Annotated in this window: 167 protein-coding genes and 2 pseudogenes; 104 read left to right on the top strand and 65 right to left on the bottom strand. The window is 71.7% G+C overall.

The window, feature by feature from the left end:
• Positions 1-196: 196 nt before the first annotated feature.
• A complete protein-coding gene (locus ACBJ32_RS51250) occupies positions 197-883 on the bottom strand; it encodes a methyltransferase domain-containing protein (RefSeq protein WP_375133112.1) in 687 nt (228 codons plus the stop codon).
• A 5-nt stretch (positions 884-888) separates the two neighbouring features.
• Positions 889-2,730 carry a hypothetical protein gene (locus ACBJ32_RS51245; protein WP_375133111.1) on the bottom strand — a complete coding sequence of 614 codons (1,842 nt, stop codon included), beginning with the start codon at positions 2,728-2,730 and terminating at the stop codon, positions 889-891.
• On the opposite strand from ACBJ32_RS51245, the gene ACBJ32_RS51240 reads away from it, so the two are divergent.
• On the top strand, positions 2,635-3,807 hold the full coding sequence (locus ACBJ32_RS51240) for a hypothetical protein (RefSeq protein ID WP_375133110.1): 1,173 nt from the start codon (positions 2,635-2,637) through the stop codon (positions 3,805-3,807). The genes ACBJ32_RS51245 and ACBJ32_RS51240 overlap by 96 nt on opposite strands.
• 681 nt (positions 3,808-4,488) lie before the next feature.
• On the opposite strand, the gene ACBJ32_RS51235 is transcribed toward ACBJ32_RS51240, so the two are convergent.
• Positions 4,489-5,415 (bottom strand): MBL fold metallo-hydrolase, encoded by a 927-nt coding sequence (locus ACBJ32_RS51235; protein WP_357879743.1) that lies wholly within the window; start codon positions 5,413-5,415, stop codon positions 4,489-4,491.
• Positions 5,416-5,524: 109 nt separating this feature from the next.
• Here ACBJ32_RS51235 and ACBJ32_RS51230 point away from each other — a divergent pair, with 109 nt between their 5' ends.
• The gene (locus ACBJ32_RS51230) at positions 5,525-5,962 is read left to right on the top strand and encodes a single-stranded DNA-binding protein (protein WP_375133109.1); all 438 of its coding nucleotides are present in this window, start codon (positions 5,525-5,527) and stop codon (positions 5,960-5,962) included.
• Positions 5,963-6,174: 212 nt separating this feature from the next.
• Here the strand turns inward: ACBJ32_RS51230 and ACBJ32_RS51225 are convergent, their stop codons facing one another.
• A complete protein-coding gene (locus ACBJ32_RS51225; protein ID WP_375133108.1) occupies positions 6,175-7,806 on the bottom strand; it encodes a DUF1015 family protein in 1,632 nt (543 codons plus the stop codon).
• Between the two features lie 119 nt (positions 7,807-7,925).
• Between ACBJ32_RS51225 and ACBJ32_RS51220 the strand changes: the two genes are divergently transcribed.
• A complete protein-coding gene (locus ACBJ32_RS51220; protein ID WP_357879766.1) occupies positions 7,926-8,348 on the top strand; it encodes a tetratricopeptide repeat protein in 423 nt (140 codons plus the stop codon).
• A gap of 697 nt (positions 8,349-9,045) precedes the next feature.
• On the opposite strand, the gene ACBJ32_RS51215 is transcribed toward ACBJ32_RS51220, so the two are convergent.
• Positions 9,046-9,486 carry a TipAS antibiotic-recognition domain-containing protein gene (locus ACBJ32_RS51215; RefSeq protein ID WP_375133107.1) on the bottom strand — a complete coding sequence of 147 codons (441 nt, stop codon included), beginning with the start codon at positions 9,484-9,486 and terminating at the stop codon, positions 9,046-9,048.
• A gap of 78 nt (positions 9,487-9,564) precedes the next feature.
• Between ACBJ32_RS51215 and ACBJ32_RS51210 the strand changes: the two genes are divergently transcribed.
• Positions 9,565-10,536, top strand: coding sequence for an HAD-IIA family hydrolase (locus ACBJ32_RS51210; RefSeq protein ID WP_375133106.1), 972 nt, complete (start codon positions 9,565-9,567; stop codon positions 10,534-10,536).
• A 236-nt stretch (positions 10,537-10,772) separates the two neighbouring features.
• Here ACBJ32_RS51210 and ACBJ32_RS51205 read toward each other — a convergent pair whose 3' ends face one another.
• The 3 genes from ACBJ32_RS51205 to ACBJ32_RS51195 all read right to left on the bottom strand — a co-directional run bounded on the left by ACBJ32_RS51205 (position 10,773) and on the right by ACBJ32_RS51195 (position 12,748).
• Positions 10,773-11,546, bottom strand: coding sequence for an ABC transporter permease (locus ACBJ32_RS51205; RefSeq protein WP_375133105.1), 774 nt, complete (start codon positions 11,544-11,546; stop codon positions 10,773-10,775).
• The gene (locus ACBJ32_RS51200) at positions 11,546-12,301 is read right to left on the bottom strand and encodes an ABC transporter ATP-binding protein (RefSeq protein WP_375133104.1); all 756 of its coding nucleotides are present in this window, start codon (positions 12,299-12,301) and stop codon (positions 11,546-11,548) included. Before ACBJ32_RS51200 ends, ACBJ32_RS51205 begins: the two co-directional genes overlap by 1 nt.
• 99 nt (positions 12,302-12,400) lie before the next feature.
• Positions 12,401-12,748, bottom strand: a complete 348-nt coding sequence (locus ACBJ32_RS51195) for an SCP2 sterol-binding domain-containing protein (RefSeq protein WP_357879721.1) — start codon at positions 12,746-12,748, stop codon at positions 12,401-12,403.
• 126 nt (positions 12,749-12,874) lie between these two features.
• Here ACBJ32_RS51195 and ACBJ32_RS51190 point away from each other — a divergent pair, with 126 nt between their 5' ends.
• The 13 genes from ACBJ32_RS51190 to ACBJ32_RS51130 all read left to right on the top strand — a co-directional run bounded on the left by ACBJ32_RS51190 (position 12,875) and on the right by ACBJ32_RS51130 (position 25,817).
• Complete coding sequence (locus ACBJ32_RS51190) at positions 12,875-13,066, top strand: hypothetical protein (protein ID WP_375133103.1); 192 nt, start codon at positions 12,875-12,877, stop codon at positions 13,064-13,066.
• Positions 13,063-13,875 (top strand): TlyA family RNA methyltransferase, encoded by an 813-nt coding sequence (locus tag ACBJ32_RS51185; RefSeq protein WP_375133102.1) that lies wholly within the window; start codon positions 13,063-13,065, stop codon positions 13,873-13,875. Before ACBJ32_RS51190 ends, ACBJ32_RS51185 begins: the two co-directional genes overlap by 4 nt.
• Positions 13,872-14,771: an NAD kinase gene (locus tag ACBJ32_RS51180; protein WP_375133101.1), complete on the top strand. Its 900-nt coding sequence runs from the start codon at positions 13,872-13,874 to the stop codon at positions 14,769-14,771. Before ACBJ32_RS51185 ends, ACBJ32_RS51180 begins: the two co-directional genes overlap by 4 nt.
• 110 nt (positions 14,772-14,881) lie before the next feature.
• Positions 14,882-16,591: a DNA repair protein RecN gene (gene recN / locus ACBJ32_RS51175; RefSeq protein WP_375133100.1), complete on the top strand. Its 1,710-nt coding sequence runs from the start codon at positions 14,882-14,884 to the stop codon at positions 16,589-16,591.
• Between the two features lie 73 nt (positions 16,592-16,664).
• A complete protein-coding gene (gene steA, locus ACBJ32_RS51170; protein ID WP_357879707.1) occupies positions 16,665-17,861 on the top strand; it encodes a putative cytokinetic ring protein SteA in 1,197 nt (398 codons plus the stop codon).
• Positions 17,858-18,835 (top strand): copper transporter, encoded by a 978-nt coding sequence (locus ACBJ32_RS51165; RefSeq protein ID WP_375133099.1) that lies wholly within the window; start codon positions 17,858-17,860, stop codon positions 18,833-18,835. Before steA ends, ACBJ32_RS51165 begins: the two co-directional genes overlap by 4 nt.
• A 1-nt stretch (position 18,836) precedes the next feature.
• Positions 18,837-19,700, top strand: coding sequence for a hypothetical protein (locus ACBJ32_RS51160; RefSeq protein ID WP_375133098.1), 864 nt, complete (start codon positions 18,837-18,839; stop codon positions 19,698-19,700).
• 70 nt (positions 19,701-19,770) lie between these two features.
• Entirely contained in the window at positions 19,771-21,375 is a 1,605-nt protein-coding gene (murJ, locus tag ACBJ32_RS51155; RefSeq protein WP_375133097.1) for a murein biosynthesis integral membrane protein MurJ, read from the top strand.
• 174 nt (positions 21,376-21,549) lie between these two features.
• The gene (locus tag ACBJ32_RS51150) at positions 21,550-22,743 is read left to right on the top strand and encodes a glycosyltransferase family 4 protein (RefSeq protein WP_375133096.1); all 1,194 of its coding nucleotides are present in this window, start codon (positions 21,550-21,552) and stop codon (positions 22,741-22,743) included.
• 193 nt (positions 22,744-22,936) lie between these two features.
• Entirely contained in the window at positions 22,937-23,920 is a 984-nt protein-coding gene (locus ACBJ32_RS51145; RefSeq protein ID WP_375133095.1) for a TerC family protein, read from the top strand.
• A gap of 138 nt (positions 23,921-24,058) precedes the next feature.
• On the top strand, positions 24,059-24,670 hold the full coding sequence (locus tag ACBJ32_RS51140; RefSeq protein WP_357879690.1) for a phosphatidylserine decarboxylase: 612 nt from the start codon (positions 24,059-24,061) through the stop codon (positions 24,668-24,670).
• The gene (gene pssA / locus ACBJ32_RS51135; protein ID WP_357879688.1) at positions 24,657-25,490 is read left to right on the top strand and encodes a CDP-diacylglycerol--serine O-phosphatidyltransferase; all 834 of its coding nucleotides are present in this window, start codon (positions 24,657-24,659) and stop codon (positions 25,488-25,490) included. The genes ACBJ32_RS51140 and pssA overlap by 14 nt, the downstream gene beginning before the upstream one ends.
• 51 nt (positions 25,491-25,541) lie before the next feature.
• Positions 25,542-25,817: a hypothetical protein gene (locus tag ACBJ32_RS51130; RefSeq protein WP_375133094.1), complete on the top strand. Its 276-nt coding sequence runs from the start codon at positions 25,542-25,544 to the stop codon at positions 25,815-25,817.
• Positions 25,818-25,833: 16 nt separating this feature from the next.
• Here the strand turns inward: ACBJ32_RS51130 and ACBJ32_RS51125 are convergent, their stop codons facing one another.
• Complete coding sequence (locus ACBJ32_RS51125) at positions 25,834-26,493, bottom strand: MBL fold metallo-hydrolase (RefSeq protein WP_357879682.1); 660 nt, start codon at positions 26,491-26,493, stop codon at positions 25,834-25,836.
• Positions 26,490-27,299 (bottom strand): maleylpyruvate isomerase family mycothiol-dependent enzyme, encoded by an 810-nt coding sequence (locus ACBJ32_RS51120; RefSeq protein WP_375133093.1) that lies wholly within the window; start codon positions 27,297-27,299, stop codon positions 26,490-26,492. Before ACBJ32_RS51120 ends, ACBJ32_RS51125 begins: the two co-directional genes overlap by 4 nt.
• Before the next feature lie 215 nt (positions 27,300-27,514).
• On the opposite strand from ACBJ32_RS51120, the gene uvrA reads away from it, so the two are divergent.
• The gene (gene uvrA / locus ACBJ32_RS51115; protein WP_357879676.1) at positions 27,515-30,355 is read left to right on the top strand and encodes an excinuclease ABC subunit UvrA; all 2,841 of its coding nucleotides are present in this window, start codon (positions 27,515-27,517) and stop codon (positions 30,353-30,355) included.
• 130 nt (positions 30,356-30,485) lie between these two features.
• On the opposite strand, the pseudogene ACBJ32_RS51110 reads toward uvrA, so the two are convergent.
• A pseudogene (locus tag ACBJ32_RS51110) lies at positions 30,486-31,010 on the bottom strand (DUF2306 domain-containing protein); the annotation flags it as partial.
• An 18-nt stretch (positions 31,011-31,028) separates the two neighbouring features.
• Positions 31,029-31,289 (bottom strand): hypothetical protein, encoded by a 261-nt coding sequence (locus ACBJ32_RS51105; protein WP_375133092.1) that lies wholly within the window; start codon positions 31,287-31,289, stop codon positions 31,029-31,031.
• A 155-nt stretch (positions 31,290-31,444) separates the two neighbouring features.
• On the opposite strand from ACBJ32_RS51105, the gene ACBJ32_RS51100 reads away from it, so the two are divergent.
• The 7 genes from ACBJ32_RS51100 to whiA all read left to right on the top strand — a co-directional run bounded on the left by ACBJ32_RS51100 (position 31,445) and on the right by whiA (position 38,082).
• Complete coding sequence (locus tag ACBJ32_RS51100) at positions 31,445-31,849, top strand: Rieske 2Fe-2S domain-containing protein (protein ID WP_375133091.1); 405 nt, start codon at positions 31,445-31,447, stop codon at positions 31,847-31,849.
• A 105-nt stretch (positions 31,850-31,954) separates the two neighbouring features.
• Positions 31,955-32,407: a Rieske (2Fe-2S) protein gene (locus tag ACBJ32_RS51095; RefSeq protein ID WP_357879667.1), complete on the top strand. Its 453-nt coding sequence runs from the start codon at positions 31,955-31,957 to the stop codon at positions 32,405-32,407.
• Between the two features lie 46 nt (positions 32,408-32,453).
• Complete coding sequence (locus ACBJ32_RS51090) at positions 32,454-32,921, top strand: Rieske (2Fe-2S) protein (protein WP_357879664.1); 468 nt, start codon at positions 32,454-32,456, stop codon at positions 32,919-32,921.
• A 110-nt stretch (positions 32,922-33,031) separates the two neighbouring features.
• Positions 33,032-34,936 (top strand): excinuclease ABC subunit UvrC, encoded by a 1,905-nt coding sequence (gene uvrC / locus ACBJ32_RS51085; protein WP_375133117.1) that lies wholly within the window; start codon positions 33,032-33,034, stop codon positions 34,934-34,936.
• A 49-nt stretch (positions 34,937-34,985) separates the two neighbouring features.
• Positions 34,986-35,852: an RNase adapter RapZ gene (rapZ, locus tag ACBJ32_RS51080; RefSeq protein ID WP_185103353.1), complete on the top strand. Its 867-nt coding sequence runs from the start codon at positions 34,986-34,988 to the stop codon at positions 35,850-35,852.
• 314 nt (positions 35,853-36,166) lie between these two features.
• Entirely contained in the window at positions 36,167-37,030 is an 864-nt protein-coding gene (yvcK, locus tag ACBJ32_RS51075) for a uridine diphosphate-N-acetylglucosamine-binding protein YvcK (protein ID WP_375133116.1), read from the top strand.
• A gap of 71 nt (positions 37,031-37,101) precedes the next feature.
• On the top strand, positions 37,102-38,082 hold the full coding sequence (gene whiA, locus ACBJ32_RS51070; protein WP_138670245.1) for a DNA-binding protein WhiA: 981 nt from the start codon (positions 37,102-37,104) through the stop codon (positions 38,080-38,082).
• Between the two features lie 326 nt (positions 38,083-38,408).
• Here the strand turns inward: whiA and ACBJ32_RS51065 are convergent, their stop codons facing one another.
• Positions 38,409-39,041: a hypothetical protein gene (locus ACBJ32_RS51065; RefSeq protein ID WP_375133090.1), complete on the bottom strand. Its 633-nt coding sequence runs from the start codon at positions 39,039-39,041 to the stop codon at positions 38,409-38,411.
• Between the two features lie 184 nt (positions 39,042-39,225).
• Between ACBJ32_RS51065 and gap the strand changes: the two genes are divergently transcribed.
• The 5 genes from gap to ACBJ32_RS51040 all read left to right on the top strand — a co-directional run bounded on the left by gap (position 39,226) and on the right by ACBJ32_RS51040 (position 42,976).
• The gene (gene gap, locus ACBJ32_RS51060; protein ID WP_375133089.1) at positions 39,226-40,230 is read left to right on the top strand and encodes a type I glyceraldehyde-3-phosphate dehydrogenase; all 1,005 of its coding nucleotides are present in this window, start codon (positions 39,226-39,228) and stop codon (positions 40,228-40,230) included.
• Positions 40,231-40,256: 26 nt separating this feature from the next.
• Positions 40,257-41,444 carry a phosphoglycerate kinase gene (locus ACBJ32_RS51055; protein WP_375133088.1) on the top strand — a complete coding sequence of 396 codons (1,188 nt, stop codon included), beginning with the start codon at positions 40,257-40,259 and terminating at the stop codon, positions 41,442-41,444.
• Positions 41,445-42,227, top strand: a complete 783-nt coding sequence (tpiA, locus tag ACBJ32_RS51050) for a triose-phosphate isomerase (RefSeq protein ID WP_375133087.1) — start codon at positions 41,445-41,447, stop codon at positions 42,225-42,227.
• 99 nt (positions 42,228-42,326) lie between these two features.
• The gene (gene secG, locus ACBJ32_RS51045; RefSeq protein ID WP_185103359.1) at positions 42,327-42,557 is read left to right on the top strand and encodes a preprotein translocase subunit SecG; all 231 of its coding nucleotides are present in this window, start codon (positions 42,327-42,329) and stop codon (positions 42,555-42,557) included.
• Between the two features lie 74 nt (positions 42,558-42,631).
• Positions 42,632-42,976, top strand: coding sequence for an RNA polymerase-binding protein RbpA (locus ACBJ32_RS51040; protein ID WP_185103360.1), 345 nt, complete (start codon positions 42,632-42,634; stop codon positions 42,974-42,976).
• Positions 42,977-43,029: 53 nt separating this feature from the next.
• On the opposite strand, the gene ACBJ32_RS51035 is transcribed toward ACBJ32_RS51040, so the two are convergent.
• Positions 43,030-44,631, bottom strand: a complete 1,602-nt coding sequence (locus tag ACBJ32_RS51035; RefSeq protein WP_375133086.1) for an amidohydrolase — start codon at positions 44,629-44,631, stop codon at positions 43,030-43,032.
• Positions 44,632-44,645: 14 nt separating this feature from the next.
• Entirely contained in the window at positions 44,646-46,022 is a 1,377-nt protein-coding gene (locus ACBJ32_RS51030) for an NAD(P)/FAD-dependent oxidoreductase (RefSeq protein ID WP_375133085.1), read from the bottom strand.
• Positions 46,023-46,130: 108 nt separating this feature from the next.
• On the opposite strand from ACBJ32_RS51030, the gene ACBJ32_RS51025 reads away from it, so the two are divergent.
• Entirely contained in the window at positions 46,131-47,156 is a 1,026-nt protein-coding gene (locus ACBJ32_RS51025) for a GNAT family N-acetyltransferase (RefSeq protein ID WP_375133084.1), read from the top strand.
• Between the two features lie 84 nt (positions 47,157-47,240).
• On the opposite strand, the pseudogene ACBJ32_RS51020 reads toward ACBJ32_RS51025, so the two are convergent.
• Positions 47,241-47,810 (bottom strand): annotated as a pseudogene (locus ACBJ32_RS51020) (Clp protease N-terminal domain-containing protein); the annotation flags it as partial.
• Positions 47,811-47,883: 73 nt separating this feature from the next.
• On the opposite strand from ACBJ32_RS51020, the gene ACBJ32_RS51015 reads away from it, so the two are divergent.
• On the top strand, positions 47,884-48,657 hold the full coding sequence (locus ACBJ32_RS51015; protein ID WP_375133083.1) for a hypothetical protein: 774 nt from the start codon (positions 47,884-47,886) through the stop codon (positions 48,655-48,657).
• An 86-nt stretch (positions 48,658-48,743) separates the two neighbouring features.
• Here the strand turns inward: ACBJ32_RS51015 and ACBJ32_RS51010 are convergent, their stop codons facing one another.
• A complete protein-coding gene (locus ACBJ32_RS51010; protein WP_375133082.1) occupies positions 48,744-50,027 on the bottom strand; it encodes a glycosyltransferase in 1,284 nt (427 codons plus the stop codon).
• Positions 50,024-50,599 carry an RICIN domain-containing protein gene (locus ACBJ32_RS51005; RefSeq protein WP_375133081.1) on the bottom strand — a complete coding sequence of 192 codons (576 nt, stop codon included), beginning with the start codon at positions 50,597-50,599 and terminating at the stop codon, positions 50,024-50,026. Before ACBJ32_RS51005 ends, ACBJ32_RS51010 begins: the two co-directional genes overlap by 4 nt.
• Positions 50,600-51,053: 454 nt before the next feature.
• On the opposite strand from ACBJ32_RS51005, the gene ACBJ32_RS51000 reads away from it, so the two are divergent.
• Genes ACBJ32_RS51000 through ACBJ32_RS50985 form a run of 4 tightly spaced genes read left to right on the top strand, consistent with a single transcriptional unit; the run spans position 51,054 to position 56,275 of the window.
• Positions 51,054-53,300, top strand: coding sequence for a hypothetical protein (locus tag ACBJ32_RS51000; RefSeq protein WP_375133080.1), 2,247 nt, complete (start codon positions 51,054-51,056; stop codon positions 53,298-53,300).
• Positions 53,297-54,775, top strand: coding sequence for a glycosyltransferase (locus tag ACBJ32_RS50995; RefSeq protein ID WP_375133079.1), 1,479 nt, complete (start codon positions 53,297-53,299; stop codon positions 54,773-54,775). Before ACBJ32_RS51000 ends, ACBJ32_RS50995 begins: the two co-directional genes overlap by 4 nt.
• 40 nt (positions 54,776-54,815) lie before the next feature.
• Positions 54,816-55,685, top strand: coding sequence for an oxidoreductase (locus ACBJ32_RS50990; protein WP_375133078.1), 870 nt, complete (start codon positions 54,816-54,818; stop codon positions 55,683-55,685).
• A gap of 11 nt (positions 55,686-55,696) precedes the next feature.
• Positions 55,697-56,275, top strand: a complete 579-nt coding sequence (locus ACBJ32_RS50985) for a TetR/AcrR family transcriptional regulator (protein ID WP_375133077.1) — start codon at positions 55,697-55,699, stop codon at positions 56,273-56,275.
• Between the two features lie 19 nt (positions 56,276-56,294).
• Here the strand turns inward: ACBJ32_RS50985 and ACBJ32_RS50980 are convergent, their stop codons facing one another.
• Positions 56,295-57,041, bottom strand: a complete 747-nt coding sequence (locus ACBJ32_RS50980) for a class I SAM-dependent methyltransferase (protein WP_375133076.1) — start codon at positions 57,039-57,041, stop codon at positions 56,295-56,297.
• Positions 57,042-57,139: 98 nt separating this feature from the next.
• On the opposite strand from ACBJ32_RS50980, the gene add reads away from it, so the two are divergent.
• From add to ACBJ32_RS50960, 4 genes are all read left to right on the top strand, one after another.
• Positions 57,140-58,159: an adenosine deaminase gene (gene add, locus ACBJ32_RS50975; protein WP_375133075.1), complete on the top strand. Its 1,020-nt coding sequence runs from the start codon at positions 57,140-57,142 to the stop codon at positions 58,157-58,159.
• Between the two features lie 360 nt (positions 58,160-58,519).
• Positions 58,520-58,894, top strand: coding sequence for a hypothetical protein (locus tag ACBJ32_RS50970; RefSeq protein ID WP_375133074.1), 375 nt, complete (start codon positions 58,520-58,522; stop codon positions 58,892-58,894).
• On the top strand, positions 58,894-60,987 hold the full coding sequence (locus tag ACBJ32_RS50965) for a hypothetical protein (RefSeq protein ID WP_375133073.1): 2,094 nt from the start codon (positions 58,894-58,896) through the stop codon (positions 60,985-60,987). The genes ACBJ32_RS50970 and ACBJ32_RS50965 overlap by 1 nt, the downstream gene beginning before the upstream one ends.
• Positions 60,988-61,009: 22 nt before the next feature.
• On the top strand, positions 61,010-61,567 hold the full coding sequence (locus tag ACBJ32_RS50960) for a hypothetical protein (RefSeq protein WP_375133072.1): 558 nt from the start codon (positions 61,010-61,012) through the stop codon (positions 61,565-61,567).
• A 4-nt stretch (positions 61,568-61,571) separates the two neighbouring features.
• Here ACBJ32_RS50960 and pgl read toward each other — a convergent pair whose 3' ends face one another.
• Genes pgl through tkt form a run of 6 tightly spaced genes read right to left on the bottom strand, consistent with a single transcriptional unit; the run spans position 61,572 to position 69,629 of the window.
• Entirely contained in the window at positions 61,572-62,345 is a 774-nt protein-coding gene (gene pgl, locus ACBJ32_RS50955; protein ID WP_357879602.1) for a 6-phosphogluconolactonase, read from the bottom strand.
• Positions 62,346-62,368: 23 nt separating this feature from the next.
• Entirely contained in the window at positions 62,369-63,283 is a 915-nt protein-coding gene (locus ACBJ32_RS50950; protein ID WP_375133071.1) for a glucose-6-phosphate dehydrogenase assembly protein OpcA, read from the bottom strand.
• Complete coding sequence (gene zwf, locus ACBJ32_RS50945; RefSeq protein ID WP_357879597.1) at positions 63,284-64,885, bottom strand: glucose-6-phosphate dehydrogenase; 1,602 nt, start codon at positions 64,883-64,885, stop codon at positions 63,284-63,286. It abuts the gene before it with no gap.
• Position 64,886: 1 nt separating this feature from the next.
• On the bottom strand, positions 64,887-66,500 hold the full coding sequence (locus tag ACBJ32_RS50940) for a glucose-6-phosphate isomerase (protein WP_375133115.1): 1,614 nt from the start codon (positions 66,498-66,500) through the stop codon (positions 64,887-64,889).
• Positions 66,500-67,591, bottom strand: coding sequence for a transaldolase (gene tal / locus ACBJ32_RS50935; protein ID WP_375133070.1), 1,092 nt, complete (start codon positions 67,589-67,591; stop codon positions 66,500-66,502). The genes ACBJ32_RS50940 and tal overlap by 1 nt, the downstream gene beginning before the upstream one ends.
• Positions 67,592-67,598: 7 nt before the next feature.
• Complete coding sequence (gene tkt, locus ACBJ32_RS50930) at positions 67,599-69,629, bottom strand: transketolase (protein WP_375133114.1); 2,031 nt, start codon at positions 69,627-69,629, stop codon at positions 67,599-67,601.
• 378 nt (positions 69,630-70,007) lie between these two features.
• Here tkt and ACBJ32_RS50925 point away from each other — a divergent pair, with 378 nt between their 5' ends.
• From ACBJ32_RS50925 to ACBJ32_RS50915, 3 genes are read left to right on the top strand one after another with little or no spacing between them, the layout of a single operon-like run.
• Positions 70,008-70,952 (top strand): heme o synthase, encoded by a 945-nt coding sequence (locus ACBJ32_RS50925; protein ID WP_375133069.1) that lies wholly within the window; start codon positions 70,008-70,010, stop codon positions 70,950-70,952.
• A gap of 15 nt (positions 70,953-70,967) precedes the next feature.
• On the top strand, positions 70,968-71,222 hold the full coding sequence (locus ACBJ32_RS50920) for a hypothetical protein (protein ID WP_375133068.1): 255 nt from the start codon (positions 70,968-70,970) through the stop codon (positions 71,220-71,222).
• On the top strand, positions 71,209-72,399 hold the full coding sequence (locus tag ACBJ32_RS50915; protein WP_375133067.1) for a PrsW family intramembrane metalloprotease: 1,191 nt from the start codon (positions 71,209-71,211) through the stop codon (positions 72,397-72,399). Before ACBJ32_RS50920 ends, ACBJ32_RS50915 begins: the two co-directional genes overlap by 14 nt.
• Here the strand turns inward: ACBJ32_RS50915 and ACBJ32_RS50910 are convergent.
• Together ACBJ32_RS50910 and ACBJ32_RS50905 are read right to left on the bottom strand one after the other, a co-directional pair.
• Positions 72,375-73,094 carry a vancomycin high temperature exclusion protein gene (locus ACBJ32_RS50910; RefSeq protein WP_375133066.1) on the bottom strand — a complete coding sequence of 240 codons (720 nt, stop codon included), beginning with the start codon at positions 73,092-73,094 and terminating at the stop codon, positions 72,375-72,377. The genes ACBJ32_RS50915 and ACBJ32_RS50910 overlap by 25 nt on opposite strands.
• A 62-nt stretch (positions 73,095-73,156) precedes the next feature.
• The gene (locus ACBJ32_RS50905; RefSeq protein WP_375133065.1) at positions 73,157-74,143 is read right to left on the bottom strand and encodes a heme A synthase; all 987 of its coding nucleotides are present in this window, start codon (positions 74,141-74,143) and stop codon (positions 73,157-73,159) included.
• A gap of 112 nt (positions 74,144-74,255) precedes the next feature.
• Between ACBJ32_RS50905 and ACBJ32_RS50900 the strand changes: the two genes are divergently transcribed.
• Genes ACBJ32_RS50900 through ACBJ32_RS50865 form a run of 8 tightly spaced genes read left to right on the top strand, consistent with a single transcriptional unit; the run spans position 74,256 to position 81,800 of the window.
• Positions 74,256-75,398, top strand: a complete 1,143-nt coding sequence (locus ACBJ32_RS50900; RefSeq protein WP_375133064.1) for an NAD(P)/FAD-dependent oxidoreductase — start codon at positions 74,256-74,258, stop codon at positions 75,396-75,398.
• Complete coding sequence (locus ACBJ32_RS50895; protein WP_357879571.1) at positions 75,395-75,637, top strand: (2Fe-2S)-binding protein; 243 nt, start codon at positions 75,395-75,397, stop codon at positions 75,635-75,637. Before ACBJ32_RS50900 ends, ACBJ32_RS50895 begins: the two co-directional genes overlap by 4 nt.
• A complete protein-coding gene (locus ACBJ32_RS50890; RefSeq protein WP_375133063.1) occupies positions 75,634-77,142 on the top strand; it encodes an FAD-dependent oxidoreductase in 1,509 nt (502 codons plus the stop codon). Before ACBJ32_RS50895 ends, ACBJ32_RS50890 begins: the two co-directional genes overlap by 4 nt.
• 27 nt (positions 77,143-77,169) lie before the next feature.
• Entirely contained in the window at positions 77,170-78,063 is an 894-nt protein-coding gene (locus tag ACBJ32_RS50885; protein ID WP_375133062.1) for a dihydrodipicolinate synthase family protein, read from the top strand.
• Positions 78,060-79,061, top strand: coding sequence for a proline racemase family protein (locus ACBJ32_RS50880; RefSeq protein WP_375133061.1), 1,002 nt, complete (start codon positions 78,060-78,062; stop codon positions 79,059-79,061). Before ACBJ32_RS50885 ends, ACBJ32_RS50880 begins: the two co-directional genes overlap by 4 nt.
• Entirely contained in the window at positions 79,061-80,026 is a 966-nt protein-coding gene (locus tag ACBJ32_RS50875; protein WP_375133060.1) for a proline racemase family protein, read from the top strand. Before ACBJ32_RS50880 ends, ACBJ32_RS50875 begins: the two co-directional genes overlap by 1 nt.
• A complete protein-coding gene (locus ACBJ32_RS50870) occupies positions 80,023-81,105 on the top strand; it encodes an ornithine cyclodeaminase family protein (protein WP_375133059.1) in 1,083 nt (360 codons plus the stop codon). Before ACBJ32_RS50875 ends, ACBJ32_RS50870 begins: the two co-directional genes overlap by 4 nt.
• 26 nt (positions 81,106-81,131) lie before the next feature.
• A complete protein-coding gene (locus ACBJ32_RS50865) occupies positions 81,132-81,800 on the top strand; it encodes a GntR family transcriptional regulator (protein ID WP_357879553.1) in 669 nt (222 codons plus the stop codon).
• Between the two features lie 257 nt (positions 81,801-82,057).
• On the opposite strand, the gene ACBJ32_RS50860 is transcribed toward ACBJ32_RS50865, so the two are convergent.
• Complete coding sequence (locus ACBJ32_RS50860; RefSeq protein WP_357879550.1) at positions 82,058-82,969, bottom strand: EamA family transporter; 912 nt, start codon at positions 82,967-82,969, stop codon at positions 82,058-82,060.
• 125 nt (positions 82,970-83,094) lie between these two features.
• Between ACBJ32_RS50860 and ACBJ32_RS50855 the strand changes: the two genes are divergently transcribed.
• Entirely contained in the window at positions 83,095-84,291 is a 1,197-nt protein-coding gene (locus tag ACBJ32_RS50855) for an MFS transporter (RefSeq protein WP_375133058.1), read from the top strand.
• A gap of 31 nt (positions 84,292-84,322) precedes the next feature.
• Here ACBJ32_RS50855 and ACBJ32_RS50850 read toward each other — a convergent pair whose 3' ends face one another.
• Both ACBJ32_RS50850 and ACBJ32_RS50845 read right to left on the bottom strand, forming a co-directional pair.
• On the bottom strand, positions 84,323-85,090 hold the full coding sequence (locus tag ACBJ32_RS50850) for an ABC transporter permease (RefSeq protein ID WP_375133057.1): 768 nt from the start codon (positions 85,088-85,090) through the stop codon (positions 84,323-84,325).
• A gap of 49 nt (positions 85,091-85,139) precedes the next feature.
• Complete coding sequence (locus tag ACBJ32_RS50845; RefSeq protein WP_357879541.1) at positions 85,140-86,048, bottom strand: ABC transporter ATP-binding protein; 909 nt, start codon at positions 86,046-86,048, stop codon at positions 85,140-85,142.
• 189 nt (positions 86,049-86,237) lie between these two features.
• Between ACBJ32_RS50845 and ACBJ32_RS50840 the strand changes: the two genes are divergently transcribed.
• The 10 genes from ACBJ32_RS50840 (at position 86,238) to ACBJ32_RS50795 (ending at position 96,110) form a co-directional block, all read left to right on the top strand.
• Positions 86,238-87,467, top strand: coding sequence for a multidrug effflux MFS transporter (locus ACBJ32_RS50840; RefSeq protein WP_375133056.1), 1,230 nt, complete (start codon positions 86,238-86,240; stop codon positions 87,465-87,467).
• A gap of 92 nt (positions 87,468-87,559) precedes the next feature.
• A complete protein-coding gene (locus ACBJ32_RS50835) occupies positions 87,560-88,258 on the top strand; it encodes a metalloregulator ArsR/SmtB family transcription factor (protein WP_357879535.1) in 699 nt (232 codons plus the stop codon).
• Entirely contained in the window at positions 88,255-89,667 is a 1,413-nt protein-coding gene (gene sufB / locus ACBJ32_RS50830) for a Fe-S cluster assembly protein SufB (protein ID WP_375133055.1), read from the top strand. The genes ACBJ32_RS50835 and sufB overlap by 4 nt, the downstream gene beginning before the upstream one ends.
• On the top strand, positions 89,667-90,788 hold the full coding sequence (gene sufD / locus ACBJ32_RS50825) for a Fe-S cluster assembly protein SufD (RefSeq protein ID WP_375133054.1): 1,122 nt from the start codon (positions 89,667-89,669) through the stop codon (positions 90,786-90,788). Before sufB ends, sufD begins: the two co-directional genes overlap by 1 nt.
• Positions 90,785-91,111 (top strand): non-heme iron oxygenase ferredoxin subunit, encoded by a 327-nt coding sequence (locus ACBJ32_RS50820; protein WP_357879528.1) that lies wholly within the window; start codon positions 90,785-90,787, stop codon positions 91,109-91,111. Before sufD ends, ACBJ32_RS50820 begins: the two co-directional genes overlap by 4 nt.
• Positions 91,112-91,115: 4 nt before the next feature.
• Positions 91,116-91,862, top strand: coding sequence for a Fe-S cluster assembly ATPase SufC (sufC, locus tag ACBJ32_RS50815; RefSeq protein WP_357879525.1), 747 nt, complete (start codon positions 91,116-91,118; stop codon positions 91,860-91,862).
• Positions 91,859-93,115, top strand: coding sequence for a cysteine desulfurase (locus ACBJ32_RS50810; RefSeq protein ID WP_357879522.1), 1,257 nt, complete (start codon positions 91,859-91,861; stop codon positions 93,113-93,115). Before sufC ends, ACBJ32_RS50810 begins: the two co-directional genes overlap by 4 nt.
• A gap of 2 nt (positions 93,116-93,117) precedes the next feature.
• Positions 93,118-93,558 (top strand): Fe-S cluster assembly sulfur transfer protein SufU, encoded by a 441-nt coding sequence (sufU, locus tag ACBJ32_RS50805; RefSeq protein ID WP_375133053.1) that lies wholly within the window; start codon positions 93,118-93,120, stop codon positions 93,556-93,558.
• Entirely contained in the window at positions 93,555-93,914 is a 360-nt protein-coding gene (locus tag ACBJ32_RS50800; protein WP_357879516.1) for a metal-sulfur cluster assembly factor, read from the top strand. Before sufU ends, ACBJ32_RS50800 begins: the two co-directional genes overlap by 4 nt.
• Positions 93,915-94,229: 315 nt before the next feature.
• A complete protein-coding gene (locus tag ACBJ32_RS50795) occupies positions 94,230-96,110 on the top strand; it encodes a DEAD/DEAH box helicase (RefSeq protein ID WP_375133052.1) in 1,881 nt (626 codons plus the stop codon).
• Between the two features lie 72 nt (positions 96,111-96,182).
• On the opposite strand, the gene ACBJ32_RS50790 is transcribed toward ACBJ32_RS50795, so the two are convergent.
• The 3 genes from ACBJ32_RS50790 to ACBJ32_RS50780 are packed head-to-tail and all read right to left on the bottom strand — an operon-like array spanning position 96,183 to position 99,248.
• On the bottom strand, positions 96,183-97,064 hold the full coding sequence (locus tag ACBJ32_RS50790) for a carbohydrate ABC transporter permease (protein WP_357879510.1): 882 nt from the start codon (positions 97,062-97,064) through the stop codon (positions 96,183-96,185).
• Positions 97,064-97,975, bottom strand: coding sequence for a sugar ABC transporter permease (locus tag ACBJ32_RS50785; protein ID WP_357879507.1), 912 nt, complete (start codon positions 97,973-97,975; stop codon positions 97,064-97,066). The genes ACBJ32_RS50790 and ACBJ32_RS50785 overlap by 1 nt, the downstream gene beginning before the upstream one ends.
• A 13-nt stretch (positions 97,976-97,988) precedes the next feature.
• On the bottom strand, positions 97,989-99,248 hold the full coding sequence (locus ACBJ32_RS50780) for an extracellular solute-binding protein (protein WP_375133051.1): 1,260 nt from the start codon (positions 99,246-99,248) through the stop codon (positions 97,989-97,991).
• A 260-nt stretch (positions 99,249-99,508) separates the two neighbouring features.
• Here ACBJ32_RS50780 and ACBJ32_RS50775 point away from each other — a divergent pair, with 260 nt between their 5' ends.
• From ACBJ32_RS50775 to ACBJ32_RS50760, 4 genes are all read left to right on the top strand, one after another.
• Positions 99,509-100,471 (top strand): acetylxylan esterase, encoded by a 963-nt coding sequence (locus ACBJ32_RS50775; RefSeq protein ID WP_375133050.1) that lies wholly within the window; start codon positions 99,509-99,511, stop codon positions 100,469-100,471.
• 100 nt (positions 100,472-100,571) lie between these two features.
• Positions 100,572-100,835: a phosphoribosyl-ATP diphosphatase gene (locus tag ACBJ32_RS50770; RefSeq protein ID WP_080037115.1), complete on the top strand. Its 264-nt coding sequence runs from the start codon at positions 100,572-100,574 to the stop codon at positions 100,833-100,835.
• 64 nt (positions 100,836-100,899) lie between these two features.
• The gene (hisG, locus tag ACBJ32_RS50765; RefSeq protein WP_375133049.1) at positions 100,900-101,745 is read left to right on the top strand and encodes an ATP phosphoribosyltransferase; all 846 of its coding nucleotides are present in this window, start codon (positions 100,900-100,902) and stop codon (positions 101,743-101,745) included.
• 43 nt (positions 101,746-101,788) lie between these two features.
• Positions 101,789-102,373 carry a carbonic anhydrase gene (locus ACBJ32_RS50760; RefSeq protein ID WP_375133048.1) on the top strand — a complete coding sequence of 195 codons (585 nt, stop codon included), beginning with the start codon at positions 101,789-101,791 and terminating at the stop codon, positions 102,371-102,373.
• Between the two features lie 136 nt (positions 102,374-102,509).
• Here ACBJ32_RS50760 and ACBJ32_RS50755 read toward each other — a convergent pair whose 3' ends face one another.
• The 3 genes from ACBJ32_RS50755 to ACBJ32_RS50745 form a co-directional block, all read right to left on the bottom strand.
• Positions 102,510-103,295, bottom strand: a complete 786-nt coding sequence (locus tag ACBJ32_RS50755; RefSeq protein ID WP_375133047.1) for an endonuclease/exonuclease/phosphatase family protein — start codon at positions 103,293-103,295, stop codon at positions 102,510-102,512.
• Complete coding sequence (locus ACBJ32_RS50750) at positions 103,292-104,587, bottom strand: aminotransferase class V-fold PLP-dependent enzyme (RefSeq protein WP_375133046.1); 1,296 nt, start codon at positions 104,585-104,587, stop codon at positions 103,292-103,294. Before ACBJ32_RS50750 ends, ACBJ32_RS50755 begins: the two co-directional genes overlap by 4 nt.
• A gap of 93 nt (positions 104,588-104,680) precedes the next feature.
• Positions 104,681-105,706, bottom strand: coding sequence for an EAL domain-containing protein (locus tag ACBJ32_RS50745; protein WP_357879485.1), 1,026 nt, complete (start codon positions 105,704-105,706; stop codon positions 104,681-104,683).
• A 117-nt stretch (positions 105,707-105,823) separates the two neighbouring features.
• Here ACBJ32_RS50745 and ACBJ32_RS50740 point away from each other — a divergent pair, with 117 nt between their 5' ends.
• The gene (locus tag ACBJ32_RS50740) at positions 105,824-106,480 is read left to right on the top strand and encodes an acVLRF1 family peptidyl-tRNA hydrolase (protein ID WP_375133045.1); all 657 of its coding nucleotides are present in this window, start codon (positions 105,824-105,826) and stop codon (positions 106,478-106,480) included.
• 42 nt (positions 106,481-106,522) lie between these two features.
• Here the strand turns inward: ACBJ32_RS50740 and ACBJ32_RS50735 are convergent, their stop codons facing one another.
• Entirely contained in the window at positions 106,523-107,341 is an 819-nt protein-coding gene (locus tag ACBJ32_RS50735; RefSeq protein WP_375133044.1) for an NAD(P)H-binding protein, read from the bottom strand.
• Positions 107,342-107,429: 88 nt separating this feature from the next.
• On the opposite strand from ACBJ32_RS50735, the gene ACBJ32_RS50730 reads away from it, so the two are divergent.
• The 13 genes from ACBJ32_RS50730 (at position 107,430) to ACBJ32_RS50670 (ending at position 122,669) form a co-directional block, all read left to right on the top strand.
• Positions 107,430-108,008, top strand: coding sequence for a TetR/AcrR family transcriptional regulator (locus ACBJ32_RS50730; RefSeq protein ID WP_375133043.1), 579 nt, complete (start codon positions 107,430-107,432; stop codon positions 108,006-108,008).
• A 160-nt stretch (positions 108,009-108,168) separates the two neighbouring features.
• Complete coding sequence (locus ACBJ32_RS50725) at positions 108,169-109,188, top strand: LacI family DNA-binding transcriptional regulator (RefSeq protein WP_357879473.1); 1,020 nt, start codon at positions 108,169-108,171, stop codon at positions 109,186-109,188.
• Positions 109,189-109,368: 180 nt separating this feature from the next.
• Entirely contained in the window at positions 109,369-110,025 is a 657-nt protein-coding gene (locus ACBJ32_RS50720; RefSeq protein WP_375133042.1) for a DUF1961 family protein, read from the top strand.
• A gap of 123 nt (positions 110,026-110,148) precedes the next feature.
• On the top strand, positions 110,149-110,778 hold the full coding sequence (locus ACBJ32_RS50715; RefSeq protein WP_357879467.1) for a DUF624 domain-containing protein: 630 nt from the start codon (positions 110,149-110,151) through the stop codon (positions 110,776-110,778).
• A 119-nt stretch (positions 110,779-110,897) separates the two neighbouring features.
• Positions 110,898-112,334 carry an extracellular solute-binding protein gene (locus ACBJ32_RS50710; RefSeq protein ID WP_375133041.1) on the top strand — a complete coding sequence of 479 codons (1,437 nt, stop codon included), beginning with the start codon at positions 110,898-110,900 and terminating at the stop codon, positions 112,332-112,334.
• 62 nt (positions 112,335-112,396) lie between these two features.
• A complete protein-coding gene (locus tag ACBJ32_RS50705; RefSeq protein ID WP_375133040.1) occupies positions 112,397-113,374 on the top strand; it encodes an ABC transporter permease in 978 nt (325 codons plus the stop codon).
• Positions 113,375-113,386: 12 nt separating this feature from the next.
• A complete protein-coding gene (locus ACBJ32_RS50700) occupies positions 113,387-114,298 on the top strand; it encodes a carbohydrate ABC transporter permease (RefSeq protein ID WP_375133039.1) in 912 nt (303 codons plus the stop codon).
• On the top strand, positions 114,295-114,918 hold the full coding sequence (locus ACBJ32_RS50695) for a rhamnogalacturonan acetylesterase (protein ID WP_357879455.1): 624 nt from the start codon (positions 114,295-114,297) through the stop codon (positions 114,916-114,918). Before ACBJ32_RS50700 ends, ACBJ32_RS50695 begins: the two co-directional genes overlap by 4 nt.
• Positions 114,915-117,491, top strand: a complete 2,577-nt coding sequence (locus ACBJ32_RS50690; protein ID WP_375133038.1) for a Tat pathway signal sequence domain protein — start codon at positions 114,915-114,917, stop codon at positions 117,489-117,491. Before ACBJ32_RS50695 ends, ACBJ32_RS50690 begins: the two co-directional genes overlap by 4 nt.
• 124 nt (positions 117,492-117,615) lie before the next feature.
• Entirely contained in the window at positions 117,616-119,214 is a 1,599-nt protein-coding gene (locus tag ACBJ32_RS50685; protein WP_357879449.1) for an ABC-F family ATP-binding cassette domain-containing protein, read from the top strand.
• Positions 119,215-119,327: 113 nt separating this feature from the next.
• Positions 119,328-119,543 (top strand): helix-turn-helix domain-containing protein, encoded by a 216-nt coding sequence (locus tag ACBJ32_RS50680; protein WP_020547488.1) that lies wholly within the window; start codon positions 119,328-119,330, stop codon positions 119,541-119,543.
• A gap of 127 nt (positions 119,544-119,670) precedes the next feature.
• Positions 119,671-120,486 carry an enoyl-CoA hydratase/isomerase family protein gene (locus tag ACBJ32_RS50675; RefSeq protein ID WP_375133037.1) on the top strand — a complete coding sequence of 272 codons (816 nt, stop codon included), beginning with the start codon at positions 119,671-119,673 and terminating at the stop codon, positions 120,484-120,486.
• A 296-nt stretch (positions 120,487-120,782) separates the two neighbouring features.
• Complete coding sequence (locus tag ACBJ32_RS50670; RefSeq protein ID WP_375133036.1) at positions 120,783-122,669, top strand: ABC transporter ATP-binding protein; 1,887 nt, start codon at positions 120,783-120,785, stop codon at positions 122,667-122,669.
• A 10-nt stretch (positions 122,670-122,679) separates the two neighbouring features.
• On the opposite strand, the gene ACBJ32_RS50665 is transcribed toward ACBJ32_RS50670, so the two are convergent.
• On the bottom strand, positions 122,680-123,564 hold the full coding sequence (locus tag ACBJ32_RS50665) for a sulfotransferase (protein ID WP_375133035.1): 885 nt from the start codon (positions 123,562-123,564) through the stop codon (positions 122,680-122,682).
• 30 nt (positions 123,565-123,594) lie between these two features.
• Here ACBJ32_RS50665 and ACBJ32_RS50660 point away from each other — a divergent pair, with 30 nt between their 5' ends.
• The 3 genes from ACBJ32_RS50660 to ACBJ32_RS50650 are packed head-to-tail and all read left to right on the top strand — an operon-like array spanning position 123,595 to position 126,130.
• Entirely contained in the window at positions 123,595-124,332 is a 738-nt protein-coding gene (locus tag ACBJ32_RS50660; protein WP_375133034.1) for an NAD-dependent deacetylase, read from the top strand.
• Positions 124,319-125,230: an LD-carboxypeptidase gene (locus ACBJ32_RS50655; RefSeq protein WP_375133033.1), complete on the top strand. Its 912-nt coding sequence runs from the start codon at positions 124,319-124,321 to the stop codon at positions 125,228-125,230. The genes ACBJ32_RS50660 and ACBJ32_RS50655 overlap by 14 nt, the downstream gene beginning before the upstream one ends.
• 33 nt (positions 125,231-125,263) lie before the next feature.
• On the top strand, positions 125,264-126,130 hold the full coding sequence (locus ACBJ32_RS50650; RefSeq protein ID WP_375133032.1) for a hypothetical protein: 867 nt from the start codon (positions 125,264-125,266) through the stop codon (positions 126,128-126,130).
• Positions 126,131-126,247: 117 nt separating this feature from the next.
• On the opposite strand, the gene ACBJ32_RS50645 is transcribed toward ACBJ32_RS50650, so the two are convergent.
• A complete protein-coding gene (locus ACBJ32_RS50645) occupies positions 126,248-128,173 on the bottom strand; it encodes an ATP-binding cassette domain-containing protein (RefSeq protein ID WP_375133113.1) in 1,926 nt (641 codons plus the stop codon).
• Between the two features lie 535 nt (positions 128,174-128,708).
• Between ACBJ32_RS50645 and ACBJ32_RS50640 the strand changes: the two genes are divergently transcribed.
• The 3 genes from ACBJ32_RS50640 (at position 128,709) to ACBJ32_RS50630 (ending at position 131,008) form a co-directional block, all read left to right on the top strand.
• Positions 128,709-129,470, top strand: coding sequence for a hypothetical protein (locus ACBJ32_RS50640; protein ID WP_375133031.1), 762 nt, complete (start codon positions 128,709-128,711; stop codon positions 129,468-129,470).
• A gap of 4 nt (positions 129,471-129,474) precedes the next feature.
• Positions 129,475-129,798 (top strand): hypothetical protein, encoded by a 324-nt coding sequence (locus tag ACBJ32_RS50635; RefSeq protein ID WP_375133030.1) that lies wholly within the window; start codon positions 129,475-129,477, stop codon positions 129,796-129,798.
• 145 nt (positions 129,799-129,943) lie between these two features.
• On the top strand, positions 129,944-131,008 hold the full coding sequence (locus ACBJ32_RS50630) for a glycerophosphodiester phosphodiesterase family protein (RefSeq protein WP_375133029.1): 1,065 nt from the start codon (positions 129,944-129,946) through the stop codon (positions 131,006-131,008).
• A 10-nt stretch (positions 131,009-131,018) separates the two neighbouring features.
• On the opposite strand, the gene ACBJ32_RS50625 is transcribed toward ACBJ32_RS50630, so the two are convergent.
• Both ACBJ32_RS50625 and ACBJ32_RS50620 read right to left on the bottom strand, forming a co-directional pair.
• On the bottom strand, positions 131,019-132,182 hold the full coding sequence (locus ACBJ32_RS50625) for a histidinol-phosphate transaminase (RefSeq protein WP_357879416.1): 1,164 nt from the start codon (positions 132,180-132,182) through the stop codon (positions 131,019-131,021).
• 59 nt (positions 132,183-132,241) lie between these two features.
• Complete coding sequence (locus tag ACBJ32_RS50620; protein WP_375133028.1) at positions 132,242-133,345, bottom strand: PP2C family protein-serine/threonine phosphatase; 1,104 nt, start codon at positions 133,343-133,345, stop codon at positions 132,242-132,244.
• Positions 133,346-133,816: 471 nt separating this feature from the next.
• On the opposite strand from ACBJ32_RS50620, the gene ACBJ32_RS50615 reads away from it, so the two are divergent.
• From ACBJ32_RS50615 to ACBJ32_RS50585, 7 genes are all read left to right on the top strand, one after another.
• On the top strand, positions 133,817-136,660 hold the full coding sequence (locus tag ACBJ32_RS50615; RefSeq protein ID WP_375133027.1) for a hypothetical protein: 2,844 nt from the start codon (positions 133,817-133,819) through the stop codon (positions 136,658-136,660).
• Entirely contained in the window at positions 136,660-138,084 is a 1,425-nt protein-coding gene (locus ACBJ32_RS50610) for a hypothetical protein (RefSeq protein ID WP_375133026.1), read from the top strand. The genes ACBJ32_RS50615 and ACBJ32_RS50610 overlap by 1 nt, the downstream gene beginning before the upstream one ends.
• 227 nt (positions 138,085-138,311) lie before the next feature.
• The gene (locus ACBJ32_RS50605) at positions 138,312-140,297 is read left to right on the top strand and encodes a hypothetical protein (protein ID WP_375133025.1); all 1,986 of its coding nucleotides are present in this window, start codon (positions 138,312-138,314) and stop codon (positions 140,295-140,297) included.
• Between the two features lie 141 nt (positions 140,298-140,438).
• Positions 140,439-142,178, top strand: a complete 1,740-nt coding sequence (locus tag ACBJ32_RS50600) for an ABC transporter ATP-binding protein (protein ID WP_375133024.1) — start codon at positions 140,439-140,441, stop codon at positions 142,176-142,178.
• Positions 142,175-143,956, top strand: a complete 1,782-nt coding sequence (locus ACBJ32_RS50595; RefSeq protein WP_375133023.1) for an ATP-binding cassette domain-containing protein — start codon at positions 142,175-142,177, stop codon at positions 143,954-143,956. The genes ACBJ32_RS50600 and ACBJ32_RS50595 overlap by 4 nt, the downstream gene beginning before the upstream one ends.
• 14 nt (positions 143,957-143,970) lie before the next feature.
• Positions 143,971-144,807 (top strand): NAD-dependent protein deacetylase, encoded by an 837-nt coding sequence (locus tag ACBJ32_RS50590; RefSeq protein WP_375133022.1) that lies wholly within the window; start codon positions 143,971-143,973, stop codon positions 144,805-144,807.
• 50 nt (positions 144,808-144,857) lie between these two features.
• The gene (locus ACBJ32_RS50585) at positions 144,858-145,241 is read left to right on the top strand and encodes a YchJ family protein (protein WP_375133021.1); all 384 of its coding nucleotides are present in this window, start codon (positions 144,858-144,860) and stop codon (positions 145,239-145,241) included.
• A gap of 7 nt (positions 145,242-145,248) precedes the next feature.
• On the opposite strand, the gene ACBJ32_RS50580 is transcribed toward ACBJ32_RS50585, so the two are convergent.
• The 6 genes from ACBJ32_RS50580 to ACBJ32_RS50555 all read right to left on the bottom strand — a co-directional run bounded on the left by ACBJ32_RS50580 (position 145,249) and on the right by ACBJ32_RS50555 (position 151,940).
• Complete coding sequence (locus ACBJ32_RS50580; protein ID WP_375133020.1) at positions 145,249-146,790, bottom strand: DUF4082 domain-containing protein; 1,542 nt, start codon at positions 146,788-146,790, stop codon at positions 145,249-145,251.
• Positions 146,791-146,955: 165 nt separating this feature from the next.
• Entirely contained in the window at positions 146,956-147,813 is an 858-nt protein-coding gene (locus tag ACBJ32_RS50575; RefSeq protein ID WP_375133019.1) for an SAM-dependent methyltransferase, read from the bottom strand.
• Between the two features lie 68 nt (positions 147,814-147,881).
• Positions 147,882-148,877, bottom strand: coding sequence for a LacI family DNA-binding transcriptional regulator (locus ACBJ32_RS50570; protein WP_357879381.1), 996 nt, complete (start codon positions 148,875-148,877; stop codon positions 147,882-147,884).
• The gene (locus ACBJ32_RS50565) at positions 148,874-149,743 is read right to left on the bottom strand and encodes a carbohydrate ABC transporter permease (protein ID WP_357879378.1); all 870 of its coding nucleotides are present in this window, start codon (positions 149,741-149,743) and stop codon (positions 148,874-148,876) included. Before ACBJ32_RS50565 ends, ACBJ32_RS50570 begins: the two co-directional genes overlap by 4 nt.
• On the bottom strand, positions 149,743-150,627 hold the full coding sequence (locus ACBJ32_RS50560) for a carbohydrate ABC transporter permease (protein ID WP_375133018.1): 885 nt from the start codon (positions 150,625-150,627) through the stop codon (positions 149,743-149,745). The genes ACBJ32_RS50565 and ACBJ32_RS50560 overlap by 1 nt, the downstream gene beginning before the upstream one ends.
• Positions 150,624-151,940, bottom strand: a complete 1,317-nt coding sequence (locus tag ACBJ32_RS50555; protein WP_375133017.1) for an ABC transporter substrate-binding protein — start codon at positions 151,938-151,940, stop codon at positions 150,624-150,626. The genes ACBJ32_RS50560 and ACBJ32_RS50555 overlap by 4 nt, the downstream gene beginning before the upstream one ends.
• Before the next feature lie 181 nt (positions 151,941-152,121).
• Here ACBJ32_RS50555 and ACBJ32_RS50550 point away from each other — a divergent pair, with 181 nt between their 5' ends.
• The 7 genes from ACBJ32_RS50550 to ACBJ32_RS50520 all read left to right on the top strand — a co-directional run bounded on the left by ACBJ32_RS50550 (position 152,122) and on the right by ACBJ32_RS50520 (position 159,794).
• A complete protein-coding gene (locus ACBJ32_RS50550) occupies positions 152,122-154,167 on the top strand; it encodes a beta-galactosidase (RefSeq protein WP_375133016.1) in 2,046 nt (681 codons plus the stop codon).
• 8 nt (positions 154,168-154,175) lie between these two features.
• Positions 154,176-155,279 carry an arabinogalactan endo-beta-1,4-galactanase gene (locus tag ACBJ32_RS50545; protein ID WP_375133015.1) on the top strand — a complete coding sequence of 368 codons (1,104 nt, stop codon included), beginning with the start codon at positions 154,176-154,178 and terminating at the stop codon, positions 155,277-155,279.
• Positions 155,280-155,314: 35 nt separating this feature from the next.
• On the top strand, positions 155,315-155,779 hold the full coding sequence (locus tag ACBJ32_RS50540) for an Rrf2 family transcriptional regulator (RefSeq protein WP_357879363.1): 465 nt from the start codon (positions 155,315-155,317) through the stop codon (positions 155,777-155,779).
• 123 nt (positions 155,780-155,902) lie between these two features.
• Entirely contained in the window at positions 155,903-157,093 is a 1,191-nt protein-coding gene (locus tag ACBJ32_RS50535; RefSeq protein WP_375133014.1) for a globin domain-containing protein, read from the top strand.
• A 15-nt stretch (positions 157,094-157,108) separates the two neighbouring features.
• Positions 157,109-157,747: a nitroreductase family protein gene (locus tag ACBJ32_RS50530; RefSeq protein WP_375133013.1), complete on the top strand. Its 639-nt coding sequence runs from the start codon at positions 157,109-157,111 to the stop codon at positions 157,745-157,747.
• Between the two features lie 88 nt (positions 157,748-157,835).
• Positions 157,836-158,879: a hypothetical protein gene (locus tag ACBJ32_RS50525; RefSeq protein ID WP_375133012.1), complete on the top strand. Its 1,044-nt coding sequence runs from the start codon at positions 157,836-157,838 to the stop codon at positions 158,877-158,879.
• Between the two features lie 81 nt (positions 158,880-158,960).
• Entirely contained in the window at positions 158,961-159,794 is an 834-nt protein-coding gene (locus ACBJ32_RS50520; RefSeq protein ID WP_357879350.1) for an SAM-dependent methyltransferase, read from the top strand.
• Between the two features lie 9 nt (positions 159,795-159,803).
• Here ACBJ32_RS50520 and ACBJ32_RS50515 read toward each other — a convergent pair whose 3' ends face one another.
• Genes ACBJ32_RS50515 through ACBJ32_RS50500 form a run of 4 tightly spaced genes read right to left on the bottom strand, consistent with a single transcriptional unit; the run spans position 159,804 to position 166,507 of the window.
• Positions 159,804-161,198 (bottom strand): GH1 family beta-glucosidase, encoded by a 1,395-nt coding sequence (locus tag ACBJ32_RS50515; protein WP_375133011.1) that lies wholly within the window; start codon positions 161,196-161,198, stop codon positions 159,804-159,806.
• A 1-nt stretch (position 161,199) separates the two neighbouring features.
• Positions 161,200-163,479, bottom strand: a complete 2,280-nt coding sequence (yicI, locus tag ACBJ32_RS50510) for an alpha-xylosidase (RefSeq protein ID WP_375133010.1) — start codon at positions 163,477-163,479, stop codon at positions 161,200-161,202.
• Positions 163,476-165,467, bottom strand: a complete 1,992-nt coding sequence (locus ACBJ32_RS50505; RefSeq protein ID WP_375133009.1) for a beta-galactosidase — start codon at positions 165,465-165,467, stop codon at positions 163,476-163,478. The genes yicI and ACBJ32_RS50505 overlap by 4 nt, the downstream gene beginning before the upstream one ends.
• An 8-nt stretch (positions 165,468-165,475) precedes the next feature.
• A complete protein-coding gene (locus ACBJ32_RS50500; RefSeq protein ID WP_375133008.1) occupies positions 165,476-166,507 on the bottom strand; it encodes a LacI family DNA-binding transcriptional regulator in 1,032 nt (343 codons plus the stop codon).
• Positions 166,508-166,611: 104 nt separating this feature from the next.
• Between ACBJ32_RS50500 and ACBJ32_RS50495 the strand changes: the two genes are divergently transcribed.
• Positions 166,612-166,950: a hypothetical protein gene (locus tag ACBJ32_RS50495; RefSeq protein ID WP_375133007.1), complete on the top strand. Its 339-nt coding sequence runs from the start codon at positions 166,612-166,614 to the stop codon at positions 166,948-166,950.
• Here ACBJ32_RS50495 and ACBJ32_RS50490 read toward each other — a convergent pair.
• The 14 genes from ACBJ32_RS50490 to ACBJ32_RS50425 form a co-directional block, all read right to left on the bottom strand.
• Entirely contained in the window at positions 166,947-167,906 is a 960-nt protein-coding gene (locus ACBJ32_RS50490; protein WP_375133006.1) for an arabinan endo-1,5-alpha-L-arabinosidase, read from the bottom strand. The genes ACBJ32_RS50495 and ACBJ32_RS50490 overlap by 4 nt on opposite strands.
• A 288-nt stretch (positions 167,907-168,194) precedes the next feature.
• Positions 168,195-168,734 (bottom strand): dihydrofolate reductase family protein, encoded by a 540-nt coding sequence (locus tag ACBJ32_RS50485; protein WP_375133005.1) that lies wholly within the window; start codon positions 168,732-168,734, stop codon positions 168,195-168,197.
• A 29-nt stretch (positions 168,735-168,763) separates the two neighbouring features.
• Positions 168,764-169,768, bottom strand: coding sequence for a LacI family DNA-binding transcriptional regulator (locus tag ACBJ32_RS50480; RefSeq protein WP_375133004.1), 1,005 nt, complete (start codon positions 169,766-169,768; stop codon positions 168,764-168,766).
• Positions 169,765-170,853 carry a Gfo/Idh/MocA family protein gene (locus ACBJ32_RS50475; protein WP_375133003.1) on the bottom strand — a complete coding sequence of 363 codons (1,089 nt, stop codon included), beginning with the start codon at positions 170,851-170,853 and terminating at the stop codon, positions 169,765-169,767. Before ACBJ32_RS50475 ends, ACBJ32_RS50480 begins: the two co-directional genes overlap by 4 nt.
• Positions 170,850-171,695, bottom strand: coding sequence for an amidohydrolase family protein (locus tag ACBJ32_RS50470; RefSeq protein ID WP_375133002.1), 846 nt, complete (start codon positions 171,693-171,695; stop codon positions 170,850-170,852). The genes ACBJ32_RS50475 and ACBJ32_RS50470 overlap by 4 nt, the downstream gene beginning before the upstream one ends.
• Before the next feature lie 19 nt (positions 171,696-171,714).
• A complete protein-coding gene (locus ACBJ32_RS50465) occupies positions 171,715-172,191 on the bottom strand; it encodes a VOC family protein (RefSeq protein WP_375133001.1) in 477 nt (158 codons plus the stop codon).
• Positions 172,188-173,378 (bottom strand): ABC transporter permease, encoded by a 1,191-nt coding sequence (locus tag ACBJ32_RS50460; RefSeq protein ID WP_375133000.1) that lies wholly within the window; start codon positions 173,376-173,378, stop codon positions 172,188-172,190. Before ACBJ32_RS50460 ends, ACBJ32_RS50465 begins: the two co-directional genes overlap by 4 nt.
• A complete protein-coding gene (locus ACBJ32_RS50455; RefSeq protein WP_375132999.1) occupies positions 173,368-174,894 on the bottom strand; it encodes a sugar ABC transporter ATP-binding protein in 1,527 nt (508 codons plus the stop codon). The genes ACBJ32_RS50460 and ACBJ32_RS50455 overlap by 11 nt, the downstream gene beginning before the upstream one ends.
• Positions 174,876-175,847 (bottom strand): sugar ABC transporter substrate-binding protein, encoded by a 972-nt coding sequence (locus ACBJ32_RS50450; RefSeq protein WP_375132998.1) that lies wholly within the window; start codon positions 175,845-175,847, stop codon positions 174,876-174,878. The genes ACBJ32_RS50455 and ACBJ32_RS50450 overlap by 19 nt, the downstream gene beginning before the upstream one ends.
• 40 nt (positions 175,848-175,887) lie before the next feature.
• Positions 175,888-176,862: an alpha-ketoacid dehydrogenase subunit beta gene (locus tag ACBJ32_RS50445; RefSeq protein WP_375132997.1), complete on the bottom strand. Its 975-nt coding sequence runs from the start codon at positions 176,860-176,862 to the stop codon at positions 175,888-175,890.
• Positions 176,855-177,814: a thiamine pyrophosphate-dependent dehydrogenase E1 component subunit alpha gene (locus tag ACBJ32_RS50440; RefSeq protein ID WP_375132996.1), complete on the bottom strand. Its 960-nt coding sequence runs from the start codon at positions 177,812-177,814 to the stop codon at positions 176,855-176,857. The genes ACBJ32_RS50445 and ACBJ32_RS50440 overlap by 8 nt, the downstream gene beginning before the upstream one ends.
• Complete coding sequence (locus ACBJ32_RS50435; RefSeq protein ID WP_375132995.1) at positions 177,807-179,168, bottom strand: lyase family protein; 1,362 nt, start codon at positions 179,166-179,168, stop codon at positions 177,807-177,809. The genes ACBJ32_RS50440 and ACBJ32_RS50435 overlap by 8 nt, the downstream gene beginning before the upstream one ends.
• Before the next feature lie 2 nt (positions 179,169-179,170).
• On the bottom strand, positions 179,171-179,929 hold the full coding sequence (locus ACBJ32_RS50430) for an SDR family NAD(P)-dependent oxidoreductase (protein WP_375132994.1): 759 nt from the start codon (positions 179,927-179,929) through the stop codon (positions 179,171-179,173).
• 113 nt (positions 179,930-180,042) lie between these two features.
• Positions 180,043-181,809, bottom strand: coding sequence for an aldehyde ferredoxin oxidoreductase C-terminal domain-containing protein (locus ACBJ32_RS50425; protein ID WP_375132993.1), 1,767 nt, complete (start codon positions 181,807-181,809; stop codon positions 180,043-180,045).
• Between the two features lie 554 nt (positions 181,810-182,363).
• Between ACBJ32_RS50425 and ACBJ32_RS50420 the strand changes: the two genes are divergently transcribed.
• From ACBJ32_RS50420 to ACBJ32_RS50410, 3 genes are all read left to right on the top strand, one after another.
• On the top strand, positions 182,364-183,536 hold the full coding sequence (locus ACBJ32_RS50420; protein WP_375132992.1) for an ROK family transcriptional regulator: 1,173 nt from the start codon (positions 182,364-182,366) through the stop codon (positions 183,534-183,536).
• A gap of 152 nt (positions 183,537-183,688) precedes the next feature.
• Entirely contained in the window at positions 183,689-184,840 is a 1,152-nt protein-coding gene (locus ACBJ32_RS50415; RefSeq protein ID WP_375132991.1) for a sugar phosphate isomerase/epimerase family protein, read from the top strand.
• 105 nt (positions 184,841-184,945) lie between these two features.
• Positions 184,946-188,242 (top strand): PQQ-dependent sugar dehydrogenase, encoded by a 3,297-nt coding sequence (locus ACBJ32_RS50410; protein ID WP_375132990.1) that lies wholly within the window; start codon positions 184,946-184,948, stop codon positions 188,240-188,242.
• The last annotated feature ends 55 nt before the right edge of the window (positions 188,243-188,297 follow it).

Below are 188,297 nucleotides of genomic sequence, written 5' to 3'. Positions count from 1 at the left end.
AACCCGGAAGTTAAGCTTCCCTGCGCCGATGGTACTGCACTCGGGAGGGTGTGGGAGAGTAGGTCACCGCCGGACAATCTTTATAGGAAAGGGCCCCGACGCCGAGCGTCGGGGCCCTTTCTGCGTTTCCGGCCAGAACGGCTGGGTTTCGTGCCCGTCCACCTGGACGGTGGCCGGGCACAGCCGGGCACAAGGGTTATGACTGGCGCAGGACGAAGACACCCCAGCCCAGGTAGTCACGCCCGTACTCCAGATGGGATCGCCGCGCCTGCGCGAGGAAATCGCGCATCGCCGGCGCGTCCGGATCATCGGGATTGTCACGCAGCCAGTCGCTGATCGTCCACCATTGGCTCGCGACATACCTGTCCCAGCTGTCGGGGCTGGCCAGCACCATCTCAAGCAGCTCGAAGCCGGCCGTTTCGGCGCGGTCAGCCGTACCGATCAACGAGGTGAACGAATCCTGGTCGATCTGTAGCGCGGTGCACGCCTCAGGCGGTGGTGGTGACGTCCAATAGCACTCGCCGACCAGCACGATGCCGTTCGGGCGCAGCCAGCGGCGCATGAGAGACAAGGTGCCCTCGAGGCCACCGCCGATCCAGGTCGCGCCGATGCAGGACACGACGTCGTACGACTCAGGGGTGTCCTCGTAGGCCGCGGCGTCCGCTTCTACGAACTCAATGCGATCAGCCACCCCGAGTTCGTCCGCGCGGGTTCTGGCGGCGTTCAGAAAAACCTTGCTGATGTCGACGCCGACACCCTGGACGCCGTAGTCGGTCGCCCAGCGAGCGAGGAGCTCTCCCTTCCCGCAGGCCAGATCCAGGATGCGGGTGCCGGGGGTGAAGTCGCAGATCTCGCCGAGCAGGTTGAGCTTGTCGTCCGTCAAGGGGTTCAGAATTCGGTGGCCTGACTCGGCGATTTCGTGGAAGCGTAGTGACATGCCGAGCAGTCTCGTCCACCGAGTGTTTGCGGTCCAATCAATATCGGGGTTGCGACGGGCTCGTGGACGTTCCGTGACTTGCTAGGCTGGGAGGACCGGGCCACCCCCCACGGGTGGCCTTCGTCGCGTAAGGCCCAGGGTGGGCGGCGACCAGCCACGGTGGACCGTCGTTGTGAGTCCGCTGGGTGAGCCAACGAAATGGACCAGAAGTGAACAGAGATAACGGATCGGACGGCGGACCGCGCGGGCGCGGCGACTACGGTGACAGGCGCCCTGGCGCAGGGGGCAGGAGCGGCGGCTACGGCTCTCGCGGGCGAGACTCCGGCAGCGACCGTCCGTTCCGTTCCGAGGACAGGTCGCGTTCCGACAACCGCGGTGACCGCGGGCCGCGGCGCGACGACGATCGAGATGGCCGAGGAGGGCGTCGCGAGGGCGACGAGCGCCGGCCGTTCCGGGACAGGGACGACTCGGGCCCGCGCCGCGAGGGCGGGTACCGCGGCCCCAGGCGTGAAGGGGACGATCGCGGGCCTCGGGGTGACGACCGCCGTACCTACCGGGACAGAGACGACCGCGGACCGCGTCGCGAGGGTGGCTACGGCGACCGTCGTGAGGGCGGGTTCGGCGGTGGCCGTCGCGAGGGCGGGTTCCGTGATGACCGCGGCCCGCGCCGTGAGGGTGGCTTCCGTGACGATCGGGGTCCGCGCCGTGAGGGTGGCTTCCGTGATGACCGGGGTCCGCGCCGCGAGGGCGGGTTCCGTGACGACCGAGGCCCCAGGCGGGAAGGCGGTTACGCCGGGCGTCGTGAGGGCGGGTCCGAGGACCGGGGTCCGCGTCGTGAGGGCGATGATCGCCGTACCTATCGGGATCGCGACGAGTGGCGACCGCGCCGCGAAGGCGGCTACGGGCAGCGCCGTGAGGGTGGGCCTCGGGACGGCGGCCCCCGCGGCGAGGGCGGCTTCCGTGACGATCGTGGGCCACGTCGTGAGGGTGGCTTCCGTGACGATCGGGGTCCGCGCCGTGAGGGCGGGTTCCGTGATGACCGTGGGCCACGTCGTGAGGGTGGCTTCCGTGACGATCGAGGTCCGCGCCGTGAAGGCGGGTTCCGTGATGACCGTGGGCCGCGCCGTGAAGGCGGGTTCCGTGATGACCGTGGGCCACGTCGCGAGGGTGGCTTCCGTGACGATCGGGGTCCGCGCCGTGAAGGCGGGTTCCGTGATGATCGGGGTCCGCGCCGTGAGGGTGGCTTCCGTGATGATCGGGGTCCGCGCCGTGAGGGCGGGTTCCGTGACGATCGGGGCCCCAGGCGCGAGGGCGGCTTCCGTGATGACCGTCGCGGGGAAGGCGGTTACGGCGAGCGGCGCGAGAGCGGCGACCGCGGCCCTCGTCGTGAGGGTGGCTACGGCGACCGTCGCGAGGGTGGTTACGGTGGTGGCCGCCGCGAGGGCGGGTTCCGCGACAACCGCGGGCCGCGCCGTGAGGGTGGCTCCGGTGATCGCGGCGGTTATGGCGACCGCGGCGACCGCGGTGGCTACGGTGACAGGCGTGAGGGCGGTTTCCGCGAGAGGGGCGACCGCGAGTCCCGCCCGTTCTCTCGTGAAGGCCGCGAGGAGCGTCCCGGCGCGGGGAGCCGCGCAAGGTACGGCCGGAGCGACCGCGAGGGCGCTGACGAGGCCCCGCAGCGGGAGAAGCTGCCCGAGGTGGCGCCCGACATCACGGTGGACGAGCTCGACAAGGAGGTCATCGAGGAGCTGCGTTCGCTTCCGGGCGATCTCGCCGACCTGGTCGGCCGGCACCTGGTGGCTGCCGAGCGGGCGCTTGAGGAGGACGACCCCGACCGGGCGCACGAGCACACCAAGGTGGCACGCAGGTTCGCGGCCCGCATCGGTGTCGTACGCGAGGCCGCGGGGATCGTCGCGTACCGCGCGGGCCACTTCTCCGAGGCGCTGAGCGATCTGCGGGCGGCCAGGCGGATGACGGGTTCGGACGCGTACCTGCCGGTCATGGCTGACTGCGAGCGCGGCATGGGCCGTCCGGAGCGCGCCATCGACCTCGTGCGTTCGCCCGAAGCCGAGCGCCTCGACCGGGCAGGCCGCATCGAGCTGACCATCGTCGAGTCCGGCGCCCGCCGTGACCTGGGGCAGCACGACGCCGCCGTGATCACCCTGCAGCGCCTGCCCGAGCTGCGCGACCCGCAGCCGAAGCCGTGGTCGGCGCGGCTGGCGTTCGCGTACGCCGACGCACTGGCCGACGCCGGGCACCAGGACGCGGCCACCGACTGGTTCGGCAGGGCGATGGCCTTCGACGAGGACGGGGAGACGGACGCGGCCGAACGGTACGCGGAGCTGACGGGAGCCGTCATCGAGGACGTCGAAGAGGACTTCGACCACGAGGACGACTCCGACGACACCGATGTGGCCGAGGCCGAGGTCGGGAACGTGGCCACGGTGGACGAGGAGGCGGCCGACGCCGCCGTCCTCGCCGAGGCCGGGGACCTGCTGGATACCGAGATCGCCGCTGACGACGTGGAGGAATCGTCCGAAGAGGCCGAGTTCGGTGACGAACCGGACGAGGGGGAACGCGCCTCTGCGCCCGGGACTTCGGAGGTCGATTCCGCCGAGGGCGAGGGCGATGACGACTCGGATCTCGTCACCTCGCCGGAGGAAGCTGCGGAGGCCGGAGAGACCGCGTCTGCAGGGAAGGCGGAGGAAACCGCGGTGGAGACCGTGGAGACCGCAGAGACCGCAGAGGCGGGGGAGCAGGCGGCTGGAGTGCCGGGGATCACGCCGGCGTTCATCGAGCCGAACTTCGGTGATGTGCTTGATGAGGGTGCCGAATCACCCGCGGACAAGGCGAAGAAGGACGAGGACTGATCGCTTCGGTTTCGCATTGCCCGGCGTACAGGCCTCGCCTTCCCCGTGGGTGAGGAGAGGCCGGTACGGGGGTGAGGTTTCCTCACGTACGTTGCACACCGCGCGCGGTACGCCTAGGCAGGCGTGCCGCGCGCGGCGCTTTGGCCTGTCTGTGAGGCTCGGCACGCTCAGCATGGGAGTCGAGCTCCCGTGCACGCTGGCGTATCGCGTCGGTCGAGCAGGTGTGACAGGCGTGCCCGGTGTGCCGGGCGTCAAGGCGGACTCCATGCTGGCCAGGTGGACGCCAGGCCAGGTGACGGGGCCCTGCGCCGCTGTGACCTGAGGCACAAGTTGCGGAGAGCCACCGCCGTGTGGCCTGGGGTATGCGCCCCGAGAGCCGCGGCCGTGGGGGCCGGGCATGTGCGATGGAGAGCCGCCGCCGCGTGGTTGGGGGCCATGGCGCCACGAGGAGCTGCGGCCGTGGGGTCCGGCCATGGGGCATGGAGAGCCGCCGCCGTGGGGTATGACCCGGGTAACCGCCGGCACCAGGGCGCACACTCGCAGTGCAGGCGCATGCCGTCACCCAGGGACGCGGCAGACCGTACCTGGTGCCTGCGCGGCTCCTACCTCAAGCCCTCAAGCCGCCGCCCACCTCAGGCTCGGCCAACGGCAGGAGCGCGCAGCAGTACGTGGTGGGGAGGATCATGGCGAGACGCGGTCCAGCCAGTGCATGATCCCCGCGACGTTCGACGGAGCACCGCTCAGCAGCTCGAACTGTTCGGACGTGGCCTCGTCGGCGGTCATCGCGCTGTAACGCTCCTTGGTGCGTTCCCTCACCATGGCGACGGCGTGATCCAGATCCATGCCCTCGGACCGGGCCTGCCGGGTGAGATCGACCCAGACCCGAAGCTCCTCCGCCGACCGTTCAAGCGTCTCCCTGACGGCCTCGACCGGCCCATAGTGGCTGAACAGCAACCGTTGCGGCTCAAGCGCCTCGAACAGGGCGATCGAGTCGAGCGCGGTCTTCAGATCGAAGTCCGGCGGAGGGGTCGCAGGGCGCAGATCCCCCGTCTCGGGCAGATAGACGCCGGCCGCGTCACCGACGTACAAATCGCCCGTGGCCGAGTCGACCAGCCCCACGTGGTGTTTCGCGTGACCGGGTGAGTAGTGGCTGCTCAGCGTGCGCCCGTTGCCCAGGTCGACGGCGCCGGTGTCGCCGAGGGCGACGATGCGTTCTGCCTCGGTGGGGGACAACTCGCCGAAGAGGGTGTCGAGCCGGTCGCCCCACACCATGCGCGCGCTGGCCATGAGCCGTGACGGCTCGGCGAGGTGACGGGCGCCCTTCTCGTGCACGACGACCTGCGCGGACGGGAAGAACCTGGCGATGTCGCCGACACCCCCGGCATGATCGAGATGGATGTGGGTCACGACCACCGTGGCGAGGTCGTCCGGGCCGACGCCGAGCGAGGCGATCGCGTCCCGCACCACGGGTGCCGAGGTCGAGGTGCCGGTCTCCACGAGACAGGGCCGGTCACTGAGGATCAGATAACCAGCCGTGATGCCCGAGAACCCGGCCATTTTGGTGTCGATCTCATAGACGTCGCCGCCGAGCGCGGTGATGTTGTCCACAGGCACTCCCGAGCCTCCAGCCGTTATCCCCAGAACGGCGTTCCAGCCGATCCGGCATCCCCTCATCGTAGAGAGTGATCTCCACCAGAGCATCGACAGGAGGACGATCGTGGACCGAAACGAAGTCTTGCTGGTGGGCAGGCTGTCAGCGCCGGCCGAAGAGCACCCCTTGCCGAGCGGCGACACCCTGACGAAGTGGCGCATCATCGTTCGCCGTCGCCGCCACAGACGTGGGGCGACGCTCAGCGACAGCGTCCCGTGCATCACGTTCAACCCGGAGACGGCCGCGGTCGTCCGCAGCCTCAAACCTCGCGACTACATCGAGGTGACGGGCTCGTTCCGATGCCGCGTCTACGGCCCATCCACCGGCAAGACCTGGCGTTACGAGGTGGAAGTGAGCACTGCCAAGCCGTGCGAGGGCGAGCTCCCCGGTCTGCCGGAGCCTCCCCGGCTCCCCGAGCCCGCCCTCCAGGCGACCGGCGCCGACCCGGCGCAGCTCGCCGCCCTGATACCGCGGCAGGTGCCCTACCTTGCACCCACCGGCTGATCGGGCTGGTCGGCGCGATGTGCACGGCCGGCCCTGCAGAGGCGCCGGCCGGGGGCTGAAGGGACACCGGAGGGGCGGGGCCGGTGTGGGCCGGGAGTGGCGCCTGGCTGGAGGGGCGCCGTGGCTGAGGGCTGGGTTACAGGAGCTGATGTGCGCGGGGCGGTGCAGAGGCAAGGTGGATGCGCTTGGACGCCTGCCTGGGAGCCGTTACCTCAGTCGATGGCGAATGTGCGCAGAACCAGACCGGTTCTCGGCTTCGGACCGAAGGAGGTGGATTTGCGGGGGACTCGTTCGCCACCGGCGGCGATCGCCAGCACGTCATCGACCACGAGCGGCTTGAGGATGACAGCCGTGCCGCCGGTACGGATGGCCAGGCTCACGGCGGCATCCGTGTCGTGGTGGACGATGTGTACGGTCTGGTCGTTGTCGCGCATGCCCCACACCACGGGCAGGACGAACTCGGCGAGCACGGAGGTGTTGAGGGAGTTCCAGCGGTCGGAGCGGTCAGGTGGCATGGCGCGGGAAAGCTGGACCGGGTCCGGGTCGGTGAGCAGATGTGACCCCTGCTCGCCGGCGAGCAGGAAGGCGGGCTCCGGTGCCCTCTCGAGCGCGGCCAGGCCGGCCGCCAGGTCCTCGTAGTCGTGCACCTGCCACGAGCTCTTGGCCCTGGACACGGCCTCGTCCAGGGGCAGGCCCTGGATGACCCGGTGGATGGCCTTGAGGTCGGGCGGGTACGCACGGGAGTCGACGAGCAGGGCCAGGCCGAAGTCCCACGGGCTCAGGGCTGCTTCGTCGTACGCGGGATCGGCGGTGCCCGTGCCGGCGTGCTCGCTCACACCGGCTTCGCCGGGGGCGGCGGGCGGAGCTGCTGAGCCGCCGGTAACCGGTGGTTGTCCGGAATGGGTGTCGCTGGTGGAAGTCGGATGGGGGATGTGGCGGGCGGCACGTTCCTGGCGTTGGAGGACGCGGTAGGTGGCGTACCGGTGATGCCCGTCGGCGATCAGGGCCTGGCGGTGGTGGAGGTCGGCGTTGATCGCGGCGATCTCCTCCGGGGCGGTGATCGCCCAGAGGCGGTGTGTCAGGCCGTCTTCGGTGCGCGCCGAGACGAGGGGGCGCCGCTCTGAGACCACCTCGTCCACCAGGCGCGTGGCCGTGCCGTTGTCGCCGTCGTACAGGAGGAAGATGGGCTCGAGGTTGGCCTGGGTGGTGCTCATGAGAGCGAGGCGGTCGGCGATGGGGCCGGGGAAGACGTCCTCGTGGGGGAGGATGATGCGCTGGCTCGGGTCAGCCAGGCCAACGTCGCCGATCAGGCCGCGTTGCAGAACGTCCGGGCCGCTCTGCTCGTAGACGTACAGCGCGGGTACGTCGTCCGGCACCAGGACGCCTGCGTTCAGCCAGTCCCTGAGCGTGTCCCTGGCAACGGCGTAGCGAGGCTGGAGCGGGGTTTCTCCGGTGGGGGAAGCCGCATCGGGGCGGAACTGTGGTGGAGCCGCCTGGGAGGGTGCCGCCTGGGGGAGGGCTGCTTGCGGGGACTCGGCCTCGGAGGGGGGTGCCTGCGGGGATGCTGTCTGGGAGGGGCCCGGCTCAGACGGGGCGGCGGGTGGGGCTGAGGGGTGGCCGTCGTCGGTGGGTGTGCCGGGGGAGGAGTTGCTTCGGGAGGAGCAGGGAAGGATGAGACGGACGACGTTGTTCGGGTGGGAGTCCAGAAGGACCTCTACGTCGGCGTCGGAGATCAGGTCGTACGGTGGGGAGGTCACCTTGGCGGGATCTTCGACAGCGAAACGCACGCCTCGGAAGGGCCGTAGCACCAGTCCAGCGGGTACCGGCAGTTCAGGAGTCCCCATACCGGGCATGCTCCCACAAATGCTTGCGCCTTCCAGAAGTCGCCCCATGGTTGCGGTCGTGTCCGTTCCGAGGCAGGTCGGAGCCAGGTCGCCGTACAGCGATGAAGGAGTTCTCACGCATGGGTCAGGATGGGAATGTTCATGATGAGAGCGGAGGCGCTCCCCGGGGCGGGGTGTACGACTGGTACCAGCGCGGGGTGAAGCTGCTGCAGGAGGGCAGCCCCGCTGCTGCGGCGGCATTGCTCGAACGGGCCGCGGCGGCGGAGCCTGAATCGCGCAGCATCTTGGAGGCGCTGGCGCGGGCGCAGTTCAACTCCCGGCAGTATGCGGAGGCGGCGGCCAGTTTTCGGCAGATCGTGGATGCCAATCCGGCTGAGGATTATGCCTACTTCGGGTTGGGGTTGGCGTTGTGGCGGACCGGCGACGTGGAAGGGGCGCAGGAACCGCTGGCCATCGCCGTTGCCATGCGACCGGACGAGCGGAATTACGTGTCGGCTCTGAAGAGTGTGCGTGCCACCTTGCGGGCGCGTCGGGAGATGTAGGTGGGGTGTTGAGGCTCGGGTCCCGTTGGTGAGGCGAACCGGGTCCTGTGCGGGTGCGGCGGCGCCTGCAGTGGGGGTGTAGGCAGGTTCCCTGCGAAAGGGGATCGGGTCCTTGCGCTGCGTTGCCGTTGCGGCTGTGGAAGTGACTGTGCCCTCGTCCGGGCTCCGGCCCGGCTCCCGGACCCGGCACCCCGACCCGTCTTCCGGCTCCCGGCCCTCGGCTCCTGGCCCTCGGCTCCCGGTGCCCGGACCCGGCTCCCCGTTCCCGGCTCCGGGCTCCGGCCCTTGTCTCCCGTATCCCGGCTTCCGGCCCTGGGCTCCGGCTTCCGGACCCGGCCCCTCGCCGCCCGACCCGCCTTCCGGCTCCGGCTCCGCCCTCGGCTTGCCGCCGCCTCCCGGCTCCGGCGCTGGGCTCCGACTTCGGTTCCCGCCTCTCGCCTCTCGCTTCCCGCCCTGGGCTCCGACTTCGGCTTCCGGCTCGTGTCCGTACTTGACGGGGTGGGCGTGCGGCTGGTTGTGCACGTGCCGGATGTTCGCGCCTGGGCATGGAGTGGGGCGAGGACCTGGGCTTGGCATGGTGTGGTTGCCGGTGGGCGGTCACCGTAGCTGCCCACAGCGGGCAGGGGAGGGATCGATTTGTGGCCGTACGATCCGGAAGGGGCAGGGTCCCGGGTCGTGGGCTCAGGGGGGAGGTGGGTCAGGCGTTGTGGCGCTGGGCGTTGGCGGTGATGGCGGTCCGGAGGTAGGCGGCAAGGCCTGGAGCCGTGGCGTCGAGGGAGGCGGTGAAGCGAGGGTCCGAGACGTACATCTCGCCGAGGCCGCGGTGGATCTCGTACGTGCACTCGTAGCACCAGCGGGAGATGTGGGCCCGGTGTTCCTCCGCCAGGTCCATGGCCAGGTCGCCGTCCGCGGGCGCGCCGGAGCGGAGCGCGTCCGCCAGGCGGGTGGTGATCTCGCCCGCCTCCGCCATGAAGCGTTTCCAGTCTTCCTTGGTGTAGGAGGACGAGCGGCGCATCGCGTCCGCCCATGCCCCGGTGCCGCCCCAGCGTTGCTCCGCCTCCGCCGCGTGCTCGTCGGGGTCGAAGTCGCCGAACAGTTCGGCGCGGTCCTCGGCGGTGAGGTTGAGGTTCGCCGACATGGTCATCCCTTCTCTAGGTGGGTACGAGGGCGACGCTAAAGTCTCACGCAACGTGAGAGTCAAACGGGAAGAGGCGTTGTGCTGATCGACGGCTATGACACCCTGCTGCTCGACCTCGACGGCGTGGTCTATCTGGGCAGCCACGCGGTGCCGGGGGCTCCGGCGGCGCTGGAGGAGGCGCAGCGGCGTGGTGTGCGGTTGGCGTACGTCACCAACAATGCCTCCCGCACGCCGGCGGCCATCTCGGCCCACCTGCGGGAGCTGGGTGCGCCCGCCTCGGCCGAGGACGTGGTGACCTCGGCGCAGGCCGCCGCCCGGTTGATCGCGGAGCGGGTGCCGCCCGGTGCGAAGGTGCTCGTGGTCGGCGGGTCCGGCTTGCGGCTGGCCCTACGGGACCGCGGGCTGCGGCCCGTCTCCACCGCCGCAGAGTCGCCCGTCGCCGTGGTGCAGGGGATCGCGCCCGGGCTGTCGTACGGGCTGCTGGCGGAGGGAGCGCTGGCGGTGCGGCAGGGGGCGTTGTTCGTGGCGTCCAACGCGGACAGCACCATGCCGACCGGGAGGGGGGAGCTGCCGGGGAACGGTGCCATGGTGCGGGTGATCGCGCACGCCACCGGGGTCGAGCCGATCTACGCGGGCAAGCCTGATCCGCCGCTGCACCGGGAGTCGATGATCCGTACGGGGGCGCGGCGGCCGCTGGTCGTCGGTGATCGGCTCGATACCGACATCGAGGGCGCCTCCAACGCGGGGGTCGAGAGCCTGCTGGTGCTGACCGGGGTGGCGACGGCGGCCGATGTGCTGACGGCGGAGCCCCGGCATCGGCCCACGTACGTGGGGGAGGACCTGGGGACGTTGCTCCTGCCCTACCCCGAGGTACGTGAGGGTGCTTGCGGGGGATGGCGGGCCGAGTGGCGGGACGGGGTGCTGCGTCTCGAGGGTGAGGGCAGCCGGATCGACGGGCTGAGGGCCGCCTGCGATGCCGCCTGGGCGGTGGCCGGTGCGGGGAGGGTCGAGGAGGACGCGGTCAAGCCGGTGCTCGATCGCGTGGGGTGAGCGTGATGGGTGCCCAATGAACGGCCCACGACCCAGTGCCCACGACCCAGTGCCCACGACCCAGTGCCCACGACCCAGTGCCCACGACCCAGTGCCCACGACCCACGGTCCAGGGCCCACGGGCAACGGCCCACGGGCGGTGGGTGACGGGCGGCCGGTGATGCCACTGGGCTGGTGGCGGGTGGGTTGCGGTGGGGGCGTGCGGTGGTAGGCCGGGGCGAGTGAACGGCTGCCGGTCAGGTGATGCGGTGGCTGGTCTGGCGGGTGAACTGCCAGGCTCCGACCGCCAGGAGCAGGGCCGAGGCCACCACCAGCGCCCCCAGCGACAACGGCACCCCGCCACCCCACCCCCGCAACACCAGAAGGCGCATCGCCTCGATCGCGTACGTGAGCGGGTTCACCCGCGCCACCGCCTCCATCCAGCCGGGCATGGCCGTGAGAGGCACGAAGGCGTTGCTCATGAACAGCAGCGGCAGCGAGGCGAACCCGGTGACGGCGAAGAACGTCCCGTGCGAGGGCACCGCGCAGGCCAGCGCCATCGCCGCGGCCGTGAGCGCCAGCGTGAGCAGCGCCGTGGCCGCCAGGATCGCCAGCACCCCCAGGGGCCCCGAGGCGGGACGCACGCCCAGGGCGAGCGCCACGAGCAGGATCACCAGCACCTGGGCCGAGTTCATGCCCACCTGGAACACGAACCGCGACACGATCAGCGAGCCGCGCCTGATCGGCATGCTGAGCAGCTTGTCCAGGTATCCCGTCTCCTTGTCGAACAGCAGGGGCATGGCCGCCGTCACCCCGTTGCCCACCACGGTGAACGCGATGACGCCCGGCACCGCGAAGGCGATGTAGTCGGCGGTCCCCACCACTTGTTCGTCCACCGCGCCGCCCATGCCGCCGGCGAAGAACACCAGCCACACGGCCGGCTGGAGGACGCTGAACAGCAGGTTCAGGCGTTCCCTCAGCGTCATGAGCAGCCAGCGCCGCGAGAGCGCCAGCACCTCCTGTGACCACATCAGCGCGGCTCCTCCCGCAGTGCGTGCCCGGTGTGACGGAGGAAGACCTCGTCGAGGGACTGCGCTCCCAGCGCGGCCTTCAGCTCGGCGGGCGTTCCCGTGACCACCTGGCGGCCGTGGTCGATGATCGTGAGCCGGTCGCAGAGGCGGTCGGCCTCGTCCAGGTAGTTGGTGGCCAGGAGCACGGTCATGCCGGCGTCGCAGAGGGCGCGGATGTGCTCCCACATGTGGTGGCGCGACTGCACGTCCAGGCCGAGGGTGGGCTCGTCGAGGATCAGCAGCTCCGGCCGGTGCAGCAGGCCGCAGGCCAGGTCCAGGCGTTTCTGCATGCCGCCGGAGTACTCCTGGACGAGCCGGTCGGCGTGCCGCGTCAGGCCCACGAGGTCGAGGACCTCGGCGACCCTGGCCTTCAGCCGCCGCCTGGGCACGTGGTACAGGGCCGCCTCGATCTCGGCCTTCTCCCTGCCGGTCAGCATGTAGTGACCCATCGAGGAGACCTGCTGCATCACGTAGCCGATGCGGCCGCGTACCTCGGCAGCCGCCCGCGCCACGTCGAACCCGCACACGCGCGCCTTGCCCCCGCTGGGCGGCAGCAGCGTGGAGAGCATCCTGATCGTGGTCGTCTTGCCCGCGCCGTTCGGGCCGAGGAGGCCGAAGATCTCCCCGGGCGGGATCTCCAGGGTGAGGCCGTCCACGGCGACGGTCTGCTCGCCGAAGGTGCGGCTCAGGTGCTCGACCTCGATGATCAAACCCATACTGATTCACCTGTCGCGTAATAGTTAATGAATTCATTAAATATCTGGGCGGCAGGAGGCGTCAAGCGGGCCGGCCGCCCGGGGCGGGCGGCCGGACGTTCAGATGAGCCGGCGCAGCCGCAGCAGGTCGCCGAAGCTCGCGTCGATCTTCACCCGCCCTCCGAGCAGCGCCCGCGCCAGATCCAGCTCCCCGTCGACCAGCGCGACCAGGTCATCGCTCACGATCGTGAGCTTCACGTCGGCCGGCTTGCCGTCCGCCGGCGGCTCCTGCGTGAACGGGTCCAGCCCCCCGTGGTGCAGCCGGCCGTGGAAGGTCACGTCGAGGTCGGACACCCGGCAGCTGACCGTACGCTCGACCACGTGTTTGGCGCGGTCCTCCTCGTCGATCTCGTCGAACTGCGCGACGAGCTTGGCCAGTGCCGCCCGGCACTCCTCGACGCTTGCCATGATGCGCATCCTTTCTTCCCTTTGCGGACGGTAGCGTTCCACATCAGTAGCACCCCCGTATGTGCTTCAACGCGTGACACGCCTGCCAAGGTCCCGGGTGCTCGCGGGAGGCGTTACGGTCGAGTCATGAGTGTGGTGCCGGAGGAGACCGGTGACGAGCGGGTCGACGCCGTCGTGGCCCGCCTCGGCCGGCTGGGCGAGCTGCCGGTGAGCGAGCACGTCGCGGTCTTCGACGAGGCGTTCTCCGAGCTGGAGGGCGCGCTGGCCGCCGTGGACGAGACGACTCGTGAGGAGTCGGCGGACGCGGGGCGCCGGTGAGCCGCAGGATCCGTCTCGACAGCGAGCTCGTCCGCCGCGGCATGGCCCGATCGCGTGAGCAGGCCGCGCAGCTCATCGAGGCCGGCCGGGTGAGCGTCGGCGGGCAGCGGGCGCGCAAGCCCGCCACCCAGGTCGACACCGCCTCCGCCATCGTCGTGGCCGCCTCCGACGACGGGCCCGACTACGTCTCGCGCGGAGCGCACAAGCTGCTCGGCGCGCTCGACGCGTTCGAGGCCCTGAAGGTGGCGGGCCGCCGCTGCCTCGACGCGGGCGCGTCCACGGGCGGGTTCACCGACGTGCTGCTGCGCCGCGGGGCCGGCCACGTGCTCGCCGTCGACGTCGGTTACGGGCAGCTCGCCTGGTCGCTGCGCAACGACGAGCGGGTGACGGTCATGGAGCGCGTCAACGTGCGCGACCTCACCCCCGAGATGGTCGGCGAGCCGCCCACGCTGATCGTGGGCGACCTGTCGTTCATCTCGCTGCGGCTGGTGCTGCCCGCGCTGGCCGGCGTCGCCGCGCCGAGCGCCGACTTCGTGATGCTGGTCAAGCCGCAGTTCGAGGTGGGCAAGGACCTCGTCGGGGCGGGCGGCGTCGTACGGGACCCCGAGCTGCGCGCTCGCTCCGTGCGCGACGCCGCGGCCAAGGCACTGGAGCTGGGGCTGAGCGTGCGCGGCGTGACCGCCAGCCCGCTGCCGGGGCCGTCGGGAAATGTGGAATATCTGCTCTGGCTGGGCAAGGGGGAGGGCGCGCCGCAGGTCGCCGACCTCGACGCCGAGATCCAGCGTGCCGTCGCGGAAGGGCCGCAATGAATCGGACCGTGCTGGTCGCCGTGCACACCGGGCGCGGCGCCGCCATCGAGAGCGCCCGGCTGGTCATCAACCGGCTGGTCGACGCCGGCATCACCGTCAGGGTGCTGGACACCGAGTGCGCGGACATCGGCTGTGACAAGGCCGACGCGGTGCCCGCCGACCCCGGCGCCGCCAAGGACGCCGAGGTCATGATCGTGCTCGGCGGCGACGGGTCGCTGCTGCGCGCCGCCGAGATGGCCCGGCCCGCGGGCACGCCGCTGCTGGGCGTGAACCTGGGGCACGTCGGGTTCCTGGCCGAGGCCGAGGTCGCCGACCTGTCGGCGGCGGTCGACAGCGTCGTGGCCGGCCGCTACGACGTCGAGGAGCGCATGACGGTCGATGTTCTCGCCAGGCAGAACGGCCGGGTCCTGGCCGACACCTGGGCGCTGAACGAGGCCACCGTCGAGAAGCAGGAGCGCATGCTGGAGGTGGTCGCCGAGATCGACGGCCGGCCGCTGTCCAGGTGGGGATGCGACGGGGTGATCTGCGCCACTCCCACCGGCTCCACCGCGTACGCCTTCTCCGCCGGCGGCCCCGTCGTCTGGCCCGAGGTCGAGGCGCTGCTCATGGTGCCCATCAGCGCGCACGCGCTGTTCGCCAAGCCGCTGGTCGTCTCGCCCCGTTCCACGCTGGCCGTCGAGATCCTGCCGGACACCCCTGGCGGGGTTCTGTGGTGTGATGGGAGGCGTAGATTCGAACTCCCGTCCGGGACCCGGGTGGAGGTTCGCAAGGGCGCCGAGCCCGTACGCCTGGCGCGGCTGCACGGCGTGGAGAGCACCGGAGCACCCTTCACCGACCGGCTGGTGGCCAAGTTCGAGCTTCCCGTCCAGGGGTGGCGCGGAAGGGCGCGACCCTGAGTGAATGGAGGGCGGAGCGCGTAGGATCACGTGGGCAATGACCGGCCGTTTCCAGGGGCCACCTGGGGGCGGGCAGCGGCGTCAGACACGGCAGTGAACGGGAGTGGGCAGTGCGACCGAGGGTCGAGGAGGTCCGCATCCAGGGGCTCGGCGTCATCGACGAGGCCGTGCTCGAGCTTTCGCCTGGCTTCAACGTGGTCACCGGCGAGACGGGTGCGGGCAAGACGATGGTCGTGACGGGGCTCGGGCTGCTGTTCGGCGGCCGGGCCGACCCCTCGCGCGTGCGGCCGGGGGCCGATCGGGCGAGCGTGGAGGGCACGCTGGTCATCGAGCCGGGCGGGCGCGTCGCCCAGCAGGTGGAGGACATCGGCGGCGAGGCCGAGGACGGCGAGCTGATCATCTCGCGCACCGTCTCGGCCGAAGGCAGGTCCAGGGCGTGGCTCGGCGGGCGCACGGTGCCCGTGGGCACGCTGACCTACCTCGCCGACGACCTGGTGGCCGTCCACGGGCAGATGGACCAGCAGCGGCTGCTGCAGCCGGCCAGGCAGCGGGCCGCGCTCGACAGGTACGCCGGCAACGACCTGGTCAAGCCGCTGCGGGCCTACTCCCAGGCGTACAAGCGGCACAAGCAGGTGGCCGCGCAGCTCGAGGAGCTGACCACCAGGGCCAGGGAGCGGGCGCAGGAGGCCGACCTGCTGCGGTTCGGGCTGGAGGAGGTCGAGAAGGTCGACCCCAAGCCGGGCGAGGACGACGAGCTGCGCAGCGAGGAGGAGCGGCTCTCGCACGCCGACGCCCTGCGCAGCGCCGCGACGACCGCGCACACGGCGCTGCTCGGCGACCCCATGGAGGCCGCGGGCGGCCCGCACGACGTGATCTCGCTCCTGGGCGAGGCGCGGGCTGCCGTCGAGGCGGTGCGCGACTTCGACGCCCAGCTCGCCGGGGTGGCCGACCGGCTGGCCGAGGCCGGATACCTGATCTCCGACGTGGCCACCGACCTGGCGTCGTACGCGGAGTCGATCGAGGCGGACCCGGCGCGGCTGGCTGCCGTGCAGGAGCGCCGGTCGGTGCTGTCCAGCCTGATCAGGAAGTACGCCGAGGACAGCACGGGCGTGCTGGCCTGGGCGCAGCAGGCCGCCGCCCGCCTGGCCGAGCTGGAGGGCGACGACGAGCGCATCGACGAGCTGACCCGCGAGTACGACGAGCTGACCGCCCGCCTCACCGAGCTGGCCGACCAGCTCACCGGCGTGCGCCAGGCCGCCGCCGAGCGGTTCGGCCAGGCCGTGACCGAGGAGCTGACGGCGCTGGCCATGCCGCACGCCAGGGTGGTGGTCCAGCTCACCCAGGCCGCGGAGTTCGGCCCCGAGGGGCGCGACGAGGTGGAGCTGCGGATGGCCGCGCATCCCGCCGCGCCGCCGCTGCCGCTCAACAAGGGCGCCTCCGGCGGTGAGCTGAGCCGCGTGATGCTCGCGATCGAGGTCGTCTTCGCCGGCGCCGACCCCGTGCCGACGTTCGTGTTCGACGAGGTCGACGCGGGGGTCGGCGGGAAGGCGGCGGTCGAGATCGGGCGCAGGCTGGCCAGGCTGGCCCGCACCGCGCAGGTGATTGTCGTCACACATCTGCCGCAGGTGGCGGCGTTCGCCGACCAGCATCTCGTGGTCGAGAAGGCGAGCGACGGCAGCGTCGTGCGCAGTGGTGTCGTCACGCTCAACCACGAGGGCCGCGTGCGCGAACTCTCCCGCATGCTGGCCGGTATGGAGGACTCCGAGCTGGGCCGGGCCCACGCGGAGGAACTCCTGGGCCTGGCGGCAGCGGACAGGTGATCCTGGGTGACATAGCGGACACGCCGCGCCATGCGTGGCCCCCGCGCTGTTTCGCTCTGGCAGGATGGTCTTGATGAAGGTTCCGGGAAGCAGAATGCCGGGCCTCCGCGGTAGGAAGGTCGAGGGCCTTCCCGGTGTAACGGCAGTGGCGAGGATCGACCGGCGTACCAAGAGGCTCACCAAACGCCTCCAGCCCGGGGAAATCGCCATTATCGACCATGTCGACGTTGACCGGGTCAGCGCGGAGGCGCTCGTCGCGTGCGGCGCCGCGGCCGTGGTCAACGTCGCCAGCGGCATCAGCGGCCGTTACCCCAACCTGGGGCCGCAGATCTTGCTCGACAACGGCGTGCCGTTCATCGACAACGCCAACCAGGAGCTGTTCGAGCGGGTCAAGGACGGCGACGTCGTACGCGTCTGCGACGGGGTCGTCTACCTCGACGACGACGTGGTGGGCAAGGGCGAGCAGCAGAGCCTGGAGACCGTCGAGTCCGCGATGGCGGAGGCGCGCGCCGGCCTCGCCGTGCAGATCGAGGCTTTCGCCGTCAACACGATGGAGTACGTTCGTGGTGAGGGCAAGCTTCTCATCGACGGAGTCGGCGTGCCTGAGATCCGCACCCCCATGGAGGGCAGACATGTCCTCATCGTGGTGCGCGGGTATCACTACAAGGAAGACATCGCCACGCTGCGCCCGTACATCCGCGAGTACCGTCCCGTCCTCGTCGGCGTCGACGGCGGCGCCGACGCGCTGCTGGAGGCCGGCTACCTGCCCGACGTGATCGTCGGCGACTTCGACTCCGTCTCCACCAAGGCCCTGACCTGCGGCGCCGAGCTCGTCGTGCACGCCTACCGCGACGGCAGGGCCCCCGGCCTGGAGCGCGTGCACCAGCTCGGCCGGGAAGCGGTGATCTTCCCCGCCACCGGCACCAGCGAGGACATCGCGATGCTGCTGGCCGACGACAAGGGCGCCGAGCTCATCGTCGCGGTCGGCACGCACGGCACGCTGGAGGAGTTCCTCGACAAGGGCCGTTCCGGCATGGCCAGCACCTTCCTCACCCGGCTGATCATCGGCAGCAAGCTCATCGACGCCAAGGGCGTCAGCAGGCTCTACCGCAGCCGCATCACCACCTCCCAACTGCTCCTGCTCGTGATCACAGCGCTGATCACCATGGGGGTCGCGCTCGGCCTGTCGCCCCTCGGCCGCACCTGGCTGAACGGCCTGCAAGACCTCTGGAACGCATTCATCTTCTGGCTGGTCGGACTCTTCTCGTGATCGATTTTCGCTACCACCTCGTCTCCACCGTCGCGATCTTCCTGGCCCTCGCGGTGGGGATCGTGCTGGGCACCACCCTGCTGCAGGGGCCGGCGGTCAAGTCCATCGAGGAGGTGACCGCGGGGCTCACCGCGTCCAACGACGAGCTGCGCGCGCAGATCGACACCCTCCGCGGGCGCGAGGCCGGCAACGACCAGTTCATCATCTCGGCCACGGCCGACCTGGTGGCCGGCGACCTGGCCGGCCAGCGGGTGCTGCTGGTCGAGTCGCCGGGCTCCAGCAACGCCGTGCGCGAGGCCTCCGAGCAGGTGCTCGACCAGGCGGGCGCGGAGATCTCCGGCCGGGTCGCGCTGAGCGAGAAGTTCTTCGACCCCAAGACCAAGGGCGTGCTCGACGGACTGGTCAACCAGCTCAAGCCGGTCAACATGGTCTTCCCCGCCACCGCGACGAGCTGGGACAGGGCCGCCGCGCTGCTCGCCGCCACCCTGGTCACGACCGACCAGGCCCAGGGCGGCACGCCGAACCCCGCCACCGCCGACGTCCTGAGCACGTTCGAGGCGGGCGGGCTGCTCACCGCCGAGGGCGACCCGGTCAAGCGGGCCACGCTCGTGGTGATGTTCGCGCCGGAGCGGGCGTACGAGGGGGAGAACGCCGAGACGCAGGCGGGCGCGATCGTCTCCGTCGCCGACGGGCTCGACGTCGGCAGCCAGGGCGCGGTGCTGGCCGGGATGGCCGACCCCGCGGCCTCGCCCGGCGACGCGATCAGCGCCGTACGCGACGAGGGCGAGGTCTCCAAGCGCGTGTCCACGGTGGATACCGCCGACATGCCCGTGGGGCGCGTCGCGATCGTCTACTCTCTCCGGGAGCAGATGTCCGGGCGTGCCGGCCAGTACGGCGTGGGCAAGGGAGCCTCGGCCCCCGTCCCCGCGGTGACGTCCGCGACCCCGTCCCCCACCACCACGTCAGGGAGCTGACATGCCTGCCAGCCGGACCCGTGGCCTGCTGTACGCCATCGCCGGCGCCGCGATCGGCGCCGTGGCCGCCCGCGCCGCCTACACGGCGTTCACCCGCGGCCGGCCCGCCGATCTGAGCGGCCGCTGGACCAGGAAGAACCACCGCGGCGAGCCCATCACCCTGCTCGAAGGCCCCGCGTTCGCGGCCGGCGCCGGCGCCGCCGTCGCGCTCACGCCCGGCCTGACCCCCCGGGTGCGCGCCGCCGCGCTGCTCGCGGGCGTCGGCAGCGGCGCGGTGGGCGCCTACGACGACCTCTACGGCACCACCTCGTCCAAGGGCTTCAAGGGGCACCTCAGCGCGCTGGCCCGCGGCGAGGTCACCAGCGGCGCCGTCAAGATCCTCGGCATCGGCGCCGGTGGCCTGGCCGCCGCCGCGCTCGTCTCCGAGGGCCCCGTCGACACCCTGGCCAACGGCGCCACCATCGCCGCCACCGCGAACCTCGCCAACCTCTTCGACCTGCGCCCCGGCCGGGCCATCAAGGTCGGCCTGCTGACCGGCGGGCCGCTGCTGGCCGCCGCGCTCTTCCGCGGCTCGCCCGCCACGGCCGCGCTGGCCGCTGCCCCGCTCGGCGCCGCCGCCGCGCTGCTGCCCGAGGACCTGGGCGAGCGCGCGATGCTCGGCGACGCAGGCGCGAACGCCCTGGGCGCCCTGCTCGGCCTGGCCGCCGTCACCGAGCTGGGCAGGCCCGGCCGGTACGCGCTGCTGGGCACCGTCGTGGCGCTGACGGCGGCGGCGGAGAAGGTCAGCTTCACCAAGGTCATCGCCGGCAACCGGGTGCTCAACGGCATCGACATGTTCGGCCGCCGCCCGGTCGACCCCGTGTGATCCGCGTTCCCCGACTGTCGGCCCGGCCTGCCAGGATGTCTGCGTAGCGTGGATGGCTGAGGGAGGCCGGGTGGGTGTGGTGACGGCGCGGGGCGTCGCGGGTGGCGCGATGCTCATCGGGGCGATCACCGTGCTGGCGCGCGTCATCGGGTTCGCCAAGCAGTACGCGTTCGCCACCACCGTGGGCACCAACTGCCTGTCCACGGCCTACATGACGGCCAACCAGATCCCCAACATCATCTTCGAGGTCGTGGCCGGCGGCGCGCTGGCGGGCATGGTCGTGCCCATGCTGGCCGGCGCCGCCGATCGGGGCTCGCGGGAGCGGGCGGGGTGGATCGGCTCGGCGCTGCTCACCTGGGTGCTGGTCGTGCTCGTCCCGGTGGGCGTGCTGCTGGCGGTGTTCGCCGGGCCGATCGTCGGGCTGTTCTTCGGCGGCGCCATCGACCGGTGCGAGGTGGGCGAGGTGAGTGCGGTCGCCACGCGCATGCTGGTCGTGTTCGCTCCCCAGATCCCCCTGTACGGCGTCGCCGTGGTGCTCTACGGCGTGCTGCAGTCGCACAAGCGGTTCACCGGGCCGGCGGTCGCGCCCCTGGTGTCCAGCATCGTGGTCATCGTGGCGTACCTGCTGTTCGTGCCGCTCAGCGGCGGGGAGAGCGACCCGGGGGCGGTGCCGAGGCCCGCCGAGCTGGCGCTGTCGGTGGGCACGAGCCTGGGCGTGCTGTCGCTGGTGCTGGCCGTGATCGGGCCCGTGGCGCGGCTGGGGCTGAGGTGGCGGCCGACCTTACGGTTCCCCGACGGAGTGGCCGGGCAGGTGCGCAGGCTCGCGCTGGCGGGCATCGCGGCGCTCCTCGCCCAGCAGGCGGCCATGATCGTGGTGCTGGTCCTGTCGAACCACGCGATCGGCAACGGGGCCATCGCCGTCTACAACTACGCGTGGGCGATCTACCTGGTGCCGTACGCGGTGCTGGCCGTGCCCATCGCCACCAGCGCGTTCCCCCGGCTGTCGGCGCAGGCCGGCGAGCCCGAGGCGTTCGCGGCGCTGGCGGCGCGCACGACCCGGGCCGTGGTGCTGGTGTCGGGGCTGGCCGCCGGCGTGCTGGCCGCCGCGTCGGGGCCCGGCGCCGTGGTGTTCCTGGCGGACAAGAGCGAGGTGCCGCCGGAGCAGCTTGCGGCGGCGATCGCGCTGTTCACGCCGGGGCTGGTCGGATACGGGCTCATCGCGCATCTGAGCCGGGTGCTGTACGCGGCCGGCCGGGGGCGGGCGGTGGCCGTCGGGACCGTGGCCGGGTGGGGCGTCGTGATGGTGGCCCAGACCGTCTTCGTGGTGGTGCTGCCCGACGAGCGGGAGATCGGCGGGATGGCGCTCGGGATGAGCGTGGGCATGAGCGTGGGCGGCGGGATGCTGCTGTGGTCGGTGGTGCGGGCACGCGGGCGCGCGGCCGTGACAGGGCTCGTCAGGGCCGGGGCGGCGGCGGTCGCCGGAGGGGTGCTGGGGTACCTCGCGGGGGCCGGCGCGGTGGCGCTGCTCGGTGTGAGCGGCGTGTGGGCGAACGCGGGGGCGGCGGTGCTGGGCGCGGTCGTGGCGCTCGTCGTGGGCGGGGCCGTCGTGGCCCTGGTGGACCGGGCCGACGCGGAGGCGGTGACCCGGCTGCTGCGGCGGGGCGGGAACGACTGAGGTGCCCGGAGACGGCGGCGGGAACGACCGAGGTGCTCGGGGTGGCGGGGGGTAAACGACTGAGGTGCTCAGTGATGGGGCGGCGAGGCTTAGTGCTCGGTGTGGTGGGGCCGGGGACGGCTGAGTGCTCGGTGGCGGCAGGATCGTGGTGACGGGATGAGGAGGGAGCGGGGCGTGCGGGTGGCTTTCGTGCTGGGCACCACGTCGGGCGGCACCGGGCGGCATGTGCTGATGCTCGTGGAGGGGCTCGTGCGGCGCGGGCACCAGGTGCTCGTGATCGGGCCGGGAAGTGTCGAGGAGCAGTTCTCGTTCGGCGGCGCGGGGGCCAGGTTCGTCGAGGTGCCCGTCTCCGACCGGCCGCACCCCGTGAACGACCTGCGGGCGGTGCTGGCGGTCCGGCGGCTGACCCGGAGCGCCGACGTCGTGCACGCCCATGGGCTGCGGGCCGGGGCGCTGGCCGCGCTGGGGCGGCGGGGCCCGGTGGTGACCCTGCACAACGCGCTGACCGCGGGCGGGTTCGTGGGTCTCGTGTACGGGGTGCTGGAGCGGATCGTGGCACGGCGGGCCGGGCACGTGCTCACCGTCTCGCCGGACCTGGCCGAGCGGATGCGGCGACTCGGCGCTCGTGACGTCCGGGCGGCCATGGTGGCGGCGCCCGTGCCGCGGCCGGCGAAGCGGACGCCTCAGGAGGTCAGGGACGAACTGCAGGCGGGGGACCGGCCCATCCTGCTCACCGTCGCCAGGCTGGCCCAGCAGAAGGGGCTGGAGACGCTGCTCGACATCGCGGCCGGGCCGTGGCGCGCCGTCGGCGACGGGCCGGCGGGAGCGCCGGGTGAGGGTGCTGACGGGTCGGCCGGAGCGGCGGGTGGGGGTGCTGACGGGTCGGCCGGAGCGGCGGGTGGAGGTGTTCACGGGTCGCCGGGAGCGCCGGGCGGGGGAGACAGGGAGCCGCTGTTCGTCGTGGCCGGGGAAGGGCCGCTGCGGGGCGAGCTGCAGCGCAGGATCGACGCCGAGGGGCTGCCCGTCGTGCTGCTGGGCAACCGGGACGACGTGCCCGACCTGCTCGGCGCGGCCGTCGCGCTGCTGATGCCGAGCCGGTGGGAGGGGCAGCCGCTCACGCTCAGGGAGGCGCTCATGACCGGGACGCCGGCCATCGCCTCCGAGGTGGGCGGGATTCCTGAGATTCTCGGGGACGCCGGGATCCTCGTGCCCTACGGGGAGGCGGAGAAGTTCCGCCAAGCCGTACGGGAGCTGCTGGAGACGCCTGGAACTGCGCGGACGCTGGCAGCGGCGGCCGAGCGGCGGGGGCGGGAGATGCCCGGGAGCGACGAGGTCGTGGCGGACGTGCTCGGGGTGTACCGGGCATAACGCCCGGAGGATGATTACGCGTGGTCCATGCGTTCTCATATACTGCCTGGGTTAGGGAGGGGAGTATCCCTTCGCGACAGCCTCGTCATCACGGTGCAGCCCCGCTCCACGGGGCCCCCGGGGCTGCCGGTCCGCAGTTTTCCGCGGGCGGGAGAGACCTCCGGCGCTGAAGCATGCTTGCCGGAGGGTCTGAGTGACTGAACCTTTGTGGGCCTGGATCGCCGTGATCGGCGGTCTTCTTGTCGTCCTTGCCGTTGACTTGTGGATCGTCGACCGCGGAGAAGCACGTGAGTTCTCCATGCGGCAGGCCGGCTACTGGGTCACCTTCTACGTCGCTCTCGCCGTGGCGTTCGGAATTCTGCTGTGGTTCACCTCCGGAGGCGACAGAGCCGGAGAGTTCTTCGCGGGCTACATCACCGAATACAGCCTCAGCGTCGACAACCTGTTCGTCTTCTTCATCATCATGAGCCGGTTCGCCGTCCCCAAGGCGTACCAGCACAAGGTGCTGCTCGTCGGCATCCTGCTCGCGCTCGTGATGCGCGGCATCTTCATCGCGCTGGGCGCGGCGGCGCTCGAGCGGTTCGGCTGGCTGTTCTACGTCTTCGGCGCCTTCCTCGTCTACACGGCGATCAACATCGTCCGCCAGCATCTCAAGGGCGACGAAGAGGAGTTCAACGAGAACGTCGTGCTGCGGTGGGTGCGCCGGGCCTTCCCGACCACCGAGACCTACGTCGGCTCCAAGGTCACCGTCAAGATCGACGGCAAGCGCATGGTGACGCCGATGCTCATCGTGATGGTCGCCATCGGCAGCACCGACCTGCTGTTCGCGCTCGACTCGATTCCGGCGATCTTCGGGCTCACCAAGGACCCCTTCATCGTCTTCACGGCCAACGCGTTCGCCCTGATGGGGCTGCGTCAGCTCTACTTCCTGCTGGGCGGGCTGCTGCAGCGGCTCGTGTACATCAGCTACGGTTTGGCGTTCATCCTGGGGTTCATCGGGGTTAAGCTCGTATTGGAGGCGTTGCACTCCAGCCATGTCTCCTGGGCGCCCGAAATTCCCATCTGGGTGTCGCTCTCGGTCATCGGCGCCACCATGGTCATCACCACCGTGGCGAGCCTGGTCAAGGCCCGCATCGACGCGCGCAAGGGCGAGGAGCCGCATCCGGAGCAGGTCTAGCGAAATGGGCTTCGAGGCGCTTTGCTTGTGTAGTTCTGCCGTGTCATGGTTGCGGGTTCTGTAACATCACGGCAAAGCGCCTTGTCCAGTAACCACCAAAGGTTGTACGTGTCAGACGATTCTGCTAAGCCGAGCCGCATGAGGCTCGCGCGCGGGGTCTCCCCGTGGCTCCTCCCGACGGCGGCTGCGGCGGCCGCCTCCGCTCTGCTGACGCGCCGAGACCGGCGATGGGCACTCGCGGCGGTGCCGCTGAGCGCGCTCACCGGGGGCATGCTCTGGTTCTTCCGCGACCCCGACCGCACGCCGGGCGAGGGCCGCGTGCTGTCGCCCGCCGACGGCGTGGTGCAGAGCATCGACCCGTGGCCCGACGGCCGCACCCGGGTCGCGATCTTCATGAGCCCGCTGAACGTGCACGTCAACCGTGCCCCCCTTGCGGGAAATGTCACCTCCGTGCAGCATGTGGCAGGTGGGTTCCTGCCGGCGTTCAACAAGGACAGCGACCAGAACGAGCGCGTGGTGTGGCATTTCGAGACCACGCTGGGCGACATCGAGATGGTGCAGATCGCGGGCGCCGTGGCGCGCCGGATCGTGCCGTACCTGACCGCCGGGGCCAAGGTGGAGCAGGCCGAGCGGATCGGGCTCATCCGGTTCGGTTCGCGGGTCGACATCTACCTGCCCGAAGGGATCGCTCCCGCGGTGTCCGTGGGCCAGAAGACGGTGGCGGGGGTGACCAGAATTGACCGCGGCTGACGCCGGTAGCTGGCAGGCGGAAGAGGAAGAGCCTCGCGGCCCGGTCGGCAAGGCGTTCCGCCTGTCCGCCGCCGACTCGCTCTCGCTCGGCAACGCCGTCTGCGGGTTCCTCGCGGTGTGCGTGCTGGCCTACTCCGCCATCCAGCAGCTCCAGGTCGACGGCGGGCGGTTCACGCCCGCTCCCAGCTACTTCGCGACCGCCATCGTGCTGCTGCTCATCGGCGCGACCTGCGACCTGTTCGACGGGCTCGTGGCGCGCCGCTTCCGCGCCTCGGCGATGGGCGCCGAGCTCGACAACCTCGCCGACGTCATCAGCTTCGGGTTCGCGCCCGCGTTCATGGTCGTGATCTGGGGCGGGTTCACGCAGCAGGTGCCGTTCATGGCGGTGCTGGCCGCGGCGGCGGCCGTGCTCGTCGCCGGTGTTGTACGCCTGGCCAGGTTCGCCTGCGTCAAGACCAAGAGCGGCGATTTCATGGGGCTGCCCATCCCGATGGGCGCCATGACCGTGATCTCCATCGTGCTGCTGTTCCAGCCGAGCGTCTGGTCGCTGCTTGCCGTGCTCGGCGTGGCCTGGCTGATGGTCAGCCGCATCGAGTACCCCAAGCCGAAGGGACAGCTCGCGGCGGTCGTCCTCGGGTGGATCATGGTGAACGTGGCGTTCCTCACGTTCTGGGTGGCCTGGCCCTCGGGCGGTGACCTGCCCATCAAGATCGGCGCGACCATGCAGATCGCGCTCGTGGCGGCGATCCCGCTGCGGGTCCTGTTCTACAAGCGCGAGCAGCGCAAGGAAGCCCAGCGCGTCGGGCACTACAAGGGCTAACCGATCCGCAAGTGGCGGGATTTTTCGTCATACTTCGGCTTTGATGGAGCCATGTCGGCCACGCCGCGCGAGCACACGCGCACGTACCATCTCGGCAAGCTGGCCACGGAGCTGGAGCAACGCGGGCTGACCGCCCTGCTGCGGTCGTACCCGCCCGCGTTGCGCATCAGCCACCCCGACATGGTCATGCTGGCCGAGACCGTCGACTGCGTGCCCCTCTCCGAGGGGTGGTTCTACCGGTGGTCGTGGGGCGAGCTCGTCGGGCTGACCGACGATCCCGCCCTGGCGGCCGACCGGATCGTCCACGTGCTGGCCGCTCGCCAGTGAGCCGCCCGCGACCCGGCTACCAGCCCCTGGCCTTCCACTCCGGCAGCGCGGGACGCTCCACGCCGAGCGTGGTGTCCTTGCCGTGGCCCGGGTAGACCCAGGTCTCGTCGGGCAGGCGGTCGAAGATCCGCTCCACCACGTCGGCGTAGAGCTGGGTGAAACGCTCGGAGTCGTCCCACGTGTTGCCGACGCCGCCGGGGAACAGCGAGTCGCCGGTGAACAGGTGAGGCCCGGCCTCGTCGCCGCCGTCGTACAGCAGCGCGATCGAGCCCGGCGTGTGCCCCCGCAGATGGATGACCTCCAGGGTGACCGCGCCGACGGTGATCGTGTCGCCGTGCTCGACCGTGCGGTCCACGGGTACGGGCAGGGCGGGCGCGTCGAGCGGGTGGGCGATGACCTGCGCGCCGGTCACCTTCGTCACCTGCTCCAGCGCCTGCCAGTGGTCGCCGTGCTGGTGGGTGGTGACGATCGTGCCGACCGGCTGGTCGGCCATGAGGGCGAGCAGCCGGTCGGAGTCGGCCGCCGCGTCGATGAGCAGGCCCTCACCGGTCTCGGTGCAGCGCAGCAGATAGGCGTTGTTGTCGTACGGGCCGACGGCGAGCTTGCAGATCGTCAGCGCGGGCAGCTCGCGCACGTCGGCGGGGCCGCCGACCTGGACGTCACCTGTATAGGTCATGGGTAGTCCTTCGGGGGCGTCGCGGGTAGATCAGCGGGGGCCGGCATCGACAGCCACGGTGGCGGCTCTGGAAGATCGGCGCCCCCGGGACCTGGCAGATGCGACTGCCCCGCGGGCAACAGACTAACGCCCTGCCCCCCGGACCTGCCGGTGAGCCAGGCAAGCATGTCGCGTGGCGTGCCCGTGACGGCCGGGCCCTGACCGAGCCCCGGCCAGATCACCGCCGCCTCGCCGCCGTCCGGGGCGCGCTCCGTGAGCACGATCTCGCTGACCGTGCTGTGCTCGCGTGACCAGGTGCGGCGGATGTCGTGCAGCTCGCGGCGGACGAACGGCTCCGGCCAGTCCGGCGGGCCGTATCCGGCTGCCAGGTCCACGTGGTGGATGCCGACCTCGCGCAGGCGGCGTACGAGCACGTACCAGGCGGGGTGGGGCGGCGGGCGCATCCCCTCCACCGGCGCCGACCAGGCGTGCGCGGGGACGTCGCGGACTGCGGCGGCGAAACGGGCCGCCCCGTCCTCGACGTCGGCCAGGAGGCGGGCCGCCGGGCGGGCGGCGGTGGCCTCGATCCCGGCCGACCTGGCCTCGTGGGAGGTGTACTGAGGGGTGCGGACGCCGGTCTTCGCCCAGGTCAGCAGGTTGATGTAGGAGTCGGCGTTCCTGGCGAGGTGGGCGAGGACGTGTCCTCTGGTCCAGCCGGGTAGGAGAGAGGGTGCGGCGACGTCGGCGTCGGAGAGGGTCGCGGCCGTGGCCAGCAGCTGGTTCGTCGCCGAGGCGAGCTCGGCCTGCAGCGCAGGTAGGACGGTCATGTCCAGGGATTTTGTCATCTAGGGTGGCGTGGCAGGGCGGGCATAAAGCCGCAGGTCAGGAGGTTGAATGTTGAAGGGCTCCTTCCTGCGGGGGAGTTGCCCGTAACCTGTGAGGGACGGATTTTCGGGGGCCGCGAAGCGGGCCGCCGAAATTGTCGGAGCCGCCGTCTACCATCCCCCGTGGACCTATCCGCCTTTCGACTTCCGGGATCGCCGTGGCAGACCGCCTCATCGTGCGTGGTGCACGAGAACACAACCTCAAGGACGTCTCGCTCGACCTGCCGCGAGACTCGCTGATCGTCTTCACCGGCCTGTCCGGCTCGGGCAAGTCGAGCCTGGCCTTCGACACGATCTTCGCTGAGGGCCAGCGGCGCTACGTCGAGTCCCTGTCGGCGTACGCCCGCCAATTCCTCGGCCAGATGGACAAGCCCGACGTCGACTTCATCGAGGGCCTGTCGCCCGCGGTCTCCATCGACCAGAAGGCCACCAGCAAGAACCCCCGCTCGACCGTCGGCACCATCACCGAGGTCTACGACTACCTGCGGCTGCTGTGGGCGCGCATCGGAAAGCCGCACTGCCCGGTGTGCGCGCGGCCGATCGCCCGCCAGTCGCCGCAGCAGATCGTCGACAGGGTGATGGAGCTGGAGGAGGGCACCCGCTTCCAGGTGCTCGCGCCGGTCATCAGGCAGCGCAAGGGCGAGTACGCCGAGCTGTTCCGCGAGCTGCAGACCAAGGGCTTCGCCCGGGCCAGGGTCGACGGCACCGTGGTCCGGCTGGAGGAGCCGCCGACGCTGAAGAAGTACGAGAAGCACGACATCGAGGTCATCGTCGACCGCCTGTCGGTCAAGGAGTCGGCACGGCGCCGGCTCACCGACTCGGTCGAGACCGCGTTGCAGCTCTCCGGCGGCACGATCACGCTCGAGTTCGTCGACCTGCCGGAAGGCGACCCGGGCCGCGAGCGCTTCTACTCCGAGCACCTCTACTGCCCCTACGACGACCTGTCGTTCGAGGAGATGGAGCCGCGCTCGTTCTCCTTCAACTCCCCCTTCGGCGCCTGCCCCGAGTGCACGGGCCTGGGCACCAAGATGGAGGTGGACCCCGACCTGGTGGTGCCCGACCCCGAGCGCACGCTCGGCGACGGCGCCCTGCACCCGTGGTCCGGCGGTCACACCAGCGAGTACTTCTCCAGGCTGATCGAGGCGCTCGGCCACGCGGTCGGGTTCACGCTCGACACGCCGTGGGACCGGCTGCCGAAGAAGGCGCAGAAGTCGCTGCTGTACGGCCACGACGAGCAGGTGCACGTCCGCTACAGCAACCGTTACGGCCGCCAGCGCTCCTACTACACGACCTACGACGGCGTCATCCCGTGGGTGCAGCGCCGGCACGCCGAGGCCGAGAGCGACGCCGCGCGCGAGCGCTTCGAAGGCTACATGCGCGAAATCCCGTGCCCCGCCTGCAAGGGGGCCAGGCTCAAGCCGGTCAGCCTCGCGGTCACCGTCTCAGGCAAGTCGATCGCCGAGGTCTCGGGCATGTCGATCGGCGAATGCGCCAAGTTCCTGGCCGCGCTCAAGCTGTCCGACCGCGACATGCAGATCGCCGAGCGGGTGGTCAAGGAGATCAACGCCCGCATGGGCTTCCTGCTCGACGTCGGCCTCGACTACCTGACCATGGACCGCGCCGCCGCCACCCTGGCGGGCGGCGAGGCGCAGCGCATCAGGCTGGCCACGCAGATCGGCTCGGGCCTGGTCGGCGTCCTGTACGTGCTGGACGAGCCGTCCATCGGCCTGCACCAGCGCGACAACATGCGCCTGCTCGACACGCTGATCAGGCTGCGCGACATGGGCAACACGCTGATCGTCGTGGAGCACGACGAGGACACGATCGCGGCGGCCGACTGGGTCGTCGACATCGGCCCCGGCGCGGGCGAGCACGGCGGCCAGGTCGTGGTCTCCGGCACCGTCCAGGACCTTCTCGCCAGCGAGGAGTCGTTGACGGGGGCGTACCTGTCGGGGCGCAGGAGCATCCCGATCCCCGCCAAGCGCCGCAAGCGCGACAAGAAGCGGCAGATCACGGTGAAGGGCGCGCGCGAGCACAACCTCAAGGGCGTGGACATCGAGTTCCCGCTGGGCGTGTTCACGGCCGTCACGGGCGTGTCGGGGTCAGGGAAGTCGACGCTGGTCAACGACATCCTGTACAACGCGCTGGCCAAGGAGCTCAACGGCGCGCGCACGGTGCCGGGGCGGCACTCCCGGATCAACGGCATGGACCAGGTCGACAAGGTGGTCCACGTGGACCAGTCCCCGATCGGGCGCACGCCGCGCTCCAACCCGGCCACCTACACCGGGGTCTTCGACCACGTGCGCAAGCTGTTCGCGGCCACGGCCGAGGCGAAGGTGCGCGGCTACCAGCCGGGGCGCTTCAGCTTCAACGTCAAGGGCGGGCGCTGCGAGGCGTGCGCGGGCGACGGCACCATCAAGATCGAGATGAACTTCCTGCCCGACGTCTACGTCCCCTGCGAGGTCTGCCACGGCGCCCGCTACAACCGGGAGACGCTGGAGGTCCACTACAAGGGCAAGACGATCGCCGAGGTGCTCGACATGCCGATCGAGGAGGCCCTGGGCTTCTTCGAGGCGATCCCCGCGATCAAGCGGCACCTGCAGACGCTCAACGACGTCGGCCTGGGGTACGTGCGGCTGGGGCAGCCGGCGACCACGCTGTCCGGTGGTGAGGCGCAGCGCGTCAAGCTCGCCTCCGAGCTGCAGCGGCGGCAGACCGGGCGGACCATCTACGTCCTCGACGAGCCGACCACCGGTCTGCACTTCGAGGACATCCGGCGGCTGCTCGGGGTGCTCGGGCGGCTGGTGGACGGCGGGAACACGGTGATCGTCATCGAGCACAACCTCGATGTGATCAAGACCGCCGACTGGATCATCGACATGGGGCCCGAGGGCGGGTCCCGTGGCGGCACGCTCGTGGCCAGCGGCACGCCGGAGGAGGTCGCGCTGGTGGACGAGAGTCACACGGGGCGCTTCCTGCGCAAGATCCTCGCCCACTGAGGCGCCGCACGGACGCCGCTGACACGCGCCGCTGAGACGTCGTACGCCGCCCGTCCGTGGAGGGACGGGCGGGCGTACCTCGGTGATGCTCGCCGGCCGGTCACCGGCGAGGTGTGGCGGGTGCGGCCGGTCAGGTCAGGTCGGCGGCGGGTGCGGTGGTGCTGCCGGTCAGGTCCGGCGAGGTGCGGCGGGTGCTGCCTGCCGGGTCGCCGGCGGTGGCGCGGTGGCGGCGCCTGGCGGCGGAGGTGCGTTCGAGCCACCACTCGGCGGCCAGGAGCGGCAGTGTCCAGCCGAGCCAGGCGGCCAGGGCGGCGACGGTGCTCGTGAACAGCGCCACGTCGCCGTGGAAGGTGGTCTGGAGCTGCGGCTCCAGCAGGATCGCGAACAGCACGCTGTAGAGCCGGTTGGTGATGATGGACATGGTCAGCGCGAAGCTGCGGACCATCCACCGGCGGTGGTCGACGAACCGGCGCCGCCTGGCCATCCGCCACCCGGCCAGCGTGCAGCCCAGCCAGAGCAGTGCCAGCATGACATCGCTGGCCATCGTGACCGGCCCGAACGGGGTCGCCAGCCCCACCACCAGGCCCAGCAGCCCGCTCGGCAGGCACCCGCCGAACACGTACACGCGGCCGATCAGCCGGTGCGCGCGCGGGTGACGCGCGCGGAACCACGGTCAGATCTGCAGGCAGCACGTGACCATCGCGATCGAGCCGAACACCACGTGCATCGAGAGCAGCACGAAGTGCGGCGGGAAGAAGCCCGGAGCGGGCACGCGCGACCGGCCGGGGTCCAGCGACAGGTACGGCGGCAGCGAGAACGCCAGGAACGCGGCCGCCACCACCATCAGCGGCGCCACCCACGGCCGTCGCCACCAGCGGGGACGGCCGGGCGGGGAGACGGGAGAGGCAGGCGGGCGTCCGGCTGAGAGAGTCATGACCGCAGGCTGCGGCCCGCCGCTGACCGTCGGCCTACCACCCGCTGACCGGACCAAAGGGTCGCGTCAATACCCTGGTAACGGCCGCACCTACGGGGGGCAAAAGGCGACACGAGGTGCGAGCACGAACGAATCACACGATCGGGGGCGGAGCCATGCCGGAGACCGGGCTGGGACGTCGGGACATGCTGGGCGCGACCGGCGTCGCCGCATGCGGGCTGGCGCTGACGGCGTGCGGTGCCGGGGGCGCGCAGGCCAAGCCGAACCTCAAGGGCAAGGTCCTGGCGAAGACGGCCGAGGTGCCCGTGGGCGGCGGCAAGCTGATCGACGACCTGAAGGTCGTGGTGACGCAGCCCACGCAGGGCGTCTTCAAGGCGTTCAGCTCGTCGTGCACGCACAAGGGCTGCAAGGTCTCCACCCCCAAGGACAACGTGATCAGATGCGCCTGCCACGGCAGCGAGTTCGCCGCCGACACCGGGCAGGCCACCAAGGGCCCCGCGACCGCGCCGCTCGCGTCGTTCCAGGTGAAGGTCGAAGGCGACGGGATCGTGGTGGCCTGAACAGGTAAATGTGCGTAGTCCAACCGGATTGGCGTCGGGCACGCTGAACCGGCGCCAGGGCGCTGGCCGTACCTGGAAGTGAGAGCCAATCTGGGAGGACGCACCATGACGGAAACGACGCGCCGGACGGTGATGCTCGGTGCCGGGAGCGCTGGGCTCGCGGCCGTTCTGACGGCCTGCGCGAGCTACGGCTCGCCGACCACGGAAGCGGAGGTCGAGCCGCCTGCGGAGGAGCCGTCGTCCGAGGCGCCCAAGAAGAAGAGCGAGGCCAAGCCCAAGGCGCTGGCGAACACCGGTGACATCCCCGAGGGCGGCGGGAAGGTCTTCAAGAACCAGAAGATCGTGGTGACGCAGCCCACGGCGGGGGAGTTCAAGGCGTTCAGCGCGGTCTGCACCCATCAGGGCTGCACGGTCGACGAAGTCGCCGACACCATCAACTGCCCCTGCCACGGCAGCGCGTTCAGCATCACGGACGGCTCCGTGGCGAACGGTCCCGCGACCGAGCCGCTTGAGGAGAAGCAGATCGAGGTGGACGGCGAGAAGATCAGACTCGCCTGAGAAAGGTCTCATGAATTTCTCACCTTGGTTCGCTTGGGTGAGCTGCATGGCAGATGACCTTCAGAGCCGCAGGGCGGTGTTCGCAAGCGTCGGCGCGGGTGGCCTGGCGCTTGCGATCACCGCGTGCAGCGGCGGCACCGACAGCGCCACGACGGCGGGAACCGCCGCGGAATCGAGCGCGCCACAGGCCGGCGCGAGCACCTCAGCGTCCAGCGCACCGCAGGCAGGCGGCGCGCTGGCCAAGACCGCCGACATCCCGGTGGGCGGAGGCACGATCTTCAAGGAGCAGAAGGTCGTGGTGACCCAGCCGACGGCCGGTGAGTTCAAGGCGTTCAGCGCGCTCTGCACGCACAAGGGCTGCCCGGTCGGCAGCGTCGAGGGCGACGCGATCGTGTGCCCGTGCCACAACAGCAAGTTCGCCATCACCGACGGCTCCGTCACGGCCGGACCGGCCGAGCAGCCGCTGGCCGCCCAGCAGATCAAGGTGGAGAACGACCAGATCATGCTGGCCTAGCCGGGGTGCGCCCGCCGTACGTGCGCCGTACGTGCGCGATGAGTACGGCGGGCAACCTTGTCGGTGCGGGCTACTAGGCTGAATGCGTGGCGAGATCAGCGGGTAGCACCTTGAGTTTCCGGCCCAGGCCGGGCTCCATCCCCGAATCCCCCGGGGTCTATCGGTTCAGGGACGCGCACGGCCGGGTGATCTACGTCGGCAAGGCCAAGAGCCTGCGCCAGCGGCTCAACTCCTACTTCGCCGACTTCTCCGCCCTGCACCCGCGCACCCAGACGATGCTGACCACGGCCGCCGACGTCGACTGGACGGTCGTCGGCACCGAGGTGGAGGCGCTGCAGCTCGAATACTCCTGGATCAAGGAGTTCGATCCCCGCTTCAACGTCAAGTACCGCGACGACAAGTCCTACCCCTACCTCGCGGTCACCATGGGCGAGGACTTCCCGCGCGTGCAGGTCATGCGCGGCGCCAAGCGCAAGGGCACCCGCTACTTCGGGCCCTACTCCCACGCCTGGGCCATCCGCGAGACCGTCGACCTGCTGCTGCGGGTCTTCCCGGTGCGCACGTGCAGCAGCGGGGTGTTCAAGCGGGCCGGGCAGATCGGCCGCCCCTGCCTGCTCGGCTACATCGACAAGTGCTCGGCGCCCTGCGTCGGCCGGGTCACCCCCGACGAGCACCGCGCGCTGGCCGAGGACTTCTGCGACTTCATGGCGGGCAACACCGGCCGCTTCATCAAGCGGCTGGAGAAGGAGATGCGCGAGGCCGCCGCCGAGCAGGAGTACGAGCGGGCGGCCCGGCTGCGCGACGACATCCAGGCATTGCAGCGGGCGCTGGAGAAGCAGGCCGTGGTGCTCGGCGAGGGCACCGACGCCGACGTGATCGCGCTGGCGGAGGACCCGCTCGAAGCCGCAGTCCAGGTCTTCTACGTCCGCGCCGGCCGCATCCGCGGCCAGCGCGGCTGGGTGGTGGACAAGGTCGAGGAGACCTCGCCCGGCGAGCTCGTCGAGCAGTTCCTGCTGCAGATGTACGCCGAGGCCGGCCCCGACTCGATGCCCCGCGAGGTGCTCGTGCCCGCCCTGCCGCCCGACAACGAGGCGGTCGCCGAGCTGCTGAGCGAGCAGCGCCGCGCCCGCGTCGAGGTGCGGGTGCCGCAGCGCGGCGACAAGCGCTCGCTGATGGAGACCGTCGAGCGCAACGCCAAGGAGTCGCTCGCCCAGCACAAGATCCGCCGCGCCGGCGATCTGACCACCCGCAGCAAGGCGTTGCAGGAGATCGCCGACGCGCTCGGCCTCGACCAGGCGCCGCTGCGCATCGAGTGCTACGACGTCTCCCACCTGCAGGGCGAGAACGTCGTGGCGTCCATGGTGGTCTTCGAGGACGGTCTGGCGCGCAAGAGCGAGTACCGCCGCTTCGCCGTCAAGACCAAGGAGGGCGACGTCGCCTCGATCCACGAGGTGATCATGCGGCGGTTCCGCCGCTACCTGGAGGAACGCTCCGCCACGGGCGAGCTGGCCGCCGATGACGACGACGGTCACGGGCCCATCGACCCCGAGACGGGCAGGCCGCGCAAGTTCGCCTACCCGCCCAACCTCGTCGTGGTCGACGGCGCCGGCCCGCAGGCGGCCGCGGCGCAGCGGGCGCTCGACGAGCTCGGCATCGACGAGGTGTCAGTGTGCGGGCTGGCCAAGCGGCTGGAGGAGGTGTGGCTGCCCGGCGACGACCAGCCGGTGATCATGCCTCGTTCAAGTGAGGGTCTCTACCTGCTGCAACGGGTGAGAGACGAAGCACATAGGTTCGCCATCACCTACCATCGTTCCAAGAGGTCCAAGACGGTGAAGGAGAGCGCGCTCGACGGCGTGCCCGGCCTCGGGCCGGCGCGCAGGCAGGCGCTGCTCAAGCACTTCGGCTCCGTGAAGAAGCTACGCGAGGCCACTGCCGCCGAAATCTGCGAGGTTCCCGGCATCGGCCCGTCCATCGCCGAGGTCATCGTGTCGACGCTGAAGGGAGAGTCACCTTGATCTCGCCAGGATGCCAGGGTGTCGTCCGCACCGAACATGAGGTGGGGCGATGAGCACCGAGCCCGCGTTCGTCATCGTCACCGGCATGTCCGGGGCCGGGCGCAGCACCGCCGCCAAGGCCCTCGAGGACCTGGGCTGGTTCGTCATCGACAACCTGCCGCCCGGGCTGCTGTTCGCGATGGCCGAGGAGGCCGGCAAGGTCAAGCTGGCCGCCGACAAGGTCGCGGCCGTGGTCGACGTGCGCAGTCTGGCGTTCACCACCGATCTCAACGCGGCCATCGAGGAGCTCGAAGGGCGCGGCGTCCGCGTGCGCGTGGTGTTCCTGGAGGCCAGCGACGAGGAGCTGGTGCGCAGGTTCGAGAACGTGCGCAGGCCCCACCCCCTCCAGGGCGAGGGGCGGCTGGTCGACGGCATCACCCGCGAGCGGGGGATCCTGCGCGAGGTGCGCGCCAACGCCGACCTGGTGATCGACACCTCCACGCACAACGTGCACGACCTCCGTAACAAGATCGTCGCCTACTTCGGCGGGGAGGACCGGCCGGGGCTGCGGCTCAACGTCGTGTCGTTCGGGTTCAAGTACGGCCTGCCGGTCGACGCCGATCTCGTGGTCGACTGCCGGTTCCTGCCCAACCCGCACTGGGTGCCCGAGCTGCGGCCGATGAACGGGCTCGACCCCGCGGTCAGCGACTACGTGCTCGGGCAGCCGGGGGCCAAGGAGTTCCTCGACGCCTACGAAGAGGTCCTGCAGGTGGTCGCGGCCGGATACACGCGCGAGGGCAAGAGCTACGCGACGCTCGCGGTCGGCTGCACGGGCGGCAAGCACCGCAGCGTGGCCATGGCCGAGCAGGTGGCCGCCCGGCTGCGCGACCGCGGGATGGAGGTCCAGGTGAGCCACCGGGATGTGGGGCGGGAGTGACCGATGAAGGCTTCGAAGCTGCTCTGCCGCGTCCGGTAGAGGGTCGTTCGGAACACGCGGCGGGTCCGGTGGGACGCGGCGAGGAAGGGCGCGCGCCCGCGAACATGGACGCGTGCGGGGACGTGGGCGCGTCCGGGAACGCGGGTGCGCCGGGAAACGCGGGCGCGCCCGGGGACGGGGACGCGGGCGGCGGCGGTGAGGTTCGTCCGGCGGACGGGCGGGCGGCCGGCGGGACGAGGTATGCCGGGTTCGGGCCGTCCGTCGTGGCGCTCGGTGGCGGGCACGGGCTGTATGCGTCCCTTTCGGCATTACGGATGGTCACCGACCGGTTGACCGCCGTGGTCACCGTCGCCGACGACGGCGGGTCCAGCGGGCGCCTGCGCCGGGAGCTCGGCGTGCTGCCGCCCGGCGACCTGCGCATGGCGCTGGCCGCGCTCTGCGGCGACGACGAGTGGGGCAGCACGTGGAGCGAGGTCGTCCAGCACCGCTTCCGCAGCGAGGGCGACCTGCACGGCCACGCCGTCGGCAACCTGCTCATCGTCGCGCTGTGGGAGCTGCTCGGAGACCCCGTGGCCGGGCTCGACTGGGTCGGGCGGCTGCTGGGCGCGCACGGCCGCGTGCTGCCGATGGCCTCGGTGCCGCTCGACATCGTGGCCGAGGTGGAGCTCGACGGCGTCATCTCGACCATCCGCGGGCAGGTGGCGTGCGCCCTGACCCCCGGCCGGGTGCAGGCCATCTCCCTGGTGCCCGAAGACCCGCCGGCGCGGCCCGAGGCGGTCGCGGCGGTGCAGGAGGCCGACTGGGTCGTGTTCGGGCCCGGATCGTGGTTCACCAGCGTGCTGCCGCATCTGAAGGTTCCCGAGCTGGCCAGGGCGCTGCACGCGACCAGGGCCAGGCGGCTCGTCACGCTCAACCTCGCCCCGCAGCCGGGCGAGACCGACGACTTCTCCCCCCAGCAGCATCTGGAGGTGCTCAGACAGCACGCCCCCGATCTGTCGATCGACGTCGTGCTCGCCGACACCGGGGTGGTGGACGACCCCGACGCCCTGGAGAAGGCCGCCGCCGCGCTCGGCGCGCGGCTCGTCATGGCCGGCGTCGCGGCCACGGACGGCTCGCCGAGGCATGACCCACGACGTCTTGCCTCCGTCCTGGACGAGATTTTCCTCTCGAAGCGTTGATCCTGGTCGGCGTGGCGCGAAGGTGCGAGAGACTCGGAGGAGCCGGTCTGAATGGGGGAGAGGACTAACGCATGGCGATGACAGGTGTGGTGAAAGACGAGCTGAGCCGCCTGCCGGTGCTCAAGCCGTGCTGCCGGAAGGCGGAGGTCTCGACGTTGCTGCGGTTCGCCAGCGGCCTGCACCTGGTGGGCGGGCGCATCGTGATCGAGGCGGAGCTCGACACCAACGCCACCGCACGGCGGCTGATCAAGGACATCGGGGAGGTGTTCGGCCACAAGGCGGAGGTGCTCGTGCTCGCGCCCGCCGGGCTGCGCAAGGGCTCCCGCTACGTGGTGCGCGTCTACCGCGACGGTGAGGCGCTGGCCCGGCAGACGGGCCTGATCGACAACCACGGCCGCCCGGTGCGCGGCCTGCCCCGCCAGGTGGTGGCGGGGGCCGCCTGCGACGCGGAGGCGGCCTGGCGCGGCGCCTTCCTGGCGCACGGCTCGCTGACCGAGCCCGGGCGGTCCATGTCGCTGGAGGTCACCTGCCCGGGGCCGGAGGCGGCGCTGGCGCTGGTGGGCTCGGCGCGGCGGCTGAAGATCCACGCCAAGGCGCGCGAGGTGCGCGGCGTGGACCGGGTCGTGGTGCGCGACGGCGACGCGATCAGCGCGCTGCTCACCCGGCTCGGGGCGCACGACAGCGTGCTGGCCTGGGAGGAGCGGCGGATGCGCCGCGAGGTGCGTGCCACCGCCAACCGGCTGGCCAACTTCGACGACGCCAACCTGCGGCGGTCGGCGCGGGCCGCGGTGGCGGCGGGCGCGCGGGTGCAGCGGGCGCTGGAGATCCTGGGCGACGAGGCGCCCGACCACCTGGTGGTGGCGGGGCGGCTGCGGGTGGAGCACAAGCAGGCGTCGCTGGAGGAACTGGGGCAGATCGCCGACCCGCCGCTGACCAAGGACGCCATCGCGGGGCGCATCCGGCGGCTGCTGGCGATGGCCGACAAGCGGGCGTCGGATCTCGGCATCCCGAACACCGAGGCGAACCTCACCGTGGACATGCTCGCCCCGTAACCGGTTGTTCCTTCTTCTGTTACGGCAAGCCAGGGAGGGCCCACCCGCCGTACGTGGCTGGGCCCTGTCCAGGGAGACGCTCCTGCGGTGGAGGTGGCGGGCCGCCGTGACGCGCGCACAGTGGGCCGTGGGCGTGGTGACCCGGGCACCGTGCGGCGATGGGCCGGATCGCCGGCCGTACGCGGAGCGGGCACGTAGGGGAGGCGTGCTCCGCGCCGTACGGCGGCGATCGGTGGGGTGATGTCGCGCACTCTGCCGGTGCGCGCTCGGCGTGGTGCGGCGGCAGTCGGTGGTGTGGCCGGCCTTGGACGGTGTGCGGTGGGGTGTCAGTCCCTGGCGGGGTTGCGGGGGGTGAAGAGGTCCGCCGCCGGCTTGGGGGTGGGCTGCTGGGCGGGCTCGAACGGGGCCCGGTACTCCGGCTCCTGCTCCGCCTGCGCCGCGGCCTCTTCGGTGCGCTGTGCGCGGCGGACGCGGGTGACCCGGAGGGCGACCAGGGCGAAGGCGGCCAGGGCCGCCACGGCGATGCACAGCCAGGCCGCCCCCGTCTCCGCCAGCGTGCCCCGGTACAGCGACAGCGCGCCCCCCAGGCCCGCGTTCAGGTTCTCCAGGGTGACGTCCCCCATGCCGGCCGGGGAGCGGTCGGGCGTGCGCAGGGCGGCGCCGTCCATGACGGCCTTGCCCGTGACCTGGCCGGCCGCCACCGCGCCGCCCGCGTACAGCGCGGCGATGGGGAGCAGGAGGAGGCTGCGCGGGCGGGCGGCGCCGATGGCGAGCGCCACCACGACGGCGATCAGCAGGGACAGCGCGAGCGAGACGGGCAGCCCGCCGCCGAACGACATGACGGCGCTCGGCAGGCGCTGCTGGAACAGGATGGCCGCCCCCAGGCCGGCCGCGCAGACGAGTGCGGCGAGCAGGCCCGCGAGGAGCCCCCAGAGTAGGCCGGACCGCTTATGTGACATCTCAGCCCCCAGAGAATGCACGAATTTACTCCGACGAGTCGGGCACTTTACTCGAACCTCGCAAAACGTGTCGCCAGAACGGTGATTCACACCTCGGGACCTGCAGTGGTCTAAACCAATTTGGGTCCGATAAGGTTCGTGATTGAGGTTTCAGCCCGCCATCTGTTCGAGGAGATCGGTTCCCGTGAGCATCCGCGTAGGCGTCAACGGCTTCGGCCGCATCGGTCGCAACTTCTGGCGCGCTGTCGCCGCCAGCGGCAAGGACATCGAGATCGTCGCGGTCAACGACCTGACCGATACCGCGACGCTCGCGCACCTGCTGAAGTACGACAGCATTCTGGGCCGCCTGCCCTACGAGGTGAAGGCGTCGAGCGACGAGATCACCGTCGACGGCAAGGCGATCAAGGTCTTCGCGGAGCGCGACCCGGGCAAGCTGCCCTGGGGCGAGCTCGGCGTCGACGTCGTGCTGGAGTCCACCGGTCTGTTCACCGACGCCACCAAGGCCAAGGTGCACGCCGACAACGGCGCCAAGAAGGTCATCATCTCCGCCCCGGCGAAGAACGAGGACGTCACCGTCGTCATGGGCGTCAACGAGGGCACCTACGACGCCTCCCAGCACACCATCGTCTCCAACGCGTCCTGCACCACCAACTGCCTGGCGCCGCTGGCCAAGGTCCTTCACGACACCTTCACCATCGAGAAGGGTCTGATGACCACCATCCACGCCTACACGCAGGACCAGAACCTGCAGGACGGCCCGCACAAGGACCTGCGCCGCGCCCGCGCCGCCGCGCTCAACGTGGTGCCCACCTCCACCGGCGCCGCCAAGGCCATCGGCCTGGTCCTGCCCGAGCTCAAGGGCAAGCTCGACGGCTTCGCCATGCGCGTGCCGATCCCCACCGGCTCGGCCACCGACCTCACCGTCGAGGTCGGCCGCGAGGTCACCGTCGAAGAGGTCAACGCCGCGTTCAAGGCGGCCGCCGAGGGCCCGCTCAAGGGCATCCTCACCTACACCGAGGACGAGATCGTCTCCTCCGACATCGTGACCGACCCCGCGTCCTGCATCTTCGACGCCGGGCTCACCAAGGTCATCGGCAACCAGGTCAAGGTCGTCGGCTGGTACGACAACGAGTGGGGCTACTCCAACCGTCTCGCCGACCTGATCGAGCTCGTGGGCCGCGGCCTCTGAGCGCACGGCTGAACGGGAGCATGAGCATGCGCACGCTCGACGATCTCGACGTGAAGGGGCGGCGCGTGCTCGTGCGCGCCGACCTCAACGTCCCCCTCGACGGGGAGACGATCACCGACGACGGCCGCATCCGCGCGTCGGTGCCGACCATCAAGACCCTGGTGGAGCGCGGCGCCCAGGTCGTCGTCTGCGCCCACCTGGGCAGGCCCAAGGGCAAGGCCGACCCGAAGTACTCGCTCAGGCCCGTGGCGGCGCGCCTGGGCGAGCTGCTCGGCCAGGACGTGGCCTTCGCCACCGACGTGGTCGGCGACAGCGCCAGGAGCACGGTCGAGGCCCTCCAGGACGGCCAGGTGGTCCTGCTGGAGAACCTCCGCTACGAGCCGGGCGAGGAGTCCAAGGACGACGCCGTGCGGGGCGAGTTCGCCGCGAAGCTGGCCGGGCTGGCCGAGCTGTACGTCGGCGACGGCTTCGGCGCGGTGCACCGCAAGCACGCCAGCGTGTACGACGTGCCCAGGCTGCTGCCGCACGCGGCGGGCGGGCTCGTCGTGGCCGAGGTCGAGGTGCTGCGGAGGCTGACCGAGGACACCGAGCGGCCCTACGTGGTCGTGCTGGGCGGCGCCAAGGTCTCCGACAAGCTCGGCGTCATCGCCAACCTGCTGACCAAGGTCGACCGGCTGCTGATCGGCGGCGGCATGGCGTACACCTTCCTCAAGGCCCAGGGCCACGAGGTCGGCAACTCGCTGCTGCAGGAGGACCAGCTCGACGAGGTGCGCGGCTTCCTCGACAAGGCCGAGCAGCGCGGCGTGGAGCTCGTGCTGCCCGTGGACGTGCTCGCGGCGGTCACCTTCGCCGCCGACGCCGACCACGACGTGGTCGAGGCCACGGCCATCCCGGCCGACCGGGAGGGGCTGGACATCGGGCCGAGGACGCGCGAGCTGTTCGCCTCGAAGCTGGCCGACGCCAGGACGGTGTTCTGGAACGGGCCGATGGGCGTGTTCGAGTTCGACGCGTTCTCCGGCGGCACCAGGGCGGTTGCCCAGGCGCTGATCGACTCCGGCGCCTTCACCGTGGTGGGCGGCGGCGACTCGGCGGCGGCCGTGCGCAAGCTGGGCCTGCCCGAGGACGGCTTCTCGCACATCTCCACCGGTGGCGGGGCCAGCCTCGAATACCTCGAGGGCAAGACCCTCCCCGGACTCGCGGCTCTGGAGGACTAGTTGACTCAGCGCAAGCCGCTCATCGCCGGCAACTGGAAGATGAACCTCAACCACTTCGAGGCCATCAAGCTGGTCCAGAAGCTGGCCTTCGCGCTCAACGACAAGGACTTCGACAAGGCCGAGGTCGCCGTCCTGCCGCCGTTCACCGACCTGCGCAGCGTCCAGACCCTGGTCGACGGCGACAAGCTCAGGATCGTCTACGGCGCCCAGGACCTGTCCCAGTACGACGCGGGCGCCTACACCGGCGAGGTGTCGGGCGCCATGCTGGCCAAGCTGGGCTGCACGTACGTGACGATCGGGCACTCCGAGCGCCGCCAGTACCACGGCGAGGACGAGGACCTGGTCAACGCCAAGGTGCAGGCCGCCTACCGGCACTCGGTGACTCCCATCCTGTGCGTGGGGGAGCCGCTGGCGGTGCGTCAAGAGGGCGGCCACATCGCGTACTGTCTTGCCCAACTCGACGGGGCGCTGCGCAAAATCAGCGCCGAGCAGGCAAAATCGATAGTGGTGGCCTACGAGCCGGTGTGGGCGATCGGCACCGGCGAGGTGGCCACCCCGGAGGACGCCCAGGAGGCGTGCGGAGCGTTGCGAATGAGACTCGCTGAGCTCTACGACGCCGAAGTGGCCTCTGGGATCCGTATCCTTTACGGTGGCTCGGTCAAGTCAGGCAATATCAAGGGGATCATGGCTCAGGCGGATGTCGATGGCGCTCTCGTGGGCGGTGCCAGCATCGACGCCGACGAGTTCGCGAAGATCTGCCGATTCTCCGATATGCCGGGCTAACTGAGCCGTTCTGGGGGTGCGACTTGACATCAGGTCGTACCCTCAAGAGGCAAGTCTGAATCGTCACGCGTAACAGAGCATTGAAGGAACAGGCATACCGTGGAACTCGGAATCTCTATCGCCCTCATCCTGGCGAGCCTTCTCATGATCCTGCTCGTCCTGCTCCACAAGGGCAAGGGTGGTGGCCTGTCTGACATGTTCGGCGGCGGTTTCTCGTCGAACTTCGGTGGTTCCTCGGTGGTGGAGCGCAACCTCGACCGGCTGACCGTGATCACGGGCACGATCTGGTTCGTCTGCATCATCGCTCTCGGCCTGCTCATGAGGCCCTGAGCAACAAAGTTAACGCGTGACAGTGATTCTCCCCCCGTGTCTGTACGCGGGGCGATCGAGCGAGGAGTTCATCCGTGGGTAGTGGCAACGCGATCCGTGGCAGCCGAGTCGGCGCCGGCCCGATGGGGGAGGCCGAGCGCGGCGAGGCGGCTCCGAGAGTGCGGGTCTCGTTCTGGTGTGCCAACATGCACGAGACGCGCCCCAGTTTCGCCAGCGACGCGGCGGTCCCCGAGACGTGGGACTGCCCCCGTTGCGGCCTTCCTGCCGGACAGGACGAGTCTGCGCCGCCTGCCCCGCCGAAGAACGAGCCGTACAAGACGCACCTGGCTTACGTGAAGGAGCGCAGGAGCGACAAGGACGGCAAGGCCATCCTCGAGGAGGCACTGGAGCGCCTGCGCAACAACAAGTCCCCCTGGTAGTACAGGCGTGGACGAAGGGCCCCGGGAGTGGTTCCCGGGGCCCTTCGCCGTGTTCAGGGTCGTTCGTGGACCGGTTCGCCGTCCACGAACGTCATCCGGACCTGCGTGGTCCAGATGTCGCCCGGCGGGAGCTCGAACGGGTCGCGGTCGAGCACCACCAGGTCGGCCGGGCGGCCCGGCTCGATGACGCCGGCGGGCGAGCGGTTGATCCAGGCCGACCCCGCCGTGTACGCGGTCATCGCCGTGGCCAGGTCGATGCGCTGGCCGGGCAGGAACGGGGTCTGCGCGGTCGGGTAGTCGGCGTGCACCGAGCTGCCCGGCTCGGTGCGGTTGACGGCCACGTGCATGCCCTGCAGCGGGTCGGCGTTCGAGACCGGCCAGTCGCTGCCCGCGCAGAACCGGGTGCCGTGCGCCAGCAGGTCCGCGAACGGGTACTGCCACGACGAGCGCGGCTCGCCGAGGTAGGGCAGCGTCAGCTCGTCCATCTGGGCGTGGTGGGTGGCCCACAGCGGCTGCAGGTTGGCCGTGACGCCGAGCGCGGCGAAGCGCGGCACGTCGGAGGGCTCGATGATCTGCAGGTGGGCGATGTGGTGCCGGTTGGCCGGGTCGGTGCCCGCCAGGCTGTCGAGCGCCTCGCGCACCGCGCGCTCGCCGATGGCGTGGAAGTGCACCTGGAAGCCGTGCCGGTCCAGCTCGGCGACGTACTCCCTGAGCTTGCCCGGGTCCACGTACGACAGGCCCGTGCCCCCGCACAGGCAGTACGGCTCCAGCGTCGCGGCCGTGAAGTTCTCCGTGATGCCGTCCTGCATGATCTTGACGGAGGTGGCGCTGAACCGGTCGAGCCCCTCGGCGGAGGCCCGGCGCGCCACCAGGTCCTCGATCTGCTCGGCGCCCCGCGTGCGGTCCCACCACAGCGCGCCCACCACGCGGGCCCGCAGCTCCCCGGAGCGGGCCGCCGCCAGGTAGGTGGGGAGCTGGTCGTCGGAGCCCGCGTACGAGCCCACGATGGCGTCCTGCCAGCCCGTGATGCCCAGCGAGAACAGGTGCCGCTGCGCGTCCGCCAGCGCGTCGTGAAGGTCCTGGGCGGTCGGGCGCGGGGTGAGCAGGCCGACGAGGTCCATGGCGCCCTCGTGCAGGACGCCGGTGGGCTCGCCGGTGGCGTCGCGCTCGATGCGGCCGTCGGCCGGGTCGGGGGTGTCGCGGGTGATGCCGGCCCTGGCGAGGGCGGCGGTGTTGACCCAGGCGGCGTGGTGGTCGCGCTGGATCAGGTAGACGGGACGGTCGAGGAAGTCGAGCTGGTCGCGGTGGGGAAGGCCGCCCGGGAATGCCGACATGTCCCAGCCGCCGCCGTCGATCCATTCTTTATCAAGATTGTTTGCGGCATAGTCGGCGATCTTTTCAACGTACGCGTCAAGGCCGAATACCTCTGACAAATCGCACTTTGCCCGTTCGAGCCCGGCCTGTACCGGATGCATGTGCGCGTCGATGAAACCCGGCGCCAGCAGACCGCCGTTCAGATCCACCGTCTCGTGCGGGTGCCGCGCCAGCTCTCTCTCCGGGCCCACGGCGGCGATCACGCCGTCGCGCACCAGAACAGCCTGCGCCGCCACGCCCTGCGGGGTGAAGACGCGGCCGCCTCGGAAGAGGATGTCCATGGGGGGTGTCCCTTCTAGTGTCCCGTGATCAGGTCGGCGAAGCGGGCCAGCACCGAGGTGCGCGGCATCGTCCGCTCCCGGTGGTCGGCCACCCGGTACAGGCGGTACATCGTGTGCACGCCCAGCCACCGCAGCGGCTCCGGCTCCCAGGAGCGCACCCGGCGGCCCACCCACGGCAGCGAGGTCAGCTCCGTCTCCTCGCCCAGTATCAGGTCGCGCAGCGTGCGGCCGGCCAGATTGGTGGTGGTCACGCCGTGTCCGGTATAGCCGCCGGCCCAGCCGAGGCCGGTGGCCGGGTCCACGTGCACGGTCGAGCACCAGTCGCGCGGCACGCCCAGCACGCCGGACCAGGCGTGCGCGATCGAGGAGGAACGGGCGGCGGGGAAGAAGTCGGTCAGCAGCCGCCACAGCGCCTCGACCGTCCACTCGTGGGTGTGGCCGCGGGCGTCCACGCGCGAGCCGTACAGGTAGGGGCGGCCGCGCCCGCCGAAGGCGATGCGGTCGTCCGCGGTGCGCTGGGCGTACATGTAGTAGTGGGCCATGTCGCCGAGCAGCTCGGCGCCCTGCCAGCCGACCTCGTCCCAGAACGACGCGGGCAGCGGCTCGGTGACGATCATGGAGCTGTTCATCGGGAGCCACTGCCGGCGCAGGTGGGGCAGGCGGGCCGTGAAGCCCTCCGTCGCGCGGATCACGTGGCCCGCCGACACCGTGCCGTACGGGGTGACGGCCCGGTGCGGGGCGATCTCGGTCACCGGGGTGCGCTCGTAGATGGGCACGCCGAGGTCGCGTACGGCCCTGGCCAGCCCCTGCGCCAGCTTGGCCGGCTGGATGCGCGCGCAGTGGGGGCTCCAGGAGGCCTCCAGGGCTCCGGCGACGCGTACGTGGTCAGCGGGGTCGACCAGGCGCAGATCGGCCTCCTCGATGCCCCACGGGCGGGCCGAGGCCACGCTCTGGCGCAGCCGGGCCGCCTGGGCGGGGGTGCGGGCCACGTTCAGCACGCCGCCCTTGACCAGGTCGCAGTCGATGGACTCCGTCTCGCAGACCCTGATGACCTCGTCGATCGAGGCGTACATCTCGCGCTGCAGCCGCCGTGCCCCCGCGCCGTAGCGCTCGTGCGAGCCCGCCAGGTCGCCGGTCAGCCAGCCGCCGTTGCGCCCCGACGCGCCGAACCCGGCGAACTCCTGCTCCAGCAGCACCACGTTCATGGACGGGCGGGCGCGCTTGAGGTAGTACGCGGTCCACAGGCCGGTGTAGCCCGCGCCGACGATGGCCACGTCGGCCTGGAGGTCGCCGTCGAGCCGGGGGCCGGGGACGGGCAGGCCGGCGGACCGGTACCAGAAGGACACGTCGCCGTTCACGTACCCGGACGACAAAGGAACACGCACGCTCATGGCGACATATCCTCCTATATCGGGATAAGTCGGCGCATCTTGCGACGAAATACGCAATGAAACACGTCGTTAGCGGCCGTGTAACAGCCGCCGGGCATGCTCGGGTGCATGGGATTCTTGCGCATCCGCACCACGGTGGACGAGCGACCCGGCCGGCTGGCCTCCCTGGCGGCGGCCCTGGCCCACAGGGGCGGCAACATCCTCGGCCTGAGCGTACAGTCCGACACCGACGGAACCGTTGACGAGTTCGTCGCCGACATCCCCGCCCACCCCGAGACCGTGCGCGAGGCGCTCGAAGCCGCGGGGGGCCGCAACGTCAAGGTGGTGCCGGCCACCGCCCACGAGCTGACCGACGAGCCCACCAGGGCGCTGCTGCTGGCCTCCAGGCTGCGCACGATGCCGTGGCGGCTGCCCGAGCTGCTCGCCGAGCTGCTGCGCGCGGACGACGCGCGCTGGGTCTATGGTGAGGCCGTGAGTGATCTTCCCGACCCGACGCAGCTCGTCGTGCCGGTGGCGCCGCGCCGGGCGGTCCGGCTGCGCCGCGCCGAGCTGCCGTTCACCCTGACCGAGGCGGCCAGGGCGGCCTCCTTCGCCCGGCTCGCCCAGCCCGCCACCGAGCGGAACGGCACCGCTGAGCGGGCGATCAAGCTCGCCGACGGCGTCGAGGTCACCGTCCGACCGCTCACCTCGATCTACCGCGAGGCCGTGCGCGACCTGCACGACAGGTGCTCGCCGGAGTCGCGCAGGTTCCGCTACTTCACCTCGATGCCCGCGCTGCCGCCCCGCATGTTCGACAAACTCTGCGACAGGAACAGGGGATACTCGCTGGTCGCCGGGCACGACGGGCAGGTCGTGGGCATGGCCAACCTCATGTTCAGCAACGACCCCGGCACCGCCGAGATGGCCTTCCTGGTCGAGGACCGCTGGCAGGGGCGCGGTCTGGGCACGGAGATGGCCAGGATGCTCGTGCGGGCGGCCCGCGACCTCGGGTACGCCGAGGTCAGGGCCACCATGCTGGCCGACAACGCGCGCATGCGCCGGCTGCTGCTCTCGCTGGGCGCCACGCTCGGCTACACCGAGGACCCCGGCGTGATCGAGGCGCGGCTGCCGGTCGGCACGATGGTGTCAGCCTAGGGCCCGGCCCTCACCCTCGCCCCGGCCCTCGTCGTCGTCGCCCGCGCCGGCCCTGCCGCCGGGCGGCTGCTCCCGCTTGATGCCCAGGTGGCGCTCGATGCGATCGAGGCTCTCCTGGATCTGGGTGAGCCGCTCGCTCAGCATGGAGCCGCCCGCGAAGAACATCTCGGCCGGGCGCTCCTTGGAGCCTCGGCCCACGCGGTCCAGCACGCGCTGGCGCACGTCGGGCAGGTCCGCCCCCGCGTCCACCAGCGCCTGGGCGGCCAGGCCCTCGCCCTCCCTGATCAGCCCGAGCAGGATGTGCTCGGTGCCGATGTAGTTGTGCCGCAGTTGCAGCGCCTCGCGCAGCGACAGCTCCAGGACCTTCTTGGCGCGCGGCGTGAAGGGGATGTGCCCCGCCGACGCCTTGGCGGCGGACTGGCGCGTGCCGCTGGGCGCGGCCGGGTCGCGGCCCACCTCGCGCTCGACGAAGGCGCGTACGTGGTCGAGCTCCACGCCACAGCTGTCGAGCACCAGCGCGGCGAGTCCCTCACCCTCGTGGATGAGGCCGAGCAATATGTGCTCCGTGCCGATGTAGTTGTGGCTCATCATCCGCGCCTCCTCCTGGGCGAGGACGACGACCCTGCGCGCACGGTCGGTGAAGCGTTCGAACACCGGATGCCTCCGTTCGGCTGGGGCTGCCTCCACTATGCGCTAGGAAACCGCGCATGTGGGGTATTTGTCCTGTGTGGATCTTGACGAGGTGGCGGACAGGCTCTACGCGCTGCCGCCGTCCGAGTTCACCGCCGCACGCACGGCCGAGGCCCGTGCGGCCAAGGACGCGGGCGACGTACGGCTCTCGCGCGAGATCGCGCGGCTGCGCAAGCCGACGGTGTCCGCCTGGGCGGTGAACCGGCTCGCCCGCGAACATCCCGGCGAGCTGGCCGAGCTCCTCGACGTGGGGGAGCGGCTGCGGGCGGCCTGGCAGGAGCAGGACGCCGGCGCGCTGGCGGAGCTCACCCAGCGAAGGGGCGAGGTCGCCGCCAAGGCGGGCCGGCTCGCCAGGCAGGGGGGCGGCCTGTCGGCGGCGGCCGGCACCGAGGTGGACCAGACACTCGACGCCGCGCTGGTGGACGCCGGGGCGGCCGCGGAGGTCCGCCAGGGGCGCCTGGCCAAGCCGCTGCAGTACAGCGGGTTCGCGCCCGCCCCCATCCCGCGCGCGCCGGTCTCCCGGCGGAAGCGCAGCGCGGAGGAGCGGGCCGAGGACGAGGCGGCGCAGGCGCGCGCCCGTGAGGAGGCCGAGGCCAGGAAGGCTCGCGAACGCCAGGAGGCGGAGGCGGCGCACCAGGAGTGGCTGGGGGAGCTGGAGGCCGCCCACGCGGAGCACGACGAGCGGGCGGAGAGGGTCGCGCGGCTGGAGAAGAAGCTGGCCAAGGCCCGCAAGAAGCTGGACGAGGCCCGTCAGCGGCTGGAGGTGACCCAGCGGGAGGAGCGGCACGCCCGGCAACGCCTGGACCGCTAGAAGCCGGGGCGTGGCACACCCGGCAGCGCCGGCGGGTACGCGAGCCGCCCGGCAGCGCCGGCGGGTACGCGAGCCGCCCGGCAGCGTCAGACGGGGGATCGGAAGCGGTGGCGGCGGGCTATCCGGCGGCATGCCATCCGGCGGTGCGCGTTGCGGCGGCGGCGCGTCCATGACCGTTGCCGGGTCCTCCTGCTCCCGGCGATCCAGCGGGACAGCGCGAGCGGGCCGTACGCGGCGAGCACCGCGCCCACCTCCGCCGCCCGTCCCGCGGCTGCCGGCACCGCCAGCACGGCGGCGGTGGTCAGGGCGTACACCATGGAGAAGCGCGCCGCGGAGCGCACGCGCACGGCGGCGCGCCTGAGCCGGGTGACCGTCCACCGGCGCGGGACCGCGCCGCTCACCAGGAAGGTCAGGGCGACGGCGCCGAGGTTCGTGGCGGCGGGCGGCCAGATCTCGCGCAGGCTGAGGTAGACCAGCGCGTACAGCGCGCAGGAGACCGCGTTGACCATGGCGAACGACAGGAACGTGGCCTCGCGGGGCCGGGCGACCACCGCGTCAGGATGCGTGGGCGTCGGCTCCGGCCGCGCCACCTCCACCCGGGCCCGCCCCCTGGAGATCGACCAGGCGACCCTGGCCAGCCCCTTCAGGTCGTCGATGGCGGTCCTGACGACGCGTACCCGCGAGTCGGTGTCCTCGATCCAGTCGACCGGCACCTCGTGCACCCGCAGCCCGTTGTGCTCGGCCAGCAGCAGCAGCTCGGTGTCGAAGAACCAGGAGTCGTCCTCGACCTTGCCCAGCAGCGGCCTGACCACGTCCGTCCTGGCGGCCTTGAACCCGCACTGCGCGTCGCTGAACCGGACGCCGAACCCGTGCCTGAGCAGGGCGTTGTAGCCCCTGGACACCACCTCGCGGCGCAGCGAGCGGCGCGTGCGCGCGCCGGGTGCCAGGCGGGTGCCGACGGCGATCTCGGAATGGCGGCTGGCCACCGAGGCCACCAGCGGGAACAGGGCGTCGAGGTCGGTGGACAGATCGACGTCCATGTAGGCGACGATGTCGGCAGGGCTGTCCTGCCAGGCCGCCCGCAGCGCCGCGCCCCGGCCGCGGATGTCCAGCCGCCGGGCGTGCACCTGCTCCAGCTCCGCGGCCAGCGCGGTGGCGACCCGCCAGGTGCCGTCGGTGCTGCCGTTGTCCACGATCGTGATCCGCCACGGCAGCGGGAAGGCGTCGAGGTAGGCGGCCAGCGTGCGGACGCAGCCGGGCAGCGCGCGCTCCTCGTCGAGCACGGGGATGACGATGTCCACGCTGGCCAGCGCGGCTGCAGGCGCAGGATCCTGCGCCTGCAGCCGCCGGCGGGCCGGCGCGTTGCTCACATGCCGGACCACGGCTCGGACGCGAGGTGGAAGCGCTGGTTCGCGCCGCCGTGGCAGCGGAACTGGATGATCGGCGCGCCGTCGTTCAGGCTGCCTTCGCGCACGTCCAGGCACTTGCCGGCGAAGGTGCGGATCTCCACGCGGCCACGGCTGGCCGGCGCGAGCTGGAAGCGCTGGTTGGGGTTGAGGTGGCAGCGGAACTGGACGATCGGCGCGCCGTCGTCGGCACTGCCGTGCAGGACGTCGAGGCACTTGCCGTTGAAGGTCTGGATCGCCACCGAGCCGTCGGGCAGGTGGCGGATCCTGAAGCGCTGGTGGACCTCCTCGTCGCAGCCGAACTGGATGATCGGGGCCCGGTCCTCCGCGCTGATGCCGGCGACGTCGAAGCACTTGTCGGCGTGGGTCTGGATCTCCACGACGCCGGTGCCGTGCCCCGGGCCGTGCCCCGGGCCGTGCCCCGGGCCGTGCCCCGGGCCGGGGTCCGCGACGGCGGACGGGGCGGAGAGCGTGGCGAGGGCGATCGCCGTGACGGCGCAGCCCGCGGCGGCGCGGGCAGTGGTGCACAACCTCATGATGGGTCCTTTTTTGTCATGAATAGCCGGTTAGCGCCCGGCGACGTGAGCATCGCGAATATCGCGGAGTCATGCTAACTGCGAGCACGTGAATTCCCCGGATGCACACGCCCTGTTTCCGGGGTGTGTCCGCGATCGCTACGGCATTCTGCATAAAGCGGACATCTATCGACCTGTGTGGACAATACGAGTCTTTGCCAGGCTTTGAGGGGCGATATCGCGGCTCTGAGCTGCGACAACAGTGATAATCGGTGTCGGTTGGGCGGTACGGGCAAATCTCCCGGCCCCGTGAATCTGGCGACCTGTGGCCTTTTCGAATCGCATGGTTGGAGAGACATGACTTGTAGAGGTGTGCGCGTTCTGCGATTCGGGGCGATGGCGAGCTTGCGCGTTGATCTCGGATATTTCCGTGCGGCATTCACCGCCGGCGCGGCGCGGAGGCGGTGAGCATCGCATGCCGTCCCAGGAGCATCCGCCAGGCCTGAACCCGGTGGGGAAGGACGACGGCGTCGCCGTGGTCTTCCCCGCGCGCTCCCGGCCCGAATGCCTGGAACACGAAGTCGAATCGCTGCTCGCCACGCTGGCGGAGGCGGGTCTGGAGCACCGGATCGTCATCGTCGGCGAGCCCGGTGGCGTCCCCGGCGCCCTGGACCTGCTGGCCTCGCGCTACCCCGACCGCGTCCTGACCGTGCCGCACGAAGGTGAGCCGGATTCGGCGGAGGCCGAGCGGGCAGGCGTGCTGGCCGCGCTGGAGCGCACCGACATGCGCAGGCTCGTGCTGGTCGGGCCGGGCGACCGGATCCACGCCGCCGACCTGCCCGTGCTCCTGCGCGTGCAGCGCGAGGAGCGGGCCGACGCCGTGGTCGGGACGCCGGAGCGGGCGCGGTCACGCACCCGCCGCGCCACCGTGCTGCCCTGGGCCGCGTGGGACCGCCTGCTGCCGAGGAGCCGCGCGCGGGGCGGCCTGTGCTCCTACCGGCTGCTCGACCGGTGGCTGCTGGAGGAGTGGGGCCACGGCGGGGCGGCGCGGCCCGCGTCCCTGGCGTCGGCGCGGGGAGACGTGCGGATCGTCGAGCTCCCGCTGTCCCGGCAGGGCCGTGCTCCGGCGCCGCGCGCCGTCTCACGGGCCAGGGCGGGCCTCAGCCTCGGCGCGCGCCGCCCGGCCTGGCGGATGCCGCGGGACCCGGTACTCGCCCTGGTGACGGCGGCGAGCGTGGTGCTGTCGGTCCTGGCCTGCCTGTACCACCTGGACCTGGGCTCCGTGCTGGCCTACAACGACAGCGGCTCGCACCTGCTCATCGCCCGCCGGGTCATCGACAGCCCGACCCCCGGGCTGGCCCAGCTCGGCGGCGTCTGGCCGCCGCTGCCGCACCTGCTGGCCCTGCCCGTCGTCTGGCACGACGCGCTGTTCTACTCGGGGCTGGCGGGCTCGCTGATCTCGATGGCCTCGTACGTGGTGACCGTGCGGTACGCGTACCTGATCGCCGCCGGGACGGCGGGCGCCGAGCGCGCGCGCCGCAGGGCGGCCGGGGTCACGGCGGCCGGGCTGCTCGCGCTCAACCCCAACGTGCTCTACCTGCAGAGCACCCCGATGACCGAGTTGCTGCTGTTCGCCTGCATCGCCGCGGCGGTGCACCACCTGGCGCGATGGTGCCGCACCGGACGGCACACGCAGCTCGCGATCGCCTCGGCGGCGACGTTGCTGGCCACGCTGACCCGCTACGAGGGCTGGGTGCTGGCGGTGGCCATGACGGCCGTGGTGGGGTACGTCTCCTTCCGCCGCTGGCGCGATCTTGCCCGGCTGGAGGCACACCTGATCTTCTTCGGGGTGGCGGCGTTCGCCGGGATCGCGGGCTGGGTGGCCTGGAGCTGGCTGATCTTCGATGACTGGCTGTACTGGCACTCCGGCGAGTACGCCAAGCCGGCGCTGTGGGTCTCGCCCGACGACCCGAACATCGGCGCGCCGGGCGTCGCCGCGAGCACCTACGCCCACGCCATGGCGCACGCGCTCGGCCTCCTGACATCGCTGGCGGGCGGGGCCGGAGCGCTGGTGTACGCCTGGCGGCGCCGGCTCCGGGTCGAGGACGTGGCCCCGTACACGCTGCTGATCTTCGTGCCGTTCTTCGTCCTCGCCCTGTACCTGGGGCAGCGGCCGCTCCACGTGCCGGAGGTGCACGGCAGCTTCTACAACGTGCGCTTCGCGCTGGTGATGGCGCTGGGCGCCGCGGTCTTCGCCGGCTACCTGGTGTCGCTCGCCCCGCTGCGGGCCCGCTGGGCCCGTGCCGCGCTGGCCTGCGGCATGATCGCCACCGTCGTGGCGGTGCCCGGCACCGCGACGCTCGCCGAGCCGATGAGCTGGCACGCGGGCCGCGACGAGCGCGCCGTCGCGCGGGCGGTGGACTGGTGGCGGCGCCACTACGACGGCGGGCTGGTGCTCATGGAGAACCACGGCAACGAGATCGCCGCCTTCGACTCCCGCATCCCGCTGGGGCGGATCGTCTACGAGGGCAGCTTCCGCCTGTGGGAGCAGGCGCTGCGGGATCCGGCAGGCGAGGGAATCGGGTGGATCTACGCGCGCACCGCCCCGGGCAGGGAGGACCGGACCTGGCGCGCGCTTCGCGACCGGCCCTCGCTGACGCATGACTTCACGCTGGTCTACCGGGACGCCGTCCAGCACATCTATCGGAGGCGAGTGTCATGACCACGCCACCTCGCGAGCGAGCCGGGCACGCGAGCATCGGCGTCCTCGACGCGGAGCTCAGCGCCAGGCGCCTGCTCAGCCGCGGGCAGGCCGCCTGCGCCGTCCTGGCGTCGGCCGTGATCGCCGCCGCGCTGCTCGCGCACCTGGCGTTCGGGTGGGGCCCGTCGCCGCTGTGGTGGTGCCAGGCCGCCGTCGCGCTCGCCACCGCGGTCTACCTCCTCGTGCTCGTCTTCAAGACGGTCGTCGTGCTGGGAGCGTGGGGAGCCTCGGTCATCGATCCGGACGAGGCCGGCCTGCACCGGCTGTCCGGCGGGGCGCTGCCGTCCTACACGGTGCTGGTGCCGCTGTACCGCGAGGCCGCGGTGCTGCCGTTCCTGCTGGAGCGCCTGGCGAGGCTCGACTACCCGGCCGAGTCCCTGCAGATCCTGCTGCTGATCGAGGAGGACGACGACGAGACCCGCGCGGCGCTGCCGGAGCTGGGCGCGCCGTTCGAGGTGGTGCTCGTGCCGCCGTCCACGCCGCGGACCAAGCCGAAGGCGTGCAACATCGGGCTCGCCCGGGCGCGGGGCGAGTTCGTGGTGGTCTACGACGCCGAGGACCGGCCCGAGCCCGACCAGCTCCGCAAGGCCGTGCTCGCCTTCCGGGCGCTGCCGGGCAGGGTGGTCTGCGTCCAGGCCGAGCTCCAGTACTGGAACCCCTGGACGAACTGGCTGACCCGCTGCTTCTCCGCCGAGTACGCCACCCACTTCAGCCTCATGCTGCGCGGGCTCGACCGCTACCGGCTGCCGATCCCGCTGGGCGGCACCTCCAACCACTTCCGCACCGACGCGCTGCTCGCGCTGGGCGGCTGGGACCCGTACAACGTCACCGAGGACGCCGACCTGGGCATCCGCATCGCCCGGCGCGGCTGGGACGTGCGCATGATGGTCTCGGTCACCGAGGAGGAGGCCAACAGCCGCCTGGGCAACTGGATCCGCCAGCGCAGCCGCTGGATCAAGGGCTACCTGCAGACCTGGCTCGTCCACACCCGGCACCCGGTGCGCCTGTGGCGGCAACTGGGGACGAAGCGGACCCTCGCCTTCCATCTCACGATGGGCCTGTCCACGCTGACCACGCTGGCGAACCCGTTCTTCTGGGGGCTGACGCTGCTCTACCTGTGCACCGGCACCCGGTACGTGCAGGCGTTCTTCCCGCCCGTCTCGCTCTACTGCGGCGCCGCGGCCATGGTGATCGGCAACTTCCTGATGGTCTACTGCATGATGGCCGGCTGCCTGGAGCGCGGGCTCTTCCCGGCGGTCCGGGCGATGTTGTCCATCCCGCTCTACTGGGCGCTGATGAGCGTGGCCGCCTACAAGGCGCTGTGGCAGCTCGCCAGGCCGGACCGGCGCCACTTCTGGGAGCTGACCGAGCACGGCCTGGTGGACGGCGGCCCTCTCGGGGACGACGACGAGGATCTTGAGCCGGCGCTCCGCTGAGGTATGGTGTACGAAACGGTCTCGTACACCAGGAGTGGCGATGACGACGTGGACCCCCGCCTCCATGCCCGACCTGACCGGCAGGACCGCGGTCGTGACCGGCGCCAACAGCGGCATCGGCCTGCCCACCGCGCTGGAGCTGGCCCGGCACGGCGCCCACGTCGTCGTGGCGGCGCGCGACCCGGACAAGGGCGCGCAGGCCGTCCGGCTGATCCTGCGCGAGGCGCCCGACGCCCGGGTCGAGTTCGGCCGGCTCGACCTGGCCGACCTCGCCTCGGTCAGGCGGTTCGCCGCAGGAGTGAGCGAGCTGGACCTGCTCGTCAACAACGCGGGCGTCGCCCTGATCTCCAGGCAGCGGACCAGGGACGGCTTCGAGATGCAGCTCGGCACCAACCACCTGGGGCATTTCGCGCTCACGGGGCTGCTCCTGCCCCTGCTGGCCGCCCGTCCCGGCGCGCGGGTGGTGACGGTGTCCAGCGACGCGCACGCCGCCGGCCGGATCGACTTCGACGACCTGGGCCTGGAGCGCGGCTACGGGCGCATGTCCGCGTACGGGCGCTCCAAGCTCGCCAACCTGCTGTTCGCGCTGGAGCTGCAGCGGCGGGCCGAGCGCGCCGGCGTGGACCTGAAGAGCATCGCGGTCCACCCCGGCACGACCGCCACGAACATCGTGAAGCTCGGGCCGCTCCAGCCGCTCGTGCGGCTGCTGCTGAAGTCCGCCGCGGCCGGCGCCGTGCCCTCGCTGTACGCCGCGACCTCGCCGGACGTGCGCGGGGGCGAGTACGTCGGGCCCAAGGCCAAGCTGCTGCGGCCCTCGGAGAAGGCCCGCTCGCAGGAGCTCGCGGCGCGGCTGTGGGAGGTGTCCATGGAGCTGACGGGCGTACGATTCGACGAGCTGGCCAACCGCTGAAGGACGTGCACGTGGCTCCCCTCGACCCTGACCGTGACAGGGCCATCCTCGACGCCACCGTGGAGCTGCTGTCCGAGGTCGGCTACGACCGCATGACCGTCGACCAGATCGCCAAACGGGCCAGGGCCAGCAAGGCCACCATCTACCGGCGCTGGGCGGGCAAGCCGGAGCTGGTCGTCGACGTCATCTGCCGGCGCTTCGAGACGGACGCGCCGCCGGGGCAGGACACCGGCTCCCTCCGCGGCGACCTGACCACCATCTTCCGCGGCCTGTGCGAGGCGGTGGAGCGCAAGCACGCGCTCGTCATCGGGCTGTCCTCGACGCTGGTGTCCGACCAGGAGCCGGCCCGCACCCTGCGCGCCCACATGCCGGCCAGGAACCTCGGCGACGTGGACGCGCTGCTCGAGCGGGCCGTCGAGCGGGGCGAGCTGGCCGGGCCCGTCGACGCCGGGCGGCTGTTCGGCGTCGCGGAGGCGCTGGTGTGGCATCGCATGATCTTCACCGGGCCGGAGTTCGACGAGGGGTTCGTGACGGAGTCGGTGGACGGCGTGCTCATGCCGGTGGTCACCGCCTTGGCGCGCTGCCGATGACCCGTCGGGCACGGCCCGCCTACCGGGTGGCCCTGGCCAGGTAGGCGCAGACGGGGAACCCCTCCCCGGCGTACGGGGCCGCGAGCCGCAGATATTCGGCCCGGATGCGCTCCGCGACCTCCGGCGGCTGGCCGCCGATCATCCCGAACCTCGGCCCGCCCGCCTCCACCACATCCGCCCACCACGCCGCCAGATCCACCTGGTGGCGCCACCGGACCGCCTCCACCGCCGCCTCCCTGAACCCCGCCCCCTCCAGCAGGGCGATGAACGACGGCGGCGTGGCATGGGCGGCGAACGGACGGGCCGGAGGGTCGTAGGGCACCCCTGTCGCGGCGATGGCCTCGGTGAAGACGCTCGTGGCCGTCATCTCGTCGGCCTTCCACCAGGTCAGGGCGAGCGTGCCGGACGGGCGCAGCACGCGGCGCAGCTCCCGGAGCGACGCGGCGGCGTCGGGCACGTGGTTGATGACGAAATTCCCGGCGACGCAGTCGAACTGCTCGTCGTCGAACGGCAGCTCGGGCAGCGCGGCCTGGCGGATGGCCGCGTACGGATGCCGCCGGGCGATCAGCCGCAGCATGACCGGATCGCAGTCGACGGCCGTGACCTCGGCCCCCAGCGCGAGCGCCGCCGCCGTCACCACACCGGTGCCGCAGCCGACGTCCAGCAGGCGCGGGGCGCGGCTCTCCCGGGCCGCGGCCAGGAGGGGGCCGACGGTGTGGGAGCTGAGGTGGGCGAAGCCGCGATCGTACGCTTCGGCGTTGGTCACCGGCCCAGCCTAGCCCAGCCGGGGAACTTGACAATCTCACGTGAGATTCCGCCTCAACCCCTGTTTTTTCGCGAAATATCACCCCTAAGGTCATCCGCATGACCATCGACGCCTTCATCGACGCCCTCCCCAAGGTCGAGCTGCACGTCCACCTGGTGGGCTCGGCCTCGGTCACGACCGTGCTGGAGCTGTCGCGCCGCCACCCCGACAGCGCGGTGCCCACCACGGAGGAGGAACTGCGCGAGTTCTACCGCTTCGTCGACTTCCCCCACTTCGCCCGCGTCTACCGGGCCGTCAACGCACTCGTACGCGAGCCGGAGGACGTCGCCACCCTCGTCCTCGGCCTGGCCCGCGACCTCGCCCCCCAGGGCGCCCGCTACGTGGAACTCCAGGTCACCCCGTACGCCCACCGCATGGTCGGCATGCCCATGCGCGAGGTCACCGAGGCCCTCGACCTGGCCGCCCGCCGCTCCCTGACCGATCACGGGGTGGAGATGGCCTACATCTTCGACATCCCGGGCGAGTACGGCGAGGAGGCCGCGAAGGTGACGCTGGAGCACGCCCTCCAGGAACCTCCCGCCGCCCTGGTAGGTTTCGGCATCGGCGGCATAGAACAGGAACGCCCGAAATACCGCGACATCTACCGCTCCGCCTTCTCCGCCGCCCGCGCCGCCGGCCTCCACAGCGTCCCGCACGGCGGCGAGATGACCGGCCCGGAGACGATCTGGGAGGTCATCGACGGCTACGGCGCCGAGCGCATCGGCCACGGCATCAACTGCCTCCCGGACCCCCGGCTGGTGTCCCACCTCCGCGACACCCAGCTCCCGCTGGACGTGTGCCCCACCTCCAACGTCTGCACCGGCCAGGTCACCCGCATCGAGGACCACCCGCTGCCCCGGATGCTGGAGGAGGGCCTGTACGTGACGCTGAACAGCGACGACCCGCCCATGTTCGCCACGACGCTGGCGGAGGAGTACCGGGTGGCGCACCGGGTGTTCGGGTTCGGGAAGGAGGAACTGGCGCAGTTCGCGCGGAATGGGGTGCGGGCGTCGTATCTGGGGGAGGGGCGCAAACAGGAACTGCTGGCCGAGATCGACGCGCTGGTCGCGACCGGCTGAGGTCGGCGGACCAGCCGGGTCGGGGCGGAGGACGGAGAGGTCGCCGAGCCCGGATCGACCGGCTCCGGACAGAACAGGAGGTGCGCATCCCGTGGGGCAAGCCGGGCAGCGGGGTGGGGGCACGATGGGTCAGCCGGATCCGGAGTCGGCCCTCGGCCGTGCAAAGTCGGCGTACGGCCGCTCCTTCAGCCAGTACGGTGGCTGCGGCCCTCGTCCTCGCGCTACAGGAAGCACGCCGGGCACTCGTTGCGGTTGACGTCCTGGGCGCCTGTGCCGTCGCCTCCAGCCGAGTAGGTGCGGCACCGTGATGGACTCCTCCGCCATGAGGCGATCCCAAGGATCGGCTCCGATCTCACATCCATGTTCGGCGGGAAGAACGTTTTCGCCGAGCGGGATGACGCCGAAATGGCGGCGTGGCAAAGTGAATCCAGCGGAAAACGAGGCGCGGTCGGCATGCTTTGTGTACGACTCGGCTGGGAGGTTCTCATGGCTACTCGTGCCGAGTTGATGGACGCGCTGCGCCGCGCTCAGGAATTATCGGACCAGCACTGGCATTGTCTGGACCGGCCGCTGCAGCAGATGTCGGGCGGGCGTACCTGGACAGGGCCGGTCGCCGAGCTGTTCGCCGGCGACCTGGTGCGTCAGCGCGCGGAACTGTGGCGGGGGCTGCGCGGAATCATCGACCATCTCCATGAAGAGATTTCACAGGCGACCGTGATGAGGCCGGGCGACTGATGCCCTTTTCCTCGATCGACCCCACAGAAATGCACCAACTCGGGCACGGTGTGCAAAATGCGGGAAAAGGGTTGGCGGATTGCGCGGCGCGGCTTCGGGCGATTCTGAACGAGGTCGAACTCGCCCATCCGGGATTGGCCGCGATCGGCCGGGTGGGGCAGTGGCTGACCGAGCAGGCGCCAGACCTCTACCGCCGACGGGATCTGGCGTACGAGGCCGAGAAGGTCGATGTGGACGTGTTCGGCAATCCCCTGCCCGGCTCGATCGTCCGGCCCGGGCTGACGCGGATCGACGAGTCGAGGATGATCCCGGCCGAGATCCGCGCGCAAGCGGCCCAGGCAGCCTCGCTGGTGGAGGCAGCCACGCGCAGTGACGCGGGAGCGGTGGGGAAACTCGCGGCGTACAAGGGGTGGATGTCCGACCCTAGGTTCGCCACCGCCCTGATCGAGAAACTTGGACCGCAGGGCCTGACCATGTTGCCCGCCGCCATGGGAACACGCGTACGCCATGCCCTCGACGCCGGCGACGGCTCGGCGGAGGCGGTCCGGCGGCAGAATCGCGACGTGCTGCTCCTGCTCGGCAAGGCCCTCGCCACGGCGACCGACCCGAGCAAGAGCGCCCACGTCAACCGGCGGTTCCTGGAGGAGTTGAAGAAGCAGGGACGCGCGGAGATCCAGGTTCCGGGGATGGGCGGGCAGATGACGGTCCATGGATACTGGTCGATCGGCCAGATCCTCGCGTCGGCGCCGGCGGAGGCCTACAGCGAGGCGTTCATGACCACGATCGGCCAGGACATGATCCGGTGGGATCGTGACTTCCTCAAGAAGAACGGTGAGTGGCCCCTGGCACGCGACACCGACGCCTACGACCTGCCCGCTCCCCTGGACACGCGGCCGTTCTCCGGCTCCGGCGCGATCGGGGTCGCCGATCCGGTCGCCGCACTGCTGACCGCTGCCGGCGCGTCGAAGGAACGTTCCCAGGCACTCATCGGGAGCAGGGATCTCCTGGCGTACCTCATGGATGGTCGGCGTCCGCAGTGGGGCATGGGCGATCACGGCGAAGCATTGGGGGAGGCCATGGAGGCGGCGATGAAGGGGGCGGACGCCGAGTCCAAGCGGCTGGCCGTCATGGCGACGCAGATCTACTCGGACGTCGTCGCGTCGCACGTGTCGGTCAACGACGCGGGAAACATCGAGCTCAAGAACCCGTCGGAGCTCGATCGGCTGTCCGGCGCCCGCGACAACATGGGCCGCATTCTCGCCGAGCACATCGACGACATGGTGTTCTCGCACTTCCAGCGCCATCCTCGGTTGTCCGACGATCAGCTCACGGGTGAGGTCGACACGAGACCGACCGCCCGCTTCAACCCGACCGACCTTGATCATGTCCTGCTCGACGTGGCTGTCGACGAACAGGCGTATCAGGCTCTCCTGCACGCGCAGGTCGCTCATATGCGAGGCGGGATCGACCATGGGCTGGCGACACGCGACAGGGACGCCACGGACAACACGATCGCGCTCGACTCCGCGGCGCTCGGGCATCTGATGGAGGCGCGCCGCACCGCCTTGGTCAGCTGGGGCAAGGAAGCGGACGCGGCGGACGAAGCGCTGCGGAAAATGGTCCAGGAAGGCCTCGGCCTGGTCCCGATCCCCTTCGCTCAGCAGGTCGGCAAGCTAGGAGTCAAGACAGCCGACACCATCTACGAGAGCTTCGTCAAGGACGGCTTTGTGAGGGCCGGGGACTGGCTGGTGAAGCAGAGCGGGCACGCCGGCGGCAAGGCCATGAGGGCTTACGGCGACGCGGCGTCGAGTGACATAGCCGCCCGAGAGCTGGTGAAACAGATGCTCGCATCGTCTGCCGTGGCCCACGGAGCCTACGAGCGCGACGATCTCGATCAGCCTTTCGTGGCCGGCGACCCGCCGAGGGTGAAGAGCCCGCTGCTCATGAGTAGAGACGACTATGAGAGCTTCACGCACTGGATGGCGAAGAACACCACGGTTCCGGCTGATCACCAGGAAGCGCAGCAGGGTGCCGCCACCGGAGCCGACACCTTTCAAAAGAACATCAAGGCCGGGGTGGGTGACCGTGGATAGGCGCCCGGCACGGTGGCTGGGCGTGGCCGGCGTGGTCATGCTGCTCGCCGGATGCACTCCGGACAAGCCCGCGCACTCTCCAACCCCGCGCCCTGCGCCTGTCCGGGGCTCGGTCGCCGATCGTCCTCCCTACCTCTGTTACTTCATCCCGCAGGCGGCCGTGGCAGAGCTGACGGGCTACACGGGCCCCTATCGGGCGGGTGACGACGAACGCGATCCTGAGGGTTACAGCTGCGTCATATCGAACGACGAACAGGGGATAGTCATCACGAGCTATGACGTGTCGGCCTCTCGCCGGGCCATCGAGCGGTTCATGGAGTTCGGGAAGAAGCGCAATCCGGTCGACCTGCCGGAGGAGCTCGGCACGGGGCTGATCAGCGACTTCGACATCCGCCTCTATCCGTACCGGACGGTGGAGGCGTGGTTCCGCTGCGGATCGAACGACTCCCTCATCGGCATCACCGTCAAACGGAACCCCGCCCGCGACCAGGACCACGACCTCGTCCAGCTCATGAGAATCGCCCAGCGGCGGTTCGCCGAGATGTTCACGTGCGACCTCGGCTCCCCGCCGCCCCCTTAGCGCCTCACGGCGACGCCAGCCGCCCCAGCCCCGGCGGGATCTTGCTCGCCGCCGTCCGATCCAGCAGGAACAACGTCCGCCTCCGCCCCCGTGCCCCCGCGGCGGGCACCTGGACGGGCCCGGACTCCGACAGGGCGAGCCGGACCGCGCCCGACTTCTCCTCGCCCGCCGCCACCACCCACACCTCGCGGGAGGCCTGGATGGCGGGCAGGGTCAGGGAGATGCGGGTGGGCGGCGGCTTGGGGGAGCCGTGCACCGCCACCACCGGGCGGGTGTCGTAGAGCGCGGGCATGCCCGGGAAGAGGGAGGCCACGTGGGAGTCGGGGCCCATGCCGAGCAGCATCACGTCGAAGCTCGGCACCGGCCCGTGGTCCTCGGGCCTGGCGGCCTGGCGCAGCTCGGTGGCGTACGCGTCGGCCGACTCCTCGGCCGTCATGCCGGAGTCGGGGCCGCGCATGACGTGCACCCGTGCGGGATCCACGTCCACGTGGTCCAGCAGGGCCTCGCGGGCGCCGGTCTCGTTGCGTTCCTTGTCGCCGGTGGGGAGGAAGCGTTCGTCGCCCCACCAGATGTCCAGGCGCCGCCAGTCGACGGCGTCCCTGGCGGGGGTGGCGGCGATGGCCGCCAGGGTGGCGATGCCGACGGTGCCGCCCGTCAGCACGATCGACGCCGAGCCCTTGGCCGACTGCGCGTCGACCAGCCGGGTGATGATCCGCGCGGCGACGGCCTTGGCCAGGACGTCGGCGTCGCGGTGAACGACGATGCCGGGAACGCTCATGGTCGTCTCCCCTTGAACTGCCGTCATCCCTTGTACGTCCTCGCGAACCGCTTGACCGCGGCCTCATAGATCTCGTCGGTGTCGAGCCTGCGCAGCTCCTCGGCCATCAGCTCGGAGGTCTGCCGCCTGGCCAGGGCCACGTTCCTGTCGGGCTGGCCGGGGCGGGAGAGCGTGGCCAGGCGGGCGTCGGTCCTGACGACCGCGAGCTCGCCGTCGCCGAGCTGCAGGCGTACGGAGGTCAGGCCGGGGCCGGGGGAGTCGACGACCTTGATCGGGGCGCCGAGCCGCTCCGACAGCCAGGCGGCCAGCAGCGGCGCGCTCGGGTGGCCGGGGGAGGCCTCCACGGTGCCCTTGCGTACCTTGCCCACCGGCTGGTCGAACGCGGCGGCCAGCAGGCTGCGCCACGGCGTCAGCCGCGCCCAGGACAGGTCGGTGTCGCCGCGCGCGTACCCCTTGGCCCGGATGACCAGCGACTTGACGCCGCCGTCGTCGAAGCCCTTGGCGTCGGTGATGCGCCGTTGCGCCAGCGCCCCGATCGCGTCCTTGGACGGCGCGTCGGGGGCCGCGCCCGGCCACCACGCCACGACCGGCGTGTCGGGCAGCAGCAGCGGGCTGACCACGGAGTCGGCGTGGTCGGTGAGCTCGCCGTACAGGCGCAGCACCACCACCTCGCCGGGCGTGTTCTCGCCGATGCGCAGCTCGGCGTCGAGCCTGATGGCCTCCTCCGGCTCACGCTTGATCACCACGATGATGCGCGAGGGGTGCTCGCGGGCCGCCTCGGTGGCCGCGCGGAGCGCGTCGTACTGGTGGCGCTCCTCGCTGACCACGACGAGCGTGAGCACCATGCCGATGGCGGGCGCGCCCATCTGGTGACGGAGGTGCGTGAGCTGGGCGGCGATCTTCCCGGCCGTGGTGTCCGTGAGCATGAACGTTGTCATCTAGAGCCTCCTCCACACGCGGCCGTCGCGGGCCATCATCGCGTCGGCCGACTCGGGCCCCCACGAACCGGACTCGTACGGCTCCGGCTGTCCCTGCGTGGCCCAGAACTCCTCGATGGGGTCGAGGATGTTCCACGACAGCTCCACCTCCCGCTGGTGCGGGAAGAGCGGCGGATCGCCGATCATCACGTCGAGCAGCAGCCGCTCGTACGCCTCCGGCGACGACTCCAGGAACGACTCGCCGTAGGCGAAGTCCATGGAGACGTCGCGCACCTCCATCGCCGTCCCGGGCACCTTGGAACCGAACCGCACCGTGATGCCCTCGTCCGGCTGGACCCGGATCACCAGCGCGTTCTGGCCGAGGATCTCGGTGTCGTCCTTGCTGAACGGCAGGTGCGGCGCCCGCTGGAACACCACGGCCACCTCGGTGACGCGGCGGCCCAGGCGCTTGCCGGTGCGCAGGTAGAACGGCACCCCGGCCCAGCGCCGGTTGGCGATCTCCAGCTTGACGGCGGCGTAGGTCTCGGTGATGGACTCCTGCGAGATGCCCTCCTCCTGCAGGTAGCCGACGACCTTCTCGCCGCCCTGCCAGCCCGCGGAGTACTGGCCGCGCGCGGTGTTGAGGCCCAGGTTGGCGGGCAGCCGCACGGCCTTGAGCACCTTCTCCTTCTCGCGCCGCAGCGAGTTGGCCTCGAAGGAGGTCGGGTCCTCCATCGCGACGAGCGCGAGGAGCTGGAGCAGGTGGTTCTGGATGACGTCGCGGGCGGCGCCGATGCCGTCGTAGTAGCCGGCGCGGCCGCCGATGCCGATGTCCTCGGCCATCGTGATCTGCACGTGGTCGACGAAGCTGCGGTTCCAGATCGGCTCGTAGAGGTTGTTGGCGAACCTCAGCGCCATGATGTTCTGGACGGTCTCCTTGCCCAGGTAGTGGTCGATCCGGAAGATCGAGCTCTCCGGGAAGGCCGAGGTGGTGATCTCGTTCAGCTCGTGGGCCGACTGCAGGTCGTGCCCGAACGGCTTCTCGATCACCACGCGCCGCCACGAGCCCTCGGGCGCGTCGGACAGCCCGGTGCGCTTGAGCTGCTCCACCACCACGGGGAAGAACTTCGGCGGCACAGACAGGTAGAAAGCGTAGTTTCCGCCCGTGCCGCGGGTCTCGTCGATCTCAGCCAACGCCATGGCCAGCGCGTCGAACGCCCCGTCGTCCGAGAACTCGCCGGGAACGAAATGGATGCCCTCGCGGATCTGCTTCCAGACCTCCTCGCGGAAGGGCGTCCGGGCATGCGCCTTGACGGCGTCGTGCGTCAACTGGGCGAAATCCTGGTCTTTCCAATCGCGCCGGGCGAACCCGACCAGCGAGAAGCCGGGCGGCAGCAGCCCCCGGTTCCCCAGGTCGTAAATCGCCGGTAGCAGCTTGCGCTTGGCCAGGTCACCCGTCACGCCGAACAACACCATCACGCACGGTCCCGCCACCCGGGGCAACCGCTTGTCGCGCGGGTCGCGCAGCGGGTTGGCGGCTGCCACTGCCTCGGTCGTGGCGGTGCCCGCGACGGCCGCCGCCACGGTGGCGGCTTCCTCCGCGGGTGCTGCCGGGTCTGTCATCTCAAGCCTCCTGTGCGGCCTCGAGCAAACGCGCGACGCCCGCCGCGCGGTCGGTCAAATGCAGGCGTACGGCCGGGCGCCCGCGGGTCTCCAGCGCCCCCAGGTCCCCCAGCGCCTGGGCGAGCTGCAGCCGGCCCAGGCTGTACGGCCTGCCGGGCACGGCGACGTCCTCGGTCACCGCCCCCGTGATCTGCAGGAACACGCCGTTCTGCGGCCCGCCCTTGTGGTACTGCCCGGTGGAGTGCAGGAACCGCGGCCCCCACCCGAACGTCACCGGCCGGTCGGTGCGCAGCGCGAGCAGCGTCCGCAACGTCAGCGGATCGGCCATCATCCACGCGTCGGTCATCTGCTCGAAGTCGGCCCCGTCGGGCACCGGCGCGTCGAAGGCGGCCAGCCGGTCCAGATAAGCCGTGATCGCCAGGTAGCCGTCGCCGGGGATCGCGTGCAGCAGCTCGCCGAACAGCCCGGGCAGGTCCTTGGCCGTCGCCGACCCGTACACCTCGACCGGGCCGTCCACGAACGCGGGCGCGCCGGTCGGCAGGTCGGGCAGGGCCAGCAGGGCGGCGGTGTTCTCCTTCGACTCGGCCACGTTCGGCTGGTCGAACGGGTCGACCTCCAGCAGCAGCCCGGCGACGGCGGTGGCGTACTCCCAGACCAGGAACTGCGCGCCCAGCGGCCCGTCCACGCGCACGTCGCCGACGTCGGACTCGATCGCCACGACCAGCTCGTCGCCCGACCTGTTGGGGTCGGCGCCGACGACCGGCAGGATGCCCCTGCCCTGCTTGCCGGTGGACTCGGCGACGAGCTGCTCGATCCAGTCGGGCAGCCCGAAGATGGGCGAGAGCTGGTCCTCCAGGACCAGCTTGTCGCGCCCGGCCAGCGCCGCGCCGCCGAGCGCCGCGCCCAGGTCGAGCCCGGGGTTGCCGCTGTCGAGCGACAGCAGCGGCAGCACCTCCTCGGCCTCGTCGAGCAGCCGCGCCACGTCGGCCCCCGCCAGCGCGGCGGGCACCAGCCCGAACGCCGACAGCGCCGAGTAGCGGCCGCCCACGTCCTCGGGCCCGAGCACCAGGTGGAAGCCGGCCTCGGCGGCCCGCCGCGCCAGCGGCGAGCCGGGGTCGGTGACGACCACGATGCGGCCCGCGGGGTCGATGCCCGCGTCCGCGAAGAGCCGCTCGTAGATCCGCAGATGGCAGTCGGTCTCCACGGTCGAGCCGCTCTTGCTCGCCACGACCACGACCGTGGCCTCCAGGCCGTCGGTCAGCGCGCGGCGGACCTGGCCGGGGTCGGTCGTGTCGAGCACGGTGAGCGGCACGTCGCAGGTGGCGCAGATGACCTCCGCCGCCAGCGACGAGCCGCCCATCCCGGCCAGGACCACGTTCGTCAGGCCCTCGGCGCGGGCCCTCGCCGCGAGCTCGCCCAGGGCGGGCAGCAGCTCGCGGGAGGAGCGGGGCAGGGTCAGCCAGCCGAGCCTGACCGCCGCCTCCGCTTCGGCGTCCTCACCCCACAGCGTGGGGTCGCCGCCGGCGAGCCGCGCGGGCACGCCGTCGGCGACGAGGCGCCCCGCGACGGAGGAGGCGGCCGAGGCCACCCCCTCCTCGCGGTAGGACACCTCCATCACGGAACCAGGTTCTTGGTGACGCTCTCGAGCAGCTCGTTCCAGGACGCCTCGAACTTCTCCACGCCCTCGTCCTCCAGGACCTTCACCACGTCGTCGTAGTCGACGCCGGCGTCCTTGAGCGCGGCCATGGTGTTCCAGGCCTGCTCGTAGAACGGGCGGACGGTGTCGCCGGTGATGTTGGCGTGGTCGGCCGTGGCGTCGAGCGTCTTCTCCGGCATCGTGTTGACGGTGCCGGGGGCGACGAGCTGGTCGACGTACATGGTGTCGGAGTACTCGGGGTTCTTGACGCCGGTCGAGGCCCACAGCGGGCGCTGCGGGCGGGCGCCGGCGGCGCGCAGGCGCTGCCACCGCTCGGAGTTCATGACCTCCTCGAACGCCGCGTACGCCAGGCGCGCGTTGGCGATGCCCGCCTTGCCCTTCAGCTCCGGCTTGCCGAGCTTGTCGAGGCGCTTGTCGATCTCGGTGTCGACGCGGCTGACGAAGAACGAGGCCACCGACTCGATCGAGGCCAGGTTGAGGCCCTTGGCCTGCGCGGCCTCCAGACCGGCGAGCCAGGCGTCCATCACCGCGCGGTACCGCTCGAGGGAGAAGATCAGCGTGACGTTGACGCTGATGCCCTCGGACAGCGCCTGCGTGATCGCGGGCAGGCCCTCCACCGTGGCCGGGATCTTGATCATGAGGTTCGGACGGTCGACCATCCACCACAGCGCGCGGGCCTCGGCGATCGTCTTCTCGCTCTCGCGGGCCAGGCGCGGGTCCACCTCCAGCGACACGCGGCCGTCCACGCCGCCGGTGGCGTCGTAGACCGGGCGCAGCACGTCGGCGGCCCAGCGGATGTCGTAGGTGGTGATGGCGCGCACGGCCTCGCCCACGTCGACGCCGCGCACGGCCAGGTCGTGGAGCTGGGAGTTGTACGCGTCGCCCTTGCTGAGCGCGTTGGCGAAGATGGTCGGGTTGGAGGTCACCCCGACCACGTTCTTCTCCCGGATCACCTGCTCGAGGTTGCCGGTGCGCAGGCGCTCACGGCTGATGTCGTCGAGCCAGATGGCAACGCCCTGGCCGGACAGCTTGTTGAGGATCTCGCTCATCTCTGCTTCAGTTTCCCGTCGTCTCGCCCTTGTCCTGACCCAGCTTGGCCAGGCTCGCCCTGGCCGCCGCCGCCACGCGCTCAGCCGTCAGCCCGAACTGCTCGTACAAAGTCTTGTACGGCGCAGAGGCACCGAAGTGTTCGAGGCTGACCACCTCACCGCACTCGCCGACGTACTCGTGCCAGCCGAGCGCGATGCCCGCCTCGACCGCCACCCGAGCCCTGTTCGACGAGGGCAGAACCGTCTGCTTATATGCGGTGTCCTGCCCGTTGAACCACTCGACACACGGCATCGAGACCACCCGCGTGGGGATGCCCTGCGACTCCAGCAGTTCCCGGCCGTTCAGCGCGATCTCCACCTCGCTGCCCGTGGCGATGACGATGACCTTCGGCTGGCCGTTGGACGCCTCGCGCAGCACGTAGCCGCCGCGGGCCACGCCCTCGGCGCTGGTGCCCTCCACGACCGGCAGGTTCTGCCTGGTCAGCGCCAGGGCGGCGGGGCGGTCGGTGTGCTCCAGCACGGCCTTCCACGCGTACGCCGTCTCGTTGGCGTCGGCCGGGCGCACCACGTCGAGGCCGGGGATCGCGCGCAGCGCCCACAGGTGCTCGATCGGCTGGTGGGTGGGGCCGTCCTCGCCGAGGCCGATCGAGTCGTGCGTCCACACGTACGTGACCGGCAGCTTCATCAGCGCGGCCAGCCGCACCGCGGGCCGCATGTAGTCGGAGAAGACCAGGAACGTGCCGCCGTACGGGCGGGTGCCGCCGTGCAGCGCGATGCCGTTCAGGATGGCGCCCATGGCGTGCTCGCGGATGCCGAAGTGCAGCGTGCGGCCGAAGCGGTTGCCCTTGAAGTCCTTGGTCTGGAACTCCTCGGGGATGAAGGACGGCTCGCCCTTCATCGTGGTGAGGTTGGACTCGGCCAGGTCGGCCGAGCCGCCCCACAGCTCGGGCAGCACCGGGGCCAGCGCGTTGAGCACCTCGCCGGACGCCTTGCGCGTGGCGATGGAGGTGCCCTTCTCGAACGACGGCAGCGCGGTGGCCCAGCCGGCCGGCAGCTCGCGGCGGGAGATGCGGTCGAGCTCGGCGGCGCGCTCGTCGTTGGCCAGCCGCCACTCGGCGTAGGACTTCTCCCACTCGGCGTGGTCGGCGCGGCCGCGCTGGGCGACGCCGCGGGCGTGCTCCAGCACCGCGGCCGGCACGTCGAACGTCTTGGCCGGGTCCATGCCCAGCACTTCCTTGGTGGCGGCGACCTCGGCCTCGCCCAGGGCGGAGCCGTGGATCTTGCCGGTGTTCTGCTTGTTCGGCGCGGGGTAGCCGATGATCGTGCGCAGCCGGATGAACGACGGCCGGTCCGTCTCCGCCTTGGCCGCCTGCAGGGCGTCGTAGAGGGCCTGGACGTCCTCGACGTACTCGCCGGTCTCGGTCCAGTCGACGCTCTGGGTGTGCCAGCCGTAGGCCTCGTAGCGCTTGACCACGTCCTCGGAGAGCGCGATGGCCGTGTCGTCCTCGATGGAGATGTGGTTGTCGTCGTAGACGACGACGAGGTTGCCCAGCTTCTGGTGGCCGGCGAGGGAGCTGGCCTCGTGGCTGATGCCCTCCTCGATGTCGCCGTCGCTGACGATGCACCAGATGTGGTGGTCGAACGGGGAGGTGCCCGGCTCGGCCTCGGGGTCGAACAGGCCGCGCTCGCGGCGGGCCGCCATGGCCATGCCGACGGCGTTGGCGATGCCCTGGCCCAGGGGGCCCGTCGTGGTCTCCACTCCGGCGGTGTGCCCGTGCTCGGGGTGACCCGGCGTGAGGCTGTCCCACTGGCGCAGGCGCCTGAGGTCGTCCAGGGTCAGGCCGTAACCGGAAAGGTAGAGCTGGATGTAGAGCGTCAGGCTGCTGTGGCCGCACGACAGCACGAACCGGTCACGCCCGAGCCAGCCGGGGTCGGTCGGGTCGTGGCGCATCACACGCTGGAAGAGCAGGTATGCGGCGGGGGCCAGGCTCATGGCGGTGCCGGGGTGACCCGAGCCCGCCTTCTCCACTGCGTCCATCGCCAGGGCTCGAACGACATCGACCGCCTGCTTGTCCAGGTCGGTCCATTCAAGGGCTGGCACGAGTTCGGTGCTCAAGTGCTCGATCTCCGGAATCTAGTTGTCATTGGATGTGGCTGTCCCGCCCGAGGCCGGCCGCGTCGCGGCGGCCTGCCGCAGGTTGCGCGCCCGCGCCTACACCGGACCCTAACCGAGTGGGACTGGTGATCGATTCCCATTCCGTCCTCGCGTGTCCAGGTACGGCGCAAGCCCCCCATTGGCCGGACCGGCCGCCCCTGCGACTACAGTTTGTTTGTTCGCAGGGGCGTCACCGGCGCCCGCCCATGGATCCGCTCTTATCAGAGGTTACGCGTTGACTTCCGACAGGCTGGAAGCGCCTTGACGGTGCTGACCAACAGGCAGGCGACGGCCCCATCACGGCAGGTGGAGGCGCCGCGCTCGATCGGCATGATCGTCAAGGCCTACATCGCGCTCACCAAGCCGCGGGTCATCGAGCTGCTGCTGATCACGACACTGCCGGTGATGTTCCTCGCAGCGGGTGGCCTGCCACCGCTGTGGGAGTCGATCTGGGTCATGGTGTTCGGCACCCTATCGGCAGGCAGCGCCAACGCGCTCAACTGCTACATCGACCGTGACATCGACCAGAAGATGCGCCGCACCCGCCGCAGGCCGCTGGCCAGGCACCAGGTCTCGCCGCGCGCCGCGCTGGTCTTCGGCCTCGTGCTGGGCGTCATCTCCACGGTGGGCCTGTGGGTGACCACCAACTGGCTGGCCTCGATGTTGTCGCTCGGCGCGATCCTGTTCTACGTGCTGGTCTACTCGCTGGTGCTCAAGCGGCGCACGGCCCAGAACATCGTGTGGGGCGGCATCGCGGGCTGCATGCCGGTGATGATCGGCTGGGCGGGCATCACCGAGCGGCTCGACTGGGCGCCGCTGGTGCTGTTCGGCGTGGTGTTCTTCTGGACGCCGCCGCACACCTGGACGCTGGCCATGCGGTACAAGGAGGACTACGCGGCGGCCAAGGTGCCGATGCTGCCCGTGGTGGCCACCGAGCGGCGGGTCATCCTGGAGTCCATCGCCTACACCTGGGCCACCGTGCTCTGCTCGCTGGCGCTGTGGCCGGTGGCGGGCACCACGCTGTTCTACCCGATCGTGGCCGCCGTGCTCGGCGTGATGTGCCTGGTGGAGGCGCACCGCCTGCTGGCCCGGCTCAACGCCGGCAAGAGCGGGGTCGACCTGCGTCCCATGCGCTTCTTCCACTGGTCGAACGCCTACCTGGCGCTGCTGTTCCTGGCCGTGGCGATCGACCCGCTGCTCGCCTGACCCCTGGGAGGGCAGGTGCGGGTGCGCGGCCTTCATGTCCGGACGGTGACGAGTGGCTATCCGACCCTGTCGGCCCGCGTGATCGTGACGCGCGGCGCCGGCTGCCACCGGGTGCGCACGCGGCTCGCCGACCTGCTGCACGAGCCGTTCCGGATCGGCCGCACCAGCCTCCACTCCGGCCATGGCGTCCCCGGCCTCGACCGGCGGCGCGAAGACCCGCACGGACCCCGGCACTCTGATCCGTTAAAGTCACCCTATGGCGACCCGTGATCCACGCTGGGTGTTGAAGGACCGCCCGTCATTCGCGTTGATCATCGGGCTGGTCCTCACCGGCATCTGCGCCCTGGTCTCGTTCTCCTTCGACGTGTTCAACGGCGCGCCGGTGCAGTTCTTCATCGCGCTCATGCTGGCACTGGCGCCGGTGCCGCTGCTGCTGGCGGCCGTGCTGGCGCTCGACCGGATGGAGCCGGAGCCGCGCAGCAACCTGATCTTCGCCTTCGCCTGGGGCGCGGGCATCGCCGTGCTCGTGGCCGGTGTGATCAACTCGCTCAACCTGCACTACATCATCGACACCGCCAAGCTGTCGGAGGCCAGCGCCCGCAACCTCGCGGCCACGTTCGGCGCGCCGGTGGTGGAGGAGACGATGAAGGGCCTGGTGCTGCTGGGCCTGCTCAAGTTCCGCAGGGCCGAGCTCGACGGGCCGACCGACGGCGTCATCTACGCCAGCATGGTCGGCCTCGGCTTCGCCATGAGCGAGAACGTCAGCTACTACCTCGGCGCGCTGTCCACCTCGGGCGTCAAGGGGCTGGCCGTCACGGTGGTGCTGCGCGGCATCCTGTCGCCGCTGGCGCATCCGCTGTTCAGCTCCATGATCGGGGTCGCCGTGGCGTACGCGGCCCAGCGGCAGGGCTCCGAGCGCAGCACGTACGTGCTGGCGGGCTGGACGGCGGCGATGATCCTGCACGGCCTGTGGAACGGCCTGGCCTCCTACGGCGGGTTCCCCGGGCTCGTGGTGGCCTACCTGACGCTGCTGGTCGTGCTGGTGGTGCTGATCGGCGTGGTGTTCAGGGACCGGCGGCGCATCGTGGCGCTCATCCAGCGGTACCTGCCGGCGTACGAGCCGACCAAGCTGGTCACCCAGGCCGACATCTACATGCTCTCGGCCTTCGCCCGGCGCCGCCAGGCCCGGCAGTGGGCCCGCGCCCACGGCGGCAAGCCGGGGCTGCGGGCGATGCGCGACTACCAGCTCGCCGCCACCGAGCTGGGGCTGCTGCACGAGCGGGCGGCCCGCCACATGGTCGACGAGCACACCTTCCACGAGGAGCAGCGGGCGCTGCTGGAGTGCATGAGCACCGCCCGCGCCGACTTCCCCGTGCCGGAGATGCACGCCCGTTCGGTGGCCAGGGGATCGCCGCCGCCCGGCTACGCGCCCGGCGCGCCCGGCTGAGGCCGCGGCTCGGCGAGGATGCGGGTGAGCGAGACCTCGCGCGGGCCCGGGTACACCGGGTCGGAGTGCAGGATCATGGCGTCGGCGAACGCCTTGGCGGTGGCGAACAGCTCGCGGGCGGCGTAGGCGTACGTGGTCGCGGCCCAGCGCCTGGCCGAGTCGTCACCCGTCCCGAACGCCTCCAGCCCCGCAGTCCTGCACAACGTCACGGCCCTGGGGATGTGGAACTCCTGGGTGACCACCGTCACGCGCTCGGCCCCGAACACCTTGCGTGCCCGCACGCAGGAGTCCCACGTGTCGAACCCGGCGTAGTCGAGCACCATCACCGCGTCGGGCACGCCCTTGGCGCGCAGGTAGTCGCGCATGGCGGTGGGCTCGTCGTACTCCTTGCGGCTGTTGTCGCCCGACAGCAGCAGCGCCTTCACCTTGCCCGACAGGTACAGCTCGGCGGCGATGTCGAGCCTGCGGGCCAGCATCGGGGAGGGCCGCCCGGCGTACAGGCCGGCGCCGAGCACCAGCGCGGCCTGCGTCTCGGGCACCTGCCGGACCCAGCCCTCGTCCTCGGCCATCGCGCGGTGTCCCGAGCTGCCGAGCCAGGCCCACGTCATGGGCGCCAGCGCGAGCACGCTGGCCAGCACCAGCCCCTGGTACGAGCGGCGCAGCACCTTCCGCGAGAGGCGGACTTTTCCCCGCAAAGCACACCTCTTCCGGGCCGGGGGAGTGGCGCATCTAACACCACATACCCTGGCATATCCGCTCAGACGACGGCGGCTGCTTCGGTGGGGGAGTGGTCCACGGAGGAGGGCTCGGGGTCGCGGGAACGCAGCGACGTGGCGACCCGCAGCGCGGCGATCCAGACCAGGGTCGAGCCGAGGACGTGCAGCAGCACCAGCGCGGCCGGGACGGCCAGGAACCACTGCGTGTAGCCGATCACGCCCTGCAGCAGCTCCACGCCGAACAGGGCCAGCGCGGCCCGCCGGGCGGAGCGCGGCGCGTTGGTCACGTGCAGCGCGAACAGCAGCGCGAACGTCAGCCCCACCACCACGTAGGCGATGTCGGCGTGCAACCGGGCGACGGTCTCGATGTCGAGGTCGAAGCGCGAGGCCATCTCGTCACCCGAGTGCGGCCCGGTGCCGCTGACCACGACCCCGACCACCAGCAGCGCGAACACGGCCGCCAGCAGCGCGTGGCCGAGCCGGCGGACGTCGCGGTGGGTGATCTTCCGTACGGGCCCGTCGCCCTCGCCCGCGCGCGCGTACAACATCCAGCAGGCGGCGATCAGCCCGCTGGACAGGAGGTAGTGCATGCCGACGGTGAACGGGTTGAGCATGGTGTTGACCACCAGCCCGCCCCACAGGGCCTGCGCGATGATCCCGATCGGCTGCAGCCAGGCCAGGCGGACCAGGGAGACCCGGCGGGGCCGCATCCGCACGGCGGCCAGCCAGCAGGCGATGCCCACCGCCAGCACCAGGAACGTGAGCAGCCGGTTGCCGAACTCGACGGCCATGTGCAGCGGCGAGACCTCGGGATGCGCGACCGGGATGAAGCTGGTGGGCGTGCACCTCGGCCAGGTCGGGCAGCCGAGCCCCGACTCCGTCACGCGCACGCCCGCGCCCGTCACCGTGATGCCGGCGTTGACCACCACGGAGGCCAACGCCCAGCCACGCATCGAGCGGGTGGTCGGTGCCCAGAACGACCGGATGAAACGCGCGACGAGGTGGGGATTGTCCGTGGGTAGCTTCACGTCATCGATGGTAGGGGCCACACCGGCCGGTCCCGCCATCGGGAACCGGCTTCCCCGGGGCCGGGCTTCTCAAGGGTGAAGGTATGTGACATATTACTGAGAGGAGGTGGTGATGTCCGACGTGATCGTCGTCGGCGCGGGTGTGGTGGGGGCGGCCTGCGCCTACTACGCCGCCCGCGCGGGCCTCGACGTGACCGTGATCGACCGTGGCCCCGTGGCCGGCGGCACGACGGGCTCGGGCGAGGGCAACGTGCTGGTGTCCGACAAGGAGCCGGGGCCCGAGCTGGAGCTGGCCGTGCTGTCGAACCGGCTGTGGCGCTCGCTGGCCGGGCTCGGCGGGTTCGAGTTCGAGCCGAAGGGCGGGCTGGTCGTCGCCGAGACCGAGCAGGTGCAGCGGCAGCTCACCGAGCTGGCCGGCAAGCAGGGCGTCGAGCACACCCTCGTGCCGGCCTCCGAGCTGCGCGGCTACGAGCCGCACCTGGCCGAGGGCCTGGCCGGAGGGGTGTTCTATCCCCAGGACGCCCAGGTGCAGCCCATGCTCGCCGCCGCCACCCTGCTCAGGCACGGCGCGGAGAGCTTCGGCCACGGCACGCTGCGGCTGCGGCTCGGCGCCACCGTGACCGGGATCATCCGCTCGGGGGACCGCGTCACGGGCGTGCGCACCTCCCAGGGCGACGTGCTCGGCGACGCGGTCGTCAACGCGGCGGGCACCTGGGGCGGCGAGGTGGCCGCGCTGGCGGGCGTGCACCTGCCGGTGCTGCCCAGGCGGGGATTCATCCTCGTCACCGAGCCGCTGCCGGAGCCGCTGATCAGGCACAAGGTCTACACCGCCGCCTACGTGACGAACGTGGCCAGCGACTCCGCCGGCCTGGAGACCTCGGCCGTGGTGGAGGGCACGCCCGCCGGGACCGTGCTCATCGGGGCCAGCAGGGAGCGCGTCGGGTTCGACAGGACGACGTCGGTGCCGGTCCTGGCGCGGCTGGCCGAGCAGGCGGTCGCGCTCTTCCCCGCGCTGCGGGACGTCCGGGCCATCCGGTCCTACTGCGGGTTCCGGCCGTACTGCCCCGATCACCTGCCCGTCATCGGGGCCGATCCGCGCGTGTCCGGGCTGTATCACGCGTGCGGCCACGAGGGTGCCGGCATCGGGCTCGCCCCGGCCACCGGTCACCTGCTCGCCCAGCTCCTCGCCGGCCGGCGGCCCGACCTCGACCTGCAGCCCTTCCGCCCGGACCGCTTCCCTGAGGAGGCCCTGTGACCTTCCACATCACCGTCGACGGCCGCTCCGTGCCGGTCGTGCCGGGGCAGACCATCGGCGCGGCCCTGCACGCGGCCGGGGTGCGGTCGTGGCGCTCCACCCGCTTCGGCGGGCGGCCGCGCGGGCTGTTCTGCGGGATCGGGGTCTGCTTCGACTGCCTGATCTCGGTGAACGGGCGGCCGCCCGAGCGGGCCTGCCTGCTGGAGGCCGAGCCGGGGGACGAGGTGACGACGGCGTGACGTACGACCTCGTGGTGGTCGGCGGCGGGCCCGCCGGCGTGGCGGGCGCGCTCACGGCGGCGCTGGCCGGGCTGCGGGTGGCGCTCGTGGACTCGGGCCTGCGGCTCGGCGGCCAGTACTTCCGGCACGCCGCCGACCCCAAGCCGGCGCCCGGGCTCGACCGGTTCCTGCGGCAGGCGCGGGCCCTGGACGCGCGCGCCGACGTGCTGCTGCGGCACCAGGTGTGGGCCGTTTCCCGCGAGCCGGACGGCGACCTGCTGGTGCACTGCGCGACCAGGGACACGGCGGCGCCCACAGGCCGGTCCGGTACGGGGGACGAGCGGGCGGTGGTGTTGCGGGCGCGGCGGCTGCTGATCGCGACCGGCGCGCACGACCGGCCGCTGCCGTTCCCCGGCTGGGACCTGCCCGGGGTGCTCACCGCCGGTGGCGCGCAGGCGCTGCTCAAGGGCGGCGGGGTCGTGGCGGGGCGGCGGATCGTGGTGTCCGGCACCGGGCCGTTCCTGCTGCCCGTCGCCTCGGGGCTGGCCGGGGCGGGGGCGCGGGTGCTCGGCGTGTACGAGGCCAACGGCGGGCTCGGGCTGGCCAGGAACCCGGTGCTGGCCCTGGGCAAGGCCGGTGAGGCGGCGGGGTACGCGGCCGCCCTGGCCCGGCATCGGGTGCCGTACCGGACGCGCCAGGCGGTCGTGGCCGCCCACGGGGAGCGCGAGGTGGAGGCCGTCACCATCGCCCGCCTCGACCACGACTGGAACGTCACGGCGACCCACGTCGTCGAGTGCGACGCCGTGGCCGTGGGGTACGGCTTCGTGCCGCAGATCGAGCTGGGGACGCAGCTCGGCTGCCGGACCCGCCACGACGTGGACGGCAGCCCGGTGCTGAGCGTGGACGCCACCCTCCGCACCACCGTGCCCGGGGTGTGGGCGGCGGGCGAGCCCGTCGGCGTGGGCGGCTGGCGGCTCGCCGAACTGGAGGGCCGCCTCGCCGGCCGCGCCATCGTGGCCGACGCCCGCACGGGCGCGGCGGCCGATGGGCGTGCGGGGCCGGAGGGCGTGCCGGTTTCCGGTGGTGCGGCGGCGGTCGTGCCGCCGCTGTTCGCGCGCAGGCGGGAGCGGTGGCGGGCGTTCGGGAAGGCGCTGCAGCGCGCGTACCCGGTCAAGCCCGGCTGGCAGGGGTGGCTGCGCGACGACACGCTCGTGTGCCGGTGCGAGGAGGTGCCGCTGGCCCGGGTACGCGAGGCGCAGGCGCTCGGCGCCACCGACGCGCGCTCGGTCAAGCTGCTGGCCCGCCCCGGCATGGGCTGGTGCCAGGGCCGCATCTGCGGCTACGCCGTCTCCTGCCTGGCGGGAGAGCGGCCCCGGCCGCCCCGCCGCCCGATCGCCCAGCCCGTCACCCTCGGCGCGCTGGCCTCACTCACGGCACCCGACGGCGGCTCCGGCAGCGGCTCCGGCGGAGCGACGGCGCCCGGCGGCGCCGCAGGCACGGCGCCCGACGACGACCTCGCTCACTGAACCCCCCGACACCTGGAGGACTTCCCCATGGAACACCGCAGCAAGCCCTGGCAGGGCGTCATGGTCGCCACCGCGCTGCCCCTGCGCGAGGACCTGTCCGTCGACCACGACGGCTTCGCGGAGCACTGCCGCTGGCTGGTCGCGAACGGCTGCGACGGCGTCGTGCCGAACGGCTCGCTCGGCGAGTACCAGACGCTCACCCCGCAGGAGCGGACGAAGGTGATCGAGACCGCCGTCGCGGCAGTCGGCGGCGGGAACGTGATGGCCGGGGCGGGCGCGTACGGCGCCGCCGAGTCGCGCCGCTGGGCCGAGCAGGCGGGCGAGGCGGGCTGCGGCTCGGTCCTCCTGCTGCCGCCCAACACCTACCGGGCCGACGAGCGGGCCGTCGTGGCGCACTATCGTGAGGTGGCCAGGGCCGGCGTGCCGATCGTGGCCTACAACAACCCCTACGACACCAAGGTGGACCTGACCCCCGCGCTGCTGGCCAGGCTGCACGAGGAGGGGCTGATCGTGGCGGTCAAGGAGTTCAGCGGCGACGTGCGCAGGGCCTACGAGCTCGCGGAGCTGGCGCCCGAGCTCGACCTGCTGGTCGGCGCCGACGACGTGCTGCTGGAGCTGGCCGTGGCAGGAGCCGTCGGCTGGATCGCCGGCTACCCGAACGCGCTGCCCGCCTCCAGCACCGCCCTCTACCGCGCGGCGGTGGCGGGCGACCTGGAGACCGCGCTGCCGCTGTACCGGGCCCTGCACCCGTTGCTGCGCTGGGACTCCAAGACCGAGTTCGTGCAGGCCATCAAGCTGTCCATGGACGTGGCCGGCCGTCGCGGCGGCCCGTGCAGGCACCCCAGGGAGCCGCTGACGGACGAGCAGGCCGCTATCGTGCGTGCGGCGACCGAGAAGGCACTGGCAGAGGGGCTGCGATGAGGACCAAGCGCGTATTCCACGCCGTCGACTCCCACACCGAGGGCATGCCCACCCGGGTCATCACCGGCGGAATCGGCGTGATCCCCGGCGCGAGCATGGCGGAGCGGCGCGTGTACTTCCGCGACAATCTCGACCACATCCGCACCCTGCTGATGACGGAGCCGCGCGGCCACTCGGCCATGAGCGGCGCCATCCTGCAGCCGCCGACCAGGCCGGACGCCGACTACGGCGTGCTGTTCATCGAGGTGTCCGGGCTGCTGCCGATGTGCGGGCACGGCACGATCGGCGTGGCCACCGTGTTGGTCGAGACCGGCATGGTGGAGGTGGTCGAGCCCGTCACGACCGTGCGCCTGGAGGTGCCCGCCGGGCTCGTCGAGGTGGACGTGGCCGTCGAGGACGGCATGGCCATGTCGGTGACGCTGCGCAACGTGCCGTCCTACTGCGACCGGCTGGACGCCACGGTGACCGTGCCGGGGTTCGGGGAGATCCCGTACGACCTCGCGTACGGCGGCAACTTCTACGCCGTCGTCGACCTCGACCACTACGGCCTGCCCTTCGACCGCAAGGCCAAGAACGAGATCATCGCGGCCGGCCTGGCCACCATGGAGGCCATCAACGCCGCCGACGAGCCGGTGCACCGCGAGGACTCCCGCATCCGCGGCTGCCACCACGTCTACTTCGCCGCCCCCGGCTCCGACGCCCACCACTCGCGCCACGCCATGGCCATCCACCCGGGCTGGTTCGACCGCTCGCCCTGCGGCACCGGTACCAGCGCCCGCATGGCCCAGCTCCACGCCAGGGGCGAGCTGCCGCTGGGCCGCGACTTCACGAACGAGTCGTTCATCGGCACCCACTTCATCGGGCGGCTGCTGGAGGAGACCACGGTGGGTGGCCGGCCGGCGGTCCTGCCGTCGATCACCGGGCGGGCCTGGATCACCGGCACCGCCCAGTACTTCCTCGACCCGCGCGACCCGTTCCCCGCGGGGTTCGAGCTCTGATGCTGACGACGGTCGACTACCACACGGCGGGGGAGCCGTTCAGGATCGTGACGGGCGGGGTGCCCGAGATCCCCGGCTCCACCGTGCTCGACCGCCGCACCACCGCGATGGCCGAGCTGGATGACGTGCGGCGGCTGCTGTGCAACGAGCCGCGCGGCCACGCCGACATGTACGGCTGCTTCCTGGTGCCCCCGGACGACCAGGGGGCGCGTCTCGGGGCGCTGTTCTGGCACAAGGACGGCTTCTCCACCGCCTGCGGGCACGGCACGATCGCGCTGGGCGTGCACGCCGTGCGGGAGGGCCTGGTCGAGGCCGCCTCCGACGGCGTGACGGACGTCGTCGTCGACGTGCCCTCGGGCCGCGTCCAGGCCAGGGTGCGGCTGTCCGGAGGCAGGATCGAGGGCGTCACCTTCGTCAACGTGCCCTCGTTCGTGATCGCCCGCGACGTGCCCGTCGCGGGCCTGCGCGCCGACGTCTCCTACGGCGGCGCCATCTACGCGTCGGTACGCGCGCAGGACGTCGGCCTGCGGGTCGAGCCCCGGCACGTGAACGCCCTCATCGAGCACGCCCGGCGGATCAAGGCCGGCCTGGCGGGGCACCCGGCCGCCAGGCACCCGTCCGACGAGCGGCTGTCCGGCGTGTACGGGGTGATCTTCCACGAGGAGCTCCCGGACCTGGACGGGGTCAGGCGGCAGCGCAACGTCACCGTGTTCGCCGACGGCGAGGTGGACCGCTCGCCGTGCGGCTCCGGCACCGCCGCCAGGATGGCGCTGCTGCACGACGAGGAGAAGGTCGCCGGGCTCGTGCACGAGAGCGTCGTGGGCAGCGTGTTCACCGCCCGCGTGCGGGAGGCGACGGACGAGGGCGTGATCGTGGAGATCGACGGCATGGCCTACCGCACCGGGCGGCACACCTTCGAGCTCGACCCCGCCGACCCGTTCCCGACCGGGTTCACGCTGCGATGAGCGGGCTGCCGTACCTCGACGCGGCCACCGTGGAGCGGCTGGTGCCCATGGGACGGGCCGTGGACGTCCTGGAGGAGGCGCTGCGGGCGGGGCTCGACCCCGAGACGACCCCGCGGCGGCCGATCGTGGACCTGCCCGCCGGGCAGCTGCTGCTCATGCCCGCCTCCACCCGGCGGTACGCGGGTGTCAAGGCCGTCAGCATCGCGCCGCGCAACCCGGAGCGGGGGCTGCCCCGGATCCAGGGCACGTACCTGCTGTTCGACGGCGACACCCTGGCCCCGCTGGCGGCGCTGGACGGGATCGCGCTCACCTCGCTGCGCACGCCCGCCGTCTCCGCCCTCGCCGTCCGCCACCTCGCCGATCCCGGCGCGCGGCGGCTGGTCGTGTTCGGGAGCGGGCCGCAGGCGTACGGGCACGTGCTGGCGCTGCGAGAGGTGCGGCCGGTGGACGACGTCACGGTGGTGGGCCGCGACGCGGGCCGGGCCGAGGCGCTGGCCGCCCGCTGCCGCGCGCTCGGCCTGACCGCCCGCGCCCTGCCCGCCGGCCCGCCACCTTCCGCCCCGCCGGCTGCCCCGCCGGCTGCCCCGCCGGCTGCCCCGCCGGAGGAAGCCGCCGGAGAAGCGGTGGCGGGGGCGGCGGCCGAGGCGGTCACCGAAGCCGTGACTGAGGCGGTGGCTGAGGCGGTGGCTGAGGCGGTGGCCGGGGCCGATCTGATCGCGTGCTGCACCACGGCCAGGCATCCCCTGTTCCCCGGTAAGCTCGCCCGCGACGGCGTCACCGTCGTCGCGGTCGGCTCGCACGAGCCCGACGCCCGTGAGCTCGACGGCGACCTGATCGCCCGCGCCACCGTGGTCGTCGAGGCCAGGGCGGCCGCCCTGGAGGAGGCGGGCGACGTCGTCGTCCCGATCCGCCAGGGTACGATCACCTCTCATCATCTCGCCGGTAACCTTGCCGACCTGCTCGCCGGAAGGGTGGTCACCGGTCCGGGGCCGCGCGTGTTCAAGAGCACGGGCATGGCGTGGGAGGACCTCGTGGTCGCGGCTGCCGCCTACGAGGCCCGAACGAGGGCGCAGGCATGAGGGTGGACAGAGAAGGGGATGGGCCGATGGCTGCCGAGGACCGGCTCGACCTGCCGATGGTGGGGGAGCGGCAGAGCCTGCGCGAGCAGGTCGCGCACGCGCTGCGTGCCGCGCTGATCACCGGCGAGATGCGGCCGGGGGTGGTCTACTCCGCGCCGGTGCTGGCCGCCCAGTTCGGCGTCTCCGCCACGCCCGTGCGCGAGGCCATGCTCGACCTGGCCAAGGAGGGCCTGGTCGAGGCCGTGCGCAACAAGGGCTTCCGGGTAACCGAGCTGTCCGACCGCGACCTCGACGAGCTGACCGAGATCCGCCAGCTCATCGAGGTGCCCACGGTCGCCAGGCTGGCCGACAGCTCGCGGGCCGAGGAGTTCGAGCGGCTGCGGCCCATCGCCGAGGAGATCGTCTCGGCCAGCGAGCGGGGCGACCTGCTCGCGTACGTGGACGCCGACCTGCGCTTCCACGTCGAGCTGCTGTCGCTGTGCGGCAACGTCCACCTCGTCACGGTGGTGCGCGACCTGCGCAACAGGGCCCGGCTCTACGGCCTGTCCCAGCTCTCCGAGCGCGGCACGCTGGGCGACTCCGCCAGGGAGCACCTGCAACTGCTGGACGCGCTCAAGAGCGGCGACGGCGCCGCCGTCGGCCATCTCATGGCGGAGCACATCGGCCACGTACGCGGTATCTGGGCCGAGCACTGAGCGTTAAGTTCTGACATTCGGGGATCGGGCACTCCCCGATGGAGGTAATCTCGATGCGGGCCGGCCGGGCGACGCCTCGCGCGAACGCCGCCGGTTCCGCCGTTCCCGGTCCGCGACGGACCGGCTGCTTGCGGCACATACCTGGTCACGCGGACACCCGCACTCCGCTGACCTCCATGGGCTCGGCACACCCCGCCCACCGAGCCGAGCCCCCCGCCGCGCGCCCGAGACCCCATCCCACGGGCGCGCGGCGGCCCTCATCTCCGCCTGCGGGTCGAGCCCAGGCTGGCGGCCACGATGCAGATGATCGCCGCCCACTGCTGCGCGTGCAGGATCTCGCTGAGCAGCAGCACGCCGATCAGCGCCGCGACGGCGGGCTCCAGGCTCATCAGGATGCCGAACACGTGCTTGGGCATGCGCCGCAGCGCCTGCAGCTCCAGCGAGTACGGGATCACCGACGACAGCAGCCCCACGCCCAGCCCGATGAGCAGCAGCTCGGGCTGCAGCAGGTCGGCCCCGCCGGTGGTGACCCCGATCGGCAGGATCGCCACCGCTGAGACGATCATCGCGAACGACAGCCCGCTCGTCCCGGGGAAGCGCCGCCCGGCGGCCGCCGACAGCAGGATGTACGCCGCCCAGCAGGCCCCCGCCACCATGGCGAACCCGATGCCCACCCAGCTCACCGACGACGAGTCGCCCCACGGCGCCAGCAGCACCACGCCCATCCCGGCCAGCCCGATCCACAGCAGGTCGATCCGCCGCCGGGAGGCGGCCACCGCCACGCCCAGGGGCCCGAGGAACTCGATCGCCACCGCGATCCCCATCGGCAGCCGGGCCAGGGCCTCGTAGAAGGTCAGGTTCATCACGGCGAGCGTCAGGCCGAAGCCGATCCCCACCGCCCAGTCGCGCCAGGCCAGCCCCTTCAGCTTGGGCCGCGCGACGGCGCCCATGATGAGCGCCCCGGCCGCGATGCGCAGGAACACCACCGCGCTCGGCGGCAGCGCCGCGAACAGCTCCTTGGCGAACCCGGCGCCGATCTGCACCGAGAAGATGGCCAGCAGCACGAGCCCCGAGGGTGGGATGGAGTCGGCCGCGGTGCGCAGCAGGTTCCCCGGCCTGGGCAGGCCGGGACCCCGGCCGATGGGGTCGTCGAGTGCGAAGGCGGTCACGGGACTCCTCGTCAGGTGCAGGAAGAGCAACCGTCAGAGCCTACTCAACGCGACCGACATCACCTCCATTAAGGTGGTACCACTGCCGACTGGATCATATTCCGGGACATATCCACCATGGATGTATGAAAGCCCCCGCGCTCTCCGTGAGTCTCGATCGCCCTCCGCTGGCCCTGTCCGTGTCCGGGTTCGTCAGCAGCTTCGACCGCTTCGCGGTGAGCCCCATGCTCGTGCTCATCGCCGCCGACCTGGACGTCTCGCTGTCGGCCTCGGTCGCCGCCGCCAGCGGCTACTACCTGGCGTACGGGCTGACCCAGCCGCTGTGGGGCCTGCTGTCCGACCGGTTCGGCCGCGTACGCGTCATGCGCTGGGCCCTGTTCGGCGCGGCGCTGGCGGGCGCGGTCTCGGCGCTGATGCCCGTGCTGTGGGCGCTCGTGCTGGCCAGGGTCGTCACGGGTGCCTGCTTCGGCGCGGTGATCCCCACGGGGCTGACGTACGTGGGCGACACCGTCCAGCCGTCGGTACGCCAGCGCGCCCTCACCGACCTCATGGCCGCCGCCGCCCTCGGCACGGCGCTGGCCACGGGCCTGGGCGGCGTCGTCGCCGGCCTGGTGGACTGGCGGGTGGCCTTCACCGTGCCCGCCGCCTGCGCCCTGGCCTGCGCGCTGTCGCTGCGCAAGCTGCCCGAGCCGCCCCGGCACGGGAACGCCGGGAGCGGGGTGCTGAGCCACCTGGGCAAGGTGCTGCGGCAGCGGTGGGCGCTGCTGGTGTTCGCGCTCGCCTTCACGGAGGGGGCGATCATGCTGGGAGCCATGCCGTTCCTGGCCCCGGCGCTGCAGCACACGGGGCTGGCCGCCGCCGTGGCGGGGCTGTCGATCACCGCGTACGGGCTGGGGCTGTGGGGCTTCGCCAAGCTCGTCAAGCACCTGTCGGGCCGCTGGCCCGCGCCGCTGCTGATGGTCGTGGGCGGTGCGCAGCTCTGCGCCGGGTTCGTGATCGTGACCGTGCACGTCAGCGTGCCCGCCGTGGCTGTCACGGCGCTGCTGCTGGGCGGTGGCTGGTCGTTCCTGCACTCCTCGCTGCAGACCTGGGCCACCGCGGTCGTGCCCGAGGCCCGGGGGACCACGATCGCCTTCTTCGCCTGCGCGCTGTTCGTGGGCAGCGCGGTCGCGTCGTGGGCCGCCGGGCCGCTGGCGCAGGACGGCCGGTACGGGCTGCTGTTCGGCCTGGCAGCCGGCGCGGCCATCCCGCTGACGGCGGTGGCCGCCCTCACCCGCCGCCGCTACGGCGCCCTGCGGGCCGAACCGCCGCACCCGGAATGACGATGCGGGCCGGCCCCTGGCTCCCGGCCCCTCACTCCCAGCGGAACGTGCGCGAGACCAGCGCCAGCGACACCACCGCCCAGGCCGCGAGCACGGCCACCGGGACCAGCGGGAGTGCCGCGCCCTGGGCGAGCACCGCGCGCAGGCCGCCGGTCAGCGCGGTGATGGGCAGCGCCTCCAGCACGGGCCGCACCCCCTCGGGGAACTTGCTCAGCGGGAACATCACCCCGCCCGCCCCCAGCAGCACCAGGTAGACCAGGTTGGCCGCCGCCAGCGTGGCCTCGGCGCGCAGCGTGCCGGCCATGAGCAGGCCCAGCCCGCTGAAGGCCGCGGTGCCCAGCACGATCAGCAGCGCCGCGCTCAGGAACGAGCCCTGCGGCCGCCACCCCAGTGCCAGCCCCACGGCCACGATGACCACGGCCTGGATGATCTCCACGCCGGCGACCGCGGCCGTCTTGGCCAGCATGAGCCCGCTCCTGGACAGCGGGGTCGCGCCCAGCCGCTTGAGCACGCCGTAGCGGCGCTCGAAGCCCGTGGCGATGGCCTGCCCGGTGAAGGCCGTGGACATCACGGCCAGCGCGAGCACGCCCGGCGCCAGGAAGTCGACCCGCCGCCCGCCGCCGACGTCGATCAGCGGCGCCAGCGAGAACCCGGCCAGCAGCAGCACCGGGATGACCAGGGTGAGCAGGAGCTGCTCGCCGTTGCGCAGCATCGCGCGGATCTCCGCGCCCGCCTGCGCCAGCACCATGCGCGGGAACGGCGCCGCGCCGGGAGCGGGGCTGAAGTCGAGCGTGGTCATCGGGATCCCCCGTGGGTCGGGCCGTGCGCGGTGATCTCGGCGGGCGCGCTCATCGCAGCTCCCTGCCGGTCAGCTCGAGGAAGACGTCTTCGAGGGTGCGGCGCTCGATGCGCAGGTCGTCGGCCGTGACGCCCTCGGCCGCGCACCAGGCCGTCACCGTGGCCAGCAGCTCGGGCCCCACCAGGCCCTCGATGATGTAGTGCCCGGCCGGCGACTCCTTGGCCGCGCTGCCCGCCGGGAGCGCGTTGAGCAGCTCCTCCAGCGCCAGCCCCGGCCGCGCCCTGAACCTGAGCTGCCGCTCGGCCCCGGTCAGCGAGGCGGGGCTGCCCTCGGCCACCACGCGCCCCCTGTCGATGATCACGACGTGGTCGGCCAGCCGCTCGGCCTCGTCCATGTGGTGGGTGGTCAGCATCACCGACACCCCGGCCTCGCGCAGCTCACCCACCAGCTCCCAGCAGGCGTGCCTGGCCTGCGGGTCGAGGCCGGCCGTCGGCTCGTCGAGGAAGACCAGCTCGGGCCGCCCGACGACGGCCGCCGCCAGCGACAGCCGCTGCTGCTGCCCGCCCGACAGCCTGCGGTACGGGGTGCGGACGTGATCGGTCAGCCCCAGCCGCTCCAGCAGGGCGCGTGGGTCGAGCGGGTGGGCGTAGAAGCGCGAGACCAGCCGCAGCCACTCGGCGCAGCGCATCGCCGGCGGCACGCCGCCCGCCTGCAGCATGACCCCCACCCGCGCGCGCAGCTCGGGCAGCGCGGGCGCCAGGCCGAGGACCTTGACCGTGCCGCCGTCGGCCTTGCGGAACCCCTCGCAGATCTCCACCGTGGACGTCTTGCCGGCGCCGTTGGGACCGAGGACCGCGGTGACCGCGCCCCGCTCGGCGCGGAAGGTGAGGCCGTCGACGGCGGTGCTGCCGCCGTAACGTTTGACCAGGTCGACGATCTCGACGGCTGGGGAATCCATGGCCACGAGTTTAGGGACTCCGGCAGGCAGTCCGGGCCGCAGGTGACCATGACCGCATTCGCCCGGTTCGACGCCCTATCTAAGGAAGTTTCGGGAAATGTCTGATGACTGGGAATTCGGAGGACCGAAACATGGTTTGATCTCTCGGCCCTCGTGGGCCGCAGGCCTACGAGGGAGAGGGGTTCACGCATGTCCGTGGCAGAGATCGCCACGTCCGCCGTCGTCCAGCAGAGTCAGAAGAGCCGCCGCGGACTGCTGCTGCTGATCCTCGGCGCGCTGTCGGCGATCGGGCCGCTGTCCATCGACATGTACCTGCCCGCCCTGCCCTCCATCACCGCCGAGATGCTCAGCGGGGAGGCGCAGGTCCAGCTCACGCTCACCGCCTGTCTCATCGGCGTGTCGCTCGGCCAGGTGATCGCCGGCCCGCTCAGCGACGTGCGCGGCCGGCGGGCGCCGCTGATGGTCGGCGTGGCCGGGTTCATGCTGTCCTCGCTGCTGTGCGCCTTCGCGCCCTCGGTGCCGATGCTCATCGCCTTCCGCCTGCTGCAGGGCATGCTGGGCGGCGCGGCGCTGGTCATCGTGCGGGCCGTCGTCCGCGACCTGTACGACGGCGCCGCCATCGCGCGCATCTTCGCCACGCTGATGCTCGTCAGCGGCCTGGCCCCGATCCTGGCGCCCATCGCCGGCGCGCAGCTGCTGGAGTTCACCTCGTGGCGGGGCGTGTTCGTGGCGCTCAGCATCGCGGGGGTCGTGCTGCTGCTGGCCGTGGTGGCGGGCGTGCGCGAGACGCTGCCCGCCGGGGAACGCGAGAGCGGCGGCCTCAAGCACACCGTGAGCACCTTCTGGCACCTCCTGCGAGACCGCTCGTTCATGGGCTTCGCCCTGACCGGCGGCCTGTCGTTCGCGGCCATGTTCGGCTACATCTCGGGCTCGCCTTTCGTGCTCCAGGAGGTGTACGGCGCCACACCCCAGCAGTACTCCCTCATCTTCGCCCTGAACGCCCTGGCCCTGATCGCCACCTCCCAGCTCGGCGGCCGGCTGTCGGGGCGGGTGCGGCCCGTCCTGCTCGTGCGCGCCGGGCTCGGCGTGGCCCTGGTCGGCGCGGTCCTGCTGATGACCGCCGCGCTGGCCGACCTCGGCCTGTGGGGCATCGTGAGCGGGCTGGCCGTCATCATGCTGGGGCAGGGCCTCGTCCTGCCCGGCACCGGCGCGCTGGCGCTCGGCTCCCAGCCCGCGCAGGTCGCGGGCAGCGCCTCGGCGCTCACGGGCGTGCTGCAGTTCGCGCTCGGCGCCGCCGCGGCCCCGCTGGTCGGACTTGCCGGAACCGGCTCCGCGGTGCCCATGGCATGTGTCATGCTCGGGCTCTTCATCTGCTCGGCCCTGGCGTTCACGATCCTGGGCCGGGCAAAAGTTAGGTAAGGCTACCCTGCGTGACAAATTCCATCCCCGCCCCTGCTCAGATCCGTTTGTGATGCGGGAAGGAATTACGGCACACTGATGTTGTGAAAAACATGCCCACGATGGAGCCCGGTGGTGAGCGCGGCACCCGCGCCCGCGTGGCCAGGCTGATTCTTGAGCATGGTCCCGTCGCGGCCGCGGCTCTCGGCGAGCGGCTCGGGCTCACGCCCGCCGCCGTACGGCGTCACCTCGACGCGCTGCTGGCCGACGGAATGATAGAGCCTCGTACGGTTCGCCCGCGCGGACAGCGCGGGCGTGGACGGCCGGCCAAGCTGTTCGCGATCACCGACGCGGGGCGCAGTGCTTTCGAGCACGCCTATGACGACCTGGCCGGCAGCGCGCTGCGCTTCCTGGCCGAGCGTCTGGGGCGAGAAGCCGTGGCAGACTTCGCCCGCGAGCAGGTGTCCAGCCTGCTGGAGCGGCTGGAGCCGGTCATGGCGACGGTGCCCGCGGACCAGCGCGTACAGGTGCTGGCGCAGGCGCTGTCGGCAGAGGGGTACGCCGCCTCGGCCACCAAGGCCAAGTCGGGCGGCGACCAGCTCTGCCAGCACCACTGCCCGGTGGCGCACGCGGCCGCGGAGTTCCCGCAGCTGTGTGAGGCCGAGACGGAGGCGTTCGCGCAACTGCTCGGCACCCCGGTGCAGCGCCTGGCCACGATCGCCCACGGCGACGGGGTGTGCACGACGCACGTGTCCCCGCAGTCATTGGCCGATTCCGCACATAGAGACAAGAGCAAGGAGACCGGAAGGTGACTGTCACCGACCGCCCGGAGCTGGAAGGCCTCGGGAATTACAAGTTCGGCTGGGCCGACCCGGATGCCGCGGGCGCGGCGGCCAAGCGAGGCCTGTCCGAGGAGGTCGTCCGCAACATCTCCGCGCTCAAGAGCGAGCCGGAGTGGATGCTCGACCTTCGCCTGAAGGGCCTCCGCCTGTTCGACAAGAAGCCGCTGCCCACCTGGGGCTCCGACCTCACCGGCATCGACTTCGACAACATCAAGTACTTCGTGCGCTCGACGGAGAAGCAGGCCGCCTCCTGGGACGAGCTGCCCGCCGACATCAAGAACACCTACGACAAGCTCGGCATCCCCGAGGCGGAGAAGCAGCGCCTCATCGCCGGCGTCGCGGCCCAGTACGAGTCCGAGGTCGTCTATCACAAGATCCGTGAGGACCTCGAGGAGAAGGGTGTCATCTTCGTCGACACCGACACGGGCCTGAAGGAGCACGAGGAGCTCTTCAAGGAGTACTTCGGCTCGGTGATCCCGGTGGGCGACAACAAGTTCGCCGCGCTCAACACCGCCGTGTGGTCCGGTGGCTCGTTCATCTACGTGCCGCCGAACGTCGAGGTCGAGATCCCGCTGCAGGCCTACTTCCGGATCAACACCGAGAACATGGGCCAGTTCGAGCGGACCCTGATCATCGTCGACGAGAACAGCTACGTGCACTACGTCGAGGGCTGCACCGCGCCGATCTACTCCTCCGACTCGCTGCACAGCGCGGTCGTCGAGATCATCGTGAAGAAGAACGCCCGCTGCCGTTACACGACCATCCAGAACTGGTCGAACAACGTCTACAACCTGGTCACCAAGCGCGCCGTCGCCTACGAGGGCGCGACCATGGAGTGGATCGACGGCAACATCGGCTCCAAGGTCACGATGAAGTACCCGGCCGTCTACCTGATGGGCGAGCACGCCAAGGGCGAGACGCTGAGCGTCGCGTTCGCCGGCGAGGGCCAGCACCAGGACGCCGGCTCCAAGATGGTGCACCTGGCGCCCAACACCAGCTCCAGCGTCATCTCCAAGTCGGTGGCGCGCGGCGGCGGCCGTACCTCCTACCGCGGTCTGGTGCAGATCGAGGAGGGCGCCCACGGCAGCGCCAGCACCGTCAAGTGCGACGCCCTGCTGGTCGACCAGATCAGCCGCTCCGACACCTACCCCTACGTCGACGTCCGCGAGGACGACGTCTCGATGGGCCACGAGGCCACGGTCTCCAAGGTCAGCGAGGACCAGCTGTTCTACCTCATGAGCCGCGGGCTCGGCGAGGACGAGGCGATGGCGATGATCGTGCGCGGCTTCGTGGAGCCGATCGCGCGTGAGCTGCCCATGGAGTACGCGCTCGAGCTGAACCGGCTGATCGAGCTGCAGATGGAAGGAGCCGTCGGCTGATGGGCCTGAACGAGAAGCCCCTGTCGACCCTGCACGAGAGGGCGTCCTACGAACTGGGCGACTTCGAGGTCCCGACCGGGCGGGAGGAGGCGTGGCGCTTCACGCCGCTGTCCCGCCTGAAGGGCCTGCACAACGGCAAGGCCGAGCCGGTCGGGCACGTCCGCGTGGACGTGGACGCCGCCCCGGAGGTCACCGTCGAGACGGTCGGCCGCGACGACGCCCGCGTGGGCAAGTCGTTCATGCCGACCGACCGGGTCAGCGCCCAGGCCTGGAACAGCTTCGAGAAGGCCACCGTGATCACGGTGCCGCGCGAGGCCGTCACCTCCAAGCCGACCGTGCTGACGCTGACGGGCGAGGGCGACGGCGCGACCTACGGCCACATCGTGGTCAAGGTGGAGCCGATGGCCGAGGCCGTGCTCGTGCTCGACCACAAGGGCAGCGCCGTCTACGCCGACAACATCGAGTTCGTCGTCGGCGACGGGGCCAGCCTCAAGGTCGTCAGCCTGCAGGACTGGGACGACGACGCGGTCCACGTCTCCCACCACCACGCGCAGCTCGCCAAGGACGCCACCTTCCGCAGCTTCGTGGCGACGTTCGGCGGCGACCTGGTACGCCTGTCGCCCAGCGTCACCTACACCGCGCCGGGCGGCGACGCCGACATGTCGGGCGTCTACTTCGTGGACGCCGGGCAGCACCTGGAGCACCGCCTGCTGGTCGACCACTCGCAGCCCAACTGCAAGAGCAACGTCGACTACCGCGGCGCCCTGCAGGGCGAGGAGGCGCACGCCGTCTGGATCGGCGACGTGATCATCAGGGTCGAGGCCGAGGGCACCGACACCTACGAGCTCAACCGCAACCTCATCCTCACCGACGGCGCCCGCGCCGACTCGGTGCCCAACCTGGAGATCCTCACCGGCGAGGTCGCTGGAGCGGGGCACGCCTCCGCCTCCGGCCGCCTCGACGACGAGCACATCTTCTACCTCCAGGCCCGCGGCATCCCCTACGACGAGGCGCGCCGCCTGGTCGTGCGGGGCTTCCTCGGCCAGCTCGTCGAGAAGGTCCAGATCGAGGAGATCCGTGAGCGCGTCATGAACGCGCTGGAGGCGGAGCTCGCCCGATGAGCTCGTTCGAGAAGGTGTGCAAGGTCGAGGACATCCCCGACGGGGGTGTCATCGGCGTCGAGGTCGGCGCGGACGAGACACCGGTCGCGCTCGTGCGCAAGGGCCGGGAGGTCCGCGCCCTGCACGACGTCTGCTCCCACGCCGAGGTCAAGCTCAGCGAGGGCGAGGTGTACGACGGCACCCTGGAGTGCTGGCTGCACGGCTCGTGCTTCGACATCAACACCGGCAAGCCCACCGGGCCGCCCGCCACCCAACCCGTGAACGTCTACTCAGTGAAGATCGACGGCGATGACGTCCTCGTCTCGCTCTCGAAGGAGTCCTAAGCACATGTCCACCCTTGAGATCCGTGACCTCCAGGTCGCCGTCGAGGACAAGGAAATCCTGCGCGGCGTCAACCTGACCGTGAAGGCCGGGCAGACCCACGCCATCATGGGCCCGAACGGCTCGGGCAAGTCGACGCTCGCCTACGCGATCGCCGGCCACCCGAAATACACGATCACCGGCGGCCAGGTGCTGCTCGACGGCGTGGACCTGCTTGAGCTGTCCGTCGACGAGCGCGCCCGCGCCGGCCTGTTCCTGGCCATGCAGTACCCCGTCGAGGTGCCCGGCGTCTCGGTGTCCAACTTCCTGCGCTCGGCCGTCACCTCCGTCCGCGGCGAGGCGCCGAAGCTGCGCGAGTTCGCCAAGGACCTGAAGGCCGGCATGGACGCGCTGTCCATCGACCCCGCCTTCGCCCAGCGCAACCTGAACGAGGGCTTCTCCGGCGGCGAGAAGAAGCGCCACGAGATCCTCCAGATGGAGCTGCTCAAGCCGAAGATCGCGGTGCTCGACGAGACCGACTCCGGCCTCGACGTCGACGCGCTGCGCGTGGTGTCGGAGGGCATCAACCGCTTCCGCGCCTCCGGCGAGACCGGCGTGCTGCTGATCACGCACTACACCCGCATCCTGCGTTACGTGAAGCCGGACTTCGTGCACGTCTTCGCCGCCGGCCGGATCGTCGAGGAGGGCGGCCCCGAACTGGCCGACAAGCTCGAAGCCGAGGGCTACGAGCAGTACACGAAGGCATCTGCATGACTTCGAACAGCTTCGATGTGGAGAAGATCAGGAAGGACTTCCCGGTCTTCTCCCGCGAGCTGCCCGACGGGCGACCGCTCGTCTATCTCGACTCGGGCAACTCCTCACAGAAGCCCAACCAGGTCATCGAGACCATGCGGGAGCACCTGGCGCTGCACTACAGCAACGTCGGGCGCGCCATGCACGTGCTCGGCGCCGAGTCGACCGACGCCTTCGAGAGCGCCCGCGACAAGATCGCGGGCTTCGTGGGGGCGCCGTCGCGCGACGAGGTGATCTTCACCAAGAACGCCTCCGAGGCCCTCAACCTGCTGGCGTACTCCTTCGGGAACCCCGCCAACACCGATCCGCGCTTCACCCTCGGCCCCGGTGACGAGATCGTCATCTCCGAGATGGAGCACCACTCCAACATCGTGCCGTGGCAGCTGCTCGCGCAGCGCACCGGGGCGAGCCTGAAGTGGTTCGGCGTCACCGACGAGGGTCGGCTCGACTACGACCCCGCCGTGATCACCGAGCGGACGAAGATCGTCTCGATCGCCCACCAGTCGAACGTGCTGGGCACGGTCAACCCGGTGGCCGCGGTGGCCGCACGGGCGCACGAGGTCGGGGCGCTGATCGCGCTCGACGCCTCCCAGTCCGTGCCGCACCATCCCGTGAACGTGACCGAGCTGGACGCCGACTTCGTGGCCTTCACCGGCCACAAGATGGTCGGCCCCTCCGGCATCGGCGTGCTGTGGGGCCGGGCCGAGCTGCTGGAGGCCATGCCGCCGTTCCTGGGCGGCGGCGAGATGATCGAGGCGGTCTGGATGGACCGCTCGACGTACGCGCCGATCCCGCACAAGTTCGAGGCGGGCACGCCGCCGATCGTCGAGGCCATCGGGCTCGGCGCGGCGGTCGACTACCTCACCGAGATCGGGCTCGACGCCATCGAGGCGCACGAGCGGGAGCTGACGGCGTACGCGCTGGAGGCCCTGCGCGAGGTGCCGACGCTGCGCGTGATCGGCCCGCAGACGCTGGAGCAGCGCGGGGGCACGGTGTCCTTCACCCTGGAGGGCATCCACCCGCACGACGTCGGGCAGATCCTGGACGACCAGTTCGGCGTGGCCGTACGCGTGGGGCACCACTGCGCGCGCCCGCTGCACCTGCGGTTCGGAATACCCGCGACCACGCGGGCGTCGTTCTACCTGTACAACACCACGGGCGAGATCGATGCCCTGGTGCGCGGCCTGCATCACGTTCAGAAGGTGTTCGCATAGCCATGATCGGCGAGTCGATGTACCAGGAGCTGATCCTGGAGCACTACAAGCACCCGCAGGGGCGGGGGCTGCGCGAGCCGTACGACGCCGAGGTTCACCACGTGAACCCGACGTGCGGCGACGAGATCACGCTCAGGGTCAAGGTGGACGACGCCGGCAAGATCCTGGACGTGTCCTACGAGGGGCAGGGCTGTTCGATCAGCCAGGCCGCCGCCTCGGTGCTGCACGAGCTGGCCACCGGCTCCACGGTGGAGGAGACGCTCTCGGTCGTCGACGAGTTCACCCGGCTGATGCAGGGCAGGGGACAGGTGGAGGCCGACGAGGAGGTCCTCGGCGACGCGGTCGCGTTCGCGGGAGTGGCCAAGTTCCCGGCGCGCGTCAAGTGCGCGTTGCTTTCGTGGATGGCCTACAAGGACGCTGTTGTGAGGAGTGCTGGGCAATGAGCAAGCCGACGGAGACGCCTACCGGCTACGACGGTGACACGACCGTCGATGAGGTCATGGAGGCGCTCAAGGACGTCGTGGACCCCGAGCTCGGCATCAACGTCGTGGACCTGGGCCTGATCTACGGGCTCAACCTCGACCCGGCCGACGGCGCGCAGCCCGTGGCGACCATCGACATGACGCTGACCAGCGCGGCCTGCCCGCTGACCGACGTGATCGAGGACCAGGCGCACTCGGCGCTCGACGGCATGGTCTCCGACGTCAAGATCAACTGGGTCTGGCTGCCGCCGTGGGGCCCCGACAAGATCACCGACGAGGGTCGCGAGCAGCTCCGTATGCTAGGCTTCAACGTCTGATCTTTCTGCTGTCACCCCTGACGGTAAACGCGTCAGGGGGTTCAGCATGACTTGCGGGTTTCGGAAAGTCCGGACCCGTCGCCGAGGAATATCCGATAACATCCCCGGCGTTGGATTACAGGAACACCTGACGTCTCATCACGCGTCTCGCATCGCCTGCGGCCGGTGCCCGGGTGTGTCCCCCCTCATCTTCACCCCGCCCTCATAGCGGCGGGTGCCCTTGAACCTTGTGCGACCTTCGGGGTCGTACGCCCTGGCTCGTCCTTTCGCAGAAGTGACGCGCCACTTCGACGGAAAGGCACGACTTTCGTGACCATGCTTGACGCTGTCATGCCCGCGCTCGGCGACACCTCCGCTGCTGCGGAAACTCCCGCCGCCGAGCCGGGCCCGTCCGAGTTCGAGCTGCTGGGCCTGCCCAAGCCGCTCGTCAACGGACTGGCCAAGCTGGGCTTCGACAGCCCGTTCCCCATCCAGAGCGCGACGATCCCCGACGTGCTCGCCGGCAACGACGTGCTCGGCCGCGGCCAGACCGGCTCCGGCAAGACGCTCGCGTTCGGCCTGCCCACCATGGCGCGCATCGCCGGCGTGCGGCCCGCTCCCGGCCGCCCCCGCGCGATGATCCTGGTGCCCACCCGCGAGCTCGCCCTCCAGGTGCACGACGCCCTCGAGCCCCTCGGGCGCGGCCTCGGGCTGCGCATGAAGGTCATCGTCGGCGGCATGTCCATGGGCAAGCAGATCGAGGCGCTGCGTCGCGGCGTGGACGTCGTCATCGCCACCCCGGGCCGCCTGGGCGACCTGATCAGGCAGGGCGAGTGCTCGCTCGGCGACGTCGAGGTCTCCGTGCTCGACGAGGCCGACCACATGTGCGACCTCGGCTTCTTCCCCGTCGTCACCGACCTGCTCGCGCAGACCCCGGCCGACGGGCAGCGGCTGCTGTTCTCCGCCACGCTCGACGGCGACGTCGACAAGCTGGTGCAGCGCTTCCTCAAGGACCCGATCACGCACTCCGTGGCTCCGGCGACCTCGCCGGTCGACACCATGGAGCACCACGTGATGCAGGTCACGCGCGACGACAAGTTCGACGTGATCGCCGAGATCGCCAACCGCGAGGGCCGGACCATCATCTTCGTCCGCACCCAGCACGGCGTGGACCGGCTGTGCAAGCAGCTGGCCAGGGTCGGCGTCAAGTCGGGCGGCCTGCACGGCGGCAAGCGCCAGAACCAGCGCACCCGCATCCTGTCGGAGTTCCGCGAGGGCTCCATCAACGTGCTGGTCTGCACGGACGTCGCGGCGCGCGGCATCCACGTCGACAACATCAGCCTGGTGCTGCACGTCGACCCGCCGCAGGACCACAAGAGCTACCTGCACAGGGGCGGCCGCACGGCCCGCGCCGGCGAGAAGGGCACGGTCGTCACGCTGGTGCTGCCGAACGAGCGCCGCTCGACCGACGCGCTCACCCGCCGCGCCGGCATCCACCCGTACCGCCTGAAGGCCACGCCCGGCCACCCCAGGGTCGCCGAGGTGACCGGGGCCCGCACGCCGAGCGGCGAGTCCATCCCCGTGTGGGAGCCGGACGTGCGCAAGCCGCTGCGGCCCCGCCGTGACGGCGGCGTCTCGGAGCGCCGTGGCCGCCGCGGCCGCCGCGACTTCGACGGCGAGCGCCGCCCGCGCCGCCACGAGGACGGGGACCGCCCGTTCGAGGACCGCCGCCCGCGCAGGCACGAGGACGGCAACCGCTCGATCAGCGCCGGTGACGACCGCCGCCCGCGCCGGCACGGCGAGGGCGAGCGGCCGTTCGGGCGCTCGCAGGAGCCGCGCACGTTCGGCGACGACCGCCGGCGTGACGGCCAGGGACGCGGTGGCTACCGCTCCGACGACCGCCCGTTCCGCCAGGACGACAGGCCGTTCCGTCAGGACGACCGGCCGATCCGCCAGGACGACCGCGGCGGCGACCGTGGCCCCCGCTACAACTCCGACCGTGGCCGCCCCTTCTCGGGCGACCGCGACCGCGGTTTCCGTCCCGACGACCGCCCCGCGCGTGACGGTTACCGCTCCGGTGACCGCCCGGCGCGTGACGGCTTCCGCTCCGGCGACCGTCCGGCGGCCCGTGACGGTTACCGTTCCGGTGCCGGCCGCTCCGACGAGCGCGGCAACGGCGGCTTCCGCCGCAACTCCGGCCGCCGCTACGAGCGCTGACCTGCTGTTCCCCGCTGCCCGCCGCACCTTCCCGGTGCGGCGGGCAGCGCCGTTCCCAGCCCCGGACCCGCCTCAGCCCTTGAGGCCGCTGAGCGCGATGCCCCGGACGAAGTACCGCTGGAAGATCAGGAAGAAGACGATCGTCGGCACCGACGCCAGCAGCCCGCCCGCCATGATGGCGCCCTGGTGGTCGGGCCCGGCATAGTAGGAGTTGAGCCTGGCCAGCGCGACCGGCAGGTTGGCCATCTCGTCGCTCTGCACGATGATGAGCGGCCAGAGGAAGTTGTTCCACTCCGCGAGCACGATGAAGATCGACATCGCGGCGAGCGCCGGGCGCAGCAGCGGCAGCACGATCCGCCACCAGATCCGCCACTCCCCGGCCCCGTCCACCCTGGCGGCCTGGATCAGCTCGTTCGGCAGCGACTGCAGGAACTGCACCAGGAAGAACAGCACGAACGCCTTGGCCAGCGCGGGGACGATGTAGGCGGCGTAGCTGTCCAGCCAGCCCAGGTTCCGCATGATGACGTAGTTCGGGATCAGCGTGGTCTGCCAGGGCACCATCATCGAGGCGATGACCAGCAGGAAGACGATCCGGCGCCCCTTGATGTCGTGCTTGGCGATCACGTACGCCGCCAGCGAGCAGATCAGCAGCGACCCGACGGTGATGGCGCTGGTGATGAACAGGCTGTTGAACAGGAACCGCCAGAACCCGAAGTCCACCTGGAAGCGCTGGAAGACGCCCTGGAGATGGCCCGGGTTGATCCGCTCGGGCGACCACTCGGCGTCGTAGAAGTTGGCGACGGTGGGCGACTGCGGCACGAACGACGGGGGAGTCCTGGCCAGCTCGGACGGCGGTTTGAAGACCGTGATGAGCAGCCAGTAGAACGGGATCACCATGGTCAGCGACAGCAGGTAGAACGGCAGGCGCAGCAGGTGACCGTTGACCCGGGCCATCACAGCTCCTTCAGCGCGCGGCCCAGGCGCAGGTTGACCAGGCTGAGCACGAAGATGATCAGGAAGAGCACCCAGGCGACGGCCGAGGCGTAGCCCAGCCGGAAGTGGGTGAACCCCTGGTCGTAGAGGTAGGGGACGATCATCAGGCCGGAGTCGAGCACGCCCCCGACGTTGTTGGTGGCGCGGAAGACGATGTAGACCGACTCGAACACCTGGAAGGCGCCGATCAGGCCGGTCACCACCACGTACGTGGTGACCGGGCGCAGCAGCGGCAGGGTGATGTGCCGGAAACGCCGCCAGGCGGAGGCGCCGTCGATCTCGGCCGCCTCGTAGTACTCCTGGGGGATCGACCCGAGCCCGGCGACGTACAGCACCATGCCGTAGCCCATGCCGCCCCACACCGCCATCAGCACCAGGATCGGGATCGTCAGCCCCGGCGTGGCCAGCCAGGCGACGGCCGTGCCGCCGAACCAGCGCACGATCGTGTTGGCCAGCCCCACGTCGCTGGGGAACAGCACCCACTTCCACATCAGCATGAGCGCGATGGAGGAGGTCACGGAGGGCAGGAAGAACACCGTGCGCATGACGCGGTGCGCCCATCCCGAGCCGTTGAAGGCCAGCGCGAGGCCCAGCGACAGCAGGGTGCCGATCAGGACGGACGCCACCACGTACAGGCTCGTGTTGCGCAGCGCGTGCAGGAATCTCGCGTCCTCCATCAGCCGCTGGAAGTTCTCCAGGCCGGTGAAGGCGGCCGGGTTGATGCCGTCGAACGAGGTGAAGCTCAGGTAGAGCGAGTTGGCCAGCGGCCAGATCAGGAACGCCGCGAACAGCCCCAGGAAGGGCAGCAGCATCGCGTACGAGGTGCCGTAGCGGCGCAGCCGGCTGCGCAGCGGCGGCGCGGGGTTCGCCATGTCGGTACTCCTGTCAGCCGGCGTTGCGCTCCATGACCTTGGCGGCCTCGGCCAGCGCGGTCCTGACGTCCGCCTTGCCGAGGATGGCCGACTGCAGCTGCTTGGAGACGTCCGGAGCGCTCTCGTCCCAGCCCGGGCAGCCCGGGGCCGCCTTGCCCGTGCTGAACGCCTGCTCGAAGACCCGGGCCTGGTCCGGCGTGAACGACGAGGAGTCCACCACCTTGTCGGGGCGCGGCGGGATGTAGGGCAGGTTCCGTTTCCTGGCCTCGTCCACGATCGCGGCGATGGCCTCGTCGCTGTACATGAACCTGACGAAGTCCGCGCCCGTCCGGGCGTGCTTGCTGAAGGAGGTCACGCCGATCGCGCGCCCGCCGATGAACGTGGTCGGCCCGGCGGGGCCCGCGGGCAGCGTGGTCATCGCCCACTTGCCCTTCAGCTCCGGCTTGTTGACGTCGATGCCCTTGGCGATCCAGTTGCCGCCCACCACCAGGGCGGTGCCGGTGTCGAGCGCGTCGGAGGCCTCCACGCTGGCGGTGGGCGCGCCGTGCTCGCGGTAGAGGTCCACCCAGAACGCCAGCGCCTGCTCGGCCTGCGGGGTGTTCAGCGAGGGCTTGCAGTCGGGCGTGTAGAACGTGCCTCCCGCCTGGTAGAGGTAGTTGAAGTAGCCGATCCAGTCGAGGTTGCCCCAGTCCTGGCTGTACGGCTTGGCCACCCCGGCCGCCTTGAGCTTGCCGATGGCCGCGGTCAGCTCCTCCCACGTCTTCGGCGGGGCGTCGAGGCCGGCCCTGGCCAGCAGGTCGGTGCGGTAGTAGAGGGCGAGCGTGGACATGTCCAGCGGCACGCCGTACACCGAGCCGTCGGGGGAGATCGCCGACTCCCACTGCGCGGGCTGGGCCTGCGCCTTGAGCGACTCCAGGCCGTGCTTGCGCAGGTCCACCATGGCGCCCCTGGAGCCGAACTGGATGGTCCAGGTCATGCCGCCGGAGATGACGTCGGGGCCGCTGCGGCTGGTGGCCGCCGCCAGGAGCTTGGCGTAGGCGTCGTCCCACGACAGGGTCTGCACCTTGACCGTCACGTTCGGGTTCTTCCGGTGGTAGAGGTCGGCCGCCTTCTGGAAGATCGCGGTCTCGTCGTCCCCGCCCGTGGACCAGAACGACAGGGTCGCGGGGGCGTCGCGATCCGCCTGCTCGGCGGGGGCCTGGCCGCTGGTGGCGCAGGCCGCGCTCACGAGCGCGAGCAGGACCGTTCCGCATGCCGCCGTCGTACGTCGCATGAAAGCCATCCGATCTATCGCCGCCTGTTGAGCGGATCTCATCACTTAAACGGGTAAGTGACAACTCTCAGTCATGTAAGTTTCATCGCCTTGTTCGCTGCGCCGCGCTGGCCTGTCGGAATGGGGTTTTGGCACGATTCAGGGGTCGGGCGCGAGGCGGCTTTCCCGGTTCAGGGAACGAGCGCCGCGGGCAGGGCTCGTGCTCCGAGGGGCTTCCCGCGTACCGTGGCGAGCACCTTGCCCCCCGGAAGGAGCCATCCGTGTTCGTCGACATGCCCCTGCCGCACCTGCGCGAGTACCGTCCCGAGCGGGCCGAGCCCGCCGACTTCGACGCGTTCTGGCAGCGGACGCTCGGCGAGGCCCGAGCTCACGACCTCGCCCCCGAGTTCGCCCCCGTGCCGGCCGAGCTGACCGTGGCCGAGGTGTTCGACGTGACGTTCGCGGGGTTCGGCGGGCACCCGATCAAGGGCTGGCTGCTGCTGCCGCGGCACGTCCCGGGGCCGGTGCCGTGCGTGGTCGAGTACCAGGGGTACGGCGGCGGGCGCGGGTTGCCGATCGACTGGCTGCTGTGGCCCAGCTTCGGCTACGCCGTGCTCGCCATGGACAGCCGCGGCCAGGGCGCCGGCGGGTGGCGGCGCGGCGACACCGCCGACCCGTACCCCGGCACGGGGCCGCAGACGCCCGGCGTCATGACCAGCGGCATCCACGACCCGGCCGCCTACTACTACCGGCGGCTCTACACCGACGCCGTGCGCGCGGTCGAGACCGCCAGGTCGCATCCGGGCATCGGGGCGGTCGCGGTCGGCGGCGCGAGCCAGGGCGGAGCGATCGCGCTGGCCGTGTCGGCGCTGGTGCCCGATCTGGCCTGCGCGCTGGTGGACGTGCCGTTCATGTGCCACATCAGGCACGCCACGCAGATCACGCCCGAGCACCCGTACGCCGAGCTCGCGGCCTACTGCCGGGCGTTCAAGGACCAGGTGGAGCAGGTCTTCCGGACGCTGGCCTACTTCGACGGGGTGAACTTCGCCGCCAGGGCCCGCACGCCCGCGCTGTTCTCCGTGGGGCTGCAGGACGGGATCACGCCGCCGTCCACGGTGTTCGCCGCCTACAACCACTACGCGGGGGAGAAGGACATCAGAGTGTACCCGTACAACGGGCACGAGGGCGGCGAGTCGGCGCACGTCATGGAGCGGGTGGCCAGGGCGAAGAAGGCGCTGGGGTGAACAGCCGACGGCGCCGTCTCGCGTGGCGGACGCGGGGCGGCGTCACCCCGTGACGCAGACTAGGCTTAACAAGCACGTCATCCGACCGACGAGAGAGACCATGAAGACCTTCGAAGAGCTGTTCGCCGAGCTGTCAGAGAAGGCCACCACCCGGCCCGCGGGCTCGGGCACCGTGGCCGCGCTCGACGCCGGCGTCCATGCCATCGGCAAGAAGGTCGTCGAGGAGGCCGCCGAGAGCTGGATGGCCGCCGAGTACGAGTCAGACGACAGGGCCGCGGAGGAGATCTCCCAGCTCCTCTACCACGTGCAGGTGCTGATGATCGCCAAAGGCATCGGCCTCGACCAGGTCTACAAGCATCTCTAGGGCGCCGCGGCGCGCCCGCCACCAGGAGATAGCGGAAGGCAGACACACGTAAGGACCTGAAGACATGCTGCGTCTGGCAGTACCCAACAAGGGCTCGCTCAGCGAGGCCGCCCAAGCCATGCTGAAGGAGGCCGGCTACCGGTCTCGCAGGGACAGTAAGGAACTCGTCGTCGTCGACGACGCCAACGGCTGGGAGCTGTTCTTCCTGCGGCCCCGCGACATCGCCGTCTACGTCGGCGAGGGCACCCTCGACGTGGGCATCACCGGCAGGGACATGCTGATCGACTCCGGCGCGCCGGTCGAGGAGATCATGTCGCTCGGCTTCGGCGCCTCCACCTTCCGGCTGGCCGCCACGGCGGGTTCCATGTCGTCGGTGCACGACCTCAACGGCAGGCGCATCGCCACCTCCTACGCCGGCCTGCTCGACAAGTACCTCTCCGACCAGGGCGTCGACGCCCGCGTGATCAAGCTCGACGGGGCCGTCGAGACGGCCATCAGGCTCGGCGTGGCCGACGCCGTGGCCGACGTCGTCGAGACCGGCACCACGCTGCGCAACGTCGGCCTTGAGGTGTTCGGCGACCCGATCATGAAGTCGGAGGCCGTGCTGATCAAGCGGCAGAGCGCGCCCGACACGCCGGGCGTCGGCCAGCTCGTACGCCGCTTCCAGGGCGTCGTGCAGGCCCGCGACTACGTCATGATGGACTACGACATCCGCGCCGAGCGCATCGAGGAGGCCATCGCCCTGACGCCCGGCATGGAGGGCCCCACGGTCTCGCCGCTGCACCGCGAGGGCTGGGTCGCCGTGCGCGCCATGGTCCGGCGCAAGGGTCACCAGCAGGTGATGGATCAGCTGTGGGACATCGGCGCAAGGGCCATCCTGGTCACCGACATCTACGCCTGCCGCCTGTGAGATCTGCCCGCTAGGTCACGGGGCCGGCGGGCATATCGCAGCCGTGCGTAACGAAGCGGTCGCCTGGCGTGGTTGTGCCAGGCAGATGTGGTCCTTACTCGAACAGGGCAACCGGCGCTGGGCGGCGGGCAAGTCCGCCCACCCGCACCAGGACCCGCGACGCCGGAGGCAGGTCGCCTCCGGGCAGGAGCCCCGGGCGGTCGTGCTGTCGTGCATCGACTCCCGGGTGCCGCCCGAGGTGATCTTCGACGTCGGCCTCGGCGACCTGCTGGTCGTCCGCACCGCCGCCCACACCCTCGACTCCCTCGTCACGGCCGCCGTCCAGTACGGCCCGCAGGACCTGCGGGCCAGCCTCGTCGTCGTCCTCGGTCACCAGCGCTGCGGCGCCGTCACGGCGGCCGCCCGGGCGTTACGCAGGCGGGTCGTCCTGCCCGGCGAGCTGCCCGCCATCGTCGCGGCGCTCGAGCCCGCCTACGCCACCTCCAACGGCCGGGTCGAGCCCATGGTCCACGCCCACATCCGCCGGACCGTCTCGCGCCTGAGAGCCGACCCTCTCCTGCACGGCAGCGCCACCGTCATCGGCGCCTACTACAGCCTGGACACGGGGCTGGTGAGCCGCGTGAGCTGACCAGCCCGGCGTGACCGCACACCTGCCCAGTCTGACCATCCCGGCGTGACCGCGCTCCTGCCCGGTCCGATCGATGCCCGGCCGGGGCACGACCGTCGTGCTCCGGCCGCGGCCTCCGGGGCCGTGGGCACCTGGTTCAGTAGCGCAGCTCCGCCAGCACCCCGTAGTGGTCGGAGGCGGGCTCGGGGCCGTCGCCCACCACCTCGCAGCGCACCGGATGCCCCGCGCCGCCCGCCCTCGGCCAGGCGCTCAGCACGTAGTCGAAGCGCCGGTCGGGATACAGGCCGGGCCGGGCCCACGGGTTGGCGTTGCTCCACGTGCATCCGGGGCCGCCGTCGCCGGCGACCTCCCACGCGTCGTAGAAGACCAGCCCAGGCACGGGGGTGGCGCTGCGCCCGGTCAGCATCCGCATCTCGTCGCTGTCGGGCGGCGCGTTGAAGTCGCCGCACACCAGCGTGGGATGCCGGCGGGAGCTCACCTCATGCACGAACGCGGCCAGCGCCCGCACCTGCTCCTGCCGTGCCTGCGAGTCGCTCAGCCGGTAGGCCCCGATCATCACGCTGAACACCTGTAACGGCCCGCGCGGTCCGTCCAGCTCGCAGAACAGCGCGCGGCCCGGCAGCACGCCGCCCTTCTCCCGCGGCGGGGGCCCGCCCGGCAGCAGACGGTCCTCCTGCCGGATGATCGGCCAGCGGGACAGCACGGCGACCGGCGCCTCCGCCCGGATCGCCGTCGTGTGCTCGAAGCCGAGCCGCTGACCGGCCCACTCCTGTAACGCCACCACGTCGGGCGCCAGATCGCGCACCACCTTCTCGATCCGCCCTGCCCGCTCGGCGTACGGGCCCTGCTCGCCCCACACGTTCCAGGTCAGCACGCGCACACCGGTGCCGATCAGCGGCCCGTACGGCTCCGCCCAGTTCATCCCAGCCCCTCCACCGCCTTGATCGCCTGATCCACCTGCTCGGGGCCCGTCACGATACTCGTGCCGAAGCGCAGCAGCGAGGGGTTGTACGGCGTCACGCTCGCGATCACCTTCCGATCCCGCAGCCGCTCCACCGCCTCGAACGGCTCCATGCCGGCCACCGAGCAGCACACCAGCCCCGCCGACAGGTCGGGGGCCTGCGGGGTGGCGAGGGTGACGTGCGGGATCTCGGCCAGGCCCGCCTTCAGCCGGGTGGCCAGCTCCTGGGTGCGCGCCCGCACGCGGTCCTTGCCGATCGCCGCCATGAACGCGAACGCCTGCGGCATCGCCCACCGGTGCTCGAACGCCTTGTACCCGCCCGGCGTGACCAGCTCCGCCGTGGTGGCGCCGGGGGATCCGCCGTTCTGCCAGGCGCCGAAGGCGGCCTGGCTGAAGCTGGGCACGATCGGGGCCACCGCGTCCCAGGCGCGGCCCCACACGATGCCGGTGCCGCGCGGCCCGAACAGCCACTTGTGCGTGCCGCTGGCCAGGAAGTCGCAGCCCAGGTCCGCCACGCCGTCGGCCATCGCGCCGAACCCGTGCACCCCGTCCACGCACAGCAGCGCCCTGTCGTGCGCGGCGCGGCCCCGGTTCGCCTCGGCCAGCATGTCGGCGATGGCCCGGACCGGCACGCGCACGCCGGTGCTGGAGTGCACCCAGGTGACCGCGACCACGCGGGTGCGCGGGCCGAGGCCGTCCTTGATGGCCGACACCATGCGGTCGGCCGAGGCGCGGGCCGGGTCGTCGTACAGCCTGACCCTGCGCACCTTCGCGCCCGTGCGTCCCGCCAGCAGCCGCAGGCCCTCGTGGGTGGCCAGGAAGTCGTGCTCGGTGGTCAGCACGTCCTGGCCGGGGCGCAGGACGAGGCCGGAGTAGAGCAGCGCCAGGCCCATCGTGGTGCTGTCGGTCAGCGCGATGGCGTCCGGCTCGGCGCCCAGGTAGCGGGCGGCGGCCTCGCGTACGGCCTGGTCGGGAGACCTGCCGGAAGGGCCGCCGGGAGGCGTGTACTCGGGGTCGGCGTCCAGCGCGTCGCGGTGCGTCCTGATCGCCTCCCGCACCTGCGCCGGCGCCGGCGCCAGCACGAACGCGGCGAACTGCCCGTACGCCGGGTCGAGGGTGAACTGGGACCGCACCGACGCCCAGTCGGCCGGGTCGAAGCTCCTGGGCGGCGGTGACCCGGCGGTGCACGCCGACGCCCCGGCCGGCACGCCGGCGAGCAGTCCGGCGCCGAGCAGGGCGCGTCTGTTCAGCATGCTCTGCTTCCTACCCGCCCGCGCCCGTTCGGCATGCCGTGGTTCCTTCCGGCCCGCGCCCGTTCGGCATGCTCCGCTTCCTGCCCGCCCGCGTCAGCCTCTGATCGCGGTGATCTGCCTGATCAGGTCGGAGACACGGACGATGCCCAGGCAGCGGTTCAGCTCGTCGGTGACCACCAGGTCGTCGTAGACGCGGGTCGCGTCCCTGCCCGCCGCCTGCATGGCGGCGACGGCCGGGGTGGTGCGCGGCACCGTGCGCGGCGGGTCGGCCAGCCGCTGCGCCGGCTTCGACCCGTGCAGCGCGTGCCCGTAGCGGGCGGCGAACGACAGCAGGAAACGGCTGCGGTCCAGGCTGCCCTTGGGCCGCTGGAACTCGTCCACCAGGATCACGCTGGTGATCGTCGGCTCGTGCCCGAACGCCGCCACGGCCTCCTCGGCCTTCGCCTCCACCGGCAGCGTCACGGCCGGCAGCAGCAGCTCCTGCACGCGCGGGCCGAGCATGACCGAGGCGGGGGACTCGTCGGCGATCGGCAGCGGCACCCGTACCTTGCCGTCGGGGCCCGGCGCCAGCAGCGGGCCGTGCGCCAGGCGCACGCCCAGGCCGCGGACCATGGCCACCTGCGCCTCGCGCTCCACGCCCGGCGCCATGACGTGGGCGCCGATGCCGCGCGCCAGCGTCACCACCGCCCGCGCCACCGCGATCGCCCGGTGGTCGCCGGGGATGCGCGTCGCCACCTCCGGGTCGAGGGCGAGCAGGTACGGGGAGGAGTCGGTGATCAGGTCCAGGGCCGCGCCCACGGTGCCCACGTCGGCGAACCCGAGCAGGTAGCCGATCGTGCGCAGGCCGTCGAGGCCCACCTTGAGCAGCGGCCTGTCCTGCTCGTGGCACGGTCCGGTGAGCAGCAGGATCGCCTCGCGCGGATGCCTGCCCGCCCTTCTCAGCGCCTCGTGCAGGGGCGCCAGGGCGCCCGCGCCCGACAGCACCACGTGCACAGGCAGTTCGAGCACCATGGGCAGCGGCGCGGCCCGGAGGACGCCGTTGGCGTCCACGATGGCGGGGTGCGCGATGACGGCCCCGGTGTCGAGATCCACCATGGGACTCGTGAGCAGGGAGGACACGTACAGATGGTGCTCCTGCCACAGCCGCATCAGAAGCCCCGCGAAACAGAATTAACCGACATTTCCGCTTCGGTTCCCGTGTGAGTGCTCCCGGCACGGGTCCGCTAGCCTGCGGGCATGAGCGCGCGTCCGGCGAGGGGCGGCGGCCGGTGGGTCACCGTGCCGCCGGAGCGCCTGCATCCGTGGATCGACGGGTTCGCCGGGCGTCACGGGCCCTTCTCGGCGAGCGGGGACGGGCGGGTGGTGCGGCTGCTGGCCGGCGACGGCGCGGTCGCCGAGCTGCACGTGCCGTTCCCGCCCATGACGCCGCCGGGCCCGCCGCACGTGACCAGGCTCGTCGCGCACGCCGGCCGGGAGCGGCGGGTCGGGGTGTTCCTGGTGCGGCTCGGCGGGTACGCGGCGGGCATCTTCCACGGCGGCTCGCTGGTGGCGTCCAAGGTGGGGTCGCGGCTGGTGCAGGGGCGTACGGCGGCCGGCGGGTGGTCGCAGCAGCGCTTCGCCAGGCGGCGCAGGAACCAGGCGGCCCAGGCGTTCGACGACGCGGTGGAGACCGCGGTGCGGGTGCTGACGCCGTACCTGGGGGAACTGGACGGCGTCGTGCTCGGCGGCGACCGCAGGGCGATGGACGCGCTGCGGCCCGACCGGCGGCTGGCGCCGCTGCTGGCGCTGGAGACCGAGCCGTTCCTGGTGGTGCCGGACCCGCGGCTGGCGGTGCTGCGGGACACGCCCGCGCAGTTCAGGGCGGTACGCGTCCGCGTCATCGACCCAGGCTGATCCGGCAGGCGCTTCGCGTCGGGGGGCTTCGTCCGAGGCGGCTCAGGCGAACGCGTCCTTGTGGTCGGTGAGGAAGTCCGCCAGCGAGCGGGGCGGACGGCCGGTCAGCTCCTTCACCGTGTCCGTGGCCGGCGCCCAGCGCCCGTCGCCGGTCTCGGCCATGAGCACGGCCAGTTCGGCGGCCCGCGGGCCGGGAAGGCCCTGACGTTCCAGATGGGCGGTCATCTCCGGGACGGTCAGGTCCACGTAGCGGACGTCGCGGCCGGTCACCTCGGTGATCCGTTCGGCGATCCGGTCGTGTGACAGGGACTCCGGGCCGCTCAGCACGTAGTCGCTGCCCTGACCGACGGGGCCGGTCAGCAGGGTGGCGGCGACGTCGGCGATGTCGCGGGTGTCGATGTAGTTGACCGGGCCGGTGCCGTAGGAGCCGTACATGGTGCCGGTGCCGAACTCGCCCGGCAGGTTCTGCATGAAGCCGCTCGGCTGCAGGACCGCCCAGGGCACGCCCGATTCGCGTAGATGGGCGTCCACCACGCCGTGCATGCCCCAGCCGAGCCTGGAGCCGGGGGCGGCGTCCCGTACCGACAGCGCGACGATCTGTGCCACGCCCGCCCGGGCGGCCAGGTCGATGACGGCGCGGTGCGCGTCGGCGAAGCCGGGCCAGAGGGAGCTGTTGAGGAAGAGCCGGTCGCCGGGGGAGAGCAGCTCGCCGATGCTCTCGGGGCGCTCGAAGTCGGCCAAGGCGTAAGGGGCGGCAAGCTCGTCGGCAGGGCGGCGAACGGCGGCCAGCACGTCGTGGCCGCGCAGGCGCTCGACAAGGGCACGGCCGATGGACCCGGTGGCGCCGGTTACCACGATCACGGGGACCTCCTAGGGTAAGTGGACGATCGCATTCCGGTTGCCCGACGGTACACTAAGCGGAATCTCGTCGTCCACTTGGGAGTCGTACGTGCGCGCGGATGCCAGGCGGAACCTGACCAAGATCGTCGAGGCGGCCGCCGAGGTCATGGCCGAGCGCGGCGTCAACGCGCCCATGGAGGCCATCGCCAAACGCGCCGGCGTCGGCGTCGGCACGCTCTATCGCCGCTTCCCCGACCGCGAGGCGCTGATCGCGGCCGTCGGTCACCACTACATCCACACGATGGCGGAGGCGCTGGACGCCGCGGCCCTGCGCTCCGCCGACGCCTGGGGCGCGATCCGGGAGTTCATCTCCTGGGCCGCCGCGCCCGGCCGCACCGCGCTGTCCACCGCGCTGGCCGTGCTCCCGGCGGAGGTGATCGCGGAGCGGCCCGAGTTCACCGGGGTGCGGGCGGGCTGGGTGGAGCGGTTCGCCGACCTCGTACGGCGGGCGCAGGCCGAGGGCTCGATGCGGCCCGACGTCGGCGTGGAGGATCTGATCCACCTGCTGAACGTCTTCACCTGCCACCCCGAGCAGCTCCCCGCGCCGGTGGCCGCCGACCCGGGGCGATACCTGCGCCTGATGCTCGACGGCATGAAGGCGGGCGCCGCCACGCCTTCCGGAGCGTGACCACCCCGAGTCTTTGAGACGATTCAAAAGAATCTTGAATGCCGCTATGATGAGCCGAAGTTCACGGTGAACCGCGGTCGGCGGTTCTTCGTACGCAGCGGGTCCTGCGCTTTATCAGTCTGGATTCCGTACTTTCAGCAGCACGGCCTCGTGAGGATCGATGGCGACCAGGAACATCAAGGAGGTCGCGCAGCTGGCGCGCGTCTCGGTGGGGACGGTGAGCAATGTACTCAACCGCCCGGAGATCGTGTCCCCCGCCACACGCGAACGCGTCTTCGAAGCGATCAAGAAACTTGGCTTCGTCCGCAATGAGGTGGCCCGCCACCTGCGGGTGGGCCGCAGCAGGACGGTCGGGCTCGTCGTGCTCGACGTGTCCAACCCGTTCTTCGTGGACGTGGCCCAGGGCGCGGAATCCGTCGCCGACGACCACGACTCGATGGTGGTGCTCTGCAACAGCGCCGGCGACACGGGGCGCGAGCGCCGCCACCTCGACCAGCTCGAACAGCAGCGGGTGATGGGCATACTGATCACCCCTGTCGAGATGGAGAGCCCGTGGGTGGAGGAGCTGATCGCCCGCGGCACCCCCGTCGTGCTGGTCGACAGCCCGGCGACCGGGCTGCAGTGCTCGGTCGCCGTCGACGACCGGCTGGGCGGGCAGATCGCCGGCGCCCATCTCATCGAACGGGGGCACCGGCGGATCATGTTCGTCGGCGGGCCGATGTCCATCAAACAGGTGGCCGACCGGCACGCGGGCGTGACCAGCGCCGTCGCCGCCGCCGACGGCGCCGTCGAACTGCTCACCTCCAGCGCGCACACGCTCACCGTGGCGGAGGGGCGGGCCATCGGGGAGCGGGTGGCGGCGCTGCCCCCCGACGAGCGGCCCACCGCCGCCTTCTGCGCCAACGACATGATGGCGCTGGGGTTCTTACAGGCCATGGCCTCGCACGGGCTCCGGGTGCCCGAGGATCTGGCGATCATCGGGTACGACGACATCGACTTCGCGGCCGCGGCGGCCGTGCCTCTGTCCTCGATCAGGCAGCCCCGGGAGTTGCTGGGGCGGACCGCGATCGATCTGTTGCTGGAGGAGGTGGCCGAGCCTGAACAGCATCGGCATCGGCAGGTCATCTTCCAGCCTGACCTGGTGATTCGAGAATCCAGCGCGTTGCGTCGCGACGCCTGAACCGGAGCTTTCCGCCCGAGGGGTTCTGTGCCGCATGCCCCTTCGGGGATCGAACGCGCGGGCGTGCCGCGGCGCGTTCCCGCGATGGTGCGTCGGCGGCCCTGTCATGCGCACGTTCGGCCATGCCTGCGTGCCCGACGGTGGGCTGTCCCAGTTTCCGCAGCTCAGAAGGGGCACTTCATGGAAGTTCTCTACGCCAACCGCCTGTCCTCACCTCAAGACCTGGCCGGCTTCCGCATGGAAGGCGACGGCGCCACGTCCTTCCCCCAGGGCAGGCTCAGGCTGGAGAGTCTCAGACCCCCGTCCGACGGGCAGGCGGCCAATCTGGTCCTCTGGTGCCCGGAGGACTTTCCGCAGGACATCCGCATCGAGTGGGACTTCTGGCCGGTCAGGGAGCCAGGGCTGGCGATCATGTTCTTCCACGCGCGCGGAAGGAACGGCGAGGACCTGTTCGATCCGGCCCTGGCGCCCCGTAACGGCCCCTACGACCAGTACCACCACGGCGACCTCGACGCCTACCACGTCTCCTATTTCCGCCGCATGTGGCCCTCGGAGCGCGCCCTGCACACCTGCAACCTGCGCAAGAGCCATGGCTTCCACCTGGTCGCGCAGGGTGCGGACCCGCTGCCGGCCGTGCTGGACGCCGACGGTCCCTACGCGATCCGGATCGACGTCAAGGGGGGAGCGGTGGCGTTCTCAATCAACGATTTGGTCTCGTTCCGCTGGGAGGACGACGGGTCGATCGGCGGTCCGGCCCTGGCAGGAGGCAAGGTCGGGTTCCGGCAGATGGCTCCGCTGATCGGAGAGTACGCAAATCTCCGGGTATCTCGTCATTGACTTTGAGTCGATTCAACACTAATTTCGCACCAACCGCCGTTCACTCGCTTGTAACTGGGCAGGAACCACGGTGCAATACTCCACCCCCGTATCCGTGCACATGCCACGAGAAGGTGGTGCCGGATGAACCATCCCGCCATGTCGATCAGGATTCAAGCTGCCTGCTCAGAGGTCATCTGGGCGGCTCGCCTGAACCTGATCTGGCTCGTGTTCACCCTCGCGGGAGGCGTGATTCTCGGGCTCGGGCCCGCTACCGTAGCCGCCTACACCCTGGCTCGGAGGCGTGCCCGGAATGAAACGTTTCAGGCTTGGAGCGAATTCTGGACCGTCTACCGACGGGAGTTCGTCCGGGCCTCGTTGCTGGTCCTGCCGGCGGTGCTCGCCGCCATCGTGCTGGTCGGCAACTACCTCTACCTCTCCGCACTGGGTCCCGACCACGGAGCGCCGCGAATCGCCAGTTTCGTGGCACTCATCGTGCTGGCGGGTGTGGGGGCACATGTAGGGCCGCTTTACGCGCACTACGACCTGCCGCTGTGGGCCTACTGGCTCAAGGCGGCACAACTAGCGCTGCTGCGTCCGGCGTCGTCCGTGATCTTGCTGCTAGCGCTCTCAGCCATCGCCTACGCGACCTCGGTGGCGCCGCTCCTGGCGCCGATGATCAGCTTCGGCGCGTGGATCTATCTCAACACGTGGCTCTGCCAGCGCTTCTTCCAGGAGAACGAGGCGCGCTTGCATTCGAAAGGGAACTCATGAGCGCATCCCGTCGTCGGCGGCTTCTCGCCGGTGTGTTAACGCTAACGGCTGCTCTCACCGCCTCGGCCTGCTCCGGTGGTGGCGACGCGGCTCAGTCCGACCCGAACACGATCACCTTCATGGCGAAGCTGTTCGGCACCGCGCCCGAGCCCACCGGCGAGCTGCAGCAGGCCATCGAGAAGTTCCTCGGCAAGAAGATCAAGGTCACCTGGGTCCCCAACGCCGAGTACACCGAGAAGATGAACGTCACGCTGGCCTCGGACAGCATTCCGCAGGTCGTGGTCGTGGACCCGAAGATGCCGGCGTTCGTCAAGTCCGCCCAGGCCGGGGCGTTCTGGGACTTGACCGACAAGCTGGACAAGTATCCGAACCTCAAGCCGGTGGACGAGCGGACCGCGCTCAACGCCTCCGTCAACGGCAAGATCTACGGCCTCTACCGGATGCGGCCCCTGCTGCGCTCGGCGATCGTGATCCGCAAGGACTGGCTGGAGAAGGTCGGCCTGGAGGAGCCGAAGACGATCGACGACTTCTACGAGGTCGCCAAGGCGTTCACCGAGAAGGACCCCGACGGCAACGGCAAGAAGGACACCTACGGCCTCATCATCCCGAAGTGGCCGTCCAGCTCCTACGCCAGCGCCAGCCCGTACGACGTGGTCGAGACCTGGTTCGGCGCCCCGACCGGCTGGGGCGAGCGCGACGGCAAGGTCGTGCCCGGCTTCGACACGCCGGAGTTCATCGAGGCCAACAAGTTCCTCAAGAAGATGGTCGACGAGGGCCTGGTCAACCCCGACTTCGCCACCCTCGACACCGCCAAGTGGAACGAGCCGTTCTTCTTCGGCAGGGGCGGCATGATCATCGACGTCAACATCCGCTCTCGCCAGGTCCTCGACCTGTTCAGGGAGGACGGCGACAAGAACTACGGTGACAAGGTCACCCTGGTCGGCAACCTGGCGCGCTCCGACGGCAAGAAGTTCTCCTACCCGTTCAGCGGCTACGCCGACTCCCTGGCCATCTCCAAGCAGAGCGTGCGGACCGAGGCCGAGCTGGACAACGTGCTGAAGACGCTGGACAAGCTGGCCACCAAGGAGGGCCAGGTCCTGCTGCAGAACGGCATCGAGGGCCGCAACTTCAAGGTCGAGAACGGCGACACCGCCACGCTGATCAACGTGGACGACCCCGCCGTCAGGACCGTCCAGGACAACGTGGACGACGCGTTCACGCAGCTCAGCACCAAGGGCACGATGGACATCGGCGGCATCGCCTACCAGCGCATCCCGCCCGGCCAGCCGTACCGGGACATCATCGCCAAGCAGAAGCAGCTGGTGGAGGAGGACCTCAAGACGGCGGTGCACAACGTCGCGCTGCCCGTCGTGGCTCCCGCGCAGATCGAGAAGGGCCCGCAGATCGACAAGATCATCGGTGACGCGCGGGTCAAGTTCCTCTCGGGCGCGATCGACGAGGCGGGCCTGAAGGCCGAGATCAAGAAGTGGCACGACGGCGGCGGCGACCAGATCATCACCGAGGTCAACGACCTGCTCGCCAAGCTCCCCAAGTAGGACGACCCCCCGCGTGAGGGGCCCGGCTCCTTCCGGGCCCCTCACATCGAAAGGAGGCCGCTGTGGCCACCGACCTGGCGACGCCTCCGAAGGCGGCGCCCAAGGCGAAGAAGCCGAAGAGGGCGGACAAGGTGCCGCTCGGCACGGCGGTGCTGCGTTATCGCTGGCTCTACCTGATGCTCCTCCCGGGCGTCGCCTACTTCGTGATCTTCAAGTACCTGCCGATGTACGGCGTGACGATCGCGTTCCAGGACTACCTGCCGTTCCTCGGCTACTCGGGCAGCCCCTGGGTCGGCTTCAAGCATTTCGAGCAGCTCTTCTCCGGGCCCGACTTCGCCCGGCTGCTGGCCAACACGCTGATCCTGGCGGCGCTGCACATCCTGTTCGTCTTCACCGCGCCGGTCATCGTCGCGCTGATGCTGAACGAGCTGCGGGTCAACATCCTCAAGCGCTCGGTCCAGTCGCTCATCTACATCCCGCACTTCCTGTCGTGGACCATCGTCGCGGCGCTGACGTACGTGCTGTTCGCGGCCGACTTCGGCGTGATCGCCGCCTGGATGCGCGATCTGCTGGGCGACACCACCAAGATCGACTACATGGCGCAGGAGCAGTGGTTCCGCGAGATCGTCATCCTGCAGCAGCTCTGGAAGATGACGGGCTGGGGCACGATCATCTACCTGGCCGCGCTGGCCGGCGTGGATCCCAACCTGTACGAGGCCGCCCGCATGGACGGCGCCGGCCGATTCCGCCAGCTCTGGCATGTCACGCTGCCCGCGATCCGCCCGACGGTCGTCGTCATGGCCATCCTCGCCTCCGGCAACCTGCTGGACTCCGGCTTCGAGCAGATCTGGCTGATGACCACCTCGCTGAACCGCGGGGTCGCCGAGGTGTTCGACACCTACGTCTACTACGCAGGCGTCCAGAACGGGAACTTCAGCTACTCCACCGCCGTCGGCCTGTTCAAGGGCGTGGCCGGCGTCATCCTGATCTTCGGCTCCAACTGGCTGGCCAAGCGCATGGGCCAGCGGGGACTGTTCTAGGGGGCCCCGGGCATGACCACTATGACTGAGACCAAGCCCAAGAAGCTCGCGGTCAACAACAACAGCTCCGCCGGCAGCCGCGTCTTCGACGCCCTCAACGTCGTCGCGCTCGTCGGCCTGGCGCTGATCACGGTGCTGCCGCTGCTCTACGTGCTGGCCGCGTCGTTCGCCACCGAGCCGGAGATCGCCTCCAGGCCGTTCTTCCTGTGGCCGGAGAAGATCGTCACCGAGGCGTACGAGTACATCTTCGCCACCCCCACCTTCATCCGCTCCCTGCTCACGACCGTCATCGTGACCGCGGTCGGCATGGTGGTGCAGGTGATGCTGACCTTCACCATGGCCTACCCGCTGGCCAAGCGGTACCTGCCGGGCCGCACCCTGGTGCTGAACCTGGTCATCTTCACGATGGTCTTCACCGGCGGCATGATCCCCACCTACCTGGTGGTGCGCGACCTGGGGATGCTCGACAGCTACTGGGCGCTGATCCTGCCACTGGCGATCAACCCGTTCTATCTGATCATCGTCAAGAGCTTCTTCCAGGAGCTGCCGCAGGCGCTGGAGGAGGCGGCCAGGATCGACGGCTGCAACGAGATGGGCGTCTTCTTCAAGATCGTCCTTCCGCTGTCCAAGCCGATCATCGCGACGTTCGCGCTGTTCTACGCGGTGGCGATCTGGAACGACTACATGTCGCCGCTGTTGTACATCACCGATCCGGACAAGTGGACGCTGCAGATCCTCGTCCGCCAGCTCGTGGCCACCGATCCCGCGGCCGCCCTGTCGCAGATGGACCGCACCTGGGTGCCGCCGGAGCAGGGTGTGAAGTTCGCGATCATCGTGATCGCGACGCTGCCGATCCTGTTCTTCTACCCGTTCCTGCAGAAGCACTTCGCCAAGGGCGTGCTGATCGGGGGCGTCAAGGAGTGACCGGCCGCACCGTGCTGCTGGCGGGGGACTCGACGGTCGCCTCCTGCCCGGCCTTCGAAGCGCCGATGTCCGGATGGGGGGCGCAGCTCGGATCGTACGTCGGCGGCCCGGTGCGCAACCTCGCCAAGGGCGGCGCCACCACGGCCAGCCACCGCGCCGAGGGCCTGTGGGCGGCGCTGCTGCGCGAGACCTCGCCGGGCGACGTCGTGGTGATCCAGTTCGGGCACAACGACCAGAAGGAGCCCGGCCTGCCGTACCGCGACAACCTGCGCGCCTTCGTCGAGGAGGCGCGCGGGGCGGGCGCGCTCGCGGTGCTGTGCACGCCGGTGCAGCGGCGCAGGTTCGACGGCGGGCGGCTGGTGCCCACGCACGGCGACTACCCCGACCGCGTGCGCGACCTGGCCGCCGCCGAGGACGTGCCGCTGATCGACCTCACGCGAGCCACCACCGAGCTGTACGAGCGCCTCGGCCCCGAGGGCTCGAAGGCCCTGTTCACCCACTTCCCGCCCGGCACGCACCCCCTCTACCCGGACGGCGTGGCCGACGACACCCACTTCTGCTTCCGCGGCGCCGACGAGGTGGCCGCCATCGTCGCCGAGCGACTGAAGGAGATCGCATGACAGAGCTGCGCTGGCTGGACCGACCGGGAGAGCAGGGGGTGACCTGGGGAGTCCCGTGGCCACGCGGCACGGTCGAGCGCGGCACGCCGTTCGCGCTGGCCGACGGCGACGGCCGGCAGGTGCCGGTGCAGAGCTGGGTGACCGCCACCTGGCCGGACGGTTCCGTCAAGTGGACGGCCCACGCCATCGGCGCGGGACCGGCCGCCAGGGGATACCGGCTCGAACCGGGGAGCGAGCCCGCCGCCCCCGGCACCGCCGTCACCGTCACCCGCGAGGGCCGCGACCTGGCGGTGAGCACGGGCGTCGTCACCTGGCGCATCGGCGGCGGCGCGGTGGCGCGGTCGATCTCGCGCGGGAGCCGCGAGATCGCCAGGGACGTGCGCCTGATCAGCCTCCACCAGGACGGGCCCACCCCCGACGAGGGCGGCCACGTGGCCCGCGAGCAGGCCGAGGGCGTCGTCGAGAGCGTCACGGTCGAGCAGGAAGGGCCCCTGCGCGCGGTCGTCCGGCTGGAGGGCAGGCACGGCGGCCGGCTGCCGTTCACCGTGCGCCTGTACTTCCACGCGGGCGCCGAGCACGTGCGCGTCCTGCACACCTTCATCTGGGACGGCGACCCCGAGCGCGACTTCCTGGCCGGGCTCGGCCTGCGCGCCGACGTGGTCATGCGGGACGAGCTGCACGACCGGCACGTGCGGCTGGCCGGCGGCGACGGCTTCCTCACCGAGGCCGTGCGCGGGCTGACCGGCCTGCGCCTCGACCCCGGCGAGGCCGCCCGCCGCGCCCAGGTCGAGGGCCGCCCGGCCGGCGAGCTCGCCCCCGAGGTGGCGAGCCGCCTGCACCTCATCCCCGCCTGGAACGACTACACCCTCGACCAGACCTCCGCCGACGGCTACACGCTGCGCAAGCGCACCAAGGACGGCCACGCCTGGGTGACGATCCCGGCCGGCGCCCGCTCGAACGGCTACGGTTACGTCGGCGGCGTCAGCGGCGGGCTCGGCTTCGGGCTGCGCGACTTCTGGCGCCTGCACCCCACCCGCCTCGACGTCAGGAACGCGGCCACCGACGTCGCCACCGCCACCATCTGGCTGTGGTCGCCGTCCGCCCCGGCCATGGACCTGCGCTTCTACCACGACGGCATGGGCCAGGACACCTTCGAGGAGCAGCTCGAAGGCCTGGAGATCACCTACGAGGACTACGAGCCCGGCTTCGGCGATCCGCGCGGCATCGCCCGTACGCACGAGCTGAGCCTGCGCGTCCACGACGCCACGCCCGCCGCGCACGAGCTGGCCGCGCACGCCGCCGCCATGAACGAGCCCGGGCTGCTGGTCGCGAGCCCCGAGCGGGTGCGCGAGGCGGGCGTGTTCGGCGTCTGGGGCCTGCCCGACCGCGTCACCCCCGCGCACGCCGAGATCGAGGACCGCCTCGACTTCCTCTTCGACCTGTACGTACGCGAGCGCGAGCAGCGCCGCTGGTACGGGTTCTGGGACTACGGCGACGTCATGCACACCTACGACGAGGACCGGCACACCTGGCGCTACGACGTCGGCGGCTACGCCTGGGACAACTCGGAGCTGTCGCCCGACCTGTGGCTGTGGCTGCAGTTCCTGCGCACCGGCCGCGCCGACGTCTTCCGCTTCGCCGAGTCGATGACCCGCCACACCGGCGAGGTGGACGTCTACCACCTCGGCAGGTGGAAGGGCCTGGGCAGCCGCCACAACGTGCAGCACTGGGGCTGCAGTTGCAAGCAGTTGCGCATCTCCAACGCCGCCTACCGGCGCTTCTACTACTACCTGACGGCCGACGAGCGCACCGGCGACCTCATGGACGAGCTCAGCGTGCCCGAGGAGACGTTCCTGGCGATCGACCCGCTGCGCAAGGTCCGCGAGGACGTCTACACCCCCGACCCGTCCGCGCTGTCGGTCGGGCTCGGCACCGACTGGGGCTCGCTGGCGGCGGCCTGGCTGACCAGGTGGGAGCGGCACGGCGACGAGCGCGCCAGGGACCGGCTGCTCGGCACGATGGCCGACATCGGCGCGATGCCGCGCCGCTTCCTGACGGGCGAGGGCCGGCTGGACCTGGAGACCGGGCGCTTCGACACCTCCCGTGACCAGATCTCCATCTCGCACCTGTCGTCGCTGTTCGGGCTGCCGGAGATGTGCGCGGAGCTGATCGCGCTCGACCTGGGCGTGTCCGGGTTCGAGGAGGCGTGGCTGGAGTACTGCCGGCTCTACCTGGCGCCGCCGGAGCAGCAGGAGGCCGAGGTGGGGCAGCGGCTGAGCGGGATCTCGCTGATCCAGGCGCACAGCCGGCTCACGGCGTACGCGGCGGCCCGCACCGGGGACGCCGAACTGGCCGCCTGGGCGTGGCGCAAGTTCCGCCTGGGGGAGGGCGACCAGCTCAACCGCAATCCGTTGCAGCACCAGGAGAAGTGGGAGCTGACCCTGGTGGACGGGCCCGAGGTGCCGCACCCGGTGCACGAGGCGCCGTTCGTCAGCACCAACAGCGCCGCGCAGTACGGCCTGGCGGCCATCCACAACCTGGTGCTGATCGGCGAGCACCTGGCGAAGGCCTGACGACGGCCGTCAACAAGAGGTGGGGCTCCCGCTGGGAGCCCTACACTGATCGGTATGCATACTCCCGATTGACCGGCGGCGCACGCCCAATCCTCGTTTCCTAGCTCGGGAGTGTCCGGTCACCATGATCATCGCTAATGATATCGAGCTGCGCGCGGGCGCGCGCCTGCTCATCGAGAAAGCCTCGTTCCGGGTCAATCCCGGCGACAAAATCGGGCTCGTCGGCCGCAACGGCGCGGGCAAGACGACGCTGACCAAGGTGCTGGCGGGTGAGGGCATACCCGCCGCCGGCACCGTCACCACCACCGGCAGCGTCGGTTACCTGCCCCAGGATCCGCGCACCGGCGACCTGCAGGTCCTCGCCCGCGACCGCATCCTGTCGGCGCGCGGGCTCGACGAGGTCATCCGCAAGCTCCGCGAGGCGGAGCTCGGCATGTCCTCCGCCGACGACCGCACCAGGGAGAAGGCCGTCAGGCGGTACGGCCGGCTCGAGGATCAGATGCACGTCCTGGGCGGGTACGCCGCCGAGTCGGAGGCCGCCTCCATCGCCTCCAGCCTGGGCCTGCCCGACCGGGTGCTGGGGCAGCCGTTGCAAACGCTTTCCGGCGGCCAGCGCAGGCGCGTGGAATTGGCGCGAATTCTTTTCAGCGGGGCGGAAACTCTCCTTCTCGACGAGCCCACAAACCACCTAGATGCGGACTCAATCGGGTGGCTTCGTGATTTTTTGCGCAGTCATCAAGGTGGCTTGGTGATCATCAGCCACGACGTCGGCCTTCTTGAAGCGACGGTCAACAAGGTCCTGCACCTGGACGCCAACCGGTCGGTGATCGATCACTACAACGTCGGCTGGAAGGCGTACCTGGCCCAGCGCGAGACCGACGAGAAGCGCAGGAAGCGCGAGCGGGCCAACGCCGAGAAACAGGCCGGCGCGCTGCTGGCGCAGGCCGACAAGATGCGCGCCAAGGCCACCAAGGCCAAGGCCGCCCAGGACATGATGCGCCGGGCGCACCGCCTGCTGGCCGGCACCGAGGAGGAGCGGCAGAGCGACAAGGTGGCGCGGCTGCGCTTCCCCGAGCCGCAGCCGTGCGGGCGCACGCCGCTCATGGCCGAGGGGCTGTCGAAGTCGTACGGGTCGCTGGAGGTCTTCACCGACGTCAACGTGGCCATCGACCGAGGTCACCGGGTCGTCATCCTCGGCCTGAACGGCGCGGGCAAGACGACGCTGCTGCGCATACTCGGCGGCATGGAGGAGCCCGACACCGGAGAGCTGAAGCCGGGCCACGGCCTCAAGGTCGGTTACTACGCCCAGGAGCACGAGACGCTCGACGCCGATCGTACGCTTCTGGAGAACATGCGCTCGGCCGGGGGCCAATTCACCGACACCGAGTTGCGCAAGGTGCTCGGCTCGTTCCTGTTCACCGGTGACGACGTCGACAAGCCCGCCGGCGTTCTGTCCGGTGGCGAGAAGACCAGGCTCGCACTTGCGATCTTGGTGCTCTCCAGTGCCAATGTCCTCCTTCTCGACGAGCCCACGAACAACCTCGATCCGGTCAGCCGCGAGCAGGTTCTCAACGCTCTGAGGTCGTATTCAGGAGCAATCGTCCTAGTCACACATGACGAGGGTGCCGTTGACGCCCTGTCACCGGATAGGGTGATCTTGCTACCTGACGGAACTGAAGACGCGTGGAGCGACGAATTTTCCGATCTTGTGGCACTTGCCTGATCTTAATTTGAGTGGGTACGGATCTTTTCCCGTGGAGTAGGTAGCCGATCCCGCTGAAATGACTGATCATGGCGGAGTAACGCTGCGGAAGTCCGGCACTACAGGAGGTACTCGTGGCCGAGACACTGAAGAAGGGCACCCGGGTCACCGGGGCCGACCGGGAAAAACTGGCCGGCGATCTCAAGAAGCGCTACGCCGCGGGCGAAAGCATTCGCGCCCTGGCCGCTTCGACCGGTCGGTCTTACGGGTTCATCCACCGCATCCTCAGCGAGTCCGGTGTGACTCTGCGCGGGCGCGGCGGGGCGACCCGAGGCAAGTCCAAGCGCTGACGGCCGCCTCGGAACGTGCGACCGCAGCCGCCCGTCCCTAGTCAGCCGCCGTCGCGCCCGAGCCAGAACGATATTCTGTAGGCTCGGGCGCGACGGTCAGCAGCAGTCCGACGACAAGGAGCGGGCGATGGCGGAAGCGCAGGCGCAACAGCGCGGGGGGTATACGGACGACGGCCCTGCCACGGCAGAGGGCGGAGTCCGCTTCGAGGTGGACGGTGAGATAGCGACGATCACGCTGGCCCGGCCGGAAAAGCGCAACGCACAGACGTTCGCGACATGGTCGGCACTGGCTCGCATCGGCGAGAGCCTGCCCGAGCAGGTGCGCGTCGTCGTCGTGAAAGGTGAGGGACCGTCCTTCTCGGCAGGCATCGACCTGCGAATGTTCACACCTGAGGGGGTGCCCGGACAGGGCTCCTTCAGCTCGGCGGCCAGAAGTGACGGCGCCGGTTTCGAGCAGCGCATCAGGCAGGCCCAAGCGGGGTTCCTGTGGCTGCGCCGCCCGGAGATCGTCTCCATCGCCGCAGTGCAGGGGCACGCGATCGGGGCGGGGTTCCAGCTCGCGCTCGCCTGTGACCTGCGGATCGTGGCCGACGACGTCTCGTTCTGCATGAAAGAGCCCGCACTGGGCCTGGTGCCCGACCTGACGGGGACCAAGCCCCTGGTCGAGCTGGTGGGCCTGGCCAAGGCGATCGACATCTGCCTGACCGCCAGGACCGTGCACGCCGACGAGGCCATGCGCATCGGCCTCGCCGAGAGAGTGGTCGCCGGGGGCGACCTGGATCAAGCGGTACGTGAGAAGGTCGCGCAGTTGCTGTCCACCAACCGGGACGCGGCCGTGGCGACCAAGCGACTCCTCCAGGGGGCGCAGGCACGCACCCTGGAGGAGCAGAGTGTGGCCGAGGGGATCGAGCAGGCGGCGCGGATCAAGGCGCTGTTCGGCTGATTGAACGGTCAAGCAATCCGCGGTTGACGTGCGTCGGCGGTGAGCGCCCTTCGCCCGCCGCCGGGCCGTGAGGGGGCCGTGGCACCCGCTTGGCGGTGATCGGGGGCGAAATGCGCAGAGGGGCCTCCGTGGCGCCCAGAGGGCCCTTCAAGGGACGCTGAAGGGGCATGGGGCGTCCGGCCGCCGCGCGCGGCGGGGTGACGGCACGCGGGTGCGGAGTTTCGCGGTGAGCTGAGACGGGAATCCCCAGGCGCTCCGGCGGCGCTGTCTCCGGCGGAGGAGGAGGGATCCCCCGGATGGCGATGATGGGTGGGGGCTTCGGCCCCGGCATGATGATGTCCCTGCGGCGCGACGGCTCGGTCACCAAGCAGCGGCTGCGTCCCGGCACGGTCCGGCGCATCGCGCGCTACGCCCGGCCGTACACGCGGCAGATCACGGCGTTCCTGCTGCTCGTCGTGGCGGGCGCGGTGATCGTGGTCGCCAACCCGCTGCTGATGAAGGCGATCATCGACGACGGCATCCTGCTCAAGCAGACCGGCGTGGTGATCGGGCTGGCGGTGGCGATCGCCGCGCTCGCGGTGGTGGACGCCGGGCTGACGCTGGCGCAGCGGTGGTTCTCCGCGCGCATCGGCGAGGGCCTGATCTACGACCTGCGCACCGAGGTGTTCGACCACGTGCAGCGCATGCCGGTCGCGTTCTTCATGCGCGCGCAGACCGGCGCGCTGGTCAGCAGGCTCAACACCGACGTGATCGGCGCCCAGCGCGCCCTGACCAGCACCCTGTCCTCCGTCGTGTCCAACGTGGTCAGCCTGGTCCTGGTGCTGGGCGCGATGCTGGCGCTGTCGTGGCAGGTGACGCTGGTCGCGCTGGTGCTGCTGCCGATCTTCATCGTGCCCGCCAAGTACGTCGGCCGCCGCATGTCGGCCCTGACCCGCGAGCAGATGGAGCTCGACGCCGAGATGAGCTCCGTCACCACCGAGCGCTTCAACGTGGCCGGCGCCATGGTCGCCAAGCTGTACGGCAGGCCCGAGGACGACGCAGAGGTGTTCGGCAGGCGCGCGGCCAGGGTGCGGGACGTGGGCGTGACCGTCGGCATGTACGGCACCGTGTTCCGGGTCGCGCTCGGCCTGATCGCGGCGCTGGCCACCGCCCTCGTCTACGGCATCGGCGGCGTGCTGTCCGTCTCCGGCGCCTTCGAGCTCGGCACCCTGGTGGCCCTGGCCGCCCTGCTCATGCGCCTGTACGGCCCCCTGACGTCCCTGTCGAACGTGCACGTGGACGTGATGACCGCGCTCGTCAGCTTCGACCGGGTCTTCGAGATCCTCGACCTCAAGCCCATGGTGGCGCAGAAGCCGGACGCCGTGCCGGTGCCCGAGGGCCCCGTGACGATCGAGTTCGACGACGTGCGCTTCCGCTACCCGGCCGCCGAGGAGGTCTCGCTGGCCTCGCTGGAGTCGGTGGCCAGGCAGGACACCGGCCCGTCCTACCCGGTGCTGAAGGGCGTGTCGTTCACGGCCGCGCCGGGGCAGCTCATCGCGCTCGTCGGCCACAGCGGGGCGGGCAAGACCACGATCACCTCGCTGGTGTCGCGGCTGTACGACGTCAACGAGGGCACGGTGCGGATCAACGGGATCGACGTGCGCGACGCCACGCTCGACTCGCTGCGCGACACCGTGGGTGTGGTCATGCAGGACGCCCACCTGTTCCACGACACGATCGGCGCCAACCTCCGCTACGCCAGGCCGGAGGCGAGCGACGAGCAGATCTGGGAGGCGCTGCGCGCCGCGCAGATCGGCGAGCTGGTCGAGAGCCTGCCCGACGGGCTGGACACCGTGGTGGGCGACCGCGGCTACCGCCTGTCCGGCGGGGAGAAGCAGCGGCTGGCGCTGGCCAGGCTGCTGCTGAAGGCGCCGCGCGTGGTCGTGCTCGACGAGGCCACCGCCCACCTCGACTCCGAGTCGGAGGCCGCCGTCCAGGTGGCGCTGAAGACCGCGCTGGAGGGCCGGACGTCGCTGGTCATCGCGCACCGGCTCTCGACGATCAGGGAGGCCGACGAGATCCTCGTCATCCACGACGGCCAGGTCGCCGAGCGCGGCGGGCACGAGGAGCTGCTGGCGCGCGGCGGGTTGTACGCCGAGCTCTACCGCACCCAGTTCAGCTCCGCGGGCAGCCCGGCCGCCTGAGCCGCGTGGCTCAGCTGTGCTGGTAGCCCAGCCGCTTGAGCTCCTGCCTGGCGACCTTCTCCACCAGCTCCAGGTCGTCGCGGCGCAGCCGGGTGCGCCAGGCGCCGACCTTGGGCACCGCGGTGTCGTACAGGACGACCTTGGACACCCGCGTCTCCAGGAACTCCGACAGCGTGGCCACCGACTCCGGCGGCCTGTCGATCAGGTCCTCGTAGCGCAGGGTGAGCAGTTGCGGCTCGGGCAGGGTGCGGCGCAGCTCGGCGCTCATCCGCACCGCGCTGCGCCAGCGCAGCGCGCTCTTGCCCGCCGCCGGCATGGTCTTCCAGCGCTCCAGGTGCTCGTCCTTGTTGACGCCCAGGAACGCGTTGGGGAACTCGGTCTGCTCGGTCAGCATCGCCGGCTTGAACCAGGCCAGGCAGGCCGGGTCGCCCAGCATGCCGGCCACGACGTCGCGGCCGTCGCGGATGAGCTGGACGAACCGGGCGTCGGGGAAGGCCTGCAGCAGCACCGGCGCGCTGTAGAGCAGGTCGGGGCTGCCGTCGCCGAAGCGGGTGACGTCGTCCGCCGACACGCAGGGGCCGAGGCCCGTGACGCCGCCGGCCTCGCGGCACGGCTCGGCGCACTCGCCGCAGGAGCGGGGCAGCACCTGCCACGACTCGGCGAGGGCGTCACGCATGACGCGCACGGCGCCGGACGTGCGGGCGATGGACGGCTTGCGGGCGAAGGCGTACACCACGTGCGCCACGCTCGCGCGGCCCATCGTCACGTGGAAGCCCGGCGAGCGTTTCAGGGCGCGGGCCAGCAGGTCCACGCCGGAATGCGGAGCTCCGAGCAGGAAGACCGGCCGGCGGACCTTGATGCCGTTGACCACGAGGATGTGGGGCGGAAGTCGCATACGGAAAGCAAGTGTGACACCGTTTGCCAGGTGAACGAGCCAACGTCAGTGTCGGTGCTCACCGGTGCGGGCATCTCCACCGACTCGGGGATCCCCGACTTCCGGGGGCCGCAGGGGGTCTGGACGAAGAATCCGCAGGCCGAGGCCAACGCCACGATCGACCGTTACCTGGCGGACCCCGACGTCAGGCGCGCCACGTGGCAGGCGAGGCTGGAGTCCCCGGCCTGGCAGGCCCAGCCGAACCCGGCCCACCACGCGCTGGTCGAGCTGGAGCACGCCGGCCTGCTGCGCGCCCTGATCACGCAGAACATCGACGAGCTGCACCAGCGCGCCGGCTCGTCGCCCGGGAAGGTCATCGAGCTGCACGGCACCATGCGCCGCGCCGAGTGCCTGTCCTGCGACCTGATCACGCCCATGGAGGAAGTGCTCGCCAGGGTGGCCGCGGGCGAGGCGGACCCGCCCTGCCCCCGCTGCGGCGGCATCCAGAAGTCGAACACGATCTCGTTCGGGCAGCACCTCAAGTCCGAGGTGGTCGACGCGGCGCTCGACGCGGCCCGCTCGTGCGACCTGTTCGTGGCGATCGGCACCTCGCTGACCGTGCATCCCGCGGCCGGGCTGTGCGGCGAGGCGCTGGACGCCGGCGCCCGGCTCGTGATCGTGAACGCGCAGCCCACGCCGTATGATCCGTTCGCCGATCGAGTCATCAACGAGCCGATCGGCCAGGCACTACCCGCGCTCGTCAAGGAGCTGATCGATGCGGCCAGGTGACACCGTCGCCATTGTTGCCCCCTCAGGACCGCCCAGCGCCGTGCTGCTCAGACGCGGCGTCCGGCGGCTGGAGTCACTCGGGCTCAAGGTGGTCGTGGGCGAGCACGTGCTCGACCGCCAGGGCCTGCCCTACCTGGCGGGCGAGGACGCCGCCAGGGCCGCCGACCTGCAGTCGGCCTGGTGCGACCCGGCCGTCTCCGGGGTGTTCTGCTGCCGGGGCGGGTACGGCGCCGGGCGGCTGCTCGGCCTGCTCGACTGGGACCTGATGCGCGAGGCTGTTCAGCAGTCCGGGCCCAAGGTGCTGCTCGGGTCGAGCGACATCACGGCGCTGCACAACGCGTTCGCCGCCGAGCTGGGGGTGCCCACCCTGCACGGGCCGATGGCCGCCTGCGACGTCATCGCGGGTGACGAGAGCGGGCCCGAGCCGCTTACGTGGGAGAGCCTGCGCGAGGCGCTCTTCGGCACGGCCACCACCACGGTGGCCGGCGACCGGGTTCTGGCGCCGGGGCGGGCCGAGGGCGTGCTGCGCGGCGGGAACCTGTCGCTGATCGCCTCGATGTGCGGCACGCGGTGGCAGCCGTCCTTCGCCGGGGCGATCGCGTTCCTGGAGGACGTGGGCGAGGAGCCGTACCGGATCGACCGCATGCTCACCCAGCTCCTGCAGGCCGGCGTGTTCGACGGGGTGCGCGGGATCGCGCTGGGGTCGTGGGTGCAGTGCGGCGATCCGTACCCCGTCCTGGAGGACCGGCTGGGGCCGCTCGGGGTGCCGATCGTGGCCGGATTGCCGGTCGGGCACGGGTCTCCGCAGCACAGTGTCTGGCTTGGCGCACTTGGTGGTATCGATACCGAATCGTGCTCCCTAACTGGCATGATGCGGAATGAGGAGCAGGCAAGGTAGGAGGGACGAATCCGACAGAAAGGGACACGACGCGTGAACTTGTTCAGGCGTGAGCCCTCTCGCCGGCCGGTCGAGGACGTCGATCTCGACTCGCTGCTCGCGCTCGTCGCGGAGTCCCTCGGATACTCCTTCGCGTTCGCCCAGGACGGCTCCGCCGTGACGCTCAGCGGAGGCTCGGGGGCGCTCGTCGTCCGGCTCACGGGCCTGCGGCGCGAGGCCGGGCGCAGGGCCAGGGAGGACTGGCCCATGCTGGTCTCCGAGCACCTCGCGCACGCCGTGGCCACCGCGGGCGAGCGGCTGGACGTGTGCGACCTCGACCAGGTACGGCCGCTGATGCGCACCCGCGTGGAGGCCGTGGACGAGATCCCCGACCTGACCCGCGTCGTCGGCCGCCACCTCAACGCCGACCTCGTCGAACTGCTGACCGTCGGGACACGTCCGGTACGCCCGGAGGAGTCCGGATGCTGGCCCGTGCCCACCGGCCAGGCCCTCGACCTGGCCGTGGCCAACGTGCGGGGGCAGGAGCGGCTGCGGGTGGAGTACATCGAGCTGTCGGGCACGCCCGTCACCCGGCTGACCGCCTCCAGCCCGTCGGCTGCCACGCACCTGCGGTGGCTGGGCGACTACCTGGCGGTGCCGGGCGACGGGGTGCTCGTGGTACTGCCGGATCCGTACACGCTGCTGGTGCATCCGGTGGACGGGATCGGGGTGGTGCGGGCCATCGAGCGGCTGCGGGTGCATGCCGCCCGTACGGATGGGCTCAGCTCGCAGGTTCACTGGTGGCATGCGGGGCGGCTGACGTTGATCAGGGCCGACATCGTGACCAGGGACGGGCAGACCAGGCTCGTGGTGGCGCCGCCGCCGGACTTCGCCCGCGTCCTGGCCCGTCTGGCGGTCTGACGGTCCGTCGCCTTGCGGGGTTGTCCGCCGTCGGCGGTTGTGGGGGTGGCCGGGCCGCCCTCACCTCCGGGAAGGCTCGCCGGAGCGTGGCGTGAGGGCGGGGACCGGAGGCCAGGGTCAGGGGCGGTTGACGTAGTCGCGCAGGTGGATGGCCGTCAGGGAGGTGCCGTTCGCCACCAGGTCGGCCGGGGTGCCGGAGAAGACGACCTGGCCGCCGTCGTGGCCGGCGCCCGGGCCGAGGTCGATGATCCAGTCGGCGTGGGCCATGACGGCCTGGTGGTGCTCGATGACGACGACCGTGTTGCCGTCGTCCACGAGGCGGTCGAGGAGGGCCAGGAGCTGGTCCACGTCCGCGAGGTGGAGGCCCGTCGTGGGCTCGTCCAGCACGTACGTGGTGCCGTTCTTGGCCATGTTGATGGCGAGCTTGAGCCGCTGGCGCTCGCCGCCCGACAGGGTGGTGAGGGGCTGGCCGAGGCCGAGGTAGCCGAGCCCGACGGCGACGAGGCGGTCGAGGATGGTGCCCGCCTGGCCGGTGGGGAAGAAGTCGCGGGCCTCGGAGATCGGCATCTCCAGCACCTCGCTGATGTTCTTGCCGCGCAGCCGGTACGTCAGCACCTCCGGCGTGAACCGCTTGCCCTCGCACGTCTCGCACACCGACGCCACCTCGGCCATCATCGCCAGGTCGGTGTAGATGAGGCCGATGCCCTTGCAGGCCGGGCAGGCGCCCTCGGAGTTGGCGCTGAACAGCCCCGCCTTGACCCCGTTGGCCTTGGCGAAGGCGGTGCGGATCGGGTCGAGCACGCCCGTGTAGGTGGCCGGGTTGCTCCGGCGCGAGCCGCGGATCGGCGACTGGTCGGCCACCACCACGCCTTCCCTGCCCGATACGTGCCCGTGGATCAGGGAGCTCTTGCCGGAGCCCGCCACGCCGGTGACCACGGTCAGCACGCCGAGCGGGATGTCCACGCTCACGTCACGCAGGTTGTGCAGGGTGGCGTTCCTGATCGGGAGCTGCCCGGCAGGCTTGCGGAAGCTCTCGCGCAGCCGTACGCGGTGGTCGAGGTAGCGGCCGGTCAGCGTGCCGGAGGCGCGCAGCCCGGACAGGTGGCCGGAGTAGCAGATCTGGCCGCCCGCCGTGCCCGCGCCGGGGCCGAGGTCCACGACGTGGTCGGCGATGGCGATGGTCTCCGGCTTGTGCTCGACCACCAGCACCGTGTTGCCCTTGTCGCACAGGGCCAGCAGCAGGCGGTTCATGCGCTGGATGTCGTGCGGGTGCAGGCCGGCGGTGGGCTCGTCGAAGACGTAGGTGACGTCGGTGAGGCTGGAGTTGAGGTGGCGCACCATCTTCACCCGCTGCGCCTCGCCGCCCGACAGCGTGGACGACTCCCGGTTCAGGCTCAGATAGCCCAGGCCGATCTCGACCAGCGAGTCGAGCGTCGAGCGCAGCCCCTCCAGCACCGGCCCGATCCGCGGGTCGTCGATGCCGCGGATGAAGTCGGCCAGGTCGTTGACCTGCATGGCCGAGCAGTCGGCGATGTTCCTGCCGTGGATCCGCGCCGAGCGGGCGGCCTCGTTCAGCCGGGTGCCGTCGCAGGCGGGGCAGGGGGCCAGCCTGATCGCCCGGTCGGCGAACGCCCGCGCGGCCGGCTGCATCGACTCCCGGTCCTTGCCCAGGAAGCTGCGCCTGACCCGGACGAGCAGGCCCTCGTAGGTGAAGTTGTTGTTGCCGTACTTGAGCTTCGTGGCGGGCTTGTGGAGCAGGTCCGCCCACTGCTGCTCGGTGAAGTCCTTCAGCTTGGCGTCGGGGTCGAACAGGCCGGAGCCGGCCACGATCTGCCAGGGCCAGCTGTCCACCGCGTACCCGGGGGCCTTGATCGCGCCCTCGTTCAGCGACAGCTCCCTGTCGACCACCTCGTCCAGATCGATGTCGGTCGCCTTGCCCAGCCCCTCGCACTCCGGGCACATGCCCTCGGCCATGTTGAAGCTGAAGGCGGAGGCGGAGCCGACGTGCGGCTCGGCGATGCGGCTGAAGATGATCCGCAACATGGTGTGCGCGTCGGTGGCGGTGCCCACGGTGGATCGGGCGTTGGCGCCCATCCGCTCCTGGTCCACGATGATCGCCGCGCTCAGGTTGTGCAGCGCGTCCACGTCGGGACGGGACAGGCTCGGCATGAACGCCTGGATGAACGCCGTGTACGTCTCGTCGATCAGCCGCCGCGACTCCGCGGCGATCGTGTCGAACACGAGCGAGGACTTGCCGGAGCCGGACACCCCGGTGAAGACCGTGAGGCGCCGCTTGGGGATGTCGAGGGAGACGCCCTTGAGATTGTTCTCCCTGGCGCCGCGGACCTGGATGTTGTCGTGGCTGTCCGCGGCGGTGTGGTCACGGGTCTGGACGGTGCTTGCCTGGTGGCTGGAGAGCACGGAACCCTTCCATCGTCGGCTGACTATTTATGGTGTAAAGAGATTAGCCGGGACAGCTTACCCCGGCCCGGGAGCGGGCGGAGCACGTCTGCGGGCGGGCGAACATGTCGTGAACTCGGAGCGACGCCCTGCTCAGGGCGTGCTGCAGGGGATTAGCGTGGCAGAGGCCACCAGTGAAGATCCGTCGGAGTACGTCGAGTTGCGCAGGAATCATCGGGAGCCCGGCGTGCGCGCCGTCCTTGCGGGGGGAAGGCTCGTCTCGGTCGGGATCGACTCCTGGCTGATGCGCGAGCATCCGGAGACCGTGGCCGCCTTGGTGGCCGAGGCGGTGGACGCCGCCTTCGCCAGGGAGTCGCCGGTCGACGCCGCCGTCCCGTTCGTCGAGCCGCTGGCCCTGGCGCGGGAGCTGCGCGCCGTGCGGGCCGACCTGGACGCGCGGATGGCGCGGGTGACCGCGTCGATCGAGGTGAGCGCGGCGGCGCTGCGGGCCGAGGCCGGGGTGCCGCTGATGGACTTCGGCGAGCTGTTCGACCGGCTGATCGCGATGCTCGAGACGATCGGCGGCGTGCCCGACGGGGACGTGCGCGGCACGTCGGAGGGCCCGGTGAGCGCGGTGTGCGCGCCGGGGCCCCGGCTGGTCGCGCTGAGCGTGGCGCCGCGCGCCCTGTACGGCGGCCCGCGGGCCCTGGGGGAGCGCGTGGTGGACGGGGTCAACACCGCCCTGGACGACCTGCGGCACGAGCTGCTGCGGCGGCGCGCCGAGGCCGGTGCGGGCACCGAGCAGATCATGGCCAGGGTGGAGGAGTTGCGGCAGCTCGGCGTGCTGCGGATGCGGGCGTACGCGCGGGACATGGCGGCGATGATGGACGAGGTCAGGTCGGCCGACGCGGTCGGGGGCGACGTGCCGGAGGCGGTGTGATGTCGTGAGCCTGGAGCTGCCCGCCGCGCTGGCGGCCGTCGAGGCGTTCCTCGGCCGGCCGTTCCCCGACGGGGACGAGGACGCCCTGGTGCGGCTGGGCGACGACCACGACGAGCGGCCCGGCGCGGACGCCCGGGTCGCGGGGCTCGGGCTGAAGGCCGCCGCGGGCCTCGTGCTCGCCCGCAAGGGCGTCACGCTGCTGCAGTACGGCCTGATCGCGGCCGCGCTGGCCGAGACGCTGGCGGCGGGCGGCGCGCCGGCGCCGGTGCTGCGACGCGCCGGCCAGCGGGCCCTCGACGCCGTCACGGCGGACGACTTCCCGTCCTGACGCGGCCGGGGACGTGCGGCGCCGCCGGCGCTCACTCAGCTGATCGCGCAGGCTTCGCCCGCTGCTCACCCCGCGTACGCCCGCCCGTCCCCGGCATGCCCGATCTTGTCGCGAGACCAGCACCTCTACGGGGACGGACGAACACATGAAGAGATGGCACGCGCTCGCGGCCTCGGCGGCCCTGGCGCTCGCGGCCCTGCCCGGGACGGCCGCCGCCGACGCCGGGCGGCACCGGGACTTCGACCTGCAGGCGCACCGGGGCGGGCTCGGGCTCGTGGTGGAGAGCTCGCTGCCCGCGTTCGCGAACGCGCTGGAGCTCGGCGTGAGCACGCTGGAGCTGGACGTGCAGATCACCGAGGACGGCCAGGCCGTCGTGACGCACGACCGCAGGATCAGCGACAGGAAGTGCCGCGACACCGCGCCCGCCGTCGCGGGCGACCCCGAGTTCCCCTACGTGGGCAAGTACCTCAACACGCTCACCCTCCAGCAGGTCAGGACCATGGACTGCGGATCGTGGACGCTCGCGGAGTTCCCCGGGCAGCGGGCCGTGCCCGGCGCGCCGATGGCCACGCTGCGCGAGGTGTTCGACCTGGTGCACCGCTACCGGGCGCGCGGGGTCAAGCTGAACGTCGAGACCAAGGTGGAGGCCGGGGCGCCCAGCGAGACGGCGCCCAGGGAGCAGTTCGTCCAGGTGACGCTGGGCGAGATCCGCCGGGCCGGGCTGCTGCGGCAGGTGACCATCCAGAGCTTCGACTGGGGCGCGCTCATGCGGATGCGCGAGCTGGAGCCGCGCCTGCCGCTCGTCGCCCTGACCAACCGCGACTTCCTGCAGACCGGGCGGCCCGGCGCGTCGCCCTGGCTGGGCGGCCTCGACATCGACGACTTCGGCGGCGACCCGCTCAAGGCGGTGAAGTCGTTCGGCGCGCAGGCGTTCTCGCCGGTCCACGGGTTCCCGCAGAACGGCAAGGTCACCGACGCGAACTACCAGCCGTACGTCACCAAGGACATGGTGGACCAGGCCCACGCCCTCGGGATCAAGGTGATCCCGTGGACGGTGGACGACGAGGCGACCATGAACAAGCTCATCGACGACGGCGTCGACGGCCTCATCACCGACTACCCCGACCGGCTGCGGCAGGTCATGGACGCGCGCGGGCTCAAGCTGCCCAAGCGCTACCTCCCGCGCGGGCAGGGCGGCGGCGAGCGGTAACGCGCCGGCCTCATGCCGAGATCGAGTTGACGGCCCTGTGGTGCAGGCCGATCACCGGGATCTCGTGCAGGCTGCCCGAGTACAGGAACTGCGTCATGCCGATCAGCAGCCGTCGTACGTCCTCCTGAGGGCGTACGACGAGCCGCAGGAACTGGCTCGTCGTGCCGAGCTTGTTGCCGCACTCGCGCACGTACACGCCGTGCTCGGTGAGCAGGTGGTCGCGCAGCGGCACCCCGTCCTGGCCCGGCGGCAGCTTCACCAGCAGGAAGTTGCCCTGCGAGGCGAACACCGACAGCCCCGGCATCGTGCTGAGCTGCTGGAACATCGCCCTCCTGTCGTTGCCCAGCCGCTTGAGGCTGTCCTGGTACTCGGGCATGAACTGCCGCATCATGAACACCACGACCTCGGCGAACGAGTTGAGGTTCCACTTGGGCAGCGCGTCCCTGATCCGCCCGGCCAGCGCCGGGTTGGCCACCATGTAGCCGAAGCGGATGCCGTGCAGGCCGAAGTTCTTGCCGAGGCTGCGCAGCACGATCACGTTCGGCCGCACCGCCGCCTCCGCCGCGATCCCCGGGTACGGCTCGGCGTCCACGAAGTCGCCGAACGACTCGTCCACGATCACCAGATCGAGGTCGATGAGCTGGTCGAGCAGGCGCAGCACCTCGTGCTTGGGCAGGTAACCCCCGTCGGGGTTGTTGGGGTTGCAGATCACCGCCACCCGCGAGCCGCGCGTACGGACGAACGAGACGTAGTCGTTCACGTCGAGCGCGAAGTTGCGGCTCTCCAGCAGCGGGTACATGTCCACCCGCTTGCCCGTCTCCAGCGGCTGGTCGGTCCAGCGGCCGAAGGTCGGGATCGGCACCGCGAGGCTCTCGCGCACCAGCAGGTGGTCGATCCAGGTGATCAGCTCCGTGGAGCCGTTGCCCATCGCGACCGTCTTGGGGTGGAGCCCGAGCGTGGAGCAGAGCTCCTCGGTGATCGTGCCCGCGTCGCTCGGATAGAACTTGAGTATCGTCTCCAGATTTCTCCCGAGGTGCTCGAAGATCTCCGGTGTGGGGAAGTAGGGGTTGCAGGGGATGCAGAAGTCCACCGGGGCGCGCTCTCCCGACGAGCTGCGCAGGAGTGAGAAGTACGACGGGCTGTGCGCCTGTGCCCGCAAGAGACTGAGCTCCACGACACCTCCATGGACCACGTGTCCGATGTGTGTAGGTACGCGCGGGTGTCGTCAGTGGTTCATGGTGACGGTTCGGTTCTGCGGAGCGCGAGGATCGCGATGTCGTCGCGGGGGGCGGCGCGGGTGAAGCCGCGCAGGTCGGCTTCCAGCCTGGCGGCCAGCCCGCCGGACGGGGCGCGGGCGTAGGCGCGCAGCCGCGCCTCCAGCGGGTAGAAGGCGCCGCGGGGATCGCGGGCCTCGGTGACCCCGTCGGTGCACAGCAGCATCGTCGCGCCGGCCGGGAACGTGAAGCGCGCGCTCTTCCTGGGCGCCGACGACAGTGCCGCCAGGCCGAGCGGCACGGCGGGCTCGCCCAGGTCCGCCTGGGTCGCGTCGCCGTCGTGGATGACGAACGGGGCGATGTGGCCGCAGTTGACGGCCTCGACCACGGGCTCCCTGCCGATGTCGAGCACGAGGGCGGTGACCAGCCGTTCGGGCTCGCCGGTGTGCGCGGCGAAGGCGTTCTGCCTGACCACGGAGTTCTCCAGGGCGGCCACGACGCCGGTGAGCGTGGGCTCGCGGTAGGCGGCCTCCCTGAACGAGCCCAGCACCGCCAGCGCCGTGCCGATCGCGGGCAGGCCCTTGCCCTGGACGTCCGCGATCAGCACGCGGGTGCCGTGGCGGGAGGCGGCCACCTCGTACATGTCGCCGCCCACCATCGCGTCCTCCTCCACCGGCTGGTAGAGGCCGTTGACGACCACGTCGGCCGTGCGCAGGGGCAGCGGGCGCACGATCAGCCGCTGCAGCGCCGCCGCGGCCGAGCGCAGCCGCGACACCTCCTCCTCGCGCCGCACCCGGTAGCGGCAGCCGATCGCGCTCAGCGTCCCGAACACCACCATGAACCCGGTCGCCAGCAGGATGTCGTCGGTCTCCGCGCCGATGTAGAGCCCGACGCCGATCTCCACCACGACCACCCACGCCGAGGCCAGCACCGTCTGCCACACCTCGCCCAGGGCCGAGACGATCGCCGGCAGGAAGATCAGCAGCGGGTACAGCCGCACCGCCGTGCTCGTGGCCATGTCCAGCGCGACCACCACGACCGTGACCAGGATGCCCGCCAGCAACATCGCCGGTGTGCTCAGCCGCGGCCCGTCGCGGTGCACCTGTCTCCCGTCGTCCGTCACCGGTCCCCTTCACCCCCATGTCACCTTCTATCAGTCTGTTTCTCCTCTCCGGCGCGCTGGCACGCGCGCTTGACCGCACCTTGCCCTGGCGCGCAAATGAGAACGCCTCCCGGGCGTGCCGGCGCGATTATCCGGCGGGTTGTCACCGTGTTTTGAATGGCGGATAAACCGCGCCCCGGCAGGCATGTCGAAATTCGAGTTCGTTGTCATTTCAACTGGGCGTCCGAGGTGTGGCATTGACGCTCTGTACTGCGAGGATAGGACGAACGGCTACGGAAAGTAAACAGTGCTGCCCTATATGGTGGGGTTTGCCGGCGTTGGCCGTCAATTATCCTCGGGGTTTTGCAGGCGGGGTGCCGGGTTCTCATTTTCTTCTAATCCGCAAACTCATTGACACAAGAAAATGATCTTGTAAATATCTGAGTCAAGACGCGAACGGCGAATTCATGCCTGGGAAAGGGAGAGGCTCATATGGACATCGAGCACGACTGGACCCTGCTGCCGGCCGTGGTCGTCCGGAGCGCCGGGTTCCCCTGGGAGCTCGTCCTGTCCCTCGTCCACCCCAGGGCGGCGGAGGCCGCCGCGGCGGTCGTGCGGCTGGAGCGCCGGGCACTCGACCTGCTCGCCGAGGCGCCCGGCCGCGAAACCGACGCCCGCCCGTCCGGAGCGCCCAGCGGACGGGCGGGAAGCGGGCGGCTGCGGCGTGGCCTGCGCAGCCGCCTGCGCGATCTGCGGCCCCTGCCGGACGGCACGCCCGGCCCGGCAGGCTGGCTGACGTCGTGGAACGACGTGACCGGGCGGCTGGAGGAGGCCAGGCTCACGCTGGCCGGCCTGGTCTCGGGAGACGCCGCGCTCGGCAGGGCCGCCGTGGCCGGGATCGTGGCCGACGAACGGTTCCTCGACGCGCTCGTGTGCTCCTCGCCCGCCCTCTACCGCGACCTGCGGCACGGGGCCAAGGGCGGCAAGACCCGCCGCGAGCTCGCCGAGCAGGTGCAGCGGCTGTCGGCGTCGTGCGAGACGGCGGGCTGCTACGGGCCCGTCAACTACGGGGCCGTCGCCGCCGGGGAAGGCGGAGGCTACACGTGGGCGGGGGCCTGCGGGTACGCGCGGCGGGTGGCGTTCCCGGCCGCGCGGGTGGGCGAGGCGCTGCAGCAGCGCGTGCTCGCCGAGCCCGCGCTCGTCGCCGGGCTGGTGCCGGGGCGCAAGACGTGGACGGGCGAGGTGCTCGACGGCGCCGCCTTCGTGGGGCACTGCGACGGAGCGCGCACGCTGGCCGAGATCGCCGCCGCTACCGGTGCGGGCATCGAACGGGCCGCGGCGGCGCTGGCCGTGGCCGTGCGGCGCGGGCTGCTCACCCACGACCTGTGCCCGCCCGCCACCGTCTGCGACACCCTCGGCTGGCTGCGCGAGCGGCTGGCCGCCAGGGGGGTGCGGGTGACAGCGGGGGACGCCGCCGGACCGAGCCCTGCCGGGCACGGGCGGGCCGCTGCCTCGGCGAGCTGCGAGTGCGGGTGTGCCGAGGTGGAGGGGCATACCGGGCGGGGCGGCGCCCGAGATGAGGAGGGCTGTGGCGCGCGGGCACGCAGGCTGCTGGCGCCGGGCGTGCCCGGGCGGGCGTTCGCGGCCCGTACCGGCGTGCCGGCCCAGCGCTCGCGGGCGATCATCGGCTCGCGGCCGCCCCAGGACGCCGACCTGCCGCTCGGCCGGCGCGTCGGCGAGATCAGCGAGCTGCTCGCGCAGTACCCCGGCGCCTCGCCCGACGTGAAACTGGCCGTGCAGCGGCGGATCGAGGCGCTGGCCGGAGGCGGGGGCCGCGACGACCGGGCGATCGTGCACGAGGCCGCCGCCGGCACGCTGCACGTCACGGTCGGCGACACGCTCGCCGCCGACCTGCGGGGCCGCGTGCCCAGGGCGCTCGACCTGCTCGCCGAGGAGGCCGAGCTGACCAGGCAGCGCACCAACCGGCTGCTGGCCGGGCGGCTCGGGCCCGGCACGTACGAGCTGGCCGAGGTCCTGCGCTCGACCGGCGACCTGGAGATCGAGCACGGCGACCGGCTGGCCGCGCGCATCGCCGCCCTCGTCCGCGAGGCCCCCGCCGACGTCCCCGAACTGAACCTCGCCGGCCTGCTCGGCGAGCCCGCCCCGCCCGCCGCCCCGGTCCTCTGCTCGGCCGACGTCATGGTGGCCGCGCCCGGGCTGGAGGCGTACGAGACGGGCGTGACCCCGCTGGTCCTCAGCCGGCTGCACGACACGGTGCTGCTCACGCCGTGGGCGCTGCAGTTCCACGAGGAAGCCGCCGCCTGCCTGGCCGAGCGGGACACCGAGATCAGGCGGGTGCTGTCCGGGTTCACCGTGCTGAACGTCATCTCCCGCCGCACCGACGGCGTGCCGCCGCTGGAGCTGCCCGGGCCCGTGCTGGAGCTCGGCGGGGTGGCGGCCGACCCGCGGCGGCGGCGGATCGGGCTCGACGAGCTGTACGTGCACAGCGACGGGCAGCGTGCCGTCCTGCACGCCAAGGGGATGGAGGAGCCGCTGCTGCTGCACAACGGCGAGCACGACACGGCGCTGCACACGGCGTTCGCGCTGCCCAGGATCCGGCCGCCGCGGCTCGGTGACCTGGTCCGGGTGCCCCGGCTGACCTGGGACAACGTGGTCATCTCGCGGCGGCGGTGGCGGCTGGTGCGGGCCGCGTTCGAGGCGCTCGGGCAGGCCGGGGGCGACCGCGAGCTGCTGGTGGCGATGGCGCGCCTGCGGGAGGTCCACGAGCTGCCGGTCGCGTTCTTCGCCTCGACGCCCCGGGAGCGCCGCTCCCTGTACGTGGACACGCGCTCGCCCGCGCTGCTCGAAGCGCTGGCCCGGCTGGCCGCCACCGCCGATCGGGTCACGATGACGGAGGTGCTGCCGGGGCCGGAGGCCTGCTGGCTGCGGGAGGGGGAACGGCGGTTCGCGGCCGAGCTGCGCTGCGTCTACCTGCGGCCGGCGGGCTCTTCGGCGCCGGGTGGCCACATCGCACGGTCCGGAGCCGCGCAGGCGGAGGCCGTGCGGTCCGGAGGCGCGCAGGCGGGGGGCGCGCGGTCCGGTGGGGCCGGTTCGCGACCGGGTGTGGTGTCCCGTAGCGGTACCGGGCAGCAGGCGAACCGGGTTGCCCGGCAACCGAACCGCGTCGTCCAGCAGTTCTACGGTCCCCTCCAGCAGCTTCACGGCCCGGTCCAGCCGTCCGATGGGCCCGTTCAGCAGCTTCGCGGCCCGGCCCAACAGCCGCACGGGCCCGTTCAGCAGTCGCACCCCTACCCCTGGCCCGGAGAGAGCGGTTGATGGAACTTCTCGTCATTCCCCCCTTCACCGACTTCACCACCGAGATCGTCCCGCCGCCCGGGGCCGAGGTGCTCGACCTGGGAGCCGGCATCGTCGAACGCCTCGCCGACCCCGCCCGCCTGCGCGCCGCCGCCGGGCGCCGCCACGACGGGCCGCACACCGCGCTGACCGGGCGGGCGGCGGCCGTCATCGAGCGGGCGGCGTACGACGACGCGCACCTGCGAGCCGTCGGCACGGCGCTGCGCCTGGCGGGCGACCCCGCGCTCCGGCTCAGCATCGACGGCCTCGAACTCGCCGAGGGCAGCACGCAGAGCAGCCGCGACGTGCTCGCCGCCGCCGCCAGGTGCGAGCTGTTCCGGCCCGAGGTCGAGCAGGCCGTGGAGGCGGCCAAGGAGCGGCGCGTGCACGTCGTGGTGGACGGCGAGCGGCAGCTTCCCGCCGCGTTCGCGCTGGTGCGGGCGCTGGGAGCGGAGCGGGTGACGCTGTGCGGGCGGCTCGTGGCCGAGCAGGTCGGGGCGCTGCGGCGGGTCCCGGAGCTGGCCGGGGCCGAATGGCTGAACTGGTCGCCCGAGCGGGTGATCCGGCAGAGCTGGTACGCGGGCGGCTCCCGCACCCCCGCGCACGGGGCGGGCGAGCCGGGCATCCCCGCGCGGTGGACGGGCGAGCCGGACGCCCAGGCACGGTGGGCGGGCGAGGCGGACGTCCCTGCGCGGTGGGCGGGCGAGGCGGACACTCCGGCACGGTGGGCGGGCGAGGCGGACGCCAGCCTGCGCTGGGCGGATGGTGCGGGCGCCCGCGCGCACCGGGTGGACGGGTCGCAGGCCCCGGTGCGCTGGGTGACCGGGATGGACGTGCCGCCCGTGAGCGGGCCGTGGGCAGGGCGGCTGGACGCGGTGCGGGTGGCGGCGTTCCCCCTCGGCGCGCTGGCCCGCTGCCGTGGGCTGACGATCATCGTGACGCGCATCGACTTCCTGGCCGCCGTGACCGGGCTCAACGGCATGACCGTCAACCTGCGCCGCCTGCTGGCCGCGATCCCGGTGGCGGCGCCGGTGACGTGCGAGCTGGCGGTGGGGGCGCCGGGGATCGACGCGGGCGTCGTGGGGGAGTCGCTGGAGCTGCTGGCCGACGGGCCCGGCGGGGTGCGGCTCGGCGGGCTGCGGCCGTACCGGATGGGCATCCGTACGGTCTGGGCCGGGCACAGCGTGCGCTTCCCGCCACGCGCGGGGCACGACCTGACTCGCTGGATCGAGTTCGACGCGCCCGAGACCATGCGCGAGTGGGAGGTGGCGAGGACGATCAGGACCTGGCGCGACCGGCTGCACGGCCTCCCGCCCGGACGGCTCGCCGCCTGCACCGTCGCCGCGGAGACGCCGGCGACCATGGGGGATCCGTGCGGGCCCGGGGCGCCGAGGGGGCGCGGGTGAGCGGCCCGCGGCCCGGCGGGCACCCGCGGGCCGCTGAGCAGGCTTTGGACCGGAGTCACGGGACGGGGCAGGGCGGGCCACCCGGCAGCGTCGGTGGGGGCGAGCTGGTGGTGGGCCGTGCGGCCTGGAGCGTCGGTGGTGGGGGTGATGCTGGGCCGGGCGGGCCACCCGGCAGTGGGGCGCCGGTGATGTCCTGGGCGGTTCCTGCTGGGCGTGGGGAGCTGGTGGTGGAGTTGCGTCCGTGGTTCCTGCTGCGGACCACCGGGTTGCCGGTGTCGTTGCTCGACGGGCTCGGCCATCCCGGCCTGCGGCGACTCAGCGAACGGCTGCTCGCCGCCGAACGCCGGCTGGCCGCCGAGCGGCAGTGCTTCGAGCGGCTCGCCGCTCCCATGCGCGGCAGCGTTCTGCGGCTCAACCCCGAGCGGCGGGCCCAGGCCAGGCGCTGCATCAAGAGCGTACGCGCCGGGATGCCGCTGACCGGGGAGGAGCTGGGGCTGGTGGAGTCGCTCGGGCTGGGGGAGTGGGCGCGGCGCTGGCAGTCCGCCGTGGTCGTGGCGGGCGCGGCCCGGGCGGCAGCCAGGAGCGCCTACGCCACCGCCCGGCTCGTGACCCGGCGCAAGGTCGCCGAGGCGTACGACGACGAGTCCGTACGGCAGGCCGCCTTCCTCGCCGACCCCGCCTTCTACCAGGCGATCGTGCGGCATCCGCTGGCCCGGAGGCCGGGAGACGGCACGGCGAGGCGTTCCCGGCTGCTCAGCGCGACCGCTCACCGGCAACTGCGGCGCTTAACGGTGGGTGGTGGGGGTGGCGGGCCTGTCCTGTACGCGCGGTTCGCGCCCGGCAGCGGCGGCGCGGCGCTGCGCGTGGGCGAGCCGGGCCCCGAGCGGGTGATCGTCGAGGTGGGCGACTGGCTGACCCGGCACCTCGGGGACGCGAGCCGGGCGGAGGAGCTCCGCGCCCGGTACGCGAGCACGTCCTGGCCCCAGCGCGCCCAGCACCACGAAGCCGCCCGCCTCGCAGCACTCGGCCCCGTCGATCGGCCTGACTCGGCCGATCGGCCCCGTTCTGGTGATCGGGTCGCCTCGGGTGAGCGGCCTGGTCCCGACGTGGATGGGCCGCTTGGCGCCGGTGAGGCGTTGGCGCCCGGCCGTCGGTCCGGGGTGGCGGGGCGGCCTCATCCGCACGGGTGGGGCGGGCGGCCGGGGAGTGGCGGGGTGCGAGGACCGCAGCGTCACGAGGTCTTCCGCGAGGAGCGGTCCAGCCCGTACAGCGAGCGCCTCACGATCGGCGGCGGGGCACTGGCCGGACTGCGGGAAGCGCTCACGGCGGTGCTGCCGCTGTGGCACCTGGCCACGCTGCTCGCCGGTGACCCCGCCCGCACGAGCGCGCTCACCGCCGCCCTCGCCAGGCTGGCGGCTGAGGCGCTCGGCCGTGCCGGGCAGGACGTCGTCCGGCTGACCGCCCAGGACGTGGCCCGCGCCACCGCCCGCCTGTGGGACCTCGCGCCGGACGGCCCCGCCCCCCGCCTCCCCGGCCCGGAGCTGATGGCCGTCGGCCCGCACCTGGACGAGGCGACGTGGCTGCTGTGCGGCGTCCGGGACGACTGCCGCCCCCTGTACGAAGGCCTCCACGCCAGGCTGCACTCCGCACCCCACACGCTCCGCGACGGCCTTCCCGAGCCCGGCCCTGCGCCCGATTCCGCGCCCGATTCCGCGCCCGATACCGCGCCCGATACCGTGCCCGCGCCCGAGTCCGCTGCTGCGCCGGATCCCGCGCTGGAGCCCGCTCCCGAGGCCGGGCCGGTGGTCGCCCGCGCGCGGCCGGGACGCAGCCGGCCGCCCGAGATCGACCTCGGCGCCCACACCCCTCGCATCCTGATCGACGACCTGATCTACCAGCGGGCCCGCTGGCGCGTCCACCTCCCGCAGGAACGCGGCGCCGACGCCTTCGACCGCTGGCTCGCCCTCCACCGCCTGCGCCGCGAACGATCCCTGCCCCGCCACGTCTTCGTCCACCACCCCGCCGACCCCCGCCCCTGCTACGTCGACTTCTGCGACCCGTTCGCGGTCGAGGAGCTGGCCAGGCACGACCCGGCCGAGGTGCTGATCACCGAGATGCTGCCCGCCCCCGGGCAGCTCTGGTGGCGGGTGGACGGCCGCGAGCAGTGCGCGGAGCTGCGGCTGGGCTGCGTCGTACGACCCGCGGCCCGGTAATTCGGTTGCCGGGCCGCACCCGGGCCTGGTGTACTCCCCGACGGAAGACCGGCCCTACCACCGCGAGGAGGCCCACGATGGCTGCAGCGTTCATGATCCCTCAGCTCAGTGAATCCTCCGACGCAAAGGGCATGACGCTTCTTGAGATCGTTCGATCCGGAGACCTCATCATCACCTAGTTCCGCCGTCCTCCGGCTGCTCCGCCCAGGACCGGGCGCCACCGCGGCCCTGGCCGCGGCGATCGCCGCCGCGACCGCGCTCCCGCTGGCCGCGCCGCAGGTGACCCGGCGGTTCGTCGACGACGCCATCGGCGGCGCGAGCATCCGGCACCTGACGCTGGTCGCCCTCGGCTACCTCGCGCTCGCCGTGGCGGGCCAGGCCGCCAGGATGGTGACCGCGTGGCTGGCCAGCAGGCTCGCCTGGGACGGCACCAACCGCCTGCGCGAGCGCCTCACCGGCCACGCGCTCGGCCTCGACCTGGCCTTCCACGGCCGCCACACGCCCGGCGAGCTGATCGAGCGGGTGGACGGCGACGTCGTGGCGGTCGCCGACTTCGTCGTGGCGTTCCTGCTGGACGTCGTGGCCAGCGTGCTGCTCCTGGCCGGCGTGGTCGTCGTCGTGTTCGCCGTCGACTGGCGCATCGGGGCCGCGCTGCTGGCGTACTGCCTGCTCATCGGGTACGGCATGGCCCGCGCCCAGCGGCTGGCCGTGCCGTCGGCGGCCCGGTCCCGCGCCGCGAGCGCCACGCTGTTCGGCACCCTCGAGGAGCGCCTGGCAGGCGTCGAGGACCTCAGGGCCAACGGCGCGGGCGAGCACACCGTGCGACGCTTCCACCAGGTCGCGGCCGCCCTCTTCCGCGCCGAGCACCGCGACGCCCGCATCGGCACCGCGCTGCTCGCCGGCACCTCCGTGGCCTTCGCCGCCGGCACGGCCATCATGCTGGGGCTGGCCGCATGGACCATCGAGACGGGCGCGCTCACGGTGGGCACGGCCGTGCTGCTCTTCCAGTACACGCTCATGGTGCGGACGCCGTTCGAGCGGCTGATCGACCAGCTCAGGCAGTACCAGGCGGCCCTGGCCGGCCTGGCCCGCATCGCGGCGCTGCTCGCCGAGCGGCCCGCGCTCACCCCGGGCACGCGCCCGCTGCCGGGCGCCGGGCCGCTCGGCCTGAGCGTCGAAGGGGTCGCGTTCTCCTACCCGGACAACGAGCAGGTGCTGTCGGGGATCGACCTGACGCTGGCGCCCGGCGAGACGCTGGGCCTGGTCGGGCGCACGGGCAGCGGCAAGACCACCCTGGCCAGGCTCGTACTGCGGCTGCACGACCCCGTCGAGGGCGCCGTGCGCGTGGGCGGCGTGGACCTGCGCGAGGCCGACCCGCGCTCGCTGCGCGCCAGGATCGGCGTGGTCACCCAGGACGTGCAGCTCTTCGCGGCGAGCGTGCGGGACAACCTGACGCTGTTCAGGCCGTCGCCGGGCGACGAGCGGCTGATGGAGGTGCTGCACGGGGTCGGGCTCGGCGAGTGGGCGGCCGGGCTGCCCGACGGGCTCGACACCGAGCTGCGCGGCGTGTCGGCGGGGCAGGCGCAGCTCCTGGCGTTCGCGCGGGCGTTCCTGGCCGATCCCGGGCTCGTCGTCCTCGACGAGGCGTCCAGCCGCCTCGACCCGGCCACCGAGCGGCGCATCGAGGACAGCGTCGGCCGGCTGCTCGAAGGCAGGACCGGCGTGATCATCGCGCACCGCCTGTCGTCCCTGTCCCGGGTGGACAAGATCGCGGTGCTCCACCGCGGCAAGATCGTCGAGTACGGTCGCCGCGACGAGCTCGCCGCGGATCCGGGCAGCAGGTTCGGCCGGCTGCTCGACCTGGCGGGGGTGGGCCGGTGAGGCCGGTGATGCTGGTGGCCACCCGGCTGGCCACGTTCGACCTGCGCCGGTATCTGGTCGGGGCGCTGCTGTGGCTGCCCGTCCACGTCATCCCGCTGGCCGGCGGGCTCATCCTGCAGCAGGTCTTCGACCAGATCAGCGGGCACCAGCCGGCCGCCCTGCGGGCCACGCTGTGGTGGTGCGCGGCGTTCGTGGGGGTCGAGCTCGTCCGCGGGCTGGTGATGGTCGTCGCGTGGACGTACGGCGTGTACTGGTGGAACGCGGCGGCGACCCTGCTGCGCGCCAACGTGCTGCGCTCCGTGCTGACCGCGCGCGGGCCGGCCGCCGCGCGGCTGCCGCACTCCTCGGGCGAGGCCGTCGCCCGGCTGCGGGACGACGTGGCCGACGCGGTGGACTTCACCGACGAGAGCGTCAGCCTGGCCGGTACGACGCTGTTCGCCGCCGCGGCCCTGCCGATCATGGCGTCCGTCGATCCCGTGATCACGCTGGTGCTGGCCCTGCCGATGATCGCGATCGGGGTGCTGAGCAGGACGATGCGGCGGGCGGTGGCGCGGCTGCACCGGCGGGCCAGGCGGCTCGGCGCGGCTGTGACGGCGTACGTGGGCGAGGTGTTCGGCGGCGCGCTCGCGCTCAAGACGGCGGGGGCCGAGGCGGCGGCCCTGGAACGGCTGCGCGAGCACAACCGGCGGCGGCGCGACGCGGCCGTCAGGGACCGCATGGCGACCGACCTGCTGAGCGCCGCGACCACCACGACGATCGAGCTCAGCACCGGGCTCGTGCTGCTCCTGGCCGCGCCCGCCATGCGCGGCGGCGACTTCACCGTCGGGGACCTGGCGCTGTTCACCAGCTACATCGGCTGGCTCACCGCGCTGCCCCGCTCGATCGGCACGATCCTCTACCGGCTGCCGCAGGCGGCGGTCGCCACCGAGCGGCTCACCGGGCTCATGGCGCCGCACGAGGACGCCGGCACCCTGTCGCGGGGCGCCGACGTCTGGCTGCACCGCGACCCGCCGCCCGCCGCGCCGCCGCCCCGGCACGCCGATCCGCTGCGGGTGCTCGAAGCGCGCGGGCTCACCGTGCGCGGCGCGCTGCACGGCGTCGACCTGCGCCTCGAACGCGGCACGTTCACAGTGATCACGGGGGCCGTGGGGGCGGGCAAGACCACGCTGGTACGCGCCCTGCTCGGCCTCCTGCCGCTGGACGGGGGCTCGATCTCGTGGAACGGCGCCCCGGTGGCGGACCCGGGCACGTTCCTCGTCCCCGGCCGCACGGCGTACGCGGGCCAGGTGCCGCGCCTGTTCTCGGCGACGCTGCGGGAGAACCTGCTGCTCGGCCTGCCCGCCGGCGACGACGACGCGCGGCGGGCGCTGGAGCTGGCGGCGTTCGAGCAGGACCTGGCCGGGATGCCGGACGGGCTCGGCACGGTCGTCGGGCCGCGCGGGGTGCGGCTGTCCGGCGGGCAGGTGCAGCGCGCCACCGCCGCCCGCGCCCTCGTCCGCGAGCCCGACCTGCTGGTGGTGGACGACCTGTCGTCCGCGCTGGACGTCGAGACCGAGCAGCTCCTGTGGGAGCGGATCGCCGGGCGCGGCCCCGGGACCGTGCTGGTCGTCTCCCACCGGCAGGCCGCGCTCGAACGCGCCGACCAGGTGATCGTCCTCGACCGGGGCCGCGTCGCCGGTCGCGGGCGGCTGGAGGAGCTGCTGGAGAGCTGCCCCGAGATGCGGCGGCTGTGGCACGCGGAGCTGATCGCGGAGGCGGAGGAGCAGACCGGCGGTTGAGGCACCATGGAGGGGTGACACCAAGCACCACGAGCGTGGCGGAGCTGGTCGAGCTGGTCGCTCCGGGGCGGGTGGCCGTGCTCAGCGGGGCCGGCCTGTCGACCGAGTCGGGCATCCCCGACTACCGGGGGCCGACCGGCCGGGCCAGGCGCGCCGAGCCGATGACGTACCAGCGGTTCGTCGGCAGCGCCGAGGCCCGGCAACGTTACTGGGCGCGCAGCCACGTCGGCTGGCGGCAGATCGGCACCGCCAGGCCCAACGCCGGCCACCGGGCCGTGGCCGACCTGGAGCGGCGCGGGCTGCTGGCCGGCATCGTCACCCAGAACGTGGACGGCCTGCACCAGGCGGCCGGCGCCCGGCGGGTGATCGAGCTGCACGGCGGGCTCGACCGCGTCGTCTGCCTGTCGTGCAGGGAGCGCACCCCGCGCGCGGAGCTGGAGCGCCGCCTGCGCGAGGCCAACCCGGACTGGGAGGCCAGCGGCCGGATCAACCCCGACGGCGACGCCGTGCTCACCGACGAGCAGGTGGCCGGGTTCCGCGTGGTCGGCTGCGCCGGCTGCGGCGGCGTGCTCAAACCCGACGTGGTGTTCTTCGGCGAGAACGTGCCCAGGCCGCGCGTGGACGAGTGCTTCGCCGTCGTGGGCGGGGCCCGGGCGCTGCTCGTGCTCGGGTCGTCGCTGGCGATCAGGTCGGGGCTGCGGTTCGTGACGAAGGCGGCGGCGCTCGGCATCCCCATCGCCATCGTCAACCAGGGCCCGACCGGCGGCGACGCCGACGCCACCCTCACCCTGAACGCCCCGCTCGGGGCCACGCTGACCGACCTCGCCGCCCGGCTGGAGTCGGCCTGCTGAACGCGGCCTGCCGGGGGCGGCACCGTCGCGGGCGCGGCAGAATGGGGCGCATGCCTCCTCGTACGTGCCTGTGCGGCCTGCCCGCCCCCTACCAGGACTGCTGCGGCCGCTTCCACCGGGGCGAGGCCGCGCCGGCCACCGCCGAGCAGCTCATGCGCTCCCGGTTCAGCGCGTTCGGCGTGGGGGACGAGGCGTACCTGCTGCGCACCTGGCATCCCTCCGCCCGCCCGCCCCGGCTCGACCTGGACAAGCGGGTCAGGTGGGTGCGGCTGGAGGTGCTGGGGAGCACCGGCGGCAGCGTCGTGCACACCGAGGGCACCGTCCGCTTCCGCGCCCACTACCTGGAGCGCGGGAAGCCGGGCGAGATGGAGGAGCACAGCAGGTTCGTGCGCCTCGACGGCCGCTGGGTCTACGCGGGCGCCCTGAACGGCTAGCGGGCCGTCACTCGACGCAGCGCGTCAGCGTCTGCACCGTCTTGGTGATCCGGTAGTCGTGGTCGATGGTGACGATGGCGTTGCCGGGGCCCCAGTCGATGTTCTCGCAGGTGTCCTCGGAGCTGACGGCGCCGAAGTCCCACGCCCCCTGGACGATCTTGTTCCCGGAGACCTTCCACTTCGGCCCCGAGTGCCATTTCAGCAGGAGGCTGTAGTTGCCGCCGGCCACGAGGTTGTCGGTGACGGTCACCGCGCTGAGGTTCTTGTCCACCAGGTTGATGGGGTCGGAATGCTGGGGAGCCTGCCGCTGGTCGATCGTGTTGTGGTCGAACACCAGCCCGCTGCAGACGATCTTGCCGGGGCAGTACGCCTGGATGCCGTCGGAGTGGCTGGTCGGCGGGCCGCACAGCTTCACGTAGGAGTCGCGGACGACGATGTTCCTGCCCGACATGCGGAAGCCGTCGTCGAACCCGCGCACGCTGATGCGCTCGGCCTTGAAGTTCTTCTCGCCGACGCCCTGGTTGATGACGCAGCCGCTGGGCGGGCCGACCGTGGAGTCGGTGATGGTGAACGAGCCGCCCGTCTCCCAGTTGGTGATCAGGCCGTCGATCCGGCTGTTCCTGATGACCACGTCGTTCGCGGTGACGATGAGGTCGCCGGTGATGTGCTGCCCGTCGATGACCTGGCCGTTCCTGGCGGCGGTGACGTTGCCCTTGACGGTGGTGAGCCTGGTGCCGGGTGGCACGCCGGTGCAGGACGGGCGGGGGTGTCTCGGCAGGTCGCAGTCGGGCCTGCCCGGGGTCGAGGGCGTGGGCGTGCCGGTGGGTGTCACGGTCGGAGTGGGGGTGACGGTAGGAGTGGGGGTGACCGACCGAGTCGGGGTGACGGTCGGGGTCGGGGTGACCGTCGGTGATGGTGACGGCGAAGGGGAAGTGGTGGCCGGTTGGAAGGCCACGTCCACCAGATAGTTGTGCCCGGCGCTCGTTCTCCGCGGAAATGCGCTGGAATCGTAGCGGTACACGCCATTGCGCGCCTGCGCGCGCAGGGAATCGGTACGCGGCGAATTCCGCGTGAAGTAACGCGGTACGACGGCATATCGGCCGTCGGCGCTGAAATACGACACCGTGTAGGTCCTGCCCGGCGCGAGCGCCACCCCCTTGGGCAGGCGCACCTCCTGCCAGCCCTGGCCGCTCTCCACCGTGGACGCCGCCTTGGCCAGGCGGTTGCCCCGGTCGTCCCAGAGGCTGGCGGTGTGGCCGTCCGAGCTCGTGGGGTGCTTGTAGAAGCGCAGCGCCGTCACGGAGCCCGCCCGGGAGGTGGTGAAGCGCATGCCCAGCTCCACGGGGCGCCGCCCGTTCGACAGCCGCGGGGACAGCGGGCTGGAGGCGGACCAGAAGCTCTCCTGCGTCGTGCCCGCCCCCGGCAGCGCCGCGGCGGGGTTGACGATCACGAGCCCTCCCGCCAGGACGCCCGCCACCAGCACGGCCACGCCGGGCCGCTGCCGGAAGCGCCGCGGTGCTTTTCGATCGACGTGATATGACCCGTTCACGAGCGAGCCTCCATGGCAGGCAACACGCACCGGAATATCCGATCAAGAATGGGGCCCATCGTGCCATGCCCCGTCAGACACCCGCCGCGGTTATCGCCATTCAGCTGAGAAATAGGCCGTAAACGGACGGCGCTAAACCCCTGTTTAAATGTCGGCCGCCGCCGGTCAGGGCTTGCGGGCGACGGCTCCGACGAACGTGTGGTACGTGATGCCGGGCTCGGCCCGGTCGCCGGAGCCGGGGCGCCATTCAGGCAGCGGGACGAGGCCGGGCTCCAGCAGGTCCAGGCCGTCGAAGCAGGCCAGGATCTCCTCGCGCGTACGCCAGCGCCCCGTCCCCAGCGTCTCGTTGAAGATCTTCTCGGCCGCGAACGCCTGCCTGGACACCTCCGGGTACGCCGGCCCCGGGTTGTGGAAGTGGGAGACGGCCAGGTAGCTGCCCGGCGCCAGGCGGTCCACCAGGCGCGCGGCGATCCCGGCCGGGTCCTCCTCGTCGGTCAGGTGGTGCAGGATGGCGAACATCAGCAGCCCCACCGGCCGGTCGAAGTCGATCAGCCGCCGCACCTCGGGATCGTCGATGATCGCGTCGGGGTCGCGCAGGTCGGCCTCCACCACCGTCGTGCTGCCCTCGTCCACGGCGAGCAGGGCCCGGCCGTGCACCAGGACGATCGGGTCGTTGTCGACGTAGACGACGCGGGTGCCGGGGGCGGCCGACTGCGCGATCTCGTGCACGTTGCCCTGGGTGGGCAGGCCGGAGCCGATGTCCAGGAGCTGCCGGACGCCCGCCTCCGCGGCCAGGAACCGGACCACCCGGCCGAGGAACTCCCGGTTGGCGCGCGCGGCCTCCGGAGCGTCCGGGGCGACCTCCAGCGCCAGGTGCGCCATCCACCGGTCGGCCTCGTAGTTGTCCTTGCCGCCGAGCATGAAGTCGTAGACGCGGGAGACGTTGGGCTTGGTGGTGTCGATCCCCTGGGGTGCCTGCTCCCGCTCGCCGTCGGCCACTGTGGGCTCCTTCGGGTGCGTCAACTCAGGGGATCGTACTGCCGAATTGCTGATATGTCGGGAAAGGCGTGCGATTGCGCCCGCCGACGGGGTCAGGCCGACTCGCGGATCACCAGCTCCGTGGGGAGTATCACCGGTTCCACGTGCTCCGCCCCGTCGATGAGTGCCAGCAGCAGGCGCAGCGTCTGCTGCGCCATCTCGGCCAGCGGCTGGCGGATGGTCGTCAGCGGCGGATGCGTCGAGACGGCCACCGACGAGTCGTCGAACCCGCCCACCGCCACGTCGTCGGGCACCCGCCGCCCCGCCGCGCGCAGCGCAGCCAGGGCGCCGGCCGCCATGAGGTCGGAGGCGACGAAGACGGCGTCGATGTCGGGCGCGCGCTCCAGCAGCTCCGTCATCGCCCGCTCGCCGCTGGCCTGCGTCCAGTCGCCGTGCGCGATCAGCCGCTTGGTGGCCTTGCGGCCGAGCACGTCGGCGAAGCCCTCCAGGCGCTGGATGCCGCCCGGCGTGTCCATGGGACCGGTGATCATCGCGATGCGCCTGCGGCCGAGGCTCACGAAGTACTCGGTCATCTGGCGGGCGCCGAGCCGGTCGTCGGCGGCGGCGTACGGGATGACGGTCTCGCGCCCGATGACCGGGCCGCAGGAGACGGCCGGCGGGCCGCCGCCCAGCGCGTCGAGCAGCGGGTCGCCCGCGTGCGTCGAGACCAGCAGCACCCCGTCGGCGTGGCCGCCGCGGACGTAGCGCACCACCCGCTCCCTGTCGCCCTCGTCGCCCGCCAGCATCATCACCAGCGACAGGTCCCGCTCGGCCAGCATCCTGATGGCCACCCGGATGAGCGTGCTGTAGTTGGGGTCCTCGAACAGCTTCTCGTGCGGCTCCGACAGCACCATGACGACCGACCCCGTACGCTGCGTGACCAGGCTGCGGGCGGCGCGGTTGACCACGTAGCCGGTTTCCGAGATGGCCCTCTCGATGGCCACGCGCGCCGCCGGGCTCACGTACTTGTCGCCGTTGAGCAGGCGGGAGACCGTGCCGCGGGAGACCCCCGCGGCGGCGGCGACGTCGTGGATCGTTGGGCGTTTCACTTCACGGCTCCCGAGGACAGATCGGTCTTCCAGTATCGCTGCATGGTGAGGAAGAGCGCGATCAAGGGCACGATCGACAGGAAGGCGCCGGTCAGGATCAGGTTGTAGAGGGAGGGCTGGTTCGCGCCCGCCATCAGCAGCGTGTAGAGGCCGACCGTGAGCGGGAACTTGCCGTCGTCGCCCAGCATGATGAACGGCAGCAGGAAGTTGTTCCAGATCGCCACGAACTGGAACAGGAAGATCGTCACCATGCCCGGCACCATCAGCGGCATCGCCACCCGCGACATCAGCCGCCACTCGCCGGCCCCGTCGATGCGGCCCGCCTCCAGCAGCGAGTCGGGGATCGCCGCGGCGGCGTAGATGCGGGCCAGGTAGATGCTGTACGGGTGCAGGATCTGCGGCAGCAGCACGGCCCAGTGGGTGTCGGCCAGGCCGATCTTGGAGAACAGCAGGTACTGCGGGATGGCCAGCACCACGGCCGGCACCAGGATGCCGCCGATGAGCAGGTTGAAGATGGCGTCGCGGCCGGGGAAGCGGTACTTCGCCAGCGCGTACCCGGAGACCGCGGAGACGGCGGTGGACAGCAGCGCCCCGCCGCCGGCGTAGAGGAGCGTGTTGCCGGCCCACAGCCAGAACACGCCGTCGCGGTAGGCGAACAGCTCGGCCACGTTGTCGAAGAAGCCCGTGCCGAAGGAGAGGGTGGCGGTGCTGAACAGCTCGCCCGGCGACTTGGTGGCCGCGATCAGCACCCAGAAGACCGGGAACAGGCAGTAGATCGCGCCGATCAGCAGCAGCGCGGTCGGCACGGCGCCGATCGGGCGGCCGAAACCCGCCCGGGTGCGGCGGTGCGAGGTGGTCGCGGCCATCAGCCCTCCCTGAAGGCGTGGCTGCGGACCACGCGCAGGAAACCGAACGACAGGACGAGCGAGATCGCCGCGATGACGATCGAGGTGGCGGCGGCCGAGTACAGGTCGCCGGTGACGAACGCGTCGCGGTAGACCTTCATCAGCGGGCTCCACGTGGAGCTGATCGTGTTGGTCAGCGGGCGCAGCGTGGTCGGCTCGGTGAACACCTGGATCGTCGCGATGATGGAGAACACGGTCGTCAGGACGATCGCCGGGGTCAGGATCGGGATCTTGACCCGGACGGCGATCTGGAACTCGGAGGCGCCGTCGAGCCGCGCGGCCTCGTACAGGTCGCGGGGGATGGCCCGCAGCGTGGTGTAGAGCACGAGCATGTTGAAGCCGACCCCGCCCCACACCGCCACGTTCGCCATCGAGTACGTGACGGTGGTGGCGCCCAGGAAGTCGACGTCCAGGACGTCCCTGATCGGGCTGAGCGAGGGCAGGTAGAGGAAGCCCCACAGCAGGGTGGCCGCCACGCCCGGCACCGCGTACGGCAGGAAGATCGCGATCCGCGAGAACCGCGCCAGCCGCACCCGGGCCGAGTCCAGCAGCAGCGCGAACAGCAGCGCCAGCCCCAGCATGACGACCAGCACCAGCACGCCGTACCCGAGCACGCGCAGCCACCCGCTCCACAGCTCGGCGTCGGCCAGGGCGGCGGCGAAGTTGTCGAACCCGACGAACACCTCCCGCCGCGCGCCCCTGCCCAGCCCCAGCCCCGACACCCTGGTACGGCGCATCGCCAGGTAGACGGTGTAGCCGATGGGCACCGCGAGGAACAGCGTGAACAGCACGATCGCGGGGGTCAGGAACAGGTAGGGCCAGGGCCCCCTCTCCGACCGCTTCATGAGGCGATCGTGAAGCCGGACTTGCGCATGTCGGCGACCGTGGCGTCCTGCATGCCCTGCACGGCGTCGGTGAACGGGGTGCCGTCCTGCAACGCCTTGTCGAAGCCGTCCTTGAAGGCGTTGTAGGTCACGCCGACGTTCGGGCCGAAGGTGAAGCCGCGGGCGCCGGCGGAGACGGCGGCGGCCTGCTGCCAGAAGTCGGGCTGGTTGGCGAAGTACTCGGGCGCCTCGCCGAGCGCCGACTGCGCCTTGGTGGCGGCCGGGTAGATGGCCGCCTCCTCGACCAGCAGCTCGATGGCCGCCGGGTCGGTGTTGAGCCAGGTGGCGAACTGCGCGGCGGCGGCCTTGTTGGCGGTCTTGGCCGACACGGCGGTGGACGAGCCGCCCCAGAAGCCGCTGAAGCTCTCCCCGGCGTTCCACTGCGGCAGCGGCGCGACGGCCCACTTGCCCTTGGCCTTCGGCGCGTTGCTCGACAGCACGCCCGGCGCCCACACCGCCGACGGCCAGGTCAGCAGCTTGCCGTCGTTGAGCGCCTTGTTCCACTCGGGGGTGAAGTACGGCATGTCGTCGATGGCGCCCTCCTTGACCAGCGCGCCCCAGAAGTCGGCGACCTTCCTGGTGGGCTCGTCGGCGATGTTCACCTTCCACGACTCGCCGCTGATCGACCACCACTGCGCGCCCGCCTGCTGGGCCAGCCCTGTGAACGCTCCCGGGTCCTTGCTGGAGAACGTGCCGAGGTAGGCCTTCGGGTCCTTCTTCCTGACCGTGCGGGCCGCCTCGCCGTACTCCTGCCAGGTCTTGGGCACGGCGATGCCGTACTTGTCGAACAGGTCCTGGCGGTAGAAGAGCATCATCGGGCCGCTGTCCTGCGGGATGCCGTAGACGGCCTCGGTGCCCAGCGTGACCAGGCCCCACAGGCCCTCGGAGAACTCGCCCTTGATCGAGGCCGTCTCGGCCTTGAGGTCGGCGACCGCGTCGGCGGCGATGAACGAGGGAAGGTGCTGGTACTCGGCCTGCACCAGGTCCGGCGGGTTGCCGGCCTTGGCCGCGGTGAGGAACTTGGCCGCCGCGTCGTCGCCGCCGGCCTGCTTGCTGACCGTCACCTGGATGTCGGGGTGGGCCTTGTTCCAGACTTCGACGATCTTGTCCATGTTGGGGGCCCACGTCCAGTACGTGAGCTTGACCGGGCCCTGGGCGGAGGCGGGTTGGCTCTGCGCCGCCTCGGGGCTCTCGGTGGGCTCGCTGGAGCCGCAGCTCGCGAGGGTGGCCGTGAGTGCGACGGCCAGGGCTGCTCCAAGGCGGTTGGCGCGCATTGCGTACCTCCAGGGGGGTTCTGTGAACGTGCACAGAGTGGAACAGCGCCGAAACGACCGTCAAGGGGTCGTTACGTTCTCGTTAATGTCCTGCAAGACCATGAAATTTGGTGAAAGGTGTTCCCTTCTCGCTGCCGAGCGTCCTACTGTGCACGTTCACAGAAGCTTTCAAGGGGGATGGATGTATCCGGAGCGTCCGGCCGGGATCGCCTATGGCGGCGACTACAACCCGGAGCAGTGGCCGCGCGAGGTCCTCGAAGAGGACGTGGCCCTCATGCGCGAGGCCGGGGTGAACCTGGTCAGCCTGGGCCTGTTCTCGTGGGCGCTGCTGGAGCCCGCGCAGGGGCGTTTCGAGTTCGGCTGGCTGGACGAGATCATCGACCGGCTGCACGCGGGTGGCGTCGCGGTCGATCTGGCCACGCCGACCGCCGCCCCGCCGGCCTGGTTCGTGGCCCGGCATCCCGACGTGCTGCCGGTGACCAGGGAGGGCGTGCGGATCGGGTTCGGCGGCAGGCAGAGCGCCTGCTCCAGCGCCCCGGCCTTCCGCGAGGCGACCGCGCGGCTGGTGCGGGCGCTGGGCGAGCACTACCGCGGCCATCCGGCCGTGGTCATGTGGCACGTGCACAACGAGTACGGCGCGCCGCTCGGCGAGTGCTACTGCGAGCACAGCGTGGCCGCCTGGCGCGCGTGGCTGCGCCGGACCTATCGCGAGCTCTCCGCGCTGAACGACGCCTGGGGCACCACGTTCTGGGGCCAGACCTACACCGACTGGTCCGAGATCGACGCCCCCCGCGCCAACCACACGGCCGTCAACCCGGCCCAGCGCCTCGACTACGCCCGCTTCAGCGACGGCCAGCACCGCGAGCACTACGCGCTGCAGCGCGACATCCTGCGCGAGCTGACCCCCGGCATCCCGGTGACCACGAACTTCGCCGGCACCGTCAACTGCAAGTCCACCGACCTGTGGCAGTGGGCCCGCGAGCTGGACGTGATCGCCAACGACCACTACCTCCAGGCCGAGCGGCCCGACAACCACATCGACCTGGCCATGTCCGCCGACCTGGCGCGGTCGGTGGCGGGCGGCGAGCCGTGGATGCTCATGGAGCACTCGGCGGGCGCGGTCAACTGGCAGCCGCGCAACCTCGCCAAGCGCCCTGGCGAGATGCGCCGCAACAGCCTCGCGCACGTCGCGCGCGGCTCCGACAGCGTGCTGTTCTTCCAGTTCAGGGCCTCGCGGTTCGGGGCCGAGAAGTTCCACTCCGGGATGGTGCCGCACGCCGGGACGGACTCCGAGCAGTGGCGCGAGGTGGTGCGGCTCGGCGCCGACCTGCGCAGGCTCGCCGGCGTCCGGGGCGGCCGGGTGCGGGCCGAGGTGGCGGTCGTGTGGGACTGGGAGTCGTACTGGGCGCTGGAGCTGGACTGGCGGCCGTCGGTGGACCTGACGTTCAGGGAGCGGGTGGACGCCTTCTACGAGGCGTTGTGGCGGGAGCACGTCACGGTGGACTTCGTCCACCCTTCTTCTGATATTTCGGGATATCGGGTGGTGGTGGCGCCCAGCTCGTACCTGCTGACCGAGGCGTCCGCCAAGAACCTGCACCGCTACGTCGAGGCGGGCGGTCATCTGCTCGTGTCGTACTTCTCGGGCATCGTGGACGAGCACGACACCATCCACCCGGGAGCCCACCCCGGCGCGCTGCGCGAGCTGCTCGGCCTGTCGATCGAGGAGTTCCACCCCCTGCGCGAGCACGAGACGGTGACGCTGACCGGCGGTGAGGTCGCGCGCGTCTGGTCGGAGCGGGTCCGCCCGGCGGGCGCCGTGACGGTCCGGGGCTTCGCCGGGGGGCCGGACGCCGGCCACCCCGCCGTCACCCGCCACGACCTGGGCGCCGGCACCGCCTGGTACCTGGCCACCGCCCTCGTCACCGGCCTGCGCGAGCTGCTCGCGCAGGTGCTCGACCACGCGGGCGTGTCCCGCCCGCACGGCCTGCCCGACAGCCTGGAGCTGGTGCGCAGGGGCGGCCACGTCTTCCTGATCAACCACGGCGACCGGCCGGTGACGGTCGAGGGGGTGAGCGGCGTGAGCGTGTTCGACGGCGTGCGGCACGACGGGCCGGTCACCGTCCCGGCCGGCGCGGTCACGGTCATCGCAGAAGCAGCCGCGGAACCGGTCGCGGAACCAGCCGCAGGACCAGTCGCGGAACCAGTCGCGGAAACCCCCCAACCCTAGGAGAGCCGATGAAACGCATCCTCCTCACCGCGCTGCTGTTACTCACGGCCCTGGCCGCCCCGGCGCACGCCCAGGCCGGGCCGGGCCGCCTGCAGATCAGGGGCGCGGACGTGTCCAGCCTGGCCAAGTCGGAGGCGTTCGGCGGCGTCTACCGCGACGCCCGCGGGCGCCGGGGCGACGCGCTGGCCATCCTGTCGCAGGCCGGGCTCAACTACATCAGGCTCAAGGTCTGGGTGAACCCGGCCGACGGCTACAACACCAAGGCGCGGGTGCTCGCCGTGGCCAAGCGGGTCAAGGCGCTCGGCATGGGCCTGCTCGTCGACTTCCACTACTCCGACACCTGGGCCGACCCCGGCAAGCAGTACAAGCCCGCCGCGTGGGAGGCGCTGCCGTTCGAGCAGTTGCGGCAGGCCGTGTACGACCACACCTACGACGTGCTGGACGCGCTGCGCGACCAGGGCACGACGGCCGACATGGTGCAGGTCGGCAACGAGATCAACGGCGGCCTGCTCTGGCCGGACGGCTCCAACGAGAACTGGGCGAACACGGCGGCGCTGCTGAACGCCGGCCACGACGCCGTCAAGGCGGTCTCCGGCTCGACCAGGGTCGTGCTGCACCTGGCCAACGGCGGCGACAACGGCCTGTACCGGTGGTGGTTCGACAACGCGGGCGCCCACGGCATCCGCTACGACGTGATCGGCCTGTCGTACTACTCCTACTGGCACGGCACGCCGGAGGCCTTCCAGGCCAACCTCAACGACGTGGCCACCCGGTACGGCAAGCCCGTGGTCGTGGTGGAGACCGCGTACCCGTTCACCACGGCCGACGACGACGGCTGGGAGAACATCATCACCTCCGCCGAGCCGTACCCGGGCTACCGGGCGACCCCGCAGGGGCAGTCGGCGATGCTGACCCGGGTGGCCGACATCGTCCGCGCCGTGCCGAACGGCCTGGGTCTCGGCCTGTTCACCTGGGAGGCCACCTGGACCGGCGTGCGGGGCAACGGCTGGGACCCGGCCGACCCGGCCTCGGGCAACGGCTGGGAGAACCAGGCGCTGTTCGACTACAACGACCGGGCGCTGCCCGCGATGTCCGTGCTCGGCCGCCTCTGACCTGATGACCCGCGGCCAGCCCCTACCGTAAAGGTATGCGGCTGACCGCCTTCACCGACATCGCGCTGCGCATCGTCATGCGCCTGGCCGTGGCGCAGCCGGACGACCTGCTCACCACCCGCGCCGCGGCCGGCATGCTGGCCGTCCCCTACACCCACGCGGCCAAGGCCGTCGCCCGGCTGAGCGAGCTGGGGGTGGTGGAGGCCAGGCGCGGGCGGGGCGGCGGGATGCAGCTCACCGAGGCGGGCAGGGCCACGACCGTCGGCGCCCTCGTGCGCGCGCTCGAGGGCGCCGGCGACGTCGTGGGCTGCGAGGACGACCCGCCGTGCCCGCTGCGGGCGGCCTGCCGGCTGCGCTCGGCGCTGCGCCAGGCGCAGGAGGCGTTCTTCGCCTCGCTCGACGGGGTCACGGTCGCCTCGCTGGTGGACGCGCCGACCGGGCCCGTCCTGCTGTCGCTGACACCCCGATCCGAGGACCGGCAGCCGGGGAACATAATATGAATCCTAGATGCTGATTTAGAGTGTCCGGGAGATCCACACCGCCCGCCGCGCGCGGAGCACGTCCGCGACGCCGTCCCCACCGGATGGATCCCAGACACCTTTCCCCTGTCTGGAGGTTCTTTCATGCTGTCCGCCAAGGCCGCCGAGCTCGTCCGCGCCACCCTCCCCGCCGTCGGAGCCGAGCTGGAGACGATCACCGCGCGGTTCTACGACACCATGTTCGCCGACCACCCCGAGCTGCTCGACGGGCTGTTCAACCGCGGCAACCAGCGCAGCGGCGAGCAGCGCAAGGCGCTGGCGGGCGCCGTCGCGGCCTTCGCGGTCGCGCTGCTGGACAACCCCGGCGAGCGCCCCGACGCGCTGCTGGCGCGCATCGCGCACAAGCACGCCGCCGTGGGCGTGACCGACGACCAGTACGTCATCGTGCACAAGTACCTGTTCGCCGCCATCGCCGACGTGCTCGGCGAGGCCGTCACGCCCGAGGTCGCGGCGGCCTGGGACGAGGTGTACTGGCTGATGGCCGGCGCGCTGATCGCCATGGAGGCCCGCATCTACGCCGAGGCGGGCGCGCGCGACGGCAGGACCTGGCGGGCCTGGCGGGTGGACGAGCGGCGCGAGGAGACGGCGGAGGTGATGTCGCTGGTGCTGAGCCCCGTCGGCGACCAGCCGGTGCCCGCCGCCAGGCCCGGCCAGTACGTCAGCGTCAGGGTGACCATGCCCGACGGCGTACGCCAGCTCCGCCAGTACTCGCTGTCCGGGCACGACGCGGACGGCCGGCGCCGCATCACGGTCAAGCGGGAGCGCCGCGACGGGGTGCCCGAGGGCGAGGTGTCCAGCCTGCTGCACGCCACCGTCAAGGAGGGCGACGAGCTGACCCTGTCGGCCCCGTTCGGCGACATCGCGCTGAAGGACGGCGACGAGCCGCTCGTGCTGGTCTCGGCCGGCATCGGCTGCACCCCGATCGCCGCGATGCTGCAGCACCTCGCCGACGCCGGCGACCCGCGCCCGGTGCTGGTCCTGCACGCCGACCGCTCCGCCGACCACCACGCGCTGCGCGCGGACATGGAGCGCCTGACCGGCGAGCTGCCCGCCGGCGAGCGCGTCTTCTGGTACGAGAACGGCGCCGCCGACGGCGCCCGTGCCGGGTGGCTGAACCTGGACGGGATCGAGATCCCCCCGGGCGCGGTCGTCTACATGTGCGGGTCCCTGCCGTTCATGCGCTCGGCCCGCGCCCAGCTCATCGAGGCCGGGGTCGCCCCGCGCGACATCCACTACGAGGTGTTCGGCCCGGACCTGTGGCTGGGTGCCGCCTGAGGGAATGATGGCCGCATGACGATCTCATCGGACGAGCTGCTCACCACCACCCGCAGCGTACGCAAGCGACTCGACCTCACCCGTCCTGTCCCGATGGAGCTGGTCCGGGAGTGCCTGGAGATCGCCCTCCAGGCGCCCACCGGCGGCAACGCGCAGCTCTGGCACTGGGTCGTGGTCACCGATCCCGGCAAGCGCAAGGCGATCGGCGAGTACTACGCGCGCTCGTGGAACGCGTACTACGGCTCCGGCTCCTCGGCCAGGTCGCTGTTCAAGGACGACCCGGTGCGCGCGGCGGCCCAGGAGCGGGTCTCCGACAGCGCCGCGTACCTGGCCGAGCACCTGGGCGAGGTGCCGGTGCACGTGATCGGCTGCACGACCGTGCCCGGCGGGCTGCCCGAGGGCAACCAGGCCGGGCTGTGGGGCTCGCTGCTGCCGGCCGCGTGGAGCTTCATGCTGGCCGCCCGCGCCAGGGGGCTGGGCACGGCGTGGACGACGCTGCACCTGGCCTACGAGGGCGAGGTGGCCGAGCTGCTCGGGTTGCCGGCGAACGTCCGGCAGGGCGTGCTGCTGCCCACCGCGTACTTCACCGGTGAGACCTTCCGCCCGGCCAGGCGCCAGCCGCTGGACGAGGTGCTGCACGTCGATCACTGGTAACGCCCGATCGCCGGTCATGCTCGATCGCTGGTAACGCCCGCGGGATGCGCCCACAGTGGAGGTCACGACCGACGTGAGGGAGGACCCCGTGATCTCCTTGCCGCTGCTGCCGACGTCGCTGGTCGGGAGCTACGCCCAGCCGGACTGGCTGATCGACCGCGCCAGGCTGGCCGGGCGGTTCCCGCCGCGCGTACGGGCCCGGGAGCTGTGGCGGATCCCGCCGGAGCTGCTCGGCCAGGCCCAGGACGACGCCACCGAGCTGGCGATCAGGGCGCAGGAGCGGGCCGGGCTGGACATCGTCACCGACGGCGAGATCCGCCGCGAGAGCTACTCCAACCACTTCGCGACCGCCCTGGAGGGCATCGACCTGGACAACCCGGGCACCGCGCTGGACCGCAGCGGCCATCCCAACCCGGTGCCGCGCATCGTCGGGCCCATCCGCCGGACCCGCCCGATCGAGGTGGACGACCTGCTGTTCCTGCGCGCGCACACCCGCCGCGTGGTGAAGATGACGGTGCCGGGGCCGTTCACGATGAGCCAGCAGGCGCAGAACGAGCACTACCCCGACGCCGAGGCCGCGGCCATGGACTACGCGGCGGCCGTCAACGCCGAGGTCCGCGACCTGTTCGCCGCCGGGGCGGACATCGTGCAGCTCGACGAGCCGTACATGCAGGCCAGGCCGGACGCGGCGCGCGCGTACGGGCTGGCCGCGCTCAACGCCGCCCTCGACGGGATCACCGGCATGACGGCGGTGCACATCTGCTTCGGGTACGCGGCGATCATCCACGAGCGGCCGGAGGCGTACTCGTTCCTGCCGGAGCTGGCCGGGTGCCCGGTGCGGCAGGTGTCGATCGAGACCGCGCAGTCGGGGCTGGACCTCGGTGTGCTGTCCGACCTGAAGGACAAGACGGTCGTGCTCGGCGTGATCGACCTGTCCGCGCCGGAGGTGGAGACCGCCGAGGTGGTGGCGGGGCGGGTACGCAGGGCGTTCGAGCGGGTGCCGCCCGAGCGGATCGTCATCGCCACGGACTGCGGGATGAAGTACCTGCCCAGGCCGTCGGCGGAGGGCAAGATGCGGGCCATGGCGGGCGCAGCCCGCCTGCTGCGGGAGGAACTGGGCGGATCGCGATAATTCCTCATGAATATCCCGCCCGGACCGGACGCCCCGCCTTAGGATCATCGCGCTGACCCCCTGATCCCATAGGAGCCCGGAGTGCCAGGAAGCGAGCAGGAGAGCGCGCCCAGCGGGATAGACACCACCAAGCCGAGCGTCGCCCGCGTCTACGACTACATGCTCGGCGGCAAGGACAACTACGAGATCGACCGCCACGTGGCGCAGGCGGCGTTGCGGATCGCCCCGGACGCCCCCGAGGCCGCCCAGGCCAACCGGGAGTTCCTGCGCCGCACGGTACGGTACCTGGCCGCCGAGGCGGGCATCCGGCAGTTCCTGGACGTCGGCTCCGGCCTGCCCACGCAGGGCAACGTGCACGAGGTCGCCCAGGCCGTCATCCCCGGCGCGCACGTCGTGTACGTCGACCACGACCCCATCGTGCTCGCCCACGGCCGGGCCCTGCTGGCCGTGGACGAGACCACCACGATCCTCGACGCCGACCTCCGCGAGCCCGAGAAGATCCTCGACGACCCGCGCACCCGCGCCCTCATCGACTTCGGCGAGCCGGTCGGGCTGCTGCTGTTCGCCATCCTGCACCACCTGAAGGACGAGGAGGACCCGGCCGGCGTCGCGGCCAGGCTCCTGCGCCCGCTGCCCCCGGGCAGCCACGTGGTGATCTCGCACTTCCACAACCCGATGGAGGCCCACCCCGAGGTGTCGCAGCAGGCCTTCACCGCGGAGAAGCTCTTCAACGAGCACCTCGGCACCGGCCGGTGGCGCACCCGCGAGGAGATCCTCGCCTTCTTCGACGGGCTCGAGCTGCTGGAGCCCGGCCTGGTGCCGCTCCCGGAGTGGCGTCCGGAGACCGGGGACCACCAGGCCGCGCCCGGCATCACGTACCACACCTTCGTCGGCGGCGTGGCGCGCAAGCCGTAGACCAGCCGGTCAGGCCACCGGCAGCTTGCCGGTGGCGACCACCTCGCGGTACCAGTGGGCGCTGTCCTTCCAGGTGCGCCGCATCGTCTCGCGATCCACGCGGACGATGCCGAACCGCTTGGCGTAGCCGTGCGCCCACTCGAAGTTGTCCATCAGCGACCACACGAAGTAGCCGCGCACGTCCGCGCCGCCCGCGATGGCCTCGCTGACGGCGGTCAGGTGGCGGTGCAGGTAGTCGACGCGGTCGGCGTCGTGCACGAGCCCGTCGGCGGAGACCTGGTCGGGGAACGCGGCGCCGTTCTCCGTGATCATCGTCGGCATGCCGGGGTAGTCGCGGTGCAGGCGCAGCAGCAGCTCGGTCAGGCCGGTCTCGTCGATGTTCCAGCCCATCTCCGTGTACGGTCCCGGCTGCCTGACGAACTCGATGTCCTCGCAGGCGATCCAGGGCGAGGCGGCCCCGTCCTGGTGCCCGTCGGCGGTCTCCTTGGCACTGTCGCCGTCCCACTGGCGCACCAGGGTCGGGTTGTAGTAGTTGACGCCGAGCACGTCCAGCGGCTGGCAGGCGGTGGCCTCGTCGCCGTCGCGCACGAACGACCAGTCGGTCACCGACGCCGTGTCGGCGATCAGGTCCTGCGGGTAGGCGGCCTCCAGCATCGGGCCGAGGAAGGCCCGGTTGGACAGCGCGTCCGCGCGCCGCACCGCGTCCGCGTCACGCTCGGACACGCCGCGCACGTGGTGCAGGTTGAGCGTGACCGACATCTGCGCGTCCTTGGCGGCGGTCGAGCGCAGCGCCTGCACGGCCAGGCCGTGGCCCAGGTTCAGGTGGTGCACGGCGGCCAGCGCGGCGGCGGGGTCGGTGCGGGCCGGGGCGTGCACGCCGGAGGCGTAGCCCAGGTAGGCCGAGCACCACGGCTCGTTCAGCGTGATCCAGGTGCGCACGCGGTCGCCGAGCGTCTCGCCCATGAGCCGGGCGTAGTCGGCGAAGCGCAGCGCGGTCTCGCGCTCCGGCCAGCCGCCCGCGTCCTCCAGCTCCTGCGGCAGGTCCCAGTGGTAAAGCGTGGCCACCGGGGCGATGTCCCTGGCCAGCAGCCCGTCCACCAGCCGGTTGTAGAAGTCCGCGCCCGGCCGGTTGAGCGCGCCGCGCCCGCCCGGCTGCACGCGCGGCCAGGAGATGGAGAAGCGGTACGCGCCGACGCCCAGCTCGGCCAGGATGTCGAGGTCCTCCTCCAGGCGGTGGTAGTGGTCGCAGGCCACGTCACCGGTGTCGCCGCCCGCCACCAGTCCGGGCGTGTGGGAGAAGGTGTCCCAGATCGACGGGCCGCGGCCGTCCTCGTTCCAGGCTCCCTCGACCTGGTAGGCGGCGGTGGCGGTGCCCCACAGGAAGTTCTCGGGGAAGGCAGGCATGTCACTCCTTGACGCTGAGCGTGATCTCGATGTGGTCGATCTCGGGGGCCGCGGCGGCGTGCGCCCCGGCATGTCGGAGGTTCCAGGGGGCCGGTGCGCCGCTGGTCCGGCGGGCGCGCAGCCGGTCGCCCCGGCGGGACACCTCGAAGACGGCCGCGGGGCCGCCGTCGGGCGCGGGGACGGTGACGGTGCGGGTGGCGCCGTCCTCGAGCCGGTAGGCGTCGAGGGTGACGCCGTCGGCGTAGTCGTAGTCGGGCCGGTCGTCGCGGGCGCCGGTCGCGATCACCGCGCCCGGCCGCACCAGCAGCGGCAGGCTGTCGAAGCCGTGCCGCTCGGTACGCCAGCCGGGCCCCATGACGGTCTCGCCGTCGAGCAGCCGCGTCCACACCCCCTCAGGGACGTAGTACGAAATTTCCCCATCCGCTGACAGCACGGGGGCCACCAGCAGGTCGGGGCCCAGCATGTACTGGGCGTCCAGGTAGTCGCAGGCCCGATCACCGGGGAACTCCAGCTGCATGGCCCGCATCATCGGCAGGCCCTCGGTCGCGGCCTGCACGGCGGCGCCGTACAGGTAGGGCATCAGCCGCGCCTTGAGCCGCGTGAACGCGCGCAGCACGTCCACGGACTCGTCGTCGAACAGCCACGGCACCCGGTACGACCCGCTCCCGTGCAACCGGCTGTGCGACGACAGCAGCCCGAACGCCACCCACCGCTTGAACACGGCCGGATCGGGCCGGCCCTCGAAGCCGCCGATGTCGTGGCTCCAGAACCCGAACCCGCCCAGCCCCAGCGACAGCCCGCCGCGCAGCGACTCGGCCATGGCCTCGAACGTCGACTCGCAGTCGCCGCCCCAGTGCACCGGCAGCCGCTGCCCGCCGACCGTGGCCGAGCGCGCGAACAGCACCGCCTCGCCCGGCCCGCGCCGCTCGGCCAGCACGTCGTGGACGGTCTGGTTGTAGATCAGGCTGTAGTAGTTGTGCATCCGCTCCGGGTCGGAGCCGTCGGCGTAGACCACGTCGGTGGGGATGCGCTCGCCGAAGTCGGTCTTGAACGCGTCCACCCCCATGTCGAGCAGCCCGCGCAGCTTGCCCGCGTACCACTCGCGGGCGGCGGGGGAGGTGAAGTCCACCAGCGCCCGCCCGGCCTGCCAGTGATCATCCTGCCAGACCGTGCCGTCCGGCCGGCGCAGCAGGTGCCCGGCCGCCGCCCCCTCGTCGAACAGCGCGGACGCCTGCCCGATGTACGGGTTGATCCACAGGCACACCCGCAGCCCCCGCTCCTTGAGCCGCCGCAGCATGCCCTCCGGATCGGGGAACACCTCCGGGTCCCACTCGAAGTCGCACCACCGGAACTGCCGCATCCAGAAGCAGTCGAAGTGGAACACGCTCAGCGGCAGGTCCCGCTCGGCCATCCCGTCCACGAACGACGTCACCGTGGCCTCGTCGTAGTCCGTGGTGAACGAGGTGGACAGCCACAGCCCGAACGACCAGGCGGGCGGCAGCGCCGGGCGGCCGGTCAGCGCCGTGTAGCGGCGCAGGATGTCGGCCGGCGTCGGCCCGTGGATGATCAGGTACTCCAGGTCGTGGCCCTCGGTGCTGAACTGCACCCGCGACACCGTCTCCGAGCCGACCTCGAACGACACCCGGCCAGGATGGTTGACGAACACCCCGTAACCCCGGTTGGTGAGGTAGAAGGGCACGTTCTTGTAGGCGATCTCGCTGCTGGTGCCGCCGTCCTCGTTCCAGATGTCGACGGACTGGCCGTTGCGGACGAGGGGGCCGAAGCGCTCGCCGAGGCCGTACACGAGCTCGCCGGCGCTCAGGCGGAGCTGCTCGATCATGAAGTGCCGGTCGGCGGGGTCGCGCATGACGCCCAGGCTCTTGCCGGAGCTGCGGGTCAGCTCCCGCCCGCCCGCGCTGAACGTCATCTCCCAGGGCGCGTCCCTGCGGACCCGGACGGTCAGGTCGCCGCTGGTCAGGGCGGCCTCCTCGGCGTCCACGGCGATCTTCACCTCGGGCCGGTCGTCCCGTACGGCGAAGGCGGGGGAGTCCGGCACGGACCCGGCGAAGTGCACCGTGCGGACGCGGATCACGTCCGGCATCGGCGACGACAGGTCCACCCGCAGGACCGGCCCGTCGATGGTGTTGCCACGGCGGGTGATCTCCCGCGTCGGGGCGAGGACGCGCAGCGAGCCGTCCCGCGCGGTCACGTCGTAGGCGGCGGTGGCGTAGTCGCCGCGCACGCCGGGACGCATGCGCCAGTAGCCGTCCTTGAACTTCATGATGGGACGACCTCCGGGCGCAGGGCGGCGACGGCGCGGGGCGCCAGGGTGACATGATCTTCGGCGGGGGAGCCGGTCAGCAGGTCCACACCGGGTTCGGGGATCGGCACGCGTACCGTGGTGCCGCCGTGGTTGAGCAGGAACAGCACCTCGCCCCGGCGCACCGCCTCGACGCCCGGCGGCGGATCGGCCAGCACGCCGCGCACGCCCGCGTCGGCCAGCGCCCGCCCGGCCAGCGCGGCCAGCGCGGCGGGCTCGGGCATCGTGCCCACGTACCAGGCGACGCCCTGCCCGGAGCGGTGCCGCAGGATCGCCGGCCGCCCGGCCAGGTCGCCGTCGGTGAACTCGGCCACCACCTCGGCGCCGTCGGACCGCAGCAGCTCGGTCCAGCTCTCCGCCTCGAAACCCGCCCCGCCGTGCCACCGGCAGGCCACCGGGCCGGACGCGGGCAGCCACTCCTCGCCGGAGGCGCCCAGCACCTCACGCAGCGGCACGGGGAAACGCCCCGTCCTGACGTGGGAGTTCGGGTCCACGACGCCGGAGAACGGGCCGACCACCAGCACGCCGCCGCCGTTCACGTACGCGGTCAGCGCCGCGGCGTCCCGGTCGCCGACGAGGAACAGGTTCGGCACCACGACCAGCGCGTACGCCGACAGGTCCGCGTCCGGCGGCACCACGTCCACGCTCACCCCGCGCTCGAAGAACGGCACGTAGTAGCTCAGGAGCTGGTCCACGGCGTTGAGCCGGTCACTCGGCCTGCCGCGGTCCTCCAGCGCCCACCAGCTCTCCCAGCCGAACACCATCGCCACCCGCGCCGGCACCGGCTCGCCCGCCACCTCGGCGAGCCGGCGCAGCTCCTGCCCGTGCGCGCGGACCTCGGCGTGCAGCCGGGTGTCCGCGCCCGCGTGCGGCACCATCGCGGCGTGGAAGCGCTCGGCGCCGAACCGGGAGGCCCGCCACTGGAAGTAGCACAGCCCGTCCGCGCCCCGCGCGACCGCCTGCAGCGACTCCAGCCGGAACTGGCCGGGCGGCTTGGGCAGGTTGTGCTCGCGCCAGTTGACGGCGCTCGTCGACTGCTCCATCAGCAGCCACGGCCGCCCTCCGGCCAGGCCGCGCATGAGGTCGTGGGTGAGCGCCGTCCTGGCGGGGGTGAGCGGGTTGCCCGGCTCCGGGTAGCAGTCGTTGGAGACCACGTCCTGCTCCCCGGCGAACGACCAGTAGTCCACCCGCTTGAAGAAGCCCATGAAGTTCGTGGTGACGGGGAGGTCCGGGGTGTGGGCGCGCAGGATGTCGCGCTGCTCGCGGAAGTGGGCGAGCAGCTCGGCCGAGCAGAAGCGCCACCAGTCGAGGCGCTGGGTGGGGTTGATGATGTACGGGGCGCGGCGCGGCGGCACCACCTCCGCCCAGTCGCCGTACCCCTGGCTCCAGAACGTGGTGCCCCACGCCTCGTTGAGCGTGGCCAGGTCGCCGTAGCGGTCGCGCAACCAGGCGCGGAACGCCTCGGCGGACACGTCGCAGTGGCAGACCTCGCCGTACTCGTTGCCCACGTGCCACATCGCCAGCGCCGGGTGGGCGGCGTACCGCTCGGCCAGCGCGGTCGTGATCGACTGGGAGCGCTCCCGATACGGGCCCGAAGAAGGGCAGAACTGGTTGCGCGAGCCGTACCAGAGCCGGTGGCCGCCCTCGTCCACCGGCAGCGTCTCCGGCCAGCGGTGGCCCAGCCACGGCGGCGGCGAGGCCGTCGGGATCGCCAGATCCACCGCGACGCCGTGCTCGCCCATCAGGTCGAGCACCCGGTCCAGCCAGCCGAAGTCGTGCCTGCCCGGCTCCGGCTCCAGCCGCGCCCAGCTGAACACGCCGACCGTGACCAGGTTGACCCCGGCGGCCCGCATCAGCTCGGCGTCCTGCCGCCATACCTCCTCCGGCCACTGCTCCGGGTTGTAGTCCCCGCCGAACAGCAGCCCGCGGCCCTCGGTCAGCGTGTGCATCCCTGGCCTCACCATCTGCCCCCTTCACGTGGTGGCGCGGAGCTGTCCCCGACCACCAGACGGCAGGGCAGCAGCCGCCGCTGCGGCCCGCCCTGCGACTCCTCCTGCAACCTGCCGATGAGCATGCGGGCGCCCAGCCGCCCCAGCTCGGCGCTGGGCGGCTCCAGCGTCGTGAGCCGGGGATGGAACATCCCGGCCACCCGCGCCGAGGACAGCACCAGCAGCAGCGTCAGATCCTCGGGTATGCGCCGCCCGTGCCGCGCCACGGCCGCGATCACGCCGACGGCCGCGTGGTCGTCCATCACGGCCAGCGCGGTCACGTCCGGGTGGGCGTCCATCAGGTCCTCGAACGCCTTGCCGCCGTCCTCGGCCGAGCCGGGGCGGTGGCCGCCCACGTACGCGATGCCGGCCTCCCGCGCCGCCCGCTCGAACTCCGCCCCGGCGCGGATCGCGGGCCCGTACTGGGCGGCGTGCGTGTCCTCGGAGAGGTTGAAGAAGGCCAGCTTGCGATGCCCCAGCCCGGCCACGTGCGCCACCGCGTCCCTGGCGGTGGCGGCGAAGTCGATGTCGGCGTGGTCGATCCCGTCCGGCTCGCGCGTCCGCCCGATCATCGCGAACGGCACCCCCGACTCCGCCAGGAACGCCGTCCGCTCGTCGTCCAGCCCCACCTCCATCAGCAGCACCCCGTCCACCAGCCCCAGGCCGGTGAGGTGGCGCAGCTCCTCGATGGGGTCGGCGCTCTCGGGGGACAGCAGCAGGTGATACCCCAGCTCGCTGGCCGCCTCGGCGGCGCCGGTGGCGAACTGCATCTCGGTCAGCCCGAAACCGCTGCGCGGGGCGGGGAACAGCAGGGCCAGGATGCGGGTGCGCTTGCTCTGCAGGCCGCGGGCCAGCAGGTTGGGCCGGTACCCGAGCTCGGCGGCGGCCCGCTCGACCCGCCGCCTGGTGGCCGCGGCCACGGGACGGGTGCCGTTGAGCGCGGCGGACGCGGTGCTCACGGCGACCTGGGCGCGCTCGGCCACGTCACGTAGCGAGGTCATGGGACTCCGGGGTGGGCGGGCCGATATGAGAGTCGAAACGTTTCGCACCACGCTAAAGTCCGGTTTGTGGGGATGTCAATGGCCAGTATTCGGGCGGCCGAAAATTGCGAGAATCCCGCTCCGGCCTGAGCCTCCTCCGCGCGGGGACGGTCCCGGAGCGGCTTCACTACGGTACGTACCTCAACCGCTACAAGGAGGACGAGGGTGCGCCGCTCGGGACGATTCATCGCGCTGCTCACGGGTGTGTCGCTGATCGCGGCCCCCGCACGGCCGCCACCCCGCCCGAGCAGGTGGACAGCGCCAGGGCCGCGCTCGCCGCCCCGCAGCGATGGCTGGTGGTGCTCCTTCCCCTGCCCGGACGGGACCCGGAAGGCCCGCGGGCGGGGCGGTGGCCGCCCGAGCAGACCGTGCCCGGGCAGGCCTCCGGGAGCCACGTTCCCTAGTACACGTACGGCCAGCCGGCCGAGTCCCAGCCGATGAGGTTGATCCCCAGCTTGGGCGTGCCGCCCGCGTTGCCGTCGTAGTAGTGGTAGACGAGCAGGTCGCCGTCCACGTCGGACATGACGCTCTGCCCGCCGGGCCCGACGATGCTGCCGTGGGTCTCCAGCACCATCGTGCCGCCGCCGCTCAGCATCGACCGGCCCGAGCGGTCGGTGTACGGGCCCGTGGGGCTGGCCGAGCGGCCGACCTTGATCTTGTACGTGCTGTCGAGGCCCGCGCAGCACCGGTCGTAGGAGGCGAACAGGTAGTAGTGGTTGCCGTGCCGGACGACGTCCGGGGCCTCGACCGCGTACGGGGCGTCGGGGCGGGTGGCCAGGTGGTGGAGCGTGCGGTCGGAGGAGTGCCGCTTGCCGGTCGCGGGGTCGAGCCGGATCATGCGGATGCCCGTCCAGTACGAGCCGAAGCTCAGCCACCACCGGCCCGAGGCGTCCACCAGGAGGTCCGGGTCGATGGCGTTGTGGTCGTCGCTGGTCGTGGTGGCGTAGACGACGCCCTGGTCGGTCCACGTGCCCGGCTGGCCGGTCGAGCTGGTGGCCAGTCCGATCGCGGAGTTGTTGGAGCCGAAGCTGGAGACCGCGTAGTACATCAGGTATCTCCCGCCCTGCTGGGAGATGTCCGGCGCCCACGGGTCGTTGCCGGAGGAGTACGTCCGCCACCACGACGGCGGCGTGCGGAAGGCCGAGCCGGCCCGGGTGAAGTTGATCCGGTCGGTGGAGGTGCGGGCCTCCAGGTAGCCGTGGGTGGAGTACAGGACGTACCCGGACGAGGTGCGGATCATCGTGGGGTCGTGCACGACGACGTCACCGGTGACCCGGCCGGGGTTGGGGTAGGCGAACGCGGCGCCCATGAGCGCCAGCGCGCTCGCGGCGGTGACGACGAGACGGGACAGGCGGCGCAAGAGTCCTCCTCGGGTGGGTCGGACGCTGCGCCGGTGCGTCGCAGGCAATGTAGGCGCGGTTTTCCGCGACCGTCAACCCGGTGGTGAAACTTACATGCCTCTGGCCTGCCGAGCTGCGGTGACGCCGGGAGCGGGTGACCCGCTCTTGACAGGGGGTGTCAGCGTTCGTAGGTTCGGGCCGCTTTCGTCCGTGGTGTTAACGCTAACATCATCGCCTGCGGAGGCTGCGCCGCGTCACCCTTCCCGGCCGGACCGCTCGGGCCCGGCCGGTTCTCCGGCATGGGAGGTTCAGCTCACCACGCGATACCAGATGTTCGTGGCGGTCGGCACGTGGCTGACGCTGATCTGTTCGAGCCGGACGTTCGTCCCGCCCGGGTGCTCGAAGAGGCGCACGCCGTCACCGAGGAGCACCGGCGCCACCATCGTGAGCACCTCGTCCAGCACGCCCGCCTCCAGGCACTGACGGGCGACGTTCGCGCCGAGCACGTTGACGTACTTGCCGTCCGCCGCGGCCTTCGCCGCCGCGACGGCGTCGGGCAGGTTGCCGAGGAACTCGACGCCGGGCACCGGCGTGTCCGGGACGTGGTGGGTCAGCACGATGTGCGGTCCCTGCCAGGCGCCTTCGAACGCGCCCTCCTTCTCCGTGCCCTTGTTCGGGTCGTCGCCGCGGAAGGTGCGGTTGCCCACCAGCAGCGCGCCGATCCGGGCGACGAGGTCGTCCGCCTGCGGGTTCGGGCCGAGGTACGGGGCCAGCCACGACATGTCGCCGCCGGGCCCCGCGATGAAGCCGTCAGCCGACATGGTCACCGAGTACAGCAGTCTGCTCATGACCTGTAGACGATCGCGCCCGGCGGAACTCATCGTCCAGGGGGAGCGGTGGAGCGGCGCTGGATCAGCTCGATCGGGCCCGCCAGCACCTCGGCCACCGTGTCGTCCGGCTTCAGGCTGCCCAGCAGCGTCACGCCGCGCCTGCCCAGCTCCGCCAGCGGCATCCGCACCGTGGTCAGCGCCGGGTGGAGGTAACTGGCCAGGTCGAGGTCGTGCACGGCCACGATCGACACGTCCCGCGGGATCTCCAGCCCGGCCGCCCGCACCCCCTCCATCGCCCCGATGGCCGAGGCCACGTTCGCCACGAACACCGCGGTCGGCGGCTCGGCCCCGGCCAGCAGCCGCGCCATGGCCGCCGCCCCGCCCGCCGGCGTGTAGTCGGCCGCCACGATCGGGCCCTCCGGCAGGCCCGCCTCGCGCATCGCCGCCGAGTAGCCGGCCGACCGGCGCGCGGCGGTGTCGGCCCGCGACGGGCCCGCGAGGTGGGCGATGCGGCGGTGGCCGAGGCGCACCAGGTGCTCCACGGCCAGGGCGGCGGCCCGCTGGTCGTCGAGGATGACGTAGCGCTTGACGCCCCTGCTGCGGTTGTTCAGCATCAGCCAGGGGATGGCGGCCTGGTCGAGCTGGTGGGTGAGCGTGGTGTCGTCGCCGGTGCCGGCCAGCAGCAGCCCGTCGATGCGGCCCTGCCCGATGCGGTCCATGTACTCGCCGAGCCCCGCCCCCGTCGCGCTGCCGGTGACCAGCACGTACCCCTGCGCCGCAGCCTCCGCCTCCGCGCCCTTGATGATCTCGGCGTAGACGGGGTTGGCGAAGTCGGGGATGAACAGCCCGAACATGTGCGCCCGCGACGTCCGCAGGCTGCGCGCGGCCACGTTCGGCCGGTAGCCCAGCTCGTCGATGGCCGCCAGCACCCGCTCGCGCGTCTCCTGGCGGATGTTGAGCGTCGGGTCCTTGTTGACCACGCGCGAGACGACGGCCCGGTCCACCCGGGCCATCGCGGCGACGTCGGCGAGCGTCACGCGGGAGCGCTTCATGCGCTCGATCCTGGACGCACGCTCTGCCCGCTGTCCATCGACCGGTAGAGCGCGTCGAGCAGCCGCAGCGTGCCGAGGTTGTCGCGGCCCGACGTCTCCGGCTCGCCGCCCTCGGCGATCGCCTTGAGCAGCGACCCCATCGGCCCTGCCACCGCGTCGGGCAGCCAGCGCCGCGTCACCGGGTACGGCAGCCAGCCGTCCGTCGGCACCGCCCGGCTGCTGACCTCCAGGGTGTCGGGGCGGCCGTGCGGGTAGTCGTACAGCAGGCCGAGCGTGCCCCTGATCGCGCCTTCGGTGCCGTCGATGCGGAAGGACGCCTCCCCGTCGCCGGTGCGGTTCTCGTGCGTGGCGTGCACCAGCGCCCGCACCTCGCCCGGGTAGACCAGCGTGCTCATCGTGCGCGTCTCGCCCTTGGCGAGCTGGCCTGGCGTGCGGCTGCCGGTGCAGAAGACCAGCTCCGGGTCGCCGAGGACCGAGCGGATCGCGTCCAGGTAGTGGATGGAGTGGTAGACGATCTCCAGCCGGTCGGTGGTGACCAGCCAGTCCCACGCGCTCCAGTCGGTGAGGATGTTCACGGTGAACGTCATCGCCGTCGGCTGCCCGATCCACCCGGCGCGCACCATGGCGCGGGCGGCGGCGATGCCCTCGTCGAAGCGGAGCTGCTGGTTGACCGCGACCTTCAGGCCCGTGGCCGCCGCCACGTCCACGATCCCCTGGCCGGTGGCCACGTCCGGCGCGAACGGCTTCTGGCACAGCAGGTGCTTGCCCGCCGCCAGCGCCTGCCGCGCGACGGCGGGCTGCGCCTGCGGCGCGACCGCGATGTCCACGACCGCGACCCGTTCGTCGGCCAGCAGCTCCTCCAGCGAGGCGTACGTCCTGGGCACCCCGTGACGGGCGGCCACCTCGGCGGCGCGCCCCGCGTCGAGGTCGAACAGCCCGGTCACCTCCAGCCCGGCCTGCCGGTAGGCGGGCAGGTGGGCCACGTCCACGATGGCCCCGGCGCCGACGATCGCGACCGGCCGGCGGTGCTCCGCCGGGATCGACAGGTCGGCGGCGGCCGCGATGGGCGCGAACAGGTCGATCAACGCTCCTCCATCCGGTAGAAGTGGGCGGCGGTGCCGCCGAGCACCATCGCGCGCTCGGCGTCGTCCAGCCCCGACAGCGCCACCTGCGTCTCCCGCCACACCGTGGCGTAGTCGCCGGCCAGCGTGGCCACCGGCCAGTCGCTGCCGAACATCAGCCGCCCGGGCCCGAACAGCTCCAGCGCGTGCTCGACGTACGGCCGCAGGTCCTCGCCGGTCCAGGTCGCGGCGTCGGCGGCGGTGTTCAGCCCGGACACCTTGGCGTACACGCCGGGGCACTCGGCCGCGCGGGCCAGCAGCGACGCCCACGGCTCCCAGCCCCTGTCCTTGATCGGCGGCTTGGCCAGGTGGTCGATCACCATCCGCAGCCCCGGCACCCGCTCGGCCAGCACCGGCACGTGCTCCAGGTGCCGCGGCAGCACCGCCACCACGTCGAACGGCACCCCGGCGGCGGCCAGCAGCTTCAGCCCCTCGACGACGGGCTCCTGGAGCAGCCAGTCGGGGTCGGGCTCGTCGTGGATGAGATGCCTGATCCCGGCGAACCTGGGATGCCGCCGGTAGCGCTCCAGCGCCCGCGCCGCCTCCTCGGGCCGGAGCAGCGGCACCCAGCCCACCACCGCGCCGACGAAGTCGTACGCGTCGGCCTGCGCCAGCATGGCGTCGGTGTCGGCGTAGGAGTCCATCGACTGCACCAGGACGGTGCGGTCCACGCCCGCCGCGGCGAGCTGGGGGATGAGCTCCTCCGGCTCGAACGTGCGGAAGATCGGCCCGGACCCGGGCGTCAGCCAGGGGTACGAACCCGTCTCCAGGTTCCAGAAGTGCTGGTGGGCGTCGACGACGGGCATTCGGCCCCTCCTCCCATGATCAATCGTTTGAGCGCAACAAAATAGCAGGAGGCTGGACGAGTTCCAGCGTGATCTCGTCCGGGTCGAGGAAGTAGCAGGCGTAACCGCCCTTGTTCACCCCGGCCGTGATCTCCTCCGGCGGGTTGACGAACCGCACCCCGGCCGCCGCCAGCCGGGTGTGCTCGGCGCGGGCGTCCTCGACCGTGAGGGCCAGGTGCGCGGCGCCCGGCAGGTGGCGGGCGGGGTCGCGGGCCTCGCCCCGCGGCTGGACGTACTCGACCAGCTCCAGGTCGTGGGTGGACAGGCCGCGCGGCTGGCCGGGCACGGCGAGCTGGGCCACGCGCAGCACCGCGTCGGGGTAGCCGACGAGCCTGCGGGTGTAGTCGTTGTCCTGCTCCTGCCGGTGCACCAGCGTGAAGCCGAGCAGGTCGCGGTAGAACGCCACGGACCTGTCGAGGTCGGCGACCGTGAACGAGAAGTGCCAGACGCCCCTCATCGCAGCGCCTCCTGCCTGACCTGGACCTGCGGTTCCGACGATTGCCTCACCCGTTTGACCTGCCGCTGGCGGCCGGCGACGGTGTAGATGGCGGCGGCCACGACGACGACCGTGCCGACGATGACGCCCTGGTAGTTGGCGCCGAGGTTGAGCACGTTGAAGCCGTTGTCCAGGGTGAACAGGATGAGCGCCCCCACCACCGACTTCAGCACGCTGCCCAGGCCGCCGAAGAGCGAGGTGCCGCCGAGGATGGCCGCGGCCAGCACGGTCAGCTCGGTGCCCTGCAGGCCCGTCGGGTTGATCGCCAGGAGCTTGGCGGCGAACAGGATGCCGACGAAGCCGGAGCCGAGCCCGTTCAGCACGAACGCGCCGATCCTGTAGCGGTTGACGTTGATGCCGGACAGGCGGGCCGCCTCGGCGTTCGCGCCCACCGCGTACAGGCGGCGGCCGATCACCGTGTACCGCAGCACCGCCCAGGTGATCCCGGCGATCACGATCAGGTAGTAGGTGGGCTTGCTCAGCCGCAGCTCGAACCCGAGCACCGGGCTGAGCACGATCGCCACCACGCCCGCGGCGACGATCGCGATCCCCGCGGCGCGGGAGCGGCGCAGCAGCACGAACACGCCTGCCGCGACGGCCGCCGCGCCCAGGACGGCCAGGATGTGGGGGATCGTCCAGTAGCCGGCCTGGAGGGCGATCAGCGAGCTCTGCGCGTCCGGGTCCGAGGCGGTGATCGTGCGGCCGTCGGTGAGGATGAGCACCAGCCCGCGCACGGCCGTCATGGTGCCCAGCGTGACGATGAACGCGTTGATCCCGACGAGCTGCACGATCAGCCCGTTCACCGCCCCGCACACCAGCCCCGCGCCCAGCGCGATCGCCATCGCGAGCGGCAGGCCGAGCGGCGCGACCAGGCTGAGCACGGTGGCCGCCGAGAAGGCCGCCACCGACGCCACGGACAGGTCGAAGTTCCCGCTGATCAGCACGACCGTGGTGAACACGGCGAGGATGGCGATCAGCGACGACTGGTCGAGGATGTTGATGACGTTCGTCGCCGACAGGTACGGCGGGCGGCCGAGCTGGGCCGTCAGCAGCGTCAGCACGGCGACGATCAGCAGGAGGGCGTAGACCACGCCCGCGTTGCCCGGCCGCAGCGCCGCGGCCGGCCGTGAGCGCCTGTCATGCGGCATGGTTCGCACCTGCCTCGCCGAAGCCGTTCGCCAGCATCAGCAACTCCTCCTCCGATGTCTCGTGTGCCGCCCGTTCGGCGACGACGCGGCCCTCGCGCACGACCAGCACCCGGGTCGCCACCGCGAGGATCTCCTCGAACTCGCTGCTCACCACGAGCACCGCGCCCCCGTCCGCGGCGAAGCGGCGGACGAGTTCGAGGATGTCGGCCTTGGCGCCGACGTCCACCCCGGCGGTGGGCTCGTCGAGCATGAACACGCGGGCGCCGCCGTACAGCCACTTGCCGAACACCACCTTCTGCGCGTTCCCGCCGGACAGCTCGGCCGGCAGCGCGCCGGGGCCGGAGCAGACGATGCCGAGGTCGGCGATGGCCCGTTCGGCGCGCTCGTGCTCGGCGGGCTCGCGCGGCAGCGACCGGCCCGACGACAGGGACGGCAGGTCGGGCAGCGAGATGTTCTTCCAGATCGGGAACGTGCCCACCAGGCCCTGCGCGCCGCGGTCCTCGGGCACGAGCGCCATGCCCGCGGCCACGGCGGCGCGCGGGGTGCGGCGGACCGGGCGGCCCTCGACCAGCACCTGGCCGGTGGCGCGCGGGTCGGCGCCGTAGACGGCGTGCAGGATCTCGGAGCGGCCGGAGCCGAGCAGCCCGGCCAGCCCGATCACCTCGCCCGCCCTGGCCTCGAACGACACCTCCCGCACGCCGGACGGCGAGCCGAGCCCGCGCACCGACAGCAGCACCGGGGCGTCCTCGGGGACCGGCTCGGCGCCGCGCCGCCCGGCCTCCAGCAGTTCGCGGCCCACGATGGCCTGGACGAGGCGGTCCTCGTCGTAGCCGCCGGTGGCGCCCTCCGCCACGACCGTGCCGTCCCGCAGCACGGTGACCCGGTCGGTCAGGGAGAGCACCTCGTCCAGGAAGTGCGAGACGTACAGGAAGGCCGTGCCCTGGGCGGAGAGCCTGCGCACGACGTCGAAGACCACCTGCCGCTCGCCCTCGGCGAGCGAGGCGGTCGGCTCGTCCATCACGACCAGCTCCGCGCCGGTGGCCAGGGCCTGCAGGATCGCGACCATCTGCCGCTCGCCGATGGCCAGGCCGGCCACCTCGGCGTCGGGGTCGATGGCGTAGCCGACCCGCTCCAGCAGCCGGGCGAACTCGGCGCGGCGGGCCCGTGGCAGCCGCCAGGGGCCGGGGGCGCCGAGGAAGACGTTCTCCAGCACGGTGAGCGTGGGCGCGAGCGGCACGTGCTGCATGATCGTGGCCACGCCCGCCTTCCTGGCGGCGCCCGGGGTGCGCCAGACGACCTGCTCGCCCTTCCACCGGACGGCGCCCGAGGTCGGCGCGTGCGCGCCCGCGATCACCTTGATCATCGTGGACTTGCCCGCGCCGTTCGCGCCGACCAGGCCGTGCACGCTGCCCGCGTCCACGGTCAGGCGGGCGTCCCTGAGCGCGACGGTGCCGTTGGGGAACTCCTTGCCGATGCCCGTCAGGGACAGCAGTGGCGTCACCATTGCGGCGTGCAATCGGCGAGGTTGTCCTTGGTGATGGCCGGGGTGTCGTACGTGACGAACGCCGCGTCCTGCTTCTTCTGCCCGGTCAGGTGCTGGTGGAGGGTGGTGAGGGCGAGCCTGCCGAGGTCCTCGGGCTTGTAGCAGACGGTGCCGGCGATCGCGCCCGACTTGACGGCGTCGATGCCGAGCTTGCTGCCGCCGATGCCGACGATCTTCGCCTTGGAGCCGGCCGCGGCGACCGCCTTGGCGCAGCCCGCCGCCATGTCGTCGGACTGGGCGTAGAAGAGCTGGGTGTCGGGGTTGGACGAGAGCATGTTCTGGCAGGCCGACTGGGCCTTGTCCTGCACCCAGTCGCCGGGCTGGCGGGCCACGACCTGGTACGTGGCGCCCTTGGCCGCCGCCGACCCGGGGAACTCCTGGTAGCGCTGGACCACCTCGGCGAAGCCGGCCTGACCCTCGACGATCGCCATCTTGCCGCCGCCGGGGACGACGCTCGCGGCGATCTCGCCGGCCTTGCCGCCGGCGGCGTACTCGTCCTGGGTGACCAGGGCGACCAGGCCCGGGTAGACGTCCTTGAGCTGCCGCTGTTTCGGGTCGCCGACCTGCGAGGCGACGGCCACGGTGGGGATGTTCGCGGCCTTGAGCCGGTCGGCCAGGCCCTGGGCAACGCCCGAGTCGACGGGCAGGATGAGCACGCCGTCGGGCTGCTGGGCGATGAGGTCCTGGATGTCGTTGCTCTGCTTGTCGGCCTTGCCCTGGGCGTCCAGCTCGACGATCCTGACGCCGAGCCTGGCCGCCTCCTCCTTGATGCCCTTGCCGATGGCGGCGGGGAAGGGGAAGCTCAGGCCCAGGTTGGAGACACCGATGGTGTACTCCTTCTTGCCGTCGCCGGACGCGCTGGTGGATCCGCCGCAGGCCGTCGCGCCCAGCACGAGCGCGGTGGCGGCGAGGAATGCCTTCTTCATGGTTCTCCTGATGGAGTCAATCGTTTGACTAGCGGGCCTGTCAGCCCTTGACCAGTCCCCGTACATCCCCCGTGATGCGTGCGGCGTCCGGCACCAGGGACTGGGCCAGCACCGGCGCGGCCGGCATCCGCACGTCCGGCGTGCCGATCCGGATCGGCGGCGCGAGCAGGGGCACCCCCGCCCCCGCGACGCGGGCGACGACCTCCGCGCCGAAGCCCCCCGTGACGTTCGCCTCGTGGACGACCGCCAGCCTGCCCGTCCTCGCCACGCTCGCGACCACCGCGCCGGTGTCGAACGGGTTGAGCCACGGCGTCTCCAGCACCTCGGCCTCGATCCCGTCGCCGGCCAGCGCCCCCGCCGCGTCCAGCACGCGCTGCGTCATCGCGCCCCAGGTGACGATCGTGACGTCGGAGCCCTCGCGGCGGGTCCGCGCCCCGCCCATCGGCCGCACCGGGCCGCCCGTCTCGACCGGCTCCTTCCGGCCGAAGTAGAGGGTGCGGTTCTCGATCACCAGCACCGGGTCGTCGCAGTGCACGGCCGTCACCAGCAGGTCGTAGGCGTCCTGCGGCGTGCTCGGCATGCACACCCGCAAGCCGGGGACGTGCAGGAACAGCGCCTCCAGGCACTGCGAGTGCTGCGCGCACGCGCCCGGCGCGTTGCCCTGCTGGGTGCGGATCGTCAGCGGCGCCGTCAACCGGCCGCCCGAGACGTAGCGCACGTTGGCCGCCTGGTTGACGATCTGGTCCAGCGCGACCAGCGAGAAGTCGGCCCACATGATCTCCACGATCGGGCGGCGGCCGAACATCGCCGCGCCCACCGCGCTGCCCAGGATGGCGGACTCGCTGATCGGGGTGTCGAAGGCGCGCTCGCCGTACTGCTTGCGCAGCCCCCGCGTCACCCCGAACACGCCGCCGGGCACGCCCACGTCCTCGCCGTAGACCAGGGTCTCCGGCAGTTCCTCCATCAGGCGGTGCAGGGCGGCGTTCACGGCCTCGCCGTAGGTCATCTCAGGCATACAGGTGCTCCATCGCTGTGGCGGGGTCGGCCGGGGGCGCCTGCCGCGCGGCCTCGGCGGCGGCGTCCATCTCGGTGCGCGCCCGGCGCTCCACCGCGTCGATCTCCCGCTCCGGCACGCCGTCGGCCAGCAGGCCCGCGCGCAGCCGGGCGATCGGCTCCCTGCGCCTGATCCGCTCCAGCTCGCCGGGCTGCCGGTAGGTCTCGGCGTCGCCGATGTAGTGGCCGACCAGCCGCTCGGTCATGCACTCCAGCAGCGTCGGGCCGCCGCCCTCGCGGGCCACCTCCAGCGCGTCGCGCACGTGGAAACGCACCGCCTCGGCGTCGTTGCCGTCGATCCGGTGCCCCGGCATGCCGTACGCGGCGGCGCGATCGGCCAGGCGCGGGCTGCGTACCATGCCGGCGATCGGCGTCAGCTCGGAGTACCGGTTGTTCTCGCACACGAACACGACCGGCAGGCTGAACGCGGCGGCGAAGTTCATCGCCTCGTGCACCGCGCCCTGGTTCATCGCGCCGTCGCCGAACACGCTCACCGCGACCCGGTTCGAGCCGTCGTGCCGGCCCGCCAGCGCCGCGCCGCACGCGATGGGCGCGCCCGCGCCGACGATCGAGTTCTCGCCGTGGAAGCCGTACTCGGCGGCGGTGAAGTACGCCGACCCGCCGCGCCCGCCGTTGACCCCGCTCGCCCGGCCCATCAGCTCGGCGAACAGGGGCTCCGCCGGAACGCCCCTGGCCAGCGCCCACCCGTGGCCCCGGTAGGTAGCGAACAGCGCGTCCTCCGGCTCCAGCACGTCGCACGCCCCGACCGGGATCGCCTCCTGCCCGACGCACAGGTGCACCGAGCCGACGATCGGCCCCCCGGCCGGATCGCCTGTCCGCAGGTCACGCACCTTCTCCTCGAACGCGCGGATCCGCCACATGGCCAGCAGGTCCGCCAGCCGTCTCTCACTCATGCCCACTCCTTGCCTGCTCGTCTCTCCACGCGTCGAGCGCCGCGGCGCAGACGGCCCCGGCGTCGCCGACGTAGGACTCGGGCGCGATGGGCAGCGGGCCCAGGCTCTCCAGCTCGCCGGCCCCCGCCACCTCCAGCAGCGCGTCGGCCAGCGCCCGCCCGCGCTCGCGCGCCTCGTGCGCCGCCTTGTAGACCAGGTCGTGCGCCCGCTCCCGCCCCAGCGCCGGGGCCAGCCGCATCATGTACGCCTCCGCCATGATCAGGCCGCCCTCCGCGTCCAGGTTGGCGCGCATGGCCTCCGGGTAGACCCGCAGGCCGGCCGCGACATCGGCGGCCGTGGCCAGCGCGCCCGCGGCCAGCTCGGCCAGCAGCGGCACGACGTACCACTCCACCTGCCACTCGCCGGCCGCCCGCTCGTGCCCGGCCTCCATCGCGCGGAACAGGCCCGAGCTGAGCGCGCCCGCCGTGCCGGACATGCCGATCACGGCCTCGCAGCCGATCGGGTTGGCCTTCTGCGGCATCGTCGAGGAGGCGCCGCGGTGGTGGCCGCCCGCCTCGCGCACCTCGCCCACCTCGGTCCTGGACAGGTCCACGACCTCGCGGGCGAAGCGGGCCGCGGTCGCCGCCAGCGACGCGCACGTCACGCCGAACTCCGCCACGCCGTCCCTGGCCACGTGCCACGGGACCTCGGTGGTGCGCAGGCCCAGCGCCCGCGCCAGCGCCGCCCGTACGGCCGAGGAGCGCTCGCCCATGGCGGCCGAGGTGCCGCCCGCGCCGAACAGCGACACCACCCGCACCTGCCGCGCGGTGGCGCTCACCCGCTCGCGCTGCCGCGTCACCTCCGCCAGCAGCACCGCCATCTTCGCCCCGAACGTCGTCGGCACCGCCTGCTGCGCGTGCGTACGGGCGGCGATGACCGTGCCCGCGTGCTCGGCCACCAGCCCGGCCACCGCGTCGCCGAACGCGCCGAGCAGCTCGGCCAGCCGGTCGAGCGCCTCGCCGAGCTGCAGGGCCAGGCCGGTGTCCATGATGTCCTGCGTGGTCGCGCCGTAGTGCACCCGGCCGTTCGGGCCCTCGGGCAGGGCCGCCGAGATCATCCGCACCAGGGGGAGGATCGGGTAGCCCACGTTCACCGCCTCCGACCACAGGCGCGGCAGGTCGATGTTGGCGGGCACGCACGCCGCGGCGATGGCCGCGGCGTCGCCGGGCTCGATCACGCCCGCCTCCGCCTGCGCCCTGGCCAGCGCCTCCTCGGTACGCAGCCACGCCAGCACCGTGCGCTCGGCGGAGAAGATCTCGGCCATCACGGCGTCGCCGAACAGCTCGGGCAGCAGCTTGAACGTCTGCCTGGTCAAGGTCAGTTCATCTCCAGTCCGCCGTCGACGTTCAGCGCCTGGCCCGTCACGAACGACGCCAGGTCGCTGGCCAGGAACAACACCGCCGAGGCGACCTCCTCGGGCCGCCCGGGACGCTTGAGCGGCGAGCGCTCGCTGACCTCCTTGAGGTAGCCCGCGCCCGCGTCGGGGCCGAAGCGGCGGTCGCGGTCGCTGATGATGTCGTCCCACATGGCGGTGAGGAAGACGCCGGGGCAGACCGCGTTCACCCGCACGGGCGCCAGCGCCTCGGCCGCCGACTTCGTCAGCGACAGCAGCGCCGTCTTGGTGGCCGAGTAGTGGGCGGCGTTGGGCCGGCCCGAGCGGGCGGCCACCGAGGCCAGCGTCACGATCGAGCCCCCGCCCTGCTCGACCATGCGCCGCCCGACGGCCTGGGTGAGCCAGAACGCGGCGTTGAGGTTGACGTCCACGATCCGCAGCCACTCCTCGGGCTCGATGTCGAGCAGGGGAGTGGTGCGCATGATCCCGGCGCAGTTCACCAGCACGTCGATCCGGTCCAGCCCGTCCACCAGGGCCCTGGCCTGGGCCGGGTCGGTGAGGTCGGCTCCCCGCTTCGCCACGCCCAGCCCGGCCGCCGCCTCGTCGAGCCGCGGCCCCTCCAGGTCGGAGAGCACGACATCCGCTCCGGCGCCGGCCAGCGCGCGGGCGCAGGCGAGACCAAGACCTCCCGCACCGCCCGTGACGAGCGCGGTGCGGCCCGTCAGGTCGATCGTGACCGCCATCCTCGATGGCCTCCCTCATGCGTTGGTCAAACGATTGACCTGACGATAGCAAGCGGCTCACAAACCGAACAAGAGGGAGGTCAATCGTTTTTATTCGGAAATTTCCCCACTCCTCACGGGGTCCAGCCCAGCTCCGCGTAGAAGGCCGCACGGGCCCGCTCGAACGCCGCCCGGCCGAGGACGGCGCCCCTGTGCGGGCCCTCGGCGATCGGCTCGTCGTGCAGGCGCGCGGGCAGCGCCTCGTCGAGCCGCCCGCCGCTCTCGCGCACCGCGTAGGCACGCAGCTCGTCCAGGCGCGCCTGCCCGGCCGCCAGCAGGTCCTCCAGGGTGAACTCCGCGCCCAGGACGGCCGTGACCAGGGCGGTCAGGTGGTCGACGGTCAGCGGGCGGGTCGGGGTGGAGGCGAAGACGCACAGGTTCAGCGCGTCCAGGCCGCTCCACAGCCGCAGCAGCCGCGCGCTGCGCCGGCCCCGCTCCTCGTCCAGCTCGTGCGCGGGAGCGGGGAGCGCGCCGACGCGGGCGGCCTCCGGGAAGCTGTAGGCCAGCCCGGCGACCGGGTCGAAGTCGAGGTCGTGCTCCAGGGCGTCGTAACGCGGGCCGCCTGGGGCCAGCGCGTAGCCGAGGCCGATGCCGGGCTGCGGGCGCGGGTCGAAGCAGGGCAGCTCCGCGCCCTTCACCGTCATCGCGTACGCCTGCGCGCCCCGCCCCACGTGCCGCGCCGCCCTGGCCGAGCCCTCGGCCAGCAGGTCGCCGAGCGCGCCCGACCGGGCGGCCACGTCTTCGATCAGGCCCGGCAGCGCCGCCGCGTCGCCGAACGCCGGCCCGCCGGGGAGCAGGCCGCGCTCGGCGCACTCCATCGCGAACGCGATCGTGCCGCCCAGCGAGACCACGTCGAGGCCGAGGTCGTTGCAGCGGGCGTTGGCGGCCAGGATCGTGCCGAGGTCGTCGATGCCGAGATTCCACCCGAGCGACAGGAACGCCTCCTGCCCGAGCCCCCCGGACCGCTCCCCGTACACCTTGAGGCAGTCGTTCGGGCAGCCGGGGCAGGAGCCCGCGGTCGAGACCGCGCGGCCGTCGTAGTCGCGCGCCGAGGGCACCCGCAGGCCGGGCGGCCCCGGGACGGAGAAGTTGCGGACCGAGGCGTAACCCGGGTCGAGCGGGTCGCCGGCCCAGCCCGCGAAGCCCGGCAGGCCCGCCTGGAGCGCGGCCAGCGGGTTCGTGGCCAGGGACTCGCGGTAGTAGGCGGTCAGGGCGGCGATCGCCTCCGGATCGGCGACCTCGGCGGGCGCGTCTCCCGCGCAGACGACGGCCTTGAGGTTCTTGGCGCCGAAGACCGCGCCGAGCCCGTACCGGCCGGCGGGGAAGGCGTGGTCGGTCACCACGCTCGCGTACCGCACCAGGTTCTCCCCGGCGGGCCCGATCGCCGCGACGTGGGCCCCCGCCCCGTGCCGGGCGCGCAGCGCGTCGGTCGTGGCGGCGGTGCCGAGCCCGCGCAGGTCGCCGGCGTCGTGCAGGCTCACCTCCCCGCCCGCCACCAGCAGGTACGACAGCCGCGGCGCCCGCCCCGCCACGGCCAGCGCCCTGGCCCCCGCCCCCCGCATCCCCGCCGCGAACGGTCCCAGCGCGTGCGCCTCCCCGGCCACCCCCGTCAGCGGCGACTTGGCCAGGAACACCGCCTTGGCCAGCCCGGGAGCCGCCGTCCCGCCCAGCATCCCGGCCGCCACGTACAGCAGCGCACCAGGATCGTACGGATCCAGCCCCGCCGCCGTCCGCTCCCGCATCAACCGCAGCCCCAGGATGGACCCGCCGTAGTGCCCCTTCTCCGAAGACCGATACTCCTTCTCCACGTTCCCGCTGGTCAGATCCACAATGAACGGCATGAAAGAGCCTCCTAGAGCCGGACAGGGAACCAGGAGCGGCACCACATCACACATCACCCATGGCATGCAACCCTCCCGGCTTCCCGCGCCGGGCAGCGCCGAACCCGCCGCGTGCACCAGGAGGCGGCCCGGCCGTGCGCCGCGACGTCGAGCCGCGGAGCCTCGTGCTGTGACCTGGGCGGCGCGCTGGAACTGTGCGACTTCGTCATCACCCGGCCGCCGGCCCCCGGCCTGACGCGCTGCACCGGCACCGGCGCGCATCGGCACTCGCCGAGCGAGGTGAACGTGGCCGGTAGTTTCTCAACCGGCTGCCTCTGGCGTGAACCCCGCATGACGAATCCGGCCCGGGTGGCATTCCCTGGGCCCGCGCGTCTCGGCGCGACGGCGGGTGTGGACCGGGCCGGATCCTCGCAGCGCGAGGAGCTCGTAAAACGCCGGACATTCTCGGAAATTTCGTCCGAGCGTCGCATATGTCCGTGATATTTCCGGACGATAGATCCGACTTTTAATTCTTGTCAACATAAGTCAGCCGATTTTCGAAGTAAGGTGAGTTCATGCCAACCTACGGCCAGCACGCGGCGGGGGCGGGGGCACTGTTGGCGATCCTCCGGGACGGGCGGGCCAGGACGAGAGGCGAGCTGGCCCGGCTCACCGGCCTGTCCAGATCCACCGTCTCGCAGCGGCTGGACGGGCTGATCGGCTCCCGCTGGGTCGTCGAGGGCGAGGGCTCGATCTCCTCCGGAGGCCGGCCGGCGGCGGTGTTCGCCTTCAACGGCGGCGCGCGGGTCGTGCTCGCCGCCGACGTGGGCGCCACCCGGGCCCGCCTGGCCGTCCTCGACCTCGGCCTGAACGTGCTGGCCGAGCGGGTCGCCGGATTACCCGTCGAGCTCGGCCCCGAGGCGGTGCTCGGCGGGGTGGCCGACGCGTTCTGCGAGCTGCTGGCCGCGGCCGGGCGCGGCCCGGAGCAGGTGTGCGGCGTCGGGCTGGGGCTGCCGGGCCCGGTCGAGCACCGCACGGGACGGCCGGTGAACCCGCCGATCATGCCGGGCTGGGACGGGTTCGCGGTGCCCGAGTGGCTCGGGGAGCGGCTGGGAGCGCCCGTCCTGGTCGACAACGACGTCAACGTCATGGCGCTCGGTGAGCACTGGGCCGCCGGCCCCGCCGTGGACCACCTGATCTACATCAAGATCGGCACCGGCATCGGCTGCGGCATCATCTCCGGCGGCAGGCTGCACCGCGGCGCGCGGGGCGCCGCCGGGGACGTCGGCCACATCCGGGTGCCCGCCTCCGACGCGCCGTGCCGGTGCGGCAACACCGGCTGCCTGGAGGCGATCGCGGGCGGCGCCTCGATGGCCGCCGCGCTGCGCGGCGCCGGGGTCGAGGCGCGCGGCAGCAGGGACGTGGTCGCGCTCATGCGCGCCGGCGACCCGCGGGCCACCCGCCTGGTCAGGCAGGCAGGGCGCGAGGTCGGCGCGGTGATGGCCGCCATCGTGAACTTCTTCAACCCCTCCGTCATCCTGATCGGCGGCGACGTCGCCGCGGCCGGCGAACAGGTCCTGGCGGGCGTGCGGGAGGCGATCTACAGCCGGTCGTTGCCGCTGGCCACCCAGCACCTCGGCATCAAGGCGGGCGAGCTGGGCGACCGGGCCGGGGTCGTCGGCGCCGCCGTCATGGTCGTCGAGCACGTGCTCGCGCCCGACAGCATCGACCGGATCGCCGGAAGCTGAGCGCCGGATACGAGCACCATTGACCCTTTCCCGACGGCGGCGTAACAATGGTGATCGTCCAGGAACCGGGGCGGTGGCATGCCGCGGGGACCGGGCACGGATCCGCTGCGACGTGGTCGGCGCACGCGTCCCTCAAGGAAGGGAACCCTCGCGTGAGCCCTCGACATGCCCTGCCTGACGACGCCTTACCCGACCACGTGCACGAGGAGCGGGAGCGCGCCGAGACGCTCCGCCACCGGCTGGGGCTGAGCCGCCGCCGGCTCTTCGCCGCCACCACCGGCCTGGCCGCCGCCGCCGCGATCCCCCTCGCCCAGCCCGCCGCGGCCGGCACGCGCCGGGTGCTCATCCCGCCGGGCAAGCGCGGCATCATCCTCTACACCGTCCGCGACGCGATCACCCGCGACCCGGCCTCCACCACCTCGCCGTCGGGCTTCCGCCGCGTCCTGGAGGCGCTGTCGGCCATCGGGTTCCGGCAGGTCGAGTTCGCCGGCTACCGGCAGCACGCGAACGCCGAGGGCGGCGCGAGCCTGGACACCGTCGAGGGCGCCCGGCTGCTGCGCGGCTGGCTGGACGGCAACGGGCTGCGCGCCCAGGGCAACCACGGGTTCATCCCCGGCTCCTGGCCGCTGACGACCGCCGACCTCGACCGGTTCAAGCAGGCACTGGAGATCGCGAACATCCTCGGCCTGGAGCACATGGGCACCGGCGCCGACCCGACCGGCAGCGCGTACAAGGCCGACTGGGACGTGGCGGCGGAGAAGTGGAACGCGCTCGGCGCGATCGCCCGCAGCGCCGGGATCAAGCTGTACACCCACAACCACGACGCGGCCTACGCGTTCCTGCTCGACAGCGGCCCGCCCGACGAGCAGGGCCGGCCGACGCGCTCGTCCGGCATCCGCAAGCTCGAGTACTTCTTCAGGATCAGCGACCCCAGGCTCGTGCACTTCGAGATGGACATCTACTGGGCGCACGTCGCGCAGTACAAGCACCGCACCTACACCGCGCCCGACGGCTCCACGCAGACGGACGTCTTCGACCCGCTGCGCACCGTCAGGGCCCAGGAGAAGCGCTTCCCGCTCTTCCACGCCAAGGACGGCGCGTCGAACCCGGCCGTCCCCAACGGTTACGACATGGTGCCGTTCGGCACCGGCGACATCGACTACCGCCGCTTCTTCTCCCGCCTGCGCAACCACGGCTTCCACAACCCGATGTACGAGCAGGACAACGCCCCCGGCGCCGACCCAGCGCAGTCCCTGCAGCTCGCCGAGCTCAGCTACCGCAACATGGCCGCCCTGCGCGGCTGACGCGGACCAGAAACGGGACCGGACCGCCACGAAGCACCCTGCCGTTGGCCCGGCAGACGTGGCGGCCCGGCCTCTGACACTCCTCGTCCTAGGAGCAGCATCACCATGCAGCGTACCCTCGCGGTGCTCGGCGGCCTCGTGCTGGCCGGCGCCTGCCTGTCCTTACCCGCCCGGGCACACGACCCGGCCACCACGTGGTCCAGCTACGAGAAGATCACCCTGACCAAGAACGTCGGCGAGCCGATCGACCTGGCCGTCCTGCCCGACCGGCGGGTGCTGCACACCGCCCGCAACGGCGACATCCGGCTGACCGACCCCGCCACCGGCGTCACCAAGGTCATCAACACCGTCCCGGTCTACGCCAACTCCGAGGACGGGCTGCAGACCATCGCCCTCGACCCGGACTTCGACCAGAACAAGTGGGTCTACGTCTACTACGCGCCGAAGACGATGACGGCGCCCTACCCGCCGGGCACCCCGGCCGGATCCGCGCCGAACACGCTGCCCGCCGGGGCCGACGAGACGTACTGGAACCAGTGGAAGGGCTACAACCAGCTCTCCCGCTTCAAGTGGACGGGCAGCGCGCTGGACCTGTCCACCGAGCAGGTCATCATCAAGGTCGAGGCGCAGCGCGGCCAGTGCTGCCACGTCGCCGGCGACGTCGACTGGGACGCCGACGGCAACCTCTACCTCGCCACCGGCGACAACACCCCCGCCGGCACGCCGGGCGCCAACGGGATGGCGCCCAACAACGACGCGCCCGGCATGAACCCGGGCCTCGACGCCCGGCGCGGCGCGGGCAACAGCAACGACCTGCGCGGCAAGATCCTGCGGATCAGGGTGGCCGCGGACGGCACGTACACGATCCCCGAGGGCAACCTGTTCGCCCCCGGCACGGAAGGCGCCAGGCCGGAGATCTTCGTGACCGGCGTGCGCAACCCGTTCAGGATGGACGTGGACGCCGAGACCGGCACCCTGTCCTGGGCCGACTACGGCCCCGACGCCGGCACCGGCGATCCCGCCAGGGGGCCCATGGGGTACGTCGAGTGGAACATCACCCCGCTCACCAAGCCGATGAACAGCGGCTGGCCGTACTGCACGGGCGACAACTTCAACTACAACGACTGGGACTTCGGGACCGCCCGGCCGGGCCCGTGGTTCGACTGCGCGGCAGGCCCCCGCAACACCTCCCGCTGGAACACCGGCCTGGCCCAGCTCCCGCCCGCCGTGCCCGCCGACCTGTACTACGGCGACAACAACACCCACCAGCCGGCCGCGTGGGCCGGGCTCACCGACTTCGACCCGCAGGGCGGCCAGGGCCCGATGGGCGGCCCGATCTACCACTACGACCCCGGCAACCCGGCGTCGGGCAAGCTGCCCGAGCACTGGGACGGCAAGGCGTTCTTCGCCGAGTTCTCCCAGGACTACCTGGCGGCCTTCACCTTCACCGGCGCGGACGGGCCGGTCACCGCGATCGAGCACTTCCTGCCCAACAGCGCGCTGCGCACGGCCGCGCAGCCCATCACCGACAGCCCGATGGACATCGAGTTCGGCCCCGACGGCTCCCTGTACGTGCTGGAGTACGGCGACGGTTTCTTCCGCGCCAACCCGGACGCCGGCCTCTACCGCATCGACTACACCCCGGCGAACAAGACCCCGCAGGCCAGGATCGCCGCGGACAGGACCTCCAGCAGCGCCGCGCCGCTCACCGTCGCCTTCGACGCCACCGCCTCCAGCGACACCGAGCCGGGCACGCTGACCTACGAATGGGACTTCGACGGCGACGGCGACTTCGACGCCACCGGCGTCACCGCCACCCACACCTACACCGAGCTGGGCCAGTACGCGGCCCGGCTGCGCGTCACCGACTCCGGCGGCCGGTCCGGGCTCACCTCCGTCGAGGTCACCGTGGGCAACACCGCGCCCGTGGTGACCGTCAAGACGCCGCCGGACGGCGGGTTCTTCGACTGGGGAAACGCGCTGCCGTACCGGATCGGGGTGTCCGACGCCGAGGACGGCGACAACCCGGTGTGCTCGCGGGTCCAGTGGACGTTCGGCCTGGGGCACGACACGCACGCGCACCCGGAGACGCTCGGCACGGGTTGCGCCGGCGCCTGGCCCACCCCGGCCAGCGCGCCCGAGCACGGCGAGACCGAGAACATCTACGGGGTGGTCGTCGTCAGTTACCGCGACAACGGCGCCGGCTCCATCCCCGGCGCGCTGGGCGAGGCCGCGCTCACCCTCAACCCCAAGCTGGCGCAGGCCGAGCACGCCGACGAGAGCAGCGGCGTCACCAAGACCCCCGACGACACGGCGTCGGCCAAGGCCAAGGTCACCTCGTTCGACCCGGGCGACTGGATCGCCTACGACCCGGTGCACTTCGCCGGCATCACCGGCGTCCAGACCAGGGCGTCGGGCGCGGGCACGCTGTCGCTGCGGTGGAACTCGCCGACGGCCGAGCCGTTCGCCGGCGTGACCGTTCCCGAGGGCGACGGCTGGCAGACGGTCACCACGCGGCTCGACGACCTGCCGGAGGGCACCGGCCGGCTGTACGTCACCTCCTCCGGCGGCGTGGACCTGGACGCGTTCACCTTCCAGGGCGGCGGCGTGGCCGACACCACCCCGCCGGCCGTCACCGCCACGCTCACCCCGGCCCAGCCGGACGGCGCGAACGGCTGGCACACCGGCAACGTCACGCTCGCCGTCACCGCCACCGACAACGGCACCGTCGCCTCGCGCCAGTACTCCCTGGACGGCACCACCTGGTCCAACGCCAACAACCCCGTCACGCTCAGCGCCGAGGGCGCCAGGGAGGTCCGCTACCGGGCCACCGACAACGGCGGCAACGTCTCCCCGGCCGGCACCCTCACCGTGAAGATCGACAAGTCGGACCCGACGCTGACGGTCACCGGTGTGGAGCCCGGGGCGTACGGCGACTCGGCCACCGTCACGCCCGTCCTGACCGGCGCCGACGCGGTGTCCGGCGTGGCCGGGGTGACGGCGGAGCTGGACGGCGAGGCGGTGGCGTCCGGGAAGCCGGTGGCGCTGTGGGCGCTGCCGCTCGGCGAGCACCGGCTCACGGGCACCGTCACGGACCAGGCGGGCAGGACCGCCACGGCCTCCGTGACGTTCGAGACGACCACCTCGTACGCCGACGTGCGGGCGCTCGTCTCGCGCTTCCGGCAGACGGGGGCGATCACCTGGAAGGCCGCCGCTGACCTGCAGGACCAGCTCGCGCAGGCGGAGCGGCACGAGAAGAGGGGCAAGCGGGCGCTGGCCGTCGCGGCGCTCGAACGGTTCGTGAAGGTCGCGGAGAAGCGCGGCAACGTGCGGGACGCGGCGGCCGGATCGGCCCTGGTCCGCGACGCCAAGGCCCTGATCGAACGGCTCCGCTCCGCCTGACCCCGTCCTGGCGGTCTCACCTCCGACGGCGAGACCGCCAGTCACGGCACCGCCC

This window comes from Nonomuraea sp. GTA35, assembly GCF_041950525.1.
Classification (GTDB): Bacteria; Actinomycetota; Actinomycetes; order Streptosporangiales; family Streptosporangiaceae; genus Nonomuraea.
This window is presented reverse-complemented; position numbering and strand designations above follow the sequence as displayed.

What these genes read in the sequence shown, in the direction of transcription:
- ACBJ32_RS51225 (WP_375133108.1), bottom strand. Translation starts at nt 7,806, where the DNA reads ATGGGGACTCCTGAACTGCCGGTACCCGCTGGACTGGTGCTACGGCCC.
- ACBJ32_RS51220 (WP_357879766.1), top strand. Translation starts at nt 7,926, where the DNA reads ATGGGTCAGGATGGGAATGTTCATGATGAGAGCGGAGGCGCTCCCCGG.
- ACBJ32_RS51215 (WP_375133107.1), bottom strand. Translation starts at nt 9,486, where the DNA reads ATGTCGGCGAACCTCAACCTCACCGCCGAGGACCGCGCCGAACTGTTC.
- ACBJ32_RS51205 (WP_375133105.1), bottom strand. Translation starts at nt 11,546, where the DNA reads ATGTGGTCACAGGAGGTGCTGGCGCTCTCGCGGCGCTGGCTGCTCATG.
- ACBJ32_RS51200 (WP_375133104.1), bottom strand. Translation starts at nt 12,301, where the DNA reads ATGGGTTTGATCATCGAGGTCGAGCACCTGAGCCGCACCTTCGGCGAG.
- ACBJ32_RS51195 (WP_357879721.1), bottom strand. Translation starts at nt 12,748, where the DNA reads ATGGCAAGCGTCGAGGAGTGCCGGGCGGCACTGGCCAAGCTCGTCGCG.
- ACBJ32_RS51190 (WP_375133103.1), top strand. Translation starts at nt 12,875, where the DNA reads ATGAGTGTGGTGCCGGAGGAGACCGGTGACGAGCGGGTCGACGCCGTC.
- ACBJ32_RS51180 (WP_375133101.1), top strand. Translation starts at nt 13,872, where the DNA reads ATGAATCGGACCGTGCTGGTCGCCGTGCACACCGGGCGCGGCGCCGCC.
- steA (WP_357879707.1), top strand. Translation starts at nt 16,665, where the DNA reads ATGAAGGTTCCGGGAAGCAGAATGCCGGGCCTCCGCGGTAGGAAGGTC.
- ACBJ32_RS51160 (WP_375133098.1), top strand. Translation starts at nt 18,837, where the DNA reads ATGCCTGCCAGCCGGACCCGTGGCCTGCTGTACGCCATCGCCGGCGCC.
- ACBJ32_RS51140 (WP_357879690.1), top strand. Translation starts at nt 24,059, where the DNA reads ATGAGGCTCGCGCGCGGGGTCTCCCCGTGGCTCCTCCCGACGGCGGCT.
- ACBJ32_RS51130 (WP_375133094.1), top strand. Translation starts at nt 25,542, where the DNA reads ATGTCGGCCACGCCGCGCGAGCACACGCGCACGTACCATCTCGGCAAG.
- ACBJ32_RS51125 (WP_357879682.1), bottom strand. Translation starts at nt 26,493, where the DNA reads ATGACCTATACAGGTGACGTCCAGGTCGGCGGCCCCGCCGACGTGCGC.
- ACBJ32_RS51120 (WP_375133093.1), bottom strand. Translation starts at nt 27,299, where the DNA reads ATGACCGTCCTACCTGCGCTGCAGGCCGAGCTCGCCTCGGCGACGAAC.
- ACBJ32_RS51105 (WP_375133092.1), bottom strand. Translation starts at nt 31,289, where the DNA reads ATGACTCTCTCAGCCGGACGCCCGCCTGCCTCTCCCGTCTCCCCGCCC.
- ACBJ32_RS51100 (WP_375133091.1), top strand. Translation starts at nt 31,445, where the DNA reads ATGCCGGAGACCGGGCTGGGACGTCGGGACATGCTGGGCGCGACCGGC.
- ACBJ32_RS51095 (WP_357879667.1), top strand. Translation starts at nt 31,955, where the DNA reads ATGACGGAAACGACGCGCCGGACGGTGATGCTCGGTGCCGGGAGCGCT.
- ACBJ32_RS51090 (WP_357879664.1), top strand. Translation starts at nt 32,454, where the DNA reads ATGGCAGATGACCTTCAGAGCCGCAGGGCGGTGTTCGCAAGCGTCGGC.
- rapZ (WP_185103353.1), top strand. Translation starts at nt 34,986, where the DNA reads ATGAGCACCGAGCCCGCGTTCGTCATCGTCACCGGCATGTCCGGGGCC.
- yvcK (WP_375133116.1), top strand. Translation starts at nt 36,167, where the DNA reads ATGGTCACCGACCGGTTGACCGCCGTGGTCACCGTCGCCGACGACGGC.
- whiA (WP_138670245.1), top strand. Translation starts at nt 37,102, where the DNA reads ATGGCGATGACAGGTGTGGTGAAAGACGAGCTGAGCCGCCTGCCGGTG.
- ACBJ32_RS51065 (WP_375133090.1), bottom strand. Translation starts at nt 39,041, where the DNA reads ATGTCACATAAGCGGTCCGGCCTACTCTGGGGGCTCCTCGCGGGCCTG.
- ACBJ32_RS51055 (WP_375133088.1), top strand. Translation starts at nt 40,257, where the DNA reads ATGCGCACGCTCGACGATCTCGACGTGAAGGGGCGGCGCGTGCTCGTG.
- ACBJ32_RS51035 (WP_375133086.1), bottom strand. Translation starts at nt 44,631, where the DNA reads ATGGACATCCTCTTCCGAGGCGGCCGCGTCTTCACCCCGCAGGGCGTG.
- ACBJ32_RS51030 (WP_375133085.1), bottom strand. Translation starts at nt 46,022, where the DNA reads ATGAGCGTGCGTGTTCCTTTGTCGTCCGGGTACGTGAACGGCGACGTG.
- ACBJ32_RS51025 (WP_375133084.1), top strand. Translation starts at nt 46,131, where the DNA reads ATGGGATTCTTGCGCATCCGCACCACGGTGGACGAGCGACCCGGCCGG.
- ACBJ32_RS51005 (WP_375133081.1), bottom strand. Translation starts at nt 50,599, where the DNA reads ATGAGGTTGTGCACCACTGCCCGCGCCGCCGCGGGCTGCGCCGTCACG.
- ACBJ32_RS51000 (WP_375133080.1), top strand. Translation starts at nt 51,054, where the DNA reads ATGCCGTCCCAGGAGCATCCGCCAGGCCTGAACCCGGTGGGGAAGGAC.
- ACBJ32_RS50995 (WP_375133079.1), top strand. Translation starts at nt 53,297, where the DNA reads ATGACCACGCCACCTCGCGAGCGAGCCGGGCACGCGAGCATCGGCGTC.
- ACBJ32_RS50990 (WP_375133078.1), top strand. Translation starts at nt 54,816, where the DNA reads ATGACGACGTGGACCCCCGCCTCCATGCCCGACCTGACCGGCAGGACC.
- add (WP_375133075.1), top strand. Translation starts at nt 57,140, where the DNA reads ATGACCATCGACGCCTTCATCGACGCCCTCCCCAAGGTCGAGCTGCAC.
- ACBJ32_RS50970 (WP_375133074.1), top strand. Translation starts at nt 58,520, where the DNA reads ATGTTCGGCGGGAAGAACGTTTTCGCCGAGCGGGATGACGCCGAAATG.
- ACBJ32_RS50965 (WP_375133073.1), top strand. Translation starts at nt 58,894, where the DNA reads ATGCCCTTTTCCTCGATCGACCCCACAGAAATGCACCAACTCGGGCAC.
- pgl (WP_357879602.1), bottom strand. Translation starts at nt 62,345, where the DNA reads ATGAGCGTTCCCGGCATCGTCGTTCACCGCGACGCCGACGTCCTGGCC.
- ACBJ32_RS50950 (WP_375133071.1), bottom strand. Translation starts at nt 63,283, where the DNA reads ATGACAACGTTCATGCTCACGGACACCACGGCCGGGAAGATCGCCGCC.
- zwf (WP_357879597.1), bottom strand. Translation starts at nt 64,885, where the DNA reads ATGACAGACCCGGCAGCACCCGCGGAGGAAGCCGCCACCGTGGCGGCG.
- ACBJ32_RS50940 (WP_375133115.1), bottom strand. Translation starts at nt 66,500, where the DNA reads ATGGAGGTGTCCTACCGCGAGGAGGGGGTGGCCTCGGCCGCCTCCTCC.
- tal (WP_375133070.1), bottom strand. Translation starts at nt 67,591, where the DNA reads ATGAGCGAGATCCTCAACAAGCTGTCCGGCCAGGGCGTTGCCATCTGG.
- tkt (WP_375133114.1), bottom strand. Translation starts at nt 69,629, where the DNA reads ATGGACGCAGTGGAGAAGGCGGGCTCGGGTCACCCCGGCACCGCCATG.
- ACBJ32_RS50915 (WP_375133067.1), top strand. Translation starts at nt 71,209, where the DNA reads ATGGCGACCCGTGATCCACGCTGGGTGTTGAAGGACCGCCCGTCATTC.
- ACBJ32_RS50900 (WP_375133064.1), top strand. Translation starts at nt 74,256, where the DNA reads ATGTCCGACGTGATCGTCGTCGGCGCGGGTGTGGTGGGGGCGGCCTGC.
- ACBJ32_RS50885 (WP_375133062.1), top strand. Translation starts at nt 77,170, where the DNA reads ATGGAACACCGCAGCAAGCCCTGGCAGGGCGTCATGGTCGCCACCGCG.
- ACBJ32_RS50880 (WP_375133061.1), top strand. Translation starts at nt 78,060, where the DNA reads ATGAGGACCAAGCGCGTATTCCACGCCGTCGACTCCCACACCGAGGGC.
- ACBJ32_RS50875 (WP_375133060.1), top strand. Translation starts at nt 79,061, where the DNA reads ATGCTGACGACGGTCGACTACCACACGGCGGGGGAGCCGTTCAGGATC.
- ACBJ32_RS50870 (WP_375133059.1), top strand. Translation starts at nt 80,023, where the DNA reads ATGAGCGGGCTGCCGTACCTCGACGCGGCCACCGTGGAGCGGCTGGTG.
- ACBJ32_RS50865 (WP_357879553.1), top strand. Translation starts at nt 81,132, where the DNA reads ATGGCTGCCGAGGACCGGCTCGACCTGCCGATGGTGGGGGAGCGGCAG.
- ACBJ32_RS50855 (WP_375133058.1), top strand. Translation starts at nt 83,095, where the DNA reads ATGAAAGCCCCCGCGCTCTCCGTGAGTCTCGATCGCCCTCCGCTGGCC.
- ACBJ32_RS50850 (WP_375133057.1), bottom strand. Translation starts at nt 85,090, where the DNA reads ATGACCACGCTCGACTTCAGCCCCGCTCCCGGCGCGGCGCCGTTCCCG.
- ACBJ32_RS50845 (WP_357879541.1), bottom strand. Translation starts at nt 86,048, where the DNA reads ATGGATTCCCCAGCCGTCGAGATCGTCGACCTGGTCAAACGTTACGGC.
- ACBJ32_RS50840 (WP_375133056.1), top strand. Translation starts at nt 86,238, where the DNA reads ATGTCCGTGGCAGAGATCGCCACGTCCGCCGTCGTCCAGCAGAGTCAG.
- ACBJ32_RS50835 (WP_357879535.1), top strand. Translation starts at nt 87,560, where the DNA reads ATGCCCACGATGGAGCCCGGTGGTGAGCGCGGCACCCGCGCCCGCGTG.
- sufD (WP_375133054.1), top strand. Translation starts at nt 89,667, where the DNA reads ATGGGCCTGAACGAGAAGCCCCTGTCGACCCTGCACGAGAGGGCGTCC.
- ACBJ32_RS50820 (WP_357879528.1), top strand. Translation starts at nt 90,785, where the DNA reads ATGAGCTCGTTCGAGAAGGTGTGCAAGGTCGAGGACATCCCCGACGGG.
- sufC (WP_357879525.1), top strand. Translation starts at nt 91,116, where the DNA reads ATGTCCACCCTTGAGATCCGTGACCTCCAGGTCGCCGTCGAGGACAAG.
- ACBJ32_RS50810 (WP_357879522.1), top strand. Translation starts at nt 91,859, where the DNA reads ATGACTTCGAACAGCTTCGATGTGGAGAAGATCAGGAAGGACTTCCCG.
- sufU (WP_375133053.1), top strand. Translation starts at nt 93,118, where the DNA reads ATGATCGGCGAGTCGATGTACCAGGAGCTGATCCTGGAGCACTACAAG.
- ACBJ32_RS50800 (WP_357879516.1), top strand. Translation starts at nt 93,555, where the DNA reads ATGAGCAAGCCGACGGAGACGCCTACCGGCTACGACGGTGACACGACC.
- ACBJ32_RS50795 (WP_375133052.1), top strand. Translation starts at nt 94,230, where the DNA reads ATGCTTGACGCTGTCATGCCCGCGCTCGGCGACACCTCCGCTGCTGCG.
- ACBJ32_RS50790 (WP_357879510.1), bottom strand. Translation starts at nt 97,064, where the DNA reads ATGGCCCGGGTCAACGGTCACCTGCTGCGCCTGCCGTTCTACCTGCTG.
- ACBJ32_RS50785 (WP_357879507.1), bottom strand. Translation starts at nt 97,975, where the DNA reads ATGGCGAACCCCGCGCCGCCGCTGCGCAGCCGGCTGCGCCGCTACGGC.
- ACBJ32_RS50780 (WP_375133051.1), bottom strand. Translation starts at nt 99,248, where the DNA reads ATGCGACGTACGACGGCGGCATGCGGAACGGTCCTGCTCGCGCTCGTG.
- ACBJ32_RS50770 (WP_080037115.1), top strand. Translation starts at nt 100,572, where the DNA reads ATGAAGACCTTCGAAGAGCTGTTCGCCGAGCTGTCAGAGAAGGCCACC.
- hisG (WP_375133049.1), top strand. Translation starts at nt 100,900, where the DNA reads ATGCTGCGTCTGGCAGTACCCAACAAGGGCTCGCTCAGCGAGGCCGCC.
- ACBJ32_RS50755 (WP_375133047.1), bottom strand. Translation starts at nt 103,295, where the DNA reads ATGAACTGGGCGGAGCCGTACGGGCCGCTGATCGGCACCGGTGTGCGC.
- ACBJ32_RS50750 (WP_375133046.1), bottom strand. Translation starts at nt 104,587, where the DNA reads ATGCTGAACAGACGCGCCCTGCTCGGCGCCGGACTGCTCGCCGGCGTG.
- ACBJ32_RS50740 (WP_375133045.1), top strand. Translation starts at nt 105,824, where the DNA reads ATGAGCGCGCGTCCGGCGAGGGGCGGCGGCCGGTGGGTCACCGTGCCG.
- ACBJ32_RS50725 (WP_357879473.1), top strand. Translation starts at nt 108,169, where the DNA reads ATGGCGACCAGGAACATCAAGGAGGTCGCGCAGCTGGCGCGCGTCTCG.
- ACBJ32_RS50720 (WP_375133042.1), top strand. Translation starts at nt 109,369, where the DNA reads ATGGAAGTTCTCTACGCCAACCGCCTGTCCTCACCTCAAGACCTGGCC.
- ACBJ32_RS50715 (WP_357879467.1), top strand. Translation starts at nt 110,149, where the DNA reads ATGAACCATCCCGCCATGTCGATCAGGATTCAAGCTGCCTGCTCAGAG.
- ACBJ32_RS50710 (WP_375133041.1), top strand. Translation starts at nt 110,898, where the DNA reads ATGGCGAAGCTGTTCGGCACCGCGCCCGAGCCCACCGGCGAGCTGCAG.
- ACBJ32_RS50700 (WP_375133039.1), top strand. Translation starts at nt 113,387, where the DNA reads ATGACCACTATGACTGAGACCAAGCCCAAGAAGCTCGCGGTCAACAAC.
- ACBJ32_RS50690 (WP_375133038.1), top strand. Translation starts at nt 114,915, where the DNA reads ATGACAGAGCTGCGCTGGCTGGACCGACCGGGAGAGCAGGGGGTGACC.
- ACBJ32_RS50685 (WP_357879449.1), top strand. Translation starts at nt 117,616, where the DNA reads ATGATCATCGCTAATGATATCGAGCTGCGCGCGGGCGCGCGCCTGCTC.
- ACBJ32_RS50675 (WP_375133037.1), top strand. Translation starts at nt 119,671, where the DNA reads ATGGCGGAAGCGCAGGCGCAACAGCGCGGGGGGTATACGGACGACGGC.
- ACBJ32_RS50670 (WP_375133036.1), top strand. Translation starts at nt 120,783, where the DNA reads ATGGCGATGATGGGTGGGGGCTTCGGCCCCGGCATGATGATGTCCCTG.
- ACBJ32_RS50665 (WP_375133035.1), bottom strand. Translation starts at nt 123,564, where the DNA reads ATGCGACTTCCGCCCCACATCCTCGTGGTCAACGGCATCAAGGTCCGC.
- ACBJ32_RS50655 (WP_375133033.1), top strand. Translation starts at nt 124,319, where the DNA reads ATGCGGCCAGGTGACACCGTCGCCATTGTTGCCCCCTCAGGACCGCCC.
- ACBJ32_RS50645 (WP_375133113.1), bottom strand. Translation starts at nt 128,173, where the DNA reads ATGTTGCGGATCATCTTCAGCCGCATCGCCGAGCCGCACGTCGGCTCC.
- ACBJ32_RS50630 (WP_375133029.1), top strand. Translation starts at nt 129,944, where the DNA reads ATGAAGAGATGGCACGCGCTCGCGGCCTCGGCGGCCCTGGCGCTCGCG.
- ACBJ32_RS50615 (WP_375133027.1), top strand. Translation starts at nt 133,817, where the DNA reads ATGGACATCGAGCACGACTGGACCCTGCTGCCGGCCGTGGTCGTCCGG.
- ACBJ32_RS50610 (WP_375133026.1), top strand. Translation starts at nt 136,660, where the DNA reads ATGGAACTTCTCGTCATTCCCCCCTTCACCGACTTCACCACCGAGATC.
- ACBJ32_RS50585 (WP_375133021.1), top strand. Translation starts at nt 144,858, where the DNA reads ATGCCTCCTCGTACGTGCCTGTGCGGCCTGCCCGCCCCCTACCAGGAC.
- ACBJ32_RS50565 (WP_357879378.1), bottom strand. Translation starts at nt 149,743, where the DNA reads ATGGCCGCGACCACCTCGCACCGCCGCACCCGGGCGGGTTTCGGCCGC.
- ACBJ32_RS50560 (WP_375133018.1), bottom strand. Translation starts at nt 150,627, where the DNA reads ATGAAGCGGTCGGAGAGGGGGCCCTGGCCCTACCTGTTCCTGACCCCC.
- ACBJ32_RS50555 (WP_375133017.1), bottom strand. Translation starts at nt 151,940, where the DNA reads ATGCGCGCCAACCGCCTTGGAGCAGCCCTGGCCGTCGCACTCACGGCC.
- ACBJ32_RS50550 (WP_375133016.1), top strand. Translation starts at nt 152,122, where the DNA reads ATGTATCCGGAGCGTCCGGCCGGGATCGCCTATGGCGGCGACTACAAC.
- ACBJ32_RS50545 (WP_375133015.1), top strand. Translation starts at nt 154,176, where the DNA reads ATGAAACGCATCCTCCTCACCGCGCTGCTGTTACTCACGGCCCTGGCC.
- ACBJ32_RS50540 (WP_357879363.1), top strand. Translation starts at nt 155,315, where the DNA reads ATGCGGCTGACCGCCTTCACCGACATCGCGCTGCGCATCGTCATGCGC.
- ACBJ32_RS50535 (WP_375133014.1), top strand. Translation starts at nt 155,903, where the DNA reads ATGCTGTCCGCCAAGGCCGCCGAGCTCGTCCGCGCCACCCTCCCCGCC.
- ACBJ32_RS50530 (WP_375133013.1), top strand. Translation starts at nt 157,109, where the DNA reads ATGACGATCTCATCGGACGAGCTGCTCACCACCACCCGCAGCGTACGC.
- ACBJ32_RS50515 (WP_375133011.1), bottom strand. Translation starts at nt 161,198, where the DNA reads ATGCCTGCCTTCCCCGAGAACTTCCTGTGGGGCACCGCCACCGCCGCC.
- yicI (WP_375133010.1), bottom strand. Translation starts at nt 163,479, where the DNA reads ATGAAGTTCAAGGACGGCTACTGGCGCATGCGTCCCGGCGTGCGCGGC.
- ACBJ32_RS50505 (WP_375133009.1), bottom strand. Translation starts at nt 165,467, where the DNA reads ATGCACACGCTGACCGAGGGCCGCGGGCTGCTGTTCGGCGGGGACTAC.
- ACBJ32_RS50500 (WP_375133008.1), bottom strand. Translation starts at nt 166,507, where the DNA reads ATGACCTCGCTACGTGACGTGGCCGAGCGCGCCCAGGTCGCCGTGAGC.
- ACBJ32_RS50485 (WP_375133005.1), bottom strand. Translation starts at nt 168,734, where the DNA reads ATGAGCAGACTGCTGTACTCGGTGACCATGTCGGCTGACGGCTTCATC.
- ACBJ32_RS50480 (WP_375133004.1), bottom strand. Translation starts at nt 169,768, where the DNA reads ATGAAGCGCTCCCGCGTGACGCTCGCCGACGTCGCCGCGATGGCCCGG.
- ACBJ32_RS50470 (WP_375133002.1), bottom strand. Translation starts at nt 171,695, where the DNA reads ATGCCCGTCGTCGACGCCCACCAGCACTTCTGGAACCTGGAGACGGGT.
- ACBJ32_RS50465 (WP_375133001.1), bottom strand. Translation starts at nt 172,191, where the DNA reads ATGAGGGGCGTCTGGCACTTCTCGTTCACGGTCGCCGACCTCGACAGG.
- ACBJ32_RS50460 (WP_375133000.1), bottom strand. Translation starts at nt 173,378, where the DNA reads ATGCCGCATGACAGGCGCTCACGGCCGGCCGCGGCGCTGCGGCCGGGC.
- ACBJ32_RS50450 (WP_375132998.1), bottom strand. Translation starts at nt 175,847, where the DNA reads ATGAAGAAGGCATTCCTCGCCGCCACCGCGCTCGTGCTGGGCGCGACG.
- ACBJ32_RS50445 (WP_375132997.1), bottom strand. Translation starts at nt 176,862, where the DNA reads ATGCCTGAGATGACCTACGGCGAGGCCGTGAACGCCGCCCTGCACCGC.
- ACBJ32_RS50440 (WP_375132996.1), bottom strand. Translation starts at nt 177,814, where the DNA reads ATGAGTGAGAGACGGCTGGCGGACCTGCTGGCCATGTGGCGGATCCGC.
- ACBJ32_RS50430 (WP_375132994.1), bottom strand. Translation starts at nt 179,929, where the DNA reads ATGGCGGTCACGATCGACCTGACGGGCCGCACCGCGCTCGTCACGGGC.
- ACBJ32_RS50425 (WP_375132993.1), bottom strand. Translation starts at nt 181,809, where the DNA reads ATGCCGTTCATTGTGGATCTGACCAGCGGGAACGTGGAGAAGGAGTAT.
- ACBJ32_RS50420 (WP_375132992.1), top strand. Translation starts at nt 182,364, where the DNA reads ATGCCAACCTACGGCCAGCACGCGGCGGGGGCGGGGGCACTGTTGGCG.
- ACBJ32_RS50410 (WP_375132990.1), top strand. Translation starts at nt 184,946, where the DNA reads ATGCAGCGTACCCTCGCGGTGCTCGGCGGCCTCGTGCTGGCCGGCGCC.